This window comes from Nocardia sp. NPDC050413, from assembly GCF_040655475.1.
Classification (GTDB): Bacteria; Actinomycetota; Actinomycetes; order Mycobacteriales; family Mycobacteriaceae; genus Nocardia; species Nocardia coubleae.
In genome coordinates this window covers 1-228,327 of the sequence record NZ_JBFAJZ010000005.1, presented here as the reverse complement: position 1 = coordinate 228,327, position 228,327 = coordinate 1, and the positions used below count along the sequence as shown (strand labels likewise).

General features: G+C 68.5%; 214 protein-coding genes, 1 tRNA gene and 1 pseudogene (1 of these 216 only partly in view). 120 read left to right on the top strand and 96 right to left on the bottom strand.

Features of this window, described 5'->3' with window-relative positions; genetic code table 11:
- A protein-coding gene (locus tag AB0I19_RS15595) for a steroid 3-ketoacyl-CoA thiolase (RefSeq protein WP_357149041.1) crosses the window boundary here: on the bottom strand, positions 1–295 show its 5' end (the start). The gene continues 869 nt to the left of window position 1, outside the view; only the first 295 of its 1,164 coding nucleotides appear in the window; its start codon is at positions 293–295; its stop codon lies beyond the left edge, outside the window.
- A gap of 132 nt (positions 296–427) precedes the next feature.
- Here AB0I19_RS15595 and AB0I19_RS15590 point away from each other — a divergent pair, with 132 nt between their 5' ends.
- Positions 428–1,708, top strand: a complete 1,281-nt coding sequence (locus AB0I19_RS15590) for a cytochrome P450 (RefSeq protein WP_357149037.1) — start codon at positions 428–430, stop codon at positions 1,706–1,708.
- Positions 1,709–1,767: 59 nt separating this feature from the next.
- Here the strand turns inward: AB0I19_RS15590 and AB0I19_RS15585 are convergent, their stop codons facing one another.
- From AB0I19_RS15585 to AB0I19_RS15565, 5 genes are all read right to left on the bottom strand, one after another.
- A complete protein-coding gene (locus AB0I19_RS15585) occupies positions 1,768–2,169 on the bottom strand; it encodes a nuclear transport factor 2 family protein (protein WP_067492266.1) in 402 nt (133 codons plus the stop codon).
- Positions 2,170–2,240: 71 nt separating this feature from the next.
- A complete protein-coding gene (locus tag AB0I19_RS15580; protein WP_357149034.1) occupies positions 2,241–3,125 on the bottom strand; it encodes a TIGR03619 family F420-dependent LLM class oxidoreductase in 885 nt (294 codons plus the stop codon).
- Positions 3,122–4,291: a thiolase domain-containing protein gene (locus AB0I19_RS15575; protein WP_357149031.1), complete on the bottom strand. Its 1,170-nt coding sequence runs from the start codon at positions 4,289–4,291 to the stop codon at positions 3,122–3,124. Before AB0I19_RS15575 ends, AB0I19_RS15580 begins: the two co-directional genes overlap by 4 nt.
- The gene (locus AB0I19_RS15570; protein ID WP_357149391.1) at positions 4,288–5,301 is read right to left on the bottom strand and encodes a thiolase domain-containing protein; all 1,014 of its coding nucleotides are present in this window, start codon (positions 5,299–5,301) and stop codon (positions 4,288–4,290) included. Before AB0I19_RS15570 ends, AB0I19_RS15575 begins: the two co-directional genes overlap by 4 nt.
- A 16-nt stretch (positions 5,302–5,317) precedes the next feature.
- Positions 5,318–6,286: an OB-fold domain-containing protein gene (locus AB0I19_RS15565; protein ID WP_357149029.1), complete on the bottom strand. Its 969-nt coding sequence runs from the start codon at positions 6,284–6,286 to the stop codon at positions 5,318–5,320.
- 61 nt (positions 6,287–6,347) lie between these two features.
- Between AB0I19_RS15565 and AB0I19_RS15560 the strand changes: the two genes are divergently transcribed.
- Both AB0I19_RS15560 and AB0I19_RS15555 read left to right on the top strand, forming a co-directional pair.
- On the top strand, positions 6,348–7,385 hold the full coding sequence (locus tag AB0I19_RS15560) for an LLM class F420-dependent oxidoreductase (protein ID WP_357149026.1): 1,038 nt from the start codon (positions 6,348–6,350) through the stop codon (positions 7,383–7,385).
- Positions 7,386–7,407: 22 nt separating this feature from the next.
- Positions 7,408–8,943 (top strand): acyl-CoA synthetase, encoded by a 1,536-nt coding sequence (locus tag AB0I19_RS15555; RefSeq protein WP_357149023.1) that lies wholly within the window; start codon positions 7,408–7,410, stop codon positions 8,941–8,943.
- Between the two features lie 13 nt (positions 8,944–8,956).
- Here AB0I19_RS15555 and AB0I19_RS15550 read toward each other — a convergent pair whose 3' ends face one another.
- A complete protein-coding gene (locus AB0I19_RS15550) occupies positions 8,957–9,955 on the bottom strand; it encodes a sigma-70 family RNA polymerase sigma factor (RefSeq protein WP_067640693.1) in 999 nt (332 codons plus the stop codon).
- A gap of 150 nt (positions 9,956–10,105) precedes the next feature.
- On the opposite strand from AB0I19_RS15550, the gene AB0I19_RS15545 reads away from it, so the two are divergent.
- From AB0I19_RS15545 to AB0I19_RS15520, 6 genes are all read left to right on the top strand, one after another.
- Positions 10,106–10,522 (top strand): VOC family protein, encoded by a 417-nt coding sequence (locus AB0I19_RS15545; protein WP_067492273.1) that lies wholly within the window; start codon positions 10,106–10,108, stop codon positions 10,520–10,522.
- A 122-nt stretch (positions 10,523–10,644) separates the two neighbouring features.
- Positions 10,645–10,971 (top strand): WXG100 family type VII secretion target, encoded by a 327-nt coding sequence (locus AB0I19_RS15540; RefSeq protein ID WP_357149020.1) that lies wholly within the window; start codon positions 10,645–10,647, stop codon positions 10,969–10,971.
- Between the two features lie 3 nt (positions 10,972–10,974).
- Positions 10,975–11,274, top strand: coding sequence for a WXG100 family type VII secretion target (locus AB0I19_RS15535; protein ID WP_357149017.1), 300 nt, complete (start codon positions 10,975–10,977; stop codon positions 11,272–11,274).
- Positions 11,274–12,083, top strand: coding sequence for a hypothetical protein (locus AB0I19_RS15530; protein WP_357149015.1), 810 nt, complete (start codon positions 11,274–11,276; stop codon positions 12,081–12,083). The genes AB0I19_RS15535 and AB0I19_RS15530 overlap by 1 nt, the downstream gene beginning before the upstream one ends.
- Before the next feature lie 61 nt (positions 12,084–12,144).
- A complete protein-coding gene (locus AB0I19_RS15525; protein ID WP_357149012.1) occupies positions 12,145–12,546 on the top strand; it encodes a hypothetical protein in 402 nt (133 codons plus the stop codon).
- Between the two features lie 6 nt (positions 12,547–12,552).
- Positions 12,553–12,849: a hypothetical protein gene (locus AB0I19_RS15520; protein WP_357149009.1), complete on the top strand. Its 297-nt coding sequence runs from the start codon at positions 12,553–12,555 to the stop codon at positions 12,847–12,849.
- Positions 12,850–12,904: 55 nt separating this feature from the next.
- On the opposite strand, the gene AB0I19_RS15515 is transcribed toward AB0I19_RS15520, so the two are convergent.
- On the bottom strand, positions 12,905–13,687 hold the full coding sequence (locus tag AB0I19_RS15515; protein ID WP_067492274.1) for a crotonase/enoyl-CoA hydratase family protein: 783 nt from the start codon (positions 13,685–13,687) through the stop codon (positions 12,905–12,907).
- A gap of 60 nt (positions 13,688–13,747) precedes the next feature.
- Here AB0I19_RS15515 and AB0I19_RS15510 point away from each other — a divergent pair, with 60 nt between their 5' ends.
- Positions 13,748–15,391, top strand: coding sequence for an acyl-CoA synthetase (locus tag AB0I19_RS15510; protein WP_357149006.1), 1,644 nt, complete (start codon positions 13,748–13,750; stop codon positions 15,389–15,391).
- A gap of 145 nt (positions 15,392–15,536) precedes the next feature.
- On the opposite strand, the gene AB0I19_RS15505 is transcribed toward AB0I19_RS15510, so the two are convergent.
- A complete protein-coding gene (locus tag AB0I19_RS15505) occupies positions 15,537–16,715 on the bottom strand; it encodes an FAD-dependent monooxygenase (RefSeq protein WP_357149003.1) in 1,179 nt (392 codons plus the stop codon).
- A 99-nt stretch (positions 16,716–16,814) separates the two neighbouring features.
- On the opposite strand from AB0I19_RS15505, the gene AB0I19_RS15500 reads away from it, so the two are divergent.
- Positions 16,815–17,387 carry a TetR family transcriptional regulator gene (locus tag AB0I19_RS15500; protein ID WP_357149000.1) on the top strand — a complete coding sequence of 191 codons (573 nt, stop codon included), beginning with the start codon at positions 16,815–16,817 and terminating at the stop codon, positions 17,385–17,387.
- A gap of 169 nt (positions 17,388–17,556) precedes the next feature.
- On the opposite strand, the gene AB0I19_RS15495 is transcribed toward AB0I19_RS15500, so the two are convergent.
- Complete coding sequence (locus AB0I19_RS15495; protein WP_357148997.1) at positions 17,557–18,774, bottom strand: acyl-CoA dehydrogenase family protein; 1,218 nt, start codon at positions 18,772–18,774, stop codon at positions 17,557–17,559.
- A gap of 23 nt (positions 18,775–18,797) precedes the next feature.
- Positions 18,798–19,991, bottom strand: a complete 1,194-nt coding sequence (locus tag AB0I19_RS15490; RefSeq protein WP_357148994.1) for an acyl-CoA dehydrogenase family protein — start codon at positions 19,989–19,991, stop codon at positions 18,798–18,800.
- Between the two features lie 157 nt (positions 19,992–20,148).
- On the opposite strand from AB0I19_RS15490, the gene AB0I19_RS15485 reads away from it, so the two are divergent.
- From AB0I19_RS15485 to AB0I19_RS15430, 12 genes are all read left to right on the top strand, one after another.
- Complete coding sequence (locus tag AB0I19_RS15485) at positions 20,149–20,337, top strand: ferredoxin (RefSeq protein WP_067640707.1); 189 nt, start codon at positions 20,149–20,151, stop codon at positions 20,335–20,337.
- Positions 20,338–20,380: 43 nt separating this feature from the next.
- The gene (locus AB0I19_RS15480; RefSeq protein WP_357148991.1) at positions 20,381–21,283 is read left to right on the top strand and encodes a 3-oxoacyl-ACP reductase; all 903 of its coding nucleotides are present in this window, start codon (positions 20,381–20,383) and stop codon (positions 21,281–21,283) included.
- Between the two features lie 310 nt (positions 21,284–21,593).
- A complete protein-coding gene (locus AB0I19_RS15475; protein WP_067492283.1) occupies positions 21,594–22,358 on the top strand; it encodes an ABC transporter permease in 765 nt (254 codons plus the stop codon).
- 4 nt (positions 22,359–22,362) lie between these two features.
- Positions 22,363–23,214: an ABC transporter permease gene (locus AB0I19_RS15470; protein WP_067492284.1), complete on the top strand. Its 852-nt coding sequence runs from the start codon at positions 22,363–22,365 to the stop codon at positions 23,212–23,214.
- 4 nt (positions 23,215–23,218) lie between these two features.
- Positions 23,219–24,418 (top strand): MCE family protein, encoded by a 1,200-nt coding sequence (locus AB0I19_RS15465; protein WP_357148989.1) that lies wholly within the window; start codon positions 23,219–23,221, stop codon positions 24,416–24,418.
- Complete coding sequence (locus AB0I19_RS15460) at positions 24,415–25,443, top strand: MCE family protein (protein WP_084457243.1); 1,029 nt, start codon at positions 24,415–24,417, stop codon at positions 25,441–25,443. Before AB0I19_RS15465 ends, AB0I19_RS15460 begins: the two co-directional genes overlap by 4 nt.
- A complete protein-coding gene (locus tag AB0I19_RS15455; protein WP_357148986.1) occupies positions 25,436–26,503 on the top strand; it encodes an MCE family protein in 1,068 nt (355 codons plus the stop codon). The genes AB0I19_RS15460 and AB0I19_RS15455 overlap by 8 nt, the downstream gene beginning before the upstream one ends.
- Entirely contained in the window at positions 26,500–27,762 is a 1,263-nt protein-coding gene (locus AB0I19_RS15450; protein ID WP_357148982.1) for an MCE family protein, read from the top strand. The genes AB0I19_RS15455 and AB0I19_RS15450 overlap by 4 nt, the downstream gene beginning before the upstream one ends.
- Positions 27,759–28,982: an MCE family protein gene (locus AB0I19_RS15445; protein WP_357148979.1), complete on the top strand. Its 1,224-nt coding sequence runs from the start codon at positions 27,759–27,761 to the stop codon at positions 28,980–28,982. The genes AB0I19_RS15450 and AB0I19_RS15445 overlap by 4 nt, the downstream gene beginning before the upstream one ends.
- Positions 28,979–30,382: an MlaD family protein gene (locus AB0I19_RS15440; protein WP_357148976.1), complete on the top strand. Its 1,404-nt coding sequence runs from the start codon at positions 28,979–28,981 to the stop codon at positions 30,380–30,382. Before AB0I19_RS15445 ends, AB0I19_RS15440 begins: the two co-directional genes overlap by 4 nt.
- The gene (locus AB0I19_RS15435; protein WP_357148973.1) at positions 30,379–31,197 is read left to right on the top strand and encodes a hypothetical protein; all 819 of its coding nucleotides are present in this window, start codon (positions 30,379–30,381) and stop codon (positions 31,195–31,197) included. Before AB0I19_RS15440 ends, AB0I19_RS15435 begins: the two co-directional genes overlap by 4 nt.
- Positions 31,194–31,682: a h domain protein gene (locus tag AB0I19_RS15430; RefSeq protein WP_067492291.1), complete on the top strand. Its 489-nt coding sequence runs from the start codon at positions 31,194–31,196 to the stop codon at positions 31,680–31,682. Before AB0I19_RS15435 ends, AB0I19_RS15430 begins: the two co-directional genes overlap by 4 nt.
- A gap of 3 nt (positions 31,683–31,685) precedes the next feature.
- Here AB0I19_RS15430 and AB0I19_RS15425 read toward each other — a convergent pair whose 3' ends face one another.
- Positions 31,686–33,212, bottom strand: coding sequence for a trehalose-6-phosphate synthase (locus AB0I19_RS15425; protein WP_357149388.1), 1,527 nt, complete (start codon positions 33,210–33,212; stop codon positions 31,686–31,688).
- A 63-nt stretch (positions 33,213–33,275) separates the two neighbouring features.
- Positions 33,276–33,434 carry a hypothetical protein gene (locus AB0I19_RS15420; protein WP_166655756.1) on the bottom strand — a complete coding sequence of 53 codons (159 nt, stop codon included), beginning with the start codon at positions 33,432–33,434 and terminating at the stop codon, positions 33,276–33,278.
- 106 nt (positions 33,435–33,540) lie between these two features.
- Here AB0I19_RS15420 and AB0I19_RS15415 point away from each other — a divergent pair, with 106 nt between their 5' ends.
- From AB0I19_RS15415 to AB0I19_RS15400, 4 genes are all read left to right on the top strand, one after another.
- Positions 33,541–34,374: an alpha/beta hydrolase gene (locus AB0I19_RS15415; protein ID WP_067640735.1), complete on the top strand. Its 834-nt coding sequence runs from the start codon at positions 33,541–33,543 to the stop codon at positions 34,372–34,374.
- A 105-nt stretch (positions 34,375–34,479) separates the two neighbouring features.
- Entirely contained in the window at positions 34,480–34,716 is a 237-nt protein-coding gene (locus AB0I19_RS15410; RefSeq protein WP_022565839.1) for an MbtH family protein, read from the top strand.
- A 117-nt stretch (positions 34,717–34,833) separates the two neighbouring features.
- Positions 34,834–34,905 (top strand) — tRNA-Thr (locus AB0I19_RS15405).
- 135 nt (positions 34,906–35,040) lie between these two features.
- Entirely contained in the window at positions 35,041–35,790 is a 750-nt protein-coding gene (locus AB0I19_RS15400; protein WP_067492293.1) for an SDR family oxidoreductase, read from the top strand.
- A 10-nt stretch (positions 35,791–35,800) separates the two neighbouring features.
- Here AB0I19_RS15400 and AB0I19_RS15395 read toward each other — a convergent pair whose 3' ends face one another.
- The 6 genes from AB0I19_RS15395 to AB0I19_RS15370 form a co-directional block, all read right to left on the bottom strand.
- Complete coding sequence (locus AB0I19_RS15395; RefSeq protein ID WP_357148968.1) at positions 35,801–36,556, bottom strand: ESX secretion-associated protein EspG; 756 nt, start codon at positions 36,554–36,556, stop codon at positions 35,801–35,803.
- Positions 36,553–37,878: a hypothetical protein gene (locus tag AB0I19_RS15390; protein WP_357148965.1), complete on the bottom strand. Its 1,326-nt coding sequence runs from the start codon at positions 37,876–37,878 to the stop codon at positions 36,553–36,555. The genes AB0I19_RS15395 and AB0I19_RS15390 overlap by 4 nt, the downstream gene beginning before the upstream one ends.
- A gap of 32 nt (positions 37,879–37,910) precedes the next feature.
- Entirely contained in the window at positions 37,911–38,297 is a 387-nt protein-coding gene (locus AB0I19_RS15385; protein WP_357148962.1) for a hypothetical protein, read from the bottom strand.
- Between the two features lie 29 nt (positions 38,298–38,326).
- Complete coding sequence (locus tag AB0I19_RS15380) at positions 38,327–38,848, bottom strand: DUF3558 domain-containing protein (RefSeq protein ID WP_357148959.1); 522 nt, start codon at positions 38,846–38,848, stop codon at positions 38,327–38,329.
- A 245-nt stretch (positions 38,849–39,093) separates the two neighbouring features.
- Positions 39,094–39,519, bottom strand: a complete 426-nt coding sequence (locus AB0I19_RS15375; RefSeq protein WP_067640747.1) for an HIT family protein — start codon at positions 39,517–39,519, stop codon at positions 39,094–39,096.
- A 14-nt stretch (positions 39,520–39,533) separates the two neighbouring features.
- The gene (locus AB0I19_RS15370; protein ID WP_067492299.1) at positions 39,534–39,893 is read right to left on the bottom strand and encodes a PH domain-containing protein; all 360 of its coding nucleotides are present in this window, start codon (positions 39,891–39,893) and stop codon (positions 39,534–39,536) included.
- 157 nt (positions 39,894–40,050) lie between these two features.
- Between AB0I19_RS15370 and purD the strand changes: the two genes are divergently transcribed.
- Positions 40,051–41,325: a phosphoribosylamine--glycine ligase gene (gene purD / locus AB0I19_RS15365; protein ID WP_357148956.1), complete on the top strand. Its 1,275-nt coding sequence runs from the start codon at positions 40,051–40,053 to the stop codon at positions 41,323–41,325.
- Positions 41,326–41,329: 4 nt separating this feature from the next.
- Here purD and AB0I19_RS15360 read toward each other — a convergent pair whose 3' ends face one another.
- Positions 41,330–42,421, bottom strand: coding sequence for a M23 family metallopeptidase (locus AB0I19_RS15360; RefSeq protein ID WP_357148953.1), 1,092 nt, complete (start codon positions 42,419–42,421; stop codon positions 41,330–41,332).
- 126 nt (positions 42,422–42,547) lie between these two features.
- Here AB0I19_RS15360 and AB0I19_RS15355 point away from each other — a divergent pair, with 126 nt between their 5' ends.
- From AB0I19_RS15355 to AB0I19_RS15335, 5 genes are all read left to right on the top strand, one after another.
- Entirely contained in the window at positions 42,548–43,723 is a 1,176-nt protein-coding gene (locus AB0I19_RS15355; protein WP_357148951.1) for a pyridoxal phosphate-dependent aminotransferase, read from the top strand.
- Positions 43,724–43,835: 112 nt separating this feature from the next.
- Positions 43,836–44,489 (top strand): TetR family transcriptional regulator, encoded by a 654-nt coding sequence (locus AB0I19_RS15350; RefSeq protein WP_067492301.1) that lies wholly within the window; start codon positions 43,836–43,838, stop codon positions 44,487–44,489.
- A 6-nt stretch (positions 44,490–44,495) separates the two neighbouring features.
- Entirely contained in the window at positions 44,496–45,917 is a 1,422-nt protein-coding gene (gene purB / locus AB0I19_RS15345) for an adenylosuccinate lyase (protein WP_181698723.1), read from the top strand.
- Positions 45,918–45,996: 79 nt separating this feature from the next.
- Positions 45,997–46,419 (top strand): HIT domain-containing protein, encoded by a 423-nt coding sequence (locus AB0I19_RS15340; RefSeq protein ID WP_357148948.1) that lies wholly within the window; start codon positions 45,997–45,999, stop codon positions 46,417–46,419.
- 164 nt (positions 46,420–46,583) lie between these two features.
- Positions 46,584–47,516, top strand: a complete 933-nt coding sequence (locus AB0I19_RS15335) for an alpha/beta hydrolase family protein (protein WP_225281303.1) — start codon at positions 46,584–46,586, stop codon at positions 47,514–47,516.
- Here AB0I19_RS15335 and AB0I19_RS15330 read toward each other — a convergent pair.
- The gene (locus AB0I19_RS15330; protein ID WP_357148945.1) at positions 47,513–48,544 is read right to left on the bottom strand and encodes a DUF2330 domain-containing protein; all 1,032 of its coding nucleotides are present in this window, start codon (positions 48,542–48,544) and stop codon (positions 47,513–47,515) included. The genes AB0I19_RS15335 and AB0I19_RS15330 overlap by 4 nt on opposite strands.
- A 126-nt stretch (positions 48,545–48,670) precedes the next feature.
- On the opposite strand from AB0I19_RS15330, the gene AB0I19_RS15325 reads away from it, so the two are divergent.
- The 5 genes from AB0I19_RS15325 to AB0I19_RS15305 all read left to right on the top strand — a co-directional run bounded on the left by AB0I19_RS15325 (position 48,671) and on the right by AB0I19_RS15305 (position 55,003).
- Entirely contained in the window at positions 48,671–50,821 is a 2,151-nt protein-coding gene (locus AB0I19_RS15325) for a S9 family peptidase (protein ID WP_357148942.1), read from the top strand.
- Between the two features lie 62 nt (positions 50,822–50,883).
- Positions 50,884–51,585, top strand: coding sequence for a DUF2334 domain-containing protein (locus AB0I19_RS15320; RefSeq protein WP_067640755.1), 702 nt, complete (start codon positions 50,884–50,886; stop codon positions 51,583–51,585).
- A gap of 198 nt (positions 51,586–51,783) precedes the next feature.
- Positions 51,784–53,205, top strand: a complete 1,422-nt coding sequence (locus AB0I19_RS15315) for an APC family permease (RefSeq protein WP_067640757.1) — start codon at positions 51,784–51,786, stop codon at positions 53,203–53,205.
- Positions 53,205–53,642: a hypothetical protein gene (locus AB0I19_RS15310; protein WP_067640759.1), complete on the top strand. Its 438-nt coding sequence runs from the start codon at positions 53,205–53,207 to the stop codon at positions 53,640–53,642. The genes AB0I19_RS15315 and AB0I19_RS15310 overlap by 1 nt, the downstream gene beginning before the upstream one ends.
- A gap of 8 nt (positions 53,643–53,650) precedes the next feature.
- Complete coding sequence (locus AB0I19_RS15305) at positions 53,651–55,003, top strand: dipeptidase (protein WP_357148938.1); 1,353 nt, start codon at positions 53,651–53,653, stop codon at positions 55,001–55,003.
- On the opposite strand, the gene AB0I19_RS15300 is transcribed toward AB0I19_RS15305, so the two are convergent.
- Complete coding sequence (locus AB0I19_RS15300; RefSeq protein WP_067492318.1) at positions 55,000–55,644, bottom strand: MBL fold metallo-hydrolase; 645 nt, start codon at positions 55,642–55,644, stop codon at positions 55,000–55,002. The genes AB0I19_RS15305 and AB0I19_RS15300 overlap by 4 nt on opposite strands.
- A 98-nt stretch (positions 55,645–55,742) precedes the next feature.
- Here AB0I19_RS15300 and purS point away from each other — a divergent pair, with 98 nt between their 5' ends.
- Positions 55,743–55,979, top strand: coding sequence for a phosphoribosylformylglycinamidine synthase subunit PurS (gene purS, locus AB0I19_RS15295; protein WP_056818769.1), 237 nt, complete (start codon positions 55,743–55,745; stop codon positions 55,977–55,979).
- Positions 55,976–56,653, top strand: a complete 678-nt coding sequence (gene purQ, locus AB0I19_RS15290; protein WP_357148935.1) for a phosphoribosylformylglycinamidine synthase subunit PurQ — start codon at positions 55,976–55,978, stop codon at positions 56,651–56,653. The genes purS and purQ overlap by 4 nt, the downstream gene beginning before the upstream one ends.
- Before the next feature lies 1 nt (position 56,654).
- Here purQ and AB0I19_RS15285 read toward each other — a convergent pair whose 3' ends face one another.
- A complete protein-coding gene (locus AB0I19_RS15285; RefSeq protein ID WP_357148932.1) occupies positions 56,655–57,719 on the bottom strand; it encodes a substrate-binding domain-containing protein in 1,065 nt (354 codons plus the stop codon).
- A 60-nt stretch (positions 57,720–57,779) separates the two neighbouring features.
- On the opposite strand from AB0I19_RS15285, the gene AB0I19_RS15280 reads away from it, so the two are divergent.
- Together AB0I19_RS15280 and AB0I19_RS15275 are read left to right on the top strand one after the other, a co-directional pair.
- Entirely contained in the window at positions 57,780–58,211 is a 432-nt protein-coding gene (locus tag AB0I19_RS15280) for a MarR family transcriptional regulator (RefSeq protein WP_181698713.1), read from the top strand.
- A 61-nt stretch (positions 58,212–58,272) separates the two neighbouring features.
- Entirely contained in the window at positions 58,273–59,565 is a 1,293-nt protein-coding gene (locus AB0I19_RS15275) for a M18 family aminopeptidase (RefSeq protein ID WP_067640768.1), read from the top strand.
- Here AB0I19_RS15275 and AB0I19_RS15270 read toward each other — a convergent pair.
- The gene (locus AB0I19_RS15270) at positions 59,517–60,812 is read right to left on the bottom strand and encodes a glycosyltransferase 87 family protein (RefSeq protein ID WP_357148928.1); all 1,296 of its coding nucleotides are present in this window, start codon (positions 60,810–60,812) and stop codon (positions 59,517–59,519) included. The two genes, AB0I19_RS15275 and AB0I19_RS15270, sit on opposite strands and share 49 nt — an antisense overlap.
- 159 nt (positions 60,813–60,971) lie before the next feature.
- Here AB0I19_RS15270 and purL point away from each other — a divergent pair, with 159 nt between their 5' ends.
- Together purL and AB0I19_RS15260 are read left to right on the top strand one after the other, a co-directional pair.
- Positions 60,972–63,263 carry a phosphoribosylformylglycinamidine synthase subunit PurL gene (gene purL, locus AB0I19_RS15265; RefSeq protein WP_357148926.1) on the top strand — a complete coding sequence of 764 codons (2,292 nt, stop codon included), beginning with the start codon at positions 60,972–60,974 and terminating at the stop codon, positions 63,261–63,263.
- A gap of 17 nt (positions 63,264–63,280) precedes the next feature.
- Entirely contained in the window at positions 63,281–65,056 is a 1,776-nt protein-coding gene (locus tag AB0I19_RS15260) for an alpha/beta-hydrolase family protein (RefSeq protein ID WP_357148923.1), read from the top strand.
- Positions 65,057–65,083: 27 nt separating this feature from the next.
- On the opposite strand, the gene AB0I19_RS15255 is transcribed toward AB0I19_RS15260, so the two are convergent.
- Positions 65,084–65,374, bottom strand: coding sequence for a YiaA/YiaB family inner membrane protein (locus AB0I19_RS15255; RefSeq protein WP_067492324.1), 291 nt, complete (start codon positions 65,372–65,374; stop codon positions 65,084–65,086).
- Positions 65,375–65,507: 133 nt separating this feature from the next.
- Here AB0I19_RS15255 and AB0I19_RS15250 point away from each other — a divergent pair, with 133 nt between their 5' ends.
- The 3 genes from AB0I19_RS15250 (at position 65,508) to AB0I19_RS15240 (ending at position 68,524) form a co-directional block, all read left to right on the top strand.
- Entirely contained in the window at positions 65,508–67,235 is a 1,728-nt protein-coding gene (locus tag AB0I19_RS15250; protein WP_357148920.1) for an alpha/beta-hydrolase family protein, read from the top strand.
- A 113-nt stretch (positions 67,236–67,348) separates the two neighbouring features.
- Positions 67,349–67,999, top strand: coding sequence for a CPBP family intramembrane glutamic endopeptidase (locus AB0I19_RS15245; RefSeq protein ID WP_357148917.1), 651 nt, complete (start codon positions 67,349–67,351; stop codon positions 67,997–67,999).
- 126 nt (positions 68,000–68,125) lie between these two features.
- Positions 68,126–68,524, top strand: a complete 399-nt coding sequence (locus AB0I19_RS15240) for a sterol carrier family protein (protein ID WP_357148914.1) — start codon at positions 68,126–68,128, stop codon at positions 68,522–68,524.
- Between the two features lie 71 nt (positions 68,525–68,595).
- Here the strand turns inward: AB0I19_RS15240 and AB0I19_RS15235 are convergent, their stop codons facing one another.
- On the bottom strand, positions 68,596–69,903 hold the full coding sequence (locus AB0I19_RS15235) for an ABC transporter permease (protein ID WP_357148911.1): 1,308 nt from the start codon (positions 69,901–69,903) through the stop codon (positions 68,596–68,598).
- A gap of 252 nt (positions 69,904–70,155) precedes the next feature.
- On the opposite strand from AB0I19_RS15235, the gene purF reads away from it, so the two are divergent.
- The 5 genes from purF (at position 70,156) to AB0I19_RS15210 (ending at position 77,275) form a co-directional block, all read left to right on the top strand.
- A complete protein-coding gene (gene purF, locus AB0I19_RS15230; RefSeq protein WP_357148908.1) occupies positions 70,156–71,739 on the top strand; it encodes an amidophosphoribosyltransferase in 1,584 nt (527 codons plus the stop codon).
- Between the two features lie 248 nt (positions 71,740–71,987).
- Complete coding sequence (locus tag AB0I19_RS15225) at positions 71,988–73,604, top strand: ABC transporter substrate-binding protein (protein ID WP_357148905.1); 1,617 nt, start codon at positions 71,988–71,990, stop codon at positions 73,602–73,604.
- A gap of 53 nt (positions 73,605–73,657) precedes the next feature.
- Positions 73,658–74,698, top strand: coding sequence for an ABC transporter permease (locus tag AB0I19_RS15220; protein WP_067492329.1), 1,041 nt, complete (start codon positions 73,658–73,660; stop codon positions 74,696–74,698).
- Complete coding sequence (locus tag AB0I19_RS15215; RefSeq protein ID WP_357148902.1) at positions 74,698–75,645, top strand: ABC transporter permease; 948 nt, start codon at positions 74,698–74,700, stop codon at positions 75,643–75,645. The genes AB0I19_RS15220 and AB0I19_RS15215 overlap by 1 nt, the downstream gene beginning before the upstream one ends.
- Positions 75,638–77,275, top strand: a complete 1,638-nt coding sequence (locus tag AB0I19_RS15210; protein WP_357148899.1) for an ABC transporter ATP-binding protein — start codon at positions 75,638–75,640, stop codon at positions 77,273–77,275. The genes AB0I19_RS15215 and AB0I19_RS15210 overlap by 8 nt, the downstream gene beginning before the upstream one ends.
- Here AB0I19_RS15210 and AB0I19_RS15205 read toward each other — a convergent pair.
- Both AB0I19_RS15205 and AB0I19_RS15200 read right to left on the bottom strand, forming a co-directional pair.
- Entirely contained in the window at positions 77,267–78,232 is a 966-nt protein-coding gene (locus AB0I19_RS15205; RefSeq protein WP_357148896.1) for a TIGR03885 family FMN-dependent LLM class oxidoreductase, read from the bottom strand. The two genes, AB0I19_RS15210 and AB0I19_RS15205, sit on opposite strands and share 9 nt — an antisense overlap.
- A complete protein-coding gene (locus AB0I19_RS15200; protein WP_357148893.1) occupies positions 78,223–80,097 on the bottom strand; it encodes a glycoside hydrolase family 15 protein in 1,875 nt (624 codons plus the stop codon). The genes AB0I19_RS15205 and AB0I19_RS15200 overlap by 10 nt, the downstream gene beginning before the upstream one ends.
- A 178-nt stretch (positions 80,098–80,275) precedes the next feature.
- On the opposite strand from AB0I19_RS15200, the gene purM reads away from it, so the two are divergent.
- Positions 80,276–81,355, top strand: coding sequence for a phosphoribosylformylglycinamidine cyclo-ligase (gene purM / locus AB0I19_RS15195; RefSeq protein WP_067640787.1), 1,080 nt, complete (start codon positions 80,276–80,278; stop codon positions 81,353–81,355).
- A gap of 282 nt (positions 81,356–81,637) precedes the next feature.
- Here purM and AB0I19_RS15190 read toward each other — a convergent pair whose 3' ends face one another.
- The 4 genes from AB0I19_RS15190 to AB0I19_RS15175 all read right to left on the bottom strand — a co-directional run bounded on the left by AB0I19_RS15190 (position 81,638) and on the right by AB0I19_RS15175 (position 84,722).
- A complete protein-coding gene (locus AB0I19_RS15190; RefSeq protein ID WP_084457250.1) occupies positions 81,638–81,859 on the bottom strand; it encodes a DUF3073 domain-containing protein in 222 nt (73 codons plus the stop codon).
- A 141-nt stretch (positions 81,860–82,000) separates the two neighbouring features.
- Positions 82,001–82,951 (bottom strand): asparaginase, encoded by a 951-nt coding sequence (locus AB0I19_RS15185; RefSeq protein WP_357148890.1) that lies wholly within the window; start codon positions 82,949–82,951, stop codon positions 82,001–82,003.
- On the bottom strand, positions 82,948–83,622 hold the full coding sequence (locus AB0I19_RS15180; protein WP_357148887.1) for an MOSC domain-containing protein: 675 nt from the start codon (positions 83,620–83,622) through the stop codon (positions 82,948–82,950). The genes AB0I19_RS15185 and AB0I19_RS15180 overlap by 4 nt, the downstream gene beginning before the upstream one ends.
- The gene (locus AB0I19_RS15175) at positions 83,619–84,722 is read right to left on the bottom strand and encodes a folate-binding protein YgfZ (RefSeq protein ID WP_357148884.1); all 1,104 of its coding nucleotides are present in this window, start codon (positions 84,720–84,722) and stop codon (positions 83,619–83,621) included. Before AB0I19_RS15175 ends, AB0I19_RS15180 begins: the two co-directional genes overlap by 4 nt.
- Before the next feature lie 110 nt (positions 84,723–84,832).
- On the opposite strand from AB0I19_RS15175, the gene AB0I19_RS15170 reads away from it, so the two are divergent.
- The 5 genes from AB0I19_RS15170 to cydC all read left to right on the top strand — a co-directional run bounded on the left by AB0I19_RS15170 (position 84,833) and on the right by cydC (position 91,832).
- On the top strand, positions 84,833–85,738 hold the full coding sequence (locus tag AB0I19_RS15170; protein ID WP_357148881.1) for an aminodeoxychorismate lyase: 906 nt from the start codon (positions 84,833–84,835) through the stop codon (positions 85,736–85,738).
- A 121-nt stretch (positions 85,739–85,859) separates the two neighbouring features.
- Positions 85,860–87,317 (top strand): cytochrome ubiquinol oxidase subunit I, encoded by a 1,458-nt coding sequence (locus tag AB0I19_RS15165; protein WP_357148877.1) that lies wholly within the window; start codon positions 85,860–85,862, stop codon positions 87,315–87,317.
- A gap of 9 nt (positions 87,318–87,326) precedes the next feature.
- The gene (gene cydB / locus AB0I19_RS15160; RefSeq protein WP_357148874.1) at positions 87,327–88,355 is read left to right on the top strand and encodes a cytochrome d ubiquinol oxidase subunit II; all 1,029 of its coding nucleotides are present in this window, start codon (positions 87,327–87,329) and stop codon (positions 88,353–88,355) included.
- Between the two features lie 4 nt (positions 88,356–88,359).
- The gene (gene cydD / locus AB0I19_RS15155) at positions 88,360–90,117 is read left to right on the top strand and encodes a thiol reductant ABC exporter subunit CydD (protein ID WP_357148871.1); all 1,758 of its coding nucleotides are present in this window, start codon (positions 88,360–88,362) and stop codon (positions 90,115–90,117) included.
- A 17-nt stretch (positions 90,118–90,134) separates the two neighbouring features.
- Positions 90,135–91,832: a thiol reductant ABC exporter subunit CydC gene (cydC, locus tag AB0I19_RS15150; protein WP_357149384.1), complete on the top strand. Its 1,698-nt coding sequence runs from the start codon at positions 90,135–90,137 to the stop codon at positions 91,830–91,832.
- 368 nt (positions 91,833–92,200) lie between these two features.
- Here the strand turns inward: cydC and AB0I19_RS15145 are convergent, their stop codons facing one another.
- From AB0I19_RS15145 to AB0I19_RS15120, 6 genes are all read right to left on the bottom strand, one after another.
- Positions 92,201–92,893: an FABP family protein gene (locus AB0I19_RS15145; RefSeq protein WP_067492340.1), complete on the bottom strand. Its 693-nt coding sequence runs from the start codon at positions 92,891–92,893 to the stop codon at positions 92,201–92,203.
- A 180-nt stretch (positions 92,894–93,073) separates the two neighbouring features.
- Positions 93,074–93,379, bottom strand: coding sequence for a DUF1416 domain-containing protein (locus AB0I19_RS15140; RefSeq protein WP_357148867.1), 306 nt, complete (start codon positions 93,377–93,379; stop codon positions 93,074–93,076).
- A gap of 5 nt (positions 93,380–93,384) precedes the next feature.
- Complete coding sequence (locus tag AB0I19_RS15135; protein ID WP_067492342.1) at positions 93,385–94,218, bottom strand: sulfurtransferase; 834 nt, start codon at positions 94,216–94,218, stop codon at positions 93,385–93,387.
- Positions 94,219–94,249: 31 nt separating this feature from the next.
- Complete coding sequence (locus tag AB0I19_RS15130) at positions 94,250–94,720, bottom strand: DUF4395 domain-containing protein (RefSeq protein ID WP_067640803.1); 471 nt, start codon at positions 94,718–94,720, stop codon at positions 94,250–94,252.
- 271 nt (positions 94,721–94,991) lie between these two features.
- Entirely contained in the window at positions 94,992–95,426 is a 435-nt protein-coding gene (locus AB0I19_RS15125; protein WP_067640805.1) for a thioredoxin family protein, read from the bottom strand.
- Positions 95,423–96,268, bottom strand: a complete 846-nt coding sequence (locus AB0I19_RS15120; protein WP_357148861.1) for an LmeA family phospholipid-binding protein — start codon at positions 96,266–96,268, stop codon at positions 95,423–95,425. The genes AB0I19_RS15125 and AB0I19_RS15120 overlap by 4 nt, the downstream gene beginning before the upstream one ends.
- Before the next feature lie 188 nt (positions 96,269–96,456).
- Here AB0I19_RS15120 and AB0I19_RS15115 point away from each other — a divergent pair, with 188 nt between their 5' ends.
- Entirely contained in the window at positions 96,457–97,215 is a 759-nt protein-coding gene (locus tag AB0I19_RS15115; protein ID WP_181701349.1) for a response regulator transcription factor, read from the top strand.
- 242 nt (positions 97,216–97,457) lie between these two features.
- Here AB0I19_RS15115 and AB0I19_RS15110 read toward each other — a convergent pair whose 3' ends face one another.
- From AB0I19_RS15110 to AB0I19_RS15070, 9 genes are all read right to left on the bottom strand, one after another.
- The gene (locus tag AB0I19_RS15110) at positions 97,458–98,465 is read right to left on the bottom strand and encodes a putative RNA methyltransferase (protein WP_357149382.1); all 1,008 of its coding nucleotides are present in this window, start codon (positions 98,463–98,465) and stop codon (positions 97,458–97,460) included.
- 14 nt (positions 98,466–98,479) lie between these two features.
- The gene (locus AB0I19_RS15105) at positions 98,480–98,647 is read right to left on the bottom strand and encodes a DUF3117 domain-containing protein (RefSeq protein ID WP_011211259.1); all 168 of its coding nucleotides are present in this window, start codon (positions 98,645–98,647) and stop codon (positions 98,480–98,482) included.
- Between the two features lie 82 nt (positions 98,648–98,729).
- Positions 98,730–99,362, bottom strand: coding sequence for a DNA-3-methyladenine glycosylase I (locus tag AB0I19_RS15100; RefSeq protein ID WP_357148858.1), 633 nt, complete (start codon positions 99,360–99,362; stop codon positions 98,730–98,732).
- Entirely contained in the window at positions 99,359–99,679 is a 321-nt protein-coding gene (locus tag AB0I19_RS15095; protein ID WP_357148855.1) for a DivIVA domain-containing protein, read from the bottom strand. Before AB0I19_RS15095 ends, AB0I19_RS15100 begins: the two co-directional genes overlap by 4 nt.
- 50 nt (positions 99,680–99,729) lie before the next feature.
- On the bottom strand, positions 99,730–100,866 hold the full coding sequence (locus AB0I19_RS15090; protein ID WP_357148852.1) for an Mrp/NBP35 family ATP-binding protein: 1,137 nt from the start codon (positions 100,864–100,866) through the stop codon (positions 99,730–99,732).
- 51 nt (positions 100,867–100,917) lie between these two features.
- On the bottom strand, positions 100,918–101,787 hold the full coding sequence (locus AB0I19_RS15085) for a lytic murein transglycosylase (RefSeq protein ID WP_357148850.1): 870 nt from the start codon (positions 101,785–101,787) through the stop codon (positions 100,918–100,920).
- A 65-nt stretch (positions 101,788–101,852) separates the two neighbouring features.
- Positions 101,853–103,238, bottom strand: coding sequence for a lytic murein transglycosylase (locus tag AB0I19_RS15080; RefSeq protein WP_357148847.1), 1,386 nt, complete (start codon positions 103,236–103,238; stop codon positions 101,853–101,855).
- Positions 103,239–103,356: 118 nt separating this feature from the next.
- Positions 103,357–103,920: a DUF1003 domain-containing protein gene (locus AB0I19_RS15075; RefSeq protein ID WP_357148844.1), complete on the bottom strand. Its 564-nt coding sequence runs from the start codon at positions 103,918–103,920 to the stop codon at positions 103,357–103,359.
- A 46-nt stretch (positions 103,921–103,966) separates the two neighbouring features.
- Positions 103,967–105,280, bottom strand: coding sequence for a CBS domain-containing protein (locus AB0I19_RS15070; RefSeq protein ID WP_357148841.1), 1,314 nt, complete (start codon positions 105,278–105,280; stop codon positions 103,967–103,969).
- Between the two features lie 32 nt (positions 105,281–105,312).
- Here AB0I19_RS15070 and AB0I19_RS15065 point away from each other — a divergent pair, with 32 nt between their 5' ends.
- From AB0I19_RS15065 to AB0I19_RS15055, 3 genes are read left to right on the top strand one after another with little or no spacing between them, the layout of a single operon-like run.
- Positions 105,313–106,269 carry a CoA ester lyase gene (locus AB0I19_RS15065; protein ID WP_067637676.1) on the top strand — a complete coding sequence of 319 codons (957 nt, stop codon included), beginning with the start codon at positions 105,313–105,315 and terminating at the stop codon, positions 106,267–106,269.
- Positions 106,270–106,281: 12 nt separating this feature from the next.
- Positions 106,282–106,776: a general stress protein gene (locus tag AB0I19_RS15060; RefSeq protein WP_067486041.1), complete on the top strand. Its 495-nt coding sequence runs from the start codon at positions 106,282–106,284 to the stop codon at positions 106,774–106,776.
- Positions 106,777–106,780: 4 nt separating this feature from the next.
- Positions 106,781–107,362: a suppressor of fused domain protein gene (locus AB0I19_RS15055; RefSeq protein ID WP_357148838.1), complete on the top strand. Its 582-nt coding sequence runs from the start codon at positions 106,781–106,783 to the stop codon at positions 107,360–107,362.
- Here AB0I19_RS15055 and AB0I19_RS15050 read toward each other — a convergent pair.
- The gene (locus AB0I19_RS15050; RefSeq protein ID WP_357149379.1) at positions 107,359–108,420 is read right to left on the bottom strand and encodes a magnesium and cobalt transport protein CorA; all 1,062 of its coding nucleotides are present in this window, start codon (positions 108,418–108,420) and stop codon (positions 107,359–107,361) included. The two genes, AB0I19_RS15055 and AB0I19_RS15050, sit on opposite strands and share 4 nt — an antisense overlap.
- An 83-nt stretch (positions 108,421–108,503) precedes the next feature.
- On the opposite strand from AB0I19_RS15050, the gene AB0I19_RS15045 reads away from it, so the two are divergent.
- From AB0I19_RS15045 to AB0I19_RS15025, 5 genes are all read left to right on the top strand, one after another.
- Positions 108,504–109,358, top strand: a complete 855-nt coding sequence (locus AB0I19_RS15045; protein ID WP_357148835.1) for a PHP domain-containing protein — start codon at positions 108,504–108,506, stop codon at positions 109,356–109,358.
- Complete coding sequence (locus AB0I19_RS15040; protein WP_067486049.1) at positions 109,355–109,621, top strand: hypothetical protein; 267 nt, start codon at positions 109,355–109,357, stop codon at positions 109,619–109,621. The genes AB0I19_RS15045 and AB0I19_RS15040 overlap by 4 nt, the downstream gene beginning before the upstream one ends.
- A gap of 51 nt (positions 109,622–109,672) precedes the next feature.
- On the top strand, positions 109,673–111,211 hold the full coding sequence (locus AB0I19_RS15035; protein ID WP_357148832.1) for an FAD-binding protein: 1,539 nt from the start codon (positions 109,673–109,675) through the stop codon (positions 111,209–111,211).
- 499 nt (positions 111,212–111,710) lie between these two features.
- Positions 111,711–112,859, top strand: coding sequence for an NADP-dependent malic enzyme (locus tag AB0I19_RS15030; RefSeq protein WP_157104828.1), 1,149 nt, complete (start codon positions 111,711–111,713; stop codon positions 112,857–112,859).
- Between the two features lie 85 nt (positions 112,860–112,944).
- Positions 112,945–113,154 carry a hypothetical protein gene (locus tag AB0I19_RS15025; RefSeq protein WP_067637662.1) on the top strand — a complete coding sequence of 70 codons (210 nt, stop codon included), beginning with the start codon at positions 112,945–112,947 and terminating at the stop codon, positions 113,152–113,154.
- A gap of 5 nt (positions 113,155–113,159) precedes the next feature.
- Here AB0I19_RS15025 and AB0I19_RS15020 read toward each other — a convergent pair whose 3' ends face one another.
- Positions 113,160–114,080: an ABC transporter substrate-binding protein gene (locus AB0I19_RS15020; RefSeq protein ID WP_357148830.1), complete on the bottom strand. Its 921-nt coding sequence runs from the start codon at positions 114,078–114,080 to the stop codon at positions 113,160–113,162.
- A gap of 193 nt (positions 114,081–114,273) precedes the next feature.
- Here AB0I19_RS15020 and AB0I19_RS15015 point away from each other — a divergent pair, with 193 nt between their 5' ends.
- The 3 genes from AB0I19_RS15015 (at position 114,274) to AB0I19_RS15005 (ending at position 117,494) form a co-directional block, all read left to right on the top strand.
- The gene (locus tag AB0I19_RS15015) at positions 114,274–115,131 is read left to right on the top strand and encodes a glycine betaine ABC transporter substrate-binding protein (RefSeq protein WP_357148828.1); all 858 of its coding nucleotides are present in this window, start codon (positions 114,274–114,276) and stop codon (positions 115,129–115,131) included.
- Between the two features lie 89 nt (positions 115,132–115,220).
- The gene (locus AB0I19_RS15010) at positions 115,221–116,783 is read left to right on the top strand and encodes a carboxyl transferase domain-containing protein (protein ID WP_357148825.1); all 1,563 of its coding nucleotides are present in this window, start codon (positions 115,221–115,223) and stop codon (positions 116,781–116,783) included.
- 123 nt (positions 116,784–116,906) lie between these two features.
- The gene (locus AB0I19_RS15005) at positions 116,907–117,494 is read left to right on the top strand and encodes a hypothetical protein (RefSeq protein WP_357148824.1); all 588 of its coding nucleotides are present in this window, start codon (positions 116,907–116,909) and stop codon (positions 117,492–117,494) included.
- Positions 117,495–117,505: 11 nt separating this feature from the next.
- On the opposite strand, the gene AB0I19_RS15000 is transcribed toward AB0I19_RS15005, so the two are convergent.
- Entirely contained in the window at positions 117,506–118,192 is a 687-nt protein-coding gene (locus tag AB0I19_RS15000) for a DUF4328 domain-containing protein (RefSeq protein ID WP_357148821.1), read from the bottom strand.
- Between the two features lie 181 nt (positions 118,193–118,373).
- On the opposite strand from AB0I19_RS15000, the gene AB0I19_RS14995 reads away from it, so the two are divergent.
- The 3 genes from AB0I19_RS14995 (at position 118,374) to AB0I19_RS14985 (ending at position 121,305) form a co-directional block, all read left to right on the top strand.
- The gene (locus AB0I19_RS14995) at positions 118,374–119,840 is read left to right on the top strand and encodes a DHA2 family efflux MFS transporter permease subunit (protein WP_357148819.1); all 1,467 of its coding nucleotides are present in this window, start codon (positions 118,374–118,376) and stop codon (positions 119,838–119,840) included.
- Between the two features lie 87 nt (positions 119,841–119,927).
- Positions 119,928–120,482, top strand: a complete 555-nt coding sequence (locus tag AB0I19_RS14990; protein ID WP_357148816.1) for a DoxX family protein — start codon at positions 119,928–119,930, stop codon at positions 120,480–120,482.
- 139 nt (positions 120,483–120,621) lie between these two features.
- Entirely contained in the window at positions 120,622–121,305 is a 684-nt protein-coding gene (locus tag AB0I19_RS14985; RefSeq protein ID WP_357148813.1) for a cutinase family protein, read from the top strand.
- A gap of 64 nt (positions 121,306–121,369) precedes the next feature.
- Here AB0I19_RS14985 and AB0I19_RS14980 read toward each other — a convergent pair whose 3' ends face one another.
- From AB0I19_RS14980 to AB0I19_RS14965, 4 genes are all read right to left on the bottom strand, one after another.
- Positions 121,370–123,163, bottom strand: a complete 1,794-nt coding sequence (locus AB0I19_RS14980) for a long-chain fatty acid--CoA ligase (protein ID WP_067491253.1) — start codon at positions 123,161–123,163, stop codon at positions 121,370–121,372.
- A 92-nt stretch (positions 123,164–123,255) separates the two neighbouring features.
- Entirely contained in the window at positions 123,256–124,209 is a 954-nt protein-coding gene (locus AB0I19_RS14975) for an alpha/beta hydrolase (protein WP_067637642.1), read from the bottom strand.
- A gap of 25 nt (positions 124,210–124,234) precedes the next feature.
- Complete coding sequence (locus AB0I19_RS14970) at positions 124,235–125,068, bottom strand: SDR family oxidoreductase (protein WP_357148810.1); 834 nt, start codon at positions 125,066–125,068, stop codon at positions 124,235–124,237.
- Positions 125,065–126,618 (bottom strand): NAD(P)/FAD-dependent oxidoreductase, encoded by a 1,554-nt coding sequence (locus tag AB0I19_RS14965; protein ID WP_357148807.1) that lies wholly within the window; start codon positions 126,616–126,618, stop codon positions 125,065–125,067. Before AB0I19_RS14965 ends, AB0I19_RS14970 begins: the two co-directional genes overlap by 4 nt.
- A 68-nt stretch (positions 126,619–126,686) precedes the next feature.
- Between AB0I19_RS14965 and AB0I19_RS14960 the strand changes: the two genes are divergently transcribed.
- The gene (locus tag AB0I19_RS14960; protein ID WP_067637637.1) at positions 126,687–127,322 is read left to right on the top strand and encodes a TetR/AcrR family transcriptional regulator; all 636 of its coding nucleotides are present in this window, start codon (positions 126,687–126,689) and stop codon (positions 127,320–127,322) included.
- 3 nt (positions 127,323–127,325) lie between these two features.
- Here the strand turns inward: AB0I19_RS14960 and AB0I19_RS14955 are convergent, their stop codons facing one another.
- Positions 127,326–127,910, bottom strand: coding sequence for an XRE family transcriptional regulator (locus AB0I19_RS14955; protein ID WP_357148805.1), 585 nt, complete (start codon positions 127,908–127,910; stop codon positions 127,326–127,328).
- 82 nt (positions 127,911–127,992) lie between these two features.
- On the opposite strand from AB0I19_RS14955, the gene AB0I19_RS14950 reads away from it, so the two are divergent.
- Positions 127,993–129,021 carry an NAD(P)/FAD-dependent oxidoreductase gene (locus AB0I19_RS14950; protein ID WP_357148802.1) on the top strand — a complete coding sequence of 343 codons (1,029 nt, stop codon included), beginning with the start codon at positions 127,993–127,995 and terminating at the stop codon, positions 129,019–129,021.
- Between the two features lie 91 nt (positions 129,022–129,112).
- Here the strand turns inward: AB0I19_RS14950 and AB0I19_RS14945 are convergent, their stop codons facing one another.
- Complete coding sequence (locus tag AB0I19_RS14945; protein ID WP_357148799.1) at positions 129,113–129,676, bottom strand: TetR family transcriptional regulator C-terminal domain-containing protein; 564 nt, start codon at positions 129,674–129,676, stop codon at positions 129,113–129,115.
- Between the two features lie 79 nt (positions 129,677–129,755).
- Here AB0I19_RS14945 and AB0I19_RS14940 point away from each other — a divergent pair, with 79 nt between their 5' ends.
- The gene (locus AB0I19_RS14940) at positions 129,756–130,367 is read left to right on the top strand and encodes a hypothetical protein (RefSeq protein WP_357148796.1); all 612 of its coding nucleotides are present in this window, start codon (positions 129,756–129,758) and stop codon (positions 130,365–130,367) included.
- Here AB0I19_RS14940 and AB0I19_RS14935 read toward each other — a convergent pair whose 3' ends face one another.
- Both AB0I19_RS14935 and AB0I19_RS14930 read right to left on the bottom strand, forming a co-directional pair.
- Positions 130,368–130,739 (bottom strand): ADP-ribosylation/crystallin J1, encoded by a 372-nt coding sequence (locus AB0I19_RS14935; RefSeq protein ID WP_357148793.1) that lies wholly within the window; start codon positions 130,737–130,739, stop codon positions 130,368–130,370.
- A gap of 116 nt (positions 130,740–130,855) precedes the next feature.
- Positions 130,856–131,701, bottom strand: coding sequence for a helix-turn-helix transcriptional regulator (locus tag AB0I19_RS14930; protein ID WP_357148790.1), 846 nt, complete (start codon positions 131,699–131,701; stop codon positions 130,856–130,858).
- A 100-nt stretch (positions 131,702–131,801) separates the two neighbouring features.
- On the opposite strand from AB0I19_RS14930, the gene AB0I19_RS14925 reads away from it, so the two are divergent.
- The gene (locus tag AB0I19_RS14925) at positions 131,802–132,518 is read left to right on the top strand and encodes an SDR family oxidoreductase (RefSeq protein WP_357148787.1); all 717 of its coding nucleotides are present in this window, start codon (positions 131,802–131,804) and stop codon (positions 132,516–132,518) included.
- Entirely contained in the window at positions 132,515–132,979 is a 465-nt protein-coding gene (locus AB0I19_RS14920; RefSeq protein ID WP_357148784.1) for a hypothetical protein, read from the top strand. Before AB0I19_RS14925 ends, AB0I19_RS14920 begins: the two co-directional genes overlap by 4 nt.
- Positions 132,980–133,034: 55 nt before the next feature.
- Here the strand turns inward: AB0I19_RS14920 and AB0I19_RS14915 are convergent, their stop codons facing one another.
- Positions 133,035–134,180, bottom strand: a complete 1,146-nt coding sequence (locus AB0I19_RS14915; protein ID WP_357148781.1) for a hypothetical protein — start codon at positions 134,178–134,180, stop codon at positions 133,035–133,037.
- Between the two features lie 165 nt (positions 134,181–134,345).
- Between AB0I19_RS14915 and AB0I19_RS14910 the strand changes: the two genes are divergently transcribed.
- From AB0I19_RS14910 to AB0I19_RS14900, 3 genes are all read left to right on the top strand, one after another.
- The gene (locus tag AB0I19_RS14910; protein WP_357148778.1) at positions 134,346–134,843 is read left to right on the top strand and encodes a hypothetical protein; all 498 of its coding nucleotides are present in this window, start codon (positions 134,346–134,348) and stop codon (positions 134,841–134,843) included.
- 153 nt (positions 134,844–134,996) lie between these two features.
- The gene (locus AB0I19_RS14905; protein ID WP_357148776.1) at positions 134,997–136,511 is read left to right on the top strand and encodes a serine/threonine-protein kinase; all 1,515 of its coding nucleotides are present in this window, start codon (positions 134,997–134,999) and stop codon (positions 136,509–136,511) included.
- A 71-nt stretch (positions 136,512–136,582) separates the two neighbouring features.
- Positions 136,583–137,143, top strand: a complete 561-nt coding sequence (locus AB0I19_RS14900; protein WP_357148773.1) for a hypothetical protein — start codon at positions 136,583–136,585, stop codon at positions 137,141–137,143.
- Between the two features lie 63 nt (positions 137,144–137,206).
- On the opposite strand, the gene AB0I19_RS14895 is transcribed toward AB0I19_RS14900, so the two are convergent.
- From AB0I19_RS14895 to AB0I19_RS14875, 5 genes are all read right to left on the bottom strand, one after another.
- Complete coding sequence (locus tag AB0I19_RS14895) at positions 137,207–140,971, bottom strand: multifunctional oxoglutarate decarboxylase/oxoglutarate dehydrogenase thiamine pyrophosphate-binding subunit/dihydrolipoyllysine-residue succinyltransferase subunit (protein WP_357148771.1); 3,765 nt, start codon at positions 140,969–140,971, stop codon at positions 137,207–137,209.
- 105 nt (positions 140,972–141,076) lie between these two features.
- On the bottom strand, positions 141,077–144,694 hold the full coding sequence (locus tag AB0I19_RS14890; protein ID WP_357148768.1) for an ABC transporter ATP-binding protein: 3,618 nt from the start codon (positions 144,692–144,694) through the stop codon (positions 141,077–141,079).
- Between the two features lie 17 nt (positions 144,695–144,711).
- Positions 144,712–145,494, bottom strand: a complete 783-nt coding sequence (locus tag AB0I19_RS14885) for an ABC transporter permease (protein ID WP_357148766.1) — start codon at positions 145,492–145,494, stop codon at positions 144,712–144,714.
- Between the two features lie 175 nt (positions 145,495–145,669).
- On the bottom strand, positions 145,670–146,632 hold the full coding sequence (locus tag AB0I19_RS14880) for an ATP-binding cassette domain-containing protein (protein ID WP_357148763.1): 963 nt from the start codon (positions 146,630–146,632) through the stop codon (positions 145,670–145,672).
- Positions 146,629–147,348 (bottom strand): hypothetical protein, encoded by a 720-nt coding sequence (locus AB0I19_RS14875; protein WP_243749741.1) that lies wholly within the window; start codon positions 147,346–147,348, stop codon positions 146,629–146,631. The genes AB0I19_RS14880 and AB0I19_RS14875 overlap by 4 nt, the downstream gene beginning before the upstream one ends.
- Before the next feature lie 154 nt (positions 147,349–147,502).
- Between AB0I19_RS14875 and AB0I19_RS14870 the strand changes: the two genes are divergently transcribed.
- Together AB0I19_RS14870 and AB0I19_RS14865 are read left to right on the top strand one after the other, a co-directional pair.
- Positions 147,503–148,297 carry an enoyl-CoA hydratase/isomerase family protein gene (locus tag AB0I19_RS14870; RefSeq protein ID WP_357148759.1) on the top strand — a complete coding sequence of 265 codons (795 nt, stop codon included), beginning with the start codon at positions 147,503–147,505 and terminating at the stop codon, positions 148,295–148,297.
- Between the two features lie 50 nt (positions 148,298–148,347).
- A complete protein-coding gene (locus AB0I19_RS14865; protein WP_357148756.1) occupies positions 148,348–149,691 on the top strand; it encodes an AMP-binding protein in 1,344 nt (447 codons plus the stop codon).
- A 1-nt stretch (position 149,692) separates the two neighbouring features.
- Here AB0I19_RS14865 and AB0I19_RS14860 read toward each other — a convergent pair whose 3' ends face one another.
- Positions 149,693–150,436, bottom strand: coding sequence for a tyrosine-protein phosphatase (locus AB0I19_RS14860; RefSeq protein WP_357148754.1), 744 nt, complete (start codon positions 150,434–150,436; stop codon positions 149,693–149,695).
- Positions 150,437–150,830: 394 nt separating this feature from the next.
- On the opposite strand from AB0I19_RS14860, the gene AB0I19_RS14855 reads away from it, so the two are divergent.
- Positions 150,831–151,310, top strand: coding sequence for a TetR family transcriptional regulator (locus AB0I19_RS14855; RefSeq protein ID WP_225278834.1), 480 nt, complete (start codon positions 150,831–150,833; stop codon positions 151,308–151,310).
- Positions 151,311–151,352: 42 nt separating this feature from the next.
- Positions 151,353–152,531: an amino acid deaminase/aldolase gene (locus AB0I19_RS14850; protein ID WP_084456734.1), complete on the top strand. Its 1,179-nt coding sequence runs from the start codon at positions 151,353–151,355 to the stop codon at positions 152,529–152,531.
- On the opposite strand, the gene AB0I19_RS14845 is transcribed toward AB0I19_RS14850, so the two are convergent.
- Both AB0I19_RS14845 and AB0I19_RS14840 read right to left on the bottom strand, forming a co-directional pair.
- Positions 152,532–153,152: a phosphoribosyltransferase family protein gene (locus AB0I19_RS14845; RefSeq protein ID WP_357148750.1), complete on the bottom strand. Its 621-nt coding sequence runs from the start codon at positions 153,150–153,152 to the stop codon at positions 152,532–152,534.
- Between the two features lie 11 nt (positions 153,153–153,163).
- Positions 153,164–154,021 carry a carbon-nitrogen hydrolase family protein gene (locus AB0I19_RS14840; RefSeq protein WP_357148748.1) on the bottom strand — a complete coding sequence of 286 codons (858 nt, stop codon included), beginning with the start codon at positions 154,019–154,021 and terminating at the stop codon, positions 153,164–153,166.
- Between the two features lie 62 nt (positions 154,022–154,083).
- On the opposite strand from AB0I19_RS14840, the gene AB0I19_RS14835 reads away from it, so the two are divergent.
- Together AB0I19_RS14835 and AB0I19_RS14830 are read left to right on the top strand one after the other, a co-directional pair.
- Positions 154,084–155,880: a DEAD/DEAH box helicase gene (locus AB0I19_RS14835; RefSeq protein WP_357148745.1), complete on the top strand. Its 1,797-nt coding sequence runs from the start codon at positions 154,084–154,086 to the stop codon at positions 155,878–155,880.
- 81 nt (positions 155,881–155,961) lie between these two features.
- Entirely contained in the window at positions 155,962–159,699 is a 3,738-nt protein-coding gene (locus AB0I19_RS14830) for an AAA domain-containing protein (RefSeq protein ID WP_357148742.1), read from the top strand.
- Positions 159,700–159,906: 207 nt separating this feature from the next.
- On the opposite strand, the gene AB0I19_RS14825 is transcribed toward AB0I19_RS14830, so the two are convergent.
- Genes AB0I19_RS14825 through AB0I19_RS14810 form a run of 4 tightly spaced genes read right to left on the bottom strand, consistent with a single transcriptional unit; the run spans position 159,907 to position 162,930 of the window.
- Positions 159,907–160,611 (bottom strand): ESX secretion-associated protein EspG, encoded by a 705-nt coding sequence (locus tag AB0I19_RS14825; protein ID WP_357148740.1) that lies wholly within the window; start codon positions 160,609–160,611, stop codon positions 159,907–159,909.
- Positions 160,608–161,918, bottom strand: a complete 1,311-nt coding sequence (locus AB0I19_RS14820) for a hypothetical protein (RefSeq protein WP_357148738.1) — start codon at positions 161,916–161,918, stop codon at positions 160,608–160,610. Before AB0I19_RS14820 ends, AB0I19_RS14825 begins: the two co-directional genes overlap by 4 nt.
- Entirely contained in the window at positions 161,911–162,306 is a 396-nt protein-coding gene (locus AB0I19_RS14815; protein WP_357148736.1) for a hypothetical protein, read from the bottom strand. Before AB0I19_RS14815 ends, AB0I19_RS14820 begins: the two co-directional genes overlap by 8 nt.
- Positions 162,307–162,324: 18 nt before the next feature.
- Positions 162,325–162,930, bottom strand: coding sequence for an alpha/beta fold hydrolase (locus AB0I19_RS14810; protein ID WP_357148733.1), 606 nt, complete (start codon positions 162,928–162,930; stop codon positions 162,325–162,327).
- A 103-nt stretch (positions 162,931–163,033) separates the two neighbouring features.
- Between AB0I19_RS14810 and AB0I19_RS14805 the strand changes: the two genes are divergently transcribed.
- Entirely contained in the window at positions 163,034–163,921 is an 888-nt protein-coding gene (locus tag AB0I19_RS14805) for a hypothetical protein (protein ID WP_357148730.1), read from the top strand.
- 77 nt (positions 163,922–163,998) lie between these two features.
- Here AB0I19_RS14805 and AB0I19_RS14800 read toward each other — a convergent pair whose 3' ends face one another.
- Positions 163,999–164,823, bottom strand: coding sequence for a hypothetical protein (locus AB0I19_RS14800; RefSeq protein ID WP_357148727.1), 825 nt, complete (start codon positions 164,821–164,823; stop codon positions 163,999–164,001).
- 148 nt (positions 164,824–164,971) lie between these two features.
- Between AB0I19_RS14800 and AB0I19_RS14795 the strand changes: the two genes are divergently transcribed.
- A complete protein-coding gene (locus tag AB0I19_RS14795) occupies positions 164,972–166,144 on the top strand; it encodes an acyl-CoA dehydrogenase family protein (RefSeq protein WP_067637592.1) in 1,173 nt (390 codons plus the stop codon).
- Between the two features lie 9 nt (positions 166,145–166,153).
- Entirely contained in the window at positions 166,154–167,281 is a 1,128-nt protein-coding gene (locus tag AB0I19_RS14790) for an acyl-CoA dehydrogenase family protein (protein ID WP_357148724.1), read from the top strand.
- Positions 167,282–167,360: 79 nt separating this feature from the next.
- On the opposite strand, the gene AB0I19_RS14785 is transcribed toward AB0I19_RS14790, so the two are convergent.
- Entirely contained in the window at positions 167,361–167,945 is a 585-nt protein-coding gene (locus AB0I19_RS14785; RefSeq protein ID WP_357148721.1) for a hypothetical protein, read from the bottom strand.
- Between the two features lie 255 nt (positions 167,946–168,200).
- Here AB0I19_RS14785 and AB0I19_RS14780 point away from each other — a divergent pair, with 255 nt between their 5' ends.
- Together AB0I19_RS14780 and AB0I19_RS14775 are read left to right on the top strand one after the other, a co-directional pair.
- A complete protein-coding gene (locus AB0I19_RS14780; RefSeq protein WP_067637588.1) occupies positions 168,201–168,488 on the top strand; it encodes a hypothetical protein in 288 nt (95 codons plus the stop codon).
- A 53-nt stretch (positions 168,489–168,541) separates the two neighbouring features.
- Positions 168,542–169,360, top strand: coding sequence for a GNAT family N-acetyltransferase (locus AB0I19_RS14775; RefSeq protein ID WP_357148719.1), 819 nt, complete (start codon positions 168,542–168,544; stop codon positions 169,358–169,360).
- Here AB0I19_RS14775 and AB0I19_RS14770 read toward each other — a convergent pair.
- The 3 genes from AB0I19_RS14770 to AB0I19_RS14760 all read right to left on the bottom strand — a co-directional run bounded on the left by AB0I19_RS14770 (position 169,350) and on the right by AB0I19_RS14760 (position 173,456).
- Positions 169,350–170,450 carry a protein kinase gene (locus AB0I19_RS14770; RefSeq protein WP_357148716.1) on the bottom strand — a complete coding sequence of 367 codons (1,101 nt, stop codon included), beginning with the start codon at positions 170,448–170,450 and terminating at the stop codon, positions 169,350–169,352. The genes AB0I19_RS14775 and AB0I19_RS14770 overlap by 11 nt on opposite strands.
- Positions 170,450–172,234: a protein kinase gene (locus AB0I19_RS14765; RefSeq protein WP_357148713.1), complete on the bottom strand. Its 1,785-nt coding sequence runs from the start codon at positions 172,232–172,234 to the stop codon at positions 170,450–170,452. The genes AB0I19_RS14770 and AB0I19_RS14765 overlap by 1 nt, the downstream gene beginning before the upstream one ends.
- 118 nt (positions 172,235–172,352) lie before the next feature.
- Positions 172,353–173,456: a protein kinase gene (locus AB0I19_RS14760; RefSeq protein WP_357148711.1), complete on the bottom strand. Its 1,104-nt coding sequence runs from the start codon at positions 173,454–173,456 to the stop codon at positions 172,353–172,355.
- Between the two features lie 117 nt (positions 173,457–173,573).
- On the opposite strand from AB0I19_RS14760, the gene AB0I19_RS14755 reads away from it, so the two are divergent.
- The 6 genes from AB0I19_RS14755 (at position 173,574) to AB0I19_RS14730 (ending at position 181,172) form a co-directional block, all read left to right on the top strand.
- Positions 173,574–174,344 (top strand): deoxyribonuclease IV, encoded by a 771-nt coding sequence (locus tag AB0I19_RS14755; RefSeq protein ID WP_357148708.1) that lies wholly within the window; start codon positions 173,574–173,576, stop codon positions 174,342–174,344.
- Between the two features lie 100 nt (positions 174,345–174,444).
- Entirely contained in the window at positions 174,445–175,386 is a 942-nt protein-coding gene (locus AB0I19_RS14750; RefSeq protein ID WP_357148705.1) for a TauD/TfdA family dioxygenase, read from the top strand.
- Between the two features lie 148 nt (positions 175,387–175,534).
- A complete protein-coding gene (locus tag AB0I19_RS14745) occupies positions 175,535–176,737 on the top strand; it encodes a CaiB/BaiF CoA-transferase family protein (protein WP_357149375.1) in 1,203 nt (400 codons plus the stop codon).
- A 163-nt stretch (positions 176,738–176,900) separates the two neighbouring features.
- Positions 176,901–177,812 carry a hydroxymethylglutaryl-CoA lyase gene (locus AB0I19_RS14740; RefSeq protein WP_357148702.1) on the top strand — a complete coding sequence of 304 codons (912 nt, stop codon included), beginning with the start codon at positions 176,901–176,903 and terminating at the stop codon, positions 177,810–177,812.
- A 55-nt stretch (positions 177,813–177,867) separates the two neighbouring features.
- On the top strand, positions 177,868–178,644 hold the full coding sequence (locus AB0I19_RS14735) for an ABC transporter ATP-binding protein (RefSeq protein ID WP_357148699.1): 777 nt from the start codon (positions 177,868–177,870) through the stop codon (positions 178,642–178,644).
- Entirely contained in the window at positions 178,641–181,172 is a 2,532-nt protein-coding gene (locus AB0I19_RS14730) for an FtsX-like permease family protein (protein WP_357148696.1), read from the top strand. The genes AB0I19_RS14735 and AB0I19_RS14730 overlap by 4 nt, the downstream gene beginning before the upstream one ends.
- Before the next feature lie 197 nt (positions 181,173–181,369).
- Here AB0I19_RS14730 and AB0I19_RS14725 read toward each other — a convergent pair whose 3' ends face one another.
- The 5 genes from AB0I19_RS14725 to AB0I19_RS14705 all read right to left on the bottom strand — a co-directional run bounded on the left by AB0I19_RS14725 (position 181,370) and on the right by AB0I19_RS14705 (position 191,605).
- Positions 181,370–183,640 carry an ADP-ribosylglycohydrolase family protein gene (locus AB0I19_RS14725; protein WP_357148693.1) on the bottom strand — a complete coding sequence of 757 codons (2,271 nt, stop codon included), beginning with the start codon at positions 183,638–183,640 and terminating at the stop codon, positions 181,370–181,372.
- A gap of 68 nt (positions 183,641–183,708) precedes the next feature.
- Positions 183,709–184,872 carry a VWA domain-containing protein gene (locus AB0I19_RS14720; RefSeq protein ID WP_067491339.1) on the bottom strand — a complete coding sequence of 388 codons (1,164 nt, stop codon included), beginning with the start codon at positions 184,870–184,872 and terminating at the stop codon, positions 183,709–183,711.
- A gap of 157 nt (positions 184,873–185,029) precedes the next feature.
- Positions 185,030–187,504 (bottom strand): DUF5682 family protein, encoded by a 2,475-nt coding sequence (locus tag AB0I19_RS14715; protein ID WP_357148690.1) that lies wholly within the window; start codon positions 187,502–187,504, stop codon positions 185,030–185,032.
- Between the two features lie 49 nt (positions 187,505–187,553).
- Entirely contained in the window at positions 187,554–188,654 is a 1,101-nt protein-coding gene (locus AB0I19_RS14710; protein ID WP_357148687.1) for an AAA family ATPase, read from the bottom strand.
- Positions 188,651–191,605, bottom strand: coding sequence for an SWIM zinc finger family protein (locus AB0I19_RS14705; protein ID WP_357148684.1), 2,955 nt, complete (start codon positions 191,603–191,605; stop codon positions 188,651–188,653). The genes AB0I19_RS14710 and AB0I19_RS14705 overlap by 4 nt, the downstream gene beginning before the upstream one ends.
- A 392-nt stretch (positions 191,606–191,997) precedes the next feature.
- Between AB0I19_RS14705 and AB0I19_RS14700 the strand changes: the two genes are divergently transcribed.
- From AB0I19_RS14700 to AB0I19_RS14685, 4 genes are all read left to right on the top strand, one after another.
- Positions 191,998–194,475: an AAA family ATPase gene (locus tag AB0I19_RS14700; protein WP_357148681.1), complete on the top strand. Its 2,478-nt coding sequence runs from the start codon at positions 191,998–192,000 to the stop codon at positions 194,473–194,475.
- A 148-nt stretch (positions 194,476–194,623) separates the two neighbouring features.
- Positions 194,624–195,052, top strand: coding sequence for a hypothetical protein (locus tag AB0I19_RS14695; protein ID WP_245655268.1), 429 nt, complete (start codon positions 194,624–194,626; stop codon positions 195,050–195,052).
- A gap of 47 nt (positions 195,053–195,099) precedes the next feature.
- Positions 195,100–195,489, top strand: a complete 390-nt coding sequence (locus AB0I19_RS14690) for a YchJ family protein (protein ID WP_357148678.1) — start codon at positions 195,100–195,102, stop codon at positions 195,487–195,489.
- A gap of 18 nt (positions 195,490–195,507) precedes the next feature.
- A complete protein-coding gene (locus AB0I19_RS14685; RefSeq protein WP_067491346.1) occupies positions 195,508–195,783 on the top strand; it encodes a SelT/SelW/SelH family protein in 276 nt (91 codons plus the stop codon).
- On the opposite strand, the gene AB0I19_RS14680 is transcribed toward AB0I19_RS14685, so the two are convergent.
- On the bottom strand, positions 195,784–195,999 hold the full coding sequence (locus AB0I19_RS14680; RefSeq protein ID WP_067491348.1) for a zinc ribbon domain-containing protein: 216 nt from the start codon (positions 195,997–195,999) through the stop codon (positions 195,784–195,786).
- 334 nt (positions 196,000–196,333) lie between these two features.
- On the opposite strand from AB0I19_RS14680, the gene AB0I19_RS14675 reads away from it, so the two are divergent.
- Positions 196,334–197,911 carry a carboxylesterase/lipase family protein gene (locus AB0I19_RS14675; protein ID WP_357148674.1) on the top strand — a complete coding sequence of 526 codons (1,578 nt, stop codon included), beginning with the start codon at positions 196,334–196,336 and terminating at the stop codon, positions 197,909–197,911.
- A 6-nt stretch (positions 197,912–197,917) separates the two neighbouring features.
- On the opposite strand, the gene AB0I19_RS14670 is transcribed toward AB0I19_RS14675, so the two are convergent.
- Genes AB0I19_RS14670 through rfbD form a run of 3 tightly spaced genes read right to left on the bottom strand, consistent with a single transcriptional unit; the run spans position 197,918 to position 200,797 of the window.
- Positions 197,918–198,997 (bottom strand): NDP-sugar synthase, encoded by a 1,080-nt coding sequence (locus AB0I19_RS14670; RefSeq protein WP_067491352.1) that lies wholly within the window; start codon positions 198,995–198,997, stop codon positions 197,918–197,920.
- 34 nt (positions 198,998–199,031) lie between these two features.
- Positions 199,032–199,928, bottom strand: coding sequence for a glycosyltransferase family 2 protein (locus AB0I19_RS14665; RefSeq protein WP_067491354.1), 897 nt, complete (start codon positions 199,926–199,928; stop codon positions 199,032–199,034).
- A gap of 11 nt (positions 199,929–199,939) precedes the next feature.
- Positions 199,940–200,797 (bottom strand): dTDP-4-dehydrorhamnose reductase, encoded by an 858-nt coding sequence (gene rfbD / locus AB0I19_RS14660; RefSeq protein WP_357148670.1) that lies wholly within the window; start codon positions 200,795–200,797, stop codon positions 199,940–199,942.
- Positions 200,798–200,989: 192 nt separating this feature from the next.
- On the opposite strand from rfbD, the gene AB0I19_RS14655 reads away from it, so the two are divergent.
- From AB0I19_RS14655 to AB0I19_RS14645, 3 genes are all read left to right on the top strand, one after another.
- Complete coding sequence (locus tag AB0I19_RS14655; protein WP_357149372.1) at positions 200,990–202,402, top strand: LCP family protein; 1,413 nt, start codon at positions 200,990–200,992, stop codon at positions 202,400–202,402.
- Positions 202,403–202,405: 3 nt separating this feature from the next.
- Positions 202,406–203,119 (top strand): TIGR03089 family protein, encoded by a 714-nt coding sequence (locus tag AB0I19_RS14650; protein ID WP_357148667.1) that lies wholly within the window; start codon positions 202,406–202,408, stop codon positions 203,117–203,119.
- A gap of 115 nt (positions 203,120–203,234) precedes the next feature.
- Positions 203,235–204,560 carry a cytochrome P450 gene (locus AB0I19_RS14645; RefSeq protein WP_357148664.1) on the top strand — a complete coding sequence of 442 codons (1,326 nt, stop codon included), beginning with the start codon at positions 203,235–203,237 and terminating at the stop codon, positions 204,558–204,560.
- A 1-nt stretch (position 204,561) separates the two neighbouring features.
- Here the strand turns inward: AB0I19_RS14645 and AB0I19_RS14640 are convergent, their stop codons facing one another.
- Both AB0I19_RS14640 and AB0I19_RS14635 read right to left on the bottom strand, forming a co-directional pair.
- On the bottom strand, positions 204,562–205,260 hold the full coding sequence (locus AB0I19_RS14640) for a response regulator (protein ID WP_067491360.1): 699 nt from the start codon (positions 205,258–205,260) through the stop codon (positions 204,562–204,564).
- Positions 205,257–206,810 carry a sensor histidine kinase gene (locus AB0I19_RS14635; protein ID WP_357148661.1) on the bottom strand — a complete coding sequence of 518 codons (1,554 nt, stop codon included), beginning with the start codon at positions 206,808–206,810 and terminating at the stop codon, positions 205,257–205,259. Before AB0I19_RS14635 ends, AB0I19_RS14640 begins: the two co-directional genes overlap by 4 nt.
- 94 nt (positions 206,811–206,904) lie before the next feature.
- On the opposite strand from AB0I19_RS14635, the gene AB0I19_RS14630 reads away from it, so the two are divergent.
- Together AB0I19_RS14630 and AB0I19_RS14625 are read left to right on the top strand one after the other, a co-directional pair.
- Positions 206,905–208,260, top strand: a complete 1,356-nt coding sequence (locus tag AB0I19_RS14630) for a cation:dicarboxylase symporter family transporter (protein WP_357148658.1) — start codon at positions 206,905–206,907, stop codon at positions 208,258–208,260.
- A 167-nt stretch (positions 208,261–208,427) separates the two neighbouring features.
- Positions 208,428–209,897, top strand: a complete 1,470-nt coding sequence (locus AB0I19_RS14625; protein ID WP_357148656.1) for an NAD(P)/FAD-dependent oxidoreductase — start codon at positions 208,428–208,430, stop codon at positions 209,895–209,897.
- On the opposite strand, the gene AB0I19_RS14620 is transcribed toward AB0I19_RS14625, so the two are convergent.
- From AB0I19_RS14620 to AB0I19_RS14585, 8 genes are all read right to left on the bottom strand, one after another.
- On the bottom strand, positions 209,888–210,835 hold the full coding sequence (locus AB0I19_RS14620; protein ID WP_067637479.1) for a cation diffusion facilitator family transporter: 948 nt from the start codon (positions 210,833–210,835) through the stop codon (positions 209,888–209,890). The two genes, AB0I19_RS14625 and AB0I19_RS14620, sit on opposite strands and share 10 nt — an antisense overlap.
- A gap of 53 nt (positions 210,836–210,888) precedes the next feature.
- Entirely contained in the window at positions 210,889–211,806 is a 918-nt protein-coding gene (locus AB0I19_RS14615) for a cation diffusion facilitator family transporter (protein WP_357148653.1), read from the bottom strand.
- An 82-nt stretch (positions 211,807–211,888) separates the two neighbouring features.
- Entirely contained in the window at positions 211,889–213,109 is a 1,221-nt protein-coding gene (manA, locus tag AB0I19_RS14610) for a mannose-6-phosphate isomerase, class I (protein WP_067637476.1), read from the bottom strand.
- Positions 213,109–214,329 (bottom strand): tobH protein, encoded by a 1,221-nt coding sequence (locus AB0I19_RS14605; protein WP_357148649.1) that lies wholly within the window; start codon positions 214,327–214,329, stop codon positions 213,109–213,111. Before AB0I19_RS14605 ends, manA begins: the two co-directional genes overlap by 1 nt.
- Before the next feature lie 64 nt (positions 214,330–214,393).
- Positions 214,394–215,773 carry a phosphomannomutase/phosphoglucomutase gene (locus AB0I19_RS14600; protein ID WP_357148647.1) on the bottom strand — a complete coding sequence of 460 codons (1,380 nt, stop codon included), beginning with the start codon at positions 215,771–215,773 and terminating at the stop codon, positions 214,394–214,396.
- Between the two features lie 362 nt (positions 215,774–216,135).
- Complete coding sequence (locus AB0I19_RS14595) at positions 216,136–216,510, bottom strand: DUF3499 domain-containing protein (RefSeq protein WP_067491375.1); 375 nt, start codon at positions 216,508–216,510, stop codon at positions 216,136–216,138.
- Positions 216,511–216,595: 85 nt separating this feature from the next.
- Positions 216,596–217,078 carry a metallopeptidase family protein gene (locus AB0I19_RS14590; protein WP_201449895.1) on the bottom strand — a complete coding sequence of 161 codons (483 nt, stop codon included), beginning with the start codon at positions 217,076–217,078 and terminating at the stop codon, positions 216,596–216,598.
- Between the two features lie 114 nt (positions 217,079–217,192).
- Positions 217,193–217,426, bottom strand: a complete 234-nt coding sequence (locus AB0I19_RS14585; RefSeq protein ID WP_133733920.1) for a WhiB family transcriptional regulator — start codon at positions 217,424–217,426, stop codon at positions 217,193–217,195.
- Between the two features lie 515 nt (positions 217,427–217,941).
- On the opposite strand from AB0I19_RS14585, the gene cofD reads away from it, so the two are divergent.
- The 9 genes from cofD (at position 217,942) to ahcY (ending at position 226,193) form a co-directional block, all read left to right on the top strand.
- Complete coding sequence (cofD, locus tag AB0I19_RS14580; RefSeq protein WP_357149369.1) at positions 217,942–218,910, top strand: 2-phospho-L-lactate transferase; 969 nt, start codon at positions 217,942–217,944, stop codon at positions 218,908–218,910.
- Positions 218,907–220,253 carry a coenzyme F420-0:L-glutamate ligase gene (locus tag AB0I19_RS14575; RefSeq protein ID WP_357148645.1) on the top strand — a complete coding sequence of 449 codons (1,347 nt, stop codon included), beginning with the start codon at positions 218,907–218,909 and terminating at the stop codon, positions 220,251–220,253. The genes cofD and AB0I19_RS14575 overlap by 4 nt, the downstream gene beginning before the upstream one ends.
- Before the next feature lie 172 nt (positions 220,254–220,425).
- Positions 220,426–220,947, top strand: a complete 522-nt coding sequence (locus AB0I19_RS14570; RefSeq protein ID WP_357148642.1) for an NUDIX domain-containing protein — start codon at positions 220,426–220,428, stop codon at positions 220,945–220,947.
- A gap of 189 nt (positions 220,948–221,136) precedes the next feature.
- Positions 221,137–222,369 (top strand): alkane 1-monooxygenase, encoded by a 1,233-nt coding sequence (locus AB0I19_RS14565; RefSeq protein ID WP_357148639.1) that lies wholly within the window; start codon positions 221,137–221,139, stop codon positions 222,367–222,369.
- The gene (locus tag AB0I19_RS14560; RefSeq protein ID WP_084456705.1) at positions 222,366–222,539 is read left to right on the top strand and encodes a rubredoxin; all 174 of its coding nucleotides are present in this window, start codon (positions 222,366–222,368) and stop codon (positions 222,537–222,539) included. Before AB0I19_RS14565 ends, AB0I19_RS14560 begins: the two co-directional genes overlap by 4 nt.
- On the top strand, positions 222,536–222,718 hold the full coding sequence (locus tag AB0I19_RS14555) for a rubredoxin (protein ID WP_067491380.1): 183 nt from the start codon (positions 222,536–222,538) through the stop codon (positions 222,716–222,718). The genes AB0I19_RS14560 and AB0I19_RS14555 overlap by 4 nt, the downstream gene beginning before the upstream one ends.
- 77 nt (positions 222,719–222,795) lie before the next feature.
- Positions 222,796–223,344, top strand: coding sequence for a TetR family transcriptional regulator (locus tag AB0I19_RS14550; RefSeq protein ID WP_357149366.1), 549 nt, complete (start codon positions 222,796–222,798; stop codon positions 223,342–223,344).
- 153 nt (positions 223,345–223,497) lie between these two features.
- A complete protein-coding gene (locus AB0I19_RS14545; protein WP_357148636.1) occupies positions 223,498–224,655 on the top strand; it encodes an alkane 1-monooxygenase in 1,158 nt (385 codons plus the stop codon).
- A 56-nt stretch (positions 224,656–224,711) separates the two neighbouring features.
- A complete protein-coding gene (ahcY, locus tag AB0I19_RS14540; protein WP_357148634.1) occupies positions 224,712–226,193 on the top strand; it encodes an adenosylhomocysteinase in 1,482 nt (493 codons plus the stop codon).
- A gap of 133 nt (positions 226,194–226,326) precedes the next feature.
- Here ahcY and AB0I19_RS14535 read toward each other — a convergent pair whose 3' ends face one another.
- Positions 226,327–226,527 (bottom strand): hypothetical protein, encoded by a 201-nt coding sequence (locus tag AB0I19_RS14535; RefSeq protein WP_357148631.1) that lies wholly within the window; start codon positions 226,525–226,527, stop codon positions 226,327–226,329.
- Positions 226,528–226,658: 131 nt separating this feature from the next.
- Here AB0I19_RS14535 and AB0I19_RS14530 point away from each other — a divergent pair, with 131 nt between their 5' ends.
- From AB0I19_RS14530 to AB0I19_RS14520, 3 genes and pseudogenes are all read left to right on the top strand, one after another.
- Positions 226,659–227,306 (top strand): dTMP kinase, encoded by a 648-nt coding sequence (locus AB0I19_RS14530; RefSeq protein WP_357148628.1) that lies wholly within the window; start codon positions 226,659–226,661, stop codon positions 227,304–227,306.
- Positions 227,307–227,383: 77 nt separating this feature from the next.
- Positions 227,384–228,061 (top strand): MtrAB system response regulator MtrA, encoded by a 678-nt coding sequence (gene mtrA, locus AB0I19_RS14525; protein WP_067491393.1) that lies wholly within the window; start codon positions 227,384–227,386, stop codon positions 228,059–228,061.
- A 22-nt stretch (positions 228,062–228,083) separates the two neighbouring features.
- Positions 228,084–228,327, top strand: a pseudogene (locus tag AB0I19_RS14520) (two-component sensor histidine kinase); the annotation flags it as partial.

The window sequence follows — 228,327 nt, the reverse complement described above, 5'->3', positions numbered from 1 at the left end:
CGAGGTGGTTGGCCTGCTGTGCCGAACCGCACTGCGCGTCGATCGTCGTCGCGCCGGTCTGCCACGGCAGACCCGCGTGCAACCACGCGACGCGGGTGACGTTGTTGGACTGCTCGCCCGCCTGGGTGACGCAGCCGCCGATCACCTGCTCCACCTCGAGTGGATCGAGATCGGCCCGGTCGAGCAGTCCGCGCTGGGCCAGGCCGAGCAGTTCGGCCGCGTGCAGGCCGGAAAGCCGCCCGCGCCGCTTGCCGATCGGGGTTCGCACTGCCTCGACGATTACCGGTGTGCCCATCTGCATCTCCCTCTGAACTGCAACGTGTTCTGTTTACGTAAGCGGGGCAAAACCGCGAGGTTCTTCCGTCGTGGCATACCCTGTGCTTGAATGATTGTAGAACGTGTTTCAGTTTGTCGAAGGAGACATCTGGTGGTAGATCCGCGCAACGAAGCCACGGGTACCCTGCCGAACCTGCCCGAGGGGTTCGACGTCACCGACCCGGCCATCTACGCCGAACGTGTCCCGGCGGAGGAGTTCGCTGAGCTGCGCCGGTCGGCGCCGATCTGGTGGAACCCGCAGCCGCCCGAGGTGGGCGGCTTCCACGACGACGGGTTCTGGGTGGTCAGCAAGCACGCCGACGTCAAGGAGGTCTCGCGCCGCAGCGATGTCTTCTCGACCTACGAGAACACCGCGATCCCGCGCTTCAACGACGACATCAAGCGCGAGCAGATCGAGCTGCAGCGCTTCGTCATCCTGAACAAAGACGCCCCGGAACACACCAAGCTGCGCAAGCTGATCTCCAAGGGCTTCACCCCGCGCGCGGTGAACAGCCTGCGCGCCGAGCTGTCCTCGCGTGCGGAGAAGATCGTGAAGGCCGCGGCGGAATCGGGCGGCGGCGACTTCGTCACCCAGGTGGCCTGTGAGCTGCCGCTGCAGGCGATCGCCGAACTCATCGGCGTGCCTCAGGAAGACCGGATGAAGGTCTTCGAATGGTCCAACGACATGACCGGCTACGACGACCCCGACAATGTCGATGTCGATCCCGTCGCGGCGTCGATGGAGCTGCTCGGCTACTCGTACCAGATGGCCGAGGCGCGCAAGGCCTGTCCGGCCGACGACCTGGTCACCACCCTGATCGAGGCCGACGTCGACGGTGAGTCGCTCAGTGCGGAGGAGTTCGGCTTCTTCGTCATCGTGCTCGCGGTCGCCGGCAACGAGACCACCCGCAACGCGATCAGCCACGGCATGATCGCGTTCATGGAGAACCCCGATCAGTGGGAGCTCTTCAAGAAGGAACGCCCTGCCAGCGCGGTCGACGAGATCATCCGCTGGGCCACCCCGGTCACCTCCTTCCAGCGCACCGCGCTCGAGGACACCGAACTCGGCGGCGTGCAGATCAAGAAGGGCCAGCGCCTGGTGATGCTGTACCGCTCGGCGAACTTCGACGAGGACGTCTTCGAGAACCCCGAGAAGTTCGACATCATGCGCAAGGAGAACCCGCACCTGTCCTTCGGCGGCACCGGCGCCCACTTCTGTGTCGGCGCGAACCTGGCCCGCCTGGAGATCGAGCTGATCTTCAACGCCATCGCCGACCACCTGCCCGACATCACCAAGATCGGCGACCCCAAGCGCCTTCGCTCGGGTTGGCTCAACGGCATCAAGGAGCTCCCGGTCGACTACAAGACCAAGGGATGCCCGGTCGCGCACTGAGGCCACCAGACAAGAACAGCCCCGGACCGAAAGGCCCGGGGCTGTTGTGTTTTCGGCGTTCAGGAGGCTTTTCGGCTGGTCGCCATCGCCCGGTCGACCTCCCAGAAGGCCCGCAGGGCCGCGATCTTGCCGTCGGCGTCGACCTTGTAGGTGAACACGCCCTCGGCGTCGATGAGATAGCCGGCCATGGTGGTGCGGATCAGGCCGGTGAAGGCGATCTCGTTGCCGCAGGCGAAGGAGTCCTCGAACAGGAACTCGATCGAGTCGGTGTTGGCGATGGCCTTGTCCCAGAACGCGCCGATCGCCTCGTGGCCGCGATGCCCCACCCCTTCGGGGTCGAAACCCGACGGGCCGACGGGATCTTCGACGATGCCGTCCTCGGCGAACAACGCGATCCAGGCGGCGCGGTCCTTGGCGCGGACCGCGGCCTGCGAGGCCAGTCCCGCATCGCGCGCGTTCACGCTGTGTCTATGGGGCATGCTCGGGCGGCCTGCGTGGTCACGCTCCGCTTCCGCCTCCGGCCGCTGACCGCTCATGCCGAGGCCACGATCGGATCGGCGATGTACTTCTCGGCGAAGCGGCGCAGCGAGTCCTGTTTGGCGGCGAGTTCGCCGTCGAAGCCGATGCCGTCGAAGAGCCACGGCACCACGATGATGTCGGTGACCCCGGCGTCGGCCAGGTCCTGATAGCCGCTGCGGCCGTGGCGATCGATGCAGACCGCCTGGATCTCGAAGGGTTCGGTGTCCCTGCCGTACTCCGCCCGCAGCGTGCGCAGGGTCGCGATGGTCCCGGTGAGCTCGTCGAACTTCATCATCGCCGAGGTCCAGCCGTCGCCCACGCGGGCCGCGCGGCGCAGGGCGGGACCGGTGTGGCCGCCGATGTAGAACGGCACCCGCTCGGTGGGGGCGGGGCTCATCTGCAACGGGTCGAAGTCGAAGAACTCGCCGTGGTACTCGACCATGCCGCCGTCGAGGACGAGCTTGATGACCTCGATCATCTCGTCCACCCGTGCGCCACGCTTGGCGTAAGGCACGCCGCACCACTCGAATTCCTCGGGAGCCCAGCCGATTCCGACGCCGAAGCCGAAGCGGTTGCCCGACATGTTGGCGATCGAGCCGACCTGGCGGGCCAGCAGCAGCGGATTGCGGGAGCCCAGCTTGAGCACGTTGGTGTAGAACCGCAGGGTCGTCGTCACGGCCGACATGGACGCGGCGGCGATGAGCGGATCCACCCACGGTGTCTCCGGGCCCCAGAACCGGCTCCCGTCCGGGGTGTACGGGTAGTCGGCGCTCTGGGACTTCATGTAGAACAGCGAGTCGGGCAGGCCGATCGAGGTGAAGCCGCACTCTTCGGCCGTCTTGGCCAGCTCGGTGAGCTGGTCGAGCGGGCTCAGTGCGACACCGAGGGTGAATTTCATTCGGGACGCTCGCTTCCCACGACCCACATCGCGAAGTACTGCGACCCGCCACCGTAGGCATGGCCGAGGGCCTTACGCGCGCCCGCCACCTGGTAGTCGCCCGCCCGGCCCATCACCTGCTTGGCCGCCTCGGCGAAACGGATGAGGCCAGAGGCGCCGATCGGGTTGGACGAGAGCACCCCGCCCGACGGGTTCACCGGCAACCGGCCGCCGATCTCGGTCTCGCCCTTGTCGGTGAGTTTCCAGCCGTCGCCCTCGGCGGCGAAGCCGAGGTTCTCCAGCCACATCGGCTCGAACCAGGAGAACGGCACGTAGATCTCGGCGACGTCGATCTCCTCGAGCGGATCGGTGATGCCCGCGGCGGCCCACAGGGCGGCGGCCGCGTCCCGACCGGCCCGCGGATTCACCTGATCGCGTCCGGAGAAGGTGGTCGGTTCGGTGCGCATCGCGGTGCCGTGCACCCAGGCGACCGTCTTGCCCTGTGCCTCGACGGCGGCCGCGGCCTCGGCGTTGCCGAGCACCACCGCGCAGGCGCCGTCCGAGGACGGGCATGTCTCGTCGAATCGGATGGGGTCCCACAGCATCTGGGAGGCCAGCACCGATTCGAGGGTGATGTCGGGCTGGTGCAGGTGCGCGAGGGGATTCTTGGCACCGTTGCGCCGGTCCTTCACCGCCACCTGGGCGCCGATGTGCATCGGCGCGTTGGAGCGGCGGATGTAGGAGCGCACGTGCGGGGCGAAGTAGCCGCCCGCGCCCGCGCCGACCGGCATGGTGAACGGCACCGGAATCGACAACGCCCACATGGCATTCGACTCCGACTGCTTCTCCCACGCGATCGCGAGCACCTTGCCGTGCACACCGGCCTGCACCAGGTTGGTGGCGACGATGCCGGTCGACCCGCCGACCGACCCCGCCGTATGCACGCGCAGCAGCGGTTTGCCGATGGCGCCGAGTGCTTCGGCCAGGTACAGCTCGGGCATCATGACGCCCTCGAAGAAGTCGGGCGCCTTGCCGACCACGACCGCATCGATCTCGTCGATGGTCAGGACCGCGTCGTCGAGCGCGCGATCGATCGCCTCACGGCACATGCCCGCCATGGACACGTCCGCACGTTTTGTCACGTGATGTGTTTGACCGGTGCCGAGCACCGCTGCGGGGAAGCTCATGATTCCTCGGATTCCAGGACGGCGACCAGGTTCTGCTGCAGCGCTGGGCCGCTGGTCGCATGGGCGAGGGTCCGGTTCGCGGTGCCGGACATGATGGCCGTGGCGGCATTGCCGATCCGCTCGAGACCCGCCGCGAACATCGGGTTGGCCGCGAGCGCACCGCCGGACGGATTGATCGTGGTGTCGGGGGACAGGCCGATCGCCTCGGCCAGGATCAGTTGCTGATGGCTGAACGGTGCGTGCAGTTCGGCCACGTCGAAGTCGGTGTTGCCCCGCGTCACGGCGGCGGCCGCGCGGGTGGTGGACGGCGAGCGGGTCAGGTCGCGGACACCGAAGCCCTGGGCGTCGATATTGTGCGCCATGCCGGTGATCCAGGCCGGGCGCTCGCACAGCTCGCGTGCCCGGTCGCCGACGGCGAGCACGATCGCGGCCGCGCCGTCGGTGATCGGCGCGATGTCGTGCGCCCGCAGCGGGTCGGCGACATACGGTGCGGCGAGCAGGGATTCGATGTCACCACCGGCGACGGCGGCCATGTCCTGTTCGGTCCAACGCCCCGCGTCGAGGCCGGCGCGCGCCTGCAGGCCCGCGACCGAGACGGCATCGGGCCACAGCGGGCCGACCAGGTACGGGTCGAGTTGCCTGGTCAGCACCTGGCGCAGCGTGCCTGCCGACGACTTGCCGAAGCCGTACACGAGTGCGGTCTGCGCCTGTCCGGAGAGCAGCTTCACCCACGCCTCGTAGAGCGCCCACGCGGCGTCCATCTCCACGTGCGACTCGTTGATCGGCGGCACCGCGCCGATGGCGTCGACCGCCGAGATGAACGAGAAGGCGCGCCCGGCAAGGTAATCCGAGGAGCCCGAGCACCAGAAGTCGATGTCGGACTTGGTGATGCCGAGGTCGGCGTAGAGCTGCTGGAAGCACGGCACGAGCATCTCGACGCCGTTGGTGGTGCCGAAGGTCTCCGGCACGTGCGGTGCGTGGGCGAACCCCACCACCGCGATTTCGGGAATAGTCACGTCGCCTCTCTCAGAGGTGGTGCTGGTAGGACTCGTACGGGGCATCGGGCTCACCCGTCGGGCGGAAGTGGTCGATATTGGCCAGCGCGTGGCCCCATTCCTCGCGGGGCTTCCACACGGCCTCGACCCGCATACCCATGCGCACCTCGGACGCCTCGCACCCGAGTACCAGGTGCAGGAACGGGATATCGGCACCGTCGAGAAGCACATAGGCGGCGACGTAGGGCGGCTTGATCCGCTGGCCGAGGAACGGCACGTTCACGATGCAGAAGGTGGTCACCGTGCCCTTGTCGGGCAGTTCGACCAGGTCGTCGGTGGGGGTGCCGTCGGTCGGGTTGGCCCCACGCGGCGGGAAGTACACAGCCCCACCCGCTTCGGAGCGGCCGCCGATCAGCTTGCCCTCGGCGAGACCGCGCAGGTACACGCTCTCCTGGGGCGAGGCCGTGTGCTTGTAGCTCATGTCGACGGGTGTCACCAGCACGGTCACCGGCTCGGCGGAGTCCTCGGTGGGTGGCGCGGTCGCGCCCTCGCCGGGCTCGAAGCAGGCGATGTCGGCGATGGTGCCCGCGCGTTCCTCGGCCCAGCGCACGCGCACCCGCATACCGGTGCTCACCTGTGCGGGCTCGGTCACGTCGAGGGCGTGGAGCATGCTGGTGTCGGCACCGTCGAGCTGCACGAGCACCCAGGCGAACGGGCGGTCGAACGGCTGACCGGGTAGCGGCTCGGCCACCCACGTCCACGATCGCACCGTGCCGGTCGTCTCCACCTGCACCAGTTCGGCCAGCGGGGCCGAGGTGACGGGATCGTATTCCTGGGCGGGCACGAGCACCCGGCCGTCACTGCCGCGCACGCCGAGTATGCGGCGTTCACGCAGTCCGGTCAGGAAGGCTCCGATGATCGGTCCGACGGATCTGGTGTAGTCGAACTGCACCCGAAGGGGTGCACTCAATACTTCCACTGCGGTATTCCCCTGGGTCACGATATCGAGTAGAACAGGTTCTTATTCTGCACGCAAGGATTCGCCGGAAAGGGCGTCGGCCATGAAATTCGGACTGCAACTCGGATACTGGGGTGCGCAGCCGCCCACAAACGCGGGCGAGATGGTCGTCGCGGCCGAGGAGGCCGGGTTCGACGCGGTGTTCGCGGCCGAGTCCTGGGGGTCGGATGCCTTCACCCCACTGGCCTGGTGGGGCTCCTCCACGCGGCGCGTGCGGCTGGGCACCTCGGTGGCCCAGCTGTCGGCGCGCACCCCGGCGGCGGCCGCCATGCACGCGCTCACGCTGGATCACCTCAGCGGTGGCCGGGTCATCCTCGGGCTCGGCGTCTCCGGCCCGCAGGTGGTGGAGGGCTGGTACGGACAGCCGTTCGCGCAGCCGCTGCGGCGCACCCGCGAGTACGTCGACATCGTGCGCAAGGTGCTGGCGCGCGAGGCGCCGGTGACCTCCGACAGTCAGGCCTACGGCCTGCCCTACACCGGTCCCGACGCCACCGGCCTGGGCAAACCGCTCAAGCCGATAGTCCATCCACTGCGCGCCGACCTGCCGATCTGGCTCGGTGCCGAAGGGCCGAAGAACATCGCGCAGACCGCCGAGATCGCCGACGGCTGGCTTGCGATCTACTACGCCCCGCGCCTGGCGGGCATGTACAACGAGTGGCTCGACGAGGGCTTCGCGCGGCCGGGCGCACGGCGTTCACGTGCGGATTTCGAGATCGCGGCCAGCGCCCAGGTGGTGGTCACCGACGATCCGGCCGCCGAGATCGAGCGGATGCGCTGGGTCACCTCGCTTTACATCGGCGGCATGGGCGCACCCGAGCTGAACTTCCACGCCCAGGTCTACAAGCGGATGGGCTACGACAAGGAGGTCGACGAGATCTCGGCGCTGTTCCGGGCCGGGCGCAAGGCCGAAGCCGCCGCCGCGGTGCCCGACGAGCTCATCACCGACACCGCGATCTTCGGCGACGAGGCGCACGTCCGCACCCGATTGCGGGAATGGGAGGACGCCGGCGTGACCATGATGCTGATCTCGGTTTCCGATGCCGAACAACTTCGTCGGCTCCAACCCCTTGTTACGCGGTAGAACACGTTCTAAATTCGTAGGGGTGAGCAGTCAGCAGACAACGGAAATCCTCGGACTGTGGAATATCGCCGCGGCCGAACCCGAGCGGGTCGCCGTCGTCGACCCGGACGGCCGGGAGATCACCTATCGAGAATTGGCCACCCTCGCCAACCGGTACGCCAACGGGCTACGCGGGATCGGATTGCGAACCGGAGACGTCGTTGTCAGCATGCTGCACAACGGCGTCGAGGCGATCGCCGCGTACTTCGCCGCCTACCAGTGCGGTTTCTACATCGTCGCGGTCAACTGGCATCTGACCGCGCCCGAGATCGCCTACATCCTCCAGGACAGTGAAGCCTCGGCCTTCCTGGCCAGCGAACGGTTCGCCGCCACCGCCGCCGCGGCCGCCGACGAGGCCGGACTCCCCGCCGACGCGCGGTTCGCCGTGGGCACCATCGAGGGCTTCCGGCCCGTGTCGTGGCTCGGCGCGGCCGATACCGGCAGGCCGGACGAGCGCTCGGTCGGCGCACCGATGCTCTACACCTCCGGAACCACCGGGCGCCCCAAGGGCGTTCGCCGCCCGCTGACCGGCGCCGATCCCGACGAGGTCCCCGCACCGAACAAGGCGTTCTTCAGCCTCTTCGGGCTGGCGCCCTACGACGACCACGTGCACATCTGCGGTTCGCCGCTCTATCACACCGCCGTACTGAACTTCTCGACCATCTCGATCCAGTTGGGGCACAAGCTCGTTCTGATGGACCGATGGGACGCGCAGGACATGCTCGCCCTCATCGAACGGCACCGGGTGACCCACTCGCACATGGTGCCGACCCAGTTCCACCGCCTGCTCGCCCTGCCCGAAGAGGTACGCGCCCGCTACGACGTGTCGTCGCTGCGCAGCATGGTGCACGGCGCCGCGCCGTGCCCGCCGCAGACCAAGCGACAGATGCTGGAGTGGTGGGGTCCGGTCGTCACCGAGTACTACGCCGCCACCGAGGGCGGCGGCACGGTGATCTCCGGGACCGAATGGCTGGCCAAGCCCGGATCGGTCGGCAAGGCCTGGCCGTGGTCGGTCATCAAGATCCTCGACGAGACCGACGGCACCGAACTGCCGCCGGGCAAAGAGGGCCTGGTCTACATGAAGATGGGCGCCTCGAGCTTCGAGTACCACCACGCCAAGGAGAAGACCGAGGAGTCGCGCGTCGGTGATCTGTTCACCGTCGGCGACATCGGTTACCTCGACGAGGACGGTTATCTGTTCCTCTGCGATCGGCGCTCGGACCTGATTCTCTCCGGTGGCGTGAACATCTACCCGGCCGAGATCGAAGGCGTGCTGATGAGTCACCCGAAGGTCGCCGACGTGGCGGTTCTCGGTGTGCCCGACCCGGATTGGGGTCAGCAGGTGAAGGCGTTCGTGCAGCCGGTCGACGGTGTCGCGGGCGACGACGAACTCACCACCGACCTGCTCGCGTTCGCGGCCGGTCAGCTCGCCAAGTACAAGCTGCCCCGCACGGTGGAATACCGTGCGGAGCTGCCACGCGACCCCAACGGCAAGCTGTACAAGCGTCGGCTGCTCTGAAAGAGCCTGCCGCTCAGGCGGCTTCGCGCCACTCGGGCGGCAGGCCGAACAGCGGGAACAGGCGCTGGGTGTCGAGGAAGAAGTTGAGGCCGGCGATGGTGTCGCCCTCGAGTTCGAGCACCGTGATCGACCACGGCACCCAGACGCCGGGCTCCTCGCTCGGCTTGTAATGGCCGAACGCGGGCAGGCCGTTGGCGCCCTCCAGCGGAACCATCCGCGAATCGCGGCAGGCACTTCCGGTGCCGAGCATGAACGCCGCCACGTTCTCCGGGCCGGAGATCCAGAGGTCGAAGGGCGGCATCGACAGCGCCACATCGGCTTTCAGCAAGGTGGTGAGCGCGTCCATGTCGTAGGCCTCGAAGGCCTTCACGAAATCGTCGACGAGCTTGCGCTGATCGGGGTCGGTGTCGTCGAAGCCGTCGGTGACGGTCGGCTGTACCTTCGACATCGTCGAGCGGGCGCGTTGCAGCGCGCTGTTCACCGACGCGGGCGACATCATCAGCGCCTCGGCGGTCTCGCTCGCCGAGAAGCGCAGCACCTCACGCATGATCAGGATCGCGCGCTGGGTGGCGGGCAGATGCTGACACGCGGCCACGAACGCCAGGCGCAAGGTGTCCTTGGTCGAGGCGTGCTCGGCCGGGTCGGCGCCGAAGGCGAGCGCGTTAGGGATCGGCTCGATCCACACATAATCCGGCTGCGGCATCGGCAGCGGCGAATCCGGGCGGCCCGGCCCGTTCAGGTCCATCGGTCTGGCTCGGCTCTGCGGGCGATCGAGCATGTCGAGACAGATGTTGGTGGCGATCTTGTAGAGCCACGAGCGAAGGCTCGCCCGGCCCTCGAAGGAATCGTAGGAGCGCCAGGCGCGCGTGAACGTCTCCTGCACCGCGTCCTCGGCCTCGAAGGAGGAGCCGAGCATGCGGTAGGCGTACGCGCACAACTCGCGCCGGTGGGTTTCGAATTCGGCGAGGACCTCGGGGTCCGGTCCGGTGGTTGCGGTTGTGGCGTCCGTCATGGTTTCACGATGCCACAGGGGTCCGACAGCCGACAGAGGACGAATCGGACTATCGAGATTTCGCGAATTTTCCGGTTCGGCGATGAATCCCCACGCGTCACAGCGTCTACATGAACGAGACCGCAACGACGCTCCGAAAGGCTGAAAACCATGAGCAGCAAGATGATCTTCATCAACCTCCCCGTCGCCGACCTCGACCGCTCCAAGGGGTTCTACGAGGCGCTCGGGTGGAAGGTCAACGAGGACTTCACCGACCAGAACGCGGCCTGCATCGTCGTCGACGACAACATCTGCCTCATGCTGCTGACCAAGGACTTCTTCACGACGTTCAGCAAGCGTCCCATCGCCGATACCGGCAGCCAGGTCGCCGCGGCCTACGCGCTGTCGCTCGGTAGCGCCGAGGAGGTCGACGCCCTGACCGACGCCGCCGTCGCCGCGGGTGCTCGCGAGGAAGTCAACGACGACAAGCGCGCCGAAGAGGCACAGGTAGGCATGCACGGCCGCACCTTCATCGACCCGGACGGCCACCAGTGGGAGCCGTTCTTCATGAACTACCCCGGGGCCTGAGCCGACAAGAGGCGCCGGACACACCACCCGGCGCCTTGGAAGGCCACTGAGGCGGAGGCGCGCCGATCCGACGAGCTTCAACTACTCTCATCCGTGATCGAGAAACGGGGTGGGAGTACAACGTGACTGACTCACAGGGAGAACCTTCGGCGAGCCTCTTCGTTGTTCCAGCGGAAGTCGGTCAGGTCGGTCAGTATCTGACCGACCTGGTGCAGCTGTTCGAATCCTCACTCGAAACCGCTGTGCGGGAAATCGATGAGATGGGCAAGACGTGGACCGGAACCGCTGCGGAGAACTTTGCCGAAAGATGGGCGCTGGTCTACGACCGGAGCCCGGAACTGCTCGGTTCACTGACCGGCCTGGCAAACTCTCTGAATGTTGTCGCTACGACTTTCACGCAACAAGACGGCACCGGCGCCGACCATATCAGTTCGCTTGATCTGGACTGAAGAATGAGTAGCAGCAGGTTTACCGTTGATGTTGATCACCTAGAGCAGGTTTCGACAAAGCTGATTGGGCTCGCGGGCTTTCTTGGTGAGCAGTTGGACGTCTACGACGCCAAGATGGCGACGCTGCGATCCGGCAGTTGGAGCGGAGCGGCGGCAGACGCATTCGAGGCCGCGCAAGCCCAATGGGTGAGCGCTGCCACGGAGTTCGTCGCGGGCGTCCAGGATGCTGGTGAAGAAATCGGCCGCCGCCGGGCCGGCTTCTTGAGAGTGCAAGCCATGAACATCAGAATGTCAAGAGTCTGATGGGGTGGGAGATCGAGGCCGTTGATTACAGGAATGCCGCTTCTGCATGCCATAGAATAGCTTCCAAGATATTCGTTCAGCAGGGAAATCTTCATCGAGTTCTCACTTCCTCGTGTGTAGGGATGGCGGGTGACCACCATTTCACGACCGCGTGGACTTCCGCGTACGAAGACGCGAGCTCATCGTGGATTGCGACGATGACAGTAATGGTCGAAGCGCTGAATCACTACGGCGATATCCTCCTGGCAACGGCATATAATTGGGACGTAATCAACCAGACCCTCCCGTATCCTGATCGTCCGGCTCCGACTCCCTCGATTGGCAATCCCTACGTCGCTACGCATGTAGCGAAGGGTGCAAACGGTGATGGCATACAGGTCAACGGAGTAGGGATGTCCAAGGTCGAGTCGATTCCGAACGGAGACACAGGCAAACTTCTGCTGGCCAGGTATGACGGATGGTCGAACAGTGGACTGCATGGTGATGTGACAACAGCTCCCGACGAGATCGTCGCGATGTCGCGCACCTTCGAGTACTCCACGGAGGAAAGCGTCAACCACGTAAGGGATCGCCTGAAGACGTTGGAGCTGGCGGCAAGAGACATAGTAAACGCCGCCAAGATCGTCCATGCCGCTGTCGAAAGCTACCATGAAAAGCTCCAGTCGCTGCGTACGACTATCAAGGGAAATCTGGAGTCGAACGGCAGTTACAGAGTACTGGTTCTAGACACTTATGTACTGGTCGAGTGCTCGGCACCAATTTTTGGTGATGACCTCGAGGCAATGGTATATGCCCGTGGAGTCCAGTGAGTTTCACCAGGTTGTAAGTAGTAGGCCGTTTCTCGGTCTCCCTGATCTAGCTGTTCATTCAGTGCGTCTCAAGGAGATAATCTCCCTGCCGATCGTTCTGGAAGGTGAGACCTCGGATACTGGGGATGACTCGGGTGGCGCCAATTCTGTGCCTCCGCCTGTGTTGACAAATGTATCCGAAGAGTATGTCCGCAGAAAGCATTACCCTGGAGGTTCGGAAAACACAAGCGATAAAGGTACCTTCAATGCAGCCGAAGATCCGTATGCGCTTGTAGACGCCGCTAAGAATTCACCACCAATTCCTCAGGGTGATGGAACGTATCGGCGTGAGGTGGTCGTATTCGACCGCTTTGTTGGTAACGCCTCCATCAGTGAGGGCGGTGGTGTGCCGACGAGGAAGTATGTGGTAATTCAAGACCGATTCGGTACAGTCCGTACTATGTATCCTGTTAAAGAAGGGTGACTGGAAGTGGGTCTCGGAATCGCGATACAGGATATGAACCACAAGGTTGAGCAGCGCTTTACCGATGATGCGGAAAACACGCTGTATTTCCTCTGCGCTGCACAGCCTAAAACGTGTTTGCTTCGCGGGATCGACCGGTATGCCGACACGATGTTCAACAGGTGGCAGCTGATGATAATCCTCGAGCAGCTCGAGGAGATCGACGTTGAAACGCCAGCGCAACGGCAGGCGCTCGAGCAACTTCGTCGTCTGGCCGAGGTCGCTATCCGCGAGAACGGCTACCTGATGTTCATCGGAGACTGAGCGGACAGGCCGACCCGAAGGGCGCCGGGCACATGCCCCGGCGCCCTGTGGCGTGTCAGGAGCCGGTGAAGTTCGGCTTGCGCTTCTCGGCGAAGGCTCGGGGGCCTTCCTTGGCGTCGGCCGATTTGAAGACCTCGATGCCGATCTTCGCCTCGATGGGGAACGCCTCGTTCTCCGGCATGGCCTCGGTCTCGCGCAGGGTGCGCAGCATCGCCTGGACGGCGAGTGGGCCGTTGTCGGCGATCTGGCCTGCCAGGGCGAGGGCCTTGTCGAGGGCGGTGCCGTCGGGGACCACGTGGCCGATCAGGCCGATCTCCTTGGCCTCGGTGGCGGTGATGTGCCGACCGGTCAGCAGCAGGTCGGCGGCCACGGTGTAGGGGATCTGGCGGGCCAGGCGCACGGCGGAACCGCCGAGCGGGAACAGCCCCCAGCGGGCCTCGGAGACGCCGAACTTGGCGCTTTCCCCGGCCACGCGCAGGTCGGTGCCCTGCAGGATCTCGGTGCCCCCGGCAATGGCCGGGCCTTCGACCGCGGCGATGAGCGGCTTGCTCAGCCGCCGTCCCTTCAGCAGGGCCGGGAGGTAGGCCGGGTCCCAGCCGCCGCCTGCGGCGGTGTCGCCCGGATGCGACGAACTCATCGCCTTCAGGTCCATCCCCGCGCAGAACGCGCCGCCCGCGCCGGTCAGGACCGCGACGCGGATATCGGGATCGCTGTCGACCTGGTCCCAGGCGTCGCGCATGATCGCCATCATCTCGCCGGACAGGGCGTTACGCGCCTCCGGACGGTTCATGGTGACGATGAGGACGTGGTCTCGCTTCTCGACCAGACAGTGGGCCATTTCGATGTCTCCTGACGTTAAGCCTTGTCAGAAACAGTAACACGTTCTATTTTTGTCTTTGTGAGCTACAACATAGCCGATCTCGTCGAACACGCCGTCGACCTGATGTCCGACCGGATCGTGCTGGTTGGCGAGCATCGTGAGTCGACCTACGCCGAACTGGAGGAGCGGGCCAACAAACTTGCCCACTACCTGATGGAACAGGGTGTGCGTCCCGGCGACAAAGTCGGAATCTACAGCCGGAACACCGTGGAGGCCGTCGAAGCGATGGTCGCCGTCTTCAAGGCGCGGGCGGTGATGATCAACGTCAACTTCCGCTACGTCGAGAACGAGTTACTACACATCTTCGACAACTCGGACATGGTCGCCCTGATCCACGAGCGCCGCTACACCGACCGGGTGGCCGCGGTGCGCGACAAGGTGCCCGCCCTGAAGACGGTGGTCGTCGTCGACGACGGCACCGACACCCCGACCGCACCGGGAACGGTGGAATACGAGGCGGCCCTCGCCGATTCGTCCGGCGAGCGCGACTTCGGCGAACGCTCGCCCGACGACATCTACATGCTCTACACCGGCGGAACCACCGGCCTGCCCAAGGGCGTCATGTGGCGCCAGGAGGACGTCTGGCGGGTGCTCGGCGCGGGCATCAACTTCGTGACCGGCGAATACGTCAAGGACGAGTGGGAGCTGGCCAAGGTCGGCGCCGCCAATCCGCCGATGGTGCGCTACCCGATCCCGCCGATGATCCACGGCGGCTCGCAGTGGGCCACCTTCCACAGCCTGTTCGGTGGCGGCAAGGCTGTGATGATCCCGGAGTTCAGCGGGCACGGTGTCTGGCAGGCCGTCGACAAGCACGGCGTGAACCTGCTCTTCATGACCGGTGACGCGATGGCGCGCCCGATGCTCGACGCGCTCGCCGAGGGCAACCCGGAAACCGGTGAGCCCTACGACCTCTCGACGCTGTACGTGCTCGCCAGCACCGCCGCGCTGTTCTCGCCCTCGCTCAAGGACAAGTTCCTCGAGGTGCTGCCCAACCGGATGATCTCCGACTCCATCGGTTCCTCGGAGACGGGCTTCGGCGGTCTGGCGCTGGTAACCAAGGGCGCCACCCACACCGGTGGTCCGCGGGTGAAGATCGACGCGGCCACCCAGGTGCTCGACGAGGACGGCAAGCCGGTGGAGCCCGGTTCCGGCGTCGTCGGCATGCTCGCGCGCAGCGGCCACATCCCGCTCGGCTACTACAAGGACGAGGCGAAGTCGGCCGCGACCTTCAAGGAGTACAACGGGATTCGCTACGCCATCCCCGGCGACTACGCGCGCGTCGAGGAGGACGGCACCGTCACCATGCTCGGCCGCGGTTCGGTGAGTATCAACAGCGGTGGCGAGAAGATCTACCCCGAAGAGGTGGAGGGCGCGCTCAAGGCCCACCCCGAGATCTTCGACGCGCTCGTCGTGGGTGTGGAGGACGAGCGGTGGGGTCAGCGGGTGTGTGCCGTTGTCCAGTGTCGCGGTGACAAGCGCCCCACCCTCACCGAGCTGAGGCCGCTGCTCACCCAGGAGATCGCCTCCTACAAGCAGCCACGCAGTCTGTGGTTCGTCGACGAGATCAAGCGCTCACCCGCCGGTAAGCCCGATTACCGCTGGGCCAAGGAACAGACCGGCGCCCGTCCCGCCGATGAGCACGCCGACGCAGGCGCCTCCTGAGGTGACACCATCGAATCGGCCCGCCCAGCATCTCGCTGAGCGGGCCGATTCGCGTCTACCGGGCCTTCGCCACCGCTGGACATGTGATCCCCACGCTCTGGTGGCGGTGGCCTCTCGGGCTTTGCCGTCACCAGAGCGTGGTGGCTCAGCGGGCGCGGAGTTCGGCGAGTTGGTAGGCGAGCCGGGTGCGGACGACGGGGATTCGGGTGAGGACGCACATGGCGGTGTTGCGGAGGGTGCGGGCGGGGGTGGAGCCGAGGGTGGCCATTTTCGTCATGCGATCGGTGAAGGCGACGACTTCGGTCGCGATGGGCCTACGGGTCGTTTCGTAGGTCTCGAGCAGCGAATCCGAGTCGCCCGCCGCGACTTTCGCGAGCAGGGTGCCGAGCAGGGCGGCGTCCTGGATGCCGGTGTTCATGCCCTGGCCGCCCGCGGGGCTGTGGACGTGGGCGGCGTCGCCCGCGAGGAGAACGCGGCCGGCGCGGTACCGGTCGGCGACGCGGTGGTGCACCCGGAAGCGTGAGCTCCACAGGACCTCGTCGACGCGAACTTCGCCCGCCGGGCCGCGTGCGTCGAGGACGGCCTGGATGTCCTCGCGCGTGGGGTGTTCGGGTGCCTCGTCCACGGTGGCGACCACACGGTAGCGCTCGCCGTCCGCGTCGGGGAGCGGGGCGACGACGGTGACGCCTTCGGGTGAAAGGTGCAGGGAGACCTCGCTACGCGGGGACGGCCAGGTCATCCGGACGTCGGCGAGGACGAACGACGCGGGGTAGGTGTCGCCGGTGAAGCCGATGCCCGCCTGCTCGCGGACCACGCTGTGCATACCGTCGGTGCCGACCACGTAGTCGGCCGCGATGCTGCCCGGTGTGCCGTCGGCGTTCACGTATTCGACGGTGGCGGAGTCCTTTTCGTTACGGACCGCGGTCACCGTGATCGGGCGGTGCACCCGCCCGCCCGCCTTGTGGAGGCGGGCGAGCAGGACGCGTTCGGTGACGTCCTGGGGGACCATCAGGGTGTAGGGGAACGCGGTCGGCAGGCCGCCGAATTCGATGGTGGCCAGGGTCTTCGGGCCGTCGTGCACCTTGAAGGTCGGCACCTCGATGCCGAGTCCGACGAGTTCGTCGGCGATGCCGAGCTCGTCGAGCACCTCGAGTGTCCTCGCGTGCACCACGGCGGCGCGAGAAGTGTTGGCGCCCTCGGCGAGACGGTCGATGAGCACGTGCTCGACGCCCGCTTCGGCGAGCACGATCGCGGTGGTGAGGCCGGCGGGGCCCGCGCCGACGATGACGACGGAAGTGGTTGCGGGGAGGGTGGTGGCGGCCATTTCGACTTCTGGTCAACGAGTGTTTGCCAACGCTTGTAGGCATAACGGTAGACCCGGCCGTGCTAGAAAGTCAACAGCTGTTGGCCTACAATCGTTGGCATGTCATCCGCCCAGCAAGAGCAGCCGGTTCGCCGCTCCGACGCCACCCGCGCGACCATCCTCGCTGCCGCCCGCGCCCGCTTCGCCGCCGACGGCTACGCCAAGGCCACCATCCGCGCCATCGCCGCCGACGCCGAGATCGACCCATCGATGGTGATGCGGTACTTCGGCTCCAAAGACGGCCTCTTCGCCGCCGCGGCCCAGATCGACCTCGACCTCCCCGACCTCGGCGCCGCCGACCCGAACACACTGGGGGAGCTACTGATCCGCCGCTTCCTCACCATCTGGGAGGACAACGACAACACCGTCCTGCTGATCCTGCTGCGCACTTCGATCACCGACGACGCGGTAGCAGAGCGAGTCCGCGAAATCTTCGCCGCCCAGGTCCTCCCCGCGGTCTTGCGCTTCGGCGACCCCGCCGACGCCCCCTGCCGGGCCGGATTGATCGTCACCCAACTCCTCGGCCTGGCCCTGTGCCGCTACATCCTGCGCCTACCGCCGGTGGTGGCTCTCGCCCCGACCCAGATCGTCACCGACATCGCGCCGACCTTGCAGCGCTACTTGACCTTATGAGTCGGTGAACGACAGCCCTGGTCGGCATCGGTATGCGCAACCCGTCGGATGAAGCGTCGCGAGCTCACGAGTATGCGAAAACCGCTGCGACCGCGTCGAAGTCGTGGTCGCAGCGGGCGGCCGGCAGGTCGAACCGCCGGCTCGCAACGCGGCGCGCGGCGGTTGTCGCTTATCCCGCCAGCTGGGCACCGAGGGCGAGGAGGTGGGGTGTCGCGCCGCCGAGGGCGAATTCGTGGTGCTTGGCGGCGGTGAAGTAGTTGTGGGTGATGTGGTCGCGGTCGATGCCGAGGCCGCCGTGGACGTGGACGACGGTGTGGGCGACCTTGTGGCCCGCCTCGGCTGCCCAGAACTTGGCGATGTGTACCGCTTCGGTCGCGGGCAGGCCCTCGGACAGGCGCCAGGCCGCCTGGGTGACGGTGAGGCGGAGGCCGCCGATGTCGATGTAGGCGTCGGCCAGGCGCTGGGCCACCGACTGGAACGAGCCGATGGCCTTGCCGAACTGTTCGCGGGTGCGGGTGTGCTCGGCGGTGATCTCGAGTGCGCGTTCCAGGGTGCCGAGCTGCAGGGCGGAGAGGCCGAGCCAGGCGCGCTCGCGCAGCCAGGTGAGGATGTCGGCGCCGGATTCCACGGTGCCGAGCAGTTCGGCCGGGGTATTCGCGAACTCGACGAGGAATTCGGGGGACAGGTCGACGACCTGCTGCGGCGTCACCACGGCATTCGCCGGGTCGACCAGGAATACCGCCACGGTGCCGGCAGCCGAGTCATCGCCGGAGATCAACGCCGGGACCAGGATTCGCTCTGCCCGGTCCGCGTACGGGACGGTCGTCGCGACACCGGTCAATGTCCACGCGGTACCCGGGCCGCGCGAGGGCGAATCGTCACCGGCTGAATCGGTGGCCGAGATACCGGCGGCGGTCGGGTTGCTGCTCGCCGGATCGGCCGCGGAGGCGGGGCTGTCGGCAGAGGCGGGAGTCGCGGTGATCCCGGGTGCACCGATCGGATCGTGCAGCGACGCCGACAGAGCCGCCGTCAGCACCACCTCGCCCGCTCCTGCGCGCTCTGCCAGCGCGCGCTGGTCATCCTCGCCGAAGCGCGCGAGCGCACCCGCACCGAGCACGATCGACCACAGGTACGGCACGGCGGCAACGGATCGCCCGAGCTCCCGCAATACGGCGGTCTGCTCGAGCTCGCCGAAGTCGCTGCCGCCCAGGGCTTCCGGCAGTGCGGCCGCGAGCACGCCGGTTTCGGCGAGCGCCTTCCAGAGTTGCTCGTCGAAGCGGCCCGGTGTGTCGAGTTCACGCAGCCGATCGGCGGTGACGAGTTTGGCGCAGACCTCGCCGGTGAGGCGGGCGAGGTCGGTCTGGGCTTCGGTAGGGGTGAAATCCATGGCGGTTTACCGGCTTTCGTGGATCAGCGGGCGGCGGCGGGCTGGCGCAGGGCGGTCATGGCGATGATGTCGCGCTGCACCTCGTTGGTGCCGCCGCCGAAGGTGAGGATCAGGGCGGCGCGGTGCATCCGCTCCAGCCTGCCGAGCAGCACCGCACCGGGGGAGTCCTGGCGCAGGTAGGCGTCGGCGCCGACCACTTCCATCAGCAGCCGGTAGGCCTCGGTGGCCAGTTCGGTGCCGTACACCTTGCACGCCGAGGCATCCCACGGGCGCGGCGCGGCCTCGCCACCCTGGTCGGCGCGGCTGGCGATCTCCCAGTTCAGCAGCTTCAGATATTCGACCTTGGCATGTACGCGGGCCAGATTCAGCCGCGCCCATTCCTGGTCGATCACGCGGGAACCGTCGGGCAGCAGCGTGTCACGGGCCCACGCGGTCGTCTGCGCCACCGCGAGCGACAGCGGCCCGGCCGAGGTGAGAGCGACCCGCTCGTGATTGAGCTGGTTGGTGATGAGCGACCAGCCGCCGTTCTCCGGGCCGACCATCGACGACGCGGGAACGCGAACATCCTGGTAATAGGTGGCGCTGGTATCGGGCCCGGCCATGGTGTGCACCGGCGTCCAGGAGAAGCCCTCGGCGGAGGTCGGCACGATGAACATGCTGATCCCCTTGTGCTTCTTGGCAGTGGGGTCGGTGCGCACGGCCAGCCAGATGTAGTCGGCGTAGGCGATGAGGCTGGTCCACATCTTCTGGCCGTTGACGACGAAGTCGTCGCCGTCGCGCACCGCGGCGGTGCGCAGCGAGGCCAGGTCGGTACCCGCACCGGGCTCGGAATAGCCGATCGCGAAGTGCAGCTCACCGGCGGCGATGCGGGGCAGGAAGAACTTCTTCTGCTCCTCGGTGCCGTACTGCATGATGGTCGGGGCCACGGAGTTGAGCGTCAGGAACGGGACGGGCGCGCCCGCGATGGCGGCCTCTTCCACGAAGATCAGCTGATCCATGGTGGTCCGGTCCTGGCCGCCGTACTCCTTGGGCCAGCTCAGGGTGAGCCAGCCGTCGCGGCCCATCTGACGCACCACCTCGCGGTATACGTCGCCCTCGCCGTACTCTCCGGTCTGCAGGCTCAGCGCCTTCTTGCGCTCCGGTGTCATGAGCCCGGCGAAATACGCGCGCAGCTCGGCGCGCAATTCTTCCTGCTGCGGCGTGTACGCGACGCGCATGCTTCCCACCTCGGTGTCGAACTCCAGCTTCGGTGAGCCGATCATTGCACAGCAACTGGAACATGTTCCAGTATTGACAGTGAATCGGTGCCGGTTCCGCCGCGCGAGGTATGCCATCCGGGTTACTCTCGCCGAGACCGTCTGGAAGGAAGATCCCATGAAGATCATCGTCGATTTCGACCGCTGCGAAGCGAACGGCGTCTGTGTCGGAATCGCCCCTGACATGTTCGAACTCGATGACGACGATCAGCTGACCGTCGCCGAGGGCGATATCGCCGCCGACCGCGTCGCCGATGCGGAGGAGGCGGTGGCGCAGTGCCCGAAGGCCGCGCTGAGATTGGCGTGATCGCCTCTTGTCGGATGGTGAAACACGTTCTAAAGTCGGCCCGATGAGTGTGATGCAGACTTCACTGGAGGGCCGGGTCGCCATCGTCACCGGTGCGGGCGCGGGTCTCGGCCGGGCCGAGGCGCTCGCGCTGGCCTCGGCGGGCGCGGCGGTGGTCGTCAACGACCTCACCGAGGACGCGGCCGCCGAAACGATCGCCGCAATACGCGAACTCGGCGGAAAAGCGGAATTCGTCGGTGGAAGTATCGCCGAACGAGCCACCGCCGACGCGCTCGTCGCCACCGCGCGGGAATCGCTCGGGGGCCTCGATATCGTTGTCAACAATGCGGGTATTACGCGCGATCGCATGCTGTTCAACATGTCCGACGAAGACTGGGACGCGGTGCTCGCCGTTCATCTGCGCGGCCATTTTCTTTTGTCGCGCAATGCTTGCTCGTATTGGCGAACAGCCGCCAAAGCGGCGGGCGAACCGGTGTACGGACGGTTGATCAATACCTCCTCCGAAGCCGGTCTGCTCGGTCCGGAAGGCCAGGCGAACTACGGTGCGGCCAAGGCGGGCATCACGGCGCTCACCCTTTCGGCGGCGCGCGGATTGTCGCGCTACGGCGTGCGCGCCAACGCGATCTGCCCGCGTGCGCGCACGGCCATGACCGAGGCTGTTTTCTCCGAGGCGCCCGAGGGTCAGGTCGACCCGCTGGCTCCCGAACACGTCGCGAAACTGGTCGCCTACCTGGCCTCACCCGCGGCCGACGAGGTGAACGGGCAGGTCTTCGTGGTCTACGGCCCGATGGTCGCGCTGATGGCGCCGCCGACGGTCGAGCAGCGCTTCGACGCCGCGGGCGAACAGTGGGCCGAGGACGATCTCGCCTCGACCCTGCAGCAGTACTTCGCCGGCCGCCCGGCCGATCACACTTTCTCGGCGCGAGCGCTTCGCGATCTCGGCTGAGGTTGCCCGATGTTGGCCGGGCGGAAAGTCGCCGTCCCGGCTCGCCGCAGATCTGTTGTACGCCGGTCCAGGTATTGGTAGACATGGACGTCGGCATGTGTGGTGTCTCACAGGAGGTCTGGGTGAAGCGGTCAGGAGTCGTTTCAGTTCGGACGGTATTTTCCGGGAAAAACTCCTGGTACAAGTCTCCGGAAATCGCAGACATTCGTGAGAACGTGTTCTAGTCTTTGGGCAGTCTTCAGATCGGGGTGGCGGTGAAGTACGGAAACGCGGACGCCATGGTCCGCCCGTCTAACGAGGAGGATTGCCGGTGAACGACCTCCTTGCTGTCCCGTTGCGGGCAGTCGGCGGATTCTTCGAACTCGGCGCGGAAGTGGCACGAGCCGCCTTCCGCAGGCCGTTCCAATGGCGTGAGTTCGTCGACCAGTCGTGGTTCGTCGCCCGCGTCTCCATCCTGCCGACGCTGCTGGTGGCCATCCCGTTCACCGTGCTCGTCGTCTTCACCCTCAACATCCTGTTGCGCGAGATCGGTGCCGCCGACCTCAGCGGGGCGGCCGCCGCGTTCGGCGCCGTCACGCAGGTCGGCCCGATCGTCACGGTGCTGATCGTGGCCGGCGCGGGCGCGACAGCGATCTGCGCCGACCTCGGCGCCCGCACCATTCGCGAGGAGATCGACGCGATGAAGGTGCTCGGCATCGACCCGGTGAGCCGGCTGGTCGTGCCACGCGTGCTCGCCTCGATGTTCGTGGCGCTGATGCTCAACAGCCTGGTGTGCACGGTCGGCATCGTCGGTGGCTTCGCGTTCTCGGTGTTTCTGCAAGGCGTGAATCCCGGTGCTTTCGTCAACGGCATTCCGCTGCTCACCAATCTGCCCGAGCTGATCATCTCCGAAATCAAGGCGGGCCTGTTCGGGCTCATCGCCGGAATGGTCGCCTGCTATCTCGGGCTGCAGGTGAAAGGCGGGCCCAAGAGTGTGGGCGACGCCGTGAACCAGACCGTCGTGTTCGCCTTCATGGCGCTGTTCGTGGTGAATGTCGTCGTCACCGCGATCGGCCTGAAATTCACGGTGCGGTGAACACATGGCCTTTGTAGTTCGTTCCAAATTTCCCCGCGCGGTCCGTCGTTACGAGCGGGCGTCCAAAGCGCTGGACTCCCTCGGTGACAAGGCGATCTTCTTCGTCAAGGCACTCGGCTCGGTACCGCGTGCCCTGGTGCACTACCGCACCGAGACCATCCGGCTCATCGCCGAGATCAGCATGGGCAGTGGCGCTCTTGCCGTGATCGGCGGCACCGTGGTGATCGTCGGCTTCCTGACGCTGATGGCGGGCGGCACCATCGCGGTGCAGGGTTACAGCTCGCTCGGCAATATCGGCGTCGAGGCGCTCACCGGCTTCTTCGCCGCCTTCATCAATGTGCGCATCGCGGCGCCGGTGATCTCCGGTATCGGCCTGGCCGCGACCATCGGCGCGGGCGCGACAGCCCAGCTCGGCGCCATGCGCGTGGCCGAGGAGATCGACGCGCTGGAATCGATGGCGATCCGGCCGGTGCCGTTCCTGGTCGGCACCCGGGTGCTGGCGGGCATGATCGCGATCGTGCCGCTCTACGCCCTCGCCGTGATCGCCTCGTTCATCGCCAGCCGCTTCGCGACCGTGGTGATCTACGGGCAGTCGGCGGGCGTCTACGACCACTACTTCTCGACCTTCCTCATCCCCAGCGACATCCTGTGGTCGTTCGCCCAGGCGATGGTGATGGCCCTGGCCGTGATGCTGATCCACACCTACTACGGCTTCCACGCCGCGGGCGGTCCGGTCGGCGTCGGTGTGGCGGTCGGCAACGCGGTGCGGGCCTCGCTGGTCGCGGTGGTCACGGTGACGCTGCTGATCTCGCTGGCCATCTACGGCACCTCCGGCAACTTCCACCTCTCGGGATAGCGGTATGGACACCTCACGGATCGTTGCCGCACTGCAGGGCGGGCTCGGGCGCAAGCTCGCAGCCCTTGCCCTCGTCGGCGTACTCGTCGCGGGCGCGGCCTTCGCGATCGCGCTGTTCCAGGGCGCGTTCACCAACACCGCCGTGGTGCTGGTGAACGCACCACGCTCGGGCCTGGTCCTCGACCCCGACGCCAAGGTGAAGGTGCGCGGCGTCGAGATCGGCCGGGTCGCCGACATCGACCTGGCCGCCGACGGTGCGACGCTGCGGCTGGAACTGGACCCCGATCAGCTGAAGCTCGTGCCCGACAACGCCGGGGTCGACATCCGCTCGACAACGGTGTTCGGCGCCAAATACGTCAATTTCATTGTGCCCGAACAGCCTTCCGCGAAGTCGCTGGCGCCGGGCAGCACCGTCTCGGCGAGCTCGGTGACCGTCGAGTTCAACACCCTGTTCCAGCACCTGTCCGACGTGCTCGCCCAGGTGGAACCCGAAAAGCTGAACGCGACCCTGACCGCGCTCGGTACCGCCCTCGAAGGGCGCGGCGACAAGTTCGGCGATCTGCTCGTCCGATCGGATCGCTATCTGCGCGAACTGAATCCGTACCTGCCCACGCTGCAGACGGACCTGGACAAGACCGCGCAGGTGACCGGGATCTACGCCGATGTCGCCGATCCGCTGTTGCGCACGGTCGACAACGCGACGGGCACCGCGCAGACCATCACCGAAATGCAGGGTCAGCTCGACAACGTGCTGGTGAATGTGATCGGCCTGTCCGATACGGCCGGAACTGTCCTGCGGGAGAACGAGAACGATCTGGTGACCGCACTCGACCTGCTGCGCCCTTCCACCGCGCTGCTGTACGACTACCGCGAATCGGTGAGCTGCGTGGTCAACGGACTCGGCACACTGATCCCGATCGCCGAGGACATGATGGGTGGCTTGCTGCCCGGCGTCGGCATGAACGCGAGCTTCATGCTCGGTGCCAAGCCCTACAGCTACCCGGACGACCTGCCCAAGGTGAACGCGACCGGAGGCCCGCGCTGTGAAGGCGTGCTGGACCGCGTACCGGAGAGCCATTCGGACTACCTGGTGACCGACACCAGCGAAGGCGCGCCGTACGCACCGACCACGCGCCACGAATTCCACGGCATGCCTCGGGTGTTCCAGCTGCTGCTGGACGGAATGCCGGGAGTGACACGGTGAAGAACACAGGGACGACGATCAAACTGGCGATCTTCACCGTGGTGATGACGCTGGTATTCGCCGGTCTGGCAATCGTTTTGAGTCAGGCGCGGTTCTCCAGCGAGAACGGCTATCGCGCGGTGTTCACCAGCTCCTCGGGCATGGTGCCCGGCGCCAAGGTGCGCATCGCCGGTGTGCCGGTGGGCTCGGTGACCTCGGTAAAGGTCGGCGACGACAACCTCGCGCACGTCGAGTTCGATGTCGACACCAAGTACGCGGTCCTGGCCAGCACCCGAGCGGCGATCAAATACGAGAACCTGGTCGGCGACCGGTATCTGGAGCTGCTGGAGGGACCGGGCTCGGCTCGCCGGCTTTCCGACGGCGACACCATCGGCCTCGAGCAGACCCAGCCCGCCCTCGACCTCGACCTGCTGCTCGGCGGATTCAAGCCGCTGCTGCGCGGACTCGACCCGGCGCAGGTCAACGACCTCACCGAGGCGCTGCTGCAGATCTTCCAGGGGCAGGGCGGAACCCTTGTGTCGCTGCTCAACAGCGGTGGCGGCTTCGCCAAGACCCTGGCCGATCGCGACGCGCTGATCGGCAGCGTGATCGACAACCTGAACACCGTGCTCGCCACGGTCAGCGATCGCGGCGACCAATTCGCCACCACCATCGATGAACTGCAGCGCCTGGTCAGCGACCTGTCCGCGGAGCGTGATCCGATCGGCAACGCGTTGCCGAGGATCGCGGGCGCGACCAAGGAGGTCAACGACCTGCTGGTGCAGGCCCGTCCCGATCTGCGCTCCACCATCGAACAGACCGGTCGGCTCGCCACCAACCTGGACGAGGGGTCCGATCACATCCAATGGGTGCTCGACAGACTGCCGGATACCTACAAGAAGCTCATCCGGATCGGCTCCTACGGCTCCTTCCTCCAGCTCTACATCTGCGGTACCAACTTTTTGATCAGTGGCCCCGATGGCAAGCCGATGGAAGTTCACATGCCGGCGCTGCAGGTCACCGGAAGGTGTAAGCCCAATGAATGAGGACAAGTCGCCCGCGGCGACGATCGGCATCGTCGGCGTGGTGCTGGCGCTGACGATCTCGCTCGCGACGCTGCAATTCACCGACCTGCCGTTCATCCGCTCGGGTGCGACCTTCACCGCGAACTTCCTCGACGCGGGCGGTCTCGTCCCCGGCGACCCGGTGCATGTGGCCGGTGTGCGCTCCGGCGAGGTACGGCAGGTGAGCCTCGACGGCGACAAGGTCCTGGTGAAGTTCGACCTCGACGAGTCGATCGTGCTGGGGGAGAAGACGACCGCCGCGATCAAGACCAACACCGTGCTCGGCCGCAAATCGCTGGATGTGGTGCCGGACGGCCCCGGCGCCATCGGCGCGCGGGACACCATTCCGGTCGAGCGGACCACTTCGCCCTACTCGCTCAACGAAGCACTGAGCGATCTCGGCGGGACGGTGCGCGACCTCGACCTGGAACAGGTCGACCAGACCCTCGACACGCTGTCTGCGGCGTTCGCCGATACGCCCGGACCGCTGCGCAACGCGCTCGACGGTGTCACCGCGCTCTCCCGCAGCATCAACACCCGCGACCAGGCGCTGACCGACCTGCTGGCCAGGGCACAGAACGTCACCAAGATCCTGGCCGACCGCAGCACCCAGCTCAACACGCTGCTCATCGACGGCAACGCGCTGCTCGGCGAGCTCGACCGGCGCCGGGCCGCGATCAACCAGCTCGTGGTGTACATCGACGATGTGGCCAAACAACTTTCGGGCCTGGTCGCCGACAACGAGCCGCAGATGCGGCCGACGCTGGACCGCCTGAATTCGGTCCTCGCCCTGCTCCAGCGCAACAAGCAGAACCTCAACGATGCCCTCGACGGTCTCGGCCCCTACGCCGCCGCGCTCGGCGAGCAGGTCGGCAACGGGCCCTGGTTCAACGCCTACGTGGTGAACGCGTCAAGTGTCGAGCTCCGTCCACTCGTCGACGCGCTGGTCTGGCCCGAACAACTGCCCCAGGACGTGATCGACATCTTCACCCACCCCAGGACGCCGTATATCGCTCCTGCCGAGGAGGATCCGCCGCGATGAGTGTCACCCAGCAGGTGCGCGGGTTGCCGCGCTGGACGATCGCGGTGGCGGTGGTGGTGATCGCGGCGCTGGTCGCGGTCGGTGTCTACCTCGTGACCGGAGTCGGAAAGAACACGGTGACCGCCTCCTTCACCTCGACCACCGGTCTGTACGCGGGCGACGAGGTGCGGGTACTCGGCGTCACCGTCGGCAGCATCGACTCCATCGAACCGGGCCGCGGCCAGGTTCAGGTGACGATGAGCATCGACAGCGATATCGATCTGCCCGCCGACGCGCGCGCCGTCATCATCGCGCCGTCGTTGGTCTCGGCCCGGTTCGTGCAGCTCGCGCCTGCCTACAGCGGCGGCCCGAAACTGGTCGACGGAGCGCAGATTCCGCTCGAGCGCACCGCGGTGCCGGTGGAGTGGGACGAGATCAAGGCCGAGCTGACCAAACTGTCGGCGGCGCTCGGCCCGGTCGGTGACGACAAGCAGGGCTCCTTCGGCCGCTTCGTCGACACCGCGGCCCAGAACCTCGACGGCAACGGCCAGAAGTTCCGCGACACCCTGCGTGAACTGTCCGCGACCCTGACCACCCTGTCCGACGGGCGGACCGACCTGTTCGCCACCATCCGCAACCTGCAGAAGTTCGTCGAGGTGCTCTCGGCGAGCAACGAGCAGATCGTGCAGTTCAGCGGCAGGCTCGCGTCGGTGTCGTCGGTGCTGGCCGGTGCTTCGGAAGAACTCGGCGCCGGTCTGGACAGTCTCGATGTGGCACTGGCCGATGTGAAGCGGTTCCTCGAGGGGACCGGTGGTGAGCTGACCGAGGGCGTCGAGCGACTCGCCGACGTCACCCAGACCCTGGTGGACAATCGGCCCGAGATCGAACGGGTGCTGCACTCCGGCCCCACGGCGATGGTGAACTTCTACCAGCTCTACAAACCGGCTCAGGGCTCGCTCACCGGCGCTGTCGCACTGAACAACACGGCCAATCCGCTCAGCTTCCTGTGCGGGTCGATCCGGGCCATCGAACACAACAACTCCGACAAATCCGCGGACCTGTGCGCGGAATTCCTTGCGCCCGTGATCAGTTCGCTCGCCATGAACTATGTGCCGATCATGACCAACCCGGCCAGCGGCGTCACCGCCTTCCCTGAGCAGTTGGTGTACAGCGACCCGAGCCTTGAAGGTGCGGTCCAGCAGGACCAGCCGCCCGGCGCGGCGCCGATCACCGTGCCCGAAGGCCTTGCGGGGCTTGCCATTCCAGGAGGACCGCGATGAGGCGGCGCATACTCGCCGGGCTGGCCGTCGGCGTCGCCGTGGCGCTCGGCACCACCGGCTGTCAGTTCGACGGGCTCAACTCGTTGCCCATGCCGGGCTCCGAAGGGCGGATAGACGGCTCCTATACGGTGCGGATCCAGATGCCCAATGTCACGACACTGACCCGGAATTCACCGGTGCGGGTGAACGACATCGAGGTCGGCAACGTCACCGGGATCGAGGTCGAAGGCTGGCACGCGCTGGTGACGGTCTCGCTCAATCCCGATGTGCGCCTGCCTGCCAACGCGGTCGCCAAGATCGGGCAGACCAGTCTGCTCGGCAGCAATCACGTCGAATTGGCCGCCCCGACAAGCGAACCGCCGGCCGGACAGTTGCGGGGCGGCGATGTCATCCCGCTCGAACGGGCCGGTGCCTACCCGACTACCGAACAGGTGCTGTCGTCGCTGTCGGTGGTGCTCAACGGCGGCGGGATCGCCCAGCTCGAGACGATCACCACCGAGCTGAACGCGATGGTGAACGGTCGCGAGGACGAGATCGCCGATCTGCTCCCGCAGCTCAACGAGCTGACGACCGGGTTGCAGCGCCAGACCGGCAGCATCATCGCCGCGATGGAGGGTCTGGATCGGCTGGCGGTGAAACTGGCCGGTCAGCGTGAGGTGATCGCGGAGGCCATCGAGCAGATCCATCCCGCGCTCACCGCCCTGGCCGACCGATCGGCCAACATCACCAGGGCGATCACGGCGCTCGGTGAGCTCGGTGACGTCAGCGAACGACTGATCAAGACCAGCGGCGACGACCTGGTGGCCAACCTGCGCAGTCTCGGCCCCGTGCTGCAGACGCTGGCCGACACCGGAACCAACCTGATCCAGGCGCTCGGCATCCTGCCGACCTTCCCGTTCCCGATCAGGAATATCGACAACGCGATCATGGGCGACTACCTGAATCTGTTCATCACCTTCGACCTGACCGCCAGCCGCCTCGACAGCAACTGGCTCACCGGTACGCCGCTCGGCGGTCGCTTCGGCGGTGTCGAGGGTGTGGTCGGCTCGTTCGCGCCGTCGACCGCCACGGATGCCGGTGACCCCGCCACCGCGCCGATGGCGCCCGCACCGGCCCCCGCCCCCGCGCCCGCCATTCCCGGGCTACCGGCCATTCCCGGTCTGCCCGCCATCCCCGGTATCACCGCGCCGCTGCCCGGCCAGGAAGGGGCGGGTCGATGAAACTCACCCGGTTCGTGCGAGCCCAGCTCGCGATCTTCGCGGTGCTCACCGTGATCGGTCTGGTCGTGATGAGCGGCAGCTACCTGCATGTTCCCGCGATGTTCGGCATCGGCCGGTACGCGGTGACCGTGCAGCTCGCCGCCACCGGCGGGCTCTACCCGACGGCCAATGTGTCCTATCGGGGCCAGAACATCGGCAAGGTGGAGGCGGTGCGGCTCACGCCCGCGGGCGTGGAGGCGGACCTGTCGATCGACAGCGACTACAAGGTCCCCGCCGATTCGAGCGCCTGGGTGCGCAGTGTGTCGGCGATCGGTGAGCAGTACGTCGACCTCGTGCCGAGCGAACAGCCCGCCGACGGGCACCTGCGCGACGGTTCGGTGATCCCGGTGCAGCGCACCCACTTGCCGCAGGACGTCGGCGCGATGCTCGACCAGGCCGACAAATTGCTCGCCACCGTCGCCGACACCCGCCTGCGCCAGGTGATCGACGAGGCGTTCCTGGCGTTCAACGGCGCCGGACCCGACCTGCAACGGTTCATCGACTCCGCGGCGCTGCTGATCCAGCAGGCCGAGACCGACATCGAACCGACCAAGAAACTGCTCGACCAGATCGGCCCGCTGCTCGACACCCAGATCGAGTCCGAGGCCGATATCCGTTCCTGGACAAACGATCTCGCCACCATCACCGACCAGCTCCGCGAAAGCGACCCGACGCTGCGAAACCTGTTGAACAACGGCCCTTCCGCGATGGAGGTGGTGAACAAGCAGTTCCAGGATCTGCGTCCCACCCTGCCGCTGCTGGCGCGAAACCTGGTGAGCCTCGGGCAGGTCGGCGTGACGTATCACGCCAGCGTGGAACAACTCATGGTCGTCTTCCCCCCGCTGATCGCGGCGCTGCGCACCGCCATCCGCGGCCCGGCCAAGTACGGCGTGATGGTCGACTTCATGACCGTGCTCAACGACCCGCCCGCCTGCACCACCGGCTTCCTGCCCGCGGAGCAGTGGCGCCAGCCCAGCGAGCTGACGCCGATGGACACGCCGCCCGGGCTGTACTGCAAGGTCCCGCAGGACTCGAACATCGCGGTCCGCGGCATCCGCAACACCCCGTGCATGGAGTTCCCCGGCCGCCGCGCACCCACCCCCGAACTGTGCCGGACCGGGTTCGTGCCCGAGGGCAACAACCCGCCGTTCGGCGAGGTCGAGCCGGTCGCTCCGGCGTCCGCACCGGCAGGCGCATCGACGGGCGCTGTGACGCCCGCCGCAGCGCGCCCCTATGATCCGTCGACGGGTACGTACCTGGGAACAGACGGACGCACCTACCGCCAAGGTGACATCGCCACCGATGGTTCGGGCACCGTTCCGGCCAGCTGGCAGGCGATGTTGGAGGAGCAGCAACGATGAACGACAACGACAACCGCCGCCCGCGTCGCCGGGCAGCACGCTCGGCCGGGCCACCGGCCGAGGAGAAGGCGGCCGTGACGGTGGCCGTGAGTAAGAGCGAATCCGTATCACCAGCCGCTGAGGCCGCCGAGTCGGCGGACACGGTGAAGTTCGCGAAGGGCGCCGCCGCTCCCACGGTGAAGTTCGGCAAGGATGCCGTCGAGCCCGCCGCCCCGACCGAGAAGATCGACAAGGACGCCGTCGATTCGTCCGCTCCGACCGTGAAGTTCACCGGCGGCATCGCGCAGTCCGAGGACGCGGCGGTGCAGGTCCCCGACGGGGAGAAGAAGTCGCGCGTGCGTCGTGTCCTCGCCGTCGCGGCGGCGGCCGTCCTCGTGCTCGCGCTCATGGTCGGCGCGGGGGTCTCCGCTGTCGCCGCGTTCATGACCGACGCCGAAGAGGACCTGCGCGCGGAGTACACCGAGACCGCACGTCAGGCCGTGCTGAACCTGACGACCATCCGCGCCGAATCCGCCAAGGAAGACATCGACCGCATCCTTGCCGTGGCATCGGGCGACTTCAAGTCCGAGTTCGACGGTCGTGTGGACCCGTTCATGGATGTCGTCAAGCAGGCCAACGTGGTGTCCAACGGCAGTGTTGTCGAGTCGGCCATCGTCTCGGCCGACCTCGAGTCCGCGCAGGTGCTCGTCGCCGCCAAGCAGACGGTGACCAACAACGGTTCACCCGAACCCCAATCGCGTCAGTACCGATTCCGCATCACCGTGACCAACGGTGAGACGGGCATGACCGTGTCGAAAGTGGAGTTCGTCGGATGAGCCGCAGAAGCGCACAGATCATTTTCGGCGTCCTCGCCGTCTTCGGCCTGATCGCCGCCGCCGTGCTCGGCGTCAGCGGCTACCAGCTGTGGGAGCACGACCGCACCGAGCAGGCCCGCGGCGAGGCGATGAGCACCGCGAGCCGCACGGTGAGCGCCATGTTCAGCTATGAGCACGTCACCGTCGACACCGAGCTGCCCAAGGCGGCCGACGGCCTGAGCGAGTCGTTCCGCAACGACTACCTGCGGCTCATCGAGGAAGCCATCGCGCCCGGCGCCAAGGAGAAGCAGCTCACGGTCAAGGCGACAACGCAGGCCGAAGGCGTGATCTCCGCCGAACCCGAGCACGCGGTGGTGCTGCTGTACCTGAATCAGGTGACCACGAGCAAGGACGCGCCACAGGGCACCGCCTCGGGCAGCCGCGTCCGGGTGTCGCTGGACAAGACCGGCGATCGCTGGCTGGTTTCCCAGGTCACGCCGGTCTGAGTCCTAACGGCTGGTGTCGGGGTAGTTGTCGTCGTCCTCGCTGAGCAGCGCGGAGCCGGCCACACTGCCCTGGGACAGCGCGTCGAGGAAGGCGCGGGCCCAGCGGTCCACGTCGTGGGTGAGGACCTGGCGGCGCATGGAGCGCATGCGGCGGCGTTTGGTGTCGCGGTCGTCGTCGAGGGCGCCGACGATCGCGTCCTTCACGCTGTCCAGGTCGTGCGGGTTGCACAGGTAGGACTGCCGCAACTCGGCTGCCGCACCGGTGAATTCGCTGAGGACCAGGGCGCCGTTGAGGTCGCTGTGGCAGGCCACGTACTCCTTGGCGACCAGGTTCATGCCGTCACGCAGCGGGGTGACGAGCATGGCGTCGGCGGCCACGAAGAAGGCGATCAGCTCGTCGCGGGGGATCGGCCGGTGCAGGTAGTGCACCACCGGGTAGCCGACGCGGGCGAATTCGCCGTTGATCCGGCCCACCTGACGTTCGATATCGCCGCGCATCTTGATGTAGCTCTGTACGCGCTCACGCGACGGCGTGGCCAGCTGCACCATCACTGTCTCGGCCGGGTCGACGCGACCCTCCTCCAGGAGCTCCTGGAGGGCATTGAGGCGGATGTCGATGCCCTTGGTGTAGTCGAGGCGGTCGACCCCGAGCATGATGTTCTTCGGGTTGCCCAGTTCGGCGCGGATCTTGGCCGCGCGCTCACGCACCGATCGGCGTCGTGAGTGCTCGTCGAGTTCGGCGGAATCGATCGAGATCGGGAACGCGCCGACGCGCACCGTGCGGAAACCGACCTGGACCACGCCCAGCTTCGACCGCACCCCGATGGTGCCGCGCGAGGTGGGTTGACCGGCCAGCCTGCGGGCCAGGTAGAGGAAGTTCTGCGCGCCACCGGGTAGATGGAAACCGATCAGGTCGGCGCCGAGCAGGCCCTCGACGATCTCGGTGCGCCACGGCATCTGCATGAACAGCTCGACCGGCGGGAACGGGATGTGCAGGAAGAACCCGATCGTCAGATCCGGGCGCAACATGCGAAGCATCTTCGGCACCAGCTGCAGCTGGTAGTCCTGCACCCAGACCGTCGCGCCCTCGGCGGCCACCTTCGCGGTCTCCTCGGCGAAGCGCCGGTTGACCTCCACATAGGCCGCCCACCAGGCCCGGTCGTACACGGGCCGCACGATCACGTCGTGGTACAGCGGCCACAGGGTGCCGTTGGAGAACCCCTCGTAGTAGTCCTCCACCTCCTGCGAGGACAGCGGCACCGGATACAGCTCGAGCCCGTCCTCGATGATCGGCTCGACGTCGACATCGGGCACCCCGGCCCAGCCGACCCAGGCGCCCTTGTTGCTGCGCAGTACGGGTTCCAGCGCGGTCACCAGACCGCCGGGGCTGCGCTTCCACCGGGTGGTGCCGTCGGGCAGTTTCTCGAGGTCGACCGGGAGCCGGTTGGCGACGACGACGAATCCCGATCCCGCACCCGAGGGTGCCACGGGTTCTCCGGACGGACGGTCGTTGGACTGTTCATCGATCATCTGGTCCACTCACGCATCCTTTGCGTCGCAGGGTGCCGTTTTGAGGTTGTAGTAGGTGGTTGCTCAGCTGGGGCCGATGCCGAGCATCGACAGCAGCATGCGGCACTCGTCGGCGTCCTCGGCATATGCCGCGACCACGCGCTGCGCCTGGCGAGCGGTCTCGTCGGCCAGCGGCTCGAGCTCGTCGTCGGCGATGTCGTTGGCGGTGCTCTTCGCGGCCATAGTGGTTCGTCCTCCCGGTTTTCCAACGCTCTTCGTGCGAGTAGTCAATAGTATCGGGCGCCGGTTACCGTGGATTGGTTCGTCAACCCGACCGAAAGGTTTCCCCATGCCACTGGCCACGGTGAACGGCATCGCACTGAACTATCAGGTCAAGGGCGACCGTACCAAGGGCACCGACGTCAAGGGCGGCGGTCCGCTGGTGGTGTTGATCATGGGAACCGGTTCGCCCGGCCGCGTCTGGGAGCTGCACCAGGTACCCGCGCTGGTCGCGGCCGGATACCGGGTCTGCACCTTCGACAACCGCGGCATCGCGCCGTCCTACGAGGCCGCAGGCGGTATGCGCATCGAGGAGCTGGTCGCCGACACCGCCGCGCTCATCGAACTCCTCGACGAGGGCCCCGCGCTGGTCGCCGGCACGTCGATGGGTGCGCGGGTGGCCCAGGAACTGGCCCTTGCCCGCCCCGATCTCGTGCGCAAGGCCGTGTTCATGGCCGGTCACGGCCGTCTCGACCAGTTCCAGAAGACCCTGTCGGCCGGTGAGCAGGACCTCGACGCCTCGGGCGTGCAGCTGCCCGCCAAATTCGAGGCGGCCGTCACCGCGGTGATGAACCTGTCGCCCGCCACCATGGCCGACCGCAACGCCGCCCGTGACTGGCTCGACCTGTTCGAATTCACCGGCGGACCGGCCACCGCGGGCATCCGCGCCCAGCGCGCCATGGACCACGACTTCGACCGCGTGGCCGCCTACCGCGCGATCACCGTGCCCTGTCTGGCGATCGGTTTCGCCGACGACCGGATGATCCCCCCGTACCTGTCGCGCGAGGTCGCCGAGGCCATCCCCGGCGCCCGCTACCAGGAAATCCCCGACGCGGGTCATTTCGGCTACCTCGAACGGCCCGAGGCCGTGAACAAGATCCTGCTCGATTTCTTCGCGAGCTGAGGTAACCGCCTACGCGTAACGTATGGCTTGCTAGGGTCGACACAACGCTCGGGGCTTGCCGGCCTCAGCGATCCCGTACACAGCGCCAGTATCCAGTGAGGTGAAATGAGCACCAACCCCTTCGACGACGAGGACGGCCGCTTCTTCGTTCTGGTCAACGACGAAGAGCAGCACTCCCTGTGGCCCGCGTTCGCGGAGGTCCCGGCGGGTTGGCGTGTCGTGTTCGGCGAAGAAAGCCGGGCCGCGTGCGTCGAGTACGTCGAGAAGAACTGGACCGACATGCGTCCCAAGAGCCTGCGCGACGCCATGGCCGCCGACGACGCCGCCCGCGCCCAGTCCTGACCGGTACCTTCCGAATACTGCGCCGGGACCGCTCGCTGGGCGTCCCCGCGTGACACCGAACTCGGTGTCACGCGGCGGACGTGTCCGGCTATGATGGTCGCTGCCCTCCGGGGACCCGCCTCCTTAGCTCAGTGGTAGAGCACCGCTCTTGTAAAGCGAAGGTCGTCAGTTCAATCCTGACAGGGGGCTCTCTCAGCCCTGACCCGAAGTTCGGGTCAGGGCTTTTTCGTGCGGTATCGCTCGACAGGCCGATCGTCTGTCTACTGTGAAATGGCGAGTTCGTCCTGATTCATCGGTGCGGTAGCAACGGGATGGAGGATCGGCGTGGCTGTTTACGAGGTGGGACATCGGTCGGCTGTGGTGAGTGGGGCGGGGTCGGGGATCGGGCGGGCGGTGGCGCTCGGGCTGGCGGGGAACGGCGCGTCGGTGGTGGTGTTCGATCTGAACGAGGGGGCGGCGCGGGAGGTTGCCGACGAGATCGTGGTCAATGGGGGGACTGCGGTGGCTTTGGCCGGGGATGCGGCTGATCCGGGGGACGTGGCAAGGAGTGTGGCGGCGGCGCAGGAGATGTTGCCGTTGGGGATCGCTGTGAACAATGCGGGGATCACGGGGGAACGCAACGCGATCGGTGATTATTCGATCGAGGGGTGGCGCAAGGTGATGGCGGTGAATCTCGATTCCGTGTTCTACGGAATGCGCGAGCAATTGCCGGTGCTCGCGGCGAACGGTGGCGGGGCGATCGTGAATATGGCCTCGATCCTCGCCAGCGTCGGAAATCCCGAATACGCCGGATATGTCACCGCCAAGCACGCGCTGCTCGGTCTCACGAAGAACGGTGCGCTCGAATACGCGCGGCAGAATGTCCGCGTGAACGCCGTCGGACCCGGCTACATCCGCACCCCGCTCCTGGCCGACGATCCCGAAACCACCAAGTTCCTGGAAGACAAGCATCCGATCGGCCGCCTCGGTACGCCGGACGAGGTCGCCAACCTGGTCCTGTTCCTCGCCAGCGACGCCGCCAGTTTCATCACCGGCAGCTATCACCTCGTCGACGGCGGCTACACCGCGCAGTGAAAGAGTCTGCCTACCAAGCCGACTGGTTTTGATCGGCGGCCGCTCGGGCGATGAGGTTTCGGAGCTCGTTGTTCAAGCGGTCGGAGGTCAGGGGGTGGGCTGAGACTCGGGTCGCGTCTCGAAGGAGATAGCGGCCGTCGTCGGTGTAGTCGATGACCTGGAGTGTTGTGCCACCCTCTTGCCAGCCGTCCAGGGCGGGGCCCTTGTCCACGCGGAATTCGGCGTAGGTGCGGAACGGGCGTTTGAGAAAGGTCAGGGCATGTTCGGCCGGAGTACGACGGGTCGCGTAAGGGTCTGGGGTAGTGGTGAATTCGTCGCGGTGCAGGTCGAAACCCTGGCTTGTGCCCGGCGGAACCGTCGGCAGGATGGAGATCAGTCGCTGGGTCACGGCGTGGGCGGGGCGCAGGTAGATGAGGATGTTGGCGCCCTGGCCGTATTCGGGGCCGGGGAGTTGAGCCGCGACGGTGCCGATGGTTGACTCGGTTGTCGCACACGCTCGGACCATGCGGGTCCGGCCGTCGAAACGGTGACCGAACAATTCGATGCGGATCTCCGGATGCGCCAAGGCGTGCAGGGCGTGGTACAGCGACTCGTCGTCGCCGATCTTGGCGATGAGGGAGTCGGCGGCGATCCGGCATTCACGGTCGAACTCGGCCTGGGTTTCCACACCCGCGGTGAAGGTCAGTGGCCACGGCATGCGGTCGCGGCCGAGAGTTTCCCAGGCGACCCAGAATTCGAACTGGGTGAGTTCCCAGTTGTCGGTCATGCGTCGCCACCGATGACCGGTGGGACATGCGCCCGGTCCGGACCGAGCAGTTCCTCGTGTACGCCGCGCAGATAGTCGGGAGCGCCGTGTTCGTTCTCGTCGTCCTTGCCGCCGCGCGCGCCCGGTGCGCCCATGCCGCCCATGCCGGGCATCCCCGTCCGGCCCGCCGACCCGCCTGCGGACGCGGCGAGCTTCTGGCCTGCGCCTGCGCCGGGGGCGGCACCGCCTGCGCCGGGGAGGGAGCTGCCCGCGCCGGGAACGCTCGGACTTCCGCTGCCCGCACCCGCACCCGCACCTGCGCCACCACCTGAGCCCAGGCCGTTCGGGGTGGTGCCTGCGGGCGTTGTGGCGGCTGGGTTGGTCGCCGGGGTGGAGGCCGGGGTGGTGTCCTCGGGTGTCGTGGCGGCGGGTTCCTCCGTCGACGATGAGGAATCGTCGCCACTGTCCTCGTCGTCGCCCGGCTCGGTCGTTGTCGGATCTTCCGGCTCGGTGGTCGTGTCGGCCGGGTTCGTCCCCGGGGTTCCGCCGGTGTTGTTGTTGTCGCCGTTGGTGTTTCCGCTGCCGGGGCCGTCGCCGGGATCGCCGTTCCCCGGGTTGTCCTGCTGCGGTTTGGACGGTCCCGGCACCTTAGGGACCTGGGTGTCGGACTGCTGGGCAACCGGCTGGTAGACGGTTTGCATGACTTCACGGGCGGCGGCCTGCGCGGCTTCCGCCCGTCCGGCGCTTGCGCTATCGATGACCTTCCCGGTGGCGGGCGAGAGAACCGACACCAGAATCCCCAATTTGCTGTCGCCCTGGTCGTCGGACTCGTGTGGCACCGAGTACTTCACCTGCTGAAAACCCGACCGCGCCTCGTCCATCTTGTTGGCGATCAGCTTGGCGGCCTGATCGACCTTGTGGATATCCGCGAGATACGCCTTGGTGCTGGCCAGCGCCTGCGTGGCAGCGCTACCGGCCCATCCACGCTCCATCTCCTTGCTGATGTTGTCGTGGAAGGCGGTTGCTTTGGCTGTCGTGTCATTGGCGAGCTGGGTCCAGCCTTGAATGCTTGTGCTCATCTGGCCGATGTCGATCGACTCGACGAACTGCATGATGCGGGCATGCGACATGTCGGTGAAAGATTCCATCACCGGCGGCACGACCTGCTGGGTGTACTCACCGGAGAAACCCGAGGCCAGGGCCTGGTTCTCACCGTAGATGCGGTTCCGCTCCTTGTTTCCGTCGGCCTGCGCGTCCAGTTCGGACTGCGCAGGCGCGATATCGGAATCGAACAGTGAGCCGACACGATCCGTGGCCGCGCGCAGATTCGACAGTCCGGTCATAAAAGCTACGAACGGCATGGTTCCCCCAGTAGTCAGTCGAGCTTGTTGGTCTGCTGCCTGATCGCCAGTTGAGAGGCTTCGTCGCAGTTCTTGAATGCGGCACCGGCTTTGCGGTACATATCGGCCATTTGGGTCAGGATCTCGATGTGTTGGGTTACCGCATCCAAGTATGATCCGCTTCCCGGCCCGCCCTCCGCGAGGTCGGCAAATTTCTTCGCGAGGGTACCTGCGGAATTGAGGTCGCCGAACGAGTCGGCGTCGACCATCCTTCGGGTACGCAGGGAGAGTGTCCGCAGGTCGGTGATGTAGTCTTCGCACCACTTCGCGCAACGCTCAGCAGCGTCGGATTCGATTATCAAGCGCCCGCCGGCGGCTTCACCAGCCAGTCGCTGAAATTCTTGTGCGGCAGCGTTAGTCATGGCAGTCGGCTCCTTTCGGCAGAGGGCGTCTACTGCGGGACGTACTCGATGAAGTGTGGGGCAGCATCCTCGGCAAGGACACATGGGTCGATAGTCGACTTACTGTCGACAAACTTTGTGGCGTTGATGAGCGCGCGACCCTGCTGCGTTTCCACGGCAATTTCGCACTCGACCGGAACTGCTTCGTCGCCGATTGTGAATCGCAGGGCTTTTCGGTCACCTATCGTGACATCTTTGAAGTCGTGGTAGCGATCGTTAGCGCGAATCTCTTCGATGGTGTAGACGGTGGACATGAACGAGATGAAGTGATCGCCGCCCCGCCACGCGCAGCCCTTCCACTCCGCCCGCGGGACCGAGAAAAGGTTGGTGTCCTTCGACGCCGGGTCGAGTCCCGCGGCGATCAACGCACTCTCAGGCACCCCACAAGGATCGAACAACTGCTCCTTCGTCAACGGAGCCCCACTCACCTCCGGCTGCCCGTCCACACTCTGCCCACACCCGGAGAGCACGAGCGCAACGCCCACCCCCACGGCGATCCCCACCAGTCGCATCGTCTCTCCTCTTCGCACAGAACCACTCGCTCTCTTTAGACGCGCGCCGACCCATTCCGGTTCCATTGCTGACCGACCCCTCGAGTTGACGGGCCGACGCTGTCAGCCTCCCGCGGCCCGCGAGCGTTGCGGCTGGGCCGGGCGAGGTAAAGCCGCTCGCCCACCGTATCCACGGTGTCCATATCGGCGGCGACCGAGTTATCGCCGTGGCGGTGCCCGCGCGTGGACGCGGGCACCGATCGCGATCAGGCGGGGACGTTGGCTCCGTAGCCCAGGTCGCGGAGGGCGGCTTTGATTTTGGACTGGGCTTCGTCGAGGGATTCGGGGGTGGGGGAGTTGTCGGCTCCGGAGATGTCGAAGTCGCCCATGGAGTAGGCGGGGAAGACGTGGGTGTGCAGGTGGGGGACCTCGAGGCCGGCGATGAGGAGGCCTGCGCGCGGGGCCTCGAAGGCGGTGCGGACAGCCTGGCCGATCTTCTGGGCGACGGCCATCAGGCGGGCCATCACGTCGGGGTCGATGTCTTGCCACTGGTCGATCTCGGCGCGGGGCACCACGAGGGTGTGGCCCTGGGTGACGGGGGCGATAGTGAGGAAGGCGACGAATTCGTCGTCCTCCCAGACGAACCGGCCGGGGATCTGACCTGCGATGATCGCGCTGAAAACGGATGCCATGCAGGCGAGCCTAGTTAGATCGCGACGTAGTGGGACAGGATGCCCTGTACCTCGTAGATGTCGACCTGGCGGTTGAATCGCTGCTTCACGGGTTCGTGGCTGCCGCTGAGCCAGATGTAGAGCTCGGCGTCGAGGTCGAAGGTGCCAGCTGTTTCGACGGCGAAGTGGGTGATCGAGCGGTACGGGATGCTGTGGTAGCTCACCTTGCGGCCGGTGACGCCCTGTTTGTCGATCATGATGAGGCGGCGGTTGGTGAACAGCATCGCGTCGCGGACCAGCAGGTAGGCGGCGTAGACCTGCTCGCCCTGGCCGAACAGTTTGGCGTATTCCTGCTGGGCGGCGGCGGGGTCGATGCGACCCGCGTTGCCCATCATGCCGTCGAGCAAACCCACGTTCGTCCCCCGCTTCCGCTGTTGGATCCATTGTGGCCCAAGCCGACCCGATCCGGCCAGGGTGAACTGTGGTGGACGGGCAGATGTCGGGATCAGGGGGTCGCGAGTGGACGCGCGGCGGCGCGACTAATCTGTGGCGGTGCGCGTACTCGTCATCGGTTCCGGAGCCCGTGAACATGCCCTCGTCCTGGCGCTGCGCCGGGATCCGTCGGTGACGGCGGTGATCGCCGCCCCGGGCAATCCCGGTATCGGCCAGCAGGCCGAGCTGCGACCGGTCGATCCCTGCTCCGCCGAGGACGTGACCGCGCTGGCCGGTGAGGTCGCCGCCGACCTGGTGGTGATCGGGCCCGAGGTGCCGCTGGTGCTCGGTGTGGCCGACGCGGTGCGCGCGGCCGGGATCCCCGTGTTCGGCCCGTCGGCCGACGCGGCGCGGATCGAAGGATCCAAGGCGTTCGCCAAGGATGTGATGGCGGCGGCCGGTGTGCGGACGGCGCACAGCGAGATCGTCGACAACCCGGCCGACCTGGATGCCGCGCTCGACCGTTTCGGCCCCACCTGGGTGGTCAAGGACGACGGCCTGGCCGCGGGCAAGGGTGTTGTGGTGACCGCCGATCGCCGGGCCGCCCGCGATCACGGTGCCGAGCTGCTCGAGCAGGGTCATCCGGTGCTGCTGGAGTCGTTCCTCGACGGGCCGGAGGTTTCGCTGTTCTGCCTGGTCGACGGCGAGACCGTGGTGCCGCTGCTGCCCGCGCAGGACCACAAGCGCGTGGGTGACGGCGACGCGGGCCCCAACACCGGCGGCATGGGCGCCTACACCCCGCTGCCGTGGCTGCCCGCCGAGACGCTCACCGAGATCGTCGACGATGTCGTGAAGCCCGTTGCGGCCGAACTGGTTCGGCGCGGCAGCGGTTTCTCCGGCCTGCTGTACGCCGGTCTGGCGATCGGCACCAACGGTCCCGCCGTCGTCGAATTCAATTGTCGCTTCGGTGATCCCGAGACCCAAGCGGTGCTCGCGCTGCTCGACAGCCCGTTCGCCGAGCTGCTGCACGCCACCGCCACCGGTCGCCTCGCCGAGGTCGAACCGCCGCGCTGGAAGGACGGTTCGGCCATCACGGTCGTGCTCGCCGCGGAGAACTACCCCGCCCGTCCGCGCACCGGCGATGTGATCACCGGCGCCGAGGAAGGCGCCCTCGACGGTGACACCCTCGTCCTGCACGCGGGCACGGCCCTGCGCGAGGACAAGGCGCTGGTCTCCGCGGGTGGCCGCGTCCTCAATGTCGTCGGCATCGGCGAGGACCTGGCCGAGGCCCGCGAACGCGCCTACGCCCGCCTCGCCAAGATCAAGCTCCCCGGCAGCCACTTCCGCACCGACATCGGCGCCACGGAAGTCGTTGTCCCGGAACGGAAGCAGTAAACGGTCAGGTCAGGCTGAGCCCGTGACGGGCCAGCCAGGCCTGCGGGTCCACGTGCTGGCCGTTCTGGACGATCTCGAAGTGCAGGTGGGGGCCGGTGGAGTCGCCCCGGTTGCCGATGCGGGCGATCTGCATACCCGCGGGGACGCGTTCGCCCGGGGAGACGAAGAAGTCGTACATGTGGCCGTAGATGCTGATGGTTCCGTCGTCGTGGCGGATACGGACCCACAGGCCGAAACCCTGGGCGGGGCCCGCCTCGACGACGGTGCCGTCGGCCACGGCGTAGATGGGGCTGCCGATGGGTCCCGCGATGTCGATGCCGCGGTGCATGGTGCCCCAGCGTGAGCCGAATCCTGAGGTGAACAGGCCCTTGGCGGGCAAGCTGAAACCGCCGGTCGACGGCGTGCTCGCACCGGGCACCAAGACGCCGGGCACCACGGGGGCACGCTCACCCATCCAGTCCTGCCATTGGCCCGACGACGCGGCCGCCGCCTCGGCTTTGGCGCGTTCCAGGGTGGCGCGGGCCGCCGCGGCGACCACCGCGGCCTCGCGGCGCTTCTCACCGTTGTCGATGGCGACGAGCAGGCGGCGCACCGACTGCGGGTTGGGCGGGATCTGCGGGGGATAGGCGATGGCGACCCGCTGGGCCTCACCCGGTGCGAGCGGCCGGTCGACGAGCCCACTGAACTGCCCGTCCGAAGCCACGAGCACCGCGACCACCGCGACGCCCGCGATGAGCACGCGCCGCTCGACGAGCACCGCACGCACCCGCTCGCTGCTCGGCCTGCGCGACCACAGTTCCGTCGCCTGCCGAGAAGGCCGCTCCCAGAACACTTTCCGAACGTCACCGCGCCGCAGGTCGGCCGCGATCTCCCCGAGTGCGGGATACTTGCCGACCCACGCCGCCACCCGATCCCGCACCGGAACCTGCGCAGGCAGGTGCTCGCGCCAATTGGCGCGCAGGACAAGGCCGTTGACATTCGAACGACGCGGACGTGAGGTGCCCGACCTGTTCGGTGTGTCGTCGACAGGTGCGGTGTCGCGGTCGGGCTCTCGCACCTCACCCGACGCGAGTCCGTGCACCTCAGTCCGCCTCATACCGCCCCCACGACCCTGCCCGGCGCCCCACTGCCGGTGGCGTCGGTGCCTGCGTATTCGCTGTCGGAGCCATTGTGCCGACCATATCTGTGCAGGCGCGCGATCGGGTGATCTACCGTCTCTCGGGTGTCCACAGAATCGCTACGGTCGACCATTCCTCCCTTCTACGTGATGGACGTGTGGAAGGCGGCCGCCGAACGCGCCAGGTCGCACGGTGACGTGCTGGTACTCGCGGCGGGGCAGCCGTCGACGCAGGCGCCCGCACCGGTGTTGCGGGCGACACGTGCAGCGATCGACCACGAGCTGCTCGGCTACACCGAGACGTTCGGGATCCTGCCGCTGCGCGAGGCCATCGCGGGCCATCACAGCGAGACCTACGGCTACGACGTGCACCCCGACGAGGTGGTGGTGACCACCGGATCGTCGGGCGCGTTCACGCTGATCTTCCTCGCCGCCTTCGACGTGGGCGACACCGTCGTGGTCGCCCGGCCGGGCTACCCGGCCTACCGCAACACCCTCACCGCCCTCGGTTGCCGCGTCGTGGAGCTGGACTGCGGCCCGCAGACCCGCTTCCAGCCGACCGTGGCGATGCTCGAGGCGCTACCCGAACCGCCCGCGGGGCTGGTGCTGGCGAGCCCGGCGAATCCGACCGGGACCATGATCGACCCGACGGAACTGGCCGCCATCGCCCGCTGGTGTGAAACGCACGGCACGCTGCTGATCTCCGACGAGATCTACCACGGCATCACCTACGCGAGCGCGAGTACGCCGACGTCCTCGGCGTGGGAGTTCTCCCGCGACGCGGTGGTGATCGGGTCGGTGTCGAAGTACTTCTCGATGACCGGGTGGCGGCTGGGCTGGATGCTCGCGCCCGCGCACCTGCGTCCCGCGTTGCAGCGGCTGGCGTCGAACATGACCGTGTGCCCGCCCGCGATCTCGCAGTACGCGGCGGTGCACGCCTTCGGGCCCGAGGCCAAGGACGAACTCGACGGACACGTGCGCCGGTACGCGACCAATCGGGCGCTGCTGCTCGAGGGTTTGCCCGCCCTCGGCATCACCGATCTGGCGCCCGCCGACGGCGCCTTCTACGCCTACGCGGATATCGGTCATTTGACCAGTAATTCACTGGAGTGGTGCGCGCGGGTTCTCGCCGAAACCGGAGTGGCAGTGGCCCCGGGTCTGGACTTCGATACCGAGCGCGGTCTTCGCACGATTCGCTTTTCCTTCGCAGGCGCCACAAACGACATTTCCGCAGCGCTGGACCGGTTGTCAACGGTGATGTCCCACAACAACTTTCCCTAGTACGAACACATCGGTGCCGGGATACGGTAAAACTCAGATATCCCGAATTCCCAGCGTTTCCCCGATGACGATTGCGCACGGTTGAACTGATGATGACTGGCACGATGGCACGGTGACCACCGCGACGACTCCGAAAGGCGAACGACGTCGCCAGGCTCTGGTGGCGGCGGCGGCTGAACTGTTGCTCGAAGGCGGCTTCGACGCCGTGCGACATCGTTCGGTGGCCTCGAGAGCCGATCTTCCCCTCGCGTCCACCACCTACTACTTCGCCTCACTGGAAGATCTGATCGCCAGCGCCGTCGAGTTCAGCGGCGCCCGTGAGCTCGACGCGATGCGCCGCCGCGTCGGCGATGTGAGCCACCGCCGCCGCGGCACCGAGGCGACCGTCGACCTGGTGCTCGACCTGCTGGTCGGCCCAGACGACAGCGATCTCGACGCCCGTGGCCAACTGATCGCCCGCTACGAGCGGTCGGTCGCCTCCGCGCGGCACCCCGAGCTGCGCGAGGTCCAGCTGCGACTACGCACCCAGCTCGAAGACCTGCTCGCCGACGTGCTGCGCCGCTCCGACCGGGTGGTGCGCCCCGAGCAGTTACGCAGACTCGTCGCCGTCGTCGACGGTGCCGTCGTCGCCGCGCTGATCGAGGGACACCCCGAGCCGCGCCGCCCCGCCCGAGCCGGATTGCTCGAGATGATCGACATCGTGGCCCCGCCCGTGGTGCCCAACATGATGCCCCAGCAGGGCGAACGGGTCAGGCAACTAGACTGAGTGCTCGTGAGCCTCGTCCCGAATGTCCTCGCCACCCGATACGCCAGCCCGGAGCTCGTCGCGCTCTGGTCGCCCGAGAACAAGATCGTGCTCGAGCGCAAGCTGTGGCTCGAGGTGCTGCGCGCCCAGTCGCAGCTCGGGATCGACGTTCCCGCAGGGGTGGTCGAGGACTACGAGCGGGTCATCGATCACGTGGACTTGGCCTCGATCGCCGAGCGCGAGCGGGTCACCCGCCACGATGTGAAGGCCCGCATCGAGGAGTTCAACGCGCTGGCCGGGCACGAGCACGTGCACAAGGGCATGACCAGCCGCGACCTCACCGAGAACGTGGAGCAGCTGCAGATCCGGCTCTCGCTCGAGCACGTCTACGACCACGGTGTCGCCATCGCCGCGCGACTCGGTGAGCGGGCCGCCGAGTATCAGGCGCTGGTGATGGCCGGCCGCTCGCACAATGTCGCCGCGCAGGCCACCACCCTCGGCAAGCGTTTCGCCTCCGCCGCCGACGAGGTGCTCGTCGCGCTCACCCGGCTGCGCGAACTGATCGACCGCTACCCGCTGCGCGGCATCAAGGGCCCGATGGGCACCGCCCAGGACATGCTCGACCTGCTCGACGGTGACGCGGGCAAGCTCGCCGCCCTCGAGCAGCAGGTGGCCACCCACCTCGGTTTCAAGAACGTCTTCACCAGCGTGGGCCAGGTGTACCCGCGCTCGCTCGACCACGACGTGCTCTCGGCGCTGGTGCAGCTGGGTGCCGGGCCGTCGTCGTTCGCGCACACGATCCGTCTGATGGCGGGTCACGAGCTGGTCACCGAAGGGTTCCAGCCGGGTCAGGTCGGTTCGTCGGCCATGCCGCACAAGATGAACACCCGGTCCTGCGAGCGGGTGAACGGTCTGCAGGTGGTGCTGCGCGGTTACGGCTCGATGGCCGCGGAGCTGGCCGGCGCGCAGTGGAACGAGGGCGACGTGTTCTGCTCGGTGGTGCGTCGCGTCGCGCTGCCCGATGCCTTCTTCGCCATCGACGGGCAGATGGAGACGTTCCTGACCGTGCTCGCCGAGTTCGGCGCCTACCCGGCGGTGGTCTCCCGCGAGCTCGACCGGTACCTGCCGTTCCTGGCGACCACCCGGATCCTGATGGCGGCGGTGCGGGCCGGTGTCGGCCGTGAGACCGCGCACGAGGTCATCAAGGAGCATGCGGTCGCCGTCGCCCTGGCCATGCGTGAGCAGGGTCGCGAACCCGATCTGCTCGACCGGCTCGCCGCCGACGACCGGATGCCGCTCGACCGCGCCGCCCTCGACGCCGCGCTGGCTGACAAGTCCGCGTTCATCGGTGCGGCCACCGACCAGGTGTCCGAAGTGATCGCCCAGGTGCAGAAGCTGGTCGAGGCCAACCCGGAGGCCGCGCGGTACACGCCCTCGCCGATTCTGTAGAGCCGTGCGCGTGAGCCCGCCACTGCCCGCCCTGCGGCGGCGGTGGCGGGCTCTCGTGCGTTTTCGATACCGTGCGCGGATGAATCCGTACACGATCTTCTCCGACATCGTCGCCGGTCGGGCGCCCGCTTCCAAGGTGTACGAGGACGGTGATGTGCTGGCGTTCATGGATATTCGTCCTGTGACGCCGGGTCATGTGCTCGTGGTGCCCAAGGTGGCCGCGCCGAGTCTCGCCGAACTCGATCCGGTGTTGGGCGGCAAGCTGTTTCAGGTGGGGCAGCGGATCGCGGCGGCTCTCCGTGACAGCGAGGTGGCCGCCGACGGCGTGAATTTCTTTCTCGCCGACGGGGTTACGGCCGGTCAAGAGGTATTCCACGTGCACCTGCACGTCATTCCGAGAACGCCCGGCGACGGCTTCGGATTGCGCGCACGACCGACCTCGCCCGCGCGCGCCGATCTGGATTATCTCGCCGGCTCGATCCGGGGCGCTCTTACCCGCTGACCTGCGATTTCGGACGAAGCGGGCAATACATACCCAAAAGTTTGCCGAAGAAACGCCCAAATCGCCGAATGCTTCCTCGACGTTCATCTGTGGGTTACTTTGGACTGTCATTGGCATGCGGTTATGGAGGGTAGATCGTGCGTCGTTCAGGTGTTGCTGCTTCAGTGCTGGCATTCGCCATCGCGTTCATCGGTCCGGGCGTTCTGCAGCCCGCACCCGCCGCGGCCGCGGACATCGTCGGGGAGCGTGCGCTCACCCCGAACCGCACCGCGATCACCGTCACCTCGCCCGCGATGGGGCGCAATATCGAGCTGCAGGTTCTGCACCCGGCGGGTGGCGGAGCGCGCGGTACGTACTACCTGCTCGACGGCCTCGATCCGGGCATCGGCCAGAGCACCTGGACCAATGCCACCGACGCCGAGGCGTTTTTCCGTGGCAAGCACGTGAACGTGGTGCTGCCGATGGGCGGGCAGGCCAGCTATTACACCGACTGGATCGCCGACGACCCGCGTTTCGGCCGGTACAAGTGGGAAACGTTCCTCACCCGTGAACTGCCGGGCCTGATCGACGCCCGCTTCGACGGCAACGGCGTGAACGCCATCGGCGGCCTGTCGATGGGCGGCAACGCGGCCTACATCCTGGCCGCCCGCAACCCCGGCCTCTACCGGGCCGTCGCCGGTTACAGCGCGTGCCCCGACATGGGCATGGCGGCGGGCGCGATGATGTTCTCCATCACCAACCGCGGTGGTAACCCGCTCAATATGTGGGGTGCGCCGGGTAGCCCCGAATGGGCGGCGCACGACCCGGCCCAGCTGCTCGACAATTTGCGCGGCAAGGCGCTGTACATGTCGACCGGCACCGGCATCCCCGGCCACCACGAGGCCCAGCTCAAGCCTCAGCTGCCGGAGAACATCGTTCTCGGCGGTCCCATCGAGGTCGGCGTCAACGGTTGCATGGCCTCCTTCGGCCAGCGCCTGGCCGCTGCGGGCATCGGGGCCGACATCGACTACCACCCCGTCGGCACCCACTCGTGGGGCTACTGGCAGGACGCCCTGCACCACTCCTGGCCCACCATCGGGCCGGCTCTCGGGGCCTAGCGGGTCGAGCGGCGGCGCAGCAATGCGCCGCCCGCCACCGCCAGGATCGAAAGCGCCACGGCGACAAGGACGTAACCGGCGGGGAAGCCGAGGATTTCGACGTACTCCTTCTTGACTATGCGGTCGCGCACGGTGGCGTCGGTGTCGGCCGGGGCGAAAGTGAAGTCGGTGGTGATGGCGGCGGGGCGGGGGATGGAAACCGACAGTTCGGTCAGATAGGTCTTGCCCGCGGCGAGCGCGATCAGATCGGGATCGGTGAGAGCATCCACGGGAGACGCGAATTCGGTCGTGGTGAATTGGGATTCGGTGTCGGCGTCGGTGCGGGTGAGGCGGTGGTCGCCGAAGACGTAGAGGTGCACCGATTGGGGAGTGGTCGCCGCCGCCGACATGCGCATCGGATAGACGAGGCGATCGGAATCGAAGGTGAGGCGCACCGGGTCGAGGGCGCCGTCGAGGGGTTCGGGGCTGGTGAGCCGCATGGCGACGAACGACCAGCCTTCGCGCAGGTACGGCTCGAGGGTGGCGCTCACTTCGGGCCGCAGCTGATAGCCGTTGGTGGACAACCACTCCCGCACGCCGGTGAGGTCGCCACCGCGTAGCGTTGTCGCCTCGAGTGGGCCCAGTTGCACCTGGCCGAGCACTTCCGGCCCGGAACCCGGTGCACCAGCGGAGGATTCATACCCGTCGCTGTCGAACCAGTAGCGGTCGACGACCACCTCCGGCGCGGTTATCCGCGACAACTCGGCGAACGACGCTGCACTACCGGCCGACACCATGGCAGGCGTGGGGGTCGGCACGATGAGCGCCGCGTCGGCGCCGGTGAACCGCATCCCCAACCGCATCAGAATGGTTTCGCGTCGACCGTCCCAGCCGAGCACGGCGGTCTCACTGTCCACCCGCGCCGAGCCGTCGCCGCTCACCACCCCGCCGCACGCACACGCCACCGCGGGCGCGACGACAACCGAACCGGAAGCCAGCAGCAGCGCACCGGCGACAACAAGCGAACGAACCGTCCCGCGAATCCCCATGCGAGCAGGTTACGGATTCCGCCCCGAGCCGCCATCCGCAGAAATACTCACCCCGATGAGCGGGGCGGATCCGGGTGACGGCCGAGTTGGCGGGCCGGGGTCGAGGGCGGCGACTACGGTGGACCCATGGCTGGCGAGAATCAGACGGTGGTGTCGGCGCCGATCGCGAAGAAGGTGCCCGTCGAACGGGTGCACCACGGCGACACGTTCGTCGACGAGTACGAGTGGCTGCGGGACAAGGAAGATCCCGAGGTCATCGCGTACCTGGAGGAGGAGAACGCCTACACCGCGGCGCGCACCGATCAGCTGCAGCCCCTGCGGGACAAGATCTTCGACGAGATCAAGGCGCGGACCCAGGAAACGGACCTGTCGGTGCCGACCCGGCTGGGGGAGTACTGGTACTACTCGCGCAGCTTCGAGGGCAAGCAGTACGGCGTGCACTGCCGCTGTCCGATCGACGCCCAAGCCGAGGGCATCGACGCCTGGACGCCGCCGCAACTCGAGGTGGACACCTCCATCGAGGGTGAGCAGGTGCTGCTCGACAGCAATGTGCTCGCCGAGGGGCTCGACTTCTTCGCCCTCGGCGCGTTCTCGCTGAGCCACGACGGCAACCTGCTCGCCTACTCCGTCGACAGCACCGGCGACGAGCGCTACACCCTGCGCATCAAGGACCTGCGCACCGGCGAACTGCTGCCCGACGAGGTCGTCGGCGCCGCACCGGGGGCCACCTGGTCGCTGGACGGGACGCACATCTTCTATCAGACCGTCGACGAATCCTGGCGCCCCGACACCGTGTGGCGGCACCGCGTCGGCACCGCGTCCACCGACGACGTGAAGGTCTTCCACGAGCCGGACGAGCGCTACTGGGTGAGCGTCGGCGCCACCCGCTCCGAGAAGTACCTGATGATCTGGCTCGGTTCCAAGATCACCACCGAGGGCTGGGTGCTGGAGTCGGACAACCCCGAGGGCGAGTTCCGGGTGCTGCTGCCCCGGCGCGAGGGCGTGGAGTACTCGGCCGAGCACGCGGTGATCGCGGGTGAGGACCGTTTCCTGATCCTGCACAACGACGTGGTCGACGGCGTGAAGGCGGAGAACTTCGTCCTCGCGCAAGCACCTGCCACCGACCCGTCGGACATGACGATCCTGATCGGGCACCGCGAGGACGTGCGGCTCGAGGACATCGACGCCTTCGCCGACCACCTGGTGCTCGGCTACCGTCGCGGCGCCCTGCCCCGCCTCGCGGTGTGGCCGCTCACCCCGGCGGGCTACGGCGAGCTGACCGAACTCGAGTTCGGGCTCGAATTGTTCTCCGCCGGTATGGGATCCAGCCCGGAGTGGGAACAGCCGACGCTGCGGGTCGGCGTCACCTCGTTCATCACCCCGATGCAGGTGTTCGACTACGTGCCCGCCACCGGGGAACTGCTGCTGCGCAAGGAGCAGCCGGTACTCGGCGGCTACAACGCCGAAGACTATGAGCAACACCGTGATTGGGCAGTGGCCTCCGACGGCACCCGCATCCCGATCTCGCTGATCCAGCGGCGCGATCTGCCGCCGGGCCCCAAGCCGATGCTGCTCTACGGGTACGGCTCCTACGAGGCGAGCATCGATCCGTCGTTCTCGGTGTCGCGGCTGTCGCTGCTCGATCGCGGCATGGTGTTCGCGGTGGCGCACGTGCGCGGCGGCGGCGAGATGGGCCGACTCTGGTACGAGCACGGCAAGACCCTGTCGAAGATGAACACCTTCACCGACTTCGTCTCCGTCGCAAGCCATCTCGTCGACGCGGGCACCACCGCACCCGACCGGCTCGTCGCCGACGGCGGCAGCGCGGGCGGTCTGCTGATGGGCGCGGTGGCCAACCTGGCGCCGGAGCTGTTCGCGGGCATCCTGGCCAATGTCCCGTTTGTCGACCCGCTCACCTCGATCCTCGACCCGTCGCTGCCGCTGACGGTGATCGAGTGGGACGAGTGGGGTAACCCGTTGGCCGACAAGGACGTCTACGAGTACATGAAGTCGTACTCGCCGTACGAGAACGTCGAGGCCAAGGACTATCCGCCGATCCTGGCGATAACCAGCCTCAACGACACCCGCGTGCTGTACGTGGAACCGGCCAAGTGGGTCGCCAAGCTGCGCGCCACCAAGACCGGTGACAGCGAAGTGCTGCTGAAAACGGAGATGAGCGCAGGCCACGGCGGGGTGAGCGGCCGCTACGAGAAGTGGAAGGAAGTCGCGTTCGAGTACGCCTGGGTGCTGGACACGGTGGGCCTGGCCGACAAATAGACGCTCGCTACTGTTCATCGCGCAACCACGCGGCCGTCACCTCCGGCTGCCATCGTTGACTCATGAACGGCGAGCTGATCGTTTCGGTGTCGGGAATCCGGGATACCACGCGCGATGCCGCGATCGAGTTCGCGGAGCTGATGGATCAGCGCGGGGTGCGGCTGTCGCTGCTGGTCGCGCCCCGGCTGAAGGGCAAATACCGGCTGGTCGACGACCCGGCGACGCAATCGTGGTTGCGTGGGCGGCGGCTGGCCGGTGACGCCATCGTGCTGCACGGCTACGACCAGGCCGCCACCAAGTCGCGGCGGGCCGAATTCGCCACGCTGCCCCGGCACGAGGCGACGCTGCGGCTCAAAGCGGCCGACCGGGTGATGGAGCAGGTGCAGTTGCGCACCCGGCTGTTCGCGGCTCCGCGCTGGGACGCCTCCGCCGGTGCGCTCGCCGCCCTCCCCGACGTGGGTTTCCGCCTCGCCCTCGGCCTCACCACCATGCTCGACCTGGAGAACAATGTGGCGCAGCGTTCCCGGGTGTACGGCATCGGCGAGGGGTTCCGGGCCGAACCCTGGTGGTGTCGGGCGCTGGTGATGGGCGCGGCCCGCACGGCCCGGCGCGGCGGCGTCCTTCGCCTGGCGATCTCGGGGGCGCAGTTGCAGCGCTCCGGCCCGCGTCAGGCCGTGCTCGACGCGGTCGACCTCGCCCTCTACCACGGTGCCCGCAGCACCGTTTACCGCTGGGAGCCGGTCCCGGCTAGCAAGGCCGCCTGACCGGCCCCGCCGCGCGCGAATCGGCGATCACCCGCGCGCGGCGGCGGCCTATCGGCTGCCCCTGCCTTCGCTGTCCGAATATTCGCGCTGTAATCGTGCCCGTTTCGAAGCCGCCGGTCGGCTGCCGCACGGTTACGATCCTCGAGCGTTATTCGAGGGTTTCCGCTAGTTGTGTGAACACAGCAGGAGGCAGCGCTGATGACGGGCACCGCGACGAAAGCCGCGACCACGACGAAATACCTGTCCTGGGTGACATTGGCGCTGATGACCACGAGTTCGGTGGCCAGTCTGCGTTCCGCACCGACAATGGCCGTCTACGGACTCGCCTGTGTTTTCCTCTACATCGTTCCCGCGGTTCTCTTTCTCATGCCGACCTCGTTGGTGGCGGCGGAATTGGCCTCGGGCTGGGACGGCGGTGTCTACAAATGGGTGGGCGACGGCCTGAGTAAACCGCTGGGTTTCCTCGCGGTGTGGTGCCAGTTCGCCATGACGATCTTCTACTATCCGAGCCTGCTGGCTTATGTGGCGAGTACTTTCGCCTACATCATTCACCCCTCGCTCGCGTCGAACGGCCCGTACGTGGCGATCGTGATCATCACCGTCTACTGGGCGGGGGTGTATGTGTCCTCGCGCGGCACCAAGACGGTCGCCGGGTTGTCCAGTATGGGGCTGATCATCGGCACGCTGATTCCCGGGACGCTGCTCGTCGTCCTCGGGCTGGTATTCCTCAGCCAGGGCAATCCTTCGGCGGCACCGATGGACTCGGCGCATCTGCTGCCTGCCTGGACCGGCCTGGCGAGCCTGGTCCTGATCGTGAACAACTTCCTGTCCTACGCGGGGATGGAGATGAACGCGGTCCACGTGTCGTCGCTGCGCAACCCGGGCAAGGAATTCCCCAAGGCGATGGCATTGGCGGCAGGGTTGGTGCTGGTCATCTTCATCCTGCCCGCCCTGGCGATCAGCTGGGTGGTGCCCTCGGCCAGCCTGAGTCTGACGGCCGGTGTGATGCAGGCGTTCGACGGATTCTTCAGCCATTTTCACATCGGATTCCTCACCCCGATCGTCGGCATCGCCCTGGTGGCCGCCGCGCTGGGCGGGATGCTCACCTGGCTGGCCGGACCGTCCAAGGGGTTGCTGCTGATCGGGCGGAGCGAGGGTTATCTGCCGCCGGTTCTCACCCGGCTCAACAAGCACGGTGTGCAGCAGAACATGCTGGTCGCCCAAGGAGTGTTCACCACGGCCATCGCCTTGCTCTACGCATTGATTCCCAACGTGTCGAGCGCGTATTGGATTCTGTCGGTGATCACCACGCAGGTGTATCTCATCATGTATGTGCTGATGTTCGCCGCGGCCGCGAAATTGCGCCGCGACGACCCGGATCATCCCCGTGGTTACCGGGCGCCCGCGTTGTACGCGCTGTGTCTGCTCGGATCGGTGTCCTCGGTGGCGGCGTTCGCCATCGGTTTCGTGCCGCCCTCGCAATTCGGTAGCGGTAATCCGCTGATGTATTTCGCGATCGTCGGCGGTGGGATGGGCATCGTCGGGTTGCTCATTCCCTATCTGTTCTATCGGAATCGCCGGGAAAGCTGGAAGATCGCCGTTCCGCAGGAGGCCGAGTGATGAGTACCGCAGATGCCCCCGATCGCACCAGAATCTGGATATACCTCACGGCCGCCGTGCTGCTCGTCGTCTTCGCCTTGATCGGGTTGCTCACCTTCGACGAGATCCACCGGAACAACGAAGCGACCGCGAAAGCCCAACAGCTGCACAGCAATTTGCTCGCGGCGGGCCTGCCCGCGCCCGAGCCGGATGTCATCGCCTCGGCGCTCGGTGACGACGGGGGCTCGGTGTGCCAGGACCCGGACGCGGCCCACATCAAGGCGAAATACCAAGCCGCACTGAGCAATGGCGCGTCCGGGCCCGGCCAGCGCCCGGTGATCGGCTCGAAGGAGGCCGCCGAGGCGGTCGGCCAGGCGATCGCCGTCTATTGCCCGCAGCACCTGGCCGACTACCGTGCACATCTCGACACCCTGCATCTCGACGACACGACGAAGTGAGGCCACCGATGACGAAGGCTCCCGATGTCGACGCGCTGCGCGCCAAGGTTTCCGGACTCATGGGCGAGGCGAAAAACGACCTCGCACAGCTGGTTTCGTTCCGGTCCGTGGCCGACCCGCGCCAGTTCCCGGCCGAAGGCTGCACGCGGGCCGCGCAGTGGGTGGCCGACGCTTTCGCCGAGCTCGGGCTGACGGTCGGCCTGCACGAGACACCCGACGGCAGCAATGCCGTCATCGGGCACCGGCCGGGTCCGCCCGGCAGCCCGACGGTGCTGCTGTACTGCCACTACGACGTGCAACCACCACTCGACGACGAGGCATGGGAAACCCCGGTCTGGACGCTCACGGAGAAGGACGGCCGCTGGTACGGGCGCGGCGCCGCCGACTGCAAGGGCAATATCGTCACCCATCTCACGGCCCTGCGTGCGATCGGTCCCGACTTCCCGGTGGGTATCAAGCTGGTGTCGGAGGGCTCGGAGGAACAGGGCACCGGCGGGCTGGAGAAATTCGTCGTCGCGAATCCCGAGCTGCTCACCGCCGACGCCATCCTGGTCGCCGACTGCGGCAATTTCGCCGTCGGCCTGCCGACCTTCACCCAGACCCTGCGCGGGCAGGTGAATGTCGTCGTCACCGTGACGACCCTCGCCGGGCCGATGCATTCGGGCATGTTCGGTGGGCCGGCACCCGACGCGCTGGCGGCGATGATCCAGCTGCTGTCGTCCCTGCGCGACGAGCACGGCAACACCACCGTCGACGGCCTCACCGCCGACCAGCAGTGGACCGGGGTGCAATACCCGCCCAAGGACTTCCGGGCCGACGCGGGCGTTCTCGACGGCGTGGACCTGATCGGCGGCGGCACCGTCGCCGACATGCTGTGGGCCCGTCCGGCGCTGACCGTGCTCGGCATGGACGTGCCCGCGGTGGTCGGCTCGTCGGCGGCGATCCAGCCGAGCACGCGGGCGCGGCTCAACCTGCGCATCCCGCCCGGCACCGACCCGCAACACGCCTACGAACTGCTGGAAAAGCACCTGCGGGCGCACACGCCGTGGAACGCGCGACTCGACATCGAACTGGAGGGGCTCGGCGAACCGTTCGTCGCCGCCGAACACGGCCCCGCCCGCGACGCGATGTCCGAGGCGATGGCGACCGCGTACGGCCGACCGGCCACGACGGAAGGCCAGGGCGGTTCCATCCCCCTGTGCAATGTCTTCGCCGACACCTACCCGAAAGCCGAGATCATGCTGATCGGGGTCGAGGAACCCAAATGCCTCATCCACGCGCCCAACGAGAGCGTCGATCCGAGCGAGATCGAGCACATGGCGCTGGCCGAAGCGTTGTTCCTGAGCACCTACGGGCGCTAGAACTGGTCCTGATCCTCGGGGTCGATCACCCGGAACTCGGTACCGGCCGGCGCCATCTCGGCGAGTCGGCCGAAGTAGATGCCGTGCGCGGAGCGATCGATGATGCCGAAATGGATCGGCAGGGCGGTGCGTGGGTTGACCGCGCGCAGGTAGTCGACGGTGTCCCAGATCCGCATCCACGGGGCGACGGCCGGGATGGCGAGTACACCGACCGGCACCGGCGGCACCCACAGCGAGTCACCCGGATGCACCAGCTGGGCGGGGTCGGCGGCGGTGCCGAGCTGGAAGACGGTGTTGTCGATCACCGGGATCTCGGGGTGGATCACCGCGTGGCGGCCGCCGCCACCGGTGATCTGTAAGTCGCCGATGTCGAGGACCTGACCGGCCGATACCGGCTCCCAGCCCTCGCTGCGCTGCTGGGCGGTCTGCGGGTCGGACAGCAACCGCGCGCCCGGATTGGCGTCGATCAGGTCGGCGATCCGGTTCGGGTCGATGTGGTCGGGGTGCTGGTGGGTCACCGCGATCGCGTCCAGACCGGTGATGCCCTCGAAACCGTGCGCGAACGTGCCGGGATCGAACAGCACTTTCGCGCCGTGCAGTTCCACGAGGATGCAGGAATGGCCGAAGTGGGCGATGCGCATGACCCGATGCTAAGCGCCACAGACCCCGGAGGGCTGGCACGACGGCCGGGTCAACTAGGATTTCTGAGGTAACCCCCACACCACATGAGGAGCATTGCGTGGCACGAGTCGTGGTCGAGGTCATGCCGAAGGCCGAGATTCTGGACCCCCAGGGGCAGGCCGTGGTCGGCGCGCTCCCACGTCTGGGATTCGCCGGCATCTCGGATGTACGGCAGGGCAAGCGATTCGAGCTCGAGGTGGACGACAGCGTCTCCGACGCCCAGCTCGAACAGATCGCCGAGGCGCTGCTGGCCAATACGGTGATCGAGGACTGGAAGGTCGTCCGGGTCTCATGAGCGCACGCATCGGGGTCATCACGTTCCCGGGCACGCTCGACGATGTCGACGCGGCCCGCGCGGTGCGTCTGGCGGGCGCCGACGCGGTGAGCCTGTGGCACGCCGATGCCGACATCAAGGATGTCGACGCGGTGATCGTGCCCGGTGGCTTCTCCTACGGCGACTACCTGCGCTGCGGCGCCATCGCCCGGTTCGCGCCGGTGATGGGCGAAGTGATCCGGGCCGCGGGCCAGGGCCTGCCGGTGCTCGGCATCTGCAACGGTTTCCAGGTGCTGTGCGAGGCCGGGCTGCTGCCCGGTGCGCTCACCCGCAACGAGGGCCTGCACTTCATCTGCCGGGACGAATGGCTCACGGTCGAGGCGACGAACACCGCCTGGACCTCGCGTTACGAGCCGGGCGCGCAGATCCTCATCCCGCTCAAGTCGGGTGAGGGCCGTTTCCAGGCGTCGACGAAGGTGCTCGACGAGCTGGAGGGTGAGGGCCGCGTGGTGTTCCGCTACTCCGGTGAGAACCCGAACGGTTCGCAGCGCGGAATCGCAGGCATCTCCTCGGCCAACGGCCGGGTCGTCGGTCTGATGCCGCACCCCGAGCACGCCACCGAGGCACTCACCGGGCCGAGCGACGACGGTCTCGGGATGTTCTTCTCCGTGATCGACAGCTTCGTCAACGCCTGAATCAGTCCAACCGGTCGATGATTGCGAAATCGACCCCGTCGGCCCGCGCCAGGTGCGTGGGGCCGACGGCCTGATTGCCGAGGAAACCGCGCCGGGTGGCCGGGCCGTCGACGGCGAGACCCTCGGCCAGCCGGGCCTGCACGGTCGGCACGTCGAGCGTGCCGACGGTGTCGGCCACACTGCGCAGCAGGTGCACCGCCTCATAGGTGGAATTGCCGAACGTCGTGAGCACCGGGGCGAACTTGCCCTGGTGGCGGCGGTAGCGAGCGCGGCGGCCGTCGTTGTCGTCGAGGAAGAAGCTCGAGGCGACATACAGGTTCTTGTTGGCGCCGGGGCCCGCGCTGAGCAGCACGTTCTCGTCCACCGCGGGGCTGAGTCGCGGCAGGAAATCCGACAGCCCCACCGCGGTGAACTGCCTGTTGAAACGGGCGGTGTCGGCGCCGACCATCAGGATCAGGACCGCATCGGCGAACAGCAGGGCGGGTTCGTCCAGGAAGTTCGCGAAATCCGTGGTGCCCATCGGCACATAGCGTTCCAGCACGATATCGGCGGGCGAGGGCAGCGTGCGACGCAGCGCGTGCGCGGTCTGGCGCGGCCAGACGTAGTCGTTGCCGATCACCGCCCAGCGGCGCACTCCCAGCTCCCGGCCCATCCACGCGGCGGCGGGCACGGTCTGGTGATCGGGATGTTCGCCGACCATCAGCACGCCCGCGCGTTCGTCGGGCAGGCCCTCGTGATCGGTGGCGTACAGATACGGCACCCGGCTGTCGACGGCGGTGGCGACCGCACGGCGCACGGCCGAGGTGTGCCAGCCGGTGATCGCGCCGACCATTCCGGTGGCGAGCAGCGCCTCGACTTCGGTGGCGACCACGCTCGGTGGGCGGCCGCCGTCGATGGTCGTGAGCCGGATCTCCCGGCCGAGAATCCCTGTGCCGCTGTTGATTTCGTCTACTGCCAGCGATATCGCCGCTGTACAGGACGGTGCGATGATGCCACCCGGGCCCTGGGTGGGCACGATCGAGAGAATCTCGATCGTCTCATCCCGGCTCTCGTCGAAGGTGGGCATTCTGTACTCTATCGCCTAGCTCGAGCAGCATTGTTCGAATGAATTTCTCGGCAGGTGGGAATGCGATCGGTGTCCATCATAAGTGGCTGTTCCACACTGCACGGCGCGCTGCGCTCGGCAGAGCGAAATTGGGTGCGCCGATTAGACGCGGCGCTGTCGGCCGACAACCTCACCGACGACCACTGGGCGATTCTCACCCAGCTGTCCACCGAGCACGGCGTGACCATGTCGGAGCTGGCTTCGCAGGCCCGCCTTGCCCCGTCCTCGGCCACCCGGCACGCCGACAATCTCGCCGAGCGCGGCCTGATCTTCCGCGTCGCGGCGACCGATGACCGGCGGCGGATTCTCATCGGGCTGAGCAGCCTCGGCGCCAAGCTCGTGGCCAAGATCCGGCGGGAAGAACAGCTGGCCGAAGAGGAGTTGAAGGCGCGGCTGGGAGCCCGACGCTACAACGACCTCGTGGCCGCCCTCGCCGTCATCGCCGACCAGTAGCGGGTGCCGGTCCCGGCGTTCGGCCGCCGGAGCCGACGGTATTGCCCCTAGGATCGGCCCTATGCCGGTATCTCTGACTGCGGCCACGGCCAGTGGGTTGTGTGCGTTCATCGATGCTTCGCCGTCGCCGTTCCATGTGTGCGCAACGGTTGCGGCGGAATTGGATGCCAATGGCTTCACGCCGTTGACCGAGGCGCGGTCCTGGGACGACGCGGGTGGGAAACACTATGTGGTGCGTGGCGGTTCGCTGATCGCCTGGGCCGATTACGACGCGGCGCCCGCCGACCCGTTTCGCGTGGTCGGGGCGCATACCGACAGCCCCAATCTGCGGGTGAAGCAGCATCCGGATCTGGCCGGGTCCGGCTGGCAGCTGGTCGGGCTCGAGCCCTACGGTGGGGCCTGGCTGAATTCGTGGCTCGACCGGGAACTGGGGATCTCGGGGCGGCTCAGTGTGCGCGACGGTGCGCGGATGCGCGACGTGCTGGTGCGCGTCGACGAACCGATTCTGCGGGTGCCGCAGCTGGCGATCCACCTGTCCGAGGACCGGCGCGGGGTGACGCTCGATCCGCAACGCCACGTGAACGCCATCTGGGGCATCGGTGATTCGCCCGCCTCGTTCCTGGATTTCGTGGCCGAGCGCGCCGGGGTGGACGGTGATTCGGTACTCGGCTGGGAACTGATGACCCACGATCTGGCGCCGAGCACCATCGTCGGCCGCCATCACGACCTGGTGAGCGCGCCGCGCCTGGACAATCAGGGCACCTGCTACGCCGGACTGCAGGCGTTCCTCGCCGCCGCCGACGACCCCGGCGCGGCCACGGCGGTGCTGGTGATGTTCGACCACGAGGAAGTGGGCAGTCAGTCCGATCGCGGCGCCCAATCGGATCTGCTGCCCGCCGTGCTCGAGCGGATCGTGCTCGCCCGTGGCGGTGGACGCGCGGATTACCTTGCCGCGCTCGCCGGTTCGGTGGTCGCCTCCGGTGACATGGCACATGCCACGCACCCGAACTATCCCGACCGGCACGAACCCGCGCACCGGATCGAGGTCGGCGGCGGGCCGGTGCTCAAGGTCAACCAGAACCTGCGCTACGCCACCGACGCCGCCGGTGCCGGGGCGTTCGCGCTGGCGTGCGCACAGGCCGAGGTGCCGTTGCAGCGGTATGTGCACCGCGCCGATCTGCCGTGCGGATCGACCATCGGCCCGATGACCGCGGCCCGCACCGGAATATCCACCGTCGACGTGGGCGCACCGCAGCTGGCCATGCATTCCTGCCGCGAGCTGATGGGCGCCGCCGACATCCCCGCCTACGCCTCGGCGCTGGCCGCCTTCCTCACGCCGACGCCACTGGACTGAGGCCGGTAGGTGATCACCGCGTACACCAGGACCGCGAAAGTGGCCCACACGTAGGTACTTCCGATGATCTGCTGCCACCACGCCCAGTCCAGCTCGTGATCGCTGTTGTGCGGCAGCAACCATTGCGGGCCGATGATGAACACCACCGTGAACACGGCGACCAGCGTCGTGAACGCGCGCGAACGCCTGCGCACCGCCAGGTCGACGGCGACGACGAGCGCCGGCGCCACCCACACCCAGTGATGCGACCACGACACCGGCGAGACGAGCAGGATCGCGGCGGCGTTCACCAGCAGGGCCGCGACGTCGCGGCCCGCCTCGATGAGCCGGTACATCCATACCGCCGCCAGCGTGATCGTCAACGCCGACAGCAGGATCCAGAGCGCGGTGGCCGCCGAGGAGTCGATGCCGAGCCGGTACAGGGTGCCCTTGATCGACTGGTTCCCGGCGAAATACGGTGTGCCGATGCGGCCGGTGTCGGTGACGGTGTGGAACCAGTACTGGACCGAGTCGCTCGGGAAGAGCAGGAAGCCGACGCCGATGGCACCGGCGGCCGAAAACACCAGCGTCGCCGCGGCTTTCCAATCGCGGCGCAGCAGGAAATACAGCAGGTAGCCGGCCGGGATCAGCTTGATCGACACGGCGATGCCGATCAGCATTCCGCGGGGCCAGAACGGTTTGCGCACCAGGATGTCGACGGTGACCGCGGCCATCAGGATCAGATTGATCTGCCCGAAATTGACCGTCTGGCGCACCGGTTCCAGGAACTGTGCCAAGCCGAGACCGGCGATCACTACCGCCAGCACTGTGATCCGGTCGAACTCGGGCCGCACCCGGATCAGTACGAGCCACAGCGCGATCGCCAGGCTCAGCAACGAGGTGGTGAGCACGAGCACCTCGGCCGCGACCAGCGGCAGCAGGGCGAGCGGGACGAAGAACAACGCGGCCAGCGGGGGATAGGTGAACGGCAGCCCGAGCCCGCGCACCGGCGGCATCGGCCCGTACAGGTCGCCGCCGTCGAGCCAGACGCGGGCACCGGTGCGGTAGACCTGCAGGTCGATGAAGCCGGTCCACCAGTTCGCGACGAAGGCGATCACGCCGGAGACCACGAACAACGCGATCGCGGCGACCAGCAGCCCGCGTTGCCGACCCGGCAGCGAGTTCTGTTCCCGATCCCTCGCGCCCGACGCGATGCGCGCGGAAAACGGCGGCTCTACCTGCTCGGCAACCCCCGGACTTTCGTTCACGGCGCCAGCGTAACGGGTGCTCACCGGGTCGAACCGCAAGTGTGACCAGACCGAATCCGCGCACCACCGGCGGCCGGGGAGTACAGGCGGCGGGCCGCGACGGCCCTACCGATAGACTCGGAGCCAAGTTCCCCCCGGCCGAAAGGACCCTGGTCTCCCGTGACACTGCAGGTCGACACCGTCGCCACCGCCGCAGCCACCCCGGATGCTCCGCAGCCGTACAAGGAACTCGGTCTCAAAGACGACGAGTACGCCCGCATCAAGGAGATTCTCGGCCGTCGGCCCACCGACGCCGAGCTGGCCATGTACTCGGTGATGTGGAGCGAGCACTGCTCCTACAAGTCCTCGAAGGTGCACCTGCGCTACTTCGGTGAGACCACCACCGACGAGATGAAGGCCTCGATGCTGGCCGGTATCGGCGAGAACGCCGGTGTGGTCGACATCGGCGACGGCTGGGCCGTCACCTTCAAGGTCGAAAGCCACAACCACCCGTCGTACGTGGAGCCGTACCAGGGCGCGGCCACCGGCGTCGGCGGCATCGTGCGCGACATCATGGCCATGGGCGCACGCCCGATCGCGGTGATGGACCAGCTGCGCTTCGGCGCGGCCGACGCCCCCGACACCCGTCGCGTGGTCGACGGTGTGGTGCGCGGCATCGGCGGCTACGGCAACTCCCTCGGCCTGCCCAACGTCGGCGGCGAGACGGTGTTCGACGCCTCCTACCAGGGCAACCCCCTCGTGAACGCGCTGTGCGCCGGCGCGATGCGCGTGGAAGACCTGCACCTGGCCTTCGCCTCCGGCGCGGGCAACAAGATCATCCTGTTCGGTGCGCGCACCGGCCTCGACGGCATCGGCGGCGTATCCGTGCTCGCCTCGGACTCGTTCTCCGGCGACGAGTCCGGCACCGGCCGCAAGAAGCTGCCCGCCGTGCAGGTGGGCGACCCGTTTACCGAGAAGGTGCTCATCGAGTGCTGTCTCGACCTGTACAAGGCCGGCCTCGTGGTCGGCATCCAGGACCTCGGCGGCGCCGGACTGTCCTGTGCCACTTCCGAACTCGCCGCGGCGGGCGACGGTGGCATGCACATCGACCTCACCAAGGTGCCGCTGCGCGCCAAGCACATGACCCCCGCCGAGATCCTGTCGAGCGAGTCGCAGGAACGCATGTGCGCGGTGGTCACCCCTGAGAACGTCGACGCGTTCATGGCGGTGTGCAAGAAGTGGGACGTGCTGGCCACCGTCATCGGTGAGGTCACCGACGGCGACCACCTCGTCATCAGCTGGCACGGCGAGACCGTGGTGGACGTGCCGCCGCGCACCGTCGCCCACGAGGGCCCGGTGTACGAGCGCCCGGTGCAGCGCCCGGACTACCAGGACGCGCTGATCGCCGACACCACCGCGAACCTGCCCCGGCCCAAGACCGCCGACGAGCTGCGCGAAACCCTGCTGACCATGCTGGCCAGCCCGCAGCTGTGCAGCCGCAAGTGGATCACCGAGCAGTACGACCGCTACGTGCGCGGCAACACCGTGCTCGCCGAGCACGCCGACGCCGGTGTGGTTCGCATCGACGAGACGTCCGGGCGCGGCATCGCCCTCGCCACCGACGCCTCGGGCCGCTACACCAAGCTCGACCCGTACACCGGCGCCCAGCTCGCGCTGGCCGAGGCCTACCGCAATGTGGCGACCACCGGCGCCACCCCGAAGGCCGTCACCAACTGCCTGAACTTCGGTTCGCCGGAGGACCCGGGCGTGATGTGGCAGTTCCAGCAGGCCGTGCGCGGCCTCGCGGACGGTTGCGCGGCGCTCGGCATCCCGGTCACCGGCGGCAACGTGAGCTTCTACAACCAGACCGGCAAGGACGCCATCCTGCCCACCCCGGTGGTCGGCGTGCTCGGCGTGATCGACGACGTGCACCGGCGCATCCCGACCGGCCTCGGCCTCGAGCCGGGCGAATCGCTGATCCTGCTCGGCGACACGCACGACGAACTCGACGGCTCCATCTGGTCGCAGGTGGTGCACGGGCACCTCGGCGGTGTGCCGCCCAAGGTCGACCTGGCGCGGGAGAAGCTGCTGTCGGAGGTGCTCGTCTCCGGTTCGCGCGACGGCATGATCTCGGCGGCCCACGACCTGTCCGAGGGTGGTCTCGCGCAGACCGTCGTCGAGGCCGCGCTGGCCGGCGAGACCGGTTGCCGCATCGTGCTTCCCGAGGGCAGCGACCCGTTCGTGCAGCTGTTCTCCGAGTCGGCCGGACGCGTGCTCGTCGCGGTGCCGCGTTCGGAGGAGACCCGGTTCACCAAGATGTGCGACGCGCGGCAGCTGCCGTGGGTGCGCATCGGCGTGGTCGACCAGGGTTCGGATTCGATCGAGGTGCAGGGCCAGTTCTCGGTGACGCTCACGGAATTGCGTGAGGTTTTCGAGGGCACGCTGCCTAAGCTGTTCGGAGCGCACACCTAGAGCAGGAGGAGCCGAGCTTGACCACATCGGAGACGAGCTCGGCCCCCACCGGCGCCACCGTTGCACCCGCCGACAACCCGTTGTTGCGCGGGGTGCACCTGGTGGAACGGTTCTTCCACCCGAACTACACCGGGTTGCTCGTGGCGACCATGCTGTTCGGGTGGTCGCTCACACCGTCGCTGCTGCCGCGCGACTGGTTCTTCCAGGGTCTGATCAGCGGCATCAATGCCACGATCGGGTACGGCCTCGGGTGTGGGCTGGCCTGGGCTTGGCGGCGGTGGGTGGTGCCGCGGGTGACGGTGCCGGAGCAGATCGCGGCGCGATGGGCGCGGCGGCCGCGGTGGACGCTGATGGCGGTGAAGGCGCTGATCGTGGTCGCCTGCGTGGTATTCGCGGTGCTGATGTCGATCCAATCGGGCCGCTGGCAACGCGAGATCACCGATCTGATGGGGATGGCGCCGGTTTCGGACTCCTACGCGCGCACGGTGCTGCTCGGCGCCGCCGTGGTCGGGCTGCTGATCTGGATCGCGCGCGCAGTGCGCAAGTTGGTGCGTGCGGTGGCGCGCGGTCTCAATCAGTGGATTCGGGTGCCCGCGTCGTTCGCGCGACCGCTCGGGGTGCTGATCGTGGTGATCGGCGCGGTGCTGCTGTTCAACGGCGTGCTGGCGAAAGCCTTTTTCACCGTGGCCAATTCGGCGTTCAGCGCGCGCAACAGCCACACCTCCGCACACGCGATCCAGCCGACGCTGCCCGAACGGTCCGGCAGCCCCGGCTCGCTGGCGGCGTGGGAAACGCTCGGTTCCGAAGGCCGCTGGTTCGTCTCGAACGCACCGACCGCGCTGGCCATCAGCCAGGTCACCGGCAAACCGGCCCGCGAACCCATCCGGGTATACGCGGGGCTGGAATCGGCCGACGGGTTCGAGGCGCAAACCGACCTGGCCGTGGCCGAACTCGAACGAACCAAGGCCTTCGAACGCAAGGTGCTGGTGGTGATCAGCACCACCGGCACCGGCTGGGTCGACTCGACCAGCGCCGAATCGGTCGAGTTGATGTTCGGCGGGGACACCGCTCTTGTCGCCACCCAGTACTCGTACCTGCCGAGTGCGCTGTCGTTCCTGTCCGACCGGGACAAGTCGATGAGCATGGGCCGCATGCTGTTCGACAAGGTGTACGAACGCTGGTCGACGCTGCCCGAGAACGCTCGGCCCAAGCTGCTCGTCTACGGAGAAAGCCTCGGTTCGCAGGGGTCGGAGGGCGCGTTCTCCGGGCTGGCCGACATCCGCAACCGCACCGACGGTGTGCTCTGGGTCGGCCCGCCCAACTCCAACCGGCTGTGGTCGGAATTCGTCGCCCGCCGTGATCCGGGGACCGACGAGATCACCCCGATCTTCGCCGACGGACTCTCGGTGCGCTTCGCCGCCAGTGCCGATCAGCTCGCCCGGCCGTCGGACAAGTGGACCGATCCGCGCATCGTCTACCTGCAGCACGCCTCGGACCCGGTGGTGTGGTGGTCGCCCGATCTGCTGTTCAGCAGGCCCGACTGGCTCGCGGAGAAGCGTGGTCCCGATGTGTCACCGGCGATGTCGTGGTATCCGATCGTCACCTTTTGGCAGGTGGCGGCGGATCTGCCACGGGCGCAGTCGGTCTCGAACGGGCACGGCCACAACTACGGCAACCTGGTGCCCGACGCCTGGGCGGCGATCGCTCGACCACCGGACTACACACCGGAATTGGCGCAGCGGATCCGGCTGTTCCTCGAAGAATCCGCCGCCACCGAGCATCAGCTGAAGTAGCCGAACCCCTCGATCGGCTACTTCCGGCTACGACACCGACTTGAACGGATTGTGTTCGGCGATCAGCTGTTCGATGCGTGCCTCGTCGAGGCGGCTCATCACGGTCTGGGTTTCCTGCTGGTCGCGCACCACCTTGGCGAGGGTGAAGCAGCTCGTCACCAGGAACAGGCCCGACATGGCGAGGAAGGCGCGCTGCCAGCCGTCCAGCGGCAGGTAGGCGATGCCCGCGCCGGTGCCGAACAGGCTGACGGCGAAGGCGATGGCGGCCTGGGCCATGTAGGCCGTGGTGTTCTTCGGCTTGGCATTGGGTGTGCTCATGGAACAAGCATGGGCGGCGGGGGATTCGCGCGGGCGCGTGAAACTACTCACCGGCGATGGGTAGTTGCCGAAAGTGACCGACCCACCACTCACAACGACTGCCCCCGGCGCGCCCGCCAGCCATACTTGATCGGTGTCTGCGACCGGGTCGACCCTCGTCACGCTGCGTACGCGCGGCAAGCGGGTGGTGCGGCGCGTCGAGGACATCGTCGATCTGAACTATCCCGGCCTCGTCGTCGCCACCCTGTTCTTCGCACTGTCGGTGACGCCGTCGCTGGTGCCGCGCGACTGGTTGTTCCAGGGGCTCATCAGCGGGATCAACGCGGCCATCGGGTACGGGCTCGGGTGCGTGCTCGAATGGGGGTTGCGGCGGTGGGTGCGGCCACGGATTCCGCTGGCCGGGCCACCTGACCGGGTGCGATACGGCATCAAGGCCGTGGTGCTCGTGGTGTGCTCGGTCGTGGCGGCCGGGATGCTCGTGCAGTCGGCGCGCTGGCAGCGTGAGATCACTTCACTGATGGGGATGGAGGGCACGACAACCCCCGCGTATCTGCGGACCGGGCTGCTCAGTGTGGCTGTGGGGGTGGCGGTGGTCGCGGTGTACCGGACGGTGCGCGCACTGATCCTCGTGCTTGCCCGTCAGCTCAACCAGTGGGTGCGGGTGCCGCGCGAATTGGCGCCATCGGCCGGGGCATTGGTGCTGGTGGTGTTCGCGGTGACGGTGTTCAACGGGGTGGCCTCGCGGGCGTTCTTCGCCGTCGCCAACTCCGCGTTCAGTGTGCGCAACGACCGGACCACCGAGTACGCGGTGCAGCCGGTGGCGCCGGAGAAGTCCGGGAGCCCGGCTTCGCTCGTGCCCTGGGAGACACTCGGTTTCGAAGGGCGGTGGTTCGTCGCCAACGGACCCGACGCGGCCGACATCACCGCGGTGACGGGAAGGCCTGCGCGCGAACCGATCCGGGCCTATGTGGGTTTGGAATCGGTGCGCGGGGAGCAGACGGCGGCCGAGCTGGCGGTTGCCGAACTAGAGCGGACCAAGGCCTTCGAGCGGGCGGCGATGGTGGTGGTGACGACCACCGGGACCGGGTGGGTGAACGGGATGGCGGCCGGTTCGCTCGAATACCTCTACGGCGGTGACACGTCGATCGTGGCCACCCAGTACTCGTATCTACCCAGCGTGCTGTCGTTTCTGTCCGACCGGGAGAAGGCCGCGGCGGCGAGTCGTGAGCTGTTCGACGCGGTGTACCGGCGGTGGTCGGCGCAGCCGGAAGAGCTGCGGCCCAAGCTGTTCGTGTACGGGGAGAGTCTCGGGTCGCAGGGGTCGGAGGAGGCGTTCGGCGGGCTGGCCGACCTGCGGGAGAAGGTCGACGGGGCGCTGTGGGTCGGGCCGCCCAATTCGAATCGGCTGTGGCGGCAGTTCGTGGCCCGGCGCGATCCGGGGTCGAGAGAGGTGGCGCCGGTCTATGCCGATGGGCTCGTCGTCCGATTCGCCGACGACGCAACGGATTTCGACTCGCCAGAGGTATGGCGCGAGCCTCGCATCGCCTACCTGCAGCATCCGTCCGACCCGATCGTGTGGTGGTCTGCGGATCTGATCTTCACCCGGCCGGACTGGTTGCGTGAACCGCGTGGCGACGATGTGTCGACGCAGATGCGATGGGCGCCGTTCGTGACGTTCTGGCAGGTCACGGCCGACCTGACCAATGCGCAAGGTGTATCGGACGGGCACGGGCATCGGTACGGGAGTCTCGTGCTGGACGGGTGGTTGGCGGTGACAGGGCTTTCGGTGAGCGCGGATGTGGTCGAGAAGGCCAGGGTGGCAGTGGAATCCGCGGAGATGTTCGAGCGGGAGGTGAAGTGAGGGCCGGGGTGCGCGTCGTTGGTGCGGGCCTACTTCGTGGGGGCCGGGGATCGATCCGGCGCCGGCGGGGATCGGAGCGCGCCGGACGGCGGTCGAGGGCGGTCCGAGTCGCAGTGGCGCTCGGGTTGCCGCTGTGCTGGAACAACAGTGTCCTGCCCGCCCTCGGCTTCTCGCTGCGCGGCCGGTCGGTCGCGAACGTGCTGTTCGCCGCCACCTATACCGGCGTTTTCCGTGGACGCCCGAACTGGTTGTCCGCCAGCGGTTTACGGTGGGGCCTCGGCAGCTCGGCGGTTGTCCTCGCGGGTTATGGTGCGGTACTGGCGATTCCGGCGCTACGCAAACTCCCCGCCGAAATCGCCGTCCTGGTCCCCGAAACCTCCACCCTCGAATGGATCGCCGTCCACATCCCGGTCGGCACGGTCCTCGCCGAGGAAGCCGTCTTCCGCGCCACCCTCGACCCCCTCCTCACCACCCACGGCTACCCACCCGCCCTCGGCGCCGCCGACTTCGCCCTCTGGCACATCCACCCCGCCCGCACCGCAGGCGACTCCCTCCCCGTCACCCTCGCCGCCACCACCGTCGCCGGCCTGATCTTCAGCGCCCTGCGCCGCCGCGCCGACAGCGCCACCGCCCCCGCCCTCCTCCACCTCGCGATCAACGCGGGCGGCGCCCTGTTGCCCACCCTGGCCGCCTACGTCGAGACCCGACTTGCCGCCGGGTCAGGCATCGGTCGGCTGCCAGGCCCGATGACCATCCAGCCCTAGGGGCGGCCGCGATGTCGCGGGCCCCGCGATGCTCGGGCGGCGGTTTCGCAGTTCTCAGCGCGTCTGGCAACTCGGGACATACGGTCTCTCGATTGCTGTCGGGGGCGGTCGGTAGCGTTGCGTGTCATGGCTGGTCGGAATGTGGTCGATCCCGCTCAGGTGCGGGCGGCGGTGTTGGCGGTGGCGCAGTGGTTGGGGGATGCGGGGGTGGCGGCGCCCGGGCGGGGGGAGTTGGGGGCGGCGGTGAAGGGGACGGCGCGGGCGTTGGCGGCGAGTGCGCCGGGGCATTCGGTGGAGGTGCGGGTGCCGCCGTTCGTCGCGGTGCAGTGCATCGAGGGGCCTCGGCATACCAGGGGGAATCCGCCGAATGTGGTGGAGACCGATGCGCGGACGTGGTTGTTGCTGGCCACCGGGCTGCTGGAGTTCGACGACGCCGTGGCTTCGGGGGCGGTCTCGGCTTCGGGGACCAGGGCCGCAGAGATCGCGGGCTGGCTGCCGATCGTCCCCTTGTCCGCACCGCGCTGATCCGAGACGTGGCAGGACCGGCGCGACCGGTGGCGAGCCGGTGCTGCGCGGTGACCCCGCCGCAGGCATCGTCAGTCGGAGTGGTTCTTGCGGTGCAGGCCCTTGTAGTCGTAGTAGCGGGTGATGATCGTGCCCGCGACGACGGCGATCGCGATGCCGAGCAGTGCCATCCAGATGCCGCGATCGAGCCCGGCCGAGTAGTTCGCGTCGAAGTACAGGATCGACCGCACGCCGAGGAACACCTGGTGCATCGGTTCGAATTCGGCCAGCCAGGACAGGTAGGTCGGGGTCGCCTCGATGGGCACGGTGCCGCCCGAGGACGGCAGGCCGAGGATGACGAACAGCACCAGATTCACCAGCAGGCCCGCCGTGCCGAGCGCGGCCAGCGTCATCAGCGCCGTCCAGCCGACCGCCACCATGGCCAGCACCGAGTACAGGTACAGGGCGAGCGGATTGTCGACCGGCATGCCGACGAGCTTGGCCGCCAGCAGGAACACCGCCGAAACCACCACCGCGACAACCGTCGACACGCCCCATTTGACGAGCAGGGTGTGGAACCGGGAGATCGACGACGTCGGATAGTGCACGAACCACGGACCGTACTCGGTTGGCACGAAACCGAACTGGGCGTCGACCATGGTGTGGATGACCATCGCCCCGACCATTCCCGCCAGCAGCAGGAGCAGGGCGTAGAAGAAGGCCGTCAGGCCCTGGCCGGTGCCGGGAGGCAGCGGCCGGTACTCCTGGGTGACGGTGTCGATGGGACTCTCGAGGCTCAGCATCGCCGCACCGGAGATCTGCGGTGCGGGCGCGCCCTCCGGCGTCTGCGCGAGGGTGGCCTGCACCTGATCGACCAGCTGCACCCCGACCTGCTTGTCGACCTCGGCCAGCGCCTGCTCGCCGATCCGCTGCACGATGGCGTCACCGTAGGCGCCCATGCGCGGATTGGTCTGCAAGGTGATGATGGGGTTTTCCATCTCGCCGGGCACGATCGAGCCCGCGCCGAGAATTCCCAGGCGTTTGCTGAAGTCGCCGGGGATGATGATCGCGCCGTACACCTGGCCGGTGCGCAGCAACTGCTCGGACTCCGGCTTGCCGACCACCCGCAGGTCGATCTTGTCGGCGGGCACGTTCGCGACGAGCGCGTCGGTGACCTGCTTGCCGAAGTCGACGCGGCGCTGCTGACCACCGGTATCGAGGACATCGCCCACGTCGAGGTTCACCAGCGCGACCGGGAAATCGTGCAGATTCTTCTCCGGATCGGCCACATAACCCAGGTACATCACCCCGAGCAGACCGGTGAGCGCAGCGAGCACCAGTGTCGGGGCGAACACAATCTTGGCCCAGTGACGCCGAGGGCGCGTGGATGTGTCGAACATCGCTCCACGGGCGGACGTCTTGCGGGAATCACTCGACGTCGACCTGGCGTTTTCACTGTTCGAACGCGATTCACCGGCTGCAACGTCTGCACTGTCGTCCGTCGTCACAACCGGCACGGTAACAGCTCCACGCGGCCGATCAGGGTGTTCCGCGCGGAGATTGCTGCCGGGATGCGAGCACCCGTGGTACGCACCGGCGATTCACCCGTAGACTGACGAGTGCCCCCAGCCCGCCCGAACAGGGAGCAAACGGTGACCGACGCCGATCCGACGATCGACACAACATCCGCCATTTCCGACGAGCCCGAGAACGAGCCTCGCGAGGAGTGTGGCGTCTTCGGCGTCTGGGCTCCCGACGAGGACGTGGCCAAACTCACCTACTACGGCCTGTACGCGCTGCAGCATCGCGGACAGGAGGCGGCCGGTATCGCGGTCTCCGACGGCTCCCAGATCCTGGTCTTCAAGGATCTCGGCCTGGTGTCCCAGGTCTTCGACGAGCAGACGCTCGGCGCGATGCCCGGCCATATCGCCGTGGGCCATTGCCGCTACTCCACCACCGGTGGCGTCACCTGGGAGAACGCCCAGCCCATCTTCCGCACCACCGCCGTCGGCTCCGGCCTGGCCCTCGGCCACAACGGCAACCTGGTGAACACCGCCGAATTGGCCGGGCGCGCACGCGAACTCGGCCTGATCGGTGCGGGTGTGGTGAACGGCCGCCCGCAGATGACCGGCGCCACCTCCGACTCCGACATCGTCACCGCGCTGCTCGCGCACGCCTCGGCGGACTCGAGCATCGAGCAGGCCGCGATGGAACTGCTGCCGCAACTGCGCGGCGCCTTCTGCCTGACGTTCATGGACGAGCACACCCTCTACGCCGCGCGCGACCCGCACGGTGTGCGCCCGCTGGTGCTCGGCCGCCTCGATCGCGGGTGGGTCGTCGCCTCGGAGACCGCCGCGCTCGACATCGTCGGCGCCGCCTTCGTCCGCGAGATCGAACCGGGTGAGCTGCTCGCCATCGACTCCGACGGTGTGCGCTCGCTGCGCTTCGCCAACCCCGAACCCAAGGGTTGCGTCTTCGAATACGTGTACCTGGCGCGCCCCGACACGACCATCGCTGGTCGTTCGGTGCACTCCACCCGCGTGGAGATCGGCCGCAAGCTGGCCAAGGAGAACCCGGTCGAGGCGGACCTGGTGATCCCGGTACCCGAGTCGGGCACGCCCGCCGCGGTCGGCTACGCCCAGGGCTCCGGCATTCCGTACGGCCAGGGTCTGATGAAGAACGCCTATGTGGGCCGCACCTTCATCCAGCCGAGCCAGACGATCCGTCAGCTCGGTATCCGGCTCAAGCTCAACCCGCTGCGCGAGGTGATCCGCGGCAAGCGGCTCATCGTCGTCGACGACTCCATCGTGCGCGGCAACACCCAGCGCGCCCTGATCCGGATGCTGCGCGAGGCCGGTGCGCTCGAGATCCATGTGCGCATCGCGTCGCCGCCGGTGAAGTGGCCGTGCTTCTACGGCATCGACTTCGCCTCGCGCGCGGAGCTCATCGCCAACGGCGCGGGCGGTTCCGACGACAGCTACGAGGCGATGGTCGAGAACGTGCGCCGCTCCATCGGTGCCGATTCGCTGGGCTACATCTCCACCGAGGGCATGATCGCGGCGACCGAACAGCCCGCCTCGCGGCTGTGCACCGCCTGCTTCACCGGCGAGTACCCGATCGAGCTGCCGCAGGAGGCCGCCATCGGCAAGAACGTGCTCGAGGGCATGCTGTCGGGCCAGTCCGAGGCCGCGCTGCTCAGCGGCAATGTGAACGTCGACGCGCTCAGCCGCCCATAACCTCTTCGCGCAAGGGACCGGTCAGGATAAACCTGATCGGTCCCTTTTGTGTTGTGTACCTACAATTTTCCGGCCTATCCGAATTACGTAAGATTTGTTCATAACATCCGCGTAATTTTTCGCTCGATTTGAAACTGGGCGGTAATGGTTCGCCTGTACGGTCCCTCGTTATATCGCTAGCTCACCGCGTCGTCGCCGCTCCCGTGATCCGGGTGCGGCGACATCGCGGCGTTCGAGAATGGGATCTGATGTTGAACAGTGCAAAGAGCGCTCGCAAGAATCGCGCGAAACAAGCTGCCGCAGTGGGTGTCGCGGCTGTTGTCGCCGCCTCGCTTGCGGCCTGTGGGTCGGGACGCACCGATGACGCGGGCTCCGGCGCGGGGCTGGTCGTCGGCACCACGGACAAGATCTTCGCCCTCGACCCGGCCGCGGCCTACGACAACGGGTCGCTGCTCGTGGAGAACCAGATCTATTCGTATCTGCTGAACTTCGCGCCCGGCGATACCACGCCCAAGCCGGATGCGGCGGAGAAATGCGAATTCACCGCACCGACGGTGTATACCTGCAAGATCAAATCCGGGCTGAAATTCGCCAACGGTAATCCGTTGACTGCCAAGAGCGTCAAGTTCTCCTTCGACCGCATGGTGAAGATCAACGACCCGCACGGTCCCGCCGCGCTGCTCGGCAACCTCGACAAGACCGATGTGGTCGACGATCTCACCGTCGCGTTCACGTTGAAGGTCGCCAACGATCAGACCTTCCCGACGATCCTGCCCACCCAGGCCGGACCGATCGTCGACGAGAAGGTGTTCCCGGCCGACAAGGTCGCCACCGACGAGGAAGTCGTTGCCGCCAAGGGCTATTCGGGCCCGTACACGATCAGCACCTACGACAAGAACAAGCTGGTCGAGTACAAGGCCAACGCCGACTACACCGGCATCCTCGGCAAGCCGAAGAACGACTCGGTCTCGACCAAGTACTACGCCACCTCCGACAACCTGAAGCTCGACCTGCAGAACGGCGCCATCGACGTCGGCTACCGCTCGTTCACGCCGACCGATATCGACAGCCTGCGTGCCGATTCCAAGGTGAAGGTCACCGACGGTCCCGGCGGCGAGCTGCGCTACATCGTGTTCAACATGAACACCATGCCGGGCAACACGCCTGAGCAGAAGCTGGCCGTGCGCAAGGCGATGGCGTCCTCGGTGGACCGCGAGGCGCTGGCCGCCGGTGTGTACAAGGGCACCTACCAGCCCGCGTACGGCTATGTGCCCCAAGGCATGATCGGCGCGGCCGAACCGTTGAAGGACCTCTACGGCGCCAAGCCCGACAAGGACAAGGCGGCGAAGTTCCTCGCCGACGCGGGCGTGGCCACCCCGGTGACGCTGAACCTGCAGTACAACCCCGACCACTACGGCTCCAGCTCCTCGGAGGAGTACGCCGCGGTCAAGTCCCAGCTCGAGGCGTCGGGCCTGTTCAAGGTGAACCTGCAGTCCACCGAATGGGTCACCTACCAGAAGGAACGCGCCTCCGACGGCTACCCGATGTACCAGTTCGGCTGGTACCCGGACTTCCCGGACGGCGACAACTACCTGGCGCCGTTCTTCGGCCCGAACAACTTCCTGCAGTCGCATTTCGAGAACCCGGGCATCAACGCCCAGCTGACCGCCGAGCTCACCGAAGCCGATCCGGTCAAGCGGGTGGAGCTGATCAAGAAGATCCAGGCCGATCTGGCGCAGAACCACCTGCCGACGCTGCCGCTGCTCTCGGGCAAGCAGGTCGCGGTGTCCAAGCCCGGTGTGACCGGTGTGGACGAAACCCTCGACGGCTCCTTCAAGTTCCGGTTCACGGTACTGAGCAAGTGAGTGACGTTCCCGTCGCGCCCGGATCACCGGTCCGGGCGCGACGTTTCGGGTGGATGCGCGGCGGGGGTTCCCGCCAGGTGGCTTTGCTGCGGTACCTGCTGATCCGGCTCCTGCTGATCGTGCCGACCGCGTGGTTGCTGGTGACAGTGGTGTTCTTCCTGATGCGGGTGATCGGTGACCCCATCAGCGCGGCCATGGGTGGCCGGCTGACCCAGGAGCAGATCGAGGAACGCAAGGACGCGGCCGGGCTGAACCGGCCGATCCTGACCCAGTACTGGGAATACATCACCGGGTTCCTGCGCGGTGACTTCGGGCGGACCCAGGACAACGAGGCCATCGCCGATGTGGTCGTCACCTACGGTGCGGCCACCTTCGAGCTGGTGTTCTGGGGACTGCTCGTCGCCTTCGCGGTGGGTATCCCGCTGGGCAGATACGCTGCGACACACCGGGATACGCCCGCCGACGCGGTGCTGCGGTTCTCGGCGGTGCTCGCCTACGCGGCGCCGGTGTTCTTCGTCGGCATGCTGTTGAAGCTGGTGTTCTCGGTGTGGCTGGGCTGGTTCCCGGTCGGTGGCCGGGCGAGTACGGATGTGGAGCTGGCGCTGCAGCACGTGTCGCCGAAGACGAACATCCTGTTCATCGATTCGATCCTCTACGGCGAACCGTCCTATGTGCTCGACGTGCTCGAACACGCGGTGCTGCCCGCGGTGGCGCTCGGCCTGCTCACCGGCGGCATCTTCCTGCGGCTGGTCCGGGTGAACCTCATCCAGACCCTGCGCAGCGATTATGTCGAGGCGGCGCGGGCGCGCGGATTGTCCTCGCGCGTGGTCACCGGGCGGCACGCGGTGCGCAACGCGCTCATCCCGATCATCACGGTGATGGGCATGTGCATCGCGATGATGCTCGGCGGCGCGGTACTCACCGAGACCACGTTCGAATGGAAGGGCCTCGGCTATCAGCTCGCCGAGTACTTGCGGGCCCGTGACTTCATCGCGGTGCAGGGCATCGTGGCGTTCATCGCGCTGCTCGTCGCGGTGATGAGTTTCCTGGTGGATGCCGTTGTCGCACTGATCGATCCGAGGGTGAGGTTCTGATGAGTACGGCGATCACCAAACGCAGGCGCCTGCCGGGCGCCGAGCTGCTGTCGAAAACCGTCGGCATGCAGCGGGTCACGCTCATCACCGGGCTGGTGCTGGTAGCCGGGTTCGTGCTCGTCGCGGCGTTCGCGCCGCTGCTCGCGCCCTACGATCTGGCGCAGAACACTTCCGACGGTGTGGCTTTCGCGTCGCAGCAGGGTCCGTCGGCCGAGCACTGGTTCGGTACCTCGGTGCGCAGTGAGGACGTGTTGTCGCGGGTGCTGTTCGGCGCCCGCACCGCGCTGCTCGTCATCGCGATCGCGGTGACGCTGTCGCTGCTGATCGGGGTGCCGCTCGGGTTGCTGTCGGGTTATGTGGGCCGGTGGGTCGACCGGGTGCTGGTGATGGTGATGGACGCGATCTACGCCTTCCCGTCGCTGCTGCTCGCCATCGTCGTCTCCATCGTCATCGCGGGCGGCACGTCGAGCAGCCTGGGTGGCATGTTGTCGGCGGCGATCGCGATCACCGTTGTGTATGTGCCGCAGTACTTCCGGGTGGTGCGCAATGCGACGGTGGCGGTGAAGACAGAACCGTACGTCGACGCCGCGCGGGTGACCGGTGCGTCGACGGCGCGAATCATGTTCCGCCACATCATGTCCAATGTCACCGGGTCGCTGCCGGTGATCGTCACCATCAACGCGGCCGATGCCATCCTCACCCTCGCCGCGCTCGGCTTCCTCGGGTTCGGCATCGAACCCACCCAGGCCGCCGAGTGGGGTTACGACCTGAACAAGGCGCTCAACGATGTGTCCAACGGGATCTGGTGGACCTCCATCTTCCCCGGCACCGCCATCGTGCTCGTGGTGCTCGGCATGACGCTGGTCGGGGAGAGTCTCGACGAATCGCTGAATCCGTTGCTGCGTACCAGGCGTGCGGTCACTTCGAAGGAGTCCGTCGATGAGTGAGAAGACTGCCGCACTGGCCGTTTCGGGACTGTCGGTCACCTTCACGACCGATGCGGGCCCGGTGAACGCGGTACGCGATGTGTCCTACGAGGTGTTTCCCGGTGAGGTGCTCGCCATCGTCGGCGAGTCCGGGTCGGGCAAGTCGGTGAGTTCGCGCACCGCGATCGGGCTGCTGCCGCAGTCCGCGTCGGTGCGCGGTCTGGTGACCATCGGCGATCGACCGGTCACATCGATGACCGAGAAGCAGCTCACCGCCCTGCGCGGCGGTGCGGTGTCGATGGTGTTCCAGGAGCCTGCCCGGGCGCTCGACCCGCTGTTCACCGTCGGGTTCCAGATCTGTGAAGCCCTGCGGGCGCACAGCGGGATGAGCCGGAAGGACGCCAAGGCCAAGGCCGTCGAGTTGCTGCGCCTGGTCGGGTTGCCCGATCCGGAACACCGGGTCGACTACTACCCGCACCAGCTGTCCGGCGGGCAGAAGCAGCGCGTGATGATCGCCATAGCCATCTCGTGCGAACCCAAGGTGATCATCGCCGACGAACCGACCACCGCGCTCGACGTGACGGTGCAGGCCGAGATCCTCGAACTGCTGCGCGACCTGCGCGACCGGCTCGGCAGCGCGATCGTGCTCATCACCCACAACATGGGTGTCGTCGCCGATCTGGCCGACCGGGTGGTGGTGATGCGCGCGGGCGAGGTGGTCGAACAGGCGCCGGTGCACGAGCTGTTCGCCAGTCCGAAGGCGGAGTACACGCGGGCGCTGCTCGACGCGGTGCCGCACCTGGGGTCGGCGACGGCGCGACCGGAGCCGGACCGGACCGTCGAGCCGGTGCTCGACGTGCGCGACCTGGTCGTCACGTTCCCCGGACCGTTCGGCAGGCCGCCGTTCCGGGCCGTCGACAAGGTGAGCCTGCAGATCCGGCCGGGGGAGACCCTCGGCCTGGTCGGCGAATCCGGCTCGGGCAAGTCGACCATCGGGCGATGCGTCGCCGCCCTGCAACGGCCGACCGAAGGGCACGTGCTGATCCGCGGCCAGGACATCGCGGGCCTGTCCCCGCGCAAGCTGCGGCCGATCCGGCGACGCTTCGGCTTCGTGTTCCAGGACCCGGCCGGCTCGCTCAATCCCCGGATGACGGTCGGCGAATGCGTCGCCGAACCGCTGCTGGTGCACGGGGTCGGTGACAAGGCGAGCATCCGGGAACGGGTGCGGCACATGCTCGACGACGTGCACCTGCCCGCGGGCACCGAGAACCGGTACCCGCACGAACTGTCCGGCGGGCAGCGTCAGCGGGCCAGCCTGGCCCGTGCCCTCGTCCTCGACCCCGACCTGCTCGTCGCCGACGAACCGACCAGTGCCTTGGACGTGTCGGTGCAGGCCGCGGTCCTCGAGCTGTTCGCCGAACTGCAGCGCGGCTGCGGCTGGGCGTGCCTGTTCATCAGTCACGACCTCGCCGTCGTCGACCAGCTGGCCGACCGGATCATGGTGCTGCGCGACGGGACCTGCGTCGAGGAAGGCGACAACGAACAGATCCTGCGCAATCCCCGGCACGACTACACCCGCCGGCTCGTCGCGGCCGTTCCCGTCCCCGACCCGGTGGAACAGCGGCGTCGTCGCGCCGCCGCGTCACCGTAGCCGAGGCAGGACCTGCGCGCCGAAGACGTCGATGAAGCGTTCCTGGTCGCGGCCGACGTGGTGTAGGTAGATCTCGTCGAAACCGAGTCCGGCGTAGCGCGCGAGCTGTTCGGCGTGGACGTCGGGCTCGGCGGAGATGACGACGGATTCGGCGACCGCGCCGCCGAGTTCGTCGCCCAGCTCGCGCGCACGGCGTTCGAACTCCTCGGGCGTTGCCAGCCCGGCCATCGTCGGGGAGTCGAAAACGTTGGTGCCCCATTGTTGTTCGGCGATCGCGACCGCCTCGTCGTGCGTGGGTGCCCAGCTGAGATGCACCTGGAGCACTGCGGGCCCGGTGCCGCCGTTGTCGCGGTAGGCCGACACCATGGTGCGCAGGGCCTCGGGTGGTTGGTTGACGGTGACGAAACCGTCGGCGACACCGGCGAACCTGGCCGCGGTCTCCGGCGTCAGCGCGGGGACGATCAACGGCGGTGGTTGTGGCGGAAGGTCCCACAGTCTGGCGCGATCCACGGTGATCGCACCGTCGTGGTTCACCGTCTCGCCGCGCAACAGGTCACCGATCACCGCGAAACACTCCGCGAGCACTTGCTGGCGGGTCTCCTTCGGTGGCCACGGCCGCCCGGTCACATGCTCGTTGAGGTTTTCGCCGCTGCCGAGCGCCGTCCACAACCGGCCGGGGAACATCGCGGCGAGGGTCGCGATCGCGTGCGCGACGGTCGTCGGGTGATATCGGTACCCCGGGCAGGTCACCACCCCGAAGCGCAACCGGGTCGACGCCAGTGCGGCGCCGAGCCACGACCACGCGAAACCGGAATGGCCCTGCGCCCGTGACCACGGTTCGAGGTGATCCGAGCACATCGCCGCCGCGAACCCCGCCTGCTCGGCATGCACCACGTTCGCCAGCAGGCGCGCGGGCGGAATCTGTTCGTGCGAGGCGTGATACCCGATCACCGCCATGATGTTCCTTTCGTGCGGGTGGCGAAGGCGTGCAGGGCGTCCTCGTCGCCTGCCGCGTCGAGGTTCAGCGCGGCCTGGATCAGTGCCAGATGGGCGAAGGCCTGCGGATAGTTGCCCAGGGCCGCCCCGGTCGACCTCGCCTCCTCGGCGAACAGGCCGAGCGGACCCGCGTACGCCATGAGCCGGTCGAAACGGCGCTCGGCCTCCTCGGCCCGGCCGGCGAGGACCAGCGCGGAGACCAGGTCGAACGAACACAGCAGGAAGGCGCCTTCCGGACCGTCGAGACCGTCGTCCACCTCGTCGAGGTCGTAGCGGTGGATGAGCGCGTCGCCGTCGCCGAGCCCTTCGATGATGCGGTCGATCGTCGAGACGACGCGGGGATCGTCGCCGGGGAGGAAACCGAACAGCGGGATATGCAGCAGCGCGGCGTCGAGTGCTGTGCCGTCGTACACCTGGACGAACGCGCCACGCTCCTCGCTGTAGCCGCGGTCGAGCACCTCACACTTGATCTCGTCGCGGGTCTTGCGCCAGCCGTCGACCTCGCCCTCGTCGCTCTCGGCTGTCCCGGCCTCGGACAGCCGCTCCGCCAGCCGGATACCGCGATCGACACAGACCCAGGCCATCACCTTCGAATAGGTGTTCTGCCGTTTCTCCCCACGCATCTCCCAGATCCCGTGGTCGGGTTCGCGCCAGTGCTGCCCGATCGTCGCGACGAGACGCCGCAGCACCGCCCATGACTCACCCGCCATCTCGCCGGTGAGCTGGTAGTAGACGTAGGCGGCGTCGAGAACGTGGCCGTAGCTTTCGAACTGCACCTGGTCGAACGCCTCGTTGCCGACGCGGACCGGTCGCGACGAGGCGTAGCCGTCGAGGTGGTCGAGGACTCGCTCGTCGCTCGCCAGTTCGCCGCCGATCCCGGCCATCGGGGTGAGCGTGCCCTGGCGCACCGGTTCCAGTGAGAAGAGGAATCGCGCGTAGCGGCGTCCCAGCTCGGCGTGGCCGAGGCGGAACAGGGCGAGCACCAGCAGCGAGGCGTCGCGATGCCAGGTGAAGCGGTAGTCCCAGTTGCGTCCGCCGCCTATCCATTCCGGCAGGGACGTCGTCGGTGCCGCGAGCAGTGCCCCGGTCTCGTCGAAGGCCAGTCCACGCAGCACCAGGGCGCTGCCGATCACCTGTTCGCGGGCGAATCCGTCGTAGTGGCAGTGGCCTACCCATCTCCGCCAGGCTTCCTTGGTCCCTTCCAGTAGATCCTCGGCGGCGGATACGTCGACCGGGCGGGCGCTCTCACCGGTGTAACCGACGGCGAACGCCACCACATCGCCCGCTGACAACTCGGCCGCCGCCGACAGAGCGTGGTCGCCGGACTCCAGCGCGAGAGTGCTCGACAACCACATCCGAGGGTCGGCGGTCTCCCAGAGATCGGCGCCCTTCCGTTCCCAGCGTGCTCGCTTGCGACCGTAGTCGGGACGGGCGTCGACCTGCGCCCGCAGCGTCACCGAACCGGACTCGCAGCGCACCCTGCGCACCAGGACATGGACGGCGGTGAGCTCGTTGTCGTCGTCGGCGGAACGCACCGCGAGGAAGTCGTCGACGACCGCGGTGCCCGTCGGCGCCTCGAAACGGCTCTCGACGGCGAGGGTATCGCCGAGATAGCGGCGCTCGGGCCGACCGGCATCCTCGATGTCGAGGAAGAAGGCACCGCCGCGTTCCCGGTCGAGCAGACGGGCGAAGACGCTGCCGCCGTCGAAGCGCGGCACACACAGCCATTCCACCGCGCCGTCCGGTCCGAGCAGTGCCGCGGTGTGCATGTCGGAGAGGAAAGCCGATGACGCGATGGGTGGATAGGCTCGTTCACCAGCGCTCATATGCCGCTCCCGGTGCGGTCGGGGACGAAGCCGTGGAGGCGGGACTCGGGTAACCCGGCAGTTCCCGATCCGCTCCTGTTCAATCGGGGGTGTGAGGAGCCGGACGGCGGGGGGACTGGCGGATCACTTAGAGTTAACAGGCATCTATCCGCCGATTCGGTTTGGAGCTTTCCCCACAATGACTGAACAGACACCCAGCGGTGCAGGCGCTTCCTACGCCGCCGCGGGCGTGAGCATCGAAGCCGGTGACCGCGCCGTCGAATTGTTCGGACCATTGGCGAAGAAGGCCAGCCGACCCGAGGTGCAGGGTGGGATCGGCGGATTTGCCGGACTGTTCGCGCTCAAGGGTGGGTACCGGGAGCCGTTGCTCGCCGCCTCCACCGACGGCGTGGGCACCAAGATCGCCGTCGCCCAGGCGCTCGACAAGCACGACACCGTCGGGCTCGACCTGGTCGCCATGGTCGTCGACGACCTGGTGGTGTGCGGCGCCGAACCGCTGTTCCTGCAGGACTACATCGCCATCGGCAAGGTCGTCCCGGAGAAGGTCGCCGAACTGGTCTCCGGCATCGCCGAAGGCTGCATCAAGGCGGGCTGCGCGCTGCTCGGCGGCGAAACCGCCGAACACCCCGGGCTGATGGACCCCGACGACTACGACCTGTCGGCCACCGGCGTCGGCGTGGTCGAAGCCGACTCCGTGCTCGGCCCCGACCGGGTGCGCCCGGGCGACGTCGTCATCGCGATGGGCTCCTCGGGTCTGCACTCCAACGGCTACAGCCTGGCCCGCAAGGTGCTGCTCGACATCGACCGCATGTCGCTCACCGGGCACGTCGAGGAATTCGGCCGCACCCTCGGTGAGGAACTGCTCGAGCCGACCCGCATCTACGCCAAGGACTGCCTGGCGCTGATCGCCGAAACCGATGTGCGCACCTTCTCGCACGTCACCGGTGGCGGTCTGGCCGCCAATCTGGCGCGCGTGCTGCCCGCCGGCCTGGTCGCCGAACTGGATCGCGGCACCTGGAACCCGGCGCCGGTGTTCAAGATGATCGCCCAGCGCGGCCGCGTCGAACGGCTCGAGATGGAGAAGACGTTCAACATGGGCGTCGGCATGGTCGCGATCGTCGCCCCCGAGGACGCCGACCGCGCGCTCGCGGTGCTCACCGCCCGCCACATCGACTGCTGGACACTGGGTCAGGTCAAGAAGGCCGCCGACGCCGACGCGCCGCGCGCGGTGCTGCTGGGCGACCACCCCAGGTTCTGATCGTCCGACAACTCAGCCGGGTCGCGAACGCGCGGCCCGGCTTTTGTCGTGTTCCGGGGTTTGCCGACGCCCCCGCGCGGCTACCCGAAGAAGGTAGGGTCCGCCGCCTCGAGGAGGTCGGGGTCTCGAGTTCGGCGAACACGACGAGCGTCCTGTGTGTGCACAGGACGCTCGTCGTGTATTCGGATGTTCGCCGTACTGCTGCTGCGAGCCTGCGACGCTGCGCGGAACAACGGCTGAAGGGGGAGGCCACCACGAGCCTCCCCCTTCACCGGCGTTCGGTCAGCGACGCCAGCTGTCGTAGTCGTCGTCCTCGTTGTTCCAACGGGACGGCGAATCATCCGCGTCGTGCTCGTCGGATAGCAAGCCGCCACTCCCTCGGGAGTGGAGTGGAGTGCTATCCGCCAGCTCGCGCTGAAGGCTCGCGAAGTCGGTCGGCGTGGAGCTGTACTTGAGCTCACGTGCGACTTTGGTCTGCTTTGCCTTAGCCCGGCCACGGCCCATGGCTGACCCCCTCGCGTCACTGCGGGGCGGCCTGGGGTTTGTTGGCGGCCCCGTTCGAATTAATACTCTTCCTGACAGACACTTTAGCGTGTGTCCGGCGGTCGCGCTCCCAGGAGTGGGTGAAGAGCTGTCGAACGGGTGTCAGAGCACTCCGGGGATCGCCCGGATCACCCCGACGCGGGCGTCGCCGCCGAGCACCGCGGTGGCCGCGAGGTCGGTGTGTTCGTCGGTCCAATCGATGCCGATTTTGCGCAGAATCGCCAGCGTCAGGGGCATTCGGGCGCGGTCGTGACCGTCGTCGATCTTGTAGGCGAAGGCGCGTCCGTCCGGGAGCGCACCCGCGTGCACGCCGTCGGCGCCGATTTTGCAGAAGAGTCCGGGCGTGGCCGACATCGCTTGGAGATCGGGCCCGTTCGTGCCGGAAATCACTCGCGGATTGCTCCGCACGGCATCGGCGATCCGGCGTTCGGCGGTGCCGGGCTCGGCGGTGGTGAACGCCGCGAAGGCGCGCGCCAGGTTGATCAGCGAGACGGGGACGATCGGCAGGCCGCAGCCGTCGATCCCCAGGTCGGTCTCGGGTTCGCCGGTGACGTCGGCGATGGTGGCGAGAACCGCCTGCTGCAGTGGGTGTTCGAGGTCGAGGTATCCGGTGCGCGGCCAGTCGTTGATCGCGCAGGTCGCCAGCATCGCGGCGTGTTTGCCGGAGCAGTTCATGTACAGCGGGCTGCGGCCCGCGCCGGTGATGGCGGCGGCGCGAGCGTTCTCCTCGAACGGCAGGTCGGGTGGGCAGGCGAGGTCTGCTGCGGTGTGGCCGAAGCGGTCGAGCAGGCGGGTGACCAGGGCGATGTGGTCGGGCTCGCCGAAATGGGAGGCGGTGGTGATGGCGAGTTCGTCGTCGTCGACGGGGTCGAAGCCGTTGCGCAGCAGGGTGAGTGCCTGCATGGGCTTGTTCGTCGAACGCGGGAAGATCGGGCCGTGCACCTCACCGAGCTCGACGGTAGGGGTGCCGTCGGCATCGAGCACGACGACCGAACCCCGATGCACACACTCGCGGAACCCGGACCGAACCACCTCGACCAGTTCGACACTCACGCGCGGACCTCCACCGTTCGTTTCCTGTTGTGCCGGTCGATCTGCATGCGGATGTCGTCGGAGATGGTCGGTTCCTCCGTGAGCAGCCGGGTGAGCAGTGCGGGGTCGGCGCCGGTGAACAGGTCGCGCACGGTGATGCCGTGGGCCGGGACGTGCGTCACCCGTACTTCGTCGCCCGCGCCGATCGTCCCCTCGGTGAGCACCCGGAAGTAGGTGCCGGTGTCGGCGCGCAGGGCGAAGCGTTTCACCCACTGCTTCTCGTCGGACCACTGCTGGAAGGTCGCGCACGGAACGCGGGGAGCGCTCACCTCGAGCAGGGTGTCGCCGATCGCGAAGTGGGCACCGAACACCGCGTCGCTGAGCGGTAGGCCGGTCACCCGCAGGTTTTCGCCGAACCAGCCGGCGGGCAGGTCGCGGTCGAGTTCCTCGGCCCAGCGAAGGGCGTCTTCTTCGGCGTAGGCGTAGACGGCCTGGTGCACGCCGCCGTGGTTGACGGTGTCGCACACGTGGTCGCCGACGAGCCCGAGCGCACGCACCCCGACGCGACCCGCGACCGGACGCTTGTCGATGGCGCTGCGGCCCACGCGGGTGCGCATCTCGAGTTCGGCGTGCACCACGCACACGGCCTCGACACGGCCGGTGTCACCGGCACGCAACTGCGGGCGGCTCATCGACCACGCAGGCGGTCGACGGCGGCGCGCCCGGCTTGCACGCCCTCCTCCGAGGGGACCGAGTCGGGGTCGATGGCGGCGGCCATGGAACCGACCACCAGTTCGGTGCCCGCCGGGACGGAGCGTTTCACCAGGGCCAGCGCGATCGGGCCGAGCTCGTAGTGGTCGACGACGGTGCCCAGGCGACCGACGGTGCGCCCGCCCGCGGTGACGTCGTCGCCGGTGGCGGGCCGTTCGTCGGCGGAACCGTCGAGGTGAAGCAGCACCAGGTTGCGTGGCGGTTTGCCCAGGTTGTGCACGCGCGCGACGGTTTCCTGGCCGCGATAGCAGCCCTTGTTCAGGTGCACCGCGCCCTGCTCCTCGACGCCGCCGATCCAGCGGGCCTCGTGCGGGATGGTGCGCTCGTCGGTGTCGACGCCGACGCGCGGGCGGAGGGCGGCCACGCGCAGTGCTTCGTAGGCCCACATGCCCGCCGGTCGGGCACCGGCCGAGGTGAGCTTCGCCCACCACGTGGCGAGGTCGGTGCGGGGGACGAGCAGGTCGAAGGAGTCACCGGGCATCCGGCGCAGGAATCCGCCGCCGGGCAGTGCCACGGCCGCGTACAGGCCGGGCAGTTCGCCGAGGCCGAGGGCGGGGAGCAGCGTGTCGGTCTCCGGGCCGAGCAGGCTCAGCACGGCGAAATCGGCGGCCTCGGGTTTGGCATCGGCCCAGAAAACCATCTTCTGCAGGAACCCGAGCAGCTCGGTGCCGTGCCCGCCCTCGGTGTCGAGCCAGAGGGTGCCGTCGAGGTCGGTGAGCACGAAGTGGTGCAGCACGCGTCCGTTGAGGTCCAGGTCGAGTGACTCGGCGCTGTGACCGTCGGGCAGGTTCGCGATGTGCTGGCTGGTGATGGTGTGCAACCAGCTCAGCCGCTCGGCGCCGGTGATGCGGGACACACCGCGATGCGACCGGTCGACGACGGCGACGCGTTGCGCGGCGGCCTTCTGCTCGCCGAACGGGTCGCCGTAGTGCCAGGCGACCGCGGCATCAGGGGAGCCCGGCGCACCCGCGACGGCGCCAGGGGTTTGGAGAACAGGACTGGGGGCGACGTCCACGGACACACCACCACTGTAGGCGTGTCCGCCCGCACGCGCCGAGGGTGGGCGGTCGCGCCGCGTCGGATCCACGGCAGCCGTAGGCATAACAGAGCTATAACGCCTACGCTCGTCACATGGGAGAACGGGTTCTTGTGACACTCGACGGTGTGGTCGCTGACGCGAACACGCCGTCGCTCTATGCCGACGACATCGGAGCACTGCGTGGCGACGGTGTGTTCGAAACGATATTGGTGCGCGGCGGCACGGCCACCGCGCTGGAATTCCACCTGGCCCGGCTGCGCCGCTCGGCCCAGGCGCTGGAACTGCCCGAGCCGGGGCTGGCGAAATGGCGCAGCGCGGTCGAGCTGGCGGTCAAGGAGTGGGGTGCCGAGGAAGAGGGCATGCTCCGCCTGATCTACACCCGTGGCCGCGATTCCGAATTCGACGCGCCCGGCTCGGGTCTCGTGCCCGACGAGCCGACACCGACCGCGTACGTGCTCGTCTCCCCGGTGCCCGCGCGGGTCGCGCAGGCGCGTGCCGAAGGCGTGAAGGTGATGTCGCTGGCCCGTGGCATCTCCGTCGACCTGGCCCAGGCGGCGCCGTGGCAGCTGCTCGGCGCGAAGACGCTGTCGTACGCGACGAACATGGCCGCGCTGCGGTTCGCCCGGCGGATGGGCGCCGACGACGTGATCTTCCACAGCACCGAACACCGGGTGCTGGAAGGCCCGCGCTCCACCGTGGTGATCGCGCGCGACAAGCAGCTCATCACCCCGCCCGCCAAGATCGGTGTGCTGCCGGGTGTCACCCAGCGGGCCCTGTTCACGGTGGCGGAGAAGAAGGGCTGGGAGTGCAAGTACCAGTCGATCTTCACCGCTGACCTGTTCGACTGCGACAGCATCTGGCTGCTGTCGAGCGTCACGCTCGCGGCCAGGGTGAATCAGCTCGACGGTGTGCGGCTGTCCGCGCCCGACAATGCTCAGGAGATCATGGACATGGTCGACGCGGGGATCGACCGGCCGGGGACCATCGGCGACTGGTGAGCGCCTGTGGGGCGCGGGTGGGCGCGCCCCTGCGCTGAGCCGTGGCGGTTGTCACCCTTCATGGGGGTATCCGTACGCGTACTCTCTACTACAGGACGTCGTAGTAGTGGATGGAGGCCGGATGGACACCTTGGACATCTCCCGGTGGCAGTTCGGCATCACCACGGTCTATCACTTCGTCTTCGTACCGCTCACCATCGGTCTGGCGCCACTGATCGCCATGATGCAGACGGCCTGGGTCGTCACCGGTGACGAGAAGTGGTACCGGCTCACCAAATTCTTCGGGAAACTGTTCCTGATCAACTTCGCCATGGGCGTCGCCACCGGCATCGTGCAGGAATTCCAGTTCGGCATGAACTGGAGCGAATACTCCCGCTTCATCGGCGACGTCTTCGGCGCGCCGCTGGCGCTGGAAGCACTGATCGCCTTCTTCATGGAGTCGACCTTCATCGGCCTGTGGATCTTCGGCTGGACGCGGCTGCCGAAACTGGTGCACCTGGCGACGATCTGGATCGTGGCGATCGGCGTCAACGCCTCGGCCTACTTCATCATCGCCGCCAACTCGTTCATGCAGCACCCGGTCGGTGCGCGCTACAACCCCGAGACCGGACGCGCTGAGCTGGAAAGCATTTGGGCGGTCCTCACCAACAACACCGCCATGGCGGCCTTCCCGCACGCGGTGGCAGGCGCGTTCCTCACCGCCGGAACCCTGGTCGCGGGTGTCGCAGGGTGGTGGATGGTGCGCAACGCGCGCAGCGGGGACGCGGCGAAACTCGCGGAAGCACGCGCCGTGTGGCGGCCCGTCGGCCGAGCCGCGCTGGTCGTTGTCGCGCTCGCCGGGATCGCCGTCGCGGTCACCGGTGATGTCCAGGGCAAGCTGATGTTCCAGCAGCAGCCGATGAAGATGGCGTCGGCGGAATCGTTGTGCCACACCGAGACCGACCCGGATTTCTCCGTCCTCACCGTCGGTACCCACAACAATTGCGACAGCGTGATCCACGTGCTGAAGATCCCGTACGTGCTGCCCTTCCTCGCCGAGGACAAATTCAGCGGCGTGACCCTCGAAGGCGTTGTCGATCTGCAGAAGACCTACAACGTGGAATTCGGTCCCGGCGACTACCGGCCGAACCTGTTCGTCACCTACTGGTCCTTCCGGGCCATGATCGGCCTGGCCGCGGGATCGGTGTTGTTGCTGCTGGCCGGCTTCTGGCTCACCCGTGGCGGCCGCGTGCCCGATCAGCGCTGGTTCTCCTGGCTGAGTCTGCTCGCCATTCCCACGCCGTTCCTGGCCAACAGCGCGGGCTGGGTGTTCACCGAGATGGGGCGGCAGCCGTGGGTGGTCGCGCCCAATCCGACCGGTGACCCGGCCATCCGGATGACGGTGCAGCAGGCGGTTTCCGACCATTCGCCCGGCACGGTGTTGTTCTCACTGATCGTGTTCACCGCCCTCTACGCTGTGCTCGCGGTGGTGTGGTTCTACTTGATCCGCCGATACGTGGTCGCCGGGGTCGAGAAACCGGCGTCGGAGAAACCGGAGAGCCGGAACGAGCCGGTCGAACAACTGTCCTTCGCGTACTAGGAGCCGTCGATGGATCTGCAACTGTTCTGGTTCATTCTGGTCGGCGTCTTGTTCACCGGCTACTTCGTGCTCGAGGGATTCGATTTCGGGGTCGGCATGTTGATGCCGATCCTCGGGCGGGGCTCCGATCCGCGGCGCCGCGTGGTGCTCAACACCATCGGGCCCGTCTGGGACGCCAACGAGGTGTGGCTGATCACCGCCGCGGGTGCCATGTTCGCGGCTTTCCCGGAGTGGTACGCGAGCCTGTTCTCGGGCTTCTATCTCGCGCTGCTCGTCCTGCTCGTCGCGCTGATCCTGCGCATCTGCGCGATCGAATACCGCGGCAAGATCAACGACCCGAAATGGCGGGCCTGGTGCGACCGCGGCATCGGCATCGGGTCGTGGGTACCCGCCCTCGCCTGGGGCTGGATCTTCGCCAACATGGTGCGCGGGGTTCCGCTGAACGAAGAACGCCAGGTCGTCGGATCGGTGTGGGATCTGCTCAGCCCCTACGCCCTGCTCGGTGGGTTGACCACGGCCGTCCTCTTCGCCCTGCACGGCGCGATCTTCCTCGCTCTCAAGACCGGCGGCGAGGTCCGCGACGACGCACGGCGAATCGCTCGGGTGCTGCTGGTACCGACCACACTGGTGGTCGGCGGATTCGGGCTGTGGACCCAGCTCGCCTACGGCGCCGGCTGGACCTGGGTGCCGCTGGGCGTCGCCGTGCTCGGCCTGCTGCTGGGCGGTGCGGCCACCGTGGCGGGCCGGGACGGCTGGGCCTTCGCGGGCACCGCCGTCACGGTGATCGCGGTGACGGTGCTGATCGTCGGCTCGATGTTTCCGAACGTGCTGCCCTCGACGATCAGCCCGCTGTTCGACCTCAGCATCGACAACGCCTCCTCCTCGCCCTACACCCTGAAGGTGATGAGCTGGGCCGCCGCCTTCGCCGCACCGGTGGTGATCATCTACCAGGGCTGGACGTACTGGGTGTTCCGGCAGCGGATCCGGGTGGAGCACATTCCGCCGCCGGTCGGGCTGCCGCTGCAAGGCAAAGGCTGAGCGCGTGACCCCGGCGGCCGACCCGGGCGCGGCGGCGCGCAAGCCGCGCCGCGGACCGGTCGACCCGCGCCTGTGGCGCTACGCGCGCTCGGCGCGGCCCCACCTGGTGGTCGCGGTCCTGCTCGCGCTGGTGATCACGGCGACGATCGTGGTCATGGCGGTGATGATCGGCCGGGTGCTCGCGGGCGTCATCACCGATCCCGGCAGCCGCTCACTCGGCGCGTGGACAACGGAACTGGTCGTGCTCGCCGTGGCCGTCGCGGTGCGCGGCGCCGCGAGCTGGTGGCAGGCCCGGCTGGCGCACCGGGCGGGCAGCGCGGTGGTCGCCGAACTCGAGACCGCCGTCCTGCGGGCCGGGGCCGAACTGACACCGAGGGAACTCGACGCGCGGCGCACCGAGATCGCCGTCGTCGTCGGCAACGGTCTCGGCGGCCTGCGCGGGTGGTACACCGGATATCTGCCCGCGCTGCTGCTGGCCTGCCTGGTCCCGCCGATCGTGTTGGTGGTCATCGCCTTCCACGATCCGACCTCGGCGGTGATCGCCGTGATCACCCTCCCGTTGATCCCGATCTTCATGGTGCTCATCGGTCTGCTCACCCAGGGGCGGGCGGAGGCGACGCTCGCCGCGACCACCCGGCTTTCGGATCAGCTCCTCGACCTGTTCGCGGGCATGCCGACACTGCGGGCACTCGGGCGCGAAAACGAGTCGTCGAGCATGGCGGGACAGGTGCGGGCACTCGGTGACGCGCTGCGCAGGCGGACGATGCAGGCGCTGCGGATGGCCTTCCTGTCCTCGATGGTGCTCGAGGGTCTGGCGACGCTGAGCGTCGCGCTGATCGCCGTGGCCATCGGCTTGCGCCTGGTGTACGGCGAGATGAGCCTGTACGCGGGGCTGGTCGCGTTGATCCTCGCCCCGGAGGTGTACTGGCCGCTGCGCCAGGTGGGGGAGAAGTTCCACGCGGCCCAGGACGGCATGGCGGCGGCCGACAGGGCCTTCGCCGTGCTCGACCGCGCAGACCCGGCCGGCCCGTCGGAGGCGGCCGACGCACCGGCTCCCGGCGCGGCGGTCGCGGTCGTCGAACTGCGCGGGCTGACGGTCGCCGCGCGCGAGGGCAACGCCCCCGATCACCTGACCGCCGAGCTGCGACCAGGCGTGGTGACCGCGCTGACCGGCCCGAACGGGTGCGGCAAATCGACCACGCTGCAGGCGATTCTCGGATTGATCGAGCCCGATCGCGGTGCGGTGCTCGTCGACGGACGGGATGTCCGCGACATCGCTCCGGAAAGCTGGTGGGCGCGCATCGCCTGGTTGCCCCAACGGCCGGTGCTGGTGCCGGGCACACTGCGCGAGAACGTCGACCTGCTCGGTGCCGGCGACAGCGCGCGCGGCTCTCTCGACCGGGCAAGCGCGGCAACGGGATTCGACGAGGTGCTCGACGGCCTGCCGCAACGCTGGGAAACCGTGGTCGGCCAGGGCGGCACCGGTCTCTCGCTGGGGCAGCGGCAGCGCCTCGCCCTCACCCGGGTGCTGGCCGCCCACCGGCCGATCCTGCTTCTCGACGAACCGACCGCCCACCTCGACGCGGAGAGCGAGCAGCGCGTTCTGGCGGCGCTGCGCGACATCGCCGCGACGGGAGCCACCGTGGTGGTCGTCGGTCATCGGCCGACCGTGCTTGCCGCCGCGGACGTGGTGATCGAAGTCGCCGCCGGGCCGGGGGCGGACCGTGTGCGCGCCGATCGCAGCGCGGAGGCGGCGCCGTGATCACGGATCTGCGGGACATGTGGCGGCTGCTCGGACTGTCCCCGTGGCGAGTCGCGGTGGCGATCGCGTGGGGCGTCCTCGCGCTCGGCAGTGGGTTGGCGCTGGCGGCGCTGGCGGCGTGGTTGATCGCACGGTCCTGGCAGATGCCGCCGGTGCTGCACATCGGCGTCGCGGTGACCGCCGTTCGAGCGCTCGGTATCTCGCGTGGCGTGTGCCGGTATCTGGAGCGGCTGGCCACCCACGACGTGGCGTTGCGGGCGATGACGACCGCGCGCACCGAGGTGTATCGCACCTTCGCCCGGTCCGACATCTGGTGGTGGCGGGAACGACGCGGGACCGAAGTCGCGCGCACCGACGACGCCCGTGCGGCCGCACGGAAACTGCGCCGGGGAGACCTGCTGGTGCGCGTGGGCGCCGACATCGACGATCTCGGCGCGGTGGTGGTCCGGGTTTTCGTTCCGGTGGCCGTCGCGGTGGTGTTGTCGGTGGCGGCGGTCGGCTTGATCGCGGTCATCTCGGTACCGGCGGCGGTGATTCTCGCTGTCGCCCTTGCCGTCTCGGGCATCCTCGCGCCGTGGCTGTCGGCCGTGGCCGCTCGCGACGAGGAACGAGCGGTGCGCCACGACCGCGCCGAGTTCACCGCCGAGGCACTCACTGTGCTCGACCACGCGGCCGAATTGCGGGTGGCGGGTCGCCTGGATGCCGCGCTCACCCACGCCGACGCAACGGCGGGCCGCGCGGTGGTCGCCGAGGACAGCGCGGCGGCGCGCAGCGCCTGGGCCGCGGCGGCGACCCCGCTGTCGATCGGTGTCAGCGCGCTCGGTGCCCTGCTGGTCGGCATCGTCGCCTACGGCGCCACCGGTGGGACGCCCGGCGGGATGAGTCCGATGGCGCTCACCGTCCTCGTGCTCGTCCCGCTGTCGGCCTTCGAGGCCGTCGGCGCGCTCCCGGCCGCCGCGACCACCCTCACCACCTCCCGGGCGGCACTGCACCGCCTGCGCGCCCTCTCACCCACACCGCTCGGCGCGCCTGCCCCGAGCCCGGACGAGCGGACCGTGCGCACGACGGCCCGCGCGGCCCTGCACCGGCTGCGCGCACCGTCCGCCGGCTCGCTCGGCGTCACCGAAGCTGTCACCGACCCGATGCCCGGGCGCATCCCGATGCCGGAGGGGCGCCGGGTGGCCGTCGTCGGACCGAGCGGCGCCGGGAAGACCACCCTGTTGATGGCGTGGGCCGGGTTGTTCGACACACCTTTGGACGGTGTCACGTTCTTCGCCGAGGACGCGCACCTGTTCGACACGTCGATTCTGGAGAACCTGCGGGTCGCGCGCGGCGACCTCACCGAGGACGAAGCCGAAAGCGCCGTGCGCGCAGTCGGGCTCGGCCCCTGGCTCGACACCCTGCCGGACGGGATCCGCACCGGCCTCACCGCGGGTGCGGCGGCCGTCTCCGGCGGTCAGCGCAGGCGCTTGCTGCTCGCCCGCGCGCTCGTCTCGCCCGCGGGCACACTCCTGCTCGACGAACCGACCGAACATCTCGCCGCCGCCGAGGGCGAGCAGTTGCTGCGCGACCTGCTCGACCGCGACAGCGGTCTGGTCGACTCGGAGCGATGGGTCGTGGTCGTCACCCATCAGCTCCCCGAAGGTCATCGCGCCGACACCGTGGTCACCGTCGACCCGAACGGCGCCTGCCACGTCGACCGCAAGCCTTCCTGAGCGCGTGCCGAGGGGCCTCCGGCTTCGCCTGTCCCTGGTGGATATCCGCAGCTCAGAGCCCCTCGGAAAATCAATTGCCGACCTCGCGACAGCCCGATAGATTCATCGGTACACAAGAGAGGAGGTGGTCTGAAGAATGTATGTTCAACGGATGCGTGAGGTGGCTGCCCGCTAGCAGCACCCCTGCGGGAGATTCCCCAGCGGTGCGCTGAGCGAATCCCAGGCAGACACCCGGCCCCCGAGCCCCCGGACTATCCACCCGGGACCGCCACGTTCCCCGGAACGGACGGTATGGCTCGGGGGTCGCTCCATTTCCACTCCGGAAACGACGAACGCCCCGCGAAACCGCGGGGCGTTCGGTCGGGATCTCAGCCGATGTAGCGCTGCAACCGGGCCGACAGGCGGGGGATGAGCGCGCCGTCGGGGTCGACTCTTTCCTCGACGTAGGCCAGGTCGCCGCCTTCGACGATGCCGTAGAGGCGTTTCGCGCCACCGACGACAGCGCCGGACTGGCTGCGGATCACCACGTCGGTGGCCAGTTCCCAGGACGACTGGGTGCGGGCGGTGCCGTAGAACAGTTCGACGATGCCGGAGCTGTGGGTGAGCAGCAGTTCGAGCATCTCGGTGTCGGCATCGGTGCCGACTCGCCAGTACCCGCTCTCGCGCAGGTCGGGGCTGTCGTAGCCGCCCTCGGCATCGAGCTTCCAGGTCTGCGATTCCCAGACCAGGTAGTCACCACCGTCGTGGGACACGATGATCTGCTGACCGAAGCGGTAGTCGCCGTCGGCGGGGTGGTGGCCTTCGCCCTCGCCGCGCCACACACCGACCAGCGGCAGCAACGCGAGCATGGCGTGGTTCAGATCGGGACCCTCGCGCAGATTCGCGGTGTCCTCGGGGATGGGGAGACCGCCGAGGACCGAAATGTTTCGGACCCCGGTTTCTTTCGCACGCTCGGCGGCGACATTCACCGCCTCGTCGCCACTGCGACGCTGTGCCGAAGCGTCTTGCACGTCACTCGCTCGCTCGGCCGGATCGGAACCTTCGCTCGCGAGCCCGCTCATGACTCGGTGAACAGCCGGTAGAAGACGTACAGGCCGAACCAGCCGATGAGGATCGACACGGCGATGAGGAGAATCTCGAAGAAGAGGACCACGTTTCGGAGTCTAGCGAGTCCGGAACGAAGATACGAAAACGGCCCCGGCAGTTCCCGCACGGGAACTACCGGGGCCGTTGTGAGGTTCTTACTTGGCGACCGCGACGTCCACCGAGTGGATGCCAGCGCCCTCGGGGCTGATCTCGGCCGAGCCGTTGCCCGACGCCGACAGCGCGCGCAGGGTCCACGAACCCGGCGCGGCGAAGAAGCGGAAATCACCGGTGCCGGAGGCGACGACCTCGGCGGTGAAGTCACCGTTGCCGTCGAGCAGACGCACGAACGCGCCGCCGACCGGCTGACCGTCGGTGCTCAGGACACGGCCGGTGATGACCGTTTCCTTCTCCACATCGACGCCGGCCGGGATGGCCTGACCCTGGGTAGGTGCTGCACACATATTGATTACGCTCCCAACTCGATAGGTGCACCGACGAGCGAACCGTATTCGGTCCAGCTGCCGTCGTAGTTCTTGACGTTCTGGTGGCCGAGCAGCTCCTGCAGCACGAACCAGGTGTGCGAGGAACGCTCGCCGATGCGGCAGTAGGCGATGGTCTCCTTCTCGCCGTCCAGGCCCGCATCCTTGTAGAGCTCGGCGAGCTCTTCGTCGGAACGGAAGGTGCCGTCCTCGTTGGCCGCCTTGCTCCACGGCACGTTGATCGCGCCCGGGATGTGGCCGGGACGCTGGCTCTGCTCCTGCGGCAGGTGCGCGGGAGCCAGGATCTTGCCGGAGAACTCGTCGGGGCTGCGCACGTCGACGAGGTTCTTGGTGCCGATGGCGGCGATGACCTCGTCGCGGAAGGCGCGGATGCTCAGGTCGGGAGCCGAGGCCTTGTACTGGGTGGCCGGGCGGTTGACCGCGTCACGCGAGAGCGGACGACCGTCGAGCTCCCACTTCTTGCGGCCGCCGTCGAGCAGCTTGACGTCGTTGTGGCCGTACAGCTTGAAGTACCAGTAGGCGTAGGCGGCGAACCAGTTGTTGTTGCCGCCGTAGAGCACCACGGTGTCGTCGTTGGCGATACCGCGCGCCGAGAGCAGGTCGGAGAACTGCTCCTGGTTCACGAAGTCGCGACGGACCTGATCCTGCAGGTCGTTCTTCCAGTCCAGGCGAACGGCGCCTTCGATGTGGCCACCCTCGTAGGCGGAGGTGTCCTCGTCGACCTCGACGAAGACGACGCCGGGGGCGTTGAGGTTCTCTTCGGCCCAGTCAACGGAGACCAGGACATCGGAGCGAGCCATGTTGTTCCTTTCAACAGACGTGCAGGGTGGGTCAGTTCGGTGCCGGAGCAGGTGACCGGCGGAAGCGGGCTACCAGGGGATAGATCTGGCAGCCCAGGCAGACCCCGAACGCCGCGTTCAAGAACGCCGCGAACAGGGCGAAGCCGGCGAACACCGCGCCGACGATCGGGGAGCCGAGCGCGAAGCCCAGCAGGGAGACACCGGCGAACACGAAGCCGAGTGCCTGCGCGAAACGCAGCGGCGGCACGGGTTCGGTCTCGGTGGGCGGGCCGAGTCGCGGCGCGACGAACGCCGCGTAGATCCGGCCGTAAGGGTGCTTGGCGGGACCGGCCGCCGCGCCGATCGCGAAAACCACGGCCTGCAGGCCGATGAGGATCGCGGCGGCGACGGGGGAAACGGTCGCGACCAGCAGCACCGCGACGAGCACCCCTGTCGTCACCCAGGCCACGAAACGCGGCCCGCGGACATCGACGCGGGGTGGGGAATCAGAAAACGAGGTCATGGTGCGAACTCCTGCGCTGAGACGATTCAGTGGGATCTGCCAGTTCGCCGGGGGATCGAAACGATCACTCGCGCGGCGAACAGAGGTCGGCGTCAGGAATCTCGGGAGAGAAGCCGACCGGTCAGCGGCACAGGCAGCAACAACCACCGAGGCGACACAGGTCAACTGTGCGGCGTCGGGTGAGCATCAGCTCGTGGTCGGTTTGCACGATGAAGAGTTTACCCGGTCTTCCCGGGAAATGGGCAGGCCCCCCTGGAAACCGGGGACAACGTCACACCGTGAGCGGCTCGAGGGCGGTGCGCAGGTCGCCCGCCTTCGGTACGCCGGAGATGCGGAAACGCTCCTTGCCCTCGGCGTCGAAGACGAAGGTCGTCGGCAGGGAGAGCACGTTGAGTTCGCGGGCCAGCGCGGGTTCGGCGTCGATGTCGATCTCGATGTCGCGCGGTGCGTTCGGCGAATCGGCCAGTTCCGCGGTGACTCCCGCGACGACCCGGCGCACGGCGTCGCACGGCCCGCACCAGTCGGCCGAGAAGTGCAGCACCGCGGGCGCCGAACCGGAGACACCGGCCGCGTCGAGCAGGCGGGCGCGCTGTTCGGTGTCGGGGTCGAGGGTGGCGGGCCGGACCCGGCCCTGGTTGCGGCGCAGCAGCAGGCCGACCGCGACGGCGGCCAGCACGACGGCGGCGAGTACGGCGAGTTCGATCATGGTTGCTGCAATCGGTCCAGGTCGATGGTGACGTTGCGGCCGACGCCCTCGACGACGATGTGCCCACCCAGCGCCTCGACCTCGGTGGGCCGGACGCCGAAGGGCAACTCCTTGGTATCGATCGTACGGCTGAAGCGCTCGAGCACCGCCCCGCGATCGGCCTCGAGGATCTCCGATTCGCTGGTCTTGGCGGTGTCGGCCGGGCCGCTGTTCTTGTCGTGATAGAAGCCGGTGGCCTGGATGCGGACCAGGTCGCCGTCGAGCAGCAGGTCGGCCTGGATCTGCACCGGCACGCGCTTGGCCGAGCTCGACGGGGTGACACCCGCGCCGAGGATGCGCCCGTTGGGCGCGGTGGGCAGCGTGCCGGTGAGCACGAGCGCGCCACCGGTGGTCATGCCGGAACCGCCCGAACCGCCCGTGCCGTCGGACTTGTCGGCCGGACGGGTGTGGACCTGCAGGTCGGGGATGCCGAAGAGCCTGCCGAGCTCGGTGGGTTCGATGCGCATGCGGGCGTCGACCCGGTCGACCTGCACCGAGCGCGCCGCACCGTCGAGCAGCTCACCGGCAGGTGCGTGCAGACCGTTCAGCGTGGCCTCGATGCCGATCTCGCCGGGGATGTCCGGGCGCATGCTGCGGGCCCGGATCGCCACGTTGTCGTAGCGCCCGGCCAGGGCCTGGGCGGTGAAGGGGAAACCGTGGAAGGTCACTTCGGGATCGGCCGACAGGTCGGTGCCCGCCCGCAGCTGTCGCGACACGTGGTACTCGGTGTAGGCGGCGGCGCCGAAATCGATCACCACCGCCAACCCGGCCAGGCACAGCAGCCCGATGATCAGCTTGCGCATGAGGTGAGAGTAGCGCCCACGCAGGTGGGTGCCGGGTGCCCGGGTATCGGCCGAACACTCGTAAGTGTGCCCGTGTTGCGAGGTCATGGCCTGTGACGCGCTAATGTTGCACCGACTAACCCTGTGTTTCGGCGACGTAGCTGTGCGGCTGCTCTCGTCGCGCAGACACGAGATAGGAGGAGGGCCCGGTGGAGCTGCTCCTACTGACTTCCGACCCCAACCCGGATGCGGTGCTGCCCTCGTTGACGCTGCTTGCGCACAACGTCCGCCCCGCGCCGACCGAGGTGTCGTCCCTGTTGGAGGCCGGTAGTGCCGACGTCGCGCTGGTCGACGCCCGGACCGATCTGGCCGCCGCGCGCGGACTGTGCAGGCTGCTCGGCAGCACCGGTTCGTCGGTGCCGGTCGTTGCCGTGCTCACCGAGGGCGGACTGGTCGCGGTGAACGCCGACTGGGGACTCGACGACATCCTGCTCCCCGGCACCGGCCCCGCCGAACTCGACGCGCGCCTGCGCCTGCTCGTCGGCCGCAACGGCGGCGTGGCCAGCCCCGAGAACACAGGCAAGATCACTCTCGGCGAACTGGTGATCGACGAAGGCACCTACACCGCCCGCCTGCGAGGCCGCCCGCTCGACCTCACCTACAAGGAATTCGAGCTGCTCAAGTACCTCGCCCAGCACGCAGGCCGGGTCTTCACCCGAGCCCAACTGCTGCAAGAGGTCTGGGGCTACGACTTCTTCGGCGGCACCCGAACCGTCGACGTCCACGTCCGCCGCCTCCGCGCCAAACTCGGCAGCGAATACGAATCCCTGATCGGCACGGTCCGCAACGTCGGCTACAAGGCCGTCCGCCCAGCCCGCTCAACCGCCGCCAAGGGCGAACCGCCCGCCTTCACCGACGAAGACGTCGACGGCGAGGATCTGACACCGGTCAACGGCAGCACCCCCTGACGAGCACATTCAGTCCGCCATGACAGCCTTCCCAGCCCCGCACATCCCGACCTCGAGGAGGGATCGCCGCGAAGCGGCGTAGCGGCCCGGCCGCGCGAACAGCGCTCGAAGCGCACGCGCGAAGCGCAAGTCTCGAGCGCTGTTCGCGCGGCCCCCCAGGGGCCGCGCTCGAGCGCGCCAGCGCTCCAACAACACAGCCCAACACCTCCGTGGTGCACAAAACACCGAGGGGTTGTCCGCACTCAGCCCACAGGTGCGTACCGCGCAACGGTGACCGAAGCGGTGACCTCGGTGATATCGGCAAGACCGGCGATGCGCGGGTCGTCCCCGGCGGTGGTGTGGAAGGCAGACGGGCCCATAGCGACCACATTGGTCACGTCGCCACGCGACAGCTTCATGGGAAATTCGACCACGGCGTGATCGATGCGGGTGAAGGCCCCCGACAGCGCGTCATCGAGCCGACGCTCCTTGTCGGGGTCGACCCGGACCATACCCAGCGGCTCGATCAACTCGCCCAGATGCCGTGGAGTGGGCGTGACGACGACGAACCGTCCGCCGGGTGCGAGCACACGCGCGACCTCGCCGGGGTTGCGCGGCGCGAAGACCGACAAGACCCCGGTGAGAGCGCCATCGCGGACCGGCAGACCACGCCAGGCGTCGGCCAGGATCGACGCGAGCCGCGGATGCGCACGAGCCGCGCGACGAGCAGCAGGCTTCGCGACATCGAGCGCGATGCCCAGGAGACCCGGATGCGCGTCGAGGACCTCGCCCAGGTAGTACCCGGTACCGGCCCCGATCTCCAGCACCGCACCCCCCAGCGATCCGGCGTCGGCCGGCGATGCGGGGCGGTCCGGCGATGCGGGGCCGCTCGGCGATGCGGGGCCGTTCGGCGATGCGGCGCTGCTGGGCGGTGCGGTGCTGCTCGGCAGCGTGGGCGCGCCATGCGGCCGCGCACTGTCCAGCGTGTCGAAGTGATGAGCCGCGGACGGCGTGTGTCCAGCGGAGTGCGCGGAGCGGAAAGCTTGGGCGACGGCGTTCGCGATGGGCGCGAAGTGGCCAGCACCCTGGAAAGCCGCGCGGGCGTCGAGCATCGCGGCGGTGTCGCCGGTCATTTTCGTCGAAGCGCCGGTGAGCAGGCCGACGTAACCCTGGCGGGCGATGTCGAAGCTGTGCCGGTTGCCGCACCGCAGTGCGCCTGCGCCGGGCTGCAGGGTGTCGCCGCACTCCGGGCAGGCCAGGAGTGCGGCGATCTCGGTCAGGGCTGTCAGCTGGTGACGCTCTTCAGTTCGTCACCGAGGGCCGCTGCCTCGTCCGGTGTGAGTTCGACGACCAAACGCCCGCCACCCTCGAGTGGAACCCGCATGACGATTCCACGACCTTCCTTGGTTGCCTCGAGGGGACCGTCCCCGGTACGGGGCTTCATGGCCGCCATCCTCTGCTCCCTCCAGATCTGCGCGGTGGAGTGCGCACTACTGTTCTCTGGTCCGCCGGGTGTTCGGCGGGCCACACCGGTCCTATTCTTCCCTATTGCCGACTCGGGCGGACACCTGAGTAGCAAATCTGACTCCGGAGTCGGTTCCTTTCGGTACGGCTTGCACCCAGCAAACGGCCAGGTGATCGTCCACCATGCCGGTCGCCTGCATCAGTGCGTAGGCCGTGGTCGGGCCGACGAAAGCGAAGCCACGGCGCTTCAATTCCTTTGCCAGAGCAATGGATTCGGGTGTGGTGGCGGGCACATCCGAGATGGTCGCGGGCCTCGGGCGTGGCTCGGGTGCGAACGACCACACCAGCTCGTCGAGGCCTGTCGGCAGGTCGCGAGCAACCCGGGCGTTCGCGATGGCCGCGTCGATTTTCGCGCGGTTGCGGACGATCCCGGCGTCGGCGAGCAGCCGGGCCCGGTCGGTGTCGTCGAATTCGGCGACCTTGGCGATCTCGAAGTTCGCGAAGGCAGCGCGGAAGGCCGGGCGCTTGCGGAGGATGGTGATCCAGGACAGTCCCGATTGGAACGCCTCGAGGCACAGCCGCTCGAACATGGCATCGTCGCCGTGGAGGGTCTTGCCCCATTCGTGGTCGTGGTAATCGCGGTAGAGCTGGGAGCCGGTCGCCCAGTCGCAGCGGACCAGCCCGTCGTCGACGAGCTCGCTCACCGCTGCTCCTGACCCGCTGTCACCTGCGCCTGCCACTGCCGCATCTGTGCTAATTCGAACTCGAGTTCGTCGATGCGCTCGGCCAACCGCTCCAGCGCCCAGTCGACCTCACCGGCCTTGTAACCGCGCACCACCTGCTGAAACCGCAACGCGCGCACATCCGCCCCCGTGACGCCCTCGGCGGGCAGCACGGTAGCGGTGGTGCCCTGCGGCAACGGCCCGAGCTCCTCCGACCGGCCGAACACCGCACTGGCGACGAGAAACAACATCGCCGCGACCAACCCGACGATGAGCACATACAGAAGCAGCGTCAGCATGCCCTCAGACTAGGCAAGCCCACCGACAAGTCCCGAATCGGCGGGAGCGGTCAGAGGTGGCGCGTGGTGTCGATGCCGAGCGACATCCCCGCCAGGCCGCGCTTGCGGACGGCGAGCTTGTCGGCCACCCCGCGCAGGGCGACGGCGGCCGGGTTCTCCGGATCGGAGAGCACGATCGGGGTGCCCGCGTCGCCACCTTCGCGCAGGGCCTGCTCGATGGGGATCTGGCCGAGCAGCGGCACCGTCGAGCCGACAGCGCGGGTGAGGCGGTCGGCGACCACCTGGCCGCCGCCGGAACCGTAGAGCTCCATGCGTGAGCCGTCGGGCAGGTCGAGCCAGGACATGTTCTCGACGACGCCCGCGATCCGTTGACGGGTCTGCAGGGCGATGGCACCGGCGCGTTCGGCCACCTCGGCGGCGGCGATCTGCGGGGTGGTGACGACCAGGATCTCGGCGCTCGGGATCAGCTGGGCGATGGAGATCGCCACGTCGCCGGTGCCGGGCGGCAGGTCGAGCAGGAGCACGTCCAGGTCGCCCCAGAACACGTCGGCCAGGAACTGCTGCAGCGCGCGGTGCAGCATCGGACCGCGCCACACCACGGGCGTGTTGCCCTGGGTGAACTGCGCGATCGAGATCATCTTCACGTCGTGGGCGACGGGCGGCATGATCATCCGCTCCACCTGGGTGGGCTTGGCGTCGGTGCCGAGCATGCGCGGGATGGAGTGACCGTAGATGTCGGCGTCGAGCACACCGACCGACAGACCGCGTTCCGCGAGCGCGACGGCCAGGTTGGCGGTGACGCTGGACTTGCCGACGCCACCCTTGCCGGAGGCCACCGCGTACACGCGGGTGAGCGAGCCGGGCTGGGCGAACGGGATCACCGGTTCGGCGGAGTCGCCGCGCAGCGATTTGCGCAGTTCGGTGCGCTGTTCGTCGTTCATCACGTCGAGATCGACGGTCACCGCGCCCGCACCCGGCACGTCGGCGACGGCCTTGGTGACGCGCTGGATGATCTCGGTGCGCAGCGGGCAGCCCGAGGTGGTGAGGTACACCTCCACATGCACGTCGCCGCTGTCGGCGATGGCGATGCTCTTGACCATGCCGAGCTCGGTGATCGGCTTGCGGATCTCCGGATCGTCGACCTTCGCGAGCGCCGCCCGCACATCCGCTTCCGTAATCACTGCCATATGTCCGATATTAGGCTGCACCGGTTTCCCGGCCGGGTGTGGGGCGCGTGCTCAGTGGATGCGCGGGAGGTCTTGGGGCTTGGGGGCGAGGCCGCTGGAGTAGGAGCCCGACCATGCCATCACATTGGCGACGTAGGCCATGGAGTTGTTGTAGCGCAGGATGGCCTTGGACTGCTGGGACAGGTCGCGCATGTTCAGGCCGCCGTCGCAGAGGTACTTGCCCGCGGTGAGGGCGGCGTCGTAGAGGTTCTGCGGGTCGGCGATGCCGTCGGCGTTGCCGTCGGCGGCGTAGCGCTCCCAGGTTTCGGGCAGGAACTGCATGGGGCCGATGGCGCGGTCGTAGCCGCCGATGCCGTCGAGGGTGCCGCCGTCGCTGTCGTGGATGACGTTGTTGCCCGACAGGCTGCCGTCGAGAACGGGACCGTAGACGGCCTTGATCGGGTTGCCGTCGGCGTCGGCTTTGCCGAAGGCGTGGGTGGATTCGACGCGGCCGATGCCCGCCAGCAGCGACCACGACATGCCGCAGTGCGGATTCTCCACGGCCAGTTGCTGTTCGGCGTTCTGGTAGGCGGCCACCGCGATGCCGGGGATGCCGAGTGGTCCGGCGGGCAGGTCGGAGGCGACCCGATCACCGGACAGCGCAACGGTTTTCACCTCGGGGGTGGCCGATCGCGACTGCTTGGCCTCGGCGTGGACGACCTCGGCGACTGCGGCGACTTCGGCCTGCGGTGCGGCGGCGAACTCGGGACCGGTCTCGGTGTCGAGCTCGGGCAGATCGTGCTCCACGGCCGCCATTTCGGCGGTGGTCGTGTCGGTGGCGGCGGCGGTGACGGCCACGAGTCCGGCCGGAACCAAGCCGGTGAGCGCGATGATCGAACTACGTCGAACCGTCGTTGCAGGCTGTTTACGATGACGACCCATGAGCCGAGATTACCGCACCCGAGACCTTTTTGTTACCCCTCCGTGATCTGAATTTCGTTTGATTTCTAGGGGGCCGGCGGGGCGGGCGGCAGCGGGATAACGATGTTGAACGGCAACGTGATTGCGGGCTGCGGTGCAGGCGCCGGCGCGGCGGGCGGTGCGGGCTCCTCGGTGGGCGCGATGCCCGGCTCCGGCGTCTTCTGCGGTTCGGCCGGTGCGGGCGCCGGTGCGTCGGCGGGCGCGGGCTGTTCGGCGGGGGTGCACGTCGCCTGCTCGGTGCGCTCACCGGGCTGCGGGGGAGCGGCGGCCGGATCCTGTGGTGCCGGATTCTGTTGCACCTCGGCACCGAACGTCTGCGGCGCCGGTGCGATGGGGTTGGGCATCTGCGCGGGCAGCGGCTCGTTCACACACACCTCGGGGCCGGGTGCGACGGGCGCGGGGCAGAAGATGCCGCAGGGGATCGGCGGCAAGCCGGGCAGTGTGATCATCACCTGGGTCGGCGTGGTGACCTTCGGTGTGTTGGGTGGCAATTGGTTCGTCGTCGACGGCGGTGCCGCCGTGACGGGTGCGTCGGCCGCGAGCACGTTCGGCGCGACGGTCGGCGCGCTGCCGGGCGGCACGATGTCGGGCGAGATCGACACCTGGCTCGGCGCACCACCGGTGCGGTAGGCCGCCGACCAGCTGAGCACATTGGCCGCGTACGACATCGAGTTGTTGTAGCGCAGGACGGCACGCAGTTCCTGCGCCGCGTCGCGCAGGTTCAGCCCGCCGGAGCACAGGTACTTGGCCGCGCCGAGGGCGGCGTCGAAGACATTGTGCGGGTCGGCGGTGCCGTCGCCGTTGCCGTCGGCCGAGTAGTGCGCCCAGGTGCTCGGCAGGAACTGCATGGGTCCGACGGCGCGGACGAAGCCGCCGTCGGCCTCCTTGATGATCTCGTTACCCGGCAGGGTGCCGTCGAGCGCGGGTCCGAAGATGGGTGTGGTCGTGGTGCCCGCGGCGTCGGTTCGCCCGCTGCTGGCGTGCCCGGATTCGATGCGGCCGATGCCCGCCAGCAGGTTCCAGGTGAGCCCACAGCCGGGCTGGGCGGTCTGCATGGCCAGTTCGGCATTGCGGTAGGCGGCGAGCACGATCTCGGGGATGCCGAGCGTGCCGCTGCCGGGCGGTAGTGAAATCGATTGCAGTGGCACGGTTCCGGCGAAGGGGGCCAGGCTGTTGGCCGAGGGGCTCAGCGCGCGCAGTTTGCGCGGCGCCTCCTGGGTCACCGGTAGCAGGCCGACGATTTCGGACGGATCGCTATCGGGTTTGTGGTCGGTGGTGCTCTTGTTCGCGGCGAGCAAGGCCTCCGGCGCGCTCGGCGCGGTGCTCGGGTTCGACGAGTGCGCGGCCGACCCCGACGCGACGAGTCCCGCGACGACAAGGGCCGACATAGTTATCGGAGCAGAGATTCGCATTGCGGCCACACCAACCCTTTACGTCGAAGCAGCGGCGCCGCAGAGTCCCCCCTCCGGCCCGCCCGGAACAACGTGATCCAGGTTACCCATCGGTCAGGTACTTACAGAGCATTTCCGGTTACTCATCTGGAGCACCAGGCGAAACCGGGGGCGGAGACGGCGTTTGACCGGAGGTTTTCTTGCGGGTGCCTTTTCGCTTCGTCTCTGCCTTCGGCGCGCCGTCGAGCATTTCCTTGATCTCTTCCAATTCGCGCCGGAGGTAGTCGCGGGTGGCGACATCGCCGACGGCGAGGCGAAGCGCAGCCAGCTCACGGGCGAGGAACTCGGTGTCGGCCTTGGTCTGCGCGGCCCGGGTGCGGTCCTCCTCGAGCGAGACCTTGTCGCGGTTGTCCTGCCGGTTCTGGGCGAGCAGGATCAGCGGCGCCGCGTAGGCCGCCTGGGTGGAGAAGGCCAGGTTGAGCAGGATGAACGGGTACGGGTCCCAGCGCAGCGCCACCACGAAGACATTGAGCAGGATCCAGACGATGACGATGATGGTCTGGATCGCCAGATAACGCCCGGTGCCGAGGAATCGGGCGACCCGCTCGCTGCTGCGCGCGAACGCCTCGGAGTCCCAGTCGAAACGCAGCCGGGTACCGCCCGGTGTCTCCAGCCGCTGCCTGGCCAGGTTCTTCTCGCTCACGCGTGTCCTTTCGGCTGCTCCGCTGATGCCTCGAGGCGCTGACCTCTCATGCCGGTCTCCCGTCGGTGTCGATCGGTGTCGGCTCGGTCTGTTCGAGCGGCGGGGTCTCCTCCTCGCGCCAGTCCTCGGGCAGCAGATGGTCGAGGACGTCGTCGACGGTGACCGCCCCGAGCAGGTGGTTCTCGTCGTCGATCACCGGCCCGCAGACCAGGTTGTAGGTGGCGAAGTAGCGGGTGACCGCCGAGAGCGGCAGTTCGGGGGTCAGGGCGGCCAAGTCGGTGTCGACCATGCCGCCCACCAGGTGTGCCGGGGGCTCGCGCAACAGGTGCTGGATGTGCACGCAGCCCAGGTAGCTACCGGTCGGGGTAGCCGTGGGCGGGCGGACGACGAAGACCATCGAGGCAAGGGCCGGGGTGAGATCGGGATCGCGGACGCGGGCCAGCGCCTCGGCGACCGTGGTCGACGGACTGAGGACGACTGGTTTGGTGGTCATCAGGCCACCCGCGGTGTCGGGGGAGTGGGCTAGCAACCGGCGCACCGGTTCGGACTCCTCCGGATCCATCAGGGCCAGCAGCGATTCGGCTTCGCTCTCGGGTAGTTCGCCCAGCAGGTCGGCCGCGTCGTCGGGGTCCATGGCCTCGAGCACGTCGGCGGCCCGGCGGACCTCGAGGTGGCCGAGCAGGTCGACCTGGTCGTCGTCGGGCAGTTCCTGCACCACATCGGCGAGGCGTTCGTCGTCGAGGGCGATCGCCACCTCCACCCGGCGCTTCTCGGGTAGCTCGCGCAACCGGTTGGCCACGTCGGCGGCGCGCAGTCCTTCGAATTGGGCGAGCAGCGCGGTGACATCCTGGCCCGGCCTGCCGACGGCGGCCGGTGTCAGGCCGCTCACCGACGACCAGTCGACCACGTGCACGGTCCGTCTGCGCCCGATCCGCCGGTGTCCGCGCACCGCGATCCGGCCGACCACCCAGTCCCTGGTTCGGGTCTGCTCGATGCCGAGATCGGCGACGAACACGTCGACGTCCTCGAGATCGGGCAGGTCCGGGTCGTGCACGTGTACCCGGGTGTCGACGATCTGGGCCAGCGCGAGCAATTCGCCCGCGCGCTGGGCGAACCGGCGCAGGCTCACGGTTCCGGTATTGAGCGTCACCACGCCCGGCTCGATCGCGGTGACCCGCAGCATCGGCACGAAAATCCTTCGGCGCGTGGGCAACTCGACGACCAGACCGTGCACGCGCGGCGGTTGCCGCCCGAACCGGACGGCGACGACCACGTCCCGGACCCGGCCGATAGACTCCCCGTCCGGACCCAGCACTGTCAGGCCGGCGAGCCGGGCGACGTACACCCTGGTGGTTGCCATGACCTCAGGCTAGTAGTAAGGAGCGTGCTCCCATGAAGCCCCGCCGTTCGGTGCTCGCCGTGCCAGGCAGTAGCCAGAAGATGATCCACAAGGCGATGGGACTGCCGGTCGACGAGGTCTTCCTCGATCTGGAGGACGCGGTCGCGCCCGAGGCGAAGGTGTCGGCGCGCGCCAATATCGTGGCCGCCCTGCACGAACCGGGCTGGGGCGAGCAGCTGCGGGTGGTCCGGGTCAACGACTGGACGACCGAATGGACCTACGCCGACGTCATCACGGTGGTGGAGGGCGCGGGCCGCGAGCTCGACGCGATCCTGCTGCCCAAGGTCACCGACGCGGGCCAGGTGCGCGCGCTGGATCTGCTGCTGACCCAGCTGGAGAAGGTGTGCGGACTAGAGGTCGGGCGCATCGGCATCGAACCGCAGCTCGAAAACGCCATGGGGTTGCGCAATATCGACGAGATCGCCACCGCAAGCCCCCGTGTGCAGGCCCTGGTCTTCGGTCCCGCCGATTTCATGGCGAGCCTGAATATGCGCACCCTGGTCGTCGGTGAACAGCCGCCCGGCTACGACACCGGCGATGCCTACCACCACATCCTGATGACCATCCTGCTCACCGCCCGCGCTCACGGCCTACAGGCCATCGACGGCCCCTACCTGCAGGTTCGCGATGTCGACGGTTTCCGCCGGGCCGCCGCGCGCACCGCCGCGCTCGGCTTCGACGGCAAATGGGTGCTGCACCCGGACCAGATCGACGCCGCCAACGAGATCTTCAGCCCGCGCCAGGAGGACTACGACCGCGCCGAGTTGATCCTCGAGGCCTACGCCTTCCACACCTCGGCCGCCGGTGGTGCTCGTGGCGCGGTGATGCTCGGCAATGAGATGATCGACGAGGCCTCCGCCAAGATGGCACAGGTCATAGCAGAGAAGGGCCGCGCCGCCGGAATGAGCAGGACCACCCGTTTCACTCCGCCACAACCCGGCCAGGAATAGCAGAATGGGACTATGACGAATCCCTTGGGCAACTCGAACCGCGGGCGGCAGGCGTTGCCGACGCCGCCGTCGGGCTGGCCGGTCGGGTCGTATCCGACCTACGCCGAGGCGCAGCGCGCGGTCGATTACCTGGCCGACAACCAGTTCCCGGTGCAGGACGTGACCATCGTCGGCGTCGACCTGATGCAGGTGGAGCGGGTGCTGTACCGGCTCACCTGGGGCAAGGTCATCGGCGGTGGTGTGGTGTCGGGCGCCTGGCTCGGCCTCTTCCTCGGCCTGTTGCTCAGCCTGTTCACCACCACCGGTGGGGCGCTGGGTCCGCTGGTCGTCGGTCTGCTCGGCGGCATCGTGTTCGGTGTCATCACCACGTCCATTCCCTACGCGGCGACCAAGGGGCAGCGCGACTTCGCGTCGACCATGCAGTTGGTCGCCGGTCGCTACGACGTGCTGTGCGACCCGAAGACCGCCGAACGCGCCCGCGACATGTTGGCCCGATTGGCGCTGTGACGCAATGGATGTGGTGAATTCGGTCCGCACCGCGGTGCTGGACCACTACGAGGTCGAGCGCGCCGGTGTGGACTCCGCGTCGGTGACGTTCCTCGGGCTGGAACCGATCGAGATCCTGCGCATCCCCGGTGACGGTGTGGTGCACTACGCGACGCTCGGCGGGTCGCGTCATCCGATGGGCGATCCGGCCGACCTGCTCGCCGATCCGGTCCGTGGCCCCCGCGCCGAACTCGTGCTCACCCTGCTGGCCGCTGCCGGGCCGCAGGCGGGCCTGGTTCGGTCACTCGGCGTGCTCGTCGCCACGCCGTCGGTGGAAGGCGTTGTGCTGCAAGCCGACGCGCTGCTCGATCTCGGTGAACCGTTGTGGCAGAACGGTCCTTTCACCGCGGTGCTGCTCGGCGAAAGCGAGGTGCCCGAGATCGTGCTGCCCGAACCGGCCGAACCGGTGCGCTACCTCAGCGTCACACCGGTGACCGCCACCGAGGCCGCCTGGGTGCGGGTGCGCGGCGCGCAGGCGTTGCGGGACGCGTGGGCCGAGGCGGGTATCGACGTGCGCGATCCCGGTCGCGGTGCGGTGAACCTCTAGAGCCACTTGTTGCGACGGAAACTGCGGAACAGCAACGCGCACAGCACAACCATCAGCGCGACCACCGCCGGATAAGCCCACCGCTGGTGCAGCTCCCACATGTAGTCGAAATTCATGCCGTAGACACCCGCGATCATGGTCGGCACCGCCGCCATGGCCGCATACGCCGAGATCTTGCGCATATCGGTGTTCTGCTGCACGCTGATCTTGGCGAGCGCGGCGTTGACCAGGCTGCTCAGCGCCTCGTCGAAGTAGGCGATTTGCTCGTTGACGCTGACGTGGTGGTCGGCCACATCGCGCATGTAGCGCCGGAATTCGGTCGGTACCGGCAAGTCCTGATTGTTCACCAACCGCTCCAGCGGAACACCGAGCGGTGACACCGCGCGGCGCAGCTCGACGACCTCGCGTTTGAGCTGATAGATCGATTCGATGCCCACCTTGGAGTTCGGCGTGAACACCGCCTCCTCCATCTCGTTGACGTCCTCCTCGATGGATTCGGTTGTCTCCACATAGGAATCGACCACGTGATCGGCCACGGCGTGCAACACCGAGGGCGGACCCATCCGCAGCTGATCGGGATGACCCTCCAGTCCCCTTCGCACGCCCGACAGGCCGGTGTGCTCGCCGTGGCGAACGGTGATCGCGAAATGCGGGCCGGTGAAGACCATGATGTCGCCGGTCTCCACGATCTCGCTGATGGCGTGCATATCGTGTTCCACGTAGCTGACCGTGCGCATCACCAGGAACAGCGTGTCGTCGTAGCGTTCCAGCTTGGGGCGCTGACGCCCGACCACGGCGTCCTCGACGGCCAGCGGATGCAGCCCGAAGATCTCGGCGATGTCGTTCATCTGCGTCTCGTCGGGATCGTGCAGGCCGACCCAGACGAAGCCCGAGTCGGTGCCGCGCGCCTCCGCCAGCGCCTGCTGCGGGGTGAAGCGGCCGGGTAACCGCTTGCCGTCGACATAGACACCGCAGTCGACGATGGCGCGTGCCGTCGGCACCGGTACCCGTGGCCGCGCGGTCGCCGCGGCACGACCCGTCTTGTGAAAGTTCGGCAGTGACGGGAAGGAAGGCACACCCGGATGTTACGGGCAGGTCGACGGCCGCACACCGGCCGACACCGCACTGTAAGACTGAGTGTGTGCGCATCGACCTGCATACCCATTCCACCGCCTCCGACGGCACCGACACCCCGGCCGAACTGGTTCGCCACGCCGCCGCGTCCGGGCTCGACGTCGTCGCGATCACCGACCACGACACCACCGGCGGGTGGTCCGAGGCCGAAGCGGCGCGTCCGCCGGGACTCACACTGGTACGCGGGATGGAGATGTCGTGTACGGGCATGGGGGAGGACGGTTTTCCCGTTCCGGTACATCTGCTGGCCTACCTGTTCGACCCGGCCGACCGCGGTTTCGCCGAGGAACGTGAACGATTGCGGGCCGAGCGCATCGCGCGGGTGCGTGCCATGGCGGAGTTGATGGTGGCCGACGGTCTCCCGATCGATCCCGAGGCCGTGCTGGCCGGTGCCGGACCGGCCGCGGGGCGTCCGCATCTGGCGCGGGCCCTGGTCGCGGCGGGTGTGGTGGCCAGTGTCGACGCCGCGTTCGTCGACCTGCTCGCCCCGCACGGGCCGTACTACGCGGAGAAGGTGGACACGCCGTTGCCGCGCGCGGTGCAGCTCATCGCCGACGCGGGCGGGGTGAGCGTGCTCGCCCATGTGCGGGCCCGCAAACGCGGCAGGCTGCTCGCGCTCGACGAGATCAGGAACCTGGCCGGGCTCGGTCTCACCGGCCTCGAGATCGACCATCCCGATCACAGCGACGCCGATCGCGCGGTCCTCACCGAGCTGTCCGGCGAGCTCGGCCTGGTGCGCACCGGATCGTCGGACTACCACGGCAGCAACAAGACCATCGAGATCGGCGCCTGCCGCACCGATCCGGAACAGTTCGAGGTATTGATCAGCAAGGCGAGCGGGGTTCCGGTGATCTCCTCGTGACGGCGGTCCGGGCGCTGAGCGGTGTGGTCGCGGGCGGTGTCGTCGCGTTGCTGTGTGTGGTCGTCGGTGCCGCGCTGATCGGTGCGCGCCGCGACTTTCCCGGGCCGGGAGGCGAATCCCTGACGTGGCATGTACTGGTGACGGTGGTCGTCGTCGGGGCGCAGATCGTCGCGGATCGGCGGCGCGGGGCGGCGGCTCTGGCCGGGTCGGCGGTCGTGTTCGTGATGACCGGCGCCCTGCTGTGGACACAGTGGTGGGGATGACAGTCCGCTAATGGTTGCGGAAGGGTGAACTGTGCCCGAATATCTCTCTGTATGGGCAACCTGGAGACGGATGTTCTGATTCTCGGCGGCGGACCCGCCGGGCTCTGGGCCGCCGTCTCCGCGGCCGCGCACGGGGCGCGGGTGGTGCTGGTCGACAAGGGCCGCTGCGGTTCGAGTGGGCCGGGTGTCTACGGCGCGACGACGGTGTGGGACATTCCGCCGGGTCAGGCGCGGGCCGAAGCCGTGGAGCGCGCGCTGGTGCGCGGCGGCGGTCTCGGTGACCCGGTCTGGCTGCACCGCGTCATCGACGAGGCGCACGAGCGGCTGCGGAACTGGTCGGGCAGGCAGGTCACCGACCCGCGACGGATCCGGTTCGACGGTGCGAGTTACCTGCGCCGACTGCGTCGCGGCGCGCTCGAGGCCGGTGTGCGCATCCTCGATCACCACCCCGCCCTGCACCTGCTCGTCGACCGCTCGGGACGGGTGGTCGGCGCCGCAGGGGTGCGGCGCCACAACAACTTTCAGCGCTGGACGATTCGTGCGGGCGCGGTGGTCGTCGCCACCGGCGGCTGTGCGTTCGGGTCCGGCGGCGCGGGCACCGAGGTGAACACCGGCGACGGTCTGCTGATGGCGGCGGAGGCCGGTGCCGAGCTGTCGGGCATGGAATTCTCCAGCGCCTACGTCCTGGCCCCGGTGCTCGCCCGGGTGCACCCGCATCGCACGATCGCCAGTGGGCTCGCGGTGCGTTTCGCCACGTTCTACGACGAATCGGGGGCCGAGCTCCCGGGACGCACGTCCGCGGCGCTGGCCGCCATCGCCGACGGCAGGCGGGTCTTCGCCGCGCTCGACGACGTGCCCGAGGTGGTCGGGCACTGGCTGCGCAGGCAAGGCGCGGTCGACGCGGCGGGCCGGGTGCCGGTGCGCGCGGTGCTCGACGGCACCGTGCGCGGCTCCGGCGGACTGGCCCTCACCGGCGTCGACTGCGCGACCACCGTGCCCGGGCTCTTCGCCGCGGGCGGCGTCGCCGGTCGTGAGGTCGTCGCCGGGGCTGCCGGGTGCTCGGGCGGGTTGCGTGGCGCCTGGGCGCTCGCCTCGGGTAGCTGGGCGGGGGAGGGCGCCGCCCGCGCGGCCACCGCCTTCCGTGACGATGTCGCCCTGCCGCCCGCGCCCGGCGCCGGACTCGGCCCACACGCCCACATCGACCCGCGCTCGGTGATCGGACTCGTCCAGGAACACACCTTGCCGTTGCGCCGCAGCTTCCGGCGCAGCGCCGACAGCCTCACCGACAGCATCGCCGAACTCGACGCCATGTGGCCCGGCGCCCGGTTCGAGCTCGGCGGTACCGGTGCCGAGCGGTTGCGCGCCCGCGAGGCCGCCGCCCTGCTCGCCGTCGCCCGGTGGGCGGGGCACAGCGCGCTCGCCCGCACCGAGAGCCGTGGCATCCACCGGCGCATCGACCACCCCGATGTGCTGGCCGAGTGGCGGCTGCGGTTGCGCTGTGGTGGGCTCGACGAGGTCTGGGTGCGCCCGGAGCAGCGGCCCGATCCGCGCGGCGGCGAGCTCACCGCGAACACCACCGTCACGGTGTGACTGTTCACCGGCGACCGCACCGGTGCTGCGAGTTTTCGCTAACTCCACGGCAATTCGACACGGCTACGCTCGACGGATGACGCCCAGCTCGTTGACACGCCGCACCGGTTTGGCAACCGGTCGGCCGGGCTGGCAGAATGGTGCGAATTCCCTTCCCTTGCCACCGCCGGGTTCGGGGATTTTGGAGACCGTCCGCCTCGCGACGCACCGTCGTGGCCGAAGGTCGACCCGTTTGCTCGCCCGGACCACCCGTCCGGCTCCGCTCCGCGGTTCAGTGTCGCGCCCCGCATCCGGTTCCGTCCGGAAACGCGGGCGGCCGCGCACCCGATGAGCGTCATGTATCCCGTATTCCAGATAAACCCGGCTTTCAGAAAAACCCGGCGGTAACCGTCCCCCGGTTGAGCCCGACTCGAGCAGGAGTGAAATCGTGTCACCTGTGACTGACGCACCGAATGCCACCGCGGCGCCCCAGGCCGATGACGCAGCCAGCCTCGCTGCTATCACCAATGAGGAGATCTTCGCCGGTCACCTCGGCGGCAAGCTGTCGGTCGAGCTCAGCGCGCCGCTCGAAACCCAGCGCGACCTGTCGATCGCCTACACCCCGGGCGTCGCCCAGGTGAGCCGCGCGATCGCCGAGGACCCCGCCCTCACCAAGACTTACACCTGGACCGATCGCCTCGTCGTTGTCGTCAGCGACGGCACCGCCGTGCTCGGCCTCGGCGACATCGGCCCGCGCGCCTCGCTGCCCGTGATGGAGGGCAAGGCCGCGCTGTTCAAGAAGTTCGCGGGCCTCAACTCGATCCCGCTGGTGCTCGACACCACCGATCCCGACGAGATCGTCGAGACCCTGATCCGCCTGCGCCCCAGCTTCGGTGCGGTGAACCTGGAAGACATCTCGGCGCCGCGCTGCTTCGAGATCGAGCGCCGTGTCATCGAGGCGCTCGACTGCCCCGTCATGCACGACGACCAGCACGGCACCGCCATCGTGGTGCTCGCCGCGCTCAAGGGTGCCGCCGCGCAGCAGGGCCGCGACATGTCGGCGCTCAAGGTCGTCGTCTCCGGTGCCGGTGCCGCGGGTGTGGCCTGCGCCAACATCCTGCTGGCCGCGGGCGTTCCCGATGTGGTCGTGCTCGACTCCAAGGGCATCGTGAGCATCGGTCGTGACGGCCTCAACGGTGTGAAGGCCGATCTGGCCGCCCGCAGCAACCCCCGCGGCCTGACCGGTGGCGCCGCCGACGCGCTGGCCGGCGCCGATGTGTTCCTCGGCCTGTCCGCGGGCACCATCCCCGAGGAGCTCATCGCCTCCATGGCCCCCGAGTCGATCGTGTTCGCCATGTCGAACCCCGACCCGGAGATCCACCCCGAGGTGGCCGCCAAGTACGCCGCCATCGTGGCCACCGGCCGCAGCGACTTCCCGAACCAGATCAACAACGTCCTCGCCTTCCCCGGCGTGTTCAAGGGCGCACTGGACGCGGGCGCTCGCCGCATCACCGAGGGCATGAAGGTCGCCGCCGCCGACGCCATCTTCAACGTCGTCGCCGACGAACTGGCCGTCGACCGCATCATCCCGAGCCCGCTCGACCCGCGCGTGGCGCCCGCCGTCGCCGAAGCGGTGGCCGAGGCCGCGCGCCGTGAGGGTGTCGCCTGATCGGCAACGCACAACCGCCAGCGGCCCCGCTCCCTTAGGAGCGGGGCCGCCGTCGTCTACCGGTGCACGGTGGGATCATGAGGTGATGAAGACGATCACCGTGCAGCTCCCCGATGAGGTCGAAGCCCAGCTGGCCGACGCGGCCGAGGCCGACGGCATCCCGGTGAACGTGGCCGTCGTGCAGGCGGTGCAGGACTGGATTCACGCCCAGGCCCAGCGGACTCGTGAACGCGCGCGGATGCGGGATGTGCTCGCCGACGATCCGCATCTGCGTGCGCTGCTCGGCGACGACTGAATGGACTAGGCGATCGGGGTGTCGAGGCCGCGGGCGGTGAGCCAGGCGAGGGCGGCGGCCTTGGGTTCGATCTTGGCGACGCCGGAGACGGCGGTGTTGAGGGAAATCAGTTCCGCGGTGGTGAGTTCGGCCGACACGGCGTCGAGGACCGCGACGGCTTTGTCGGTCTTCTTGGCGGCATGGAAGAGCGGCACCACATTCTGGGCGGCGAAATTGTTCTTGGGATCGGTGAGGACCACGAGGTCGTTCTGGATGATCGCCGGCGAGGTCGTGTAGATATCGGCGGCGGTGACCCGGCCGTCGGTCAGGGCGCGTACGGTCTCCGGTTCGTCGGCGATGGCGACGAAATTCTGGGCGCTGATATCGAGGCCGTAGTTCTTGCGTAAGCCGGGTAGGCCGCCGGGGCGATCGGCGAATTCGGGTTTGGCGGCAAAGGTCGTCTCGGCCGAATGCGGTGCGAGGTCGGCGATGGTGGTGAGGTTCCAGCGCTGCGCGGTCGCCCGGGTGACGACGACCGCGTCGGAATTCTGGCCGGGGGCGGGGGTGGCGATGGCGAGGTCTTCGCCGAGCGCTCTGCTCAGCGCGGTATCCACCTCGGCGGGGGTGGTCGCGGTCGCGTCTTTGTTCAAGTACCGCAGCAGGTTTCCGGTGTATTCGGGGACCAGGGAGATGACGCACCGGCGGACGGCGGGCAGATAGGCCTCACGATTTCCGAAATCGAATTTCGTCGCCACCTTGAAGCCGTTGATTCGCAGCACCTCGGTGTAGATGGTCGCCACGGTCTCGGATTCGGGGAAATCGGCCGAGCCGATGATCAATTCGTCGCTGGCGCAATCGCCGTGGGCCAGCTGCTGCTCGGAGTCGGCGCACGATGCCACCACCATGGCGGCGGCCAGTGCCACCGCGGCGGCCAGAATCCGGCCCATCCGCACCACCATGCGGTGTGCCGGTCGACATTGTCGGTGTGCAGAGGTTCTCACTGGAGTCCTTCCGGCAAAGGCGGGCAGTGCGCTGTGCGTGCGGCGCGGACGCCGCAGGTACATTCTGGGTGTTCATATTGCCCCGCGTCGCGGCGAATTGCGGGGGTTGACGGCAAAGACAGGAAGTTGGTGTCGGCGGATGATCTCGGGCGCCCTGCGGCGGAGCGCGGCCGTGTTGGTGGCCGCCACCTGCGTTTTCGCCCTCGCGTCCTGTGCCGGTGACGAACCGGGCCCGGTGGTGACGGTCGGCGCCGACGGTTCGGCCGAAGCGAGGGTGCTCGCCGAGATCTACGCCCAGGCCCTGGCTCGCACGGGCATGGAAACAGCCGTCGCCGACGAGTCCGCCGCGCCCGTGGCGGATCTGGACGCCGGGCGGATCGCCGTCCTGCCCGCGCGCAACGGCGCCCTGCTCGATCGGTGGAATCCGTCGTCGTCGGCGCGCAAGCCCGACGACGTCGGCGCGGCCGTGAATGCGGCACTGCCACAGGGACTGTCGCTGTCGGACGCCGCCGACGGCACCGACCTGCGCGCGCTATTGCTGGTCACCCAGGAGACCGCCGCCCGCGACAACGTGCGCACCATCGAGGCGTTGACGTGCGCGAATGTCACGGCGGGCTTCGTCGAGGTGCCCGGGCTCGCGCCCACCGAACCCCCACGCATCGAGGGCTGTTCCTTCGCCGCGACGGTGCGTTATCCGTCCTCGGCGCAACTGTTCGAAGCCTTGCGCCGCGGGGACGTTCAGGTCGCCGTGCTGTCGGGTCCGGTCGCGGCGACCGAGGATTTCGTGGTCCTCGACGACAAGAATTACGACCTGCGCGCGCAGAACGTTCTCGCGCTGTTCCGCTCGGGCATCTTCGACCGTGCGCGGCTGAAGAAGCTCAATTACGTGGCGGGCGAGCTGACCACCGAGGGTCTGGTCGAGTTGCTCGGACGGGTCGAGGGTGGAACAGCGCCCGCCGACGCCGCGCGCGAATGGTTGAACGCGCACGGTCTCTGAGCCGGATCGACTATTGGCACTGAGCCAAAAACGCTAGGGTCGTCACCGACGCGGCAACGAGCGATGCCGTCGTGGGTGAAAGGTGTGCCGTGACAGATCCCCAGGTGGACCCGCTGATCGAACGGGTGCGCGAGGCCTATGCCGCGGTCACCGACGAGGCGCGCGCCGACAAGGTCGCCAAACAGCACGCCCGCGGCAAGCTGACCGCGCGCGAACGGGTCGCGCGGCTCGCCAACGGCGGCTTCTACGAATTCGGCGCGCTCGCCGGGCCCGGACCCGCCCAGGCCGGTGCCGCGCCGTTGGTCGCGCCCGGTGACGGCGTGGTCACCGGCATCGCCTACGTCGACGGCCGCCCGCTCGCCCTGGCCGCGTTCGACTTCACCGTGCTCGGCGGCAGCAACGGCGCCACCGGCATGGCCAAACTCGACCGCTGCGTGGAACGCGCACTGCTGGACAAGATCCCGCTCGTCATGCTGATGGACGGCGGCGGGCACCGCATGCAGGAGGCGCTCGACTCGCGACTGGCCGCGCCGGGCTCGCGGCTGCTGATGCGGCTGGCCGATCTGTCGGGGTACGTCCCGATCGTGGCGGCCATGATGGGCCCCGGTTTCGGCGCGCCCGCCAACCTCGCCGCCTGCTGTGACTTCGTCACCATCGTGCGGGGGATCGGCACCATCGGGATGTCGTCGGCGCCGCTCGTGCAGGCCGCGACGGGGGAGACCCTGACCAACGACGAGATCGGCGGCGCCGACATCCAGGCCGAACGCGGTGTCGTCGACGTGGTCACCGACGACGAGCACGAGGCCATCGACGCCATCCGGCTCTACCTGTCCTACCTTCCGCCGTCGGCCGACGGCGCTCCCGTGCTGGGCACGGCTCCCTTCGAACCCGGCGATCGAGCAGGTGAGATCGACGCACTCGTGCCCGCCTCGTTGCGTGCGGGCTACGACGTGCGCGAGGTGATCGAGGCCCTGGCCGACCGCGACACGCTCTTCGAACTCAAACGCACCAACGCGCCGAATGTGGTGACCGCGTTCGTGCGCCTCGGCGGCCGCCCGGTCGGTGTGGTGGCCAACCAGCCGCTGCACCTGGCGGGTGCGCTCGACAGCGCGGCGTGTGAGAAGGCCGCCCATTTCGTGGCCGTCTGTGACGCGTTCGGCCTGCCGCTGCTGATCCTCATCGACCTGCCCGGATTCCTGGTCGGTACCGCCGCCGAGGAAACCGGCCTGGTCCGGCGCAGCGCGCGCCTTGGCTACGAACTCGCCAACGCGACGGTGCCCCGCTTCGTCATCGTCACCCGCAAGGCCTACGGCGCCGCCTACATCGTGATGGGCGGCGGGCGAAGTGTCGACGCGGATCTGTCGCTGGCCTGGCCGACAGCCGAGATCTGCGCCATCCCGATCGACAGCGCCGTCGACGTGGCTTTCCGCGCCGACTACGAATCCGCTCCCGACCCCGCCGAGCGCCGCACCCAGCTCATCAAGCTCTTCCAGGCCAATATCGACCCGCTGCTGGCCGCCGACGGGTTCGGTATCGACGACGTGGTCCTGCCGTCGCGCACGCGCGAGCTGCTGCTCGAGGCGCTCGGCCGCGTCCAGCCCCGTCGTCCCGACCGGGTGCCGGGCAAGCGGCGGACGATCTCGCCGATCTAGATCACAGCGGGCCGGTTCGCGCGGCGCGTAACACGATTCGGCCCACTTCGGACGCCATACTCGAAAGATGCCGATCAGAGCCGCCGCATCGAACCCGACCCACTCCCGGCGGGACCGGCGACTATGACCGACTCGCCCGCCCGCGCCCTGACCGCCCCGCTGACCCGCGTCCAGAACTGGGTGGAGTCGACACTGGCCCCCGTGGCGACCGACGACGACGATCCCGCCGACGTCTCGCACGGCTGGTGGGAACGCATCCCCGCCGACCTCGCCGTCCTGTTCAACCACGTCGACAACTTCCCACCCCGCCTGCTGCCCGACCACGACCTGCTCACCCTGTCCGGCGCCCACCGCGTCTGGGCGTTGTGGCTGGAGATCATCGACGACCAGCGAAACCGGATCCCCGAGTACGCCGCCGCTTACGACCCGGCAGCCCTCAGCGCCGAACCCGCAGGTTCACCCAGCGAACTGTTCCTCCCCGAATTCATCCCCTTCGCCGACCGCGACGGCTCCACCCTGTTCCTCGACACCCGCCCCGGCGACCACTCCGGCTGCATCGGCGAATACACCGCCACCGGCGCCTCGGAGGGCGAATCATGGCCGTCCCTCACCCACCTCTTCACCACCCTCGCCGACAGCCTGGAATCCGGCACACCATTCGCCGGCCACCACCCCACCGTCACCGAAGCCACTCTGCATTGGCGCAGATGACGCTCGACGATCTAAAGGCGTGTCGGGGACCAGAAGGATTGGGTGCGGGTGACTTTGAGGACGGTGGTCGACAGTAGGATTCCTGCGGTGATGAAGAGGAGGGTGGCGACCGTCCGTAGGAGGCTGAAAGTGAACAGGGAGTCGACCTCGGCGTCGCGCAGGGTTTGGATGGTGTCGTGATCCTCGGAGATGCCGGCGGCTGTCAGGACGGAGCCGGTCCAGAAGGTGATCCAGGCGGCGAGCCAGGTGATCCACCACAGGGGCACGAGGGGCGTGCCGCGTTGCTGAGGGTTCGATGCTTTCGCGATGTCGTGCAGGAACAGGGGTGGGAACCACAGCGAGACGACCGGTACCACCCAGCCCCAGAACGCCCATGGTGCGGAGAGGTGATGCTGTGCGGGCGAGACCATCTGGGCGTTGTTTCGGGCCCGCAGCATCCACGCCACCAGGATGATCCAGGTGACGAACATCAACAGCACCGACAGCAGCCACATGCCGACCTCGAGCGGCATCATGATGTCGCGGGCCGCGTTGTACTCGGCGCTGCTCACGGTGCCCTCGTAGCGTCCGGCGACCGAGCGGTAGCCGAGCCAGCGCACCACGACCCCGGCCGTTTCGAGCACAAGTATCACGGCGATCAGCGCCACCACCGCTACCCCTAGCCCACGAACGGCACGAAAAGCTATGGGATGACTCATTTTCCACTCCCCCTGTCGAGATTTCCCAACGGTACCGCAGCCTCGACCAGCCAGAAGGGCTTATCCAGGGCGCAGGCGATGCTCACCGGGCATCGTGTCGGTGCCCAGGCCTAGGCTCGGCAGTGCGACGATCATGAACGGCCGGATCGTCACCCGATCAATCCCTCGATAGGACGTATCGATGACCACCGAACGCAATCCATGGCTGGCGCTGTTCGCGCTGGTGGTCGGGTTCTTCATGATCCTGCTGGACATGACGATCGTCGCCGTCGCCAATCCGGCGATCATGAGCGCGTTCCACACCGATATCACCGATGTCATCTGGGTGACCAGCGCCTACCTGCTCACGTATGCGGTGCCCCTGCTGGTCACCGGGCGATTAGGGGACAGATTCGGGCCGAAGAACATCTACCTGATCGGGTTGGCGGTGTTCACCGGTGCGTCGCTGTGGTGCGGGTTGTCGGGCAGCATCGGGATGCTGATCGCGGCGCGCGCCGCCCAGGGGATCGGTGCCGCGCTGATGACACCGCAGACGATGGCGGTGATCACCCGGACCTTCCCACCGGACCGGCGCGGTGCGGCGATGGGCCTGTGGGGTGCGGTGGCCGGTCTGGCGACTCTGATCGGGCCGATCCTCGGTGGTGTCCTGGTCGACGGGCTCGGCTGGGAATGGATCTTCTTCGTGAACCTGCCGGTGGGTGTCATCGCGTTCGGCCTGGCGATGTGGCTGGTACCTGCCTTGCCGACCAGCAAGCACAAGTTCGACTTCGTCGGTGTGCTGCTCAGCGGCATCGGCATGCTCGCCCTGGTTTTCGGTATCCAGGAAGGCAACGCGCAGGATTGGGCGCCGTGGATCTGGGCGTTGATCGCGTTCGGTGTGGTGATGCTGGTGCTGTTCGTCGTCAATCAGGCGCGCAATACCGGCGAACCGCTGGTGCCGTTGAGTTTGTTCGCCGATCGCAATTTCGCCCTGTCGAATCTGGCGATCGCCGCGATGGGCGCCGCCGTCACATCCATGATGGTGCCCGCCTATTTCTATCTGCAGGGCGTGCGGGAAATGTCGCCGACCGCGTCGGCACTGATGTTCGCGCCGATGGCGATCGTCACCGGTATCGCGGCGCCGTTCATCGGTAAATTCGCCGACCGATTACCGCCGCGCCTGATCCCGACCGCAGGCTTCTCACTGTTCGCCGCCTCCATCGTCGGTTTCGCCGTGCTGATGAAGCCGGATTCGTCGATCGTGGCGTTCCTGATCGTGGGCGGTCTCGCCGGTCTGGCCAACGCCTGCATCTGGGCTCCGCTCGCCTCGACCGCCACCCACAACCTGCCGGTCACCCAGGCCGGTGCGGGCGCCGGTGTCTACAACACCACCCGCCAGGTCGGTTCGGTCCTCGGCAGCGCCGCCATCGGCGCCCTCATCGCCGCCCGGCTCAGCGCCAACGGCCTCAGTGGCGACGCCCCCATCGGTGAGGGCGCGAGCACCGGCCCCCTCCCACCGCACGTCGTCGACGAATTCAGTACGTCCCTTGCCCAGTCCATGCTGCTGCCCGCCGCGATCCTGCTCGTGGGCGTGCTCGCCTCGGCTCTGTTCGTCGGCCACGCGAAGTCGGCGGCGGCGAAACCGGAAGTCGCCACACAGAGCTCCTGACTGTGAGGTGGAGCACAGCGAGTCACATTTCGGGACCCGGCGGTGTCGAGGAGGGATAGCCGACACCACGTCCCGAGGAGTACTGAAATGTCCACGCTGACAATCGACCCGAACACGGCCGACCGCTCCGAGCGGATCCGTTCGTTCGCGTACCCGGCGACCACTTTCCTCATCGCGTTCGAACTGGTCGCGGGCTCGGTATGGAACCTGCTGCGCATCGAATGGATAGACATCCAGCTGGCACACCTGGGCTACCCGGATTCCCTCGCCTACCTGCTCGGCGCCTGGCAGGTAGGCGCCGCAGTCGTGATCCTCGCCCCCGGCTTTCCGCGAGCAAAGGAATGGGCCTACGCGGGCGCTTTCTTCCTGTGGTCCGGTGCGGTCGTCGTGCACCTGATCGAAGGCGACGGCATCCAATCCTGGGGCTTCCCCCTGACGCTCACGATCCTTGCCGTCGTGTCCTGGCGAACGCGCCCCGCAGACCGTCGCCTCCCCGGCGCTCCCGTCGAGCAGCCGACCCGCGAATGGACCATCGCGGCCGCCCTCCTCGTCGTCCTCTACGCGGTGTCGTTCCTGACCCTGCCCGCCGTCGAGGACTTCATGCACCAGAACGCCATCGACCTCGGCTGGATCACCGAGTAGATCCGTCGGCTACACCGACTCGTCCGCTCCGTCCCGCGCGTTCTCGACCTCCGGTCGGCGCGTCGGGGTGGAACGGGGCTGGTCAGGTCCGGGGATGGGTAGTCTGCGCGGCATGACAGCACGTTCTCTTCGTCGATTCGTGTCTGCAGTGGTCCTGGCAGCCGCGATTCCAGTGGTATCGCCCATCCAGTCCGCTTACGCGGCGCCGTGTTCCGATGTGGAAGTGGTGTTCGCGCGGGGGACCGCGGAGCCGGGTGGGGTGGTCGGGGTGACCGGGATGTCCTTTGTCGAGGCGCTACGGGCGAATGCCGGTGGGCGGTCGGTGGGGGTTTACGGGGTCGACTATCCGGCCAGTAGTGATTTCGCGGATCGGCTCGGGTTCGCGCAGTCGGTGGTGCGCGGGATCGACGATGCGCAGCGGCGGGTGGAGTTCGTCGCGGCGAATTGTCCCGGCACGCGGATCGTGCTCGGCGGGTATTCGCAGGGTGCGGCGCTGGCCGGGTTCGCGACGGGTGCCGGTGTGCCCGAGGGGGTGCCGCCGGAATACGAGCAGTACCTGCCCGAGCCGATGCGGGGCGAGGTGGCCGAGCATGTCGCGGCCGTCGTGCTGTTCGGCAAGCCTTCCGAACGGTTCCTGCGTGACGCCGCCGCGCCCGCACTGTCGATCGGCGCGTCCTACCGGAACAAGACCATCGACCTGTGCATCGACGGCGACAACATCTGCGACGGTTCCCCGCTCGCCTACCCCAATGCCCTGCACACCCTCTACAGCGTCAACGGAATGACCGTCACCGCAGCCCAATTCGCGGCCCAGCGGTTCTGAAACGTACCGAGAACAACGAAAAGGCCGGTTGCACAAAGCAACCGGCCTTTTCTGTTCAGCTACGTCAGCTGTAGATCTTGTCGACCTCGCCGGCGTACTGCTTCATGACGACGGCGCGCTTGAGCGACATCTTCGGGGTGAGCTCGCCCGTCTCCTGGGTCCAGTCGACCGGGAGGATACGGATCTTCTTGATGGCCTCGGCCTTGGAGACCTTCTTGTTGGTCTCGTCGACGGCGGCCTGGATCTCGGCGACCAGCGCCTCGTTCTCGATCAGCTTCTCGATCGCGGTGTCGGCGGCGACACCGTTGCGGTCCTTCCAGCCCGGCAGGGCCTCGGGATCGAGGGTGATCAGGGCGCCGATGAACGGCTGACCGTCACCGACGACCATCACCTGGCTGATCAGCGGGTGCGCGCGCAGGGAGTCCTCGAGCACGGCGGGGGAGACGTTCTTGCCGCCCGCGGTGACCAGGATTTCCTTCTTGCGGCCGGTGATGGTGATGAAGCCGTCGGCGTCGATGGCACCCAGGTCGCCGGTCTTGAACCAGCCGTCCTCGAACGCTTCCGCGGTGGCTTCGTCGTTCTTCCAGTAACCGGCGAACACGACCGAACCCTTGAGCAGCAGTTCGCCGTCCTCGGCGATCTTGGCGGCGTGGCCCTGGATCGGGCGACCCACCGAACCGACCCGGATGTGGGTGGGGGTGTTCACGCTGAACGCGGCGGTGGTCTCGGTCAGGCCGTAGCCCTCGTAGATGGTGACGCCGACGCCACGGAAGAAGTGGCCGAGGCGAGCGCCCAGGGGGCCACCACCGGATACGGCGGCCAGGCACTGCCCACCGAGGGCGGCGCGCAGCTTGCTGTAGACCAGCTTGTCGAAGACGAAGTGCTTGAGCTTGAGCAGCAGGTCGGGGCCGCCCTTCTCGAGCGCCTCGCTGTAGGCGATGGCCGTCTCGGCGGCGGCGTCGAAGATCTTGCCCTTGCCGCCGTCGTGCGCCTTCTGCTTGGCCGAGTTGTAGACCTTCTCGAACACGCGCGGCACCGAGAGGATGAAGTCCGGCTTGAACTCACCGAACTGCTCGACCAGGGTCGTCCAGTCCGAGGAGTGGCGGATGGTCACCTTGGAATCGAAGGCGATCAGCGCGACCGCGCGGGCGAACACGTGCGCCAGCGGCAGGAACAGCAGGGTCTTCTGACCCTCGGCGACGAACGCGCTGAGCTCGATGCCACCCGAGCGCGACTCGGCCCACAGGTTGGCGTGGGTGAGCTGCACGCCCTTGGGCTTGCCGGTGGTGCCCGAGGTGTAGATCAGGGTGGCGGGCGAGGCCGCGCCGACCTGTTTGCGGCGCTCGTGCACCACGGCGTCGTCGAGGTCGGCACCACGCTCGGTGAGGGTGTCGACGGCGCCCTTGTCGATCTGCAGGGTCTCGGCGAGAGCGGGCAGCGACGCGGCGTCGATCTCGTCGATGGTCGCCTTGTGCTTGTCGTTCTCGACGACCAGCAGCTTGGTCTCGGAATCCTGCAGGATCCACTTGGCCTGCTCGGCGGCCGAGCTGTCGTAGATCGCGACGGTCACGCCACCGGCGGCCCAGATCGCGAAGTCGAGCAGCGTCCACTCGTATCGCGTGGCCGCCATGATCGCGACCCGGTCGCCCAGTTCGACGCCGGAGGCGATCAGGCCCTTGGCGACGCCGGTGACGGCTTTCGCGAATTGTGCCGCCGTGACGTCATTCCAGCCGCCGCTGCCGTTCGGAACGTTGAACAACACCGCGTTCGGCGTCTCCTCGCCGAAGCGGAAGACGTTGTCGGAATTGTTCGCATCGTCCGGGATGGTGTAGGAAGCCGGAACTTCGAACTCTCGCATCAGTGCCCTTCCAGTGGGTTCTACTCGCCAGTAATCTACGACACGTTCGGCCCGGTTGCGATATCGCCGCCCGAAATGCCCGTCACCTGGCTTTATCGTAAGTCGTCTATCGATACGGGCTGGATTGCTTCCCGCAGGAAGTCCGCGAGTTCGCGCAGCGCGAGCGCGGCCTCGGCGACCAGCGCGGCCTGCAGTTGTGCGACGTGCCAAAGGCCGCGGGTTTCGGTGAAACGGACGTGCACGCCCGCACCACGCAGGGCCGAGACGAGCGTGCGGCACTGGTCGTGCAGAAGTTCGCTCACATCGACCTGCACATAGGTGGGTGGCAGGCCGATCAGATTGCCCGACAGCGGGGCGTAACCCGCTGTGGTGGCGTCGCCGTCGCCCAGGTAGTGCGCGGCGCACAGGCGCGACCACGCCCGGTTGATCACCAGGTCACGGTCGCGGGTCGGCGGGTCGGTCGGGTCGACCCACGGTGCGATGAGCCCGAGCGCGGCCGGGGTCATCTTGTGGCGTTCGATCAGCCGCTGGGCCAGTGCGAGCGCGAGTCCACCGCCCGCCGAATCGCCGGCCAGACAGATCTGATCCGGTTGGTAGCCGACATTGTTCACCAGATCGAGGAACGCGGCCTCGGCGTCGTCGAGGCCGGCCGGGAAGGGGTGCTCCGGCGCCAGCCGGTAGTCCAGCGAGTACACCGCACAGCAACTCTCCAGCGCCAGCCTGGCGACCAGGGAACGGTGGGTGGCCAGCGAACCGACCACGTAACCGCCGCCGTGCAGGTACAGGATCGCGCCCGCCGCGCGCTCCGGCGGGACGGCCCGGGTACGCGAACCCGGGATCGCGATCTCGGCGATCACCCGCTCGGCCGGGCGCCCACCCAGCTGCAATTGCTGCACGACGGCGCCGTCGGGCATGAACTGCAGCCGGGAGGACACGTCGAGCAGGGTGCGCTGCACGGCGACGGGCAGTCGCGCGTGCAGCGTCACCCGGAAGACCGGATCGAGCAGCGCGCGAACCACCGGCAGCGGAATCTTGAACTCGCGCATGGCGTTTTCCTGGATCTCGAGAGGGTCAGTGCGGCATGAAGCGGCCGTTGACAGCGGCCGAGATCCGGTTGTAGCCCGAAGCCAGGAAGCGCACGCTCACGTCGAGCAGCTTGGCCTCCCAGCCGATCAGCACGCGCGCGTGACCCTTGCGCACACCCTCGGTGATGGTCTGCGCGGCCATCTCCGGGCTGTGGATCGCCAGGTACTTGTCGAACAGCGAGGCGGTGTTGGCGCCGTCGATGCCCTCGGCGTAGGTGGCGTTGCGGGCCACGGCGGTCTTGATGCCGCCGGGGTGCACGCAGGTGACCTGCACGGGCGTCTTCGAGATCTTCATCTCCTGGTACAGCGCCTCGGTGAAGCCGCGCACCGCGAACTTGGCCGAGTTGTAGGCCGCCTGGCCCGGCACGGTGACCAGACCGAACAGGCTCGACACGTTGACCACGTGGCCGTCACCGGACTCGATCAGCATCGGCAGGAACGCCTTGGTGCCGTTGACGACACCCCAGAAGTCCACGTCCATGATGCGTTCGATGTCTTTGAACTCGGTCTTCACCACGTCGCCGTGGTAGGCGATGCCCGCGTTGTTGTACACCTGGTGCACCACGCCGAAGTGTTGCTTCACCGAGTCGGCGTAGACCAGGAAGGCCTCGCGCTCGGCCACGTTGAGCCGGTCGGACTTCACCTGCGCGCCGAGCGCCTCGCACAGCCGCACGGTCTCGGCAAGGCCTTCGGTGTCGATATCGCTCAGTGCCAGCTTGGCGCCGCGCTTGGCCAGGTTCTCGGCCAGCGCGCGCCCGATGCCGGAGCCGGCACCGGTGATCACACATACCTTGTTCGTGAAGTAAGCATCTTTGCTCACTGTGCTGCCACCACTTTCAGATCGGCGCCGGAGGCGTCTGCGGTTGTCGTATTGTAGGCGGAAACGTCGAAATGCTTTGTGATCCTGCGGAATTCGAACGTGAAGTCCGGCCACAGGGTGGTGTTGTTGCCGTGCTTGTCGAGGTACCAGCTGGCGCAACCGCCGGTATTCCAGACCGACTTGGCGAGCTTGTTCTGCAAGCCGGTGTTGTACTCGCGCAGAATGTCCTCGCGCACCTCGACAGTTTTCAGGCCGAGTTTGTCGATGGTAGCCAGGGCATCGCTGACGTAATTGATCTGCGATTCGATCATGTACACCATCGAGGTGTGCCCCAGGCCCACATTCGGGCCGACCAGGAAGAACATATTCGGGAAGTTCGCGATCGCCGAACCCTTGTAGGCCTGCTGACCGATCTCGTCGAACACCTCCGACAGGGTGCGCCCGTCGCGGCCGACGATGTTGTTGTAGGTCGGCGAATCGGTGACGTGGAAGCCGGTGGCCACGATCAGTGCGTCGATCTCGCGCTCGGTGCCGTCCTTGGTGACGATCGAGCCCGGCTTCACCTCGGCGATGCCGTCGGTGATCACGTCGACGTTGTCGCGATCCAGCGCCGGGTAGTACTCGTTGGAGATCAGCATGCGCTTGCAGCCGATCCGGTAGTTCGGGGTGACCTTCTTGCGCAGTTCGGGGTCGCGGATCTCGAGCTGCAGCTTGGCGCGCGAGAGGGCTTCGAAGCCCTTCATCAGCACCGGGAACTTGGCCAGGCCGACGACCTGGGTCTCGCGCGCGGCGTAGATGGCCGCACGGCTGAGGCGCTGCACGCCCGGGATGTGCTTGAACGCCAGGCGCTCGGGCAGCAGGTAGGGGCGGTCCATGCGCGGCAGCAGCCAGGGGGCGGTGCGCTGGTAGACGTCGAGGGTGGCGACCTTGTCGGCGATGGCGGGCACGATCTGGATCGCCGAGGCGCCGGTACCGATCACGGCGACGCGCTTGCCGGTGAGGTCGGCGTCGTGGTTCCACTGCGCGGAGTGGAAGATCTCGCCCTCGAACTCGTTGATGCCCTTGATGTCGGGCAGCGCGGGCTCGCAGAGGGCGCCGACCGCGCTGACGACGGTGTCGGCGGTGAATTCGCCCTGCGTGGAGCTGATCTCCCAGCGGCTGGTCTCGTTGTTCCAGTGCACGCGGCGCACGTCGCAGTCGAAGACGTGCCGGTCGAGCACGTCGTAGCGCTCCGCGACGCTCTTGATGTAGGCCTGGATCTCGCCCTGGCGCGAGAACGAGCGGGTCCAGTCCGGGTTCAGCGCGAAGGAGTACGAGTACAGGTGTGATGGCACGTCGCAGGCGGCGCCCGGATAGGTGTTGTCACGCCAGGTGCCGCCGACCTCGCTGCCCCGCTCGAGCACGAGGAAGTCCTCGCGGCCCTGCTGGGACAGGCGGATGGCCAGGCCGAGACCGGCGAAACCGCTGCCGATGATGATCGTCTTCACGTGGCGGGCGCGGTTGTCCACGGTTCGGGGTTCGACAACATTGTCTGTAACCTTGCGACTCATGTATTGCAGACTACGTCGCTATTGAGCCGGAGTCAACAGCTATTGAGCATAGTTCAGTAGTGGCTAGGATGGTCGATGTGAGTAGCAGAAGTTCGGGAGCGACCAAGCGTGTCCGGCTCGGCCCGGAGGAGCGGCGACTGCAGCTGATCCACCTCGGTGCCGAGATGCTGGCCGATCGACCGCTCGAGGACATCTCGGTCGACGACATCGCCAAGCAGGCGGGCATCTCGCGGGGTCTGCTGTTCCACTACTTCGCCTCCAAGCAGGAGTTCCACGAGGCGATCGCGCGGCATGTGAGCACCGAGTTCTACACCGCCGTGATGCCCGACCGCGAGTTGTCGCTGTTCGACATGCTGCGCGATTCGATCGAACGGTTCGTCGACTACGCCATCGGCCATTCCGCGGCCTACCACTCGGTGTTGCGCGGACCCGCCAGCCGCACCCCCGACATGACCGACTACGTCAACGAGACCCGCGGCGCCATCGCCGATCTCATCGTCAGCGAACTGCCGCTGCCGCCCGACGACCCCGACCTGGCGCGGCTCACCCTCGCGATCCGCGGCTGGATCGCGTTCGTGGAGGAGACGATTCTGACCTGGATGGTCGAAAAGCCCATCAGCCGTGAGTCTTTGGTCGATCTGCTGGTCGAGTCGCTGCCCGCGCTCGCGCTCAGTCCCGCGTTGATCTCCGCGCTGCGGGGTTGAGCGTCAACCGTTCTCGCGCGGTTTGGCGCGGATGTGGGCGCGTTCGCCCTGTTTGCCGAACAGGCTGAGGAATTCGACGGGCTGGTTGTCGGCCGCGCCGAACCAGTGCGGGACGTGGGTGTCGAATTCGGCTGCCTCGCCGGGGGTGAGGACGATATCGTGGTCGCCGAGGATCAGGCGTAGACGGCCGTTGAGAACGTAGAGCCATTCGTAGCCCTCGTGCGTTTGGGGTGTGTCGGGCCGGTCGCGCGCACCCGGGGGGATGACGATCTTGTAGGCCTGGATACCGCCCGCGCGTTTGGTGAGTGGGAGCATCGTCATGCCGTGCCTGGTCACCGGGCGTAGATGGATACGTGGGTCGCCGGTGGGTGGGGCGTCGACGAGTTCGTCGAGGGTGACGCCGTGTGCCTTGGCCAGGGGCAGCAGCAGTTCCAGGGTGGGTTTGCGGTCGCCCGATTCCAGGCGCGACAGGGTGCTCACCGAGATCCCGGTCTCGGTGGACAGGTCGGCGAGGGTGGTCTGGCGCTGTTTGCGCAGGGCGCGCAGACGGGGGCCGACCGAGTCGAGGGTCTGTTCGAGGTCGTCCATGTTCAACAGTTTGCCATAGCGGCAAACATGCTTGCCAATTTTTCGTCCGTTGATGCACTGTGGATTCCCGAAGGAGGTCGACATGACAGAGCTGAACGAGTCCTACGACGTGGTGGTGATCGGCGGGGGTGCCGCCGGGCTGAACGGTGCGCTGATGCTGGTGCGACAGCGGCGATCGGTGCTGGTGATCGATGCCGGCGCGCCGCGCAACGCGCCCGCCGACGGGGTGCACGGGCTGCTGGGGCGGGAGGGGATGCCGCCGCTGGAGCTGGTCGCGCTCGGGCGCGAGGAGGTGCGCGGGTACGGCGGTCACGTGGTGTCCGGCGAGGTGGTCGCTGTCGACCGAGTCGGCGACTCCGCCACCGGGGCGGGCCATTCCTCCGATACGCCCGGAAATGATGACGCCTCCCGCGAATTCCGGGTGGAGTTGGCGGACGGCCGGTCCGTCTTCGCGCGGCGGATCCTCGTCACCACCGGGCTCGCCGACGAATTGCCGCCCATCGCCGGGCTCCGCGAACGCTGGGGGCACGACGTGCTGCACTGCCCGTACTGCCACGGCTGGGAGGTGCGCGATCAGCGGATCGCGGTCCTGGCGACCGGCCCGATGGCTGTCCATCAGGCGCTGCTGTTCACCCAGTTGACCGACGACATCGTGTTCCTGTCGCACACGGCTCCGGCGACTGACGAAGACGCGGAAAAGCTTGCCGCACGGGGTGTTCGCGTGGTCGACGGTGAGGTGGTCGAGGTGCTGGCCGACGGCGGAAAGCTGAGCGGCGTCCGGCTTGCCGACGGCACCGTCATCGACCGGGACGCGCTGGTCGTCGGCCCCCGCTTCAGCACCCGTGCCACCTTCCTCACCGACCTCGGCCTCACCCCGCAACCCCACCCGAGCGGAGTCGGCGACCACATCCCCGCCGACCCCACCGGCCGCACCTCGGTCCCCGGCGTGTGGATCGCGGGCAACGCCACCGACCCGATGGCACAGGTCGGCGCGGCCGCCGCGGCAGGTGCCATGGCGGGCGCGCAGATCAACGCGGAGTTGGTGATGGCCGATACCGCCGCGGCAGTCGAGCGGCTCCGCGCTCCGGAAGGTGCCGCTGTCACTGGATGAGTTCCGGCCCCGGCGCATCGAACGGTGCGCCGGGACTGCTGGTCATCGGCCATTGCCGAACGTGCAGCGGGAGCGGGCTCGTCGCCTCTGTTCATCGCCCACGCGAGCGTCGCGCGAGAGCTTCATCGATGGCGCTGGTCAACAGTGCGCGTGCGTCGTCGGCGGAGATCTGGCCAACGGTCACGTGTAAGGCCAGGCCGTCGAGGAGGGCCAACAGGGTGCTGGCCGCCGCGGTCGGCTCGGGGTGGTGGGGGAGCAGGCCTGCGATGTGGTCGCGGAAGCCTCGGCCGTTGGTTGCCAGGGTTTCGGCGATCTGGGGGCGGACCGAGGCGAAGGCCAGGTAGCCGATCAGGGTTCGGGTGTCGGCGGCTGATTCGGCGTCGGTGGGGAGGAGGGCGGTGAGGATCTGGTGCAGGTCGGGGTCGGGGCCCGCGGCGGTGATGCGCTCGCCGATTCTGCCCGCGATGGTGGTCGCGGCGAATTCCATCATCGCGTCCTTGGTGGGGAAGTAGTGCTGCACCTGACCTGCGGAGACGCCTGCTTCGGCGGCGACGTGGCGCAGGCTGATCGACTCGAGGCCGTCGCGGGCGAGTAGGCGCATCACGGCGTCGCTGATCTCGGCCCGGCGCGAACTGTGATCCACCCGTTTCGGCATGCGGACATTCTTTCACGATGCACTTGTATTGCCATGGTGCGGCTCTTTACAATGCAGTTGTATTGCAAAGGAGGTCGCCATGCGTCCTGTCCTGCGGCTCGTGCGCCGTTTCTTCCGGTTCGAAGTCGATCTGTGGGTGAGCCTTGCCCGCGCGATCACCCGCAAGCCCGACACGGCGGGCGGCACGCCGATTCGCTACGCGGGCGCCATGTCGGCCATCCTCTGGGCGTTCGTCGTGGTCAGCGCGGTGGAGATTCCCGCTGTGCACCTGATCATTCCGTGGGGGCCGGTCCGCCTGGCCGCGTTGGCGCTCGGCATCTGGGGACTGCTGTGGATGCTCGGCCTGCTAGCCGCTCACCACGTGTACCCGCACGCCCTCACCCCCGACTACCTACGCGTGCGCTACCTGCGCCGCACGGAACTCGCGATCCCTCTCTCCGCCCTGCGCGCTGTGCGCCCCGACATGCGTGGCTACGACGAATCGAAGTCGTTGCACCGCACAGCAAATGGAACCATCGCCCTCCCGGTCGGCAGTTCCACCAACATCCGCCTGGAACTGGCCGCGCCCCACACCTTCTCCACACCACAGGGCGACCTGACGTCGTCGACGATCGCCTTCTGGGCCGACGACCCACACACCGCGATCGGCACGATCAAGGCAGCGATTCCGAAGCGGCATTCGGAAGCCTGATCACCCCGGTATCGGCGCATCCTCGGGAAATCGCCGCACCACCTCGATCGTGCCGACGATATTGCGGTTGAACTCCGCGAGATCCTCTGCCGGAATCCAGTATTCGAGGATCTCGCGTCCACCGGCCTGCTGGACCTGGTAGTTGTCGAGAAAGTCCGTGCGGACCTCGAATCGCGTGACGTATCCCGCGCCGGAGGCCGGAACATTCCAGTCCCGCGCGATGAGCACCGCGTACGCCTCGTTGAGCACCGGGTAGAAGATCGGCTGATCCGGCAATCGTGGCGGCCAAGCGCGCCAACCGGATTCGGCGACCAGTGCCAACTCCGCGGGCCCCGTCGGTCGCCACAGCGTCGTTGTCCTCGGCGCGCTCATCGTTTCCTCCCTCGTCAGAGCACGCACCCTATCCCGGGTCTCGTCGCCGGAGCACCTCATATTCGGCTCGGCAGATCTCGTGCCTGTCGAATTACGTTCGGTGCACAGGCTTTCGGCTATCTGGGGCCGAAGGTTTCGAGGCCGGTTACTCGGAGCAGGTCGAGGGCTGTGGCGGTGGGGGTGTTGGGGGGTGCGGAGTAGATGACGATGGTTTGGTCGGTGTGGGGGACGTGCATGGCGTCGCAGTCGAGGGTGAGGGTGCCCAGGTCGGGGTGGGCGATGGTTTTGGTGAGGCTGTGCATGGTGCTGGAACGGCCTGCTTGCCAGTGGGATTCGAATTCCTCGCTGCGCGTGCGTAGTTCGGTGAGCAGGCGGGTGAGGTCGGGGTCGTCGGGGTAGGTGGCCTTGACGGCGCGCAGGCAGCCGACGCAGGCGGCGGCGTTGCTGTCGGCCTCCTCGGGTGTCATGACGACGCGGCCCATGCCGGTGCCGAGGAAGCGCTGCCACATGATGTTCCGCTGCTCGGGAGGGATCGCGGAGAAGTCGCCGAGTAGCGCGGCCGACAGCGGATTCCAGGCGAGGACGTCGGATTTCGCGGACAGGACGAGTACCGGCAAATCGGTGAGTCGGTCCAGCAGTCGCTGCACGCTCGGCCGGATGACCATCGGAATCCGCCCGGCCTGCGGTGGTTCGGAACCGGCGAGCCGGTAGACCAGGTCCCGATCGACATCGGTGAGCCGCAGCGCCCTGGTGAGGGCGCCGAGTACCTGATCGGACGGCTTGGGCCCACGTCCTTGCTCGAGGCGAACGATGTAATCGACACTCACGCCGGCCAGGCTCGCCACCTCCTCGCGCCGCAGCCCGGGCACCTGTCGGCGCGCTCCGGCGGGCAGTCCGACGTCGACGGGCGAGAGCCGGGAGCGCGCACCGCGCAGTACCGTCGCCAATTCCGCTCTGTCCACGTTTCCATGGTGCCGCAGGTCGGTGGTGGCGGGGTGGTACCGCCCGTCCTATGCCTCTCCGGCACTGGAGCGTGGCTCGCCGTGGCGTGAATCTGGATGCATGACACAGACAATCGCCCTGGTGACCGGGGCAAACAAGGGACTCGGCCGCGAAACGGTTCGCCGGCTGGCGGGCTCGGGCTGGCAGGTGTTCCTCGCCGCCCGCGACACCGGGCGCGGTACGGCGGCCGCCGCCGAACTCGCCGCGACCGGTGTCGACGTCAGGTTCGTCGCGCTGGACGTGACCTCCGACGACTCCGTCATGGCCGCGGCGGACGCCGTGCAATCCGAAGCGGGCCGCCTCGATGTCCTGATCAACAACGCGGCCATCGGCGGCCCACGCATCGCGCCGAGCGAGACCGGGCCCGACGACCTGCGCGAGGTGTTCGAGACCAATGTCTTCGGCCCCATTCGGGTGACCAACGCGTTCCTGCCGCTGCTGCGCCTGTCGGGGCATCCACGCATCGTGATGGTCTCGAGCGGCATCGGCTCGATCGCCACCATCACCGACCCGAAGTGGGCGGGCCTGCTGCCACCGGCCCTCGGCTATCCGAGCACCAAGGCCGCGCTGAACATGCTCACCGTCATGTACGCGAGCGAACTCGACACCATGAAGGTGAACGCCGTCGATCCCGGCTATACGGCGACCGACCTCAACGGGCACAGTGGTTTCCAGACCGTCACCGAGGGCACCGACGCGATCGTGGTCATGGCGACGATCGGCCCGGACGGACCCACCGGCGGGTTCGTCGACCGGACCGGCACCGCGCCGTGGTGAAACTCGGCGCCGTGCTCGCGGCCGCGCTGCTGGCGGTCGCCGCCTATCTGATGACAACGGAGGATGCAGTGGCAGAACAGGAATCCGGCACCGTGCTCTCGATCGGCCTGCACCCCAGCGCTGTCGACTACAGCCGTTACCCGCAGATCGACGAAGCCACACTCACCGCCCGTATCGCGGCGGGCGAGACGGCCCTGCGCGAGGCAGGCTTCGACGTCGTCACCTGTCAGGTCCCGGCCGACCCCGACGCCGCCGAGGCGACGCTGCGCGACTGCGCGACGGGCGGGCGGTTCGGGGTCGCGATGATCGGCGCCGGGGTGCGGATGGCGCCCGAGCACACCTTGCTGTTCGAACGCCTGATCAATGTGGCGAACGCGATCGTGCCGGGAATCCGGTTCTGCTTCAATACTTCTCCGGAGTCCACCATCGACGCGTTGCGCCGGGGGTTGCAAGCCCGCTGACCATCGGCAGTAGAGACGCCCGCCCGCCGGGCATCTCGGCGTGGGAAGCCGCGTCCTACTTGTGGCCGCCGCCGTGGTCGTGGCCGCCACAGGTGTCGGTGCGTCGACCGTCCGTGGCCGCCTGCCCGGCGCCGTGACCTTCCAGTGCCGCGAACGGGCCGCATTCGTGCGGCGCGATCCACACGTGCACCATCGGATTGCCGGCGCCGGGGTTGATCGAGTTCGGCGGGCAGTTGCCCTGCTCGTCGGTCACGCCTGCGACCTGGGGACCGTTGTCGCCTGCCTTCCAGCACAGATTGTCGTGCACGTGCCACTGCATCAGCGAGCCCGCGTACTCGGTGAGGGCCGGGTCGTCGATCTTCTTGCCCTTGGCCATGTACATAGCCGACACCAGGGTGCGGTTCCGGCCGTCGACCCGGTAGACCAGCGACTCCGGTCGGGTGGGGTCGAGGAAGCTGTCGTCGCGGATGTAGCCGGTGTTGATCCAGTGCTCGTAGCCGGTGGCGGCATCGCCGATCGAGCGGAAGCCGAGTGCGCCGATGGTGGTGACGTCGGCGAAGGCAGGCAGCTTGTCGAGGGTGTTCTGGATCAGGGCCCTCGCGCGCTGCTCCTGTTCGGCGGTGACGCCGGGGACACCGGAGACGTCGATCGGTGCGGCCGGGTCGAACGCACGGGGCCAGGCGTCGCCGGTGTCACCGTGGTCCTCGCCCGCCGCGTGCGCGTGATCGTCGCTGTCACCGTGACTGTGCACGTGGCCGACACCGTTGAGCATGGCCGCCAGCGCCAGCACACCGACCGCCGCGGCAGCGATCCCGGACCGCATCGGCGGCAACGTCGCACCCGGCCGCAGCAGGGCGACGGCCGCACCGAGGACAGCGAGCGCGCCCAGCGCGGCGCAGACGGTATCGGCGACACCCGGCGCCTCCGCGGTCAGCCCGGTGACCCACGCGATGTCGGCGAAGCGGGTGAACGCCCACACCGCAACCGCGAACGCGTTCACCGCGGCCAGCGCGGACACGACGATCTTGCGATCACTCAGCAGCACCGTCAGTCCGACGGCGCATTGCGTCGCGGCGAGCACGACCATCAACCGCGCCAGTGTGGTGTGTTCGGTGTGCATTCCGGCGGCAAGGAAGTGCACCGCCCCCGCCCCGACCGACGAGATCCCGCCGAGCAGCAGAAATCCGTTGCGTCCGCTCACCTGTTGTCTCCAATCCGGTAGTTCGCTGCGGACACTACTGCGCAACAGTGAGTGCGCAGTGCCGCATGCCTGAGAGAACTCTGTGACCCAGGTCTCCGGCGCTGTTGTCACATCGAGACCATTACGGTGGTTAACGATCTCCGCGCGAGTCGCGAATTTCGGAGCATGAGTCTGAAAAGCAAGCAAGGTCAACGGGTTTCGGTTCAGGTCGGGGTGGCCGCCGCAGCGGCCGTTACCGCGCTCGTCGGGTTCAGTGGTCCGGCGGCGGCATTGCCGTCGGATCAGGTCGTCCACTTCGTACCGACACTCGTCCGGGTGCCGGGCGGATGCTCGGCCATCGTCAACGCGGAAACCGTGCCCCAGCCACAGGCCGGGCACCTCGGTGTTCGCGTGAAAATCATTCAGGACGGACAGAACTGCCAGCCGTACCGGATCTCGGTGCGGTGGAAGAACCTCGACACCGGCCGCGAGAACAGTCAGTCCCATCGGGTCGATGCCAACGGTGTCATCGAACAGGCGCCCGACGGCGTGATCACCGGCTTCGGCATGGGCCCCGGCCCCGGCCGGGTCGAGGCGAAGATCGTCGCCACCACCGACACCTACCCGCAACACTATGACCTGGAACAGCTTTCGGGTCAGGCCTGGATCACCCTCGACCAGTAGCGAAACGGCGGCACGGGCGGCCCGCCCGGGTCCGCCTCTGCTGTCGCGTGCCGATGGCTTGCTCGTCCGGAGGGCTCCCCTTAGATTCATCCGTGATCGGGTGAGCCCATAGTTCCGCTCGAGCGTCGGCGGGCGAAGCGGAGGTGGGTCGGGGTGGCGGTGGAATCCGGGACGGTGTTCGCCGGATACGTGATCGAACGGCTGCTCGGCGCGGGCGGGATGGGGTCGGTGTATCTCGCGGAGCATCCGCGGCTGCGTCGGCGGGTCGCGCTGAAGGTACTCGGCGACGGGATTTCCACCGATGCCAAGGTGCGCACCGCGTTCGACCGTGAGGCGACACTGGCCGCGCGGCTCGAACACCCGAACATCGTCGCCGTGTACGACCGCAGCGGTCCCGAGGACCCGGTGCTGTGGTTGTCGATGAAATACGTCGACGGTGGCGACGCGATCGGCCTCCTGCGCGCGAATCCCACCGGCCTGGCACCGGATCGAGCCCTGCGGCTGATCCAGGGTGCCGCCGCCGGCCTGGATTTCGCGCACACGCACGGGGTGCTGCACCGCGACGTGAAACCGGCCAACCTGCTGATCGAACGCGACGCGGCGGGCCGCGAAACCGCGCTGCTCACCGACTTCGGCATCGCCCGCAGCCTCGACGACACGGTGACGCTGTCGGCGATGGCCGCCACCTTCGCCTACGCCGCGCCCGAACGATTCCACGGGCACCTGGTGGATCATCGCGCCGACATCTACTCCCTCGGTTGCACGCTGTATCAGCTACTCACCGGCCGGACGCCGTTTCCACGTGGTGACCAGGCGGCGGTGATCGCCGCGCATCTGGGCGCGGCACCGCCCCGGCCCACCGAGCTACGACCGGAGCTGCCGCGGGCCATCGACGCGGTCGTGGCGACCGCGATGGCGAAGCGGCCGGAGGACCGATTCGCCCGCTGCGCCGACCTCGCCGCGGCGGCGAGCAGAGCGTTCGACACCGGGGCGCCGGTCCGCGCGCCGTCCCCGAGCCCGTCGCCGACCTATCCGGTCACGGCCGGTGTTCCAGCCGCCCTGCCAGGTCGACGGCGTGCCCGGGCCGCGCGAACGCTCCTGCCCTCGGTGCTCACCGCGGTGCTGACGACCGCCACGGTCGCATTGCTCGTCGTCATGACGACCACCGACCTGATCCGTGGCGAGCCGACCCGGGTGTACACCACACAGAGTGTCGCGAACGCCTGTGACCTGCTCGATCTGCCCGCGCTCGAACAGCTCGGTGGGGCGCCGCCCGATCCGCCCATCCATTCCGAATCCGTTGACTCCGAGCCATATTCGTCCCACCACTGCTCGGTCTCCTACCGGGGTCTGGCAGCCACTGTGCTTGCCAAGGTCGTGAACGATGGACACGGCGCCGAGGCCTTCTTCCGCGACGACCTGGAGTTGGTTCGTCTGGGCGGGGCCACGATCCGGGCGGACCACCGGCTCGAGCTCGCTGACGACTCCTACCTCTACGTGCGCCGACTGCCCTACATGTACGGCCCGACCTGCGAGCTCGGCCTCTTCGACGACAACGTGGTGGTCGCAATGACGTTGAGCACGCCCGCGGAGTCCAAGGTGGACGATTCGGAGATGGTGACGGCCTGTGCGCATCAGGGCCGAATACTCTGGGAGCGCCTCGGATGACACCACGACGACGGTTCTCGCTGCCATGGACGGCTGCGGCCGTGTCGGCCTGCTCGCTCGTGGTGGTCACCGTGATCGCCGCCGCGATGTGGCTGGGGCGCGAGGACGGGGCGGCGAACACGCGGTGGACGCCGGGCACACCGATCGACACCCCGACCTCGCGCAAGTACCGCGAGCTGGAGCAAGGCAATCACTGCGAGCTGATGGATCTGGCCGAACTCGCGCGTCGCGGCAGCGCCGGGTGGCAGCAGGACGATCAGGGGCCCATCGCGTCGACCGGCTACTGCTCCGGCGCTTTCGGTGACCTCACTGTGTCGCTGAGCCTCCATGTCACGCGGGCGGGAGGCGACCGGCGAAGGGGGCACGACAGATTCAAATATCTTGTCGGACAAAGTGTCTCGGATCCGAATACGAGCTTCGAATACCTGGCCGGGCTCGGCGAGGACGCCTTCGTCCAGGAGGAGGCCGACCGGGGCGGGCGTCCGGTGACAAAAGTGCGGATCGGCGTGCTCGACGAGAACCTGCGCGTGGACACCACACTGACGATCGATGGCAACCGGATCAGCCGCGCCGAGCTGCGACAGCTGACCGAACACCACGTTCGCGTGGTGATGCGCAACCTGCGGGCCTGACAACGGCGAACGCCGGGCGGATCGTGATGATCCACCCGGCGTTCGCCGTTGTGCCGGAAGAACTTACGCGGTCGGCTCGAAGGCCTCGGCGATGATCTCGGCCTGCTCCACGGCGTGGACCTTGGAGGAACCCGAGGACGGGGCCGACATGGCGCGACGCGAGATGCGGCGCAGTTTGCCCAGTCGGTCGGGAAGGACCTCGGGGAGGTTGAGGCCGAAGAAGGGCCAGGCGCCCTGGTTGGCCGGTTCCTCCTGGACCCAGGCGATGTCGGTCGCGTTGGGGTACTTGGCCAGGGCCTCGTTGAGGCGGTACGTCGGGATCGGGTAGAGCTGTTCGATCCGGACGATGGCCACGTCTTCACGCTTGTGCTTGGCCTTCTCCGCGGCGAGCTCGTAGTAGAGCTTGCCCGAGGTCAGCAGGATGCGCTTGACCTTGCCGGTGTCGCCGACGCCCGATTCGTAGGTGGGCTCGTCGAACACCGAACGGAACTTCGACTCGGTGAAGTCCTTGATGTCGGACACCACGGCCTTGTTGCGCAGCATCGACTTCGGGGTGAAGACGATCAGCGGACGACGGATGCCGTCGAGGGCGTGGCGGCGCAGCAGGTGGAAGTAGTTCGCCGGGGTGGACGGCACCGCGACGGTCATCGAACCCTCGGCGCACAGCTGCAGGAACCGCTCGATACGGCCCGAGGTGTGGTCGGGACCCTGCCCCTCGTGGCCGTGCGGCAGCAGCAGCACCACATCGGAGAGCTGACCCCACTTGGCCTCACCGGAGGAGATGAACTCGTCGATGATCGACTGCGCACCGTTGACGAAGTCACCGAACTGCGCCTCCCACAACACCAGTGCGTTGGGGTTGCCCAGCGAGTAGCCGTATTCGAAACCGACAGCGGCGAATTCGCTCAGCGCCGAGTCGTGCACCGCGAACCAGCCCGGGTTCTCCGAACCGATGTTGTGCAGCGGGGTGTACTCCTGCGCGTTGATCCGGTCGATGATGACCGCGTGGCGCTGGGTGAACGTGCCGCGACGCGAGTCCTGACCGGTCAGGCGCACGTCGTGGCCCTCGTCGATCAGGGTGCCGAAGGCCAGCAGCTCGGCGAAGGCCCAGTCGACCTTGCCCTCGTAGGCCATCTCGCGACGCTTCTCGAGCACCGGCTTCACGCGCGGGTGCACGTTGAAACCGTCCGGCGGGGAGTTGAACGCGTCGCCGATGCGCTGCAGGACCGACTTGTCGACCGCGGTCTGCACGGTGGCAGGAACCTTCTGGTCGTCCTCGACGGACTCCGACGGCTCCGGAACGTATTTCTCCAGCTCGCGGACCTCGTTGAACACGCGCTCGAGCTGACCCTGGTAGTCGCGCAGCGCGTCCTCGGCCTCCTTCATGGAGATGTCGCCACGGCCGATCAGCGATTCGGTGTAGGCCTTGCGGACCGAACGCTTGGTGTCGATGACGTCGTACATCTCCGGCTGGGTCATCGAGGGGTCGTCGCCCTCGTTGTGCCCGCGGCGGCGGTAGCAGACGAGGTCGATGACGACGTCCTTGCGGAACTTCTGCCGGAAGTCGACCGCCAGGCGCGCGACCCAGTCGCAGGCCTCGGGGTCGTCACCGTTGACGTGGAAGATCGGCGCGCCGATGAACTTCGCGATGTCGGTGGAGTATTCGGTGGAGCGGCTGTTCTCCGGCGCGGTGGTGAAGCCGATCTGGTTGTTCACGACGATGTGGATGGTGCCGCCCACGCGGTAACCGCGCAGACCCGACAGGTTCAGCGTCTCGGCGACCACGCCCTGACCGGCGAACGCGGCGTCACCGTGCAGCATCAGCGGCATCACCGAGAAGCCTTCGGGGCCGTCGCCCTTGTTCAGCAGGTCCTGCTTGGCGCGCACGAGGCCCTCGAGGACGGGGTCGACCGCCTCCAGGTGCGAGGGGTTCGCGGTGAGCGACACCTCGATCTCGTTGTCGCCGAACATCTGCAGGTACTGGCCGTGCGCACCGAGGTGGTACTTCACGTCGCCCGAGCCGTGGGTGGCGGCCGGGTTCATGTTGCCCTCGAACTCGGTGAAGATCTTCGAGTACGGCTTGCCGACGATGTTGGCAAGCACGTTGAGGCGACCACGGTGCGGCATGCCGATGACGACCTCGTCGAGCCCGTGCTCGGCGCACTGGTCGATGGTGGCGTCCATCATCGGGATGACGGCTTCGGCGCCCTCGAGCGAGAACCGCTTCTGACCGACGTACTTGGTCTGCAGGAATGTCTCGAACGCCTCGGCGGCGTTGAGCCGGTTCAGGATGTACTTCTGCTGGGCGACCGTCGGCTTGACGTGCTTCTGCTCGACCCGGTCCTGGATCCACTTGAGCTGGTCGGTCTCGAGGATGTGGGTGTACTCCACACCGACGTGGCGGCAGTAGGCGTCGCGCAGGATCGACAGCACGTCGCGCAGCTTCATCCGCTCCTGGCCGTGGAAACCGCCCACGTCGAAGGTGCGGTCCAGGTCCCACAGGGTGAGGCCGTGCGAGGTGACGTCGAGGTCCGGGTGGCTGCGGAACTTGTCCTTGACCAGGCGCAGCGGGTCGGTGTCGGCCATCAGGTGGCCGCGGTTGCGGTAGGCCGCGATCAGCTCGAGCACGCGGGCGCTCTTGTCGACGCCGCGCTCGCTGATGTCCTTGCGCCAGCGGATCGGCTCGTACGGCACGCCGAGGCCGTGGAAGATCTCGTCGTAGAACTCGTCGGAGATCAGCAGGTTGTGGATGGTGCGCAGGAAGTCGCCGGACTCGGCGCCCTGGATGATGCGGTGATCGTAGGTGGAGGTCAGCGTCATCAGCTTACCGACGCCGATCTCGGCCAGGCGCTCGTCGCTCATACCCTGGAACTCGGCCGGGTACTCCATGGCGCCCGCACCGATGATCGCGCCCTGGCCCGGCATGAGGCGCGGCACCGAGTGGACGGTGCCGATGGTGCCGGGATTGGTCAGCGAGATGGTGACACCGGAGAAATCGTCGGTGCCGAGCTTGCCCTCGCGGGCGCGCCGGACGATGTCCTCGTAGGCGGCGTGGAACTGGCCGAAGCTCATCTCCTCGGTGCCCTTGATGGCGGCGACAACGAGCGAACGGTTGCCGTCCTTGCCCGCGAGGTCGATGGCCAGGCCGAGGTTGGTGTGCGCGGGGGTGACCGCGTTCGGCTTGCCGTCGATCTCGGCGAAGTGCCGGTTCATGTTCGGGAACGACTTGATGGCCTGCACGATCGCGTAACCCAGCAGGTGGGTGAACGAGATCTTGCCGCCTCGGGTGCGCGCCAGGTGGTTGTTGATCACGAGGCGGTTGTCGATCATCAGCTTGGCCGGGATCGCGCGCACCGACGTGGCGGTGGGGATGGTCAGCGAGGCCGACATGTTCTTGGCGATGGCCGCGGCGGGACCGCGCAGCACCTTGGACTCGTCGGTACCCGTGCTCGTCTTGGCGGGCGCGGTGGCCGGGGCGTTCGACACCGGGGCGGGCGTGGTCTGCGGTGCGCGCACGTTCTCCCGCTTCGGAGCCGGGGCCGGAGCGGGGGCTGGGGCAGGCGCCGGCTTGGGCGCCGTCGCGACGGCGGTCTTGGGGGCCTGCGGTGCGGCCTTCGGAGCCTGCTGCGGCGCCGCTTGCGCGGTGGCGGCGGGAGCCTGCTCGTTAGCGGAGTCGGTGGCCTCCGGGGTGTAGTCGGCGAGGAACTCGTGCCAACTCGCGTCGACCGAGGACGGGTCCTGTTTGAACTTCTGATACATCTCGTCGACTAGCCACTGGTTCTGTCCGAACTGGGAAGTTGAGCTGCTCACAGCTGGTGTTCGCCTCATTTCGTTCTTCGCGCTGCGACGTTTGTGACGTGCCCGGCAGGGGTATCAGCGGATGGCTGCCGATGCGCCCTCACCGAGCATATGCCCCGTGGCATGTCGGCGTAGCTAGTGGCCCGAGACTATTCGCTCCTCGTGCAGTCCCGCGGACCAGAGTCGCGCGTAACTCCCGCCTCGGGCGAGCAGTTCCCGGTGGGTACCGAATTCGACGATACGTCCTTGTTCGACCACGCCGACGAGGTCGGCGCGGGCCGCGGTGGCGAGCCGGTGGGCGACCACGACGGTCGTGCGGCCCCGAGCCAGCGAACGGCTCGCTACCAGCACCGATGCCTCGGTCTCCGGGTCGAGGGTGGAGGTCGCCTCGTCGAGAAGCAGCAGGTCAGGGTCGACGAGGTCGGCGCGGGCGAGGGCGACGAGCTGACGTTGGCCGGCGGATAACCCACGCCCCCTTTCACCGACCGGTTGGTTTATTTTTCGGGGTAATCCGGCGATCATTTCGGCCGCACCGACGTTGCTCGCCGCCTGTGCGATGTCCACCGATGTGGCGAAAGGTTGTCCGAATGCAATGTTGCTGGCGACGTCACCGCTGAACAGGTGAGCTTCCTGGGGCACAATTCCCAGCCGCGAGCGGTACTCGGTGAGCACAAATTTACGTAAATCGACGCCGTCGACCCGAATCTCGCCCGCCGACGGCTCGCCGGGCAGATCGTAGAGCCGGGCGAGCAGTTTCACGATCGTCGATTTGCCCGCGCCGGTCGGCCCGACGAGCGCGAGGGTGCGCCCGGCCGGGAGGGTGAAGGTCACGCCGTCCAGCGCCGGGAAGTTCGCTCCCGGATAGCGGAAGTGGACATCGTCGAAGACGACCTCACCGCGCAACCGTTCGATGTGCACCGCGTCGGGTGGGTCGGCCGCGATGGACGACTGTGTGCGCAGCAGGTCACCGATGCGGCGCAGCCCGACCCTGGCCTGCTGGTAGCCGTCGAACACCTGTGACAGTTCCTGGATCGGGCTGAACAGCAGACCGAGGTAGAGGACGAAGGCAACGAGCGTGCCGGTGGTCGTTCGTCCGTCGGCCACCGCGTTGGCGCCCAGATAGACGACGACGGCCAGGGCAAGGTCGGCCCAGGCCAGGCTGAAGGAGAAGTAGCAGGCGATCGCGCGCTGGGCGCGGATGCGCGCCTCGCGGTAGCGGTGGGAGTACTCGGCGAAGCGGCGCGCGGCCACCGGTTCGTTGCGGGCGGCCTGCACGGCGCGCAGGCCCGCGATGTTCTCCTGGAAGTCGGCGTTCACGGCGGAGACCCGTTCGCGCGAGACGGTGTAGGCGGCGGTCGAGACGCGCCGGAACAGCACGGTCGCGATGAGCATGGGCGGCACGGTGGCGAGCACGACCAGGGCGAGTCCCGCATCGATGACGACCAGGCCGACAGCCACGCCGACCAGGGTGATGACCGCGACCAGGCCGGTGGCGACACCGGTCTGCAGGAAGGTCGACAGCGCGTCGACGTCGGTGGTCATTCTCGTCATGATCCGGCCGGACAGTTCGCGCTCGTAGAAGTCGAGGCCGAGGCGCTGCAACTGGGCGTAGCTGCGCACCCGGAGCCCGAACAGCACGCGTTCGCCGGTGCGGGCGGTGAGCACCGTGACGGCGGCGCCGACGATCAGGCTCGCCAGCACCAGCCCGATCCCGATCACCGCCGACACCGCGAGCGCCGAGTTCTGCCCGCCGGTGACACCGGTGTCGATGGCGTAGCGGACCAGCGGCGGGAAGGCGATGCCGATCATGGCGTCGGCGATCAGCAGCAGTACGACCAGCCCGACCAGCTTGCGGACCGGTCGAAGCAGGGCGCGCAGACCGAAGTCGGGTTGGGGGGCGCGCAGGTCGCCGGGCAGGTCGGGTTGTTCGATGGCCGGGGGTAGCGCGTCGACGGCCGCGCGCAGTTCGGGTGTCTCGCTGAGATCGGCGGAGGCCGACGCCATGGAGCGTGGCCGGTCGCCCGTCGGTCGCTTGCCGAGATGCACCGTGGCCGGGGTGGTGGCACCGGCCGGGACGGCCGAACCGGACGGGGCGGGCAGCCGGATCACCCGGTCGGCCTGGGCCAGGGTCGACTCGCGGTGGGCAAGGATCAGCGTGGTGCGCCCGCCCGGGTCGGGCAGCCGCCGGAAGATCTCCGCCTCGGTCACCGCATCGACGGCGGAGGTGGCGTCGTCGAGGACGAGTACACGCGGCCGGGTGAGCAGCGCGCGGGCCAGCGCGATCCGCTGCCGTTGCCCACCCGAGAGGGTGAGGCCGCGTTCGCCGATGACGGTGTCGTACCCGTCGGGCAGCTCGGCGATGAACTCGTCGGCGACGGCCGCGGTGGCGGCCGCCCGGATCTCGGCGTCGGTGGCCTCCGGGCGGCCGAGGGCGATATTGGCCGCGATGGTGTCGGAAAACAGGAACGGGTCGTCGAAGACCACGCCGAGCGCGCCGCGCAGATCGTCGGCGCGGAGGTCGGCCAGGTCCACCCGGGTGCCGTCGGTGCCGACGAGGCTGATGGTGCCCGCGTCGGGCGCGTAGAAGCGGGGGAGCAGCAGCGACAGCGTCGACTTGCCGGACCCGGCCGGGCCGATGATCGCGACGGTCTCGCCGGGCCGGATGGTGAGGTCGAGTTCCGAGAGCACCGGCTCGCCGGGGGTGAAACCGAAACCGACACCCTCGAATTCGATGCCGAGCGGGCCGGCAGGCAGGTCGGCGGGCTTGTCGGGGTCGACGAGGACCGGCGCCGCGTCGATCACCTGGAACACCCGGTCGGCGGCGGACTTGGTGAGCTGACTCATGATGACCACCGAGGTGATCGTGCGCGCCGAGGACGTCATCGTGGCCAGGTAGGCGGTGAAGGCGAGGAAGGTGCCGATCCCGATCGTGCCGCGCGAGGCGAGCAAACCGCCGACGATGATGACGGCGACCAGCCCGGCCTGCGGCAGCGCCGACACGACGGGTGCGAAGCGGGCGTTGATCCGCGCGGCGCGCAGCCGTTCGGCGTAGAGGGCGCGGCCGTGGTCCTCTAGCTGGTCGACCATCCGGGCCTCCTGCCCGAAGCCCTTCACCACACGCACGCCGGTGACCGTCTGCTCGACGTGTTCGGCCAGCTCGGCGGCCCGCTGCTGCGCCGACCAGGTCGCCGCGTACAGCCGGGGCCGCATCCGCAGCACGACCACCGCCATCACCGGCGCGACGAGCAGCGCGGCGAGCGCCAGCGGCGGGCTCAGCCACACCATCACCACCGCCGAGGCGACGAACTGCAGCACCGCGAGGCCCGACCACGGCACCATCGCCAGCAAGCCCTGCACCAGCTGCAGGTCGGTGATGGAACGCGACACCACCTGCCCGGTGCGGATGGCGTCCTGGCCCGCTCCGTCGAGGCGCTGCAGCGCGGCGAGCAGTGAGACACGCAGGTCGTGCTGCACTTCCAGTGACAGTTGACCAGCCCACAACCGCCGGGCGAAGGTCACCGCGAACCGGCAGACCGCGAGGACCGCGAGTAGGGCGGCGGCACTGCCGATGACCGAGGTGTCGCCCGCTTCGGCGGCGTCGACGGCGCGCTTGGTGGCCAGCGGTGCCGCGATCGAGACGGCCGCGCCCGCCAGCACCGCCCCCGCGATGACGGCGAGCAGGCGCGGATGCCGCAGGCACAGGCGCCACAGCCTGCGGATCCAGCCGGGCCGGTCAGCGCGCCGCGTCGTCATCACAGCGGGCTCGGGCACTACAGGTCGCGGTTGCGCAGGTCCCACCACCCGGCAGCACCAACGGCGATGGTCCACAGGAGCAGAACGACGAGCGCGGCAGGGGTCGGCGCGAACACCTCGGCCTCGTCGAACGAACCGGCGCTCACCCCGGCCACGGTCGAGGACACCGGCAGCACGGCGGTGAGACCACCGGCCCCGAAACCCTTGGCTACCAGCCAGATCAGCGGCTCGAGCACGAATGCCCAGCCGAGCACCAGCCACACCGCCGCACCGGTCGTGCGCAGCAACAGCCCGATGCCCGCACCGAGCACCGCCCAGCACATCGCGACGAGCAACCCGGCGCCGAGCACTTCCAGCAGCGGCCAGCCGAATTCGAACTTGCCACGGCCCGCGGCGGCGAGCACGAGCATCGCGACCACTTCGGCGACGACGGCGACCACCAGCGCGATACCGGCCACCGCGGCGTATTTCGCGATGACCAGCCGGTCGCGATCCGGGGCGAACAGGGCCGTGAGGGCCATGGTTTTGCGCTTGTACTCGCCACCGGTCACGCCGATGCCGAGCAGTGCCGCGGCCACGAACACCGCGACGAGCGCCAGGTACAGGCCGATGGTGGCCGCCCCCGTCACGGGTTGTCCGGTCGGGTCGTAGCGGCCCGACATCAGCGCCGTGATCAGCGTCGCGACCAGTGCCACCGCGATCGGACCGACGAGTAGCAACCGATTGGGCCGCAGCGTGAACACCTTGCGCGTTTCGGCGTCGAGACCGGGGAGCAGATCCTCGGGCAGCACAGTGGTCATCGGGTGATCCCCTCCGAAGTCATGGCCGAAATGTATTCGCGCGCCCGCCCCGGTCCGAGTCCGGACGCCCAGACATCTCCGCGCAGGCCGGAGCCGCGGACGGCGGGCTGCGCCGGCGATGACGGCCGACGGCTTCGGCACGCGGGGCGCACCGGTCGACCTGCGGCCGACGGCGTCATCGGGACACCCCGTACGACGGCGGGGCAGGCGCGAAGGTGGCGGTCGACGGCGTGGGCAGGCGGTGCTGATGCCTGCGGGGTTTGGTCAGGGAAGCCAGGACCCGGTCGGGGTGGATGGGGTCGGCGACGATGCTGCCGATCCGCACCGATGCCGCCTCGGCGATCGAACGGATCGTCGCCTCGTCGGCCTCGGCGACGGCCAGGCGCCCGTCCGGACGCATCACCGCATCGGTGAAGCCGCGGGTCGCCAGGGCCGTGGCCAGGGCGATCGACGGGGAGGAGGCGACGACGAGCCGGTCGGGATGGCCGCGCCGCAGCTTGGCGGGAGTGCCCTGCCAGACGACGGCGCCCTCGCTCAGCACCACCAGGTGGTCGGCCGCCGACACCACGTCGGCGAGGCTGCCCGCGCTCACCAGCACCGTGCCGCCCCGCCCGACATGACCGCGCAGCACCTCCTGCAACCAACCGCGTTCCATGCCGTCGGCGTCGGCGAACAGGTCGTCGAGGACGAGTAGCGGGGGATCGGCAAGCAGGGCCGTGGCCAGCGCGAGGCGGGTCTGCTGACCCGGATTCAGCTGGGCTACAACGGTATCGGCGAGAGCGCCGAGACCCGTCGTCTCGAGCACCGCCTCGACCCCCCGACCGCCGACGCCCGCGACCGGGGCATAACACGACAGCTGATCGCGCACCGTGCGCGCCGGATGCAGGCCGCGCGGATGCAGCACCGCGCCGACCGCGGCCGGCCCGTGCCCCACCGTCACCTCCACCCGGCCGGTGCTGGGCCGCTGCAGCCCGAGCACCATGCGCAGCAGGGTGGTCTTGCCCGCCCCGGTTGGCCCGACCAGCGCGGTCACCGCACCGGACGGCACCGCGAAGTCGATGCCGTCGACGGCGCTGACCTGGTCGAAGACTTTTCCGACGCCGCGCACCAGCACGGCGTCGCCCCCGGCTTTCCTCACTGCTTACGGGCCGGGTCGGTACCGATCGCGGGCAGCGGATCGGCGTCGATCACGTTGTGCAGCGGCGTCGGCCACAGCGCGGGCGCGGGCCCGAAGGCCTTGTGCGCGTTCTCGATCGTTGCTTTGCCGAGCGCCCGGTTACCCGCGCCACCGATGGCGGCACCGATACCGGCGGGCAGCACCTTGCCCGCCATCAGCGCGGCCCGCTTGGTGATGAAGCGCTTGATGAACTGCTGCAGCAGTTTGCTGTTGATCGCGCCCATGCCGGTCGCCTTGCCCGCCAGCGTGTTCGCCCAGTTCTTGGACTGGGTGCGCAACCCCTTCTGCACGATGGCGATGCCCGCGTCACCGAGGACGACCGCGAGCACCAGCGCGCGCCGGGCCTCCTGGTCATGCGGCTCGATGCCCTGGACGGCGGCCCGTGCCAGCGTGAACAGCGCCGAGGCCTCCATGAAGAACGCCGTCTCCGCGCCGACCGCGCCGAGGGCGGCCACCGTGCCGATGCCCGGCACGGCCGCGGTCGCGCCGACGGCGGCACCGCTGCCGGTCACCGCGAGCAGGTACTGCTTCTCCAGCCGTTCGGCGATCTGGGCCGGGCTCTCCCCGGGATGACGTTCCCGCAGGTACTGGACATAGCGCCGCACGGCAGGGGCCTGCAGCTTGGAACCGGTGTCGAGAACATCGACTACGGCCTTCTCGATCGCACTCTTGAACACGGCGTCGTCCTCCTCTTCGACCGACGAGTCGAACTGTAGGGCACCTGTGGTCCCGACAGCCCATCATGCCAACGACTACCGACACCCCGGTGGTTCCGCGATGTGGGCACGCTCTCCACTCCCACGACCGGTGCCCGGGTTCTACGCTGACCGGATGAGTGAAACGAACCCGACCCGACTGACGCGCGAGTTCACCGAAGCCGGTGCCGAGATCGCCACGATCACCATCGATCATCCGCCGCTCAACCTCTTCGACCGGCCCCTGATCGACGCCCTGATCGCCGATCTCGCCGCGCTCACCGCGCAGCCGCCGCGCGCCGTGCTCATCCGTGCCGAGGGAAAAGTGGTCTCCGGCGGTGTCGACGTGCACGTCTTCGAGGGGCGAAGCGCCGAGCAGGGCGCGCAACTGTGGCGCGAACTGTTCGACCTGATCATCCATCCGCTCGAGGCCCTGCCGTGCCCGGTGGTGTTCGCCGCGCACGGGCTCACCCTCACCGCCGCCTTCGAGATGTCGCTGGCCTGCGACATCATCCTGGCCGCGCCGAAGGCGAAGTTCGGGCTGGTGGAGACGGTGGTCGGCCTGACCCCGTCGATGGGTGGCCCGCAGCGGCTGGCCGAGCGGGCCGGATCGGGCCGGGCCCGCGAGTTCGTGATGACCGGCGATCTCTACGACGCCGCGACCATGGCCGACTGGGGCGTGGTCAACGCCGTCCACGACGACGTCGACACCGCTGCCCGCGCGCTGGTCACCCGCCTCGCCGACGGACCGACCCGCGCGCACGCCGCGACCAAGCAGATCATCGAGGCATGGCGTTCCGGCGGTGTGGCACACGCGGATTCGGTGACGCCGGAGGTGTCGGGCGCCCTGTTCGAGACCGCCGACCTGCGCGGTGCCGTTCGCAGTTTCCTCGATGTCGGCCCAGGTAAGGCGACCTACAAGGGCGAGTGAATCCCGAGCGGCTGACAGAAATGTGATCCACGTCATATAGTCGGAGATGCATGCCGGGCGAGTACGTGGAGGTCTTGATGGGTCAGCCGGAACCGGACACGACCGCACGCTCGGACGGTGCCGCGCCGGAGCGAGGGCCCGGCCCCGAGGCTCGGGTGCCGATCACGAGCGGTCCCGATTTCCGGGCGTTCCGGTCGTCCCCGGTCGGCTCCGGTGTGCTGGGTTGCGGACAACTGCGGCGCGGCCCCGACGGCGTGCTCCGCTACGGCGACCTGCATCCCGCGCTCACCGAACTGCTCGACCTGCGCGTTCACTCCTTCACGAATCGGGAGGCCGTCGTCGAGGTCGGCGGCCCACGCCTGACCTATCGGGAGCTGTGGCACAGCGCTTCGCGCATCGCGGGCGGCCTGCAGGGGCACGGCATCGGCTACGGCGACCGGGTCGCGGTGCACATGCCGACGGGCGCGCGGTGGGTGCAGGCGTTCCTCGGCGCCCTGCTCTCCGGTGCGGTACCGGTCCTGATCCCCGACGGGCTCGGCGCCGACCTGACGGCCCGCGTGATCGCCGACAGCCGCGCCGACTTCGTGCTCGGCCCCGACGGGCCACTGCCCGACAGCACCGCCTACATCGATGACGGTGCGGCGCTGGGCGATCCGGCCCTGCTCTGCTACACCGGCGCCGCCGCGCGCGGTCCGGTGCCCGCCGGGGTCGAGCTAACCAACGAGAACCTCTTGTCGGCGGTGTCGTCGATGGTCGGCGCGCTCGGTCTGCCCGGCGACGGAGTACGCAATCTGGTGCTGCTGCCGCTGGCCCACGCCAGCGGGTGCGTCGACCAGTTGCTGCCGACCTTCGCTGTCGGCGGAACCGTCGTCCTCGCGCCGGGCGCACGCAGCCTGGCCGACGTGCTGGTCAGCGAGCGGATCGACACGGTCTCGGCCACCCCGCGCATCTTCGCCGACCTGCTGCCCGCCTTCGCCGAGCGACGCTCCGGCGCGGGTGTGCGGCGCGTGAGCAAGGCCTGTCACCGCTCCGAACGCGCCGCCGCCCCCGCCTCGGCCCCGCTCACCGCCGCCTTGCGCGCACTGTTCCCCGACGCGCGGCAGTGGTCGGTGTGGGGCGCCACCGAGACCAGCGGCATCGGCCTGCTCGTCGACGACACCGATCGCACCGAGGCGGCGCTCGGGTTCGCCTTCGGTGGAACGGAATTGGCGCTGTCGGGCCCGCAGGCTCGCCAGGGTCGCGGCGAACTGCTCTGTCGCGGACCGAATGTCAGCCGCCGCTACTGGAACAACCCCGCCGCCACTGTCGCCCGGTTCAGCGGAACCTGGTTCCACACGGGCGATTTCGTCCGCATCGACACCGACGGCCTGGTCTACGCCGAACCGGCCGGCTGACTCACACCAGCTTGGCGCGCAACGCCGCGCGCAGGTCGCCCGTGAGGCCGATCTCGGTCAGGTAGCCCTCGATGTCGCCGTAGCGTTCGCGCACGGTGGCATCGGCGGTGCGCAGGTACTCCTCGCGCACGCCGAGGATGTCGACCGACAGTGCCTCGCCACCGCCGATCTTCGGTTCCAGCAGGACGCGCAGGGGTTCCACCGCCGCATTGCTGGCCAGGAAGTCGGTGTAGATGTCGTCCTCGTGCACGCCGACCGCGCGCAGCACGGTCGCCACCGCCCAGCCGGTGCGGTCCTTGCCCGCCGCGCAGTGCACGAGCACGGCGCCCTCGCCGTCGACGATCGAGCCGGCCAGCCGGGTGATGGCCTCGCCCGCCTCGGGCAGCAGCGGGAACTGCCGGTACACCTCGACCATGTGCGCGTACGCGCTGACGGTCGCCGCCTCGTGCGGCGGGGCTTCTTCCATCCGCGAGTCGAACGGGGTGACGTGCAGGCGAACGTCCTCGGGCAGGGTGTCGTGGCCGATGTGGTCGATCTCGACCGGGCCGCGCAGATCGTGCACATCGGTGACCCGCAGCTCGCCGAGTGTGGCGAGACCTTGATCGTCGAGACCGCTGAGCTGCGCCGAGCGCAGGAGCACGCCGGGGCGGACGGTGCCGCCGTCGACGGTGCGCAGCCCGCCCACATCGCGGAAATTGAAGGTGCCGCTGAGGGCGAACTGGTCGGCGCGAGGCGAGAGAGTCACCCGTCCAGGTTATCGGCGGTTCGACCGGGCGTTGGCAGAGTCGGCCGATCGGTCACGAAGTGTGTGACGCGCGTTTCCCCGCGCGACACGTGTGGGCTCACCCACAGGAACGTGAGTGCGGCTACCACGACTTGTACCATCGACCAGTAAGCGATTTCAGCGGGGGCGGCTATTCGAGCGCGAAAACAAAATCGAGCCGTATGGTCGGTTTTTATCAAGGTCGCATTCGGGTAACAAAACAATCTTTCAGTCTGAAAAGGATGGCTGAACCAGTTCGTGAATCTAGAAAACCTTCTAAGATCGTGCTTGCGGGATGTGGTTAACCTCGATGAGGACCCTTCCCGACCAGCTCGCATCGCCGCGGGCAGCGAAATTTGTTGCCGAGGAGTTGTCGTTGAGCGCCAGTCGTGAACTAACCGAAACATCCTTGCGACCCGTCGTTCGCCGGGCCGTGGAAGCAGCCGCGGCGAGTTCGGATACCGCCGGGCTGCGGGCACTGCGAATCTGCCTCCATGCGGGGCTCAGTGCGTATTGGCCGGTGGTGAAGGCCGCCCCGGCGAAAAGCATCAGGTCCTACGAGACCGCGCTGCGGACCCTGCGCGAGCGGTGGATCGAGCCCGGTGACAACGTGGGCGATCCGTCCGCGATCGTGATGTTCCGTGAGATGGATGCCGAGGCGACCGAGTTCCTCGAGCTGTGTGCCGAGCTCTCGGGTACCCAGTGGCTCGAGCCGGTCGACTCCATCGCCAGCTACCTCGTCTCCGTCTTCCACGGCGCGGTGCTGCGCTGGCTCGCCGACGGCAACGACGAAACCATCCTTGTCGTCACCGACGATCTCGTCGGCTGTCTCACCCTCAAGGCCGTCGAAGCCTGAGATTTACTGGACGAGTGACCAGATAGGTGGTTCAGTAGACGGGTGACCGAGACAACAGCGCTGCACCACCTGCACGACGCCACCGCTGACCTCGACCCGCCGCTGGCGGCACTGGACCTGTCCCGGCTCGACGCCAACGCCGCCGATCTGCGCCGCCGCGCGAACGGCGTCGCCATCCGGGTGGCGAGCAAATCGGTGCGCTGCCGGGCCGTGCTCGAGCGGGTCCTCGGCACCGACCTCACCGCGGCCGACGGCTTCGCGGGCATCATGGCCTACTCCCTGCGCGAAGCCATCTGGCTGGCCCGCCTCGGCGCCCGCGACATCCTGCTCGGCTATCCGACCCTCGACCGTGCCGCGCTGGCCGAACTGGCGGGCGCGCCGACGCTGCTGCGCTCGATCACCCTGATGATCGACGACGTCGCCCAGCTCGACCTGGCCCGCGCCGCCCTCGGCACCGACACCGTCCACCCACGCGTCTGCCTCGATGTCGACGCCTCGCTGCGCATCGGCCCGCTGCACCTGGGTGTGCGCCGTTCCCCGATCCGCACCCCCGGCGAGGCCGCCGTCCTGGCGACGCAGGCGCGCGCCCGCGGCTTCGAGGTGGTCGGCGTGATGACCTACGAGGCGCAGATCGCGGGCCTGCCCGACAACAACCCGGCCGTGCGCGTGGTCAAGCGGCTCTCGGCCGCCGAGATCGCCCGCCGCCGCACCCAGGTGCTCGACGCGGTCCGCATGGTGACCGGGCCGCTCGAGATCGTCAACAGCGGCGGCACCGGCTCGATCGAGGTCTCGATCAGCGATCCCGACGTCACCGAGGTGACCGCCGGTTCCGGCCTCTACGTGCCGACCCTCTTCGACCACTACCGCTCCTTCACCCCGCGCCCCGCCCTGTTCTTCGCCACGCCGGTGCTGCGCAAACCCACCCCGAGCATCGCCACCGTCTTCGCGGGCGGCTACATCGCCTCCGGACCCACCGGCCCCAGCCGGGTACCGCTGCCGGTCTGGCCCGCGGGCCTGAAGCTGCTCGGCGCCGAGGGCGCGGGCGAGGTACAGACCCCCCTCGCCGGTGGATCCGAACTCGAGATCGGCGACCGCGTCTGGTTCCGCCACGCCAAGGCGGGCGAACTGTGCGAACGCTTCGCCGAAATCCACCTCGTCGACGAATCGGGAACCCGCACAACCGTTCCCACCTACCGCGGCGAAGGCCAGTGCTTCGGCTGATCAGCGCAGCAGGTCGGTGACCTCGTCGTCGGTGAGCTGGTGGAAGTCGTGGTAGGCGCCGCCGACGCCGCCCAGGTCGTCGGGGGTCCAGAGGCAGACCAGCTCGTCGCATTCGGGGCGGACCCGGTGGGCCGCCTCGGGGGCCGAGACGGGCATCGCCACGATCAAGCGGGCGGGTTGCTGTGCGCGGGCGACGCGGCAGGCGGCGGCCACGGTGGCGCCGGTGGCCATTCCGTCGTCGACGATCACCACCGTGCGGTCGGTCATGGAGACCGGTTCGCCGTCGCGGAGCAGGGTTCGCCTGCGGGCGAGTTCGGCACGTTCCGCGCGCTCGACCTCGGCGAACGCCGCCTCGCTCACCCGGCCGCGTGCCACCACGTCCTCGTTGAGCACCAGCACGTCGTTCTCGCCGAGCGCACCCATCGCCAGTTCGGGATGCTGCGGGAGCCCCAGCTTGCGCACCAGCAGCACATCGAGTTCCCCGTCGATCGCGTCGGCCACGGCGGCCGCGACCGGCACACCGCCGCGCGGCAACCCGAGCACCAGCGGGTGCGTGCCCCGCAGATGTTCCAGTGCCGTGCCGAGAGCGCGGCCCGCCGCAGCGCGATCCGGGTACACCATCGCTTCGAACGCTACTCCGCGGCGGCGTCGGCCGAAACTGTGAAGCGGCGCAGCGACAGGCTCGGGTTGGCCGTGCGCACCCTGGCCAGGTGGGCCGGGTCGATCGACGCGGTGAGCACTCCCGGCTCGTCGCCGAGTTCGGCGAGCACGGTGCCCGCCGGGTCGACGATCATCGACGCGCCCGCCCCGAGCGGCGCGCACTGATCGGCCGCCGCCACGTACACGGTGTTCTCGATGGCCCGCGCGCGCAGCAGCGTGGTCCACTGATCGACCTTCGCCGGGCCGGGAATCCACTGCGCGGGCAGCAGCAGCACGTGCGCCCCCGCCGCCGCGACACGCCGACATCCCTCCGGAAAACGCAGATCGAAGCAGGTCTGCATGCCGAACATCACACCGTCGACGGTGAATGTGGCGGGCGCCACCAGCGGGCCGGCCGCGACGACATCGGATTCCAGGTGCCCGAAAGCGTCGTAGAGATGCACTTTGCGGTAGAGCGCGAGCCGCGATCCGTCGGGTCCGTGCGCCACGAGGGTATTGCTGATCCGGTCCGCGCCCGGTGTCGGCAATTCGACGACACCGGCCACCAGATGCACCTCGAATTCAGCGGCGAGCGCGGCGAGTCCGGTGGTGAACGGCCCGTCGAGCGGCTCGGCGGCGGCCACCACCCGCTCGTCGAGACGGGTCACCGCAAACATCGAGTATTCGGGTGCGACCACGACGCGCGCACCCGATTCGGCAGCGGTTCGCACGTGTTCGCGCAAGGCGGCCAGGTTGGCCGACGTGTCGGTCTGCGGGGCGAATTGGACGACCGCGATCGGCACCGTCGCCGCGGCGTGTTCCTGATGCGATGACCCGTTGTGCAGCTGCATAGGTCACACCGTATTCACCCGGTGGCCCGATCAGCTACCGCCAGGCAGTAAACTCGTGGTCAATGAACACAAATGAGGTCGACAGCGTTCCTGCCGACGACGACAGGCACGACAACGGCCCGACCTTCGCCGATCTCGGGATCGATGACCGTGTCCTCGCGGCCATCGCCGACGTGGGCTACGAGTCGCCGTCGCCGATCCAGGCGGCCACGATTCCCCCACTGCTCTCCGGCGCTGACGTCGTCGGCCTGGCCCAGACGGGCACCGGCAAAACCGCCGCATTCGCGATCCCGATCCTGATGAATCTGGACACCGCGCAGAAGAAGCCGAGCGCACTGGTGCTCGCGCCGACCCGCGAACTCGCGATCCAGGTCGCCGAGGCGTTCGGCAAGTACTCCTCGCACATCCCCGGTCTCCACGTGCTGCCGATCTACGGCGGCCAGAGCTACGGCGTGCAGCTGTCGGGTCTGCGCCGCGGCGCGCATGTGGTCGTCGGTACGCCCGGCCGCGTCATCGACCACCTGGAGAAGGGCACGCTCGATCTCACCGAGCTGCGCTACCTGGTGCTCGACGAGGCCGACGAGATGCTCAAGATGGGCTTCCAGGAGGACGTCGAGCGCATCCTGCGCGACACTCCGCGCGACAAGCAGGTCGCCCTGTTCTCGGCCACCATGCCGGGTGCGATCCGCAAGATCTCCAAGCAGTACCTCAACGACCCGGTCGAGATCACGGTCAAGTCCAAGACCACGACCAACACCAACATCACCCAGCGCTATGTGCAGGTGTCGCACCAGCGCAAGCTCGACGCGCTCACCCGTGTCCTCGAGGTCGAGGACTTCGAGGCGATGATCATCTTCGTGCGCACCAAGCAAGCCACCGAGGAACTGGCCGAGAAGCTGCGCTCGCGCGGTTTCTCCGCCGCCGCGATCAACGGTGACATCGCGCAGAACCAGCGTGAACGCACCATCGGTCAGCTGAAGTCGGGTGCGCTCGACATCCTCGTCGCCACCGATGTGGCCGCGCGTGGTCTCGACGTGGACCGCATTTCGCATGTCGTGAACTACGACATCCCGCACGACACCGAGTCGTATGTGCACCGCATCGGCCGCACCGGTCGCGCGGGCCGCTCGGGTCAGGCGCTGCTGTTCGTCGCGCCGCGTGAACGTCATCTGCTCAAGGCGATCGAGCGTGCCACCCGGCACCCGCTCACCGAGATGCAGCTGCCGAGCGTCGACGACGTGAACGCGACCCGCGCCGCGAAGTTCGGTGACTCCATCACCGAGAACCTGGCCTCGGACAAGATCGAGCTGTTCCGCAAGCTGATCGAGGACTACGAGGCCGAGCACAACACCCCGCTGGTCGATATCGCCGCCGCGCTGGCGGTCGGGGGGTACGACGGGGACAACTTCTTCATGGAGCCCGAGCCGGAGCCCGCGCCGCGTCGCGAACGCGACCGTGATCGCGAGCGTGCCCCGCGCCAGTTCGACGACGAGGACCGTGGACCGCGTCCGCCGTCGTTCTCCCGCGAGAGCGGTGCGGAGCTGGCGACCTACCGGATCAGCGTCGGCAAGCGGCACCGGGTGGTGCCCGGCGCGATCGTCGGCGCCATCGCCAACGAGGGTGGGCTGCGGCGCAGCGACTTCGGGCACATCAGTATCCGGCCCGACTACAGCCTCGTCGAGCTGCCCGCGAACCTGCCGAACGAAACGCTGGAAGCGTTGCGGCGCACCAGGATCAGTGGTGTGCTCATCCAGCTGCAGCCGGATCAGGGCCCGCCGTCGCAGCGGCTCAACGCTCGTGGTCCCCGGCGTGACCGTGAGGCCCGTCCGCGTACCGAACGGCGTAAGCCGCGCACGTAGCGCACCACCGCACGTAGACAAGTCCATGGGTCGCTCCATGGGCTGTCTCGGCGCTGGCTAAGGTGTTGCCGTCGGGTGTGCGTGAACACAGGAGGGCCGCGTTTGTTCGTCTCCGGTGATCGGGTGATCGGTGCTGTCGGCGATCTCGTGCGCGCGGCGGACTGCGAGTTCGCGCTGCTGCGCGCGGTCGACGCCGCCCTCGGCAACCTCCCCGGCACCCGCGACGCCGCCGCGAACCTCGTGCGCGCCGTCGACGTTTCCCCGGAGTTGCTGCGGCACTTCGGTGACCGGCTGCTCCGCATCCCCACCCCCGATCCCGTCGACGCCACCACCCTCACCGAAGCCGCCGCACGCACCACCGACGCTCTGCGTGCCGGTGCCGAGGCGATCGCCGGTGCGGTCTTCTTCGACGGTCGATTCATCTGCCAGGCAGACCTTCTCGTGCGCGACGGTGCGCGGTACGTAGTGCACAGTGCCGTCGCACCTGCGCGAGTCGGGGCTCCGGGCGATGGGCCTCGGCATGACGACGGCGGGCATTCGGGTATCGGCCTGCCCAGGCGTTCACGTGGAAATGGCGACGCGCAGGACCGCGACGTGGATGGCGAGTCGCGCTGGGACGGGGGCGCCGAGGCTGACCGTGACGCGGACAGTGGCGTGTCGCCCGTGCTCGCTGAGTCCCGTTCTGGTGCCGCGGGGTTCGTTGATGCCGACGACCATCGGGTATTGCGGCGTGAACTCGCGGCGGGGCGGACGCCGTTCGAGCGGGTTTCGGCGTCGGTGCGGTCGGTGGGCGTCCACCCGGTTCGGCTGGAGCTGTGTGCTCGGGTCGAAGTAGCCGCGTGCGTCGAGGCATCGGCGGCGGCCGGGGTGGATGTCGACCCCGTGGCGCGAATTTCGACGCCGACCGGTGAACGTGGCGTGGTCGCAGCGGAACTCGAGCCGATCTACCGGGCGCGACGGGCGCGGGTGGAGCGCGTGGTCGAGGAGAAGCTCACCGAATTGCTGCCCGTGCAATGGGGCGATCCGCGCTATCTGGCGTGTGGGCAGTGCCCGACCTGCCGTGCTGCGGCTGCGACCGCACGGGACTTGCTGCTGGTAGCGGGGATTCGGCCCACCCAGCGTGCCCGGCTGCGCGAAGCCGGCGTGCTCACCATCGACCGCCTCGCCGCCACCACCGTCCCCGTCCCCGGCCTCGCCCCGCGCACGGTCACCGAACTGCGCCGCCAAGCCGACATCCAGCTCACCCGCGAACGCACCGCCACCCCCACCTACGCCGTGCGCGACGCCACCGCCCTCGGCGCCCTGCCCGCCCCCCGCCCCGGCGACCTGGCCCTGCTCATCGACCTGGACCACCGAGGAACCATCACCTCGGTAGAACTCGCCGACGCGACAACCACCGTCTTCCGCCCGGACCCCTCGCCGATCGCGTCGACCGACCCGCGCTACGCGAAGGCGAGCGACCACGGATCATTCGCGAGGAGCGGCGGGCTGGGGTCCTACGAGGGGAACGGTGGCGCTCCCGGGGCTTTCGCGAGGGGCGCCGGAGTGCTTGGAACTTCAGGGACCGACGGCGGTGAGCTCGGGCCGTCCACCCAGGACGGGTACGGCCCGGACGTGCTCGAGGAACTGCTCGACATCATCGGTGAGTATCGGGCGCTGGATCCGGATGTGCGGGTCTATCACTACGGGTCGGCGGTGCGGACGGCGCTGCTCGACTGGTCGGGGCGGTTCGGTGTGGGAGCCGATCAGCTCGACGAATTGCTTGCCGACGGGGCACTGGTCGACCTGGCCCCCGTGGTGCGGACCGCATTGCTGATCGGTGAGCAGTCCTACGACGTGGCCGGATTGGCCGCCCTGGTGCCGGGCGCGCACGGTCGCGCGGCCACCGTGCTCGGGATCAGGGACTGGTTGCTCGAGCGGGCGGCCGAGGCGGGAATCGAGGTGCCGGGACCGCGGTTCGCGGTGGCCGAGACCGACATTCCGCCGTCGCTGCGCACGGGATCGCTGGAGGCCGCGCTCGCCGAATTCGCCGCCGACGCACACGGCGACGCGGCCCGGGCGGCCGCGCTCACGGCCGCGGTGCTCGGGTATCACCGGCGTGAACGGCAACCCAGATGGTGGGCGCACATCGACCGGCTCGGGCACCCGGTGGGCGAGTGGGCCGACGCACCGGGCGTGCTGGTCGCCGAGTGGGGCACCGTCGACACCAAATGGCATCGGACACCCCAGCTTCCGACGATGCGCCGCTACCTCACCCTCACCGGCCGCCTCGGCACCGGTGCCACGCTGACCCCCGGCACCCAGATGATCACCATCTACGACGGTGCGGCGGCAGCGGGCATGACGCAGACGCTCGGCAGACGCGCCACCGCCACGGCCACCGTCCTCGGCTGCGCGGTGGACGCCGATTTCGACGACACCGTGCGCCTGGAAGAGCTGCTCCCGGCAGGCTGCCCGCCCTACGACGACCTCCCCGCCGCCATCGCCCCCGGCCCGCCCGACGGTGAGGCCGATCTCGAGGCGGCCCTGGAAGCCACCGCCCAGGACCTGCTGGTGACGTTGCCGTCCGTGCCCGCGAACGCGGTCTACGACCTGCTGCTCCGGCGCCCGCCCCGCCTGCACGAGGGCGCACCGTTACCGCAGGTCGACGGCGATATCGCACACGCCATCGCCCAGGCGACGGCCGCACTCGACGCCTCCTACCTGGCTGTGCACGGACCGCCCGGCACCGGCAAGACCGGGACGACGGCCCGCGCCATCGAGCGCCTCGTCACCCGCAAGCGGTGGCGGATCGGGGTGGTCGCACGCTCGCACGAGGTGATCGAGCGGATCTTCGACGCGGTCGTGGAGGCCGGGTTGCTGCCCGAACTCGTCGCGAAGAAAGACGTGGCGTCGGTGGGCCGCGAATGGTCGGCGATCGAGGGCAGCCGCTATCCACGATTCCTCGACAACGCGGTGAACGGGTGCGTGATCGGCGGCACCACAGCCGATTTCGTCGACGAGACCCTCATCGCCCCCGGCTCGCTCGATCTGCTGGTGATCGCCGACGCGGGCGAATGCTCGCTGGCCGACACGGTCGCCGTCGCGGTGAGCGCGCGCAATCTGCTGCTCGTCGGCGATCCCGAGCCCGCACTCGCCCAGGCCGAACACCCTGAGCCGATTCATGTTTCGGCCCTGGAGTGGCTGTGCGACGGCGCGGCCACCTTGCCCCCGGAGTACGGCTACTTCCTCGACCGCACCTGGCGGATGCACCCCGCCGTCTGCGCGCCGGTGTCGGTGAGCTGCTACGACGGCAAGCTCACGGCGGTTGAGGCCGTCACCCTCGGCCGCGATCTCGCCGGGATCGCGCCCGGGGTGAGTACGGTGTTCGTCGAACATCGTGGCAGCGCGACCGAATCCGATGCCGAGGCCCGCGAGGTGGTGCGCCGCGTGCGCGCGCTGCTCGGCGAAACCTGGACCTCCGGTGGACGCACCCGCAAACTGCACCCGCACGACGTCTTCGTGGTCGCCCCCTACGCCGCGCAGGTGGCGCGCATCCGAACCCTGCTGGCGCGCGCCAAGATCGAGGACGTCCTCGTCGGCACCCCCGACCGTTTCCGGGGCCGTGAAGCCGCCGTGGTCGTGCTGTCGATGACCACCTCCACCCCCGACGACGCCCCCTTCGGTATGCGAGCTCTCCTCTCGCGCACCGTCATCCACGCCACCCTGTGCCGTGCGATGTGGAAGGCGATCATCATCCGCTCGCCGCTGCTCACCGAGTACCTCCCGGACACCCCGGAAGAACTTGCCGCCCTGCGCGGCTTCCTCCAACTCGGTTGACCACTCGGCGGCACACCACCCGTCGCACGGTCCAGCCACCCGAACTCGATCGGCAACTCACCCGCGAGCTGCGATGGTGCTACGCCTCGATCCGATGCCGCCCACCAACTGTGGCCGATTCACCGCCTGCCCTTACGCCGAACCCGGCAGCCGCATGTACCGCACCGGCGACCTCGCCGTCACATGTGGCGGACCGAGCGCCGCGGCTCAAGCGGCGCGCAACAGTCGCCGCAGCCAGTCTGCGGCGGTGTCCGGTGTCGCCGGGGCGACCGACACCTGGTGCCCGGAGTGGACCAGATAGCGGCCGTCGCCGGTGACGTCGATCCAGGACAGGACGCCCGTGGCCGGTTCGTCGGCACCCGGGGCGACGAGGATCTGGCCGATGCCGGTGCGCGGGCGTTGGAGGAGTTTGCGGATACGGGCGGCGTCGGAGGGGCCTGCGACGGGGACGGTGACCAGGTCGCGGCTGTCCTCGCGCACGCGCGCCGCCGGTGCGGCGATCCGCGGGCCGGTGCCGACCGGTTGACGCGGCATCCGGGAGAAGACCTGGGGCGCGAAGCGTTTCGTCGCACCGACCTGAACGTGCAGGTCTCCACCTCGGTCGGCCGAGATACCGGGCGACTGCACGGCGAGTACCGCCACGTCCCCCGCGACGGCGCCGAGCATGCGCACCGGCGCGGGCGCGTGTCCGCACACCTCCACCCGGATCTCCGGTTTGGCCAGCACGCGCAGCGCCGCCGAGAGGTCGGGGTCGAGGGTGCGGGCGCACCAGGCGTCGAGTGCCGGTTGCGCGGCCGCCCGCTCGGCGGTGTCTCGGGTAGACGCCCGAACGGCGAGCGGATACGGGATCCGGTCGCCGTCGGTACGCGCCCAGGCCAGCGCGAACTGGTCGGGCGTGAGGTGCCAGTTCACTCCTGCTCGGTCCACTCTCCGAGCACGGCGGGACTGGTCGGTTCCAGCTTCCCGATCAGCGGGTTCACCTCGTCGGCGGGTTCGAGGAAGGTGGGTTCCTCCTCGAGGAAGCGCAGGAATTCGTCGTCGTCGTCCTCGACGTCGGGCTGGGCGGGTGGACGGGGGCCGCCGGGTGCGCGGGTGTGGTCCGCCGCGACCATCGCGCCACCCATGAGTCCACCGATCGCGCCCGCACTCATCCCGGCAGCCGCTTCGCCACCGGCCACCGTGGGGTCCTGGCGGACATCCTCGGACGACGCCGATCGCGTGGCGGGAGAACCGGATTCGCCGAGCGAAGCCGCCTGGGTCGCCGGAGACCCGGATTCCTTCCGCGAGGCGTTCGCGCGTCTCCCGGTCCGCCCGAGCGTGCCGGCGGGAACTGGACCCGCGACGGGCACCCCACTCGCGGCGACGGACCCACCCGCGCCGGGCACGGCAGTCGACGTACCGGCACCGGACGCGACCGCCGCCGCCGGAGCGACCGCTGTGGAACCGCCTGTGAACAGGGAAGTACTCGCCATCGAGCTACTCGCGCTCGCCGCTGAAACCACGGCACCGGAGCCGTCGGCCGTCGACCCTCCCACCGCGTCGGAAACGGCGTTCCCTGCTGCCGCACCGGTAACCGCGACATCGGAGCCCTCGCCGGTAACCGCCGTGACCACCGACGAAGGCACCGCACCGAGCGCACCGCCGACTTCTACATCCGTTGTGCCCGAGGCGATCTCACCGAAGGCGGGCACCCCCGAGCCGGTGGGCACGAAAGCCCCCGCGTACATCGTCTCCATCGCCTGCACCGCATCCAGCCGGGCATTCTCGGCTTCCCGCGAAATCGTGGCATTGTCCGTGGCCTGCTGCGGATCGAGCAGCGCACCGTCCGGATCGGGCTGCGCCGCAGCGGGTTCGGCGACAGCGGCCCGGATCGACTCCGCCGCGTCACCCGCCTGGCACAGCCGGACACCGACAGCCGTCAGCACATCCGCGATCTGCCGACCCACCTGCTCGAACGTGCGAAGGGCATCGACGGCGGACTGCGCCGCCGACCCGCGCCACCCGTCGGCGATCGCGGCCCGGATCTCGGCATGGGCGTTGTCGACCTCGTCACCGACCGCGGTGGCCGCGGTGAGATACAACTGCCCGCCACTGCTCAAGGCGGCCGGGTCGAGTTGCTGTACCGCCGTGTGGATCTCGGAATGCGACAGGCTGTCGAACACCTCGACGACGGCCACGTAGTCCGGGTCGGTCCCCGGTGCACCGGAAATGCTACGCATGCCCATCACCCGTCTCGATCGCCCGGACCGCGCTCGCCATCGCCTGATCGCTCTCCTGGTAGGCGGCCCCGGCGGCCCGCAGCACGGCGGCCAGCTGACGAGCCGTCGCGGCGTAGGCACGCAACTGGTCGAGGGCGTCACCGGTCTTGGTCTCGAAGCCGGTGCGCAGCGCGGCACCCGAGGGCAGCCCGCCGAAGCCGGGCAGCGTCGCGGCCTGGGTCAAGGCCTGTACCTGCGCGTCGACGGCGGCGGCGAGACGTTCGTAGCGCAGCGCGCACCGTTCGGTTGCGCCGTCGGCGACGAGCACCCCGTCGACCCACAGTCCGCCCTCCTCGACGGCCTGACCGAGCGCCGCCGTATTCGGCAGCCCCGTGCGATTCGATTGCACCGCTTCCCCCTTCGTCGTTCAGTCCGCCGTGGCGAGTATCCACCGCGCGATATCGTCGGCCACGCGGTCCCGCACCGGCTCGTGCAACAGGTCGTGACCGGCGTCGGCGTACTCGCGCAAATCTACCGATCCATACCGCTGTGTCCATAGCCGCATCGCATCGATCGGTGCCCGGCGGTCGTCGATTCCGTGCACCGCGAGCGTCGGCAGGCGCGGGTCGGGCGCGGTCTCGGTGGCCCGGCGCGGTGTGCCGCACAGGACGAGTCCGCGCAGGTCGGCGGCCTGATCGGCGGCGACGGCGAGCGCGGTGACGGCGCCGAGGGAGTGGCCCATGAGTACCGGCGCGGAGGTGGTTTCGGCGCACACCACCTCGAGCAGGCCCCTGGCATCGGCGACCAGCTCGTCGAGGGTGCCCGGCGCGTGCGGATCGCCTTCGCTCAGGCCCTGACCCGAGGTGTCGAGGGTCCACAACTCGATGCCGGTGGCGGCCAGCGCGGCACCGAATCGGTGGTAGTGCCCGCTGTGCTGACCGGTGCCGGGCAGCAGCACGACGGTCGCGGCGACCAGGCCGGGTGACCTGCGCCGGTAGTGCAGACGGCCACGCGCGCTGTCGAAGTAGGGCACCGGCCGATTATCCGCACCTGCCAAAGCATCGCGCCAGCCGTTACACTTCGCCAGTCCACCCGGTTCAGAGTCGAGGTCGTCCATGTTGTCGTTGCGTCGTTGTGTGGCAAGCATTGTCGTCGGTGCGGCAGGCGTGAGCACCGCGGTCACCGGCGTCGCCGGTGCCGACCCGGTCGCCGCCTGTGGGCGGGCCGGTCAGGAGATCGCGATCCACTCGACGGTCCCACTACTCGACTGGTCGGAGAACTTCGGCATCGACGAGCGCGGTGACGTGTGGGTGTCGCGCGTGCTGCGCGGTGAAGTGCAGCGCTACGACAGCGCCGGAAAGCTCACCGCCACGGTGGATATCGCGGCGCCCGGCGCCGTCCGGCTCGGCCCCGACGGCCTGCTCTACGTGGTCACCGGCAATTCGCCGCTGTCGGATTCCGGCGGTGTCGTCCGATTCGACCCCACCGCCGCCGACCCCGTGCCCGAACCCTTCGCCACCGGCTTCATCCACCCCAACGGCGCCGCCTTCGACGCCCAGGGCAACCTGTACGTCACCGCACGTGACGGCGTGCACCGCATCTTCCCCGACGGCACCGAGGACATGACCTGGTGGTCGAACGCCACCGTCGAGGGCCCCAATGGTGTTGTGGTCTCCGGTGATTCGGTGTATGTCACGGCGAACTACGTCGACAGCACGGCCGGTCCGGTCGGCCGGGTGCTCCGCTTGTCGCGCACGAATCCGGCGGTGAGCACAACCATCGCCGACCTGACCTCGTTCGGTTCGCTGCCCGATTTCGTCGACGACCTGGTCCTGCGCGACGGCGCACTGTACGTGACGACCTTGACCGGACAGCTGGTGCGCGTCGACCTAGCCACGGGCGGTGCCTGCACGATCGCCGCCACCCAGCCGCTCACCGCCGTCGTCGCCGACCCGGTCGACTCGTCGGCGCTGCTCGCGGGCACCGAAGAGGGAACCGTCCTGCGCATCCGCCCGCGCGGCTGACCCGAACCCCGCCGTACGACAAACGGCCGCCGACATCAGTCGACGGCCGTTTTCCGATCCTGGTGCCAGGCGGCAGATCAGCCGCCGACGCTCAGCGCCGACGGCGGAGCCGGGGGAGCGGGCGCGGGGGCCGGCTGCGGCGCCTCCGCCGGCGCGGGGGCCGGAGCGGGCGTTTCGGGGGCGGGCGCCTGCGACTGTGCCGTACCGGCACCGGGCGCGCCCGAACCGGGGGCGGGAGCCTGCGGTTCCGGCGCGGGCGGGGCGGCCGGTGCTTCGGGAGCCGCCACCGGCAGATCGGGAACGACGAACGTGCCGACGGTCGGCGTCATCACGCAGCGCGCACCGGGGTAGTCGATGGTGCCCCACATGGAGGCGACCACGGTGCCCGCGCCGCTGGTGATCGTCTTCGACAGCGACGGCAGCTGGTATTCGGTGAGGTCGTCGAGGGCGGCGATACCGCTCTGCCCGTTGTTCACATTCACCCAGGCCACGCTCAGGCCGGAGGCCAGCGGCACACCGGTGTGGGCAGGACTGGCGCTGAACCGGACATCGCCCGGGGTCAGGCTGGTTCCGGTGCGCGGGCCGGGGCCCTCGACGGTCGCGGCGGCGATGATGGTGGTGATGGGTCCGTTGCTGCCGCAGCCGAAGGTGGGGGCGGCGTAGCCCAGCGGGATGAACTGGGCCGAGATGTCACGCAGGCGGTCGGCGCCGACCATGCCGGTGAAGTTGGCGATCGCGTCGACACCGGCCTTGGTGCTCACGTCCTCGCCCGCGAGAGCGTGCAGGTGGGTGATGGCGTCGTCGAGAGGAGACGCACTCGCGGTCGACGCGAGCACGACCACCGCCCCGATGCTCGCCGCGGTCACCGCCGCCGCCCTACCTGCGATGGATCTGCCGTTCACCGTAACTCCCTGCTGCTCGCCCACCGGTTCCCCGGTCCGTGTGGCAACGTACCAGTTCGACGGGCCGGTGGCAGCGTGGTGGTGTCGTGGCGTCGCCGTGCGGGGTAGGTTTCTCCAGGACGGCTACTAGAGACGCTGGGAGACCCGTATGAAGCTAGCCCTGTCCCCGGAAGAGGTCGCCTTCCGCGATGAGCTCCGGCACTTCTATCGCACCGAGATCCCCGTCGAGATCCGTGACCGTGTGAAATACGGACACGAGCTTTCCCGCGAAGACATCGTCACCGCCAACAAGATCCTCAACGATCACGGGCTCGCCGTGCCGAACTGGCCGGTCGAGTGGGGCGGCAAGGACTGGACGCCGATGCAGCGTCACCTGTGGCTCGACGAGATGCAGCTGGCCTCGGTGCCCGAGCCGCTCACCTTCAACGCCTCCATGGTCGGCCCGGTGATCGCCCAGTTCGGTTCCCAGGAGCTCAAGCAGCGTTTCCTGCCGCCCACCGCTGCCCTCGACATCTGGTGGTGCCAGGGCTTCTCCGAGCCCGACGCCGGTTCCGACCTGGCCTCGCTGCGCACCACCGCCGTCCGCGACGGCGACTCCTACATCGTCAACGGTCAGAAGATCTGGACCACGCTCGGCCAGTACGCCGACTGGATCTTCTGCCTCGTGCGCACCGATCCGTCGGCGCCCAAGAAACAGGCGGGCATCTCCTTCCTGCTCTTCGATGTGAAGTCGCCCGGTGTCACGATGCGCCCGATCAAACTGATCGACGGCAGCTACGAGGTGAACGAGGTGTTCTTCGAGGACGTCCGGGTGCCCGCCGATCAGCTGGTCGGCGAGGAGAATCAGGGCTGGACCTACGCCAAGTTCCTGCTCGGCAACGAACGCACCTCCATCACCGGCGTCGGCAAGACCAAGGTCAAGATCGGGCTGGCCAAGGACCACGCGCGCTCGATCCGCACCGGCCACGGCACCCTGCTCGAGGACCCGGTGTTCGCCGCGCGGATCGCCGAACTCGAGAACGAACTGCTCGCCCTGGAACTCACCCAGCTGCGGGTGGTGTCGAATTCGGCCGACGGCAAACCCAATCCGGCCTCCTCGGTCCTGAAACTGCGCGGCACCGAACTGCAGCAGGCCGCCACCGAACTGCTGCTCGACATCGCGGGCGCCGACGCCCTGCCCGTCGACGCCGACGACATCGCCTCACCCGCCTGGGCCCAGCACACCGGCCCCGGCTACCTGAACTACCGCAAGGTGACCATCTACGGAGGTTCGAGCGAGGTCCAACGCTCGATCATTTCCTCCACGATCCTCGGATTGTGAGGCGCTGACATGGATCTGGCACTGACCGAAGAACAGACGATGCTGCGTGACACCGTGCGCGAACTGCTGCACCGGTTCTACGACAGCGAGGCCATCACCAAGGCCGGTGACACCGATCCCGGCTGGAGCCGCACGGTCTGGAAGCAACTCGCCGACCTCGGCGTCCTCGGCCTGACCATCCCCGAGGAAGACGGCGGCGTCGGCGCGGGCCCCGTCGAGGCGATGCTCGTGCAGGAGGAACTGGGCCGTGCGCTCGCCCCCGAACCGGTGCTCGACGCCGTGGTCGTTCCGGCCGAGCTGATCCGGCTCACCGGCAGCGCCGACCAGCGCCACCGGCTGCTGCCCGCGCTCGCCGAGGGCACCGTCCTGCTCGCCTTCGCCCATGCCGAACCGGGACAGCGCTGGCCGTCCACCGAGGTCACCACAACCGCCGAGCAACAGGGTGATTCGTACACCCTGACCGGTGTGAAGAACCCGGTCCCGCGCGGCGATTGCGCCGATCAGCTGATCGTCAGCGCGGTACTTCCCGGCGGCGGTGTCGGCCTGTTCCTGGTCGACCCCACCGGCTCCGGCGTGCAGCGCCGCACCTACCGCACCTTCGACGGCCGCCGCGGCGCCCAATTCGATTTCGCCTCGGCGCCGGGCGAATTGCTCGGTGACACGGTCGACGCGGCCGAACAGATCGCGCTCGCCCAGGGCTACGCCCAAGCGGCACTGTGCGCGGAATCGGTGGGCGCCATGCAGGTAGCACTCACCTCGACCACCGACTACCTGAAGTCGCGCAAACAGTTCGGCGTCACCCTGTCGAAGTTCCAGACACTCACCCAGCGCGCCGCCGACTGCTACGTCTCCCTGGAACTGGCCCGCAGCATGAACCTCTACATCACCGCCGCCCTCGCCGACGGCTCCAACGACCCGATCGTCGCCTCACGCGCCCGCCTGCAGATCGGCAAGTCCGCCGCCCACATCGGCCGCGAGGCCATCCAGATGCACGGCGGAATCGGCGTCACCGCCGAATACCCGGTGAGCCACTACGTCGCCCGCCTCACCGCGATCGGCCAAACCCTCGGCGGCGAACTGGAACACCGACGGGTGCTCGCCGATCGTGTCGGCAGTTACGACTTGCCGGAGTTGTAGAAGACCACTGATGGTGCGTGCCCCCCGTGGGTGCGCACCATTTTCTTGTCCGGAACCCCTGTGGGCGCCCCGTTTCGGGTCAGCCGTCGGCCTGGGTGGTTGTCGGTGGGGCCGTGGTGGGTTCGGGGGAGCGGGTGGTGTTGTCGTGGGCGTTGGTGGTGGGGAGCTCGGAGTCTTCGAACTCGCCCTCGTAGGTCGGGCGGGTGCGTGGCGGGCTCACCGTGCGGGTGGGGGCTGTGGTGCGCGGCGGGCGGGTGGTGGTCGGCGTCGAGTCCTCGGTGGTGGTCTCGGGGGACTCGGTGGTCGTTTCCGGCGGGCGGGATTCGGTTGTCGCCTCGGTGGGATGGCCCTCGCTCGTCGGTTCGTCCGGTGCGGGGGTTTCCGAAGGGGACGTCTCGGTGGAGCTGAGGCTGAAGGGCTTGCGCGGCGACATGTACGGGGCGATGCGCCAGGTCGGTGACGGCGGGATCGAGACGCGGACCGTGGTGGAGGTCGGGTCGTCGGCGACCTGGCTCGGTGCCGCGGCCAGTCCGGCCTGCAGCGGTGGCGGCGTCACGTAGACGTCCTGCTGTCCGACGCCGCACGCACCGATCACGATCAGTCCGAGCGACACCGCGCCAACAGCGATTGCCGGACCTACGAGCTTGGCCCTGCTGTCTTCCATCGCCTTCTACTCCTCGTCGGCTTCGGGTCGCCTCACAGTAGTGCAGCCCCGGAAAATCGGCTCATTGTAAACATGAATGATTCAGATATCGGATTGGTCTCGTAAGCGTGTCGTGGTGACGTGTCGCGGGCTTTCGTAGCGAGAGGGTCGTAGCGTGTGTGAGCAAAGTTACGCATGAGACGCCCGGACCGAAACCCCTGACGCGCGAGGTTTGCGCGACGCAAGAATCAGATCGGCGTCATCGAGGAGAGTCTGATGGGAGCTTATTCGACACCCCGGCTGGAAACGGCCGAGGCGAACCCCGATCCGGCCACCGAGGCCCCCGAGACCCCCGACACCGCAACCCCGCCGGGCAACGGCGCGTTCGCTGTCGTGGCCCGGGTACTCGGCTGGTTGTTCTTCGTCGGCGGACTCGTCGGCGCGGGCCTCGGCATCGCCGGGCTGCACGTGGAGATCACGGTGGCGGGCCTGATCCTGGCCTGCACCGCGGGTTTGATCCTGCTCAAGCTGCGCGCTGATCAGGAGCCGCGCGAAACCGCCTGAGCCACTGCATAATCCGATTCCACCACCGACGGGTAAGCGCTACCGTCGATGTGGTGCGAATCGATATCACCGGTGACGCCGCCCGGTTCCTGCCCGAGGCCGAAACCTTCCTGCGCCGTGATGCCCTGCGCAACACGGTGATCGCGAGCAGCGTCGTCAATCAGATCAACGGCAACTTCTCGGGCACCCGATTCCTGGCGGTGCGCGAGGAGGACGTCGTCGGACTCGCCCAGTGCACCGACGACGGCCGCGCCTACCTGGGCGACCTGCCCGCCGCGAGCATCCCGTCCGTGGTCGACACCCTCGTCGAGCACATCGAGAACCTGCGCAGCGTCGAAGGTTCCAGCGCCGAAGTCGACGCATTCCTCGCCCACTGGTCGACGGCACACCGCGGCACGCACCGCCTGGACTACACCGCGCGGCTCTACCGGCTCGAAACCCTGTACGCACCCGAGGTTCCCGGCGTCGCCCGGCAGGCCACCCCGAACGACGTGGAGCTGTGCCTGGCATGGTTCGCCGACTTCGACCGCGAGATCGGTGCCGTGCGTGCCCTCGACGAAGAACGGGCGCTGCGGCTGATCGGACGCGGGTGGTGGTGGCTGTGGGAGGTCGACGGCGCCCCGCGCAGCTTCGTCGCCCGGCAGACCGAGGTGTTCGGCTGGGCGCGGATCGGGCCCGTCTACACCCCGGCCGCGTGGCGCGGCAACGGGTACGCCAGTGCGCTCACGGCGGCGGTGTCGGCGGCGATCCGGGCCGAGGACGCCGACGTGTGCCTGTTCACCGATCTGGACAACCCCACCTCGAACAAGATCTACGAGGGAATCGGATTCCGGCCCGTGCGTGACTTCCTGAACTACGAACTCAGCCGCTGAGCGCGGCGACGATCACCCAGCCGACGGCGACGAAAAGCGCGATCAGCGACAGCCAACCCATGACCGAGCCCTGCCATCGCGAGGTCCGCTTCGGACCGAGATAGGCCTCCGCGACGGACTTCTGCGGCTGCACCGGTCGGGGAGGCGGCGATGCCTGCCACTGCTGAGGCGGGCTGGGCCGATACGCGGCCGGCGCGGGGGGCTGGTGCACCGGAAAACGCGGTGCGGCAAGGGGAGCGGTGGGCACTCGGCCGACGGCAACGGGAGCGGTGAGCGCTTGGGCGGCCGCGGCGGCGAACTCCGCGCAGGTGGCGTACCGGTGCTCGCGGCGCTTGGCCATCGCGCGCGCCAGCACCGCGTCCATCGCCGGTGACAGATCGGGACGCAAGGCGCTCGCGCGCGGCGGCGGCTGTTGCAGATGACCCTGGATCACCGACACCGGATTCGGCGCGTCGAACGGGGTGGCCCCGGTGAGCAGCCGGAACAGGGTGCAGGCCAGCGAATACTGGTCGGCGCGGCCGTCGAGCGCGACGCCGGTGAGCTGCTCGGGCGAGGCGAAAGCCAGGGTGGCGGTGAAGCTTCCGGTCTGGGTGAGCTTCGCGGCGTTGTCGTCGTGCAGGCGGGCGATGCCGAAATCGGTGAGATACACCCGCTCGGCGCCGTGCACCGATTCGATCAGGATGTTGGCCGGTTTCACATCGCGGTGCAGTACGCCACGGCTGTGCGCGAAGTCCAGCGCCGCAGCGGTTTCGGTGACGATGTGCACCGCCCGCGCCGGATCGACCGGATCGGGCAGCGACGCGGCGTCGGCACCGTCGATGTAGCGCATCGAGATCCACAGCTGGTCGTCCTCGACACCCCGGTCGTACACGGTGACGATATTCGGGTGCTCGAGCTGGGCGACCAGGTCGGCCTCACGTTCGAACCTGGCCCGGATCTCGTTGTCGAAGAACAACTCCCGGTTCAGCAACTTCATCGCGGTGCGCCGGGGCAGGCGCGGATGCCTGGCCAGATACACCGAACCCATGCCACCACGGCCGAGCAGCCGCTCGATGGTGTACCCGGCGAAGACGCCCGTCGTCTCCGGCATCAGTTCAGCGGGGCCGAACGCCACCAGCGCAGCACGTCCTCGGGTTCGCCGTAACTGTCGGTGAACATCAGGAACTGGGCGCGATCCGGGTCGCCGGTGAACACGGTGATGATCTTGTTTCCGTTGTCGGAGTACTTGTAGTTGGTGTACTGCTTGCCGCCGTTGGTGTCGGTCGACTTGGTGTTGGCGGGTAGGCCGTCGATCACCGCCTGTACGTCGGCGGCCGAGTTGTACACGTAGAAGCGGTAGAACGGGTCGTTGTCCTGCTCGTCACCGCCGCCGTAGCAGCGCCACTGCCACGCCCATGAACCGAACTGCGGATCGCCGTCGTTGTCCGTCGGGGTGTAGCTGGGATCGGTCTCCCAGCAGGTGGCGCCGTTGTAGCCGGTCTCGCTGTCGACATCGGGCGGAACCATCCCGCTGAACTCGGCGCTGATCGCGGCGGCGTCGGGGGTGACGTGCTTGGCCGCGGTGGTCGAGGTCGTCGATGTGGTCGCCGCGGTGCTCGAATCGCCGCCGCTCGCCGCGACACCGATGCCGATCAGCAGGGCCAGCACCAGCACGACGGCGATCACGATGCCGACGATCAGTCCGGTGTTGGACTTCGACGGCGGCCGCTGCGGGTACTGGGTGTAGTTGCCGCCCGTGGGCTGACGCGGCGCCGCGAACTGCGGGTGCGACTGCTGGCTGTAGGCGCCGCCGGTGTGTGGCGCGGGTGTCTGGTTGCGCATCGGCGGCGCGGTCATCGGGCCCTGGGTGTGGGCGGTACCCATGGGACCGGCCGTCATCGCGTTGCCGGTCATTCCGGCGCCCGTCATCGGGCCCTGTGCCGCAAGGGGATACGGCGAACCGGTCTGCGGGATCGCGCCACCCGTGGTGGGTCGGGGGCCGCCGGTGATCGGCATCCCCGGTCCTGTGCTCGGCCGGGCGAGCGGCAGCGCGGGTGAGCTCGGATTGTTCAGCGCGGCGATCGCGGCGGCGGCGAAATCCGAACACGAAGCGAACCGGTCGTCAGGGCGCTTGGACATCGCCTTGGCCAGCACGCCGTCGAGCGCGGGCGGCAGACCCGGACGCACACTGCTCAGCGGCGGCGGCGGTTGCTGCAGATGACCCTGGATCACGGCGGCCGGGTTGGTAGCCGCGAACGGGCCGGACCCGGTGAACAGCCAGAACAGCGTGCAGGCCAGCGAATACTGGTCGGAACGGTGATCGAGGGAGGCGCCGGTGAGCTGCTCGGGGGAGGCGTAGGCGAGGGTGGCGGTGAAGGTGCCGGTCTGGGTGAGATGACCGGTGTCGTCACGTAGGCGGGCGATACCGAAGTCGGTGAGATACACGCGTTCGCCACGGCCCGCGCCCGAGCGGGCGAGCAGGATGTTCGCGGGCTTCACGTCGCGGTGCAGCACACCCATGCCGTGCGCGTAGTCCAGCGCGTCGGCGGTCTCCTTCACGATCTGCAGCGCGCGCGCCGGTGGCAGCGACTGCGGTTCCACCGAAGCGGCATCGATACCGTCGATGTACTGCATGGAGATCCAGAGTTGCTCGTCGTCGAGGCCCCGGTCGTACACGGTGACGATGTTCGGGTGATCAAGGCGCGCGACCAGGTCGGCCTCGCGTTCGAAACGCGCACGCACTTCCTGGTCGAAGAACATCTCGCGGTTGAGTAGCTTCAGCGCTGTGAGCCTCGGTAGGCGCGGGTGCTTGGCGAGATAGACCGAACCCATGCCACCGCGGCCGAGCTGCCGTTCGATGACATAACCGGCGAAGACATCTCCGTTGGCCAGCATGTCTGCTCCACTTCCCGCCGTGCGCCGGGACCCACCAGCGCACGCGCGTACCGAAAATCATCGAAACCATAGCAGTCGGTGACCACACCGACGGGGCCCGCGAACAGCGGGCACACGATCACGGTGGGCGCCGGTGCTGCGGCGGCACGATGTAACCGGGATGGTTACGGCCACCGGGGAAGTCGATGGTTCCCGGTCGGGTGGCCGGGCGCCGCGGCGGGATCGGGTTGCCACCCGTCGACGGGCGCTGGGTATGCGGCTGCGCGACGTGCGGATACGGCTGCGCGGGCGTCGACGGTCGCGGCGCAGGGTAGGGCCGCGGGGTTTCCCTCGCGCGCAGCACCACACCGCTCGAGGTGTACTGCGGCTGGTGATGCCACGGTCCCGGCACGGCGAACAGCGCCGCCCTTGCCGCGTCGGCGAACTCGGTGCAACTGGCGTACCTGGCCGCCGGGTGCTTGGCGGTCGCCCTGGCCAGCACCGCGTCCAGCGTCGACGGCAGGTCGGGGCGCAGGCTGCGCAGCGGCGGGACCGGGGTGCTCATGTGCGCCTGGATCACCGCCGCCGGGCTCGGCCCGGGGAACGGCACCGAGCCGGTGAGCATCCAGAACAGGGTGCAGGCCAGCGAGTACTGGTCGGCGCGATGGTCCATCGGGCCACCGGCCAGATGTTCGGGTGCGGCGTAGGCGAGGGTGGCGGTGATGGAGCCCGCCGAGGACAGGGTGGTCTCGCTGTCGCGCACCGCCGCGATGCCGAAGTCGGTGAGAACCACCCGCTCCGGGCGGCCGATGGGCGGTTTGGCGAGCAGGATGTTCGCCGGTTTCACGTCGCGGTGCAGGACCCCGCTCGCGTGTGCGAAGTCGAGCGCGGTGGCGGTCTCGGCGGCGATCTGCACGGCGCGGCCGGGGGTCAGCACGTTCACATCGGCGGTCGCCACATCGGTACCCGCGACGAACTGCATGGAGATCCACAGCTGGTCGTCGTCGGTGCCGCGGTCGTAGACATTGACGATGTTGGGGTGCTCGAGCTGGGCGACCAGGTCGGCCTCGCGTTCGAACCGGCGGCGGATCTCCTCGTCGGAGGACAGATCGCGGCTGAGCAGCTTCAACGCGGTGAGGCGTGGCAAACGCGGATGCCTGGCCAGATACACCACGCCCATGCCGCCGTGGCCGAGCACACGCCGGATCGTGTAGCCGGCGAACACGTCGCCTTTGACCAACACGCGAAGTCACCCCCTCCAGGGCAGAGCACCCGTCGAAATTCTACCGATGTATCTCCTGCCGCCTCCCACATGCAACATCTTCCGACCTTGTCGGTGCCGCGGATTAGGGTGTCAGCTATGCGCATTGGAGCACACGTTCGCGACGAGGGCGATCCGATCGGATTCGGCGAGAAGCTCGGCGCCGAGGTCATCCAGATGTTCGTAGTCGATCCGCAGAGCTGGGACAAACCGCAGCCGCATCCGAAGGCGGCCGAGATCTTGGCCAGCCCGATCGACGTGGTCGTGCACTCGTCCTATCAGATCAATGTGGCCAGCCTGAACAACCGGCTGCGGATGCCCTCGCGCAACGCGGTCGCCCAGCAGGCGAAGGCAGCCGCCGAACTCGGCGCGTTCGGCCTGGTGGTGCACGGCGGGCACGTGCGCTCCGACGCCGAGATCGACACCGGAATCGACAACTGGCGCAAGCTGTTCGAACGCCAGCAGGACAAGGGCGGCTTCGCCGTGCCGATCCTGATCGAGAACACCGCGGGCGGCAACCACGCGATGGCACGGCACTTCGACTCGATCGCCCGGCTGTGGGACGCCGTCGGCGACTACGGTGCCGGATTCTGTCTCGACACTTGTCACGCCTGGGCCGGTGGCGAGGAACTCGTCGGCGTGGTCGAGCGGATCAAGGCCATCACCGGCCGTATAGACCTGGTGCACCTGAACTCCTCGCGCGACGAGTTCGACTCCGGCGCCGACCGGCACGCCAACTTCGCCGACGGCACCATCGACCCACAACTGCTCGCCGAGGTCTGCCGCACCGCGGGTGCTCCCGTCGTCCTCGAAACCCCCGTCGACGGCGTCGCCGACGACCTGGCCTACCTGCGGGAAACCCTGGGCTGAGGACGTTTCGGATCAGCCGGAGAGAAAACCTGTCTGTTCGAGTGGGTTCGCGGTGTGCTTGACGCCTACCCGAATCCACAACAGACAGAGGTGATCCCCCATGACGGTCGACCAGGCCACCCTGACCGTGACCAAGCTCGGCGCCCACATCGGCGCCCAGGTCGACGGTGTCCGCCTCGGCGGTGCGCTGGACGCGGCGACCGTCGCCACGATCCGGCGCGCACTCAACGAGCACAAGGTGATCTTCTTCCGTGGCCAGCACCACCTCACCGAAGACGGTCAGCACGAGTTCGCACAGCTGCTCGGCAGCCCGACCACCCCGCATCCCACGGTGAAGTCGCAGGGTGTGAAGAGCCTGGCCATCGACTCGGAGAACGGGCGCGCCAATTCGTGGCATACCGACGTGACGTTCGTCGACCGGATCCCGAAGGCGTCGATCCTGCGGGCGGAGTATCTGCCCACTTACGGCGGTTCGACGACCTGGGCGTCGACGGTGGCCGCCTACAACTCGCTGCCCGAGCCGTTGAAGCTGCTCGCCGACAACCTGCGTGCGGTGCACACCAATGTGTACGACTACGCGGCGAAGAATGTGGAGCCGCTCCGGCCGAAGTCCGAGCAGTACCGGGCCGAGTTCCAGTCGACGTACTTCGAGACCGAGCATCCGGTGGTGCGAGTGCACCCGGAGACCGGGGAGCGTGCCTTGCTGCTCGGGCATTTCGTGAAGAACTTCGTCGGTTTGTCGACCAGTGAATCCCAGGCACTGTTCCGCTTGTTCCAGGACCGGGTGACCCGGCTGGAGAACACCACCCGCTGGAACTGGGCCGACGGCGACGTCGCCATCTGGGACAACCGCGCCACCCAGCACTACGCGATCGACGACTACGACGACCAGCCGCGCCGCCTCACCCGGATCACCCTGGCCGGCGACATTCCGGTCGGCGTCGACGGACAGCCCAGCAAGCCGCTACAGGGCAACGCCGAGCACTACTCGATCATCGACACCGCCGCCGACCTGACCCACCTGAGCGAAAGTCTCGCCTGATCACGCAAGCACATGGGTAACTCACCGGGCACGGGCCAACTCACCACGCGCCCCAAAGCTTGCCGCGTCCCCAGCCTCCCCGCACCTGAGTCTGGCCAGAGTCGCGGGGAGGCGGATGGGCTAGAGTCGCGGGGTGGCGGATAAGTGCATTCGGCCGTTGGACGGTGTTCGGGTCCTGGAACTCGGCAACTACGTGGCCGCTCCCACCGCCGGTCGTATCCTCGGTGATTTCGGTGCCGAGGTCATCAAGGTCGAACGGCCCGGCACCGGCGACGAACTGCGGAATTGGCGGCTCTACGGCGGCGACACCTCCATGCTGTACCGCACGGTGAACCGCAACAAGAAGTCGATCGTGCTCGACCTGCGCACCCAGGCGGGCCGCGATGTCGTGCTCGACCTGCTCGCGCACTGCGATGTGCTGCTCGAGAACTTCCGGCCCGGAATGCTGGAGAAGTGGGGACTCGGGCCCGATGTGCTCGAGCAGGTGAATCCGAACCTGGTCATCACCCGGATCTCGGCCTACGGGCAGACCGGTCCGATGGCGTCGCGGCCGGGTTTCGCCGCCGTGGCCGAGGCCGTGGGTGGGCTGCGTGAACTCGTCGGTGATCCCGATCGGCCGCCGGTGCGCGTCGGGGTGTCCATCGGTGACTCCATCGCGGGCATCTACGCCGCGTTCGGCACCGTCATGGCCCTGTTCCAGCGCGAACGCATCGGCCGGGTGCCCCAGGCCGAACGCATCATCGATGTGGCGCTCAACGAGTCGATCCTGTCGGTGATGGAGTCGCTGGTGCCCGACCATCTGGCTTACGGCATCAACCGGGAACGGGTCGGCGGCCGCATGGAAGGCATCGCCCCGAGCAACGCCTACCCGACCAGTGACGGGTTCAGCATCATCATCGGTGGCAACGGCGATGCCATCTTCCAGCGATACATGCAGGTCATCGACCGCCCCGACTTGGCCGCCGATCCGGAGCTGGCCGACAACGCCGGCCGCTGGCGCAATCGCGAGCGCCTCGACGCGGCCATCGCCGAATGGACGGTGCGTCATACCAGGGACGAGGCGCTGAAATTGCTCGACGCCGCGGCCATACCGTGCGGTCCGATCTACACCGCGGCCGATATCGTGGCCGACGAGCAGTACCGAGCAAGAAACATGATCCAGTCGTTCCCGGTCGAGGTGGGCGAGCCCGAACCCAAACAGGTGGGTTTCACCGGCATCGTCCCCGTGATCGGGGGTGAGTCGCTGCCGATCCGCAATGTCGGCCCCGACCTCGGCGAGCACACCAGGGAGGTGCTCGGTGGGCTGCTGGGGATGACCGACGATCAGATCGACGCGCTGGAGGCATCGTGACCAGACGAGTACACGGTCGGCGCCGCCCGCCGGTGCGCAGCAAGTGGGAACCGCGCGGCCCGGGCCATGTGCGTCCGACAGTGCATCCGACTCCGGCCAGTGTCGGTGACAAACCGTGCGGCGGGGTGATGTGCGTGCCCACGCAGGAACCGGAGCACCGGCGATGACCGCGCTGCTGCGCGATGTCACCCTGCGTGACGGGTTGCAGCTCACCGGCAAGGTGCTGCCGGTGGAGTACAAGATCGACGTGGTGCGCCGGTTGCTGGCCGCCGGTGTGCCCGCGCTCGAGATCGGTTCGATGGCCCGACCCGATCTGGTCGCGCCCATGGCCAACTCGCTCGAGCTGATCGCCGCCCTCACCCCTGACGAGCTGGCGAAATGCTGGGTGTGGGTGGCCACGCCACGGCATGTGGAGAAGGCCGCCGAGGCGGGGGCACGCAACTTCCAGTACTGCTTCTCGGTGTCGGACGCCCACAACAAGGCCAATATCGGGCGCGACACCGAGACCTCGGTGGCCGCGATGCCCGACGCGATCCGGCTGGCGCACGAGGCGAACGGCTCGATCCAGCTGTGCCTGGCCACCAGCTTCACCTGCCCGTTCGACGGACCCGTCGATCCCGAACGGGTGCTGGCCATCGCCCGCGACCCACGCACCGAAGGCGCCACCGACATCGTCCTCGCCGACACCCTCGGCCAGGCCGCACCCGGCCAGGTGAGCGCGCTGGTCGGCGCCGTACGCGGCACCACCCCGCCGCGCCGCATCGTCTTCCACGGGCACGACACCTGGGGCATGGGCGTGGCCAACACCCTCGCCGCGATCGACGCGGGCGCGGAGATGGTCGACGGCGCCCTCGGCGGCCTCGGCGGGTGCCCGTTCGCACCGGGAGCCAGCGGCAACACCGCGACCGAGGACATCCTGTTCGCCACCCGCCCGTCCTGGTTCGATCCCGAGACGCTGGCGCGGCTGGTCGGGCTGACCGAGGAATTGCTCGGCGAACTGGGCGAACCCAACCGCTCGCGCACCGCCGAGGGAGCGCGGTCGAAAGCCGACGCCTTCGAGTGGGTCATCCGGTAGGTATCGGGGGGATCCCGGATGGCGCCGGTGGCGGTCGGCCGCCAGACTGGACACCATGACTTCACACCCCATGGGGACCGAGGCCGTCGAGTCGGCGGCCGCTACCGAGATCGCCGCCGCAGCGCAGGACCTGGTGAAGCTGTACGGCTCGGGAGATACCCAGGTCAAGGCCCTCGACGGGGTGTCGACCGACTTCGCGCGCGGCCAGTTCACGGCCATCATGGGACCGTCCGGTTCGGGCAAATCGACCCTCATGCACTGCCTGGCCGGGCTCGACAGCGCCAGCGCGGGCGAGGTCCGCATCGGTGACACCGCGCTCACCGGTCTGTCCGACAAACAGATGACCGCGCTGCGCCGCGACCGCATCGGATTCGTCTTCCAGGCGTTCAACCTGGTTCCCACGCTCACCGCGCTGGAGAACATCACCCTCCCGCTCGACATCGCCGGCCGCAAGGCCGACCAGGACTGGCTCGACACCGTGGTGAAGCGGCTCGGGCTGGCCGACCGGCTCACCCATCGGCCGAGCGAACTGTCCGGTGGTCAGCAGCAGCGAGTGGCGTGTGCGCGCGCCCTGGTCGGCAAACCGGAGATCATCTTCGGTGACGAACCGACCGGCAACCTCGACTCGCATTCCTCCGGTGAGGTGCTCTCGATCCTGCGCGCCTCGGTCGACGAGTTCGGCCAGACCGTCGTGATCGTCACCCACGACCCCCGCGCGGCCGCCTACGCCGACCGGGTGGTGTTCCTCGCCGACGGCCGCATCGTCGACGAGCTGCGCGATCCGACGCAGGACTCGATCCTCGACCGGATGAAGGCGCTGGAGACCAAATGAGCAACCCGATGCGCAAGGTTGCCTTGCGTAATCTCGCCGCGCACAAGGTGCGATTGGCCTTGACGGTGTTGTCCGTGGTGCTGGGCACCGCGTTCATCTCCGGGTCGTTCGTGTTCACCGACACCCTGCAGCGCACCTTCGACGGGATCTTCGCGGGCCAGGCCCAGGGCGTCGATGTGCGCGTGGGCCCGAAGGACCAGCAGTCGCTGGGCGTGCCGAACAATATCGTCGCCGCGCTGGCCAAGGCCGACGGTGTCGATCGCGTCGCCCCGGCGGTGAACGGCCCGGTCGTGCTGCTGCAACCCGACGGCAAGAAGGCCGTCCAGACCGGTGGCGCCCCCAGCTTCGGCCTGTCGTACCTGCCGCCGGACAAGGCCGTCGAGGAACCGGAGAAGTTCGTCGCGGGTGCGCCGCCGTCGCAGACGGGCGAGATCGCGCTCAACACCGGTGGTGCCGAGAAGGCCGGGCTGAAGGTCGGTGACAAGACCAAGGTGCTCGTCCCGTCCAAGGGCGACCCGTTCGAGGTGACGCTCACCGGTATCTACGAGATGCCGGGCGCCGAGGGCGGCGGGGTGGTGGCGGTGATGTTCACCGAACCGCAGGGTCGCAAGCTGTTCACCGACGGCAACTACGTGGCCTACGCCGATGTCCGTGCCGCACCGGGTGTTTCGGCCGACGACCTGCGTGATCGGCTCGCCGTCGGCCTGCCGAACCTGAAGGTGCAGAACTCCGACGAGGTCCGCGAGGACATGAAGAAGGAGATCTCCGAGGCGCTCACCTTCATCAACTACTTCCTGCTGGCGTTCGGTGCGATCGCGCTGATCGTCGGCACGTTCATCATCTACAACACCTTCTCGATGATCGTCGCGCAGCGGTTGCGTGAACTCGCCTTGCTGCGCGCGATCGGGGCGAGCCGTCAGCAGGTGGGCCGGTCCGTGGTCGCCGAGGCCGTGGTGATCGGGCTGATCGGCAGTGCGATCGGCTTGGCGGCGGGCATCGCGCTGGCGTTCGGGTTGTCGGCGTTGCTCAATGCCTTCGATCTCGGTCTGCCGACCGGTTCGCTGACGGTGTTGCCGCGCACCGCGATCGTCGCCCTGCTCGTCGGGTTGCTGGTGACGGTGGCCAGTGCCTACGCGCCCGCCCGCCGCGCCGCGAAGGTGCCGCCGGTGGAGGCGATGCGATCCGAATTCGCCAGCGCTGGTGAGTCGTTGCGGGTGCGTACCGTCATCGGTGCGGTGCTCGCCGTGGCGGGCGGTGTGCTGGTGTATCTCGGTGCGCAGGGCACGGGCAAGAGTGCGGCGATCACCGTCGGAGTCGGTGCGCTCGGCTTGATCCTGGCCGTACTGCTCGCCGCGCCCGCGCTGTCGCGGCCCGTGGTGGTGGTGCTGGGTGTGCTGACCCGGCCGTTCGGGCCGATGGGCCGGATGGCGCGCAACAACGCGGTGCGCAATCCGCGCCGCACCGCCGCCACCGCCTTCGCGCTGACGCTGGGTCTGATGCTGGTCTCGGCCATCGGCATCCTCGGTGCGTCGGCGAAAACCAGCGTGGACGTGCTCATCGACAAGGGTGTGAAGGCCGAATACGTGCTGGCCGGTCCGCCCATGATCGGTGCGGCGATCGGCGCGGTCGACGCGGTGCGCCAGCAGGTTCCGCAGGTCAGTGATGTCACCGGTATCCGGGCGGTCGGGTTCCGGCTCGGCGACGAACGGGTCGGGGCGACCACGCTCGACGGTCCGATCGACCCGGTGATGGACATCGAGATGCGCGAAGGCTCGAGCACCATCGCGGAGAAGGGCATGCTGGTCGGCGAAACCGAAGCGGCCGACCGTGGTTGGGAGCTCGGCGAGAAGGTGACCATCACCAGCCTCGACAATGCCCAGCTCGAGTTGACCGTCGGTGGCATCTACGCCGACTCGCCCCTGCTCGGTTCGATGGTCGTCGACCCGCGCCTCTACGAGCAGTTGATGCCGCAGAAGTTGCGCACCAACGTGATCGTGCTGGTGAAGGCGGTGCCTGGCGCCGATCTCACCGCCATGCGGGCCAACCTCGAGAAGGCCACCGAGCCGTTCGCCGTGGTTCAGGTCCAGGACCACGAACAGTTCAAGGGCGCCCAGGGCCAGCAGATCAATACGCTGCTCGCCATTCTCTACGGTCTGCTCGCGCTGGCAGTGGTGATCGCGGTGCTCGGCATCATCAACACCCTCGCCCTGTCGGTGGTGGAACGTCGCCGGGAGATCGGCATGCTCCGCGCCGTTGGCACCCAGCGTTCGCAGATACGCCGCACGATCTACCTGGAATCCATGTTGATCGCGATCTTCGGCGCCATCGTCGGACTGCTTCTCGGCGTTGCCCTCGGCGTCGGATTCCTGCGCACCTTGCGCGACATGGGCATCGATCAGATCGATATCCCGTGGTCGCAGTTGGTGGCGATGTTGATCGCCTCGGGTGTGGTCGGTGTGCTGGCGGCGGTGTGGCCGGGTGTGCGGGCCGCGCGCACGCCACCGCTGGCGGCTATCGCGGATCTGTAGGAGCACCAAGCATTTTCGGGCCTTCGGAGACACTTTCCGGAGGCCCGAATGCTGTCGCTGTGCGCGTCCGGCTGCGGGAGGTACCGGCTCAGTGGCAGGCAGATCGGCGACGCATGCTGGTCTGCAGCTGCTGGGGCCCGACCGCCGTGTCCAGGCCGAGCCGACGCCGGTGCCGTGTCGTCCGCGATCGCCGGCGGTCAGGCCGGGTAGGTGGAGGACCAGTCGCGGGTGGGCCGGCCGTGTTCGTCTCGTGGTGGGGTGAGGCCGAATTCGGTGCAGTAGTCGGTGGCCAGACGTTCGAGTACCGGGCGGGCGTCGACCGTGCGCGACCAGCGATGCGGCAGGGCGCCGCGGCCATAGCGCGCGCCGAGCAGACTGCCCGCGATCGAGCCGGTGGCATCGCTGTCGCCGGAGTGGTTCACCGACAACAGCAGCCCGGTGCGAACGATCACGTGCCCGGGTCCGCCGACCGTCTCCGCCGCCAGCATCGCGTAGACGGCGATCGCGAGTGCCTCGGGGCCGATCCAGCCTTCGCCGAGGGTCTCGAGGTCTTCGGGCCTTGGCACGCGCGCGGGCCGTGCTGTACGGGCGGCCAGGGTGATCGCCGCTTCGAGGGCGGCCGTCGTCTCCTCGTGGTGCGGGTAGGTCGCTAGTTCGGCCAGTGCCCGGTCCAGTGCGGTCTTGGTGCCGATTCCCCGGCTCATCTGATAGACCAGCGCCGCCAGCACGCCCGCGGGCAGCCAGCCACTCGGGTGCCCGTGGGTGAGAGCGGCTGTGTCGCAGCCCAATTCGAAGATGGCGGTGAGCGCGGCACCGGAACGGTCGGCGGCGTAACCGAATCCGCACGGAGCCGACCGCATCAGCGCGCCGCTGCCCTTGGAATTGTTGATCGGCCGGTCGCGGGTGCCCAGCGGGTTCGTCGGCTCCCGCCGCTCGGCCACCGCACGCAGCGAGGTGTACACCGAATTCGCGACGCCGCGCTGCTCGACCAGCTCGCGATGACCGGCCAGGGAACTGTGCAGGGCGGTCGGTTGCTCGGGCAGCTCACCCACCTGCCCGCGCAACCACACGAGCATTCCCTGCTGTAGCAGACCGAGCGTCGCACCCCCGATGCCCTTGGCCCGCGCGCGCACCGAGCCCCGGATGAGGGCCTCCACGGTGAACGCGGTCAGCTGCGTCTCCTCGGAGATCCGGAGCTGGTCGGCCTCGTCGGTCACCCCGAGGTAGCCGTACTCGTCGCGGATCTTGCGCAGGGACATGGTCTCGATCGGCGCACCGAGTGCGTCCCCGATCGCGCCACCGATCAGGCAGCCGTGGACGGCGTTCAGCCATTCGGCCGGGCCCTGCGACTGTGCGGTACCGGTGCGCTGGGCGTTGCCGCTGTCCGAGGGCGGTTTTCGCGTGGCCGGGGACGCGTGCGGTCGCGATGGCGAACCATCGGCGGTGCCGGAGAGGATCACCGGGGACACGGTCGGGTTCGCGGTGGGTGTTTCCGTTCCGGTGGCGGGGCGAGCGGCCGCGCCGTGGTGCACGGGCCTGCTGACGGCGGTGGGGTCGCTGCGGCGGTGTGTCTGCGGGTGGTCACCGGTGTGCGGCCGCACTGCTGGTTGCTGACCCGTGTGCGGGGGCCGGCGGAGCGCCTCGGTGAGCGCGGTCGCGAAGGCTGTACAGGTGGGGAACCGGTGGGCCGGGTTCTTCGCGAGGGCTTTGGCCAGGACCGCGTCGACGGCGGCGGGGAGGCTGGTACGTCGCGAACTCGCCGAGGGTGGTGCGGCGTTGAGGTGGCCGAGCATGACGGTGGCGGGGTTGGGCGCGTCGTAGGGACCGGTGCCGGTGAGGAGCCGGAAAACGGTGCAGGCCAGGGAGTATTGGTCGCCGCGTCCGTCGAGTGGTTCGCTGCTGAGCTGCTCCGGGGAGGCGTAGGCGATGGTGGCGGTGAACTGGCCGGTGCGGGTCAGTCCGCCGGTGTCGTCGAGGAGCTTGGCGATCCCGAAATCGGTGAGCACCACCCGTTCGTCGAAACCCGCGCCGACGCCCGCCGTGCGCGAGAGCAGGATATTGGCCGGCTTCACATCCCGGTGCAGCACACCCTGGCGGTGCGCGTAATCCAGCGCGCCCGCCGTCTGGGTGACGATCTGGGCGATGCGGTCGGTCCCGAACTCCGCCGCCGGTACCGCCGCCGCGTCCGTTCCGTCGACGAACTGCATGGCGATCCAGCACCGTTCGTCCTCGACGCCACGGTCGTAGACGGTGATGATGTTCGGGTGATCGAGCTGGGCGATCACATCGGCTTCACGCTCGAACCTGGCCCGGATCTCGGTGTCGGCGAACAACTCCCGATGCATGAGCTTGAGCGCGGTGAGGCGTGGCAGCCTACGGTCCTTCGCCGCGTACACCGCGCCCATCCCGCCGCGCCCCAGCTCTCGTTCGATGACGAAACCGGCGAAAACCGCCCCGCGCCGCACCATCGCTCACCCCGTTCACCGAATCCGATCGTTGGCAGCCTAATCGGTCGCGTGCCCTCGCCGAGTCGTTGTCACACCGCCGGTGCGTGGGTGTGCGCCCACCGGGTGATGTCGCCGCGGTCGAGCGCGGTGGCGAGCAGGTCGGGGAATTTGTCCGGTGTACAGGCGAAAGCCGGGATGCCGAGCGCCGCGAGCGCCGCCGCGTTGTCGTGATCGTAGGCCGGTGCGCCTTCGTCGGAGAGCGCGAGCAGCACCACCACCTGCACGCCCGACTCCTTCATCGCATTGCACCGGCGCAGCATCTCCTCGCGCACCCCGCCCTCGTAGAGGTCGGAGATGAGCACGAACAGGCTGTCGGTGGGCCGGGTGATGAGCGATTGGGAGTAGGCGATGGCGCGATTGATGTCGGTGCCACCGCCGAGCTGGGTGCCGAACAGTACGTCGACCGGGTCGCTGAGTTGCTCGGTGAGATCCACGACCTCGGTGTCGAACACCACCAGCGAGGTCTTCAGCGACCGCATCGAGGCCAGCACCGCACCGAACACCGAGGCGTAGACCACGCTGGCCGCCATCGACCCCGATTGGTCGATCGCGAGCACCACGTCGCGCTGGATCGCCTGCGACTTGCGGCCGTACCCGACGAGTCGCTCGGGCACGATGGTTCGGTGTTCGGGCAGGTAGTTGGCCAGGTTCTTGCGGATGGTCCGGTCGAAGTCGATATCGCGCAGTTTCGGACGGTGGGTGCGTGCGGCCCGGTTGACCGCGCCCGATACGGCCGCCACCGTCTTGGCCGCGATGCGTCGCTCGATCTCGCGCACGACCTTCTCCACCACCATGCGGGCGGTCGCCTTGGTGGTCTCGGGCATCACCCGGTTGAGACCGAGCAACGTACCGACCAGGTGCACGTCGGGTTCCACCGATTCCAGCAGTTCCGGTTCCAGCAGCAGCTGGGTGAGGTTGAGCCGCTGCACCGCGTCGCGTTGCATCACCTCGACCACGGTGGCGGGAAAGTAGGTGCGGATGTCACCGAGCCAGCGCGCCACCCGGGGAGCCGAACCACCCAGCCCGCCGGACCTTTTCGCCGACGTGCCGGCCTCACCGGTGTTGTACAACGCGCTCAGTGCCTGATCCATGGCTTGATCCGCACCCGAGCCCAGTCCACCGAGTTGTTCCTCGGCGGCGGAGCCGAGCACGAGACGCCAACGGCGCGCATGAGTTTCGTCGTTACCGGTCATGGTTGACGCTCCTGATGATCGAGCCGGGTTCGTCGGGCGGGGTGAGGACTCGCGCCTCGAGACGCGATGTCCGGAGATCGTGAAGCGGTGGCCGAATCGACGCGCGTACCCCCGCTCGTCGTACGGGCGGCTGTTGCCGGGAAGGCGAAGACTGCGCTCATCCGGCGGCGCCGAGAATGCTCGCGGCGGCGCGCAGGGCCAGCTGGCCGCGCGCCGGGTCGACGGCCGTAGCGTTCGCGGCGGTGGCCGGTGCGGGGCCGGTGTCGCGCAGGGCCTGGCCGATGGCGCGGCGTTCGCCCGATTCGAAGGAACCGAAGGTGCGGCGCAGCAGGGGCAGGGTGGCGACGAACTGGTCTTCGGGGAGTTCGCGCAGCCAGTCGTCGATGCGGCGCAACAGATCTCGATCGTGGACGAGCAGGAGTCCTCGGCCCCCGAGGAACCCGTCGATCCAGGCAGCCTTGGCCGCGGGGGTGTTGCCCACCGACAGGGCCGCCGAGAGCCGGCGCGCCGAATCGGCGTCGTCGATGCGTTCGGCGTCGCACAGCAGCCGAACGGCGCGCCCGCCGATGGCGCCGTGCACGTCGTCGCGGTCGGCGATGCGGTGCAGGGTGGCCAGCCACTCGGTGGTCGAGCGGGTGTCGTCGCGGGTGCTGACGGCGGTGTGGGCGGCATCGATCTGACGGCGTAGCGCCTCGGCGGCGTCGGTGTCCAAGCCGGTCACCGCACCCGGCAGACCGGCGCAGATGCGGACGAGCAGGCCGTCGGCCACGTGCTCGAGCGCCTTGGTGTCGGTGCCGCGCACGTCGCCGTAGCGCAGGGTGCGGGTCAGGCCGGGCAGGGCGCCGAGCAGGTGGGTGACGTCGTGGTCGAGGGCAGCGGCCGCTTCCAGGCGGGCGATCAGACCGTCGGTGGCGCCGCCGAGGTCGGCGAGCAGCGCCGTCTCCAGCGCGTCGGCGAGTTCGGTGACCGACACGCCGTCGCGGCTCGCGGTGTCGAGGATCTTGGCTTCCGCCGCCGTGCGCAGGGTGGTGCCCCACACGGCAGCTTCCACGATGCGCACCTCGAACTCGGGTTCCCAACGCAGCGACCAGGTTTCGCGGAAGGTGCCGGTGCTGCGCACCTCGCCGACGGTCGGGGTGCCCCACTCGACGCCGAGCAGCCGCAGCCGGTGCAGCAGGTGCGAGCGTTCGACGTCGCGTTCCTTACGCAGGTCGAGGTCGACCGTGCGGATGAGGGCTTCCTGCTTGAGCCGAAGGGTCTTGATGCGTGCCCGCAGATCGGCGGCCAGCGGGACGGTCGGCGTGTTCTCCGGCACCGCACCGAGCGTTTCGCCGACGACGAGCTCGTCGACGACCAGCCGCAGCATGGTCTCGTCCCCGCCGCACATCACCGACCGCACGGCCTCGGTGACCTCCGACAATCCGGCTAGCGGCCTGCCGCGCAGCGCGGCGAGCGTGTCGGCCAGGCGAACCGACTCGATGATGTGCGCGCTCGACACCGGAAGGTCGTGTGCGCGCAGCACCCCTGCCACCTTCGTCAACCACCGCGCCACCGGCCGCTCGGTCTCGGTGAACAGGTGGTGATACCAGCCGGGTGAGGTGACCCCGGCCCCGTACCCCGAGCCAGATGCCAACCGGGAGTGCGTCCACGGCACCCAGGTCAGAGCGGCTTTCGTCTTCGGAAGTCCCTTCAGCAGACGCATATCCGGCGCCGCCGGACCCAGCGGCCCCACCAGCGCGGGTGCATGCCACGCCCCGCACACCACCGCCACCCGACGAGCCCCGCCCTTGAGCACCTGCCGCATCGTCTGACGCATGTACGCCTCGCGCCGCAAGGTGTGCTCGTCGACCACCAGCGGCCCGGCCCCCACCGCTTCGGGCAGGAGGTGCTCGAGCCCCGCACTCTCCACCGACTCCCTGTCCGACGACGTCAGCGGATCAGTCGATGTCGCCAGGTCGTCCGCTTCGGTGCGGGTCGCGGGCCGGCCCGAGCCGATCGGCGTGGCGGGTTCGGCTGTGCCAGCCGGCGCATCCGGGTCTGCCGAGCGGGTCGGTGCCGTGGGTGCGGCCGAGTTCGTGCTGGTCGGGGCGTCTTCGCGCAGAGCCGCCATGGCTTCGGTGATGGCGTCGAAAGCAGCGGTGTCGGGGACGGATTCGACGACCGCGTCCCACCAGCGTTCGGCGTCGTCGAAACCCGCGGCCGAAGCGAGGGCCGCCAGTGGGTCGGTGCGGTCGACGCGGGTGTCGTCCTCGATGGCGAGGACATTGGTGGCGGGCAGGTCGCAGAAGCGGACCGGGACACCGTTGTCGACGCCGTAGCGCATGGCCTGCCACTCCGGGGAGAACACCGCGAAGGGCCAGAATGCGGCTCGGGCGGGCGAATCCGGGACGTAGGCCAGCAGGGCGACCGGCGGGCTCATCGTGTCGGCGGCGACGAAACCGACGAGCGGATCGGCGTCGGCGGGCCCCTCGATGAGAATCGTGTCCGGCCGGAACTCCTCGAGCGCCTGCGCCAACGACCGTGCCGACCCCGGCCCGTGATGACGGATACCGAACACCCGCGTCACGGGTTCACCGGCCGCCGGCTCGTCCCGCGCCTGATCCGGCCGGGTACCGCCTGTTTGTTCGCTCATCGAAAACCCCATGTGTGCTGTGTGATCCGTCCTCCCCGTCGCGCGGGTGTCAGCCGGCGATGTCGCGGCAGGCGCGGTAGAAATCGGCCCAGTCGGGGCGTTCACGGACGACGGCCTCGAGGTATTCGGTCCAGATCACCGCATCGGCAACCGGGTCCTTGATGACCGAACCGAGTACGGCACCCGCGATGTCGGAGGCGCGAAGCACGCCGTCACCGAAGTGGGCGGACAGGGCGAGACCGTTGGTGATCACCGAGATCGCCTCGGCGGTGGACAGCGTGCCCGACGGCGACTTCAGCTTCGTTCGCCCGTCGGCGGTGATGCCCGATCGCAGCTCACGGAACACCCGGACCACGCGCCGCACCTCCTCGGCGGCGGCCGGGACCGTCGGCAACTCGAGTGCCGCACCGAGCTGTTCGACCCGGCGGCTGACGATCGCCACCTCGGAATCCTCGTCGGCGGGCAGCGGAAGCACGACGGTGTTGAAGCGGCGGCGCAGCGCCGAGGACAGATCGTTGACACCCCGGTCGCGGTCGTTGGCGGTGGCGATCACATTGAAACCCTTGGCCGCCTGCACCTCCGCACCGAGCTCGGGGACGGGAAGCGTCTTCTCGGACAGAATGGTGATGAGCGCGTCCTGCACATCCGAGGGGATACGGGTCAGTTCCTCGATCCGGGCGATCGCGCCGGTGCGCATGGCCGTCATCACCGGCGACGCCACCAGCGCCGCATCGCTCGGTCCCTCGGCGAGCAGCCGCGCGTAGTTCCAGCCGTATCGGATGGCTTCTTCCGCCGTCCCCGAGGTGCCCTGCACCAGCAGGGTCGACTCACCACTGATGGCCGCCGAAAGATGCTCCGACACCCAGGTTTTCGCGGTACCGGGCACGCCGAGCAACAGCAGCGCCCGATCGGTGGCCAGCGTCGCCACGGCCACCTCCATCAGCCTGCGGGGACCGACGTACTTGGGTGTGACGACCGTGCCGTCGGCCAGCGTGCCGCCGAGCACATAGGTGACCACCGCCCACGGCGACAACTTCCACGAGGGCGGACGCGGCCGGTCGTCGACGCGCGCCAGCGCGGTGAGCTCGTCGGCGAAGGCCTGCTCGGCGTGCGGGCGCAGCAGGGTGGTTGCGGATTCGGTCGTCGTCATGACAGCTCCTCGAGCATGGTGGCGCGTTCGGTGAGATCGGTGGCGAGGGTGCGGAAGGCCTGATGCCAGGCGGGGTCGTCGGTGGCCTCGGCCAGCGCGGTGACGCGGGCGGCGAGGCCGACGGGGAGGTGGACGCCTGCCGCGGTGAGCAGGGCGCGATCGGTATAGACACCCGCACCGGAATGCGGGTGACGTGCCGTGGTGCGGGCGCGTTCGCCGAGCAGTCGCAGTACGTGGGCGGCGACCCGGTCCGGCCAGGGATGGTCGAGTCCGGGCAGGATCGCGTGCAGTTCGGTGAGCTGATGCGCGTCCAGGTCGAGCACGTGCTCGACACGGTCGGCGGGATCGAGCAGCGTGAACAGTTCGCGGCGGCGCAGCACCGCCTGTTCGGTCGGGGTCGCCCCGGCGAAAAGCTCACGCGCCCAGATGGTGTCGCGGGCGGCGAGGGTGGCGTCGACCCAGCCGTCGACGATCGCCTTGGCATAGCGCACCGGCAGTGCGAGTGCGAGTGCTGTCGCGGCGGTGTTCTCGGGGCTGGTGCCCAGGATCCGCGTCCACGCCGACAGCGGTGCCGCGGCGATGACCTGGTGCAGGGTCTGCGCCGATGCGTCGGAGGTGTCCCAGCGCAGCTTGGGCTGTTCGGTGCCGTCGGTGATGCCGTCGCGGCGGGCTTGCGCGCCCACGTCGCCGGGGACATCCACCTCGAGCCCGCCGTCTGAGCCGACCCGAACCCACGCCGTGAGCAGCGCGGTCATCCTGGCGCCGTAGGCGGAATCGGGGAGCCGGGCGAGCAGACCGGCGGCAGTCCGGCGTACGTCGCCGCGCCGGTCGTCGAGCGCCCGTTCCAAAAGGTCTTCGTCGGCGGCGTTCGCACCGATGCCCAGCAGGCCGAGGAGTTCGGCTTTGATCGACCCCGATTCCTTGGGCCACGCGCTGGTCAGCACCTCGAGGCCACGCGCCGGGTCGACCCGGCGCAGGTTCGCGAACCAGTCCTTGCGTTCACCCGGAGTGCCGAACAGCCACACCTCGTCCGAGGCAGCGAACTCGACGGAATCGCCGTCGACCACAGGCGAATCCGCAGCGGTCGGATCATCGGTCCCCACCGACGATTCGTGGCGGGACGCAATGCTCTCCCCGGAAAATGCCCGATCGACGGGAAACTCGTCGACCAGCTTCGACCAGGCCGGATTACGCGCCGCCAGCCACCGCCCGCGCCGCCCGGCCAACCGCAGCAGCGGAGCACGCAGCGCGGGATCCGACGCCGCCGACAAGGCCTGCACACACAGCACCTCGGGCAATCGGAAGTCGAACGGCTCGGCGGCGGCGAACCATTCGGGAAGAAACGCCGACTTCTCCTGGAGCAGGCGGCCGAGCCGATTGGCCGACCGGCGCGGCAGCAGCGGACGCGGATCATCGAGCGCGGGTTCGGGTTTCGGTGCCGTGCCCGGTACCCGCCCGCCCCGCAGGTACAGATCCTGCAACGCGGCGGTCTCGAGGAGTTTGGTCGCGGTGTCCCCACCACGTTGCGGCACCGCGCCCGCGACCGCCGGATCGAGATGCACACCGTCGAGCCCACGGCGAGCCGTGCCGAGCAGTGCGATCGAAACCAGCTCTGCCAGTTCGGGACTCGCGGCGGAACCGGTGGGGAATTCGGTCTCGAGGTCGTGCACCTCGCCGGCGCTGAACACCGACACCGGGTCGAAGCCCTCGGCCGACCACTGACCGGTCACCGTCACCGGATGACCACCCGACACCGCGGCCAACCGCCACGGCCGAACCCCGGTGGGCAGGGGCAGCGCGGTGCCCTCGGCATCGACCAGATGCCAACCGTGCTCGTCGATCGCGGGAACCACATCGGTGAGCAGCGCCGGAACGGAACGCACCAGCGGGTCCTCGCTCAGCGCGGCGGCGTAGGCGTCGAGCACATCGCCGATCGAGGTACCGGCGGCCGGGACGGTGGTGAACGGTTCGGGCGCACCATGGCGCGCACCCCATTGCACCCGCAGCGGTACAGGGCCGGGGTAGTAGTGCAGTTCCGCGTCGACCTCGTTGCCCGGTGCGGGCACCTCGCCGGTGAAATTCGGTGTGCCGAAGGAGTGTTCGATCAGCAGCGCCCAGCGGCCGCCTGCACGGCCACGCAACCAGGTGCGTCGCGCGTAGAGCCGTTCCTCCTCGCTCACCCGCATGCCGAGCACCTGCCAACGGTCGCGCACCGCCGGTTCGGCGAGCACGGTCTCGGCCTGCACCGGGTAGCCGATGTGGGAGCGGATACCGGCCTGCAACGGTTCCGGCAACGCGTCGAGGGTGCGGTGGGCGAGGACGAGCAGATGCAGCCGGGCGTATTCGCGCAGCAGCAGCTCGGGCCAGTGTTCGGTGGTTGCCACCGCCGTGGGAAGCCTGCGCAGTGCCTCCGCGATCCGGGGTGCCTGGGCATCGACCATGCGCGCCGCCACGGCCTCGTAGGCGGCATAGGAACGGTCGGTCTGGGCGAGGCCGGTGCGAACCTGGTCGGTGAGCCACACCTGCAACTCCGCCAGCCCCGCCGCCACCCGGCCGCGCCGCTGCTCGACCGCCGCGGCCGACGGCGCCGACTTGGCCTTCGGCGCTGCGGTGGCCTTGGCGACCCGGCCCGCGAGCCACTCGGCCGCGAAGTCGGCGGGCGCGTCCCGCGTCGGCACCGCGCCGCTCGACCACGCCAGCAGCAACGACAGGGCGTGCTTGCAGGGAAACTTCCGGCTCGGGCACGAACACTTGTACGCGGGACCGGAGAGATCGACGATCGTCTGGTAGGGCTTGGCCCCGCTGCCCTGGCACAGCCCCCACACCGCGTTCCCCTCGGCGCCGGTGTCGCGCCAGCGACTCGCCAGCTTGCGCGCGGCAGCCACCGAGCTCGCATCGGGTGCGAGCGCACGGACCTGGTCCTCGGTCCACAGCGCGGATGTGTCGGTCATCGGTTCCCCCGTTCTCTGTCGCCGAAATATCTACCGGAGCCCACCGACAACTTCGCCCGTTCACGGTGAAGGGCCTGGAAAACCCTGGTGCCGTGAAGAATTCGCGCCTCACCTCTTGCTGTGTGGGGCGAACTCTGGCATTCTGACCTGTTCGGCTCGACCGGACCGCCCGGGCCGCTCAACGCAGCGTAGCGCGGGTGAGAGCACCTCATCGAGCTGCCCGCCGGGGTGGGCGAGGGGTGGACATCGAGGGCCGGTCGCGGCGCCACGATGGCCATTCCACTCCCGCGGGCAGATTCGCTGGGGCGCAGCGCATCCCCTGGGCGAACGCCCGGCGATCGGGTAGCGTTTCGGGCACAGTTGCGCTCGGGGCGTGAAGGGGGGTGTCGCCAGTGTGCTCGGACCGCATCACCGAGGTGGTCGCGCGCGAGCTCGCCGCCGACCCGGCTGTGGAGGACCGGGTCGCCGATTGCGTGCTCGCGGCGCTCACCGAGGTCGACGATGCCGCCGACACCGCCGATGCCGGTGACACGGGCGTCTTCCTTCGCGCCGTCACCGTGCACGGCTTCCGCGGCATCGGCCCCACCGCCACCCTCCGGCTGAATCCCGGACCCGGTCTCACCCTGGTGGTCGGCCGCAACGGCAGTGGGAAATCCAGCTTCGCCGAGGCCGCCGAATTCGCGTTGACCGGCGGCAATCGCCGCTGGGACGGCCGCACCAGCGCCTGGCGCGAAGGTTGGCGCAACCTGCACGAACCCGATCTCGCCCGGATCGAGGTCGAGCTGCTCACCGGCGGCGGTGCGGTCACCGTCGCGACGCACTGGGCACCCGGCGCCGAACTCACCGAGGCGCAGTGGACCGAACGGCGCGGTGACGCCCCGCCCGCCGTCGTAGACCCGGTGAGCAGGCGTCAACGCCTCGACCTGTATCGCCCGTTCCTGTCCTACAGCGAGCTCGGCGCCCTCGTCGACGGCAAACCGAGCGACCTGTTCGACGCGCTGCACCGACTCCTCGGTCTCGACCAGCTCGCCGCGGCGGCCGAGAGCATCCGGCTGCGCAAGCTGGAACTCGAACGCGCCGTGAAGAATTCGCGGCAAGACCGCGCCGACCTGCTCGACGAACTCGCCCAGGTCGCCGACGATCGCGCCGATCGCGTCGCCGACCTGCTCCGCGACCCGGACCCCGACCTCGACGCCATCGCGGCCGAGGTGGCGGGCTCGGTCCTCGGCGCCGAAGGACCCGAGGGCCTGCGCGCCGTCCTGCGCCTGTCCCTGCCCGATCCGGTGGAGGTGGCCGACGTTGCCGACCGGCTCGCCCGCGCCGCCGCCGACCTGTCCGCCCACGCGACGATCGACGCCGAATCCGACCTCCGCGTCCTCGAACTGCTCACCCGCGCACGTGAACACGCCGTCACCGCGGGCGCCTGCCCCTGCCCGGTCTGCGGCCGCGGCGACCTGGGCGACGACTGGTTGACCGCCGCCGACGCCGAGATAGCCAGGCGCGGTGCCGATCTCGACGCCCTACGCTCCGCCCGAACGGAATTCGAGTCGGCGCTCGCGGCAGCTCGCGCCCTCCCGACGCCGGTGCCCGAGGAATTCGCTCCGGCGACCCAGCCCACTGACCGGGCCGTGAAACCCGGCACGCCGTTGCCCGATGCGCCGATCCGATCGGAAGTGCTCGGCAAGCGCCGCGACGCGGTCCGGCGATGCTGGGACGAGTGGGCCGCACTCGCGACCGCCGACTACGACGAGCAGTCGGCCGACCGCCTCCGCACGACCTACCAGGACCTCGCCGCCGAACTCGCCGCCCTGCAACACGATGCACGCGTCGAACTCGAACGCCTGGATGCGGTGTGGTCGCCGCTGGTCCCGCGCATCCTGGCCTGGCTCGAACCGGCCAGGGCCGTCGCGGCCGACGCGGGCGAGTTGCGGATCGTGCGCAAAGCCGCGGACTGGCTCAAGTCGGCGACGACGACCATCCGTGGCGAACGGATGCGGCCGCTGGAGGCGACGGCGCGGTGGGTGTGGAGCACTCTGCGTCAGCAGAGCAATGTGGAGCTCGGGGCGATCCGGCTGCAGGGCAGCGCGGGTACGGCGCGGCGGGTGCTTCTCGATGTCACCGTCGACGAGGTGGACGGCGCCGCGCTCGGCGTGATGAGCCAGGGCGAGCTGCACGCGCTCGGGCTGTCGCTGTTCCTGCCGCGAGCCACGGTGGCGCACAGCCCGTTCCGGTTCGTGATGATCGACGACCCGGTGCAGGCGATGGACCCGGCCAAGGTCGACGGACTGGCCCGGGTACTCGCCGAGGTCGCCCTCACCAGGCAGGTCGTCGTGTTCACCCACGACGAACGCCTCGCCGAAGCCGTGCGCCGCATGCAGCTCGACGCCACCGTCCTCGAAGTACAGCGCCGCGAGCGTTCCGTCGTCGAGGTCCGGGTGACCGGCGACCCGGTGCGCCGCTACCTCGACGACGCCCGATCCCTGCTGCGCACACCGCAACTACCGCCCGCGATCGCCGACGAACTCGTCGCCACCTGCTGCCGTTCGGCCATCGAGGCCGCCGGGCTGGCGAAAGCGCGCCACGAGCTGCTCGCCGCCGGGCTCGCGCACGGCGAAGTGGAGCGTCGGGTTCGCAACGCGCACACCACGCGCGCCATGATCACCCTGGCCATCATGGGTCCCCGTGCCCGCGTGGACGACCTGAACAAGCACCTCAGCGCGGTCGGTGGCCGCTGGCTCGTCGGGGTGCTGCGCGACGCCACCGCGGGCGCCCACGTGCCGATCGACCGGCCGATGCGCGAATTGATCAGCGATACCGAACGATTCATCGCTTGGCTGCGCGCCCACGAACCGGCGATGGCGCGGTCGTGAACGGGCATCCGGCCCGGCCCGGCCCCGCATTCGACCACCTCTTCGGTGTGGCGATGCACCGAAATCGTGCGCGCCGCCGGGGACGACCCCAGCTCGGGCGCGGGCACCGGTTGGCCGGGAGTCGTTGTGCGGCAAGGCTGGTCGGGCCGTGGTGAACCGTCGTGGCAGGCCGCGGCGGGCCGAGTTCACCCCGCGTCCTTCCGTCGCCGAACGGTTGGCGGCCGCCGACGACCTGCTGAACGGGTCGGTCTCGGACGCCGGGGGAGTGTGGTCGCGGGCCGTCGCCTGGATCCTGCGGTTGGCCTTGGAGCAAGCCGTGGACGAACTCTGGGCTCAGATCGCACCGGAACTCATGCGCTGCCCGATGCGCGCCCAGCTGCTCGCTCTTCGCGTCTATGCCGGTCCCGAAACCGCAGGCCAGGTGGGTGCGCTCTGGGCGGCGCTCTCGCGCGCGGCCCACCACCTCGACTACGAGATGGCGCCGAGCGTCACCGACCTGCGCCGCTGGCGCGACCAGACGACCGAATTGTGGCGGGCCCTGGAACTGGTCCCGTTGACGCACCAGACCTTCGGCTGAGCACGGTCGGCGATCGGCCGCCCGCACGCACCCGGCAGGATGACCCCATGGGTGAAGCGAAACCATGTCCGTGCCGGCGCGGCGAACCGTTCGATGCCTGCTGCGGCCCGATCCTGGCCGGTGTGCGCGCGGCGGCGACCGCCGAAACCCTCATGCGCTCGCGCTACACCGCCTACGTCGTCGGCGACACCGACTACCTGCTGCGATCCTGGCACCCGGAGACCCGCCCGAAGGACCTCGAACTCGATCCCGACCAGCGCTGGTTGTTCCTCGAGATCGTGCGCACCGAACGCGGCGGACCGTTCGACGACAACGGCACCGTCGAGTTCATCGCCCACTACCGGCTCGACGGCACGCGCGACAGCATGCACGAGGTGAGCACCTTCGTCCGCGTCGACGGCGCCTGGGTGTACCTCGACGGTGTGTTCGCCGCCTGAACCGGGGATACTGCACCGGTGGCCCGCATCGCGATCGAATACTGCACCCAATGCCGCTGGCTGCTGCGTGCGAGCTGGATGGCACAGGAACTGCTGAGCACCTTCGGCACCGATCTCGCCGAGGTGGCGCTCGTGCCGGGGGAGGGCGGCGTCTTCCGGATCACCCTCGACGGCGATCAGCTGTGGGAACGCAAGGCCGACGGTGGCTTTCCCGAGATCGCGGTGCTCAAGCAGCGCGTTCGCGACCGGATCGCACCCGAGCGCGACCTCGGGCACGTCGACCGGCGCGACTGATCAGCAGCAGCCGCCCCCACCACAGCATCCGCCACCCGCGGGCTGTGCCGCTGGCATCGGCGCGGCGCCGCGGCCCACGGTGGCGAAGGTGGTCAGCAGTTTGACGGTGTCGTCGTGGCCCGCCGGGCAGGACGCCGGATCCGAGGACTGTGCCATCGGCCGGTTCACCTCGAACGTGTCGCCGCAGGAGCGACACCGGAAGCTGTAGTTCGGCATGCGGCAAGTGTAAGTCGCCACGGCGGCAGCGACACCTGGCCGATCAGCACACTCACAGCTATCGAATTCCGGTGCGATGCGGTTCGCCGCGCACCGCGCTGACGTCGATCGGAAACCCGCTGCCCGAACGCGGTCCCGGCAGCCCAGATCGCCCGTCGACGACACCGTGAGGAGGCCGAAGCTGTACCGCCGAGTAACCGTTACCTGCGGAGATGGTGCGTTGGCGCCGTGCCAGTGGCCTGTCGACGTACTCTCGTAAGGAGTCACCAGGTGCTGCGGCCCACGGGAGCAAACGCACAGGCACTCGTGGATCGCGCCGGCTAGGAGGTGTGCGATGAGCATTCAGCCCGATCTCGACCAAGGCACGTGGACCCACGAAGCCGAACCACTGGCGCACACCGAGTACGGCACGGTCAGCGGAATCTGGGAGGGGCCGGTCGCCGTGTGGCGCAGCGTGCCCTACGCGAAGGCACCCGCCGGCCCGGCACGATTCCGCCTTCCCGAGCCGCCGAAGCCCTGGGAGGGCGTGCGCGACTGCGCGGTCTTCGGTGAGATCGCACCACAGGCGATGGGCGCGATGGTGCCCGTCGACTCGGATCTGCGGATGGGCGAGGACTGTCTGTGGGTGAACGTGTGGTCGCCCCGGCCCCAGCCCAGCGACGACGAACCGCGCCCCGTGATGGTGTGGCTGCACGGCGGCGCCTACTGCCTCGGCACTGCCGCGCAGACCATCTACAACGGGCGCAGACTCGCCGAAGCGGGCGACGTGGTGGTCGTGACCGTGAACTACCGGCTCGGGGTACTCGGTTTCCTCGACCTGTCGTCCTTCGGCGACCAGTTCACCCCGAACCTCGGCCTGCACGATCAGCTGGCCGCCCTAGCCTGGGTCCGCGACAATATCGCCGCGTTCGGCGGCGACCCCGGCAATGTGACGGTCTTCGGCGAATCCTCCGGCGCGGGCTGCGTCACCGCGCTGCTCACCGCACCGGCCGCCGACGGGTTGTTCCACAAGGCGATCGCCCAGAGTCCGCCCGCCACCACGGTTTTCGGGCAGGAACGCGCCGCCATCGTCGCCCAGCGGTACCTGGAACTGCTGGAACTCGGTGCGGGCGAAACGGATCGGTTGCTCGAGCTGCCGATCGAACAGCTCGTGGAGGTCGGCGCGGTACTGCTCGACGAGGTGCCGACCAAGGAACCGGGCAGGCTGGCCGCCGCCCCGGTCGTCGACGGGGACCTGTTGCCCGCCTATCCGATCGACCGTTTCCAGCAGGGTCTTTCCCATCGGGTGCCGTTGCTGATCGGCAGCAACAAGGACGAGGCCTCCCTGTTCCGGGTGCTCAAATCCCCGATCATGCCGGTGACGCCCGACGCAGTGAACGCCATGCTGCAGGACGTCGCCGCCTCGCACCCGGAGATGTCGCCGGAACGGATCGCCGAGATCACCTCCGCGTACCCGGATCTCACCAAGATCCGTGGCGCGCTCGCCATGTCGACCGATGCCGCGTTCCGTATGCCCGCCGCATGGGTCGCCGAAGGGCACGCCCAGCACTCACCGACCTGGAAGTACCGGTTCGACTACGCGACACCGATGTTGAAGGCGGCCCGGGTCGGTGCCGGCCACGCCACCGAATTGCCCTATGTGTTCGGCAATTTCGGCACGCTCAACCACGACCCCACCTTCTGGCTCGGCGGTCGCAAGGTCTCGCTGGCGGTGTCGGGCCGGATGCAGCGCCGCTGGCTGGCCTTCGCCGAACACGGCGTGCCCGCGGCACTGGACGGTTCCAAGCACTGGCCGCGCTATCTGCCCACCGACCGGACCACCTTGCTCATCGACACCATCGACCGAGTCGTCGACAATCCCGACGCCGAACTGCACACCGCCTGGGGCGACCACGCCGTGGGCTTCAGCTGAGCAGTGTCACACGTCGGTGGAGAAGCGGATGCCGCCGTCGGGGATCTCCACGCCCGGCCACACCCTCGCTCCGCGCAGCAGTTCGCAGCGGGCACCGACCTGGGCGCCGTCACCGATCACGCCGTCACGCACCAGCGCACGCGGCCCGATCCGCGCGCCGAAACCGACGATCGACCGTTCCACGGTCGCGCCCGCTTCGACGACCGCGCCGTCGAAGATCACCGCACCGTCGAGTCGCGCACCCGCACCGATCTCGGCGCCACGCCCGACCACGGTGCCGCCGATGAGCAGCGCGCCCGGCGCCACCCCCGCACTCGGGTGCACCAGCGACTCACCGCGCTGACCAGGCAGCGCGGGCGAGGGGGCGATGCCGCGGACCAGGTCGGCCGAACCGCGAACGAAGTCCTCCGGGGTACCCATATCGCGCCAGTAGGAGGCATCGACGTGACCCTGCACGCGGGCACCCTCGGCCAGCAGCGCGGGGAACACTTCGCGCTCCACCGACACCGGGCGACCGGTCGGGATCTTCTCGATGTACTCGCGGCGGAACACGTAGCAACCGGCGTTGATCTGGTCGGTCGGCGGATCCTGGGTCTTCTCGAGGAACGCCGTGACCCGGCCTTCCTCGTCGGTCGGCACACAGCCGAACGCGCGCGGATCGCTCACCCGGACCAGGTGCAGGGTCACATCGGCGTTGGTCGACTCGTGGGTGTCGAGGATCGCGCCGAGGTCGGTGCCGCCGAGCACGTCACCGTTGAAGACCATCACATTGTCGGCGCGCAGCTTGGGCAGCACGTTGCGGATACCGCCGCCGGTGCCGAGCGGTTCGGTCTCGGTGACGTACTCCAGGTCGAGCCCCAGCTCCGAACCGTCACCGAAGTGCTCCTCGAACACCTCCGCCTTGAAGGAGGTGCCGAGCACGACGTGGGTGATCCCGGCCTCGGCGATGCGGGCCAGCAGGTGGGTCAGGAACGGCAGCCCGGCCGTCGGCAGCATCGGCTTGGGCGCCGAGAGGGTGAGCGGACGCAGCCGCGTGCCCTGTCCGCCGACGAGGATGACCGCGTCGGTGCCTGCATTGCCTGCCATCGAGTTTCCCCTGTTCACAGTGGACCGGCCCTACTCAGGCGCCGGTTCGCGCTTTCTCACGCAGCGCCGATCGAACCGCAATCCGGGAGCGAACCGCAAGTCCGGCCCGCAAGGCGAGCCGCAGCGGCGCCTGCCACCAGTGCGGATGCCGGTCGGCCTGGAAGCGGTAGGCGCTGGCGTGGTGGGCGGGCAGCATCAGTTCCGGGTGCTTGCCCGCGGCGTGGCCCTTGGCGTGGGTCACCTCGGCGTCCGGGACGAACACATTGTGCCAGCCCGCCTTGCCCATGCGGTCGCCGAAGTCGACGTCCTCCATGTACATGAAGTAGCGCGAGTCGAAGCCGTCGATGGTGTCGAACGCGGCGCGACGCACCAGCAGGCACGAGCCCGACAGCCAGCCGACCACGCGCTCCGACAGCTCCTCGTTCTCCTGCCGGTACCGCACCGACCAGGGGTTCTTCGGCCAGATCGCGCCGAGGATCGCGTGCCCCGCACCGTCGGCCAGACCGGGCACCCGCCGTGCCGAGGGGTAGACGCTGCCGTCGGGTTCGCGGACCATCGGCCCGAAGGCGCCCGCGCGCGGCCAGCGCTGCGCGGCCTCGAGCAGCTTGTCGATGGAATCGACTCCCCAGCGGATGTCCGGGTTGGCCAGGATCACGAATTCGATCGACGGATCGATCTCGGCGACGGCTCGGTTGATGGCGCCGCCGTAGCCGATATTGCCGCCGGTACGCAGCAGCCGCACGTGCGCGTTGGCCTCGGCCACCAGCTCGGGCACGCCGTCGGTCGACCCGTTGTCGGCCAGTATCACCTGCGGCTTCTCGCTGGTCGCGTCGGCGAGGGTGGTGATGAAGTGCTCGAGGTGCTCGCCCGGTGAATAGGTCACCGTGACGACGGCCAGACCGGCGGGGGCGGGGGATTCGGCTGCGTTCACGAGTGCGCAGCCTAGTCGGACAACCGGCGAAGTGTGTCGGTGAGTGCGGAACGCCAGGGCCGCATCGGGGTCAGGCCCGCGTCGTTCCAAACGCGGGGTGAGAGCACCGAATAGGGCGGGCGTGGCGCGGGTCTGGGGAACGCGCTCGAATCGCACGGCAGCACCCGGGCCGGGTCGGCGCCGAGCTCGGTGAAAACGGCGACGGCCAGGTCGAACCAGGTGGCGGTGCCGGAGTTGGTCGCGTGCAGCACCCGGGGTGCGTCGGGGCGGCCGGCGAGCTCGAGCAGGGCGGCGGCCAGGTCGATCGCACTCGTCGGCGAACCGAGCTGGTCGTTCACCACGGTGACGGTGTCGCGTTCGCGCTCGAGCCTGCGCATGGTCGCGACGAAATCCCCCTCGACACCGGCGTACACCCAGGCCGTGCGCACGACCTGCGCGTCGGGGCAGCCGTCGAGCACGGCCCGCTCACCCGCCAGTTTCGACTGGCCGTAGACCGTCGCCGGCCCGGTGGGGTCGTCCGGTTCGTACGGTGTGCTCGCGGTGCCGGGGAACACATAGTCGGTCGACACGTGGATCAGCCGTGCGCCGGTGGCGGTACAGGCGGCGGCGAGCACGGCCGGACCGGTGGCATTGGCGGCGAACGCGGCGTCGCGGTCGATTTCGGCGGCGTCGACGGCGGTGTAGGCCGCGCAGTTGAGCACCACCGCGCCGGGTGTGAGCATCGCCTCCACCGCCACGCGGTCGGTGATGTCGACCTGCGACCGGCCGAGGCCACGTGCGTGCGGGGCCAGACGCAGGATTTCCCGCCCCAGCAGCCCACCGGCGCCGGTTACGATCAGGGAAGCTCGAGTGGGGAAATCGGCATTCACGCGGCCAGTCTGGCACGCCGCAACACCTGCGGGTCGGCCCGACTGTGGTAACTGTTGGTTAGCCTGTGTTCACGACAGTGGGGTTTGCGGGGAGGCGTGCAGGGCGGGGCGCCGCGAGGTCGAGAGGAAGCACGAGTGCGAGAGTCGACAGGATCACCGTCGGCCACCACGCCTGCGGGACCGGCGAAGGTGATGGTGGCGATCGCGGCGGTCCTGGTGCTCGCGATCACCGGGTTCGCCTGGCGCAGCGTCGACAATCTGATCGCCAATATCGAACGCATCGGTGGGCTCGGTCTCGGCGGCGGCCGCGACGGCGCCGTCGACATCCTGCTGGTCGGTGTCGACAGCCGCACCGACGCCCACGGCAATCCGCTCACCAGCGCCGAACGCGCCATGCTGCACGCCGGCGACGAAGTGGGCACCAACACCGACACCATCGTGCTGGTCCGCGTCCCCAACGACGGCCGCTCCGCCACCGCCATCTCCATCCCCCGCGACTCCTACGTCGACGTTCCAGGTCAGGGCAAGGCCAAGATCAACTCCGCCTACGGCGCGACGAAAGAGACCGAACGCGCCAAGATGCTCGCCGACGGCGACGCCGAGGCCGACGCCGAACGCGACTCGACCAAGGCGGGCAGGCAGGCGCTGATCAAGTCGGTGGCCAATCTCACCGGCGTCACCGTCGACCACTACGCCGAGGTGAGCCTGCTCGGGTTCGTGCTGCTCACCGATGCCGTCGGCGGGGTCGAGGTGTGTCTGAACAACGCGGTCGACGAATACATGTCGGGCGCGCAGTTCCCGGCGGGCAATCAGCGCCTCGACGGCGCACAGGCCTTGAGTTTCGTGCGGCAGCGCCACGATCTGCCGCGCGGCGACATCGACCGGATCGTGCGTCAGCAGGTGTTCATGGCCCAGCTGGTGGGTCAGCTGCTCAATGCCAAGACGCTGGCCGATCCCGGCAAGCTCAGCGAGATCAGCGAAGCCGTCGGGCGCACGGTCGTCCTCGACGACGACTGGGACGTGCTGGCCTTCCTGCAGCAGCTCAAGGACCTGTCCGGTGGCCAGGTCGAGTTCGACACCATTCCTGTCGCCGACCTGAACAGCATGACGGCCGACGGCGAATCGGTGGTTCGGGTGGAACCGAAGGCTGTGCAGGATTATGTGGCCGGACTGGTCGGCGAGGAGAAACCGGCCGAGGAGAAGAAGGTCGACCCGTCCACGGTGACGGTGAGCGTGTTCAACGCTGGTGGCGCGACGGGCCTGGCGGCCAAGGTCGCGGCCGCGTTGACGGGTAAGGGTTTCCGCGAGGGTCTGGTCGGGAACTATTCCGGGGGGAGTGTGAGCTCGAGCCGGGTGCTCGCCGCCGACAGCGCCGATCCCAAGGCCGTCGCGGTGGCCGAGGAACTCGGCGGCCTGACCGTGGTCGCGGATCCGTCGCTGTCGGCGGATTCGGTGAGCGTGGTGCTGGCGAGCGACTACTCTGGTCCCGGCTCGGCCGCGGCAGGCATGTTCGATTTCGACGGAACATCCTCGGCGACCGCCACGCCAGTACCGCCCGCCCCGCCGATCGACGCAGGCCAGAACGGACCGAAATGCGTGAATTGACCTATGCGTGAGCCCCATTCGACACTGACCGACGCCCTGCTCGACCCGATCCTCGAACGCGATCCCGCCGGACCGCGCGTCACCTGGTACGACGACGCCACCGGCGCCCGCATCGAACTGTCCGGGCTGACGCTGGCCAACTGGGCGGCCAAGACCGCCAATCTGATCCGCGACGAGTTCGCGCTCACCCCCGGCGCGCGGGTCGCGGTGCTGCTGCCCGCGCACTGGCAGACGGCCGCGGTGCTGCTCGGCTGCTGGTGGGCCGGAACCGAAGTGGTGCTCAGCCCCGACCCGGACGCCGACCTCGCCCTGGTGACGCCCGACCGGCTCGACGATGCCGACGGCGTCGACGAGGTCGCGGTGCTGTCGCTGGACGCCATGGGCACACCCGTGCGCGACCTGCCGGTCGGCGTCACCGATTTCGCCACCGCGGTGCGCGTGCACGGCGACCAGTTCCTGCCCGGTGGTTTCCGGGCCGCCCTCGACGGTATGTCGGTGGGCGAGGTGCTCGACGCGGCGAAGAAATCGGCGGCGCTGCAGGGCATTTCCGCCGGTGACCGGGTGCTGTCGAGCGCGCCGTGGGACACCGCGGACGAGCTGATCGACGGGTACCTCGCCGTTCTCGGCGCCGGTGCGTCGCTGGTGCAGGTGGTCAATCCCGACGCGACCGCCACCGAGCACCGCGCCGAGACCGAACGGGTGACCGTGCGGCGCTGAGCCGCTCGTCTCCTACCTGGGTATAGGTCGGCCTCCGCCCGAGGAACGTGGTTTCTGTCACACCCCGTCCGTACTGTGGAAGACATCTTCGGCAGTACGGCGCAAAGGGGCGGCTATGAACGTCGGGTACTGGATCCGCTGGTCGGCACAGCACGGAATTCCCCGTGCCTTCCTGCGCTGGCGTGCGCGACGTGGCGACACCTTCGCCACCCTGCTCGCCGGGGAGCGGGGGCTGCACGATCCCTACCCGCTCATCGAGGAACTGCGCGGACCCGGTCTGCGACGTACGCCGTTGGCATACGCGTGCTTCGAGCACGCACAGGTGCGAAGCATCTTGCGCGACAACCGATTCGGCGTGTTCCCGGCGCTGGGCCCCGAGGTGCCGCCGCCGTTGCGCAAGCTGGCCGAACGGGTGGTCCCGCCGCCGAGCCCGGTAGAGCCGCCGTCGATGCTCGTGCTCAATCCGCCGGAACACACCAGGATGCGCAAGCCGGTTGCCTCGGCGTTCACCCCGCGCGCCATCGGCAGGCTGCGCGACCGCGTCGAAACCGTCACCACCGAACTGCTCGACGCGATGCCCGCGCACGGCTCGATCGACCTCGTCACCGATTTCGCGGCCCAGGTGCCGATCGCGATCATCGCCGAGATGCTCGGGTTCCCCGCCGCCGACCGCGAGCGGTTCCTGCGCTGGGGCGACCGCGTCACCCCGCTGCTCGACATCGGCACCTCCTGGCGCTCCTACCGGGAGGCGATGGCCGCCACCGACACTCTGGCCGACTATCTGGCCGAGCACATCGAGAAGCTGCGCGACGAACCGGGCGACGACATCCTGTCCAGCCTGGTCACCTCGGGTGACCTCACGATGCGCGAACTGCAGGCAGGCGCGGGACTGCTGATGGGCGCGGGCTTCGAGACCACGGTCAACCTCATCGGGAACGCGGTGGCCGCGCTGTCGGCCAACCCCGACCAGCTCGCCATCGCCCAGAACGACCCCGACCGCTGGCCCGACGTGGTGGAGGAGACACTGCGGTTCGACCCACCCGTACAGACCACCGCCCGGGTGGCGCTCGAGGACGTCGAGGTCGACGGGAAGACGGTGAAGGCGGGCGCCACCGTCATCCTGTCGCTGGCCGGTGCCAACCGCGACCCCTCGGTCTTCGCCGAGCCGGACCGCTTCGACATCGACCGCCCGAATGCCAAGGAGCACGTGGCCTTCAGCAGCGGCATCCACGCCTGCCTCGGCGCGAGCCTGGCCAGGATGGAAGCGGTACACGCCCTGCGCGCGCTCTACGCCCGCTACCCGGATCTGCGCTTACGCGGAGAACCGGTGCGCCGCAATCTGTTCACCCTGCACGGGTTCGAGCACATGCCGGTCGACCTCGGCCCGGTCGCGCGCGCCGGAGCGCCCGACGACCTGGCCGGAGCGATCACCCAAGGGTGAGCTAGGTCGAAACCCGCCAGCGGTAGCGGGTTTTCGGGCGTCCGGCCCGGCCGTAGTCGGCCCGGCGTTCCGCGAGGCCGTCGTCGGCGAGTTTCTCGAGATACCGCCACGCGGTGATCCGGGAAACGCCGACGGCCGCGGCGGCATCGGTGGCGGTGATGCCCGCCTCGGCCGCGCGCACCGCCCGCGACACCTCCTCGAGGGTGTGCTGCACAACGCCCTTCGGGGCGCCCGCGCGCTGGTCGGCGGTGCGCAGCGCACCGAGGGCGCGGTCGATGTCGTACTGCGACAGCGCCGCTTCGCCCGCGGGCAGGGCGGTGTCGAAATCCCGGTAGCGTTCCAGCTTTTCGCGAAAGGCGGCGAAGGTGAACGGCTTGAGCAGATACAGCACCACCCCGTGGGCGACGGCGCTGCGCACCATGGTCAGCTCGCGCGCCGAGGTGATCGCGATGACATCGGGACGCGGGGAGAGTCCGTTGAGTGCGGCGGCCACTTCGAGGCCGTTGATGTCGGGCAGCCCGATATCCATCAGCACCAGGTGGAACGGATTGCCGTCGGCGATCGCCGACGCGGCGAGATTGAGCGCGTCATGACCGGTATGGGCGACGCCGCCGGTGACGAACCCGTCGAGCCGTTCGAGATAGGCCCGGTGTGCCTGGGCGATCAACGGTTCGTCCTCGACGATCAGGACGCGGATCATGGGTTCTCCCTCAACGGAATTCGGACGGTGACCGCGCTGTGTGGTGCGGCCGTTGTGGTGATGGCACCGCCGTGTCGATCGACGAGACGGTGCACGAGTGCCAGGCCGAGGCCGGCATGATCGGATTTGGTCGTGTAGCCGCGTTCGGCGGCGCGCTCGAACATCTGCGCCGACATGCCGGGGCCGCTGTCGGAGACTCGCACGCACAGGTGCCCGTCGCGGTGACTCACCGACACCTCGACCCGCTTGTCGATGGTGCCCGCGGCCGCATCGATGGCGTTGTCGACCAGGTTGCCGACCAGCGTCACGGTTTCCTGCGCCGAGAGCGGGTCGGTGGAATCGAGCGCGGTGTCCTCGCTGATGGCGAGACTCACCCCGCGCTCGGCGGCCTGGTCCACCTTGCCGAGCAGCAGCGCCGCCAGTGCCGCGTCACCGACGGCCGCCAGCAGCCGGTCGATCAGCACCTGCGACAGCGCGAGCTCGTCGGTGGCGAACGCCACCGCCTCCTCTGGCCTGCCGAGTTCGACCATGGTGACCACGGTGTGCAGTTTGTTGGCCGCCTCGTGCGCCTGGGCGCGCAGCGACTCGGCGAAATTGCGCACCGTGTCGAGCTCGCCGAGCACCGCGCGCAGTTCGGTCTGGTCGCGGATGGTGAGGACGGTGCCGATCTGCTCGCCCTCCCAGGTCACCACGTCCTGGTTCACCAGCAGCACGCGGTCGGTGGTCACATGCGTTTCGTCGCGCACCACGCCCTGGCGCTCCTGGCGCAACGAGACGGGCAGGTCGTCGCGATACACCGGGCCCTGCGGCAGATCGAGCAGCGTGCGCGCCTGATCGTTGACCACCTCTGCGGGCCCCTGACCGGTGCCGAACACCACGAGACCCTCGTGGACCGAATGCAGCACCGCGTCGTGGTGCTCGTAGAGCGCGCGCAGTTCGTCGGGCGCCAGGCCGTGGGTCTGCCTGCGCAGCCGCCTGCTGAGCAGGAACGAGGAGAACGCGGCCAGCGCGAGCCCGGCCGCGCTCACCCCGAGGATCAGCGGCAGTTGCGAGGCCACCTGGGTGCCGATCCTGGCCCTGGTCACCCCGGCGGACACCAGCGCGACCACCCGGCCGCGGTCGTAGACCGGCGTCACCGCCCGTATCGACGGGCCGAGCGTGCCGGTGAACGTCTCGGTGAACGTCTGCCCAGCCAGCGCCCGGTCGATGCTGCCGGAGAACGGCTTGCCGATCATCTCCGGATTCGTGTGGGTGTAGCGGGTGCGGTCCGGCGCCATCACCACGATGAAGTCCATCCCGGTATCGGCCCTGATCCGCTCGGTGGTCGGCTGCAGCAGCCCGCTCGGATACGGCGAACTCACCGCCGCCAGCGTCGACGGCGCCCTGGCCACCGAGACGGCGACATCCCTGACCTGAAGTTCGGTGGCCACATCGTGGTCGCGTCTGGCGTCGAGCACGGCGAGCACCGTACCCGTGCCGATCATCAGCGCCAGCACCACCAGCTGCCACACGAAGGCCTGTCCGGCAAGCGACAGTCGTCCTCGTCGCATCCTGCCCTCCGACCTCGAACTGAACGTTATGTACCTAAAGCACGTTATGTACCAAACGTGACGGCGATCACACCATCGGTGCATGCTCGCTGCCATGAGCACAACCAGCGCGCGAAAACGAGACCATACCCACTGGCTGTACATCGCGGTGATTATCGCGGTGCTCGCGGGCATTCTCGTCGGCAGGCTGGCACCGGAGTTCGGTCAGTCACTGGCGCCGCTGGGCACCCTGTTCGTGAATCTGATCAAGATGATGATCGCGCCGGTCATCTTCTGCACCATCGTGCTCGGCATCGGTTCGGTGCGGGCGGCGGCCACCGTCGGCAAGGTCGGTGGCCTGGCCATCGTCTACTTCCTCGCCATGTCGACGGCCGCGCTCGGTATCGGGCTGGTGGTCGGCAACCTGATCGAACCCGGCTCCGGACTCGGCGAGGCAAAGCCCGGTGCGGGCGCGAAGTATGCCGAGCAGGCCCACGGTGCGGGTGGTACCTGGGACTTCATCCAGAACATCGTGCCGACCACGCTGGTGTCCTCGCTGACGGCGGGCAGCGTGCTGCAGGCGCTGTTCGTCGCACTGCTCGTCGGATTCGCGGTGCAGGCGATGGGAGCGGCGGGCGAGCCGATCCTGCGGGCGGTGTCGCTCGGGCAGCAGCTCGTGTTCCGGATCCTGTCGATGATCCTGTGGCTGGCGCCGATCGGTGCCTTCGGTGCGATCGCCAATGTCGTCGGGCGCACGGGCTGGTCGGCGGTCGTGGAGCTGGCGACGTTGATGATCGCGTTCTACCTGACCTGCCTGGTGTTCGTCTTCGGTGTGCTCGGTGCGGTGCTGCGGATCGTGTCGGGTGTGTCGATCCTGAAGTTGTGCCGGTACCTGGCCCGGGAGTACCTGCTGATCGTGGCGACCTCGTCGTCGGAGTCGGCGCTGCCACGGCTGATCGCCAAAATGGAGCACGCCGGTGTGGAGAAGACCACGGTCGGTGTCGTCGTGCCGACCGGGTACTCGTTCAACCTCGACGGCACGGCCATCTACCTGACGATGGCCTCGATCTTCATCGCCGACGCCCTCGGTCAGCCGCTGAGTATCGGCGAGCAGATCGGCCTGCTGCTGTTCATGATCGTCGCGTCCAAGGGCGCGGCGGGCGTCACCGGCGCGGGCCTGGCAACGCTGGCGGGCGGTCTGCAGAGCCACCGCCCCGAACTCCTCGACGGTGTCGGCCTGATCGTCGGCATCGACCGGTTCATGTCCGAAGCCCGTGCACTCACCAACTTCTCGGGCAACGCCGTCGCCACCCTGCTCATCGGCACCTGGACCAAGACCGTCGACGCCGACCGCACCCGCCGCGTCCTCGACCGCGAACTCCCCTTCGACGAGGAGACCATGGTCGACGACGAACACGGCGCCCCCGAACCCAAGCCCACCACCGACCCTGCCCCTGTCGCGGTGCAGTAGGACAGCGGACCGGCCCCGCCGCGACGCGGAGCCGGTCCGCGGTCGGGCACTCGGTCGCGCACACGAATCGCGGTGCGCGCCGCCCCGAGGACGTGACGCGGCACTCGCCCGCCGGCGCGGATTCGCCGCGTAGGTTGGAGAGAAAGTCGGTCGGCGAAGGGACGGCGATGGCCGAAGTCGTAGTGGTCGGTTCGGGGCCGAACGGGCTCGCCGCGGCGGTGATCGCCGCGCGTGCCGGGCTGTCGGTGCGGGTGCTCGAGGCACAGGATCAGCCGGGTGGTGGTTCACGCACCGCCGAGCTGACCCTGCCGGGCTTCCACCACGACGTGTGCGCGGGCGCGCACCCCATGGCCTTGGCCTCACCGTTCTTCCGTGCGTTCGACCTTGCCGCGCACGGTGTGGAACTACTCGCCCCGACCGTCTCCTACGCGCATCCGCTCGACGGCGGTGTCGCCGGACTGGCCTGGCGCAACCTCGAATCCACGGTCGCCGACCTCGGCCGCGACGGTCCGGCTTGGCGTTCGCTGTTCGCCCCGCTGGTCGAACACTGGCCCGCAGTGGTCGAGCTGGCGATGTCGGACCTGCGGCACCCGCCGCTGAACGTCCCGACGGGTGTGCGATTCGGGCTGCGGGTGCTCGAACAGGCATCGCCGCTGTGGAACAGCCGTTTTCACGAGGACGTGGCCCCCGCCATGCTCACCGGGGTGGCCACCCACGCCATCACCCAGCCGCGCGCCATTCCCGCCGTCGGCGCCGGACTGCTGCTCGGCACCCTCGCCCACGCGGGTGGCTGGGTGATCCCGCGCGGCGGCAGCCAGGCCATCCCCGACGCGCTGATCGCGGAGCTGGAACGCCTCGGCGGCGAGGTGGTCACCGGTCATCGCGTCGACGATTTCGCCGAACTCGCCACCGCCCGCGCCGTCCTGTTCGACACCTCACCCGCCGAACTGCTGCGCATCGCCGGTGACCGCCTGCCCGAGCGCTACCGCAACAGCCTCGGCCGTTTCCGCTACGGCGGGGCCGCGTGCAAGGTCGACTTCGCCCTGTCGGGTCCGGTGCCGTGGACCGCACCCGGCGCCGACCTGGCAGGCACCCTGCACCTGATCGGCACCCGGGCCGAGGCGATGCAGGCCGAAAAGCAGATCGCCGCAGGAAAATTCGCCGACCGCCCGTATGTGCTCGCCATTCAGCCCGGCGTCGTCGACAGCACCCGCGCCCCCGAGGGCAAGCACACCTTCTACACCTACGCCCACGTCCCCAACGGATCCGATCGCGATATCAGCGAGGACGTGATCGCCCAGGTGGAACGCTTCGCCCCCGGCTTCCGCGACCTCATCCTCGCCGAGCACGTGCGCCCCGCCGCGTTCATGCCCGCCCACAATGCCAACTACATCGGCGGCGATATCTCCGCGGGCGCGATGACCCTGCGCCAGACCGTGTTCCGGCCCCTGGCCCGCTGGAACCCGTATGCCACCCCGATTCCCGGCACCTACCTGTGCTCGTCGTCGACGTCCCCCGGCCCCGGTGTGCACGGCATGTCCGGACTACACGCGACACACCACATGTTGCGCACCCGGTTCGGCATCGTCACCGATCCACTCGACCTGTTGCGCGGCAAGGAACCCGCCTATCGGTGACTGCCGGTGGCACCGGCCTTCTCGGGACGGAAGACGTCGGGCTCGAGATAGACCGTGCGCACACTCGGCGCCGCCTCGCGGATGCGGGCGTCGGCGGCGTCGATCGCGGCACCGACGCGGCTGATGTCGAGTTCGGGCTGCATGGCGATCTTGGCGTTCACCAGTAGGTCCTCCGGACCGAGGTACTGCGTCTGCAGGCGCAGCACCCGCACGATGCGCGGGTCGGCGAGCAGCGCGTCGCGGATGGCCCGATCCTCGGCGGCGGTGGCGCCCTCACCGATGATCAGGCTCTTGGTCTCCACGATCAGCACGATGGCGTTGAAGCCGAGCAGCAGGCCGATGAGCAGCGTGCCGATACCGTCCCACACCCCGTTGCCGGTGAGCACCGTCAGGCCGACACCGGCCAGCGCGAACATCAACCCGACCAGCGCGCCCAGGTCTTCCAGCAGCACCACCGGCAGCTCGGGATTGCGGCTGTTGCGGATGAAATGCCACCAGGAGTGCTTGCCTTTCAACGGCTCCGATTCCCGGCGCGCGGTGCGGAAACTGAAGCCCTCGAGCAGCATCGACACCAGCAGGATCACGATCGCGACCCCGGGCGACTCGAGCTCGTGCGGGAACCGGATCTTGTGCACCGCCTCGTTCAGCGCGAACAGGCAGCCCATCGTGAACAGCACCAGCGCCACCACGAACGAATAGAAGTACCGGTTGCGCGTGTAACCGAAGGGGTGCAGCACGTCCGGCGCCTGCTCGGCCCGGTTGCGGCCGACGAGCAGCAGCGCTTCGTTGCCGGTGTCGGCGACCGAGTGCACGGCCTCGGCCAGCATGGACGACGAGCCCGTGATGAACGCACCGATGAACTTCGCGACCATGATTCCGGCGTTCGCGCCGAGCGCGGCCAGGATCGCGATCTTGCTGTCTCCACCTTCAGCGGCCATACCGGGGCACGCTACCGTCCGCGCCGACGCATGCCCCCGACCCTGGGCCGTGTCTACTTCGCCTGTCGGTACAGGTCGGGCTCGAGGTAGATCAGGCGGGCGAACGGGACCGCGGTGCGCACGCGTGTCTCGGCGGCATCGATGGCGTCGGCGACATCGGAGATCCCGAGGCCGGGCGCGATGGCCACCTTCGCGGCGACGAGCATTTCCTCCGGGCCGATGTACTCGGACTTGAGGTGGATGACGGAGGTGATCTTCTCGCCGTCGATCAGGTTGTCGCGAATGGCGCGATCCTGTTCGGGGGTGGCGCCCTCGCCGATGAGCAGGCTCTTCATCTCGATGATGAGCACCACCGCGATGATGCCGAGCAGCACGCCGATGCACAGGGTGCCGATGCCGTCGTAGACCGGATCGTCGGTGATCATGGTGAGTCCGACCGCGCCGAAGGCCAGGATCAGACCGATCAGGGCGCCGGTGTCCTCGAGCAGCACCACGGGCAGCTCCGGGCTGCGGGAGGTGCGGATGAACCGCCACCAGCTGGCGTCACCCTTGAGCGGGCGCGACTCGCGCACCGCGGTCATGAAACTGTACGTCTCGAGGCCGATCGCGACACCGAGGATGACGATCGCGACGATCGGCTGACTCAGCTCCTCGGGATGCTGGATCTTGTGGATGCCCTCGTAGATCGCGTACACCGAGCCGAGGGTGAACAGCACCAGCGCCACGACGAACGAATAGAAGTACCGGTTGCGCCCGTAGCCGAACTGGTGCAGTTCGTCGGCGTCCTTCGCCGCGGCACGCTGACCGAACAACAGCAGACCCTGATTGGAGGTGTCGGCCACCGAGTGCACCGCCTCGGCCAGCATCGACGCCGATCCGGTGATCGCCGCGCCGATGAACTTGGCCACCGCGATCCCCGCATTGGCCGTCAATGCGGCGATGATCGCCTTCTTGCCGCCACCAGCCGACATCTTGTCCCCGTCCTCCCGCTTCGCCGAACACGCTTTGCTCGCAACAGCCTAAGGGGAGTGGCGCGAAAAGTTCGCCCCGACGCTAGTTCCCGTCGCCCACGCAGGCGCTGAACAGCTGCGCGGCACCGCCGAGTGCTCGCGCGCGGATGTCGGTGTCGGCCGCCGAGATCCAGGCCGCGCTGCCCGGCGCCAAGGTGAGTTCGCGCCCGTCGTGACGCAATTCGATCGTTCCGTGCGTGCACAGCACGATGCCGGGTCCGGCGTCGGCGAGGGCGACGGGTTCGGCGTCGGGCGCCAGATCGAACCGGCACAGCGCGAATTCCGGAGCCGGGGTCTGGTAGCGGACGCTGCCGTCGGGGCCGGGTTCGGGTTCGATCACCGGCAGGTCGATCGGCTCGAAATCGAGCACGCGCAGCAACTCGGGCACGTCGACATGTTTGGGGGTGAGCCCGCCGCGCAGCACATTGTCGGAGTTGGCCATGATCTCCACGCCGACACCGCGCAGGTAGGCGTGCAGATTTCCGGCCGCGAGGAACAGCCCCTGGCCCGGTTCGAGGGTGAGCCGGTTGAGCAGCAGCGCGGCGAGCACCCCCGCGTCACCGGGGTACACCTCGGCCAGTTCCAGCGCGGTGCGAACCTCGGCGGTGAACTCGCGTGGTCCGGTGCCCGACAGGTACCGCACGCAGCCCTCGAGCACCGTGGGCAGCAGGGTGGCAAGGGCGGCGGGCGGCAGGGTGATCCAGGTGGTGAACAGCGTGCGCAGGCCCGCCGAATCGGGTTGGGCGGCAAGCAGTTCGGCGTACACGCTGAGACCGGGTACGTTCAGGGCGCGCAGCAGGTCGACGGTGCGCTGCGGGTCGCGGAAACCGGCCAGCGCCTCGAAACGCTCCAGCGCGACGACCAGTTCGGGTTTGTGACTGTCGTCGCGGTAGTTGCGCAGCGGCGAGTCGAGCGGCACACCGACACGGTTCTCCCGCTGGAAACCGGCAAGCGCCTGCGCCGAGCTGGGATGCGCCTGCAGCGACAGCGGTTCCTCCGCCGCGAGGATCTTCAGCAGGAACGGCAGCCGAGGCCCGAAACCCTCGGCCACCGGGCCCAATTCGCGCACCGGATCGGCGGCCAATACCTCGAGCAGCGAACGCGAACTGCCGTTGGACTTCACGTGCGCGGGGTCGGCGGGGTGCGCGCCGAACCACAGTTCGGCTTCCGGATGCGCCGAGGGCACCGGCCTGCCACACAACCGAGCGAGCGCGGTGCGCGATCCCCATGCGTAAGAACGCAGCGCACCAACGAGTTCCTGCACTAGTAGCGTCCCCCGTCGTGATATCGGTCCTGGTCGCTCGCGGCCGCACCGTGCGAGCCGAGGCGAAGGTAGGCCGCGGCCATGTCGAGTCGCAGTGCGAGCACCGCCAGTTGCACGAGCTCACTGCCGTGCCCGCCCCCTGCGGCGGACGTGGCGGTCGCGCTCTCGGCCGAAGGTTCCGAGCCGGGTTCGGCGAGCTGGGACTGGAGGACGTCGACATCGGCGTGCACGAGATCGGCGTCGACGAGCCCGCCGCCCGCGCCCTCGAACACGGCCAGCTTGCGGCGCGCGGCCGCCTGATCGGGGTGCACGCTGAGTGCGAGCACACGCACCCGGTCGACCGGGGCCGGACCGTCGAGTTCCTCGTCGTGGAACAGCGGATCGAAACCGGGCGCGGCGCCACCGGCCGCGTGGGCGAGCCTGCCGACGGCGGCGACCGTGTCGGCCAGATCGGCCGCCGAGGCCAGCTTGCCCGCCGACTGCAACAGCACCTCGGTGCCGTGCCCGGCCAGTTCCACCGCGGCGGGAGAGTCGCCTGCCAGGACGACGCCGACGCCGTGCATCCGGGTCGCGAGCGTTTTGGCCGGGTTGTGGAACACCTCGTTGTGCGGTCCGTCGCGCAGGGCCTCGGCGTCGAGCACATCGGCGAGCGCGGTCAGATCGGGGGTGGCGGGGACACTGCGCTGGGCGTCGACACCGCGCAGCACCGCGATGCCGACGGCGAGGAAACGCAGCAGCCGGTTGTGGTCGAGCACGGGCACGCGGGGTTCGAGCACGATCGCCCGACCGGCGGCGACCGCCCGCAGCGGGCCCTCGTTGGGGGCGGCGATCACCACTTCGGCGCTGCGCCGCACGGCCCGGTCGACGGCGTCGATCAGGCGCGGGTCGCCCGCGTCGTCGCCGGCGACGAGCACCACGTCCAGCGGCCCGACCCACGGCGGCAGCGCGGTGACGGGCACGATCGGCAGTCCGGCACGGTCACCCAGGGTGGCGACCAGTAGTCCGGCCGCCCGGGCGGCGCGGCCCGATCCGGTGACGAGCACCAGGCTGCGCGGCCGCAATTCCGACAGCCGTTCGATCAGTGAGGTCTCGGCGACCGCGGCGGCGGTGGCCCGTACCTGGGCCCCACCCGAGGCCGCCGACCGTAAGAAGCCGCCGGTGTCGGCCGCCTCGAGCGACGCGGCATCATCGAGGTCGAAAACCGGTGTTCCAGCGATCATCGCCGAGTCCACCTCCCCTCATCGCGCTGTGTGCTCCACGGCCGTCTGGTTTCCATGTTCCCAGTCAGGCGCGGACGATGCTCAGGATCTCGGTCACGAGTGCGTTTACTTCGGCCTGCGATCCGGCCTCGACGTTGAGTCGGAGCAGGGGTTCGGTGTTGGAGGCGCGCAGGTTGAACCAGGCGTGGTCGCCCAGGTCGACGGTGACGCCGTCGAGGCGGTCCACCGACACGGTGCGGTCGGCGAAGGCCGCGAGCACGGCGGCGGTGCGGTCGGCGGCGTCGGCGACGGTCGAGTTGATCTCGCCCGAGGCCGCGTACACGTCGTAGGCGGCCATCAGTTCCGACACCGGCCGGTCGCCCTCACCGAGTGCGGCGAGCACGTGCAGCGCGGCGAGCATGCCCGAGTCGGCACCCCAGAAGTCGCGGAAGTAGTAGTGCGCGGAGTGTTCGCCACCGAACACCGCGCCGGTGGCGGCCATCTCCTGCTTGATGAACGAATGACCCACCCGCGTGCGCACCGGCTTGCCACCGAGTTCCTCGACCAGCTCGGGCACCGCGCGGGAGGTGATGAGGTTGTGGATGACGGTCGCCCCCGGCTCCTTGGCCAGCTCGCGCTGCGCGACCAAAGCCGTGATCGCCGACGGCGACACCGGCTCGCCCCGCTCGTCGACGACGAAGCAGCGGTCGGCGTCACCATCGAAGGCCAGGCCGATGTCGGCGCCGCTCGAGCGCACCAGCGCCTGCAGGTCGACCAGGTTCTTCGGGTCGAGGGGATTGGCCTCGTGGTTGGGGAAAGAGCCGTCGAGCTCGAAGTACAGCGGCACGATGGTGACGGGCCCGAGCGTTCCGAGTACGGCGGGGACAGTGTGCCCGCCCATGCCGTTGCCCGCGTCGACCGCGATGGTGAGCGGACGGACCTCGTCGAGATCCACCAGCTCGCGCAGGAAGCTCGCGTAGTCGGCGAGCAGATCGACGGTCGAGGCGGAACCCGGCGCGCCGTCGTAGGCGGGCACACCCGACACGACCTCGGCCGCGATGGTGGCGAGACCGCTGTCCTGACCCACCGGCAGCGCGTTGGCCCGGCACAGCTTGATGCCGTTGTACTTGGCGGGGTTGTGGCTGGCGGTGAACATGGCGCCCGGACAGCCGAGCCTGCCGGAAGCGAAGTACAACTGATCGGTGGACGCGAGCCCGATGTGCACCACATCGAGGCCCTGACCCTGCACGCCCTGGGCGAACGCCTCGGCCAGCTCGGGGGAGGACTCCCGCATGTCATGGCCGATGACCACGCGCTCGGCGCCTTCGGCACGCATCAACCGGGCGAAAGAGGCACCGACATCGCGCACGAACCCGGCGTCGATCTGCTCGCCCACCACCCCGCGGACGTCATAAGCCTTGATCACGGCGTTCACGAGTTCGCCAGAGCGCGCGAGGGTCGTCATGCCGCAAAGCCTAGCTCACCCGCCTCCCCGGGTCTTTTGGCCAGACTCGGGCGCGGGGAGGTGTCGTTGGCGGCCAGACTTGGGTGGGCTGCCGGGTTTGCCCGTGCCCGGTGAGTTACCCATGTGCTCACCTGCTGCCCGCGGGACTTTTGGTCGGACTCAGGTGTGGGGGAAGGAGGCGTTGGCGGGCAAACCGAGCGGCACGTGGCGCGGAGTCGCAACGCCGGATCTCGCAAGCACATGGGTAACTCCCCGGGCACGGGCTCCGGCGACCCGGCACGGGAGTCTGGCCGCCAACGCAGGTCTCTCCGCGCACGAGTCCGGCCTGAAGTCGCGGGGAGGCGGGACAGCGGCGGGGGAGCTTACGGGTCGGGGAGGACTCGTAGGTGGCCGCGGCGGCCGGTGCGGGTCTGGCGGGGGGCCGGGGTGGCGGTGTCGCGGTAGCCGGGCTGGTCGGGTTCGGCCGGGCGGCGGCGTAGGCCTGCTTCGCGAACGGCTTCGGCCAGGGCGGTCAGATCGTCGTCGTCGGGGGTGCTGGAGGAGAAGCCGCCCTCGTGGCGTACCAGTTCCCAGCCCTTGGGGGCGGTGATGCGGCAGGCGTGGGTTTCGCACAGATCCCAGGAATGCGGTTCGGCGACGGTGGCCAGGGGTCCGACGACGGCGGTCGAGTCGGAGTACACATACGTCAGCGTCGCTACAGCCGGGTTCTTGCAGCCGGGTCGGCAGCAACGACGCATAGGGATCACGACGTCGAGATTAACCCTCCCGCCCACAAAAGTGGATACGGACACGCGGTGACGAGGGCGTCGTTCTCGCGCGCCGCTACTCCGGTTCGGGGTCGATCAGGTCGGGATCGACACCCAAGTAGGTCGCGATCTGCTGCACCAGCACCTCGCGCAACAGCTCGACGAGATCGTCGGGATCGGCGGCGCGCAGCTCCAGCGGCTTACGGAAGAGCACCACGCGCGCGCGGGTGGCGGCGCCGTGACGGTCGACGCCGGCGGGGATGAGCCGGGAAAGCGGGACCGGCCCGTCGGCGACGACCTCGTCCGGCCAGGTGACCGAATCAGGATGCAGCGGACGGATTTTCGGCACATCGTCGACGGCGATGTCGAGTTTGGTGAGCCGGTCGTGCCAGCGGGTGTCCAGCGGTGCGAAGGCCTCGAGCACCAGCCGGTCGAATTTCTGCCCGCGCGTGCGCCAGGCGGGCACCGTCGGGGGGAGCATGGGGCCACGGACACCGCGACCGCGGCGGGTCACCGAACGAGCGGTCGGCGCCGGAAGATGTCGCCGGGAACGTGCCATGGGTACTTCGCCTCTCTCGCCTGACCGGTAAACGGGCGTTCGCCCGGAGACACCGACGTACTGCGCCTGCGTGGCTCCGGGCCAGGCCTGGAGAGTCTACTTTCGAACAGTCACTTATCCGATTCCGCGCTTCAGCCTGCGACGCTCTCGTTCCGAGAGACCGCCCCAGATGCCGAAACGTTCGTCATGCGCCAGCGCGTATTCCAGGCACTGGTCACGCACTTCACAGCCCAAGCAGATGCGCTTGGCCTCACGGGTCGAGCCGCCCTTCTCCGGGAAGAACGCCTCGGGGTCGGTCTGAGCGCAGAGGGCACGTTCCTGCCACTGCTCTTCGATCGACTCGAACATTTCGTCGAAGCCCGTGACGACCAGACTCAGCCGGGGGGCCGCGACTTCGCTTGCCGCGTCCGGTTCCGGCCAGCTCGTTTCAGCGCAGACAGCGTGAGCTGCGCCTGCTGTGGAATCGGTCGGCGAGACCAGGTTTTCGGTCATCGTTCCGCCTCCTCACTATGTGTTAGCGCAGAATGATTTCCGTCGGACCAACTAGAACCCCGACGGCCCAACACCGCGACGTAGTCTCGCGGGCTTCCCCGAGCCTGCCTTCCGGCGCGCCGGCACCCTCTCGCAAACGCCCCCGCGCTATGTCTTCTCGCGGTGACCGGAATGACATGTCTGTGATTAGACACGCCGCACTTGCCGGTGGTCAACCCGCCGTCACCCTTCCGTTACACTCCGGACCCGCCTTTCGTGTTGATCTTGTTATGTGCCGTGGCAAATGACCAGCAACTTTGTTCTTCAGCGCGGGGAAACAACCCGGCAACCGGCACCACTTAGGCTGTGTCCCTGTGACTGCACAACACGCGGTGCGCGAGCCCAAGATCGCCGTTCTCGTCGGTGGTGTCGGGGGTGCACGGTTCCTCCTCGGCGTCAGGCAACTGCTGCCCGACGCTGATATCTCGGCCATCGTCAACGTCGGTGACGACGTCTGGATGCACGGCCTCCGCATCTGTCCCGACCTCGACACCTGCATGTACACCCTCGGTGGTGGCATCGATCCCGAACGTGGCTGGGGCCACGCGAACGAGACCTGGCACGCCAAGGAGGAACTGGCGAAATACAACGCCAAGCCCGATTGGTTCGGGCTCGGCGATCGCGATATCGCCACTCACCTCATTCGCACCGAGATGTTGCGCGCCGGATTTCCGCTGTCCGCGGTCACCGAAGCGCTGTGCAATCGGTGGCAGCCGGGCGTGAAACTCATTCCGGCAACCGACGACCGCTGCGAAACACACGTGGTGGTCAGCGATCCCGACAATGCTGGCGAACGTCGCGCGATCCACTTCCAGGAATGGTGGGTGCGGTACCGCGCGGCGCTTCCGACACACGGATTTGCCTCGATCGGCGCCGAACAAGCCTCTCCCGCACCAAATGTGACCGATATCATAGCGTCGGCTGACGCCGTGTTGCTCGCCCCCTCGAACCCCGTCGTGAGCATCGGATCGATCCTCGCCGTGCCCGGTATCCGTGGCGCGTTGCGCACCACCGAAGCCAAGGTCGTCGGCCTGTCGCCCGTGATCGACGGAAAGCCGTTGCGCGGCATGGCCGATGAGTGCCTGAAGGTGATCGGGGTGGAATCGACGGCCGAAGGGGTCGGCAGGCATTACGGTGCCCGCTCGGCCACCGGCATCCTCGACGGCTGGCTCGTCCACTCCACCGACACCGCCGAGGTGCCCGGTGTGGAGGTGCGTAGCGTGCCGCTGCTCATGTCCGATCCCGAGGCGACGGCCGAAATGGCCCGTGCCGCACTCGAACTCGCGGGGGTGAAGGCGTGAGCACGCCGACCGACCACGCGGCGGGTGAACTGCGGATCCTGCCGGTCACCGGACTGCCGGAGTTCCGGCCCGGCGACGACATCGCCGAACACCTTGTGGCACAGGCACCCTGGCTGGCCGACGGCGACATCCTCGTGGTGACGAGCAAGATCGTCTCCAAGGCCGAGGGCCGCATCGTCGCCGCCCCGACCGACCCCGAGGAACGCGACACCGCCCGCCGCGAGCTGGTCGACGCCGAGGCGGTGCGGGTGCTCGCGCGCAAAGGCCGCACCCTCATCACCGAGAACCGGCTCGGCATCGTGCAGGCCGCCTCCGGTGTCGACGGCTCCAATGTGGCCGAGGGCGAATTGGTGCTGCTCCCGGTGGATCCCGACGCCAGCGCCAAAGCGCTGCGCGCCGCCGTCGCCCAGCGACTCGGCGTCGACGTGGCCGTGGTCGTCACCGACACGATGGGCCGCGCCTGGCGCAACGGCCAGATCGACGCGGCCATCGGCTCGGCCGGCCTGCGCGTGCTGCACGACTACGCGGGCGCGGTCGACGGGCAGGGCAACGAACTGCAGGTCACCCAGGTGGCCGTCGCCGACGAACTGGCCGCCGCCGCCGACCTGGTGAAGGGCAAGCTCGGCGCGGTGCCGATCGCGGTGGTCCGCGGCCTGCCGACCGTCGACGACGGCTCCACCGCGGCGGCGCTGCTGCGCGGCGGCGTGGACGACCTGTTCTGGCTCGGCACCGCCGAGGCGATCGAACTCGGCCGCAAACAGGCTGTGCCGCTTCGTCGTTCGGTGCGCGCGTTCAGCGACGAGCCGGTCGACCCGGAACGGCTCAGGGCCGCCGTCGCCGCCGGTCTCACCGCCCCGGCTCCGCACCACACCCGGCCGGTGCGCTTCGTCTGGCTGCGCGATCGCGATGTGCGTGCCCGGCTGCTCGCCGCCATGGCCGACAAGTGGCGTGCCGATCTCGCGGCCGACGGGCTCGACGCGGAGCGGATCGAACGTCGCGTCGCGCGCGGGCGGATCCTGGTCGACGCGCCGGAGGTGGTGATCCCGTTCTGCGTGCCCGACGGTGCGCACGACTACCCGGACGCGCGTCGCCAGGCGGCCGAGCAGACGATGTTCACCGTCGCCGTCGGTGCCGCCGTGCAGGGTCTGCTCGTGGCGCTGGCCGCCGACGGTCTCGGCAGCTGCTGGGTCGGCTCGACGATCTTCGCGCCGGAGGTGACCCGCGAGGTCCTCGGACTCGCGGACGACTGGAATCCGTTGGGCGCCATCGCTATCGGGCATCCGCTGGAGACGCCCGAGCCGCGCACGGTCGGCGATCCCGGCCCCGGTCTGGTCGAACTGTGAACCGCACAGCGACGGCGTGCGGCCACGGTCAGCGACGCCGGCCCGTATCGGGTCGAACTGTGAGCCGTTCGGGGGCGGCACGCGGCTACGGTCGGCGCGCTATCGGCCGCCCGGCCGTGAGCAGGCCGGTGACGGCGCGGCGCCCGGTGCGTCCCGGTGCGGAGACGACGTCATGAGCGCCGAATCGCTGCACGCCTCCGCGACCGAACTGCTCACCTCCTGGAAACCACCCACCGACGCGGATTCCGCACTGCGCGAAGCGATGCTGGCGTTTCTCGGGTCCGCACCGCGCGGTTGTCTGCGCGAACACGCGCCCGGCCACATCACCGCTTCGGCGATCGTGTTGTCGCACGACCGCCGCGAGGTGCTGCTCACCCTGCACCCGCGCGTGGGTCGCTGGATCCAGCTGGGCGGCCACTGCGAGCCCGGTGACGACACCGTCGCCGACGCCGCGCTGCGCGAGGCCGTCGAGGAATCCGGTATCCCCGACCTGTCGCCGGTGCCCGGGCTGTACGGCGCGCAGGCGCATCCGATCACCTGTTCGCTCGGTGTGCCGACGCGTCATCTGGACCTGTTGTTCGAGGTCATCGCCCCGCCCGGTGCGGTCCCGGTGCGCAGCTCCGAATCCACCGATCTGCGGTGGTGGCCGGTCGACGGGCTACCACCTGGCGCCGACGTGGCGCTGAAAGCCTGACCCCTCGCTGACCGGCGATCGTGGCGGCCGCATCCGAACGGGTGCGGCCGCCTTTTCCGTTATCTCCCCGTTATCCGCTTTACAAATTCGCGAATTTGTCTAGACACCGACCCAAGCTGAGGCCTATCGTCTGTGACAGAGAGTTACGCACATCACAGGTGTGAGATGTGCCTCAGGATGGAGACAACGATGTCCACCGACGCCAACCCGTCCGAACGGACGGCAGCGCCACCACAGTGGCGCGATTCCAAGCGATATCTCTGGCTGTGGGGCTTGTTCGCCCCCACCGGGCTGTTCACGATCGCGATTCCGATGATCTGGGGAATCAACCAGCTCGGCTGGCATCGTCTGGCCGAAGTGCCGTTCTGGCTCGGCCCGATCCTGATCTACATCGTGATCCCGCTGGCCGACCTGTTGTTCGGCCCCGACGGCGACAACCCGCCCGACGAGGTCATGGAACAGCTGGAGAACGACAAGTACTACCGCTACCTGACCTACCTGTACCTGCCGTTCCAGTACGCCTCGCTGATCTTCGCCTGCTACATCATCACCGCCGACAACCTGCACTGGCTCGGCTTCCCCGGTGGCGCCAATGTGGTCGACAAGATCGGCATCGCGATCAGCGTCGGCATGATCGGCGGCATCGGGATCAACACCGCACACGAATTGGGCCACAAGAAGGTCGAATTGGAGCGCTGGCTCTCGCGTATCGCGCTGGCCCAGTCGTTCTACGGGCACTTCTACATCGAGCACAACCGTGGTCACCACGTGCGGGTCGCCACCCCGGAGGACCCGGCCAGTTCGCGTCTCGGCGAGACCTTCTGGGCCTTCTGGCCGCGCACCGTCTGGGAGAGCCTGCGCTCGGCCTGGCACCTCGAGAAGGAACGGCTCGCCCGCCTGGACAAGGGTCCGTGGACGCTGCGCAACGACGTGCTGAACGCCTGGGCCATGTCGGTGGTGCTGTGGCTCGGGCTGATCCTGGTCTTCGGTATCGAGGTGCTGCCGTACCTGATCCTGCAGGCGGTGATCGGATTCAGCCTGCTCGAGTCGGTGAACTACCTCGAGCACTACGGCCTGGTCCGGCAGAAGACACCGAGCGGGCGCTACGAGCGACCGGCCCCCGAGCACAGCTGGAACAGCGACCACCTGGTCACCAACATCTTCCTCTACCACCTGCAGCGCCACAGCGACCATCACGCCTACCCGACCCGTCGCTACCAGACGCTGCGCAGCTGGGACGGCGCACCGAACCTGCCGAGCGGTTACGCCAGCATGATCCTACTGAGCTACTTCCCGCCGATCTGGCGCAAGGTGATGGACAAGCGACTGCTCGCGCACTACGGCGGTGATGTCACCAAGGCCAATATCGAACCCAAGCGCCGCGAGCAGGTGCTGGCGAAGTACGGAACGGAGGCGCCGTGAGTGCGTACAAATGCCCCGTCTGTGATTATGTCTACGACGAAGCCGAAGGCGCTCCGCGCGAAGGTTTTCCGGCAGGTACCCCCTGGTCGGCGGTGCCGGACGACTGGTGCTGTCCGGACTGCGGAGTGCGGGAGAAGATCGATTTCGAGGCGGTAGGAGTAGCGCGATGACCGAGTACAAGCTCTACCAGTGCGCCCAGTGCGGATTCGAATACGACGAAGCACAGGGCTGGCCCGACGACGGCATCGCCCCCGGCACCCGCTGGGACGACATCCCCGACGACTGGACCTGCCCGGACTGCGGTGCCCGCAAATCCGATTTCTTCATGGTCGAGATCGAACGTTCGTGAGCGCGACGCGCCAGGGTGCGCGTCCGCCGTACCAGGAGGCCGCGCGCGAACTACTGCGCACCTCGGTCCTGGACTCCATGCGCGAGCTGCTCACCGAACGGGACTGGTCCAAGATCACCCTCGGTGACGTGGCCGCCAGGGCCGGGGTGAGCAGGCAGACGCTCTACAACGAGTTCGGGTCGCGCGCGGGCCTTTCCCAGTCCTACGCGCTTCGCCTGGCCGACTCCCTCGTCGACCAGGTGCGCGACGCGATCCACCGGCACGTCGGCGACGCGCGCGAGGCCATCCGCGACGGGATGACCGGCTTCTTCTTCGCCGCCGCGGTCGACCCGCTGGTCCGGTCGCTGCTCGCCGGGGAGATGAAGCCTGATCTGCTGCGGCTCATCACCCTCGACGCGGGCCCCCTGCTCGAACACGCCACCGCACGCCTGGCCGACGTCTTCCAGCACAGCTGGGTGAACGCCACCGATACCGAGGCCGATGTCCTCGCGCACGCGCTGGTTCGCATCGCGCTGAGCTACATCCCCAATCCGCCGGTCCCCGAACGCGACGCACCCGCCGAGATGGCCGCGTTGCTGAGTCCCTACGTGGAGGCGATTGTCCAGGCACGCGGTATTCGCCCCTAGACGGAGTGGGACGGATCACTATAAGGGGTGATCAGCTCTTATTCGCGGTGATGTAACCATCACCACGTTTGAGGAGCGGCCGCTGTGTAACGTGCCCCTGGTCTGTCAGTATTCACATCCGTCGGCAGTTGGTCTTTTTGTAGCGGAGCGGGTGTGCAAACGGTTGGCAAACCGGGGGGTTTTCGTGATCCCAAACGGTATCTCTGGGCTCTCGGGCTGATCGCGCCGGCGTGCGCGCTGCTGCCCTCCCAGCTCGTGTACCGCACCGGCGCCGAAGCGTTCTGGTGGATCGGTCCCGTCATCGTGCTGATCGCGATTCCCGTCCTGGACTGGATCGTCGGCGAGGACGGCAACAACCCGCGCGACGAGGACTACGAGGCGCTCTCGCGTGACCGCTACTACCGCTGGTGCACCTATCTGTTCCTGCCCATCCAGCTCATCGGTCTGCTGCTGGCCTGCGCGATGTGGGCGGGCAACGACCTCGATGTCGTCGACAAACTCGGCCTGGCCGCCACGGTCGGCTTCGTCAGCGGCATCGGCATCAACGCCGCCCACGAATTGGGCCACCGCGTGGAGCGTGCTGAAAGATTGCTGTCGAAGATCGCGCTCGCCCAGTCGGGGTACGGTCACTTCTTCGTCGAACACAACCGCGGCCATCACGCGCGGGTCGCGACACCCGAGGATCCGGCGAGTGCCCGCATGGGTGAGTCGCTGTGGGAGTTCTTGCCGCGCAGCGTGATCGGTGGCTTCCGCTCCGCCGTTCAGCTGGAGCGTGGTCGCCTGGCCAGGAAGGGCCTGGGCTGGTGGAACACCGGCAATCAGATCCTGCAGGCGTGGTCGATGTCGGTGCTGCTGTTCGGTTCGCTGGTGCTGGTCTTCGGGCTCGCGATCGTGCCATGGCTGGCGCTGCAGGCGGTGATCGGGGTGATGCTGCTCGAGACCGTCAACTACGTCGAGCACTACGGACTGCTGCGCGCGCGCAAGCCCAACGGGCGCTATGAACGCTGCTCCCCGCGTGACAGCTGGAACTCCGATCGCCTGGTCACCAACATCTTCCTGTTCCATCTGCAGCGTCACAGCGACCACCACGCCAACCCCGGCCGCCGCTACCAGACCCTGCGCAGCACCAGCGAGTCACCGCAGCTGCCCGCCGGATACGCGACCATGATCCTGCTCGCGGCCGTGCCACCCCTGTGGCGTGCGGTGATGGACCCCCGGGTGGCCGCCCATTACGGCGGCGATCTCAGCCTGGCGAACGTGGCGCCGGTCAAACAGCGACGGTTGCTGGCCAGATACCGCGCCCCCGCCTGACTCCGACCTGGGCGGAGGCGGGAACAGGGGCGGCCGCAGACGGTAGCCTTGCCTGCGTGACGACCTCAGAACTCTCCCCGCGCACCGAGCTCACCGCCGACGTCCGCAACGGCATCGATTACAAGGTGGCAGATCTGTCGCAGGCCGAATTCGGCCGCAAAGAGATCCGCCTGGCCGAGCACGAGATGCCGGGCCTGATGGCGCTGCGCCGTGAATACCACGACGTGCAGCCGCTGAAGGGCGCCCGTATCTCCGGTTCCCTGCACATGACGGTGCAGACCGCTGTCCTGATCGAAACGCTTGTCGACCTCGGCGCGCAGGTTCGCTGGGCGTCGTGCAACATCTTCTCCACCCAGGACCACGCCGCCGCCGCGGTCGTCGTCGGGCCGCACGGCACCGTCGAGGAGCCCAAGGGTGTGCCGGTGTTCGCGTGGAAGGGCGAGACCCTCGAGGAGTACTGGTGGGCCGCCGAGCAGATGCTCACCTGGCCGGGCGAGCCCGCCAACATGATCCTCGACGACGGTGGTGACGCCACCATGCTCGTGCTGCGCGGCGCGCAGTTCGAGAAGGCCGGGGTCGTCCCGCCCGCCGACGAGGAGCACTCCGCCGAGTACACGGTGTTCCTGAACCTGCTGCGCGAGAGCCTCGAGCGCGACAAGACCAAGTGGGGCACCATCGCCGACTCGGTCAAGGGTGTCACCGAGGAGACCACCACCGGCGTGCTGCGCCTGTACCAGTTCGCGGCCGCGGGTGAGCTGGTGTTCCCGGCGATCAACGTCAACGACTCGGTCACCAAGTCCAAGTTCGACAACAAGTACGGCACCCGCCACTCGCTCATCGACGGCATCAACCGCGGCACCGATGTGCTCATCGGTGGCAAGAAGGTGCTGATCTGCGGTTACGGCGACGTCGGCAAGGGCTGTGCGGAGTCGCTGGCCGGTCAGGGCGCGCGCGTGCAGGTCACCGAGATCGACCCGATCAACGCCCTGCAGGCGCTGATGGACGGCTACGACGTGGTCACCGTGGAGCAGGCGATCGGCGACGCCGACATCGTCATCACCTCCACCGGCAACAAGGACATCATCACCCTCGACCACATGAAGGCGATGAAGGATCACTCGATCCTCGGCAACATCGGCCACTTCGACAACGAGATCGATATGGCCGCCCTCGAGCGTTCGGGCGCGACCCGGATCAACATCAAGCCGCAGGTCGACGAGTGGACCTTCGAATCGGGTAAGTCGATCATCGTGCTGTCCGAAGGCCGCCTGCTCAACCTGGGCAACGCCACCGGCCACCCGTCGTTCGTCATGTCGAACAGCTTCTCCAACCAGGTCATCGCCCAGATCGAGCTGTGGACCAAGCCGGAGGAGTACGACAACGAGGTCTACCGCCTGCCCAAGCACCTCGACGAGAAGGTCGCCAAGATCCACGTCGAGGCCCTCGGTGGCACCCTGACCAAGCTCACCAAGGACCAGGCCGAGTACATCGGCGTGGACGTGGAAGGCCCGTACAAGCCGGACCACTACCGCTACTGAGCACCGACCCGAACCGGCCCGGTGATCTGCGCGATCGCCGGGCCGGTTCAGGTTTCGGTCACGCCGAGCTCGCGGCGCAATCCGAACCGGTCGCGGTGCACCCAAGCCCCGGCCGGTTCATGCTGCCGGCGCATCAGCCGATGATGACGCCGGTGCAGAAGATGTTGTGCTCGCTGCTGATCCCCAACAGTGCGCACATCACGGAGTTGAATGCCGTCGACGAACCGGCGTCGGCCACCGGTGTGGCGGCAGGAGTCTGGGCGGCGGCGGTGCCGCAGGTCAGGGCCGCGGTGATCGCGAACGTGGCAGCGGTGGTACGCAAAATCGTCTTCACGGTCGAATCCTGCCGTCGGATGGCATCGCGGAACCAGACCTCAGTTCGAGGGGCGTCCCGGTCCGTCGGTGTGGAATCGCCGGAACCGCTCGCGTTCGAGGGGGTGAGTTCAGGCGCGGTAATCTCACGGCATGGGTGTGTTGATCGCGGTGGAAGGGCTCGACGGAGCAGGTAAACGCACGCTCATCGACGGGCTCGTCGACGAACTTTCCGCGAAAGGGCTGCGCGCGGGCAGTCTCGCCTTTCCGCGATACGGCCGATCGATACACGCCGACCTCGCGGCCGAGGCATTGCGCGGGGCGCACGGCGACCTCGCGGGCTCGATCAACGCCATGGCGATCATGTTCGCCCTGGATCGCGCCGACGCGAGCGCGGAGCTTTCGAACCTGTTGGACGCCAACGACATCGTGATCCTCGATCGCTGGGTCGCCTCCAACGCGGCCTATTCCGCGGCCCGCGCCGTCCAGGACGCCGACGGCGAAATCGTCGCCTGGGTGGGCGATCTGGAGTACGGCAGGCTCGGGCTCCCGGTGCCCGACCTCACCGTGCTCATCGATGTCGGCACCGAGGTGGCCGCCGAACGTGCCCGTCGCCGTGGCGAACTCGACACCACACGCGCCCTCGACGCCTACGAGAAGGACAGCGGTCTACAGCAGCGCACCGGCGAGGTCTATCGTGAACTGGCCGACCGCGATTGGTTCGGCCGGTGGTGGACATACCGATCCGAACACGACCGGCCCGCCCTGCTCACTGTGTGCACGGAAATTCTTGCCGGATAAGGTTGGATAAGCGACGGGTTCACACCATTAATGGCGTGGCGGCCCGATCCTGGCCTGGAAGATGACAACATAGGATTATGAAGCCCAAGATTCTGGTCGTCGACGACGATATGGCACTCGCTGAGATGCTGACCATCGTCTTGCGCGGGGAAGGGTTCGACCCGCACGTGGTCGGCGACGGCACGCAGGCCCTGTCGGCGGTGCGGGAGATCCGCCCCGACCTGGTTTTGCTGGACCTGATGCTGCCCGGCATGAACGGCATCGATGTATGCCGCGTGCTGCGGGCCGATTCCGGCGTTCCGATCGTGATGCTCACCGCCAAGACCGACACCGTCGATGTGGTCCTCGGTCTCGAGTCCGGTGCCGACGATTACATCGTCAAGCCGTTCAAGCCCAAGGAACTCGTCGCCCGCGTGCGTGCGCGCCTGCGCCGCACCGAGGACGAACCGGCCGAGCTGCTCTCGATCGCCGACATCGTCATCGACGTGCCCGCGCACAAGGTGACCCGCGGTGGCACACAGATCTCGCTCACCCCACTGGAGTTCGACCTGCTGGTGGCGCTCGCGCGCAAACCGCGTCAGGTGTTCACCCGCGAGGTGCTGCTCGAACAGGTGTGGGGCTACCGGCACGCCGCCGACACCCGCCTGGTGAACGTGCACGTGCAGCGGCTGCGCGCCAAGGTCGAGAAGGATCCGGAGAACCCGGAGATCGTGCTCACTGTGCGTGGCGTCGGATACAAGGCCGGACCGCCGTGATCGGTCGCTGTGAGGCGCCGCGGTGACCGACGGGCTCATCGCGCGGCTGCGGCGGTGGGCGACCCCGGTGCTCGACTGGTTCCAGACCATCGGCACCGCGCTGGGTCACCTGTGGCGTCGCTCGCTGCAATTGCGGGTCATCGTTTCCACGCTGACTCTCTCCCTCATCGTGATCACGATCCTCGGGGTCGTGCTGACCGGTCAGATCACCGACCGACTCCTCGAAGCCAAGATCAACGCGGCGGTCGAGGAGATGGATCGCGCCC

Bases quoted from the DNA above. Each gene is read 5' to 3' on its own strand.
- AB0I19_RS14835 (WP_357148745.1), top strand. From the start codon at position 154,084: ATGAACACAAATGAGGTCGACAGCGTTCCTGCCGACGACGACAGGCAC.
- AB0I19_RS15430 (WP_067492291.1), top strand. From the start codon at position 31,194: ATGAGCCGCAGAAGCGCACAGATCATTTTCGGCGTCCTCGCCGTCTTC.
- AB0I19_RS14550 (WP_357149366.1), top strand. From the start codon at position 222,796: ATGCGCGAGCTGCTCACCGAACGGGACTGGTCCAAGATCACCCTCGGT.
- AB0I19_RS15455 (WP_357148986.1), top strand. From the start codon at position 25,436: ATGAATGAGGACAAGTCGCCCGCGGCGACGATCGGCATCGTCGGCGTG.
- AB0I19_RS15180 (WP_357148887.1), bottom strand. From the start codon at position 83,622: ATGAGCCGCCCGCAGTTGCGTGCCGGTGACACCGGCCGTGTCGAGGCC.
- AB0I19_RS14770 (WP_357148716.1), bottom strand. From the start codon at position 170,450: ATGCCGGAGACGACGGGCGTCTTCGCCGGGTACACCATCGAGCGGCTG.
- AB0I19_RS15500 (WP_357149000.1), top strand. From the start codon at position 16,815: ATGTCATCCGCCCAGCAAGAGCAGCCGGTTCGCCGCTCCGACGCCACC.
- AB0I19_RS15380 (WP_357148959.1), bottom strand. From the start codon at position 38,848: ATGCGACTGGTGGGGATCGCCGTGGGGGTGGGCGTTGCGCTCGTGCTC.
- AB0I19_RS15465 (WP_357148989.1), top strand. From the start codon at position 23,219: ATGGACACCTCACGGATCGTTGCCGCACTGCAGGGCGGGCTCGGGCGC.
- AB0I19_RS14585 (WP_133733920.1), bottom strand. From the start codon at position 217,426: ATGTTCGAGTCGATCGAAGAGCAGTGGCAGGAACGTGCCCTCTGCGCT.
- AB0I19_RS14565 (WP_357148639.1), top strand. From the start codon at position 221,137: ATGTCCACCGACGCCAACCCGTCCGAACGGACGGCAGCGCCACCACAG.
- AB0I19_RS15575 (WP_357149031.1), bottom strand. From the start codon at position 4,291: ATGAGCTTCCCCGCAGCGGTGCTCGGCACCGGTCAAACACATCACGTG.
- AB0I19_RS15280 (WP_181698713.1), top strand. From the start codon at position 57,780: ATGCGATCGGTGTCCATCATAAGTGGCTGTTCCACACTGCACGGCGCG.
- AB0I19_RS15310 (WP_067640759.1), top strand. From the start codon at position 53,205: ATGAGTACCGCAGATGCCCCCGATCGCACCAGAATCTGGATATACCTC.
- AB0I19_RS14720 (WP_067491339.1), bottom strand. From the start codon at position 184,872: ATGACCGGTAACGACGAAACTCATGCGCGCCGTTGGCGTCTCGTGCTC.
- AB0I19_RS15560 (WP_357149026.1), top strand. From the start codon at position 6,348: ATGAAATTCGGACTGCAACTCGGATACTGGGGTGCGCAGCCGCCCACA.
- AB0I19_RS15055 (WP_357148838.1), top strand. From the start codon at position 106,781: ATGGATGTGGTGAATTCGGTCCGCACCGCGGTGCTGGACCACTACGAG.
- AB0I19_RS15450 (WP_357148982.1), top strand. From the start codon at position 26,500: ATGAGTGTCACCCAGCAGGTGCGCGGGTTGCCGCGCTGGACGATCGCG.
- AB0I19_RS15085 (WP_357148850.1), bottom strand. From the start codon at position 101,787: ATGGGTCGTCATCGTAAACAGCCTGCAACGACGGTTCGACGTAGTTCG.
- AB0I19_RS15325 (WP_357148942.1), top strand. From the start codon at position 48,671: ATGGCTGGCGAGAATCAGACGGTGGTGTCGGCGCCGATCGCGAAGAAG.
- AB0I19_RS15125 (WP_067640805.1), bottom strand. From the start codon at position 95,426: ATGATCGAACTCGCCGTACTCGCCGCCGTCGTGCTGGCCGCCGTCGCG.
- AB0I19_RS15065 (WP_067637676.1), top strand. From the start codon at position 105,313: ATGAAGCCCCGCCGTTCGGTGCTCGCCGTGCCAGGCAGTAGCCAGAAG.
- AB0I19_RS15315 (WP_067640757.1), top strand. From the start codon at position 51,784: ATGACGGGCACCGCGACGAAAGCCGCGACCACGACGAAATACCTGTCC.
- AB0I19_RS15435 (WP_357148973.1), top strand. From the start codon at position 30,379: ATGAACGACAACGACAACCGCCGCCCGCGTCGCCGGGCAGCACGCTCG.
- AB0I19_RS15545 (WP_067492273.1), top strand. From the start codon at position 10,106: ATGAGCAGCAAGATGATCTTCATCAACCTCCCCGTCGCCGACCTCGAC.
- AB0I19_RS15070 (WP_357148841.1), bottom strand. From the start codon at position 105,280: ATGGCAACCACCAGGGTGTACGTCGCCCGGCTCGCCGGCCTGACAGTG.
- AB0I19_RS15090 (WP_357148852.1), bottom strand. From the start codon at position 100,866: ATGGCAGTGATTACGGAAGCGGATGTGCGGGCGGCGCTCGCGAAGGTC.
- AB0I19_RS15425 (WP_357149388.1), bottom strand. From the start codon at position 33,212: ATGATCGATGAACAGTCCAACGACCGTCCGTCCGGAGAACCCGTGGCA.
- AB0I19_RS14650 (WP_357148667.1), top strand. From the start codon at position 202,406: ATGCGTGAGCCCCATTCGACACTGACCGACGCCCTGCTCGACCCGATC.
- AB0I19_RS14975 (WP_067637642.1), bottom strand. From the start codon at position 124,209: ATGCGCGAGTTCAAGATTCCGCTGCCGGTGGTTCGCGCGCTGCTCGAT.
- AB0I19_RS15440 (WP_357148976.1), top strand. From the start codon at position 28,979: ATGAAACTCACCCGGTTCGTGCGAGCCCAGCTCGCGATCTTCGCGGTG.
- AB0I19_RS14995 (WP_357148819.1), top strand. From the start codon at position 118,374: ATGACCACCGAACGCAATCCATGGCTGGCGCTGTTCGCGCTGGTGGTC.
- AB0I19_RS14615 (WP_357148653.1), bottom strand. From the start codon at position 211,806: ATGTCGGCTGGTGGCGGCAAGAAGGCGATCATCGCCGCATTGACGGCC.
- AB0I19_RS15170 (WP_357148881.1), top strand. From the start codon at position 84,833: ATGGGAGAACGGGTTCTTGTGACACTCGACGGTGTGGTCGCTGACGCG.
- AB0I19_RS14780 (WP_067637588.1), top strand. From the start codon at position 168,201: ATGGGAGCTTATTCGACACCCCGGCTGGAAACGGCCGAGGCGAACCCC.
- AB0I19_RS15490 (WP_357148994.1), bottom strand. From the start codon at position 19,991: ATGCGCGTCGCGTACACGCCGCAGCAGGAAGAATTGCGCGCCGAGCTG.
- AB0I19_RS14765 (WP_357148713.1), bottom strand. From the start codon at position 172,234: ATGCTGGCCAACGGAGATGTCTTCGCCGGTTATGTCATCGAACGGCAG.
- AB0I19_RS14645 (WP_357148664.1), top strand. From the start codon at position 203,235: ATGAACGTCGGGTACTGGATCCGCTGGTCGGCACAGCACGGAATTCCC.
- AB0I19_RS14965 (WP_357148807.1), bottom strand. From the start codon at position 126,618: ATGAGTCGCAAGGTTACAGACAATGTTGTCGAACCCCGAACCGTGGAC.
- AB0I19_RS14790 (WP_357148724.1), top strand. From the start codon at position 166,154: ATGGATCTGGCACTGACCGAAGAACAGACGATGCTGCGTGACACCGTG.
- AB0I19_RS15550 (WP_067640693.1), bottom strand. From the start codon at position 9,955: ATGACGGACGCCACAACCGCAACCACCGGACCGGACCCCGAGGTCCTC.
- AB0I19_RS14630 (WP_357148658.1), top strand. From the start codon at position 206,905: ATGAGCACAACCAGCGCGCGAAAACGAGACCATACCCACTGGCTGTAC.
- AB0I19_RS14735 (WP_357148699.1), top strand. From the start codon at position 177,868: ATGACTTCACACCCCATGGGGACCGAGGCCGTCGAGTCGGCGGCCGCT.
- AB0I19_RS14895 (WP_357148771.1), bottom strand. From the start codon at position 140,971: ATGAGGCGAACACCAGCTGTGAGCAGCTCAACTTCCCAGTTCGGACAG.
- AB0I19_RS15420 (WP_166655756.1), bottom strand. From the start codon at position 33,434: ATGGCCGCGAAGAGCACCGCCAACGACATCGCCGACGACGAGCTCGAG.
- AB0I19_RS15415 (WP_067640735.1), top strand. From the start codon at position 33,541: ATGCCACTGGCCACGGTGAACGGCATCGCACTGAACTATCAGGTCAAG.
- AB0I19_RS15515 (WP_067492274.1), bottom strand. From the start codon at position 13,687: ATGGCCCACTGTCTGGTCGAGAAGCGAGACCACGTCCTCATCGTCACC.
- AB0I19_RS15330 (WP_357148945.1), bottom strand. From the start codon at position 48,544: ATGGGGATTCGCGGGACGGTTCGTTCGCTTGTTGTCGCCGGTGCGCTG.
- AB0I19_RS14725 (WP_357148693.1), bottom strand. From the start codon at position 183,640: ATGGTGCGGCGCGGGGCGGTTTTCGCCGGTTTCGTCATCGAACGAGAG.
- AB0I19_RS14555 (WP_067491380.1), top strand. From the start codon at position 222,536: ATGACCGAGTACAAGCTCTACCAGTGCGCCCAGTGCGGATTCGAATAC.
- AB0I19_RS14710 (WP_357148687.1), bottom strand. From the start codon at position 188,654: ATGACGACGACCGAATCCGCAACCACCCTGCTGCGCCCGCACGCCGAG.
- AB0I19_RS14605 (WP_357148649.1), bottom strand. From the start codon at position 214,329: ATGATCGCTGGAACACCGGTTTTCGACCTCGATGATGCCGCGTCGCTC.
- AB0I19_RS14680 (WP_067491348.1), bottom strand. From the start codon at position 195,999: ATGCCGAACTACAGCTTCCGGTGTCGCTCCTGCGGCGACACGTTCGAG.
- AB0I19_RS15320 (WP_067640755.1), top strand. From the start codon at position 50,884: ATGAACGGCGAGCTGATCGTTTCGGTGTCGGGAATCCGGGATACCACG.
- purM (WP_067640787.1), top strand. From the start codon at position 80,276: ATGACTGAACAGACACCCAGCGGTGCAGGCGCTTCCTACGCCGCCGCG.
- AB0I19_RS15385 (WP_357148962.1), bottom strand. From the start codon at position 38,297: ATGACTAACGCTGCCGCACAAGAATTTCAGCGACTGGCTGGTGAAGCC.
- AB0I19_RS15205 (WP_357148896.1), bottom strand. From the start codon at position 78,232: ATGGCGGTGATCGGGTATCACGCCTCGCACGAACAGATTCCGCCCGCG.
- AB0I19_RS14990 (WP_357148816.1), top strand. From the start codon at position 119,928: ATGTCCACGCTGACAATCGACCCGAACACGGCCGACCGCTCCGAGCGG.
- AB0I19_RS15360 (WP_357148953.1), bottom strand. From the start codon at position 42,421: ATGAGGCGGACTGAGGTGCACGGACTCGCGTCGGGTGAGGTGCGAGAG.
- AB0I19_RS15225 (WP_357148905.1), top strand. From the start codon at position 71,988: ATGTTGAACAGTGCAAAGAGCGCTCGCAAGAATCGCGCGAAACAAGCT.
- AB0I19_RS15120 (WP_357148861.1), bottom strand. From the start codon at position 96,268: ATGCGCAAGCTGATCATCGGGCTGCTGTGCCTGGCCGGGTTGGCGGTG.
- AB0I19_RS14690 (WP_357148678.1), top strand. From the start codon at position 195,100: ATGGGTGAAGCGAAACCATGTCCGTGCCGGCGCGGCGAACCGTTCGAT.
- AB0I19_RS14910 (WP_357148778.1), top strand. From the start codon at position 134,346: ATGAGTCTGAAAAGCAAGCAAGGTCAACGGGTTTCGGTTCAGGTCGGG.
- AB0I19_RS14885 (WP_357148766.1), bottom strand. From the start codon at position 145,494: ATGACCACTGTGCTGCCCGAGGATCTGCTCCCCGGTCTCGACGCCGAA.
- mtrA (WP_067491393.1), top strand. From the start codon at position 227,384: ATGAAGCCCAAGATTCTGGTCGTCGACGACGATATGGCACTCGCTGAG.
- AB0I19_RS14950 (WP_357148802.1), top strand. From the start codon at position 127,993: ATGACAGAGCTGAACGAGTCCTACGACGTGGTGGTGATCGGCGGGGGT.
- AB0I19_RS15240 (WP_357148914.1), top strand. From the start codon at position 68,126: ATGGCTGGTCGGAATGTGGTCGATCCCGCTCAGGTGCGGGCGGCGGTG.
- AB0I19_RS14670 (WP_067491352.1), bottom strand. From the start codon at position 198,997: ATGGCAGGCAATGCAGGCACCGACGCGGTCATCCTCGTCGGCGGACAG.
- cydB (WP_357148874.1), top strand. From the start codon at position 87,327: ATGGATCTGCAACTGTTCTGGTTCATTCTGGTCGGCGTCTTGTTCACC.
- AB0I19_RS15470 (WP_067492284.1), top strand. From the start codon at position 22,363: ATGGCCTTTGTAGTTCGTTCCAAATTTCCCCGCGCGGTCCGTCGTTAC.
- AB0I19_RS14820 (WP_357148738.1), bottom strand. From the start codon at position 161,918: ATGCGTAGCATTTCCGGTGCACCGGGGACCGACCCGGACTACGTGGCC.
- AB0I19_RS15130 (WP_067640803.1), bottom strand. From the start codon at position 94,720: ATGACCTCGTTTTCTGATTCCCCACCCCGCGTCGATGTCCGCGGGCCG.
- AB0I19_RS14945 (WP_357148799.1), bottom strand. From the start codon at position 129,676: ATGCCGAAACGGGTGGATCACAGTTCGCGCCGGGCCGAGATCAGCGAC.
- AB0I19_RS14715 (WP_357148690.1), bottom strand. From the start codon at position 187,504: ATGAGCGAACAAACAGGCGGTACCCGGCCGGATCAGGCGCGGGACGAG.
- AB0I19_RS15220 (WP_067492329.1), top strand. From the start codon at position 73,658: ATGCGCGGCGGGGGTTCCCGCCAGGTGGCTTTGCTGCGGTACCTGCTG.
- AB0I19_RS15485 (WP_067640707.1), top strand. From the start codon at position 20,149: ATGAAGATCATCGTCGATTTCGACCGCTGCGAAGCGAACGGCGTCTGT.
- cydC (WP_357149384.1), top strand. From the start codon at position 90,135: ATGTGGCGGCTGCTCGGACTGTCCCCGTGGCGAGTCGCGGTGGCGATC.
- AB0I19_RS14635 (WP_357148661.1), bottom strand. From the start codon at position 206,810: ATGCGACGAGGACGACTGTCGCTTGCCGGACAGGCCTTCGTGTGGCAG.
- AB0I19_RS14890 (WP_357148768.1), bottom strand. From the start codon at position 144,694: ATGACGACGCGGCGCGCTGACCGGCCCGGCTGGATCCGCAGGCTGTGG.
- AB0I19_RS15145 (WP_067492340.1), bottom strand. From the start codon at position 92,893: ATGAGCGGGCTCGCGAGCGAAGGTTCCGATCCGGCCGAGCGAGCGAGT.
- AB0I19_RS14755 (WP_357148708.1), top strand. From the start codon at position 173,574: ATGCGCATTGGAGCACACGTTCGCGACGAGGGCGATCCGATCGGATTC.
- AB0I19_RS14980 (WP_067491253.1), bottom strand. From the start codon at position 123,163: ATGCGAGAGTTCGAAGTTCCGGCTTCCTACACCATCCCGGACGATGCG.
- AB0I19_RS14785 (WP_357148721.1), bottom strand. From the start codon at position 167,945: ATGGAAGACAGCAGGGCCAAGCTCGTAGGTCCGGCAATCGCTGTTGGC.
- AB0I19_RS14960 (WP_067637637.1), top strand. From the start codon at position 126,687: ATGGTCGATGTGAGTAGCAGAAGTTCGGGAGCGACCAAGCGTGTCCGG.
- AB0I19_RS15080 (WP_357148847.1), bottom strand. From the start codon at position 103,238: ATGCGAATCTCTGCTCCGATAACTATGTCGGCCCTTGTCGTCGCGGGA.
- AB0I19_RS14865 (WP_357148756.1), top strand. From the start codon at position 148,348: ATGCCGGGCGAGTACGTGGAGGTCTTGATGGGTCAGCCGGAACCGGAC.
- AB0I19_RS14640 (WP_067491360.1), bottom strand. From the start codon at position 205,260: ATGATCCGCGTCCTGATCGTCGAGGACGAACCGTTGATCGCCCAGGCA.
- AB0I19_RS14655 (WP_357149372.1), top strand. From the start codon at position 200,990: ATGGTGGCGATCGCGGCGGTCCTGGTGCTCGCGATCACCGGGTTCGCC.
- AB0I19_RS15105 (WP_011211259.1), bottom strand. From the start codon at position 98,647: ATGGCGGCCATGAAGCCCCGTACCGGGGACGGTCCCCTCGAGGCAACC.
- AB0I19_RS15165 (WP_357148877.1), top strand. From the start codon at position 85,860: ATGGACACCTTGGACATCTCCCGGTGGCAGTTCGGCATCACCACGGTC.
- AB0I19_RS14795 (WP_067637592.1), top strand. From the start codon at position 164,972: ATGAAGCTAGCCCTGTCCCCGGAAGAGGTCGCCTTCCGCGATGAGCTC.
- AB0I19_RS15285 (WP_357148932.1), bottom strand. From the start codon at position 57,719: ATGCCCACCTTCGACGAGAGCCGGGATGAGACGATCGAGATTCTCTCG.
- AB0I19_RS15140 (WP_357148867.1), bottom strand. From the start codon at position 93,379: ATGTGTGCAGCACCTACCCAGGGTCAGGCCATCCCGGCCGGCGTCGAT.
- AB0I19_RS14955 (WP_357148805.1), bottom strand. From the start codon at position 127,910: ATGGACGACCTCGAACAGACCCTCGACTCGGTCGGCCCCCGTCTGCGC.
- AB0I19_RS15015 (WP_357148828.1), top strand. From the start codon at position 114,274: ATGATCTCGGGCGCCCTGCGGCGGAGCGCGGCCGTGTTGGTGGCCGCC.
- AB0I19_RS15020 (WP_357148830.1), bottom strand. From the start codon at position 114,080: ATGGGCCGGATTCTGGCCGCCGCGGTGGCACTGGCCGCCGCCATGGTG.
- AB0I19_RS15370 (WP_067492299.1), bottom strand. From the start codon at position 39,893: ATGATGGGCAACGCGGGTCGCATCGACCCCGCCGCCGCCCAGCAGGAA.
- AB0I19_RS15235 (WP_357148911.1), bottom strand. From the start codon at position 69,903: ATGTTCGACACATCCACGCGCCCTCGGCGTCACTGGGCCAAGATTGTG.
- AB0I19_RS15580 (WP_357149034.1), bottom strand. From the start codon at position 3,125: ATGAAATTCACCCTCGGTGTCGCACTGAGCCCGCTCGACCAGCTCACC.
- AB0I19_RS15025 (WP_067637662.1), top strand. From the start codon at position 112,945: ATGAAGACGATCACCGTGCAGCTCCCCGATGAGGTCGAAGCCCAGCTG.
- AB0I19_RS15255 (WP_067492324.1), bottom strand. From the start codon at position 65,374: ATGAGCACACCCAATGCCAAGCCGAAGAACACCACGGCCTACATGGCC.
- AB0I19_RS15480 (WP_357148991.1), top strand. From the start codon at position 20,381: ATGAGTGTGATGCAGACTTCACTGGAGGGCCGGGTCGCCATCGTCACC.
- AB0I19_RS14845 (WP_357148750.1), bottom strand. From the start codon at position 153,152: ATGGTGTACCCGGATCGCGCTGCGGCGGGCCGCGCTCTCGGCACGGCA.
- AB0I19_RS15375 (WP_067640747.1), bottom strand. From the start codon at position 39,519: ATGGCATCCGTTTTCAGCGCGATCATCGCAGGTCAGATCCCCGGCCGG.
- AB0I19_RS15060 (WP_067486041.1), top strand. From the start codon at position 106,282: ATGACGAATCCCTTGGGCAACTCGAACCGCGGGCGGCAGGCGTTGCCG.
- AB0I19_RS14600 (WP_357148647.1), bottom strand. From the start codon at position 215,773: ATGACGACCCTCGCGCGCTCTGGCGAACTCGTGAACGCCGTGATCAAG.
- AB0I19_RS14925 (WP_357148787.1), top strand. From the start codon at position 131,802: ATGACACAGACAATCGCCCTGGTGACCGGGGCAAACAAGGGACTCGGC.
- AB0I19_RS14595 (WP_067491375.1), bottom strand. From the start codon at position 216,510: ATGCGTCGTTGCTGCCGACCCGGCTGCAAGAACCCGGCTGTAGCGACG.
- AB0I19_RS14675 (WP_357148674.1), top strand. From the start codon at position 196,334: ATGAGCATTCAGCCCGATCTCGACCAAGGCACGTGGACCCACGAAGCC.
- AB0I19_RS15390 (WP_357148965.1), bottom strand. From the start codon at position 37,878: ATGACCGGACTGTCGAATCTGCGCGCGGCCACGGATCGTGTCGGCTCA.
- AB0I19_RS14940 (WP_357148796.1), top strand. From the start codon at position 129,756: ATGCGTCCTGTCCTGCGGCTCGTGCGCCGTTTCTTCCGGTTCGAAGTC.
- AB0I19_RS14740 (WP_357148702.1), top strand. From the start codon at position 176,901: ATGACCGCGCTGCTGCGCGATGTCACCCTGCGTGACGGGTTGCAGCTC.
- AB0I19_RS15095 (WP_357148855.1), bottom strand. From the start codon at position 99,679: ATGCTGACGCTGCTTCTGTATGTGCTCATCGTCGGGTTGGTCGCGGCG.
- AB0I19_RS14625 (WP_357148656.1), top strand. From the start codon at position 208,428: ATGGCCGAAGTCGTAGTGGTCGGTTCGGGGCCGAACGGGCTCGCCGCG.
- AB0I19_RS15445 (WP_357148979.1), top strand. From the start codon at position 27,759: ATGAGGCGGCGCATACTCGCCGGGCTGGCCGTCGGCGTCGCCGTGGCG.
- AB0I19_RS15535 (WP_357149017.1), top strand. From the start codon at position 10,975: ATGAGTAGCAGCAGGTTTACCGTTGATGTTGATCACCTAGAGCAGGTT.
- AB0I19_RS15505 (WP_357149003.1), bottom strand. From the start codon at position 16,715: ATGGCCGCCACCACCCTCCCCGCAACCACTTCCGTCGTCATCGTCGGC.
- AB0I19_RS14620 (WP_067637479.1), bottom strand. From the start codon at position 210,835: ATGGCCGCTGAAGGTGGAGACAGCAAGATCGCGATCCTGGCCGCGCTC.
- AB0I19_RS15200 (WP_357148893.1), bottom strand. From the start codon at position 80,097: ATGAGCGCTGGTGAACGAGCCTATCCACCCATCGCGTCATCGGCTTTC.
- AB0I19_RS14530 (WP_357148628.1), top strand. From the start codon at position 226,659: ATGGGTGTGTTGATCGCGGTGGAAGGGCTCGACGGAGCAGGTAAACGC.
- AB0I19_RS15305 (WP_357148938.1), top strand. From the start codon at position 53,651: ATGACGAAGGCTCCCGATGTCGACGCGCTGCGCGCCAAGGTTTCCGGA.
- AB0I19_RS15395 (WP_357148968.1), bottom strand. From the start codon at position 36,556: ATGACCGACAACTGGGAACTCACCCAGTTCGAATTCTGGGTCGCCTGG.
- AB0I19_RS14570 (WP_357148642.1), top strand. From the start codon at position 220,426: ATGAGCGCCGAATCGCTGCACGCCTCCGCGACCGAACTGCTCACCTCC.
- AB0I19_RS15035 (WP_357148832.1), top strand. From the start codon at position 109,673: ATGGGCAACCTGGAGACGGATGTTCTGATTCTCGGCGGCGGACCCGCC.
- AB0I19_RS15215 (WP_357148902.1), top strand. From the start codon at position 74,698: ATGAGTACGGCGATCACCAAACGCAGGCGCCTGCCGGGCGCCGAGCTG.
- AB0I19_RS14705 (WP_357148684.1), bottom strand. From the start codon at position 191,605: ATGACCGACACATCCGCGCTGTGGACCGAGGACCAGGTCCGTGCGCTC.
- AB0I19_RS14730 (WP_357148696.1), top strand. From the start codon at position 178,641: ATGAGCAACCCGATGCGCAAGGTTGCCTTGCGTAATCTCGCCGCGCAC.
- AB0I19_RS14590 (WP_201449895.1), bottom strand. From the start codon at position 217,078: ATGGCACGTTCCCGGCGACATCTTCCGGCGCCGACCGCTCGTTCGGTG.
- AB0I19_RS15300 (WP_067492318.1), bottom strand. From the start codon at position 55,644: ATGCGCATCGCCCACTTCGGCCATTCCTGCATCCTCGTGGAACTGCAC.
- AB0I19_RS15495 (WP_357148997.1), bottom strand. From the start codon at position 18,774: ATGGATTTCACCCCTACCGAAGCCCAGACCGACCTCGCCCGCCTCACC.
- AB0I19_RS15275 (WP_067640768.1), top strand. From the start codon at position 58,273: ATGCCGGTATCTCTGACTGCGGCCACGGCCAGTGGGTTGTGTGCGTTC.
- AB0I19_RS14750 (WP_357148705.1), top strand. From the start codon at position 174,445: ATGACGGTCGACCAGGCCACCCTGACCGTGACCAAGCTCGGCGCCCAC.
- purQ (WP_357148935.1), top strand. From the start codon at position 55,976: ATGAGCGCACGCATCGGGGTCATCACGTTCCCGGGCACGCTCGACGAT.
- AB0I19_RS14870 (WP_357148759.1), top strand. From the start codon at position 147,503: ATGAGTGAAACGAACCCGACCCGACTGACGCGCGAGTTCACCGAAGCC.
- AB0I19_RS15530 (WP_357149015.1), top strand. From the start codon at position 11,274: ATGGGGTGGGAGATCGAGGCCGTTGATTACAGGAATGCCGCTTCTGCA.
- AB0I19_RS15135 (WP_067492342.1), bottom strand. From the start codon at position 94,218: ATGGCTCGCTCCGATGTCCTGGTCTCCGTTGACTGGGCCGAAGAGAAC.
- AB0I19_RS15000 (WP_357148821.1), bottom strand. From the start codon at position 118,192: ATGAGTCATCCCATAGCTTTTCGTGCCGTTCGTGGGCTAGGGGTAGCG.
- AB0I19_RS15190 (WP_084457250.1), bottom strand. From the start codon at position 81,859: ATGGGCCGTGGCCGGGCTAAGGCAAAGCAGACCAAAGTCGCACGTGAG.
- AB0I19_RS15210 (WP_357148899.1), top strand. From the start codon at position 75,638: ATGAGTGAGAAGACTGCCGCACTGGCCGTTTCGGGACTGTCGGTCACC.
- AB0I19_RS15410 (WP_022565839.1), top strand. From the start codon at position 34,480: ATGAGCACCAACCCCTTCGACGACGAGGACGGCCGCTTCTTCGTTCTG.
- AB0I19_RS14935 (WP_357148793.1), bottom strand. From the start codon at position 130,739: ATGAGCGCGCCGAGGACAACGACGCTGTGGCGACCGACGGGGCCCGCG.
- AB0I19_RS14840 (WP_357148748.1), bottom strand. From the start codon at position 154,021: ATGCAGCTGCACAACGGGTCATCGCATCAGGAACACGCCGCGGCGACG.
- AB0I19_RS15340 (WP_357148948.1), top strand. From the start codon at position 45,997: ATGAATCCGTACACGATCTTCTCCGACATCGTCGCCGGTCGGGCGCCC.
- AB0I19_RS15005 (WP_357148824.1), top strand. From the start codon at position 116,907: ATGACCGACTCGCCCGCCCGCGCCCTGACCGCCCCGCTGACCCGCGTC.